Below are 223,791 nucleotides of genomic sequence, written 5' to 3' on the forward strand. Positions count from 1 at the left end.
CGAGGAGGTCGGCCTCAAGCTGGACGCCGTCGGCCTCGACATGCTGGGCCGCGCCCGCAAGGTCGTGGTGACCAAGGACGAGACCACCATCGTCGACGGTGCCGGCGACGCCGACCAGATCCAGGGTCGGGTCAACCAGATCCGGGCCGAGATCGACAAGAGCGACTCCGACTACGACCGCGAGAAGCTGCAGGAGCGGCTGGCCAAGCTGGCCGGTGGCGTTGCGGTGATCAAGGTCGGCGCGGCCACCGAGGTCGAGCTCAAGGAGCGCAAGCACCGCATCGAGGACGCCGTTCGCAACGCGAAGGCCGCCGTCGAGGAGGGCATCGTCCCGGGTGGTGGCGTCGCGCTGGTGCAGGCCGGCAAGACCGCCTTCGACAAGCTGGACCTGGTCGGCGACGAGGCGACCGGTGCCAACATCGTCAAGGTCGCGCTGGACGCCCCGCTGCGGCAGATCGCCGTCAACGCCGGCCTCGAGGGCGGCGTCGTGGTGGAGAAGGTCCGTAACCTCGAAGCGGGTCACGGCCTCAACGCCGCCAACGGCGAGTACGTCGACCTGCTGGCCGCGGGCATCATCGACCCGGCCAAGGTGACGCGCTCGGCGCTGCAGAACGCCGCTTCCATCGCGGCGCTCTTCCTCACCACCGAGGCCGTCGTCGCGGACAAGCCGGAGAAGAACCCGGCTGCCCCGGCGGGCCCGGGTGGCGGGGACATGGACTTCTGAGTCCAGTTCCGACACACCGAACGGGGCGGGCCGCTGACGCGGTCCGCCCCGTTCGTCGTCAGGTGGGCAGTGGGCGCTGGTTGCGGCGCTTCTGCGCCCGGTCGTACGGCGGGAGCAGCTGGATCGGCGCGTCCACCATCTCCTGCGGTTCCTCGGTCAGCCGCTCGCCGTCGGTGGTCATCTCGGCAAGTTGCTCGGCGTCGCCGTAGTCGAGCCGGTCGAACGGGAGTTGGCCGGGCAGTTCGCCGACCGGTTTCCAGGTGATCGGCGGGCCGTCCTCGGTCTGGTCGTCATCCGTGGTCATGGCTGCCTCCTCTACCGAAACGGTAGGGGGCGTCGATGGGTAATGCGGGCGAATGGACTCATGTCCCATTTGCCCTCTCACGTCACCGGTAGGGTCCGCCGGTACAGGAAGAAGACCCGCTCGATCCGGGCGCCCGCGCTGCCCGAGTAGAACGGCACCGGCCCCACCCAGCCAATCTGCGCCCGGTCCACCCCCGCCGCACGCTGGTCGCGCAGGCAGCGTCGCAGCAGCACCCCGCCGATGCCCGAACCCTCGGCGGCGGGCGCGGTGCCCATCGGCCCGAACCAGCTCGGCCGGGACGACCCGTAGGCGGCGAAACCCAGCACCTCGCCGGTCCGCTCCGCCAGGTGGCAGCCCGCCCCCGCGCGGCCCACCGACCCGGCCAGCTCGCCGTCCCAGGCGCCACCGAAGGTGGACCGGGCGAACGCGGCCAGCGCCGGCAGGTCCGCGGGCTCCGCCCGGCGTACCGTGATGCCCTGCCCAGCCAGCCGTTGCTCCGCGGCCTCCGTGGACCGCAGGGCCGGTGACTCGTCGTACGACAGGTCCGCCGTCATGTTCCAGGCGGTCCGGTCCTGGTGGTAGCCGAGCGCCAGGGCGGCGCACACCGCTGGCGTGTACCGCACGTCGATGCCCGGCCAGGCGTAGTACGGCGGGTTTCCGGCGAGCAGCACCTCGGTGACGCCGCGCTCGGCGAGTGCCTGTTCGGCCCGCGACAGCAGCGCGCGGCCCACCCCCCGGCGGCGCTGCCCGGGGAGCACAGCGACCAGGTCCACGTGCCCGATGCCCACCTCGGCCGGCGACACCGAGCAGAGCAGCACCCCGACCAGGTCGTTCCCCCGGTACGCGCCCAGCCCGACCACCGCGCGGTCGGCAGCGGCCCGGGTCCACAGCACGTCCACGATGGCGGCCGCCTCGGCGGCGTCCTCGGGCAGGTCGAGCGCCTGCGCGCAGAACCGCGTCACGGTGGGCGCGAGGTCGGGGCTCAGTTCGGCGACGGTGATCTCGGCGTCCATGGTCGCCGACCCTAGATCACCTGCTGGCGGTGACCGGCCCCGCCCTCGTTCACCCCCGGGCGGCGCGAACGGCTGCGTACGCGTCGACCTGGCCGGCGCCGGTGACGTTCGCCGGGCCGCCGCAGGCGTCGGTGGGGTTGTCGGAACGGTACGTCGGCTCGGCCGGCGTCGCGGTGTCCCGCAGGATCTGCCGGGTCCTGGTCAGGTCCCCGACCAGCGCCGGGTTCGCCGACCACATGAGCGCGACCACTCCCGCCACCTGCGGGGTCGCCATCGACGTGCCGTCCAGCGCCGCGTACCCGCCGCCGGGCATGGCCGACACCACGCCCACCCCGGGCGCCAGCACGTCCGGTTTGCCCGTGCCGCCCGGCACCGGCCCGCGTGAGGAGAACTCGGCCACCCGCCGGTGCGCGTCCACCGCGCCCACGGTCAGCACGTTCGCGTACGGAGCGGGCGGGTCGTCGATCGACGCGCACCACGGGCCGGTGTTGCCGGCCGCGGCGACCACGAAGATCCCGGCGGCGTCCAGCGCCGTGGTGGCCGGGAGCAGGGCCTCCCGGTCGCAGCCCTCGATCGCCGGGCAGCCCCACGAGTTGGTCAGCACCTGCGGGGCGCGCTCTGGCCGGCCGTCGGTGAACGGATCACCGCCGGCCGGGAAGGGCGCCAGCATGAACTGGAGGCAGTCCAGGTAGTGCCCCGGGCTGCCCAGATTGCGGTCCAGGTTGACGCAGCCCACCCACTGCGCGTCCGGCGCCACCCCGATGCCGTCCCGCCCGACCGCGCTGCCCACCGTGTGGGTGCCGTGCCCGCCCTGGTCGTTCGGCGTCCGGGTGCCGTCCCACGGGTCGTACCAGGAGTCGTCCCCGCCACGGAACCCGGCCCGCAGCGCCGGATGGTCGCCGTCCACACCGGAGTCGGAGCTGCCGACCACGATTCCCCTGCCGGTCACCCCCAGCTGGGACCAGACGCGGTCCGCGCCGAGCTGACGGATGTTCCACTCCGGGCCGGTCGGCGCGGGCGCGGTGCCCCGGCTCTGCCCCGCCGGGGCCGGCAGCGGCCGCAGGCGCTGGCTGACCAGCACCCGAGCCACCTCGGGTCGCCGCGCGAGCCAGGCCCGTACGGCCGGGCCGCCATCCACCTCGACCGCGTTGACCAGGTAATACGGCACCGGGTCGAGTCGTAGCCGCCCCGCTGTGCGGCGCAGGTCGGCCTGGCTGCGGTCGGCGGTGGTCACCAGCCGCCGGTAGACCTCCGCCGCCCGGGCGTCCCGTCCGGCCTGCCCGGGGGCGCCGGCCGGGATGCCGCTCAGGTCGGCCTGCTCGCGCAGCACCACCAGCAGCCGCTCCCCGTACAGGCCGGGTTGGCCGGGCCCGACGTCGACGACACCCACCGTCACCAGCAGGACCGCCACCGCCAGCGCGGCGACCCGGCGACTCGGGGTGCGTGCCGTCGGGCGGGCCAGCAGCACCGCGTACCCGATGGCGACCAGGACCGCGACGGCGAGGCCGGCGCCGGCGGCGGCCGCCACCCAGAACGGGACGTCCCGGGTGCCGATCAGCAGCAGGGTGATCTCTTCCGGGTCGGTGAAGGCCAGCGGGCCGAGCGCGGCCAGGCCCACCAGCCAGCCGGTCGCGGCCCGGGTGGCGCGTGCGGCGTCGGCCGGGTCGGCGGTGGGCCGCCGGGTCGCGGCCGGGTCGGCGGTCGGTCTCCAGGCCGCGGCATACAGCGCCGCCAGCGCGAAGCCCGTCGGCGGCAGCGTCAGCAGGGCGGGCAACTGCGCGCCGGACTGGCCCGTCCCGGCCGCGAGCAGCAGCAGCGCCACCCCGGCGACCAGGCCACCGACCAGCACCAGCCGTCCCGGCCGAGGCGGCCGGCCGACCGCGAACCGGGACCAGAAGGTGGCGTCCAACAGCGTCGCGGCCAGCACCCCGAGCGCGGCCGCCGCCAACAGCGCGAGCGTTGTCTCCAGGAGCCCGCCGAGCGCGCCCAGCCAGGCCCACGGCAGCAGCAGCGCCAACCCGGCGGCGACCGCGAGCAGCGGCACCGGCCCGGGCCGGCGCGATCCACGCTGCCCCCCGACCGGATCCGGGCCCCCGACGGCCGTCGACGCGGCGTCGACGCTCGACTCCGTGCTTCCGGCGGCCTGAGCGGGGGCGGCGTCGCCGTTCGGCGCCGCACCGCCGGTGCGGTCGCTGGCCCCCGACGCGGTGGCGTCGCCGTTCGGCGTCGCACCGCCGGTGCGGTCCCTGAGCCACGACGCGGTGGCGTCGCTGTTCGGCGCCGCACCGCCGGTGCGGTCGCCGGCCCACGACGCGGTGGCGTCGGGAGCGGCGGCGACGTCCGAGCCGGACGATCGTCGCGCCGACCAGGCCACGGTGAGCGCGCTGAGCGATGCGACGGCGGCCAGCGCGGCGAGGTACGCCTCGTGGTGTACGGGCGGCACGATGCGCAGCAGCGTGAGCACGCCGAGGGTGAGCGCGGCGGCCAACCACACCCGCCCGGTGGCCCGGACCGTGGTCGAGCGGGGCAGCACGGCCAGCAGCAGGGCGGGCGTGCCCACCAGCACGACGGTGACCAGGCCGAGCACCGGCCAGAGCCAACCCAGCCGGTCCCGTCCGAAGCCGAGCAGCACCTGATCGGTGAGCCAGCCACCGGTCTGGGTGGCCACCGTGACCGCGACGATCCAGCAGCCGACGAACACGGCCGCGACCACCGGCCACGGGGAGCTGCGGTCGCCGAGCCCGGGATGCGCAGGTTGACCATGCATCCGGAAACCCTACGACCAGCCCGAGCAGTCTCGAATCGAAGAACCGCGCAGATCTTGGACAGTTTCCGTCAGCCGCTGACGGAAACTGTCCAAGGTCTGCGGGCGGTCGACGTGAATCGGAGGCGAGGCGGGGCGGGCCGCGAATGTCGACACGCTTCCGTGGCGGTTACGGTGGATGGGTGCGTGACCCCAACATCTCCCGATCCGTCGCCGGTCAGCTCTCGCCGGTCCGCCGTACGGCCGACCTGCGCCGACTCCGCGCCGAGCGCTTCGACGTGCTGGTCATCGGGGGTGGGGTGACCGGTGCGGGCGCCGCCCTGGACGCGGCGTCCCGAGGCCTGAAGGTGGCCCTGGTCGAGGCGCGCGATTTCGCCTCGGGCACGTCGAGCCGATCCAGCAAGCTCATCCACGGTGGGCTGCGCTACCTGGAGCAGTTGGAGTTCCACCTGGTCCACGAGGCGCTGACCGAGCGGGGCCTGCTGGCGACCCGGCTCGCGCCGCACCTGGTCCGCCCGGTGCCGTTCCTGGTGCCGCTGCCGGCCGGCCGGGGCCTGCGGGACCTGCCCGCCCGGATCTTCCGCCGCTCGTACTACGGCGCGGGCGTGGCCACGTACGACGCCTTCGCCGGTCTCTTCGGCGGTGGTCGGGGCATGCCGCTGCACCGGCACCTGACCCGGGAGGGGGCCCGGCGGATCTTCCCGAGCCTGCGGGCCGACGCGCTGGCCGGGGCGATCCGCTACTACGACGGGCAGGTCGACGACGCCCGGCTGGTCGTCACCCTGGCCCGCACCGCGGCGAGCCTCGGCGCCACCGTGGTCAGCAGCACCCGTGCCGTCGGGCTGATCCGGCAGGCGCGGGAGGTCACCGGCGTACGGGTCCGTGACCTGGAGGCGCCGGCCGGGTCCCCGGACGCCGAGTTCGAGGTGCAGGCCCGCACGGTCATCGCCGCCACCGGTGTGTGGAGCGACGACATGTCCCGGATGCTCAACGACGTGGGCCTGCGGCCCGGCGTCCGGGTGCGCGCCTCGAAGGGGGTGCACCTGGTGGTGCCCCGCTCGGCGATCACCGGCGAGACGGGGCTCATCCTGCGGACGGCACGGTCGGTGCTCTTCGTCATCCCGTGGGGCGGGCACTGGATCATCGGCACCACGGACACCGACTGGCGCCTGGACAGATCGCACCCGGCGGCCTCGGCCAGCGACATCGACTATCTGTTGGAGCAGGTCAACACCGTGCTGGACCGGCCGTTGACCACCGCCGACATCGAGGGCGTCTACGCCGGGCTGCGGCCGTTGCTGGCCGGTGAGGCCGACTCCACGTCGAAGCTCTCCCGCGAGCACGCCGTGTTCGAGCCGATGCTCGGGCTGCTGCTGGTCGCCGGCGGCAAGTACACGACGTACCGGGTGATGGCGTCCGACGTGGTCGACCGGGCCGTACGCCGGTTGGGTGGCGCCCGCGCGTCGCGTACCGCCGACCTGCCGCTGCTCGGCGCGGACGGCTACCCGGCGATGTGGCGCGACCGGGCCGACCTGGCCCGCCGGCACGGCGTGCCGGTGGGCGTGGTGGAGCACCTGCTGGAGCGGTACGGCACCCTCACGCTCGACCTGCTGGCGCTGATCGACGTCGATCCGCTGCTGGCGTCCCCGCTGGCCGGTGCTCCCGAATACCTGGCGGCGGAGGTCGCCTACGCGGCGCGGGCCGAGGGCGCGCTGCACCTGGAGGACGTGCTGACCCGACGGACCCGGATCTCCTTCGAGACCAGCCACCGTGGCCTGGAGTCGGCCGAGCACACCGCCGAGCTGATGGGTGCGGTGCTCGGGTGGGACGCGGCGAGGAGCGCCCGCGAGGTCGAGCACTACCGCGCGCGGGTGGAGGCGGAGCGGCAGTCCCAACTGATGCCGGACGACGCCGGGGCGGACGCGGCCAGACTCGGCGTACCGGACGTACGGGGTTACGCGGCGGATCGGGGTGACGACGACCAGGCGGAGCTGCGCCCCACGTCACGATGACCGAAAAGTGACGTTACCGAGTGGTAACTATCGATACCGGCCCGGATGGTGGTTTCGAACGCTACCTACGGTGGGGTAGGTTTCCGCGCGTGCTGTACCGCGCGCGCCCCCGTCTCCTCACCCCGCTGCTTGCCCTGGTGCTCGCCGTCGCCCTGGCCGGGTGTTCGCTCTTCGGCCGCGATGACGCCGAGACGCCGGTCGCCCAACCGCCGGCCGGCTCGGCGGCCGGTGTGCCGGCACCCGAGATCCCGACGACGGTCGCCGCGGGCCAGGTCAGCCTGATCCAACGGCTCGGCGCCGACGCCCCGCTGCGCACGTTGAGCGTCGAGCGGGACGGCTCGTGGCAGTGCCTCGACTGTGCCGGCGACGGAGTCACCTCCCGGGGCAGGCTGGCCGCGGAGCAGACCGAACGCCTTCAGGTGCTGCTCGCCGACCCCCGGCTCGCCGAGGAGACCGACCAGGTCCGGCGGTACCGGACCACCTGTATCGACGCGCTGACGTCCAGCCTGCTCACCTCGTCCGGGCTGATCACCTCGCAGGACTGCCCGGGTGAGGAACGCCCGGCGGTGGCGGGGGAGATCCTGTTGCTGCTCACCCAGGCGACGCCGGCCGAGGTCAAGGGCTGAAGCAGCCCCTCAGAGCACCTTGCCCGGGTTGAGCAGGCCGGCCGGGTCCAGCGCCGCCTTGATGGCCTGGTGCACCCGGACGCCGACCGGGCCGATCTCGGCTGCCAGCCAGTCCCGCTTGAGCAGCCCCACCCCGTGCTCGCCGGTGCAGGTGCCGCCCAGGTCGAGACCGAGCCGCATGATCTCGTCGAACGCCCGCCGGCCCCGCTCAACGCTCGCCGGGTCGGCGCGGTCGACGACGATGTTCGGGTGCATGTTGCCGTCCCCGGCGTGCCCCACCACACCGATCGGCACGTCGCAGTCCGCCGCGATCCGGGCCACCCCGTCCAGCAGCGCGGCGAGCGCGCCCCGCGGCACCGCCACGTCGTCGATCACCAGGCCACCGCTGCCACCGGGGTGGGTGTCGGCGGCGAACTTCTCCATCGCCGGGTGGGCGAGGCGGCGAGCCTGCAACAACGCCGCCGCCTCCACCGCGTCGGTGGCCGCGTAGACCTCCTCGGCGCCGGCCGCTTCGCACACCTGCGCCAGGGCCGCCAGGTCGTCGCCCGCCCGGCTGCCGGTGTCGGCGGCGGCCAGCAACAGGGCCTGCGCGTCGGTCCGCAGCCCCATCGGCTGGTACGCCTCGATCGCCCGCAGGTGGGTCTGATCCAGCAGTTCCAGCATGCTGGGCGTGAGGCCCCGCGCGGCGATCTGGGCCACCGCCGTGCCGGCCGCCGCCGTGGAGCCGAAGACCGCCACCAGGGTCAGCGAGTCGGCCGGGGCCGGCCGCAGCGCCACGGTCACCTCGGTGATCACCCCGAGGGTGCCCTCCGAGCCGACGAAGAGCCGCGTCAGGTCGTAGCCGGCCACCCCCTTGGCGGTACGCCGCCCGGTGCGCAGCACCTCGCCGGAGGCGAGCACCACCTCCAGGCCGAGCACGTACTCGGTCGTCACGCCGTACTTCACGCAGCACATGCCGCCGGCGTTGGTGGCCACGTTGCCGCCGATCGTGGACGACTCCCAGGAGCCGGGGTCCGGCGGGTACCAGAGACCCTGCTTGGCGACCGCCGCGGCGAGCGCGGCGTTGACCACGCCGGGCTGGACCACCGCGATACGGCCCACCGGGTCGATCTCCCGGATCTCGTCCATCGCGACGGTGCTGATCACCACCGCACCGTCCACCGCGTTCGCCGCGCCGGCCAGCCCGGTCCGCGCGCCCTGCGGCACCACCGGTACGCCGTGCCGGGCCGCCGCCCGAATCACCGCCACCACCTGCTCCGTGCTGCGCGGGCGGGTCACCACGAGGGGGACGCCGGCGGCGCAGAGGTCGGCCTCGTCGCGCTGGTGCAGGCGTAGCAGGTCCGGGTCGGTGAGCACGGCGTTCTCGCCCAGAGCGGCGCGCAGGTCGTCGAGGAGTCCGGTGGGGGCCATGCCGCCGAGGCTAGGTCGCCGACCACCGATCATCAACGCGGGCTAGCTTGGGCACCATGCTCTACCTGGACCGGCCGGCCTGGCCGTGGCGCGGTCGACTCTGGTCGCACCTGATCAGCGACGTCTCCTACGCCGAGTTGCACGCCTTCGCCGAGGCGCTGGGCGCACCCCGGCGCGGCTTCGACCGGGACCACTACGACATCCCGGCCGACCGGTTCGCGGCGGCGGTGTGGCTCGGGGCCCGGGTGGTGCCGAGCCGGGAACTCGTCCGGTTGCTGCGCGACGCCGGACTGCGTCGCCCGAAGCACCTGGTCACGCCGGGATCGTCGGCGGCCCGGTGAGTGCGGCCAGTTCACGGCGCAGGTTATCGCGGGCCCGCTGCTCCCACCGGTCGGCGAGCGGCGGCAGCCGGAACAGCGCGGGCAGCGCCAGCAGCCCGGTGAGCACGGTGGCCCGTCCAGCTCGGAAGGCCGACTCGGGCACGTGCGCGTACTCCCGCCTGATCGCCGCCGCGTAGCGGTCGTAGGCGGCCGGCGGCCCGGCCAGCACGGCGAGGTCCGCGTCGCAGAGCAGGGCGCCGTTCCGGTCGCGGGGCGCCACGGCGTGCCCGGCGGTGAGCAGGACCAGCCGGCGCACCTCGGCCACCGCGGGCGCCGGCACTCCGAGCCCGGTGAGCAGGTTCCCGGCCAGCGCGGCGCTGTCCCGTTCGTTGGTGTCGCCCGGGGCCCGCGGGTCGTAGACCGCGTCGTGGCACCAGGCGGCCAACCGGACCAGGTCGGGCCGGTCAGCCAGCGCGGCGTGCCGGTCCACCACATCGAGGACGACGCTCAGGTGCGCCACCGTGTGGTAGTGCCGGTGCGGCTCCCGCCACCGGGCGAGCAGCTCCTCCCCGGCCCGGGTGGAGCGCTCGTCGGGTCCCGCCCCGGCGTCGCGGGCCGCCGCCCGCCACCGGTCCAGCAGATCGGCCACCGCCCGAGTCTGCCGCATCCGTGCGCCGCACGCGGGCGGGAGGATTCAGGGGGCCCGCCACGGGTAGTCGCGCCCATGGCGGTGGCCCGGGACAGAAGACCTCCGATGGTGCGGCGTACCCCGCTGCGTGAGGGCCTGGTGGACGTCGACGGGGCGCGCGTCGCCGAGGCCACCGAGCAACTGCGGCACCGCGGCCGGGCCACCCTGCACGACCGGCTGCACCGGGTGCGGATGGCGGGTGGGCTGGCCGTCCAGGCCGGGTTGGCGGCCGGTCTGGCGTACCTCATCTCGCACAAGGTGCTCGGCAATCCGCAGCCGGTCTTCGCGCCGATCTCCGCGGTCGGCACGCTTGCCGCGTCGGTCGGGCAACGGTTCCGCCGGACCGTCGAGCTGATCGTCGGGGTGGGCGTCGGGGTGTTCGTCGGCGACCTCCTGATCTACTTCCTCGGCACCGGCGCGTGGCAGCTCGGCCTGGTGGTCACGGTGGCGATCCTGCTCACCATCTTCGCCGGGGCGAGCGTGGCCATCGTCATCCAGGCGGCGGCCACGGCGGTGCTGATCGTGACGTTGAGCCCGTCCACCCAGAACCTGGAGATCCCGCGCTTCGTCGACGCGTTTCTCGGCGGCGGCATCGCGTTGCTGGTGACGGCGGTCCTGTTGCCGCTGAACCCGCTCCGGGTGATCAACCGGGCGGCCCGCCCGGCGCTGGACCTGCTCGCCGCCCAGCTCGACGCCACCGCCGACGGGCTGCGCGACCGGGACCGGGCCGGCATCCAGCGGGCGCTGGAGCGGCTGCGCAACAACAAGGACGAGCTGGCCACCCTGGGCGAGGCGATCGAGGGCGCGAAGGAGACGGCCACCCTGTCGCCGGCCCGCTGGCACCGCCGCGGCGAGCTGATCCACTACGCGGAGGCGGCCGACCCGATCGACCGCGCGATGCGCAACAGCGGCACGCTGATCCGCCGGTCCGTCACCCTGATCGAGGACGACGAGCCGGTGCCGGACCCGATGCCGGACGCGATCCGCCACCTCGCCGAGTCGGTCCGGCTGCTCAAGCACGAGTTCGCGGCGGGCGAGGAGCCGCAGAAGGCACGGGAGCGCTCGCTGCGGGCCGTCAGCGAGGCCGGCCGGGCGTACGGGGCGGGAGTCGGCTTCTCCGGCAGTGTCGTGATCGCCCAGATCCGGACCACGGCGAGTGACCTGCTGGTGGCCTCCGGTGTCGAGCAGGAGGAGGCGAACCGGTGGATCCGGACGGCCTTCGGGGAGCAGGAACGGCCGGTCGGCGAACCGGCCGAGCCGGGCGAGGCGCCGAAGCCACCCACCGCCCCGCCCGTCGGCTGAGCGCGAGCGGCGGGTGCACGGTCCGGGCCTCAGCTCAGCTCGGCGCAGCCCAGCTCGGCGCAGCCCCGCTCGACTCAGCTCAGCTCGGCGAGCGCGGCGAGCAGCCGGTCGACCTGGGCCGTGGTGCTGCCCAGACCGATGCTGGCGCGCAACGCGGTCGGCGGAAGATCCCGCCGGCCGGTACGCCCGGCGGCCTCGCCGAGCAGCCGCCGGGCCAGCGGGTGGGCGCAGAACAGCCCATCGCGTACGCCGATCCGGTGCTCGGTGGCCAGCCGGGCGGCCACCTCTGCGGAGTCCCAGCCGGCGACCACGAACGAGACGATGCCGACCCGGGGCGCGTCGGGGCCGAACGTGCGCAACTCCACCACGTGCGGCAGGGCGGCGAGGCCGGTGCGCAGCCGGGCCAGCAGAGCCTGCTCACGGGCGGCCAGCGCGACCCGGTCGGCGTCGGCCAGCGCCGCGCACACCGCCGCCAGCGCCACCGCGCCCAGCAGATTCGGGGTGCCGCCCTCGTGTCGGGCCGGGCCGTTCGCCCAGGTCACATCGTGGGTCGCTGGCCCGACGTGGCTGGTGGCACCGCCACCGGCCAGGTACGGCGCGGCGGCGTCCAGCCAGTCCGCCCGGCCGATGAGCACACCCGCGCCAAACGGGGCGTACAGCTTGTGGCCGGAGACGGCCAGGTAGTCCACGTCGAGCGTGTGCAGGTCGACCGGGGCGTGCGGCGCGAGCTGCGCGGCGTCGAGGACGATCCGGGCGTTGTGCCGGTGGGCCACCCGGGCCAGCTCGGCGACCGGCCACAGCTCCCCGGTCACGTTGCTCGCCCCGGTCACGGCGACCAGCACCGGCAGCGCGGGGTTGCTGTCGCGGCGCAGCTCGGTGAGGGCGGCGGCGAGAGCGCGTACCGCCCCGGCCGGGTCGGCGGGTACCGACAGGCGCACCGAGCCGCGGGGCCAGGGCAGCAGGTTGGCGTGGTGCTCGCCCGCGAAGGTGACGACTGTCGTGCCGACGGGCAGCGCCCGGGCCAGCAGGTTGAGAGCGTCTGTGGTGTTCCGAGTGAAGATCACGTGGTCGTCGGCGCGGGCGCCGAAAAAGTCGCCGACCGTCTGCCGGGCCCGCTCGTAGGCCAGGGTGCAGCGCCGCGACAGCGCTCCCGCGCCGCGGTGCACGCTGGCGTACCAGGGAAGCAGTTCGGTCACCGCGTCGGCCGCGGCCCGCGCGCACGGCGCGGTGGCCGCGTAGTCGAGGTTGATCTCGCCGGGTACGCCGAGCACGTCGAGCGGCGCCAACGGGCTGGGCGCGACGGTGGGCAGGGCGGGCAGCGAGGGTACGAGGGTGACGGACACGCCGGAACCTCCGGGGTCAGGGACCCCGGGTGCGGTGTCGGGACGGGGTCAGCGCTTGCCCAGCACGCCGATCGGGCTGGGCCCGGTCATCACCCGGGGCACCCCACCGCGAACTCGACGAGGGTTGCCGGCCAGCAAGCCGGGGCTTGACGCTGGCGCTCGTGACCTGCCGGCAGCATAGCGGCTGTGGATGCGACCGGACCAGCCGGCGGGGGATGGCTACGCTGACCGCATGGCCGACACCCCGCCCGGTGCACCCCTGCCGTCGCCGCCCACGCCCGCCGATCCGGCTGTCGTCGCGGCGCCCCGGATGCCGCCGCGCCGACTGGTTTGGCTGCGGTTCCTGGTGCTGGCCGGGGTGGTGCTGTTCATCGCGGCGTGCGCGGTCTTCATGGTCATCACCCTCGGCCAGTCGCTGGGCCTCGACGCGCTGCTCATCGGGGTGGTCGCCGCGATCCTGCCGGTGCCGGTGCTGGTCGCCTGCTTCCTCTGGCTCGACCGGTACGAGCCGGAACCGCTGAAATACCTGATCTTCTGCTTCGCCTGGGGCGCGTTCGTCTCCACCGCCGCCTCGCTGAAGGTGAACGAGTTCGCCGCCGGGCGGTTCGCCGACTGGGGGCTGCCGGAGGCGCTGACCGGCGTGCTGGTGGCGCCGTTCATCGAGGAGCTGACCAAGGCCCTCGGTCCGATCCTGCTGCTGGTGTTCCGGCGTCGGGAGTGGTCCGGGATAACCGACGGCCTGGTCTACTGCGGGCTCTCCGCGGTCGGCTTCGCGATGGTGGAGAACATCCTCTACCTGGGCGGGTACGGCTATGCGGCTGGCGCCGACCGGTACGGCCCGGCGACCGGCACCCAGCAGGTGATCGCCATCTTCATCGTGCGGATCCTCCTGTTCGGGTTCGCCCATCCGCTCTTCACCTCGATGACAGGTGTCGGGCTCGGTGTCGCCTCGCGCACGGCCGACCGGCGGGTCCGCGTGCTCGCCCCCATCGCCGGCCTGCTGCTGGCGATGATGCTGCACGGCACGTGGAACCTGCTGCCGACGTTGACCCAGGCCACCGGCGAAGCGGTGATCATGCTGTACGGCTTCCTGGGCCTGATGGTGCCGGTGTTCTTCGGCACGGTCGGGCTGGCCGTGTGGCTGCGCGCCTGGGAGGGGCGGCTCACCGAGCGGACCCTGCCCGACTACGTGCGCGCCGGCTGGCTGAGCCCGCCCGAGGTGGCCGCCCTGAGCAGCCTGGGCCGCCGGCACGCGGCCCGCAGCTGGGCACGCCGGGTCGCCGGCGACGCCGGGGTGCGGGCGATGCGCGGGTACCAGCTCGCCGCGACGCGGCTGGCCCTGCTGCGCGACGGGACGCTTCGTGGTCTGGACCGTAAGCCCGCCGACCGGGAGCGGGCGGTTGCCGAGGAACGGCAACTGCTGGAGGCCATCACCGCGCACCGGTCGTTCTTCGTGGGGCGTGACCCGCAGGCGCCGGTGGGTGTCTGGGACGGCAGCCGCTACCACCTGCGCTTCCCGGACGGTACGCAGCGGCCGGTGGAAGCGCCCGACGAGCCGGTCGTGCCGATCCCGGTGGTGCTCGCCCCGCCGCCGCCCCCCATGGGCTACGCGCCGCCCGGTTGGCACGGCCTGCGCCCCCCGGCGCCGTGGCCGCCCGGTCACTCCTGACGGGCGCTGGCGGGGGTCAGGTCATCAGGGTGGTGAGGAAGTCACCGAGCCCCTGCGCCATCGCCATCAGCGCGGCTCCGATCCCCTTGAACATCTGCGCGGCCCCGTCCGGCCGGAACGCCATGAAGTAGATCAGGAACGCGACGCTGCCCCAGGCCAGCAGTTTCTTCACGAATACCGGCATCGTCCCTCCCCAGGGCCCACGGTCGCCGGCTGGCTTCCCACGCCACGGGCTGGCAAACGGCGCGGTGGTGCCCGCTGGCCAGGGGAGGTGCGTCAGAGATAGAGGCCGGTGGAGTCGTTCTCGACCCGCTCGGCGGCCACGGCGTGCACGTCGCGTTCCCGCAACAGCACGTACCCGCGGCCGTGCAGCTCGACCTCGGAACGCTCGTCCGGGTCGAAGAGCACCCGGTCGCCGGAGACGATGGCGCGGACGTTCGGCCCCACGCCGACGGCGGTGGCCCACGCGAGGCGCTTGCCGACAGCGGCGGTAGCCGGGATGACGATGCCAGCGGTCGAACGGCGCTCGCCCTCGCTGCCGTCCATCCGTACCAGCACGCGGTCGTGCAGCAGGCGGATCGGCAGGCCGGAGTCGAAATCCTGGTCGGCGGTCACGGGGCAGACGCTACCGTGTCGCGAGGGACCGGCCGCCGGTGGTTACGTCCCTGGCCGTCCGGGCATTGTGTGGCGGAACTGCCCTACGGTGTGGGGAACGGACGTATGCTGTCCGACCTGTCGCCGTGGGCGGACGACTCTTCTGCCAGGAGGTGCGCTTGAGCCGCTTCGAGCGGGTACGCGGGCGGCTGCGCCGCGCCTACCGGTCAGGACAGGAGTCGGTTCGCGCGGCTCAGGAGACGCCGAGCGACGCGCCGGAGACGGCCGGGGTGGCCTCGCCGGCCGTTCCCGGGCCCGCCGCTCCGGCGAAGGCCACGGTCGTCGGCGCGGAGCCTCCGGTGGACCTGCACAGCTCGACGTCCAGCCGGGACGACGCCGACGTGCCGCACGGGCTGCGAATCGCCGCCGCCTGGTGCTGGCGGCTGATCGTGATCGGCGTGGTGGCGTGGGCGCTGCTCCGGATCGTCGGCACGGTCCGGATCGTGATCATCCCGCTGGCCATCGCGTTGCTGCTCTCGGCGTTGCTCGCGCCGGCCGTGGGTTGGCTGCTGCGGGCCCGGTTGCCCCGTTCGCTGGCGACGGCCGTGGTGCTGGTCGGCGGTCTGGCGGGCGTCATCGGCACGCTGACCCTGGTGGTCAACGAGTTCATCCAGGGCGTACCGGAGCTGAGCGAGAAGTCCTCGCAGGGCGTCCGGCAGATCCAGAACTGGCTGAAGACCGGCCCGTTGCACCTGTCCGACACCCAGCTCGACCGCTACATCAACGAGGCGCAGGGCTGGATCAACGACAACACCTCGAAGTTCACCAGCGGCGCGCTGAGCACCGCGGCGACGCTGGCGGAGGTGCTGACCGGCACGCTGCTGGTGCTGTTCGCGACGTTCTTCTTCCTGCGTGACGGCAACAAGATCTGGCGTTTCCTCGTCCGGCTGCTGCCGGTGGCCGCCCGGTGGAAGGTCGACGACGCCGGCCGCGCCGCCTGGCAGACCCTCGTCGCGTACGTCCGCGCGACCGTGCTGGTCGCCTTCATCGACGCGGTCGGCATCGGCATCTTCCTGGTCATCTTCGATGTGCCGTTCGCCTTCCCGCTGGCGGCCCTGGTGTTCCTCGGCGCGTTCATCCCGATCGTCGGCGCGGCGCTCTCCGGTGGGGTGGCGGTGCTGGTGGCGCTTGTCGACAGCGGGCCGGTAACCGCGCTGATCATCCTGGGTGCGGTTATCGGTGTGCAGCAGGTGGAGGGCCACATCCTCCAGCCCCTCATCATGGGCCGGGCGGTGGCCATCCACCCGCTCGCGGTGATCATCGGGATCGCGGCCGGCGTGGTGCTCGCGGGCATCACCGGCGCGCTGGTCTCCGTGCCGCTGATTGCGGTGCTGAACACCGCCGTACGCCGACTGGCCGCCCGGACGGTCCCGGACACCCCACCCGACGCCGTCGTCGTCGCCGCGCAGGCCCCCTGACCGCACGAGCGGCGCGCCTCCCGCGCCGTGATCACGCACGATCGTTGATGTAGTGGCATCCCCGGCCGGGGATGCCACTACATCCTTGTTATTGCACGACCTTGGGCGCGGGGCGCGGGGTCAGGTGGTGGCGAGGCGTTGCAGGGCGCCGCGGGCTACCTCGGGGCGGGTCGTGTACCAGAACGGGGGCAGCGAGCGGCGCAGGAACGGCCCGTAGCCCCGCGCCGTCTCCAGGCGCGAGTCGAGCACCGCGACGACTCCCTTGTCGCCGGTGGCCCGGATCAGTCGGCCCACTCCCTGCGCCAGCCGGACGGCCGCGATCGGCACGCTGACCGCGGCGAAGCCGGAGCCGCCGCCCGCGTCCACGGCAGCGGCGCGGGCCGCCGCGAGGGGTTCGTCGGGCCGTGGGAAGGGCAGCCGGTCGATGACCACGAGCTGGCAGGCGTCGCCCGGCACGTCCACCCCCTGCCAGAGCGACATCACCCCGAACAGGCAGCTGGACCGCTCCTCGCGGAAACGGCGGACCAGCAGCGGCAGCGCCTCCTCGCCCTGCAACAACACCGGCAGGTCGGTCCGCGCGCGCAGCAGCTCCGCCGCCTGCGTCGCGGCCCGCCGCGAGGAGAAGAGCCCGAGAGTACGACCACCGAGCGCCTCGACGAGCCCGAGCAGCTCCTCCCCGGCCGCGTCGGGCAGCCCGGAGACGCTGGGCCGGGGCAGGTGCGCGGCGACGTACAGGATGCCCTGCCGGGCGTAGTCGAACGGCGAGCCCACGTCCAGGGAGCGCCAACCCGGCCCCTCGGTCGCCGGCACGACGGACCCCGGGTTGGTGTCGCCCGTGAGCCGACGGCCGGGCGCCTCGGCGACCGGGCGGCCCGGGGCGGTGCGGGCGGCCTGCGCGGCAGCGGCCGGGGACGGTGGTGCGGGTGGCGGCGCGTCCAGCCCGAGGGCGCGGGCCACCGTGTCGAACCGGCCGCCGAGCGCCAGGGTGGCCGAGGTGGCCACGACGGTGCGTTCGTCGTACAGGTGGGTGGCGAGGGTGCCGGCCACCGACAGGGGTGCGACCACCAGGGCCCGCCGGCTGCCGCTGTCGTTCTTCTCCACCCAGGCCACGTCGTGGTCGGCCTCTTCGAGGAGCCGCTGGGCGGTGGTGGAGAGGTCGTCCAGCGCGGCCTTGGCCTGCTGCTTGCGGACCGGGTCGGGATCATCTGACTTGATCTCGCCGATCGCGTCCAGGGCGGCGCGGGTGGCCGCGTCGAGCAGCGTGCACGCCTCGCGCAGTGGCGTCGGCAGGCCGGCGGTGAGTCGACCGGCCGGGGCCTCGGCCAGCCCGACGGCGAGGGCGTCACCGGCGGCGGTGAGCGCGTCGGCGGTCTCCGGCCGCAGCAGCGTACGGGCCCGCCGGGTGGTCCGGTCGATCAGCTCCGGCACCAGCTCGGCCTGGGCGGCCGAGGAGACCCGGTCGGCCAGCTCGTGTGCCTCGTCGACGATGAGCAGCTTGTGCGGCGGGACGATGTGCCGGTCGGCCAGCATGTCGACCGCCAGGAGGCTGTGGTTGGTCACCACGATGTCGGCCTCGCGAGCGCGGGCCCGGGACGCCTCGGCGAAGCACTCCGCGCCGAACGGGCAGCGGGCCGCGCCGACGCACTCCCGCGACGGCATCGAGACCAGCCGCCAGGCCTGGTCGTCGACGCCCGGGTCCAGCTCGTCGCGGTCGCCGGTGTCGGTCTTCTCGGCCCAGTCGCGCAGCCGCTCGATCTGCTTGCCCAGCCGGCCCGCCTCGCCGAGCCACTTCGTGCCGCCCCCGGGGCGGGCGGCCGGGGCGTCGAAGAGGGTGTCCTCCGGCTCGTCCTCGGTGGAGTTGTCCAGCCGGGCCAGGCAGAGGTAGTGGTGCCGGCCCTTGAGCACCGCGAACGTGGGCCGGCGGCCGAGCAGCGGCTCGACGGCGTCGGCCAGCCGGGGCAGGTCGTGGTCGACGAGCTGGGACTGCAACGCCAGGGTGGCCGTGGAGACCACCACCGGGCCGTCCACGGTGAGAGCCGGCGCGAGGTACGCCAGCGACTTGCCGGTGCCGGTGCCCGCCTGCACGAGCAGGTGCTCGCCGCTGGTCACGCACTCCTCGATGGCGGTCGTCATCTGCTGCTGGCCGGGCCGCGCCGTGCCGCCGGGGACCGCGCCGACCGCGGCCGCGAGCAGCTCCGTGCCGCTGGGCCGGGCACCCCGCCGCCGGCTTCCACCGCGGGCCGACGGGGTGGCGGAACCGGTGGCGGTGCGGGGCGGAGTCACCGTGCGACGGTACCCGCCGCCGCCGACAGCGTCCGTGCCCATCCGCCCGCGTGGCGCGGACCACCCATCGACCTCGCTGGTCCACCCCGTCCGGTTACGGCCGTGCTACGACGCGTGGGCAGTATCGGTTAGGGTGCGAATCATGCCGAGCGACGTGGTCCGAGTGATCTACCGCAAGTACGACGGCAGCGCGCACCGTGACTACCCGGCCCGCCGCCTCGCGGAGGACGATCTCGGCGTCTGGCTCGGCGTCCCCTTCGGCACCGAGTCGGTCTACCACGGCCGGCCGTCGGTTGAGAAGATCCCCTTCGTCCTGCTGGTGCCGCATCACGCCTGGTGGACGGGCATGTTCAACCCGCCGCCACGGACCAGCGAGGTCTACTGCGACATCGCCACCCCGGCCCGCTGGGAGTCCGACGACACCGTTCACCTGATCGACCTCGACCTGGACGTGGTCCGGCGGCGGGCCACCGGCCTGGTGGAACTGCTCGACGAGGACGAGTTCGCCGAGCACCGGGCCCGTTTCGGCTACCCGCAGGACGTGGTGGTCGAGGCCGAGGCGGCGGCCCAGTGGCTGTACGGCGCCCTCGGCGACGGCACCGAGCCGTTCGCCACGTCGTACCGCAAATGGTTGGCGCTGGTGGTCTGAGCCGGCGCGGGCTCACCAGCGCGGCGGCCACCGGTCGTCGTCGCCCAGCGGCGGCAGGTCGGCCAGCTTCTCCGGGTTGAGCTGGTTGAAGATGCCGGTGATCCGGCCGCCGTCGACCGAGAACGCGGTGACCACCCGGATCGGCCGCCCGTCGCTGTGCGCCGTCTCCACCTGGAGGCCGAGGACGCCGTCGACAAGCACCGGGCGGGCCCGCATCCGTCGCGCGTACCGCCCGGTCCGGCCGAACAGGCCGAGCGTGAAGCGGCCCACCGTGTCCGCGCCGACCACCGGCCGGCGGGCCGTCGGGAAGTGCCCGCCCGAGTCGCCGATCAGGACCACGTCCGGCGCGAGCACCCGCAGCAGCGGATCCAGCTCGCCGGACTCGGTGGCGGCCACGAACGCCGCGAGGACGCGCCGCTGCTCGGCCGGGTCAGCGGCGTGCCGGGGCGCGTCCGGTGCGGCGACGGCCCTGCGGGCCCGGGAGGCGAGCTGCCGGGCGGCCACCTCGCTGGTGCCGAGGACGTCCGCCACCCGGGCGAACGGCACCGCGAACACGTCGTGCAGCACGAACGCGAGCCGCTGCTCGGGCGCGAGCCGTTCCAGCAGCACCCGCAGCGCCGTGCCGACCTGGTCGGTGCGGACCGCGCGTTCGGCGGGGTCGGGGGCGTACCCACCGCTGGCTTCGCCGCCGTGCAGCGGGCTCACGACCGGTTCCGGGAGCCACTGCCCGGGGTACGCCTCGCGGCGGACCCGCGCCGAGCGCAGCACGTCCAGGCAGATCCGGGCGCAGGTGGTGGTCAACCACGCGGAGAGATCGCGGATCTCGGCGCGGGCGGCCGGGTCGGCGAGCGCCCCGGCGTAACGCAGCCAGGTCTCCTGCACCGCGTCCTCGGCCTCGCTGCGGCTGCCCAGCATCCGGTGGGCCACCGCGAGCAGCCGACCCCGCTCGGCCTCGAACTCCGTCGCCAGGTCTCGCACGACCCACCACCCTCCCCCGAGCGCCACGTCCCCCTGGCGCACATCCTCCAACCAACCGGACGCGCCGGCGGCCCCGGACGTGACGGCGGGCCTCGGTGGGCCTGGTGGGCCCTGGCTGGGCCTCGGTGGGCCGGTGGGCCTCGGCGCGCGGATGGCCGGCGGTTGGGCGATGATCCGAGGATGAGCGAACCCCGGCAAGGGCAGAGCGAGCGGGTCGTGGCGCCGGACGGCGGGTCGGTGCGGGACCTGTTGCGGGTCACCGCGCCGGTGGATCTCGCCGCGATCGAGCCCCGGTCCACGCCCGGCCTGCCGCCGGCCGAGGTGGTCGGCGAACACCGCAAGACCTGGGCCCGTGCGCAGGTGGCGCTGGTCGGCGAGGAGCTGGGCCGGCAGCAGGAGATGCTCTTCGCGATGGCCAAGGCCGGCTCGGAGCACCCGGCGCGCCGGGTGCTGCTGGTGCTCCAGGCGATGGACTGCGGTGGCAAGGACGGCACGATCAAGCGGGTGGCCGGCGCGATGAACCCCCTCGGCCTGCACATCCGGTCGTTCGGTCCGCCGACCCCGCAGGAGCTGCGGCACGACTTTCTGTGGCGGATCCGCCGGGAGCTGCCTCCGCCCGGGTACGTGGGGATGTTCAACCGCTCACACTACGAGGACGTGTTGATCGCCCGGGTCGGGTCGTTGGTGCCGGAGGCGATCTGGCGGGCCCGCTACGACCAGATCAACTCCTTCGAGCGGGAGCTGGTCGACGACGGGGTGACCGTCGTGAAGGTGATGCTGCACATCTCGTACGCCGAGCAGGGCGAGCGACTGCTGGAACGGCTCACAGATCCGCACAAGCACTGGAAGTACAACCCGTCGGACGTCGACTCCCGGGCGCAGTGGGACGACTACCAGGCCGCGTACGCCGAGGCGCTGAGCCGGTGCGGCACGGACGCCGCGCCGTGGTTCGTGGTGCCGGCGGACCGCAAGTGGTACCGGGACTGGGCCGTGGCACACCTGCTGCGGGAGACGTTCGACACGCTCGATCTGGGGTATCCGCCTGCCGATTTCGACGTGGCGCGCGAGCGTGAGCGGTTGGCCGCTGGGGGAGCGGGGACGGTTGGGACGCCCGAGATGAACAGCAGGTGAACGAGCGGTGAATGTGGCCTGGCCAGGGGTGGGCCGACGAATTTGCAGTTCTGGCGTTTCCTAGCATTCACCGAGCGGACGCCGACGGACGCCGCCACCCTTCCACCGACGCGACGAGGTCTGTGCTGTGAAGTTTTCCTTCCGCCCCACCGAGGGCGCCTTCTACGAGCTCTTCACCAGGGCCGCGCAGAACCTGGTCCGGGGCACCGCGCTGTTGAACGAGCTGGCTCTGCCCGGTGTCGACGTGCAGTCGGTCAGCGAGCGGCTGACCGAGGTCGAGCACGACAGCGACCAGATCACGCACGATCTCTACAAGAAGATCAACTCGACCTTCATCACGCCGTTCGACCGGGAGGACATCTACCGGCTCGGCTCGCTGCTCGACGACGTGATGGACCACCTGGAAGCGGTCGGCGACCTGCTGTACCTGTACGGGCTGACCGAGCTGCCGGCGCTGCCCCGGGAGCTGCACGAAATGGTCAACGTGCTCGACCAGCAGGCCAAGCTGACCGCCGAGGCGATGCCCCGGCTGCAGTCGATGAAGGATCTCGAGGACTACTGGATCGAGTGCAACCGGCTGGAGAACGAGGGCGACCGGATCAACCGGCAACTGCTCGTCCGGCTCTTCTCGGGTGAGTACGACGCGTTGACGGTGCTGAAGATGAAGGAGGTCGCCGACGAGTTGGAAGCCGCCTGCGACGCCTTCGAGCACGTGGCCAACACGGTCGAGACCATCGCGGTCAAGGAGTCCTGAACCGGTGACTCCCGAACTCATCGCCGTCCTGGCGGTGATCGCGGTGGCCCTGGCGTTCGACTACACCAACGGCTTCCACGACGCCGCCAACGCGATCGCGACAAGCGTCTCCACCCGCGCGCTGACACCCCGGATCGCCCTCGGCCTCGCCGCGGTCGGCAACTTCATCGGCGCCCACTTCGGCGCCGGGGTCGCCAAGACCGTCGGCGACGGCCTGGTCACCCTCCCCACGGGGGTGAGCAGCCTCGGGGTGGTCTTCGCCGGAGTGCTCGGTGCCATCGCCTGGAACCTGATCACCTGGTACTTCGGCCTGCCGTCGTCGTCCTCGCACGCGCTCTTCGGCGGCCTGGTCGGCGCGACCCTGCTGTCCAGCGGCGGCATCGTGCAGTGGGGCAACATCGGCGAGAAGGTCATCCTGCCGATGGTGCTCTCGCCGATCGTCGGCCTCACCCTCGGTTACCTGCTGATGCTGGCGATCCTCTGGCTGTTCCGCAAGGGTCAGCCGGGCAGGCTCAACCGGGGTTTCCGCCACGCGCAGACCGTGTCCGCCGCCGCCATGTCGGTCGGCCACGGCATGCAGGACGCCGCCAAGACCATGGGCATCGTGGTGCTGGCGCTCTACACCGGCGGTTTCCAGGAGAGCAAGACGCACATCCCCGGCTGGGTCTTCTGGACCTCGGCCACCATGCTGGCCCTCGGCACGTACGCCGGTGGTTGGCGGATCATCCGCACCCTCGGCCGCAAGATCATTGACCTCGGGCCGCCGGAGGGCTTCGCCGCCGAGACGGTGGCCAGCGCGGTGCTCTACTTCAACGCCCTGGTGCTGAAGGCGCCGATCTCCACGACCCACACGATCACCTCGGCGATCATGGGTGTGGGCGCGACCAAGCGGCTCTCCGCGGTCCGCTGGAACGTCGCCGGCAACATCGTGATCGCCTGGATCATCACGTTCCCGGCGGCCGCGCTGATCGCCTGCGTCGCCTACCTGCTGGTCCGGCCGCTCTTCGGCTGACCGCACCCGGCACGCGAGAAGGCACCCCGACCGGGGTGCCTTCTCGCGTTCACTCGTACCGGACGCCGATCTGCTCGCGGATCGTGTCCAGCAGGGTCATCACCTCAAGCGTCGTGGTGTGCGGCACCAGCGGGCTCTCGGTCAGCCCGGCGGCCAGGCAGCGCTGCACCTCGATCGCCTCGTACTGGTAGCCGTTGCCGGCCTCCTCGGCGGAGATCGTCTCGGGCGCGAAGCCGTCCCGGTGCAGGGTCAGCGAAGCCGGCCGGAAGAACGGCTCCGGCAGGTCGATGCGGCCCGTGCTGCCGGTGATCGAGGCGGCCAACGAGCTCGCCCCGACCATGCCGCAGCTCAGCGTGGCCACCGCCCCGCTGTCGTACCCGAACAGGATGCCGGTGTTCTCGTCGGTCCCCTCCGGGCCCAGGTGCGCCCAGGAGCGGATGTGCTGCGGCACGCCGAGCAGCAGGTGCGCCAGGCTGATCGGGTAGATCCCCAGGTCGAGCAGCGCGCCCCCGCCCAGCGCCGGGTTGCGCATCCGGTGCTCCGGCGGGAACGGTCCGGCCACCCCGAAGTCGGCCCGGACATTGCTGACCGTGCCGATGGCACCCTCGGCGATCAGCTGGACCGCGCGAAGGATGAGCGGGTTCGTCCTCATCCACATGGCCTCCATCAGGAAGACCCCGGCGGCGCGGGCCGTGTCCACCAGCTCGGTGCTGGTGGCCAGGTCGAGGGTGAACGGCTTCTCCAGCAGCACCGCCCGGCCAGCGGTCAGGCAGGTCAGCGCCGCCTCGTGGTGCGCCGCGTGCGGGGTCGCCACGTAGATCACGTCGACCTCCGGATCGGCGGCCAGCTCCACCCAGGAGCCGTACGCGCGCTTCGCGTCGTACGTGTCGGCGAACCGCTGCGCGCTGTCGGCGGAGCGGGAGCCGACCGCGACCAGTTCGGCGTCCGGCACCAGCCGGAGGTCTTCGGCGAAACGGCTGGCGATGTGGCCGGTGGCCAGGATGCCCCAACGAGTCATGCCGGAACGCTAGCCGAACCGGGTGAACCGCCCCCTGCCCGGCCGCCGCCCAGCTCATCCCTCGAGACCTCGGTGCTCCTCACCGCGACGACATACCTCGCAGGCCGCCCACCTCGTTCGCTCCCTTTGCTCTGCTTCAACCCACGCAACAGTGAACGGCCATTTCTGTTGCGTGGGTTGAAGCAGAGCAAAGGAGGCGCGTGGGTAGTCGGCGGTCGAGCGGAGCCCACCGGCGCACGCCAGCCGGTGGCGGCGGGTCGGGGAACTAGGCTCGCGCCATGACGATCGACAGTGACGGCTTCGCCGCGCCCGCCGCCCTGGTCGAGCACGCCCGCCGGTTCCAGGCCGAGGGCGGCACCCCGGCGACGCCGCGCGTCGCGGCCACCGTGCTGCTGCTGCGCCCGACCGACACCGACTTCGAGGTGTACGTCATCCGCCGCGTCGCCGCGATGACCTTCGGCGGGATGTACGCCTTCCCCGGCGGCGGGGTGGACCGCTCCGACTCGGCGGCGCACCTCGACTGGGCCGGCCCGGCGCCGGCCGAGTGGGCAGGGCGGCTCGGGGTGGCCCCGGACGCCGCCCAGGCGGTGGTCTGCGCCGCCGCCCGGGAGGTCTTCGAGGAGGCCGGCGTGCTGCTCGCCGGGCCCGATCCGGCGACGGTGGTGGGTGACGTCAGCGGCGACGACTGGGAGGCGGCCCGGCAGGACCTGGAGGGGCGCCGGCTGGGCTTCGCGGCGCTGCTCGCCGACCGTCACCTCACGCTGCGGTCGGATCTGCTGCTGCCGTGGAGCCGCTGGATCACCCCGGAGTTCGAACCGCGCCGCTTCGACACGTACTTCTTCGTCGCCCTGTTGCCGGCGGGGCAGCGGACCCGCGACGTCTCCGGCGAGGCCGACCACACCCTCTGGATCCGCCCGGCGGACGCGCTGGCCCGCGCCGAGGCGGGCGAGCTGACCATGCTGCCGCCGACCCTGGTCACGCTGGCCCAGGTGGCGGCGGCCGGCGACCTGGCCGGGGTGGCGCGGGCGGCGGCCGACCGGGACGCCGCCACGCCGATCACTCCGCGCCTGGACCTCCCGGCCGACGGCGAGCCCCGCTTCGTGCTCGGCTGACCCCAGCCGGCGGCCCGCCGTATCCCTGCGGGTACGGCGGACCGGCGGCCCGTCAGTAGTGCCCGACGTAGCGGTAGTTGGCGTTGAGGCTGCCCGGGGCGGCGTGCGCCGGTGCCAGCGCGTCGAACGGCGCCACCGTGAGGAAGCGGACGAACTGCTGGTCCGGCTCCGCATTGGGCGCGTAGGTGAGGACGTCGATGTCGCCCGGCGCGACGTCGCGCTCGACCCAGTCCATCAGCGGCTGGAGGAACTCCGGGATGCCGACCTCCGACGGGTGCTCGGTCGGCTCCGGCCCGAACAGGCAGTGGTAGCCGGCGGGAACCATGTACAGCCGCGTGAACGCCTCGCTGCCGCCGCGACGCTGCACGGCCGCGTAGTAGTCGACCGTCGAGAACGGGGGGACGGACGGGTCCGCCCAGCCGTGGTAGAGGATCAGCTTGCCGCCCTGGTCGCGGAACTCGGACAGGTCCGCGTCGGTGGCGTTGTAGATGGCGTCGCCCAGCACGTTCAGCCGGTCGAACGTCGCCCGGGTGAACCGCACGTCGTTCAGCTGGAAGTCGGCCGGCGGGCTCTGCGGGTACGCGAGGTACTTCAGGTAGTTGAGCGCGATCCTCCCGGTGTTGCCATCCGCCGGGGAGCCGGAGCGCACCACGAACTCGTCGATCCAGCCCAGTTCCGATCCGTACGGCATGCCTCCGGGGTAGAGGCCGTTCGGGCCCCGGTAGAACGCCACAACGGCCGCCACCTGGGCGGGCGTGAGGCAGTCGGGTCGGTCCGTGCCACGCGGGCAGCGCAGCGACGACGGCTGGAACCCGCACCGCCGCGGGTCCTCGATGACCGAGCCGCACTTCTGCACTACCGCCTCGTGCAGCGCGGGAATCTTCTCTGGGCCGAGGATCTGCCGGCCCGACGCGTCGGTGTTGCGCAGCACCACCCAGGCGTTGAGCAGCGCCAGCGGCGCCAGGTTGTGCACCGGTGCGCCGGCCAGGATGCCGTCGAAGTCGGACGGGAACCGCTGCGCCAGCATCAGCCCCTGCCGGCCGCCGGTCGAGCAGCCGTCGAAGTACCGGTACGTCGGCCCGTGCCCGTAGTACGCGACCATCACCGCGTCCGCCACCCGCCGCAGCCGGTGCTCGGACAGCAGCCCGAACTCCAGTCGCGTCCGAGGGTCGGCGCCCCAGGTCGCGGGCTCGCTGGTCTGCGGGTCGCCGGTGTGCCCCGTGTCGTCGGAGGCCAGCACCAGCCTGCCGTCCCGCGCGGCCGCGCACTGGAACCCGAAGAGCGGCAGGGTCAGGTCGGGCACCGTGCCGCACAGCCCGCTACAGCCCTGCTGGACGTACTGCCCCGTCCATCCGGAGACGGGGAGCTTGACGGTGAACCGTGTCTGCGGCCGGATCACCCCCTGCACCATGCAGAATTCCTGGCCCTCGGCGTTGGTGTCGCGTTCCGCCGACGTCACCGACACCTGCGGGATCCGCGCCCCGGCCAACCCCGCGCATCGGTCGGTGGGCGGGTCGGTGGCGGATCCCGGCGTGACGATCAGGGGTACGGCGGTCAGCAGTGCCAGAACAGTTCGGATCATGCTTCCCTCCTCTTTGGAGGGAGATTAGGCAGTTCGGCGGGCCTTTCGGATCGGTCCCGGGACGGGACTCACGGTCATCCCCGGGGCGGAGCGGTGCCCGGCCGGACCAGGCCGCACTCGTAGGCGAGCACAGCCGCCTGCACCCGGTCGCGCAGACCGAGCTTGAGCAGAATCGCCGACAGATGGGTCTTCACGGTGGCCCGGCTGAGGACCAGGCGCTCCGCGATCTCGTCGTTGGAGAGCGCCCGCGCGACCAGCGTGAGCACCTCGATCTCACGCGCGCTGAGCGCGTCGAGCGCCGGCGGGGGAGTGCCGCCGGGTAGTTCGCTGGCGAACCGGTCGAGCAGCCGCCGGGTGACGGTCGGCGCGAGCAGCGCCTCACCGCGCGCCACCACCCGTACCGCCGTGGCCAGCTCGTCGGGGCGGATGTCCTTGAGCAGGAAGCCGCTGGCACCGGCCCGCAGCGCCGCGAACACCGGCTCGTCCAGGTCGAACGTGGTCAGCATGATGATCCTCGCCGCCTGGCCGGCGGCGACCAGCCGGCGGGTCGCCTCGATGCCGTCCAGCCGGGGCATCCGTACGTCCATCAGGATCACGTCCGGTCGCAGGCGCCCGGCCAGCGCCACGGCCTCCAGGCCGTCGCCCGCCTCGCCGACCACCTCGAGGTCCTCGCGGCTCTCGATGATCATCGCGAACCCGGCTCGCACGAGGGCCTGGTCGTCGGCGATCAACACCCGGATGGCCGCCGTCATGCCGAGGGGAGCGGCAGGTCCGCCCGTACCCGAAAGCCGCCACCCGGCACCGGCCCGGCGTCCAGCGTCCCGCCCAGCAGCCGGGCCCGTTCCTGCATCCCCACGATCCCCCGGTGCGCGGAACGGTCGACCCGGCCGCTCGGACGGGCCGGGCCGTCGTCGCGGATCTCCAGCCGTACCGACCGGGGCGAGCACCGCACCGTCACCCGGGCCAGGGTGGCCTGGCTGTGCCGCAGCGTGTTGGTCAGCGACTCCTGCACGATCCGGTACGAGGAGAGGTCCACCGCCGCCGGCAACGGTGGCAGGGCCGGTTCCCGGTCCAGCTCGACGGTCAGCCCGGTGGCCCCCAGCGACGCGGCCAACGTGTCCAGTTGCGCCAGACCGGGCTGCGGGGTGGCCGAGCCGGGCTCGGTGTCGGCGCTCATCGTCTGCAACAGCACCCGCAACTCGGACAGGGTGGAACGGGCCGCCAGATCGATCGAGGCGAGCGCCGCGCGGGCCAGGTCGGGTCGACGGTCGAAGACGTCCTGCGCGGCGCCGGCCTGCACGACGATCACCGACACCGTGTGGACCAGCACGTCGTGCAGCTCGCGGGCGATCCGTTCGCGTTCCTGGGTGACGATGCGGCGCTCGGAGTCCTGCCGGCGCAGCGCGCGGGTCCGACCAAGCTCACCGAGGGTCCAGCCGAGCGCCGGGCCGGCGATCGCGAGCAGCACGTTGCGCCAGTCGCCGTACGCCAGCTTCCAGGGCGTCCCGGCCACCAGCAGGCCGAGCACCCACAGCGACCGCGACGGCGGCCTCCGCCGCGCGTACCCGGCGAGCACCGCGGCGACCTGACCGAGCCAGCCGATGGCCGGACTGAGCGACTCGATGCCGATCCCGGCGAGGACGGCCACCGCCATCGCGGCCTCCGGGTGGCGGCGCAGCACCGCGATGGTGCCGGCCTGCACCGCCGCCAGTGCGATGGCGGCGGCGTATCCGAGCACGTGGTGTGGCCCGTTCGGCGTGACCAGGATCAGCGCCGCGAGCACGACGAACAGGCCGACGGCGACCCGCTGGTCGGGCCGGCATCCGCGCAGGAGCCTGCCGGGTGAACGCACCCGGTGATCGTAGGCAGCTCACGGATCGACGGTCATCGGCCGCGGGAACGACGAAGCGGTCCGTCCGGAGACGGACCGCCTGCGTCGCGGAGGGAAGGGGGAAGCTCAGCCGAAGCGGCCGGTGATGTAGTCCTCGGTCTTCTTGACGCTCGGGTTGCTGAAGATCTTCTGGGTGTTGTCGTACTCGATGAGACGGCCCGGGTCGCCGGTCTTCTCGATGGAGAAGAAGGCGGTCCGGTCCGACACACGGGCGGCCTGCTGCATGTTGTGCGTCACGATGATGATCGTGAACTTGTCCTTGAGCTGGAACATCAGGTCCTCGATGGCCAGCGTGGAGATCGGGTCCAGGGCCGAGCAGGGCTCGTCCATCAACACGACCTGCGGCTCGACCGCGATGGTCCGGGCGATGCAGAGCCGCTGCTGCTGACCGCCGGAGAGGCCCGCGCCGGGCTTGCCCAGCCGGTCCTTGACCTCGTCCCACAGGTTCGCCGAGCGCAGCGCCTTCTCGGCCGCCTCGTCCAGGATCGACTTGCGCCGGACGCCGTTGAGCTTCAGCCCGGCCACCACGTTCTCGAAGATGCTCATGGTGGGGAACGGGTTCGGCCGCTGGAAGACCATGCCGATGGTGCGCCGGACCGCGGTGACGTCCACGTCCCGGTCGTAGATGTCCTGGTCGTCGATGGTCAGGCTGCCCTCGACCCGGGCCCCCGGCAGCACCTCGTGCATCCGGTTGATCGACCGCAGGAAGGTCGACTTGCCGCAGCCGGACGGCCCGATGAGAGCGGTGACCGTCTTCGGCTCGACCGTCAGGTTGATGTTCTCGATCGCCTTGAACCCGCCGTAGTAGGCGGTGACGTTCGAGGCGGAGACGCGCTTGGCCATGGTGGTACCTCCGGGGTTCATCGGCTGAGCCTGTTGCGACGGGCCAGCAGTTTCGCCGCGATCGTCAGGATGAGCACGAGGGCGACCAGGGTGAGTGCCGCGGTCCACGCCCGTGCCGGCGCGTACTTCGACGCGTCACCGGCCTGCTGGTAGACGAAGAGGGACAGCGACGACTGGTTGTTCTCGAAGGGGTTGGTGTTGATCGCGGCGCCGCCGCCGGCGACCAGGAGCACCGGAGCGGTCTCGCCGGCCGCGCGGGCGATGGCGAGCATGACGCCGGTGACGATGCCGGGCAGCGCCGTCGGCACCACCACCCGCAGGATGGTCTTCCACTTGGGAATGCCGAGCGCGTACGCGCCCTCGCGCAGTGGCGGCGGGACGAGGCGGAGCATCTCCTCGGTGGACCGGACGATGGTGGGCAGCATGAGCACGCTCAGCGCGAGCGCGGCGGCGAAGCCGGAGAAGCTCGGCCGGCCGTCGTTGAACCACGGCGACACGACCAGCACCCAGAACGCCAGCACGAAGAGGCCGGAGACGATCGACGGGATGCCGGTCATCACGTCCACGAAGAATCGGATCGCGAAGGCGAACCTGCCCCGCCCGTACTCGACGATGTAGATCGCGCAGAGAACGCCGAGCGGGACGGTGATCAGGGTGGCGATCCCGACCTGCTCCAGCGTGCCGACGATCGCGTGGTACGCGCCGCCGTTCGGGTCCCGGGCCCCGATGTTGTTCATCGAGGTCTGGAAGAAGGTGCCGTCCAGCCGCTCGGTGCCCTTGCTCAGCAGCGTCCAGACGACCGAGACGAGCGGCAGCACCGCCAGCACGAACGCGGAGTGGATCAGCGCGCTCCAGGTGCGGTTACGGGCCGACCGGCGGCCCTCGACCGCGTTGGCCGCGACGAAGAGCCCGACCAGGTAGAGGATCGCGCCGAGGACGACGACGAGGACCGGGCCGCCGATGCCGGTGCCGTAGACCAGCGCGGCGGAGAGCGCCAGGGCCGCCACGGCGAGGGCCGGTGCGGCGTACCGGGGCAGCCGCCGGGCCCGCAGCGAGGCCGGTTGGGCCGGCGGGCGGGTGCGGTGGGAGGTGACGGTTGTGGTCATGCGGCCGACTCCGTGAACTCCCGGCGGCGGTAGATGATCGCCCGCGCCGTGATGTTGACGATCAGCGTGATGGTGAACAGCACCAGGCCGGACGCGATGAGCGCGCCACGGCCGGTCTCGTTCGCCTCGCCGAACGCGTTGGCGATGTTGGCGGCGATGGTGTTGCCGCCGTTCTGGATCAGGTTGAACGAGATGCCGAAGGTGATGCCGAGGGTCAGCGCCAGGGCGATGGTCTCGCCGAGCGCCCGACCCAGACCGAGCATCACCGCGGCGATGATGCCGGGGCGACCGTAGGGGAGCACCGCGGTGCGGAGCATCTCCCAGCGGGTGGCGCCCAGCGCGAGGGCGGCCTCCTCGTTCGCGGTCGGCGTCTGGAGGAACACCTCGCGGGAGAGCGAGGTGATGATCGGCAGCACCATGATCGCGAGGACCAGGGCACCCAGCATGATCGAGGCGCCGAACGGGCCGTCACCGCCGAAGAGCGGGATCCAGCCGAAGTGCTCGTTCAGCCAGACCGAGAAGTCCCGGACCGGGTTGCTGAAGACGTCCCGCCCCCACAGGCCGAAGACCACGCTCGGCACGGCGGCCAGCAGGTCGACCAGGAAGCCGAGTGCGGTGCCCAGCCGGCGCGGCGCGTAGTGCGAGAGGTAGAGCGCGATGCCCAACGCCACCGGCACCGCGATCAGCAGCGCCAGCGCCGAGCTGAGCACCGTACCGAAGGCGAGCGTGCCGATGCCGAACTTGGGCTGCGGCTCGTTGGGGGACCAGCCCTCGTAGGTCCAGAAGTTCTCGGTGTTGGCGCGCAGGGCCGGCACCGCCTTGGCGATCAGGAAGATCGCGATGGCGGCGATGATGACCAGAACGGCGGTGCCGGCGGCCAGTGTGAGACCGCGGAAGGCCCGCTCGGCGCCGAACTTGCGGCTGCGCGGCAACGCGCCGCCACCGCCGCCCAGCCCGGTGCCGCCCGGGGAACGGGTGCTGACTGGTGCCTCGGCCACACGCGCCGAGGCACCGGCGGGCCACTCGTGACTCTGGGTCACGCGCGTCCCGCCGGTGCCGGCGTCGGCCGAGCGGTGAGGGGTTTCACCCATCTGCTCGCTCGATTCGGTTGCGGAGGTGGTGGGGTCGGGTCAGGAGAGGTTCTTGACCGCGGTCTCGACCTTGGCGCGGACCGTCTCCGGCAGCGGGGCGTAGCCGAGGTCGGTCAGCGAGTTCTGGCCCTCGGCGCTGGCGGCGTAGCCCAGCAGACCCTTGACCAGCTTGAGCTTGTCGGCCGCGAGGCCCTTGCTGCAGACGATCTCGTACGTCGCCAGGACGATCGGGTAGGCCCCGGCCTCCTTGGTGTTGTAGTCGATCGACAGCTTGAGGTCGTCGCCCTGGCCATCGATCTTGGCGCCGGCGATGGTCTTGCCAGCGGCCTCGGCGGTCAGCGCGGCGAACTCGCCGTTGCCGTTGCCGATCTTGGCCATCTTCAGGCCGGCGTTCTCGGCGAACGACCACTCCATGTAGCCGATGGAGCCGTCGGCGCCCTTGACCCGGCTGGCCACGCCGTCCGAGCCCTTGGCGCCGGTGCCGCCCGGGGCCTTCCAGGCCTTGGCGTTGCCCAGCGTCCAGTCCGCCTCGGAGGTCTTCGAGAGGAACTTGGTGAAGTTGTCGGTGGTGCCCGACTCGTCCGAGCGGTGGACGGTCTGAATGGCGGTCGCCGGGAGCTTGGCGTCCGGGTTGTCGGCCTTGATCGCCGCGTCGTCCCACTTGGTGACCTTGCCGGCGAAGATCTTCGCCAGGGTGGCCGGCTTGAGCTGGAGGTTGTCCACGCCGCTGACGTTGTAGGCGACGGCCACCGGGCCGATCACCATCGGCAGGTGGATGGCCTTGCCGCCGGCGCACTTGGCGTCGGCCTGCGGCTGCTCCTCCGGCTTGAGCGCGGAGTCGGAGCCGGCGAAGTCGGCGGTGCCGGCGATGAACGCCTGGATGCCGGCGCCCGAGCCGGAAGCCTCGTAGTTGATCGTGGTGCCAGCGCACTTCTGCTGGTACGCCTTGATCCACTCGGCCATGGCGTTCTTCTGTGCCGACGAGCCCTGGGCGTTGACCGTGCCGGTACCGCAGTCGACCGCGGCGGCGGAGCCCGAGGCGCTGGCGCCGGAAGTGGGCTCGTTGTTGTCCGAGCCGCATGCACTGAGGCCGAGCGTCGCGGCAAGAGCGAGGCAGGCAATAGTGCCGTACCGCTGGAGCTTCACCTGAGGGGTTTCCCTTCGCGTCTGACTTGGTGCCCCGATGCCGGGGCCCGAGGACCGGCACTGACCGGCTGACACGAAAGTTAGAAGTGCCAGGTAGCCGGTTCGCCGGTCACAAGTGAACGCAAGGTGAACACGTACGGCCCCCGAGGTGACCGCTTGCTGAGGGTGAGTTGTCCGTTAAGTGAACTCGGGTACACCTGTCGGAATTATGGGTATATTTCCGGTTCGGCGTTATCCCGCCGATGCTCGGCCGTTACCCGCCGGTGACTCGGTCGGGGCGGCGTCCGACGGTCAGCCCAGGTGGTAGTTGATGTGTGCGGACCAGCGGGCGAAGCCCAACCGCTCGTAGAGCGCGACCGCCCCGGTGTTCGAGTCGTCCACGAAGAGCATCACCCGGTCGAGCCCGCGCTTGTCCCGCAGGTACGCGAGCCCCGCGGTGGTCAGCGCCCGACCGAGCCCACCACCGTGCGCGGTCGGCTCCACGCCGAGCACGTACACCTCGCCGATGCGGGCCGACCCGGGCCGCTCGTGCACCTTCGTCCAGTGGAAGCCGAGCAGCCGGCCGGTCGAGGTCTCCTCGGCGAGCAGGAAGCCGGCCGGGTCGAACCACGGCTCGGCGAGGCGGACCCGCAGGTCGTCCGAGGTCCACCGCCCCTGCTCGGGATGCTCGGCGAAGGCCCGCGCGTTCAGGGCCAGCCAGGCCGCGTCGTCGGCCCCCGGCCGGAACGCACGCAGCGCCACCCCGTCGGGCAGGCGCGGCTCGCCCAGCGGGGCGGCCAACGGCCGGCGTAGTTGCCAGAGCACGCGCGCCCGGGTGAACCCGAGGTCCACGGCGAGCGCCGCCGCCGACGGGTGGTCGCCGTGCGCCCACGCCCGCAGCGGCCCGGTGGCCGAGGCGAGCACGCCCCGGGCCAGCGCCCGGCCGGTGCCCCGCCGCCGGTACGCGGGGTGCACCACCAGCTCCACCCCGATCCCGCCCACCGGGTCGGTGGTGTCCAGGTGGGCGTACCCGGTGAGGGTGCCGTCGTCGGCGCGGGCCAGCAGGTGCACGGCCGGCGCCTCCGGATCGCGCAGGCGGAGCAGGACGTGCTCGTCGAGCGGGTCCGCGCCGTCGGTGTCGCCCGCCGTACGCGCCAGGGCCAGCACGCCGGCGATCTCCGTCGGGGCCAGTCGGTCGGTCCGGGTCACCTGGTCGCTGGTCGGCTCCGCGCTGCTCATTGGGTCACCGTAGCCGCTGCGTCTCGGGCGTCCCGGACTGTCGCCCGAGGAGGGGGTCGTAGCTCACGTCGGGTCGGTGGGCAGTGCCTCCAGCTCGTATCGCGCGCTGAGTTGGGGCAGGATCCGGCGCAGCGCGTCGACCGTGCCCTGCCGGTCGCCGCCGGCATCGTGCATGAGGACCACCGCACCGGGTTCCGCCTGCGCGAGCACGGTCGCGGCGATCTTGCTGGCACCGGGCGCCTGCCAGTCCGACGGGTCCACCGACCAGTGCAGCGGAGTCATGCCGAGCTGCTGCGACACCGACACCACGGGGTACGTCCAGGCGCCGCCGGGTTGGCGGTACCAGACGATCGGGGCGTCCGGGACCGCCGACCGGATCGCCTCGTTGGTGCGTACCAGGTCGGCGCGGATCTGGTCGGCGGATTTGTTGCCGAGGGAGACGTCGTGGTGCCAGGAGTGGTTGCACAGGGTGTGGCCGCCGGCGACGATCGCCTGGATGAGGTCGGGATGATCCTGGGCGTTCTCGCCCACCACGCAGAACGTGGCCTTGACGTCGTACTCGCGCAGGATCGCGAGGACCTGCGGGGTGTAGCGCGGGTCCGGCCCGTCGTCGAAGGTCAGCGCGAGTCGGGCGTTGCCGGTCTCGGTGTGGGCGCCGAACAGCTTGTCGCCGCTGGCGCTCTGCCCCGAGCCGTCCTGGCCGGCCTCGGACGGGCCGGCGCTCTGGCCCGCGGTCGGGATACCGGCCGGGGTGCCGGTCGAGGGCTCTTCGGGAGTCTGGTCGGCGTAGTGCGGCCCGTCGCCCTCGGTGGTGACGCCGGTGGCGTGCCGCTGGGTCTGGTCGGGGACGAGACTGCGGCCCAGCACGTACGCCGAGCCGAGCAGGGCAGCCACCACCGCCGTCACGATCACTGCCGCGCGCGCGGTCGAGCTGACCCGCGTCACGGCTTCCGCCCGGCTGGCCGGACGCGCCGGCCCCTCGCCCCCGTGCTACCTGCCCGCACCGTCGCCCCCTTTTCCGACAAACCCGGCAGTCAGAATAGGACTGGCGAGCCGCGCAAAAGGGGCATATGGGAAATCGCCCCGGGGTGGGGGTCAGACGGGCAGCGGCGCGTGCTCCGCCTCGGGCAGCGAGCGCGACGGCGGTACGACGAACTTGTAACCCACCTGGCGGACCGTGCCGATCATCGACTCGTACTCCGAGCCGAGCTTGGCGCGCAGCCGCCGGACGTGCACGTCCACCGTCCGGGTGCCGCCGAAGTAGTCGTAGCCCCAGACCTCGCGCAACAGTTGATCGCGGGTGAACACCCGGCCCGGGTGCTGGGCCAGGAACTTCAGCAGCTCGAACTCCTTGTAGGTGAGGTCGAGCGGGCGACCCTTCAGCTTGGCGGCGTACGTGTCGGGGTCGATGGTCAGCTCGCCGGCCCGGATCGAGCCGCCGGCGCCGGCGGTCGCGTTGCTCAGGCGGCCGACCGCGAGCCGCAGTCGAGCCTCGACCTCGGCGGGACCGGCCGACGCGAGGATGACGTCGTCGACGCCCCAGTCCGCGTTCAGCGCGATCAGACCGGCCTCGGTCACCACCGCGACCAGCGGCACCCCGAGCCCGGTGGCGTGCAGCATCCGGCAGGTCGCTCGGGCCTCGCTCAGCTCCGACCGGGCGTCCACCAGCACCGCGTCGGGGCTGGGCCCGGCAACCAGGGTGCGGACGTCGCGCGGCGCGGTGCGAACCGAGTGTGGCAGCAGGTCGAGCGCCGGCAGCACAGCCGACGGTTCCCCTGCGCGCGCGGTCACCAGCAGCAGGATCTCCACGATCACCTCCGTCCCGGCGGCGCAACGCCGCACGCGACCAGACACACTCGTGGCAGAGTGCGCTGAGAAATAGCGTGGTCCCGGCGTCGCTGACGGGCGGGTAACGCGTTGAGCGTAACCGATCGCCTCGGCCGCGCCTCCGAGTCATTTCCCGTTTGTCTAGCTTGCCCCTGATCGCGGCGCAGGTTTTAACGTTGCGGAAACCCGTGACCGTCGCGCCGGGCAGCCGATCTGGCACGATCGGGGCGTGTTTCCCTCCACCTCGCCCGACGCCGGCCGCGAATCGTGGTCCGACGGTCCCCGCCCGGGTCCGGCCGCTCCGACCCGTGGCCATCCGCCCGCGCCGCGCACCGGACCGGCCGTCGCCGACGGCGAACGCCGTGAACGGGGTGGGCCGCGCCGGGCCCGCCGTGCCGGGGAGCCGGCCCGTCGTGCCGAGGACGAGGTCGACGAGCCGGAGGAGGAGCCCGTCGCTCCGGTGGAGGTGCACCGGCCGCTGGCCCTGACCATCGCCGGCTTCGCCGCGCTGCTCGGGGTGGGTCTGGTGCTCGGCGCGCAGACGTCCGGGCCGGGTCACCGCCTGCCGTTCGCCTTCATCGTCTTCGGCGTCCAACTGCTGTTCGTGCTCGCCTGGACGATGGCCATGCGCCCACCCGCGCTGCTGCTGGTCGGCGGGATCAGCGCGGCGGTCGCCGCTGCCGCTGACGTCGCCGCCGTCCAGAGCGACGTCGCCGGTCTGGCGCCGCTGGGCTACCTGGCCGTCGGCGGCTTCCTCGCCGCCGTGCTCGGCCAGCTGGTCCGCCGCGTCGACCGGGTCCGGGTCACCGACTCACTCGGCGCCACACTGCTCATCGTGGTCGGGGTCGTGGCCTTCGGGACCCTGATCGTGCTCAGCCGCATCCCGGCCGGCACCCAGGCGATCACGGTCTGCCTGACCGCGAGCGGGGTCGCGCTGACCGTCGCCCGCCTCACCGACGCGGTGCTGCCGTGGCCCCGGCTGGCCCCGCAGGTGCCCCGGGGCGCGGCCGGCGTCGTCGCCGGCGCGATGGTGGGCACGCTGGGCAGCGCTCTCCTCGGCAGCTACCTGGTGGCACCCTTCACGCCGACCCGGGCCGCGGTGATCGGCCTGGTCGCGGCCGTCACCGCCGTCCTCTCCGATCTCGCCGTGGGGTACGCGGAGGCGGGTCGCCTGATGGCGGGCGAACCGCCCACCATGTGGGTCGCCCGGCACATGCAGGGTCCGCTCGGCGGATTCGCCCTGGCCGCACCGGCGGCGTACGCCATGTGCATGCTGTTCCTCTGAGCCTACGGTTGAGGCCGGTGTCGGTCGGGTACCTACGGGTGCGCCGCGCTGCGGCACCGGTTCGGACGTCCCGCCGCATCGCGGCGGGCGGAGACAGGAGGCGGCGTGGCCCAGGAGTATCCGGCTGACGAGGCCCGGCCCCGACGGCGCGGTCGCAAGCTGCTCATCGGCCTGGTCGTCCTGCTCCTGGTGGTGGCGGGTCTGCTGGTGGTCGCCGACCGGGTGGCGGTCGGCGTGGCCGAGCGGCTCATCGCCGAGCGGGTCAGCCAGGAGGTCAGCAAGCAGGGGGCGCAGTCGGCCAAGCCCGACGTCGAGGTCGCCGGGACGCCGTTCCTCACCCAGGTGCTGGACGGGCGGTACGAGCGGATCTCCATCACTCTGCGGGACGTGCAGGCGTCGGTCGAGGGTGACGCCGTACGGCTGCCGGTGCTGGACGTGGACGCCCGCAACGTGCGTGCCTCGCTCGACACGCTGCGGACCGGGCAGGGCGACGTCGTCGCCGACACGGTCAACGGCACCGGCACGATCAGCTACGAGAGCCTCGCCGCGCTGCTGAACCGACCCGGGCTCACCCTCGGCGAGCAGGGCGGCAAGCTCGCCGTCACCGCCCCGGTCGACATCCTCGGCCAGAAGTTCACCGTCGCCGGCACCGCCGACGTCACCGTCGCCGAGAACGGCGCCGTCGCCCTGCGCTTCAGCAAACTGGACGCTGCCGGCCTGCCGAACCTGCCGCTGGCCCGCACGATCCTGAACAAGTACGCCGAGGGCATCTCCGTCGACGTGCCGCTGCCCGACCTGCCGTTCCAGCTCGCGGTCCGGGAGGTCCGGCCGTTGCCCGAAGGGCTGGCGGTCACCGCCGACGCGAAGAACGTACCGATCAACTCCGCCGGCTGAGCGGCGCGTCAGTCGTCCGGGCCGCTGGGACACCCCATCGGCCCCGCAGCCCTGACGATCCCGGATGGTGGTCGGTCCAGTGGCAGCCCGGTCACTGCCTGGTAGGCTCCGTGCTCATGGGGACCCACCTCACCAAACGGCGCGCGGTCGACCTGTGCCGCGTGGCCACCTGCCTGTGTCGCCCTGTCATCTGACGGCGGGGCTGTTTTTGGCCGCCTGACGGCGGCCACCGGCACGCAGGGTCCTCGACCCTTTCCGGTGATCCCACCGAACGCCCGGCAGCGGCGCCGTCGCACAAACCCGTGATCCCGTCCTTCCGCTGGGTCCCGCGCGCGGTGCGACAGTTCAACCCATCGATATTCGCGCGTTGGCTCACCATCCATCCTCACCAGGGAGTGATTCGATGAGTCGCGACACCGCACTCGTCTCGGTCGAATGGGCCGAGAAGAACCTTGACGCCCCGGGCGTCGTCTTCGTCGAGGTCGACGAGGACACCTCGGCCTACGAGACCAGCCACATCGCCGGCGCCATCAAGATCGACTGGCGGACCGACCTCCAGGACCCGGTCCGCCGGGACTTCGTCAACAAGACCCAGTTCGAGGCGCTGCTGTCCGAGCGGGGCATCAGCAACGACGACACCGTGATCCTGTACGGCGGCAACAACAACTGGTTCGCGGCGTACGCCTACTGGTACTTCAAGCTTTACGGCCACCGCGACGTGAAGCTGCTCGACGGCGGTCGCAAGAAGTGGGAGCTGGACGCCCGTCCGCTGGTCACCGAGACGGCGGCCCGCCCGGCGACCCAGTACGTCGCGCAGGAGCCGGACACCTCCATCCGGGCCTTCCGCGACGAGGTCGTCGCCGCGATCGGCACCAAGAACCTGGTCGACGTGCGTAGCCCCGACGAGTTCGCCGGCCGGCTGCTCGCCCCCGCGCACCTGCCCCAGGAGCAGGCGCAGCGGGCCGGTCACATCCCGACCGCGATCAGCGTCCCGTGGTCCAAGGCGGCCAACGAGGACGGCACCTTCCGGTCCGACGACGAGCTGCGCAGGATCTATGGCGACGCGGGGCTCGACGACGGCAAGGAGACCATCGCGTACTGCCGGATCGGTGAGCGTTCCTCGCACACCTGGTTCGTGCTTCAGGAGCTGCTCGGCCACCGCAACGTGAAGAACTACGACGGTTCCTGGACCGAGTACGGCTCGCTCGTCGGCGTGCCGGTCGCGCTCGGCGATGAGCCCGGGGAGGCCTGATCCGCCATGACTGCTCCCACCGCTGCGGGTTGCGCCGCACCCGACCAGGCCGCGCCGCTGCCGACCAGCCTGGACCTGGAGAAGGAAACCGTCATCACGGGCATCGTCCGCTCGGCGGCGGACGAGGCCGTGCCGGGCGCGTACGTCCGGCTGCTCGACTCGACCGGTGAGTTCACCGCCGAGGTGGTCACCTCGGCGGCCGGCCAGTTCCGGTTCTTCGCCGCGCCCGGTTCCTGGACGCTGCGGGCGCTGTCCCGGCACGGCAACGGCGACGCCGCCGTCACCGCCGGCCGGGGCGTCAACGAGGTCACCGTCACCGTCGCCTGACCCACTGCTCTGATCGACCGGGGCCGGTCACCCTCCGGGGTGGCCGGCCCCGATCGTCGTCAGCGCGGGTGGCCGGCGGCCATCAGGTCGTTGATGGTCGGAGCACTTTTCCTCCCCACGTTGGGTCCCGATGGGTTCGGGACGAGCGCGCACCGCCGGGACGGCCGCGCAGCGGGGCGGGTGGAGTGGGTGGGTGGCACCCCCACGTCCGCTGACAGTCATGCTCTGGCTGGTTCGGACGGTGCTCAGTGAATAACGCCGGTCAGTGCCTGGTCAGTGACGTGGCGTCATCCCGACCGTGGACGGGGTCCCGAAATACATCGGCATACGTCACTATCATCGGGTGGTGGTCGCGGGTGGTGCGGGCGGAGTCGGCGGGCCCGGCGCAGAGGCCCCGATCGTCGTCTGCGTCAGTGCGGACGCCTCGGTGCGCGAGCGGGTGCTGCGGCAGCTCGACGGGATCGGGCCGGTCGTGACCTGCGCCGACCTTGCCCAGCTGCGGGCGATGCTGTTCCCACCGCCGGGCGGCTCGACACCGGCCACCCCGCCGGCCCCGCCGCAGGGGCGGGTCAGCTGGGGTGAGCTGGTCGTCGACCGGGCCGGGCACCTGGTCACCTGGCGCGGCGATCCACTCCCGCTCACCCGTACCGAACGGGAGCTGCTCGCCCGGCTCGTCGGTCCGCCGCTGGTGGTGTGGAGCCACGAGCAGCTCTTCGCCGCGGTCTGGGCCGGCGCGTACCTCGGCGACACGGCGATCCTGCACTCCGCGATCAAGCGGCTCCGGCGCAAGCTGCACGGGCTGCCGGGCGGGCCGCGGGTGCACACCGTGCGCGGGGTCGGCTACCGGCTCGATCCGCCGCCCCGGCCGGCCTGACCCTCGGCCGTCACCCCGGCTGCCGACCGCTGCCTCCGGTACGGCGGACCGCCCGTGACACCATGGCCGGGTGAACGGTGCTGTCCAGACGGGTTGGGCCCCGTCGAGCGATCCCGCCGCGCCGGCACCTGCCCGGCGTGGGCGGCGCTGGCTGCTGGTCGCGACCGTGCTGTGGGCCGTCCTGCTGGCCGGGCTCGCCTGGATGTCGGTCCGCGACGACCCGCCGACGGTGCGGGAACAGCGCTCCCTCGACGAGGCCGCCCCGGTGGCCGACCGGGCGGTCGGTGAGCTGGCCCGCGCCGCCGGGACGGCCGGGCTGCTGGAACTGGGCCCGGTGCGGGTCAACGCCGGCTGCCGCGTCACCCCGTTCTCCGACGGCGCGGCGCTGCGCCGCGAGGTCGGCGTGCTCGCGCCCGCCGGCACCGAGCGCGCCGTGCTGACCGGCATCGCCGACCGGCTGCCGTCCACCTGGCGGGCCGGAGTCGGCCCCGGCCTGGACGGCCCCGAACTGCACGCCGACGCCGGGGACTTCGTCGCCGTCGAGGGACGACCGACCGGGGACGGCCGGCTCCGGTTGACCGTCGACACCGGCTGCCGGCCGCTGGGCGCCGGCTACGACCCGAAGCCGGCCACCGGCGCCGGGCCGGAGGCCACGGCCCTGACGGCTGCCCTGACCGCGCTCGACCGTCCGGCCGACGCCGCGCCGGACCTGGTCACCGCGCCGTGCCCCGGCGGCGCCGTGGCCCGTACCGCACGGTCCGCCACCAGGCCCGGCTCGGCCACGGCCGGCGCGCTCGCCCCGCTGGCCGCCGGCACCCCACTGCTGGACAACCCCCCGCTGTACGCGTACCGCACCGGCGACGTCACCGTGCTGGCCGAACTCGGCCCGGACACCGCACGGGTGGCCGCCACCGTCGGCTGCCCCGCCTGAGCCGGACGTCGGGCCCGGGTCAGCCGCCCGTCTGGTGATCCTGCGGGCCTCGGCTGCGACCCAACGCGTCCACGCGGCCCCAGCGGCCGGGAATGTCCAGCAGCTCCACCCGGCCCATGCCCGGTGGCACAGCCGGATCGATGATCAGGTGTTCGCCCTGCGGTTCCAGCCCCAGCATGACCCGCAGCAACAGCAGCGGGGTGCCGCTCGACCAGGCCTGCGGGCTGCACGCGGTCGGGTACTCCACCGGGTAGCCGGTGCGGCTGCGGGCGTAGCCGGCGAACGCCTCCGGCAGCCGCCCGTCGAAGTGGCGGGACGCCGCGAGCATCGAGTCGCAGATCAGCCCGGCCTCCTCCCGGTAGCCGTACCGGCCCAGGCCCCAGGCGATGATCGAGTTGTCGAACGGCCACACGGTGCCCACGTGGTAGCCGATCGGGTTGTACCGACCCTCGCCCTCGGCCAGGGTCCGCACCCCCCAGCCCGAGAAGAGCCGCGGACCGAGCAGGTGGTCGACCACCTTGCGGGCCCGGGACTCGTCCACGATCCCGCTCCACAGCAGGTGCCCGATGTTCGACGTGAGCGCGTCCACCTGCCGGCCGTCGGCGTCCAGGGCGAGCGCGTAGTACTCCCGGTCGGCGATCCAGAAGTCGTGGTTGAACCGCTGCTTGAGCGCCGCCGCCTCCCGCTCCAGCCGGTCGGCGTACGCCGGGTCGTTCCAGACCTTCCGGGCCAGCCGGGCGGTCCGGATCTTCGCGTCGTACGCGTAGCCCTGCAACTCGCAGGTGGCCCGGGGGAAGCCGGGCAGCCGGCCGTCGGCGTACGAGATGGCGTCCCAGGAATCCTTCCAGCACTGGTTCTGCAGCCCGGACTCCGGGTTGCGGGTCCGATACCAGAGGTAGCCGGTGCCGAGCAGGTCGCCGTACGTGTCGATCCACTCCAGGGCCGCCCGGATGTTCGGCTCCAGCCGCTTGACCAGCGCGGTGTCGCCGGTCCAGCGCTCGTACTCGTCGATCAGGATGACGAACAGCGGGGTCGAGTCGGCCGACCCGTAGTACGGCGAGTGGGGCTGCTCCTCGAAGCCGGCGGTCTCGCCGTACCGCAGCTCGTGCAGGATCTTGCCGGGCTCCTCGTCCCGGAAGTCGTCCACCCGGTGCCCCTGGAGACCGGCCAGCATGAAGATGGTCGGGGGGATCAGCTCCGGCAGGAACGGCAGCACCTGCAACGAGGTGATGATGCTGTCCCGACCGAACAGGGTCATGAACCACGGCAGCCCGGCGGCGATCAGCCGTACGCCCAGGGCGATCGACTCGTAGCGCAGCGCGGCCAGGTCGTTGAGGCTGCGCCGGTACGCCCCGGCCAGCGGCTCGCAGTCACAGCCGAGCTTCGGCGCCCGGTCGATCAGCTCCTGCTGCTCGGCGCGGATGGCGTCCCCGCTGCGGCTGCCCGCGTACGGCAGGGTGGCCCGGATGTCCTCGCCCCGGGCCCCGTAGACGACGGTGGAGACGTGCAGCCGGGTGGTCCACTCGCTGTTGCTGTCGATCCGGACCCGGAAGGTCATCCCGGAGTTGTCGACCTGCGCCGGAACCGTGGAGCGGACCACGGTCTCCCGGCGGAACGCCTCCCGCCGGTACGTCAACCGCAGCTCGTTGTCGGTCGCCGCGACCGTCGTCCGGCCCACCTTCTCCCGGGCGTGCTTGATCTCGAACAGGTCGGCGAAGTCGCTGCTCATCTCGATCCGGACGGTGAACTCGCCCTCCTCGCCGGAGTGGTTGAGCACGGTCAGCTCCTCGTCGAAGCTGCCCCCGATCTCTCTGCTGCGGATCACCGACCACTTGGCGTCCAGGTAGTGGGTGGGTTCGCCGGGAGCGAGGAAGAACGTCGTCCGGTACGACTGGCTGTCGTCGATCGAGAGTGCGTGCAGCCGCTCGCCGTTGAGGGTGAGCACCCAACTGGACAGGAAACGCGTGTCGAAGGAGAACAACCCGGTCGGGAAGGTGAAGGACGGCTCGATGTCGCCGCGTCGGTCGCTGACCAGGAAGGTGTTGCCGTCCAGGATGCTGACGAGATCGTTCACGTCCGCCGCCCGACTGCCTCCCGGGCCGCCTCGCGCGGGTCGCGGGTGCCCGGCGGGTTCGGGAAGAAGCGGCGGAAGGCCAGGAAGAGCACCACGTCACCGCTGAAGGTGCTCTCGTTGCGCAGTACCGCCGCGAGCGCCTGGGCCTCGCCGGTGATCAGCCTGTAGAACAGGGCCGAGCTGCTGAACCAGATGGCGTCGGCCGGACCCCGCTCGCGGCTGGCCTGTACCGCTCCCGGCCGCATCCGGACCAGCCAGTGTTCGGTCCGGTGGCCGGTGCCGAGATCGATCTGCAGGGTCCCCCTGGCCAGGCCGCCCAGGACCGCGGGGGCACGCGTCGGCAGCGATTCGAAGAACCTCTCCGTCGCCTCGGTCACAGTCGAATCGTAGGCAGCTGTCCGAGATGTCGGGTCGGTATCGGGAGTCCGCCCATACCGTCGCCCCGAGGTGTGCCGGTGGTCAGTAGACCAGCGCCTGCGTGCCCTCGGCCAACGCCTCCTCGACGAAGACCGCGGCGCCCGCGATCCGCACACCGGGCAGTACGTCGTCCGGGCCGATCTCCCGCCGGGCCGCGCACTGGGTGCAGGCGGTCACCCGACCACTGGTCAGGATGACGTGCAGCAGCTCGGCCAGCGGCGCGGAGTGCGGTAGCTCGAACTCCTGGGCGCGGCCGGGCAGCGCGAACCAGGTCGACTCCCCGGTCAGCCAGAGCGACACGTCCACGCCGGCCGCGACCGCCGTGGCGGCGACCGTGAACGCCTGCGCGCACCGCTCCGGGGCGTCCGCCCCAGCGGTGACCTTGACGACGAGAGAGCGGGCCATGAGGCCCAGCATAGGATGGTCACGATGGTTACCGAGATCGGGTTCGTCAGCCTGCTGGTCGCCGGCCTGGGCGGGCTCGCCGGCGGCCTGGTCTACCTGGCAGTAAAGATTTCGAGGGGACGTTGGTGAGCGCGAGGAGTGAGCCGGGCCTGCGAGCCCCGCAGTCGCGAACGAAGGTGGCACGGTGAGCGACGAGAACCCGCTGCAGCCACCGTGGCTGAACGCGCCGCCGGTCGAGGAGTACCCGTTCGAGGAGAGTCACGACCTGCGGGTCGGCCCGAAGCTGCACCCGGCGCTGGACGGCCTGCTGCCGTACATCGGTCTGTGGCGCGGCCGGGGCAAGGGTGGCTTCCCCACCATCGAGGACTTCGACTACGCGCAGGAGATCCGGATCAGCCACGACGGCCGGCCGTTCCTGCACTACGAGTCGCGCGCCTGGATCCTCGACGAGCAGAGCATGCCCGTCCGCCCGGCCGGGCGTGAGGTCGGCTGGTGGCGACCGGTGCTGGTGGACGGTCGGGCAACCGACGAGCTGGAGGCCCTGCTCACGACCCCCACCGGGGTGATGGAGCTGCACCTCGGCAAGCGCACCGGCACCCAGGTCGAGTTCGCCACCGACGCGGTGGTCCGGACGGCGACCGCCAAGGAGGTCACCGGCGGGCACCGGCTTTTCGGCATCGTCGAGGGGGCGCTGCTCTACGCCCAGGAGATGGCGGCGATGGGTCACCCACTCAGCGCGCACCTCTCTGCCCGGCTCGTCCGGGTCGGCGGCTGACGCTTCAGTCGACGGGGAAACCCAGCAGCGACTGCAGGGCGGGGGTGCGCGGGCAACGGTCCCGGCGCACCCCGTCCAGCGTGTGGACCTCGGTGAGCCCGCGCACCGACGAGGCGAACCACACCCCGTCGGCGTCGTGCAGCTCGGCCGGGGTGACCATCCGTTCGGAGGCGCTCAGGCCCAGCTCGCCGGCGTGGGCGAGCAGCCAGGCGACGGTCGTGCCGGGCAGGATGCCGGTGGTGGCGGCCGGCACCGTGCGGAGCGTGTCGCCGGTGAGCCACACCACGTTGGCCGTGGGCCCCTCCAGGGCGTACCCGTCGGAGGAGATCCAGAGCACGTCGTCCACCCCGTTGGCGCGGGCCCAGCGGCGGGCGGCGCTGTTGACCGCGTACGAGATGGACTTGATCCCGGTGGGCAGCCAGGTCAACTCGGCGCGGGCGGTGGCGGGCACCCCGAGCGGCAGGTTCGCGACGCTGATCCCGTCCCGTCGCGCCATCCGCGCCGCCGCCGGCACCTCGCTCAGCGTGGCGTAGACCGTCGGTGCGCCGGCCTGCGGGCCCCGGGTGCAGACCAGCCGCAACGCCCCCTCGACCCGCGCCGGCCAGCCGGCGCACACCGTGTCGAGCAGGTCGGTCAACGCGGCGGCGTCGGGCACGGCCAGCTCGATGGCGGCGGCCGACGCGGCCAGCCGGGCCAGGTGCTCGTCGCGCAGCCACGGCCGGCCCTGGCGCAGGTGCATGCTCTCGAAGAGCCCGTCGCCGTGCAGGACGCCACGGTCGTCGCCGCGTACCACCGGCTCCGTGGCCGGGACCGGGCCCTGCCCGAGCACGGCGATCCGCGCGGTCGGGCCGACCGGAACCTGCCCGGTGAAGGACGTCGCCATGAGGGTCGAGGGTAGCGACGGGCGTCGCACGGCGGAGGTAGCCACGGCCGCCGAACTATGATCGGACGGTGTCCGAACCCTCCCTCGCGGAAATGCTCCGGGCCCGTGGGCTGCGGCTGACGGCCCAGCGGCAGCTCGTCCTCCAGGCGGTGCTCGATCTGGGCCACGCCACACCGGAGCAGGTGCACACCGCCGTCCGGGAGGTCGCCGCCGGCGTCAACATCACCACCATCTACCGCACGCTGGAGCTGCTGGAACGGCTCGGCCTGGTGACCCACACCCACCTCTCGCACGGTTCGCCGACCTACCACGCGGCGGGTGAGCACCAACACGTCCACCTGGTCTGCCGGGAGTGCGGCGCGATCGACGAGATCGATCCGGAGCTGCTCCGCCCGCTCGCCGAGCAGTTGGCCGCGCAGCGGGGTTTCCGGGTGGACATCGGGCACGTGTCACTCTTCGGCGTCTGCGACCGCTGCGAGAACGGGGATCAAAAATGATCGACATCGCGGGCGCGGTGGCCGTCGAGAGCATCGACGAGGCCAGCCGTGACCAGCCGGACCCGGCGCACGTCGCGGTCGGGGTGCGGGGGGTGGCCGCGCACTACGGCGATCCGCTGCGCGAGCAGCGCGTCCTGGACACCGAGGTCGGCCTGGTCGACCGGTCACACCGGGGGATCATCGCGGTGCCCGGCGAGGAGCGGGCCGGCTGGCTGCACACGATCACCTCGCAGCACCTGAGCACGCTGGCCGCCGGCGAGGGCACCGAGTTGCTGGTGCTCTCGCCGCACGGGCACGTCGAGCAGCACGCCCTGGTCGCCGAGGACGGCGAGACGACCTGGCTGGACACCGAGCCGGGGGCGACCGACGGTCTGCTCGCGTACCTGGAGAAGATGCGGTTCTTCAGCAGGGTCGACCCCCGCGACGCCACCGCCGAGCGGGCGCTGCTGTCGCTGGTCGGGCCGGCGGCGCCGGAGGCCCTGGGCACGCTCGGCGTGACCGGGCTGGCCGCGCCGGACCTGGTGCCGGTGCCGGGCCCGAAGTTCGCCGCCGGGGCCGTGCCGCCCCGAGCGGGCATCCGGTACGACGTCCGACCGCTGCCGATCGGCGGGTGGGCGCGTCGCGGCCTGCTCGGGGTGGACCTGCTGGTGCCCCGCTCGGCGATGGAGCAGGTGGTCGCCGAGCTACGCGGCGCGGGCGTGCCGGTCGCCGGCCTCTGGGCGTACGAGGCGATCCGGGTCGCCGCCCGGCAGCCCCGGGTCGGGGTGGACACCGATCACCGGACCATCCCGGCCGAGGTGGACCTCATCGGCCCGGCGGTGCACCTGGACAAGGGCTGCTACCGGGGTCAGGAGACGGTGGCCCGCGTACACAACATGGGTCGGCCGCCGCGCCGCCTGGTGCTGCTGCACCTGGACGGGGTGACCACCGACCAGCCGCCGACCGCCGGTACGCCGGTCACCCTCGACGGCCGGGCGGTGGGCTTCGTGGGCACCGCCGTGCTGCACCACGAGCTGGGTCAGGTCGCTCTCGCCGTCCTGAAGCGGAACGTCCCGGACGACGCCGCGCTGATGATCGGCGAGACCGCGGCGGCGATCGACCCGTCCTGACCGGGGCGTCTAGGATCGCCGGCATGACGACAGGGACGTTGATCACGGTGGCCCCGACGGGCGCGGAGTCGGCCAAGGCGGAGGTGCCGGCGCTGCCGGTGACCCTGGACGAGCTGCTGCTCACCGCCAAGGAGTGCGAGGCGCTCGGCGCCGCCGTGATCCACGTTCACATCCGCGACGACGAGGCGCGGCCGACCCTCGACCCGGCCCGGCTGGCCGAGACGGTGGCGGCACTGCGGGAGAGCACCGACCTGATCGTGCAGCTCTCCTCCGGCGGCGCGGTGACCGACCCGGAGGCGTCCCGGCTCGCCGTGCTCGACGCGGGTCCGGACATGGCCTCCTGCACCATGGGCACTGTCAACTTCGGCGACGACGTCTTCCTCAACCGCTGGGAGTTCATCGTCGATCTGCACACCCGGATGCAGGAGCGCGGCATCGTGCCGGAGTACGAGATCTTCGACCTCGGCCACCTGTCCGCGTTGCAGCGGCTGCTCGGCAAGTACGGCCTGCCGGCGGGCGGTCACGTGCACGTCGACTTCGTGATGGGGGTGCCGGGCGGCATGCCGGGCACCACCGAGACGCTTGTCGCCGCCCACCGGATGCTGGCGGACCTGCCCGCGGGCACCACCTTCTCGGCCACTGGCATCGGCCGCAGCACGATCCCGGTCATGCTCGCCTCGCTGTCCACCGGCGGGCACCTGCGGGTCGGCATGGAGGACACGGTGACGTACGCCAAGGGTCGGGCGGTCGAGTCCAACATGCAGTTGGTCGCCCGCGCGGTCGGCTTCGCCCAACTCGCCCAGCGACCGCCGCTGACCACCACCGAGGCCCGCGCGCTGCTCGGGCTGTAAGGCCGGACACCTTCCGCGCCCCTGTCACCCGGGCGGTGGACCACCTGGTCACCCCGCCGACGGACAGCCTCGGCCCCTCGGTACCGTCCAGCACGTGGGAAAGACGTACGAGGGCGGCGTGCCGCTCGCCGAGGTGGTCCGGTCCGGGTTCGTGGAGGGCGCGCACCGCGGCTCGGTGGTGGTGCTGGACGCCGCCGGGGTGCCGCTGGCGACCGCCGGGGACGTGACCGCGCCGATCTTCCCGCGCTCGGCCAGCAAGCCGATGCAGGCGATCGGGATGCTCCGCGCCGGCCTGACGCTTACCGATCCGGCCGACCTGGCGTTGGTCTCGGCGAGCCACGCGGGGGAGGACTTCCACCTGGCCCGGGTCGGCGCGCTCCTCGACCGGGCCGGGCTGGACGCCTCGGCGCTGCACTGCCCGCCCGACCTGCCGGTGGGTGCGGCGGCCCGGGAGGCGGTGCTGCGGGCCGGGGGCGGGCCGAGCCGGGTGCAGATGAACTGCTCCGGCAAGCACAGCGGAATGCTGCTGACCTGCGAGGCCGCCGGGTGGCCGCGGGACGGCTACTGGCGGCCGGAGCACCCGTTGCAGCAGGGGTTGCGAGCCGCCATCGAGGAGTTCACCGGCGAGCAGGCGGCGGCGGTGGGGGTGGACGGCTGCGGTGCCCCGGTGCTGGCGGTGTCGCTGACCGGCCTGGCCGGGGCGTACCTCCGGCTGGTCGGCGCCGAGCCGGGCTCGGCGCCGCGCACGGTGGCCGCCGCGATGCGGGCGCACCCGGAGATCGTCGGTGGCACCCAGGCCGACGACACCCGGCTGATGCGCGGTGTCCCGGGCCTGCTGGCCAAGGTCGGCGCCGAGGGCGTGTTCGCGGTGGGGCTGCCGGGCGTCGGCGCGGTGGCTCTGAAGATCGACGATGGAGCCGACCGGGCCCGGATGCCGGTGCTGGTCTCCGCGCTGCGCCGGCTCGGTGTGGACGCGCCGGTGCTGGCCGAGTACGCCGAGGTGCCGCTCTTCGGCGGTGGCGTTCCGGTCGGGGCGGTCCGCCCGCTCTGGTGACACCACCGGTCCACCGGTCGGCGATCCGGCTGCCCGGCACGGCGGCCAACGCCTGATCGAGCGCTATACCTCACAGGCATGAATATGACTCTGAGGTATAGCGCTCGTCGTGGCGTCAGCCCCGTCGTTGGCGGCGGGTCTGCTGGCGGCCGGGGGTGCGGGGCCGTCGGCGGCCCCTTGGCGTCGCTGGCCGAGGGGCGGTCAGGGCTGTGCGCGCCGCGCGGTCAGGGCTGCGCGCGCCGCCGGTCAGCTCAGGAAGTCGAGCAGGGCGGCGTTGACGGGCTCCGGACGCTCCAGCGGCAACAGGTGTGCGGCATCCGGCACATCCGGCAGCCGTACCGCGCCGGGGACCTCGGCGGCGATCCGGTCGGCGAGGCGGCTGATGTCCGGTACGTCGGCGGCGCCGGCGGTGACCAGGACGGGCACCCGCAGCTCGCTGAGGCGGCCGATCGCCGGAGGCGTCAGCTCGCCCACCTCCACCGCGCCGAGCGCGAGCTCGGCGGCCAGGGCGCGCTGGTCCATCTCCTGCGCGAACGCCAGCAGTTCAGGGTCGACGTCGGCCGGCTGGCGGCCGGGCCCGACCACCCAGAACCGCACCTCGCCGGCCGCCCCGGCGACGAAGTCGTCCGGGTCGACCTCGCCGACCAGGTCGTCCCAGAGGTCGTTGGCCTCGTCGGACCACTCGTTGCCGGAGAGCGCCGTGTCGAAGAGGGCGAGCGCGCTCACCCGGTCCGGGTGCGCGAGCGCGGTGTCGACGGCGACCGATCCACCGAAGGAGCAGCCGACCAGCGCGGCCCGGGGCAGGTCGAGGGCGTCCAGCAGGCCGGCCACGTCGTCGTGGTGCGCGAACGGCGTCGGGGGCAGCTCGGAGTCGCCGTACCCGCGTAGGTCCGGGACGATCACCCGGTGCCGGGCGGCGAGCGCGGGCACGACGCCCCGCCACATCCGCCGGTCCGCGATGCCGGCGTGCAGCAGCACGACGGGCGAACCGCTGCCGACCTCGTCGTACGCGAGAGATGCTCCGTTGACTGTGATCTTGTGCACCAACGGACCGTACGGATCCGGCGAGCGGCGCGCAAACGTGATGCTGAGACCTTGCTAACTTTGGCAAGCATTTCGCTTGCAAGAGCTAGCAGGCGGCATTAGCGTCGTGTCCATGGCCACACCCAAGGACCTTCCCGACGTCGGCGGGTTCATCCGCGATCTGCGGCGCAACGCCAAGATCTCGCTGCGTCAGCTCGCCGAGCAGGCGGGGGTCAGCAACCCGTACCTCAGCCAGATCGAGCGCGGGCTGCGCAAGCCCAGCGCCGAGGTGCTCCAGCAACTGGCCAGCGCGCTGCGGGTCTCGACCCCGGCGATGTACCTGCGGGCCGGGCTGCTCGACGACAAGGAGGGCCACGGGGTGCTCGCCGCCATCGCGGTGGACCCCGACCTCACGATGGCCCAGAAGCAGTCGCTCAGCCAGATCTACGAGACGTTCCGCCGGGAGAACGCCCGGCTCGCCGAGGCCCAGGCCGCCGCCGAAGGCCCGGCCGCCGAGAGCCCGGCCGCCGAAGGTTCGGCCGCCGCGGGCCCGGCCAGCGGGAACCCGGATGTCGCCGGCAGCGGCGGAGTGACCGGGGCGACCATCCCGACCGACGTCGCCGACGAGCCGGCCGACGTGGCCAACCTGGCCGCCACCGGCCCCACCACCGCGGGCGGCACCCCGACCGAGGCCGTGCTCGAGTCGGTCGCCGTCACCGAGGCGGGCACCGCCCCCGCCCCGGGCAGCAGCACCAGCACCCCCGAGAAGAGCAGCACCAGCACCCCCGAGAAGAAGGCCGCCGGACCGGCGGTCCGCAAGGCCGCCGAGGCGGCCGAGGAGGAGACGTCATGACCGAGCCGAAGACCAACCGCATCCCCGCCCCGATCTACGCCGCCGCCGGTGCCGCCGAGTTGGCCCTCGAGCAGTTGCGCAAGCTGCCCGCGGCCGTCGGTCTCCACGGCACCCGGGTCGTCGCCGACCTCGGCGGCCGGGCCGTGCTGACCGGTTTCGAGCTGCGCCAGAAGGCCACCGAGACGCTGCGTACCGCCAACGAGACCGCCGAGACCCTGCGCGGTCGCGCGCAGGCCGAGCTGGACCTGGCCAAGCTGCGCGAGGCGGCTGACCTGACCAAGCTCCGCGAGGCGGCCGACCTGACCAAGCTCCGCGAGGTCGCCGACATCGACAAGTTGCGGACCGCCGCGACCCGCAACGCCGCCGTGGTGATCGCCGGTGCCCAGGCCGCGCAGGAGCGGGCGTACGCCGCGTACGGCGCGCTGGTGGCCCGTGGTGAGCGGGTCGTCGGCGCTGGTGTGCTGGAGGCCGCCGAGACGGTCAACGCCGACATCGAGGCCACCCAGGCCGCGCCCGCCCCGGCCGCGCCGGCTGCCACCGCCCCGGCTGTGACCCCGGCCCCGGCCGAGGTGCCGAGCCCGGCCGAGGTGGCCGAGATCGCCGAGGCCAAGCCGGCCGCCGTCAAGAAGGCTGCCCGGGCGAAGGCCGCGAAGCCGGCCGAGACCCCGTCGGCCAAGCTGCCCCGGGCCACCAAGCGGACCCGCCCGGCGGCCGAGTAGTTCGTCCTGTCGGCGATCCCGACGGCGTCCTTGACGGACGTAGTCGGGGTCGCCGACATAAACTTGCCGGCATGGCCACCGCCGCGCCGATCTTCGCGTTCGAAGTCCGTTACGTGATCGAGCTGATCCTGCTCGTCTTCGCGTTGATCATCCAGGGTGTCGCGTTGGTGCATGCCATCACGCAGCGCTCCGACGCCTTCTCCGCCATCGGGACGCTGCCCAAGGGTGGCTGGATCGCCATCCTGGCGGTCTGCCTCGTGCTGATCCTGCTCAGCCGCGGTCCGATCAGCCTCTTCGGACTGATCGGCATCGCCGCCGCGCTGATCTATCTGCTCGACGTCCGGGTCGGTCTCCGCGACCTCAGTGACGGCAAAGGGTTCTGGTGAGAGGTTTTCGCTGGCCGCCTCCGCCCGACAGCGGCCCCCGCACCTGGGGGCCGGGTCCGGGCGGGCCGCGTACCGGCCGGCCGGCTCTGCCGGAGCCGGAGACGGAGCTGGTCGCCACCCCGCACGGCGTGCAGCTGGAGCGCCTGGTCACCGGCGTCGGTGACCCGGTCACCGTGTTCGCGCACGGGCTGGGCAACGGGATCGCCACCACACGCCCGTTCGGCAGCGGGGTGGCCGGTCGTCGGCTGTTCTTCCAGTTCCGGGGTCACGGTCGCTCCGAGGCGCCGGCCGGCCCGTGGACCTACCTCGACCTGGCCCGCGATCTGCGGGCCATCGCGGATCTGGGCGGCGCCAGCCGGGCGTTCGGGGCGAGCCTCGGCGCGGGCGCACTGTGCCGCCTGCTGGCCGAGAGCCCGGAGCGCTTCGAGAAACTGGTGTTCTTCCTGCCGGCGGTCCTCGACCAGCCCCGCGGTCCGGTCGCCCGGGACCGCATCACCGCCCTGCTGGAGGCCGTCGAGAGCGGCGAGGCGTCGGCGGTCGCCGACGTCGTCGCGCTGGAGCTGCCGGCGGCGGTCCGCAACACGCCGGCCGGCTGGGCGTACCTGCGGCAGCGGCTCGACCAGCTGCTCCGCGACGGTCTGGCCGACGGCCTGGCCACGCTTCCGGAGCAGGCGCCGCTGCAGGACGCGACCGCCCTGGCGGCGGTCACCGCGCCGGCCCTGGTGATCGGCTGCGCGGGCGACGACCTGCACCCGGTCGAGGTCGCCGAGCAGCTCGCCGCCGCGCTGCCCCAGGCCACCCTGCACGTGTACGACCGACCGGGGGTGCTCTGGACGGAACGCGCCGACCTGCGGGAGCGGATCTCCGGCTTCCTCAACGGGTAACGTGGCCTGTCATGGGCGTCACACAGCATGGCCGGACGCACCGGCTGGATCTCGCCGACCCGACCCTGCGTGAGTGGACCTGCACGGTCCTGCACGCCGACCCGGAGCAGGGCATCGTCCTGGACCGCTCGGCGTTCTACCCGGGCGGCGGCGGCCAACCGCCGGATCACGGCGTGCTGCTCTGGCAGGGCGTGCAGACCCGGATCGTCGGCACCCGCAAGGGCGACGACCCGCACCTGATCCCCGCCGAGGGTGACCCGCTGCCGCCGGTCGGCACCGAGGTTGTCGGCGCGGTGGAGGACGAGCGCCGCACCCGTCTGATGCGTACCCACTCCGGGCTGCACGTGCTCTGCGGTGTGGTGTTCCGCGACTTCGGCGCGCTCGTCACCGGCAACTCGATGGAGCCGGGCGAGGCCCGGATGGACTTCAACCTCCCCGAGGTTCCGCCGGACTTCAAGAGTCGCATCGAGGAGCTGGTCAACGCCGAGGTGGCCGCCGACCGCGCGGTCGCCACCCGGGTGCTGCCGCGCACCGAGGCGCTGGCCCTTCCGGACATCATCCGTACCCAGTCCAACCTCATCCCGCCGGACGAGCAGGAGGTCCGGATCGTCGACATCGTCGGACTGGACGTGCAGGCCGACGGCGGCACCCATGTCGCGTCCACCGCCCAGATCGGCAAGGTGCAGGTGGTCAAGGTGGAGAGCAAGGGTCGGGCCAACCGCCGGGTCCGCGTCCGGTTGGTGGACTGACAAATTCGGACGGCGGCTGTCAGGTATCGCTGGCAGCCTCGCAGGCATGACACAACCGCTCGCAGGAAAGATCGCGCTCGTCGCCGGTGCCACGCGGGGCGCCGGTCGACAGATCGCGGTCCAGTTGGGTGCCGCCGGCGCCACCGTGTACGCCACCGGTCGCAGCAGCCGCGCCGGCCGTTCGGAGATGGACCGGCCGGAGACCATCGAGGAGACCGCCGAGCTGGTCACCGCGGCCGGCGGCACCGGCGTCGCCGTGCAGGTCGACCACCTGGTGCCCGAACAGGTCCGCGACCTGGTCGCCCGGATCGACGCCGAGCAGGGCCGACTCGACGTGCTGGTCAACGACATCTGGGGCGGCGACCCCCTGGTGACCTGGGACAAGCCGGTCTGGGAGCAGCCGCTGGAGGCGGGCTTCCGCACCCTGCGGTTGGCCGTCGACACGCACATCATCACCAGCCACTTCGCCCTGCCGCTGCTGATCCGTCAGCCCGGTGGCCTGGTCGTGGAGATCGGCGACGGCACCAAGGCGTACAACGACGAGAACTACCGCCTCTCGGTCTTCTACGACCTGGCCAAGGTCTCGGTCAACCGGCTCGCCTTCACCCAGGCGCACGAGCTGAAGCCGCACGGCGGCACGGCGGTCGCGCTCACCCCCGGCTGGCTCCGCTCCGAGGCCATGCTGGAGCACTTCGGCGTCACCGAGGAGAACTGGCGCGACGGGGCCGCCACCGACCCGCACTTCCTCATCTCGGAGACGCCAGCCTTCGTCGGCCGCGCGGTGGCCGCGCTCGCCACCGACGAGGAGAAGGCCCGCTGGAACGGCCAGTCCGTCGACGCGGGCACGCTGTCGAAGGTGTACGGCTTCACCGACGTCGACGGCAGCCAGCCGGAGGCCATCCGGTACATCACCGAGGTGGTCGGCGCCGGCAAGCCGGCCGACGTCACCGGCTACCGCTGACTCGCTGAAGGGTCACCTGCGGGCCCGCTGATCTGTGGGCCGGTGTCACGGCACGGCCGGGCCGTCGTAGCGCGCGGCGGCCCGGCGTGCCGCGTCCGCCATCCGTGCGCGCAGCTCCGGCGGGTCGAGCGCCTCCACCTCCGGGCCCAGCGCCAGCAACTGGGCGTACGCGACGCCGACCGACTCGACGGGCAGCCGGGCCACCACCCAGCCCTGCTCGTCGGGCTCGCCCACGGAGGCGACCACCTCGTCGTACACGTAAGGGGCATCGACCAGGCGTCGGAGCTGACGCAGGCCGGCGGGGCTGAGCCGGACGGTCACCTCGGCCCGCAGCATGGTCCGCAGGAATTCCCCGGCCTGCTCCCGCCAGTGCCCGGCCAGGTCGAAGCCCTCGTTGCGCTCGAAGTGCTCCTCGCCCACCTCGACCCCGGTCACGCGGTCCACCCGGTAGGTGCGGACATCCTCGCCGACCCGGCCGACCAGATACCAGACGCCGCTCTTGAGCACCAGGCCGTACGGCTGGACTCGGCGGGTCACCTTCTTCTCGCCGCGTCGGTAGCGCAGATCCACCACCCGGTCGCTCCAGACCGCCCGCGCCAGCTCGGCCAGCCACGGTGGTGGCGGCGTCTCCCGGAACCAGCCCGGCACGTCCAGGTGGAACCGCTGCCCGGTACGGGCCGGCGCGTCGCGCAGGGCGGGTGGCAGCGCGGCGAGCACCTTCAGCTCGGCGGACGCGACCGCGTCGGCGAGCCCCATGTCACCGGCGGGCCCCGGTAGCCCAGCGAGGAAGAGCGCCTCCGCCTCGTCCCGGGTCAGACCGGTCAGCCGGGTGCGATAGCCGCCGAGCAGGCGGTAACCGCCGGCCCGACCCCGGTCGGCGTAGACCGGCACGCCCGCTGCGGAGAGCGCCAGGACGTCCCGGTAGACGGTCCGCTCGGAAATCTCCAGCTCCCGTGCCAGCTCGCCCGCCGTCATCGATCCGCGCGACTGCAACAGCAGCAGCAGCGAGATCAGTCGGGACGCGCGCACCCGCCCATCCTGCCTCGTGCCGCTCGCCGTCCGGCGAATTCGATCACCTGTCGTTAGGCTGCTCGATCGTGGACGTCAGCAGAATCGCCAGCCCGGTGACCGGGGTCGTCGGACGCTTCCTCCTCGGGGTCAGGCTGCTCCTGCGCGGACTGGGCATGTACGTCCGCAGCCCGAAGCTCATGCTGCTCGGTCTGGTGCCGGCGCTGATCTCCGGCGCGCTCTTCGTGGTCGCGATCGCCACCCTCGTGTACTTCGTGGACGACCTCGCCGCCCTGGTCACCCCGTTCGCCGACGACTGGTCGAGCACCGGCCGCAGCCTGGTCCGGGTGATCGCCGGGCTGGCCTTCATCGGGCTCGGTGGCCTGCTCGCGGTAGTCAGCTTCACCGCGGTCACCCTGGTCATCGGTGACCCGTTCTACGAGAAGATCTCCGAGATGGTGGAGGAGCGGCTCGGCGGCACCCCGGACGCCGTGGACGTGCCGTTCTGGTCGTCACTGCGCCGCAGCCTCGCCGACTCGGTACGCCTGGTGGCCCTCACGGCGCTGGTCGGCATCCCGCTCTTCTTCGCCGGTTTCATTCCGGTGGTCGGCCAGACGGTCGTCCCGGTGATCGGGGCGGCGGTGGGTGGCTGGTTCCTCGCCGTCGAGCTGGTCGGAGCGCCGTTCTACCGACGTGGCATGCGGTTGCCGCAACGCCGGACGATCCTCAAGGCGGACCGGCCCATGGCGCTCGGCTTCGGGGTGGCGGTCTTCCTCTGCTTCCTCATTCCGCTCGGCGCGGTGCTGGTCATGCCGGCCGCGGTCGCCGGTGCCACCCTGCTGGCCCGCCGCTCGTTGGGCCAGTCGATCGAGGAGAGCTGACATGGAGATCACCCTGGTCGAGGGGGACATCACCACCCAGCGGGTGGATGCCATCGTCAACGCCGCGAACTCGTCCCTGCTCGGCGGCGGCGGGGTCGACGGCGCCATCCACCGGCGCGGCGGACCAGCCATCCTGGCCGAGTGCCGGGCGCTGCGGGCGTCCCGGTACGGCAGGGGCCTGCCCACCGGCCAGGCGGTGGCAACCACCGCCGGGGAACTGCCCGCCCGTTGGGTGATCCACACCGTCGGCCCGGTCTGGTCGTCCACCGAGGACCGCTCGGCGCTGCTGCGCGACTGTTACGCCAACAGCCTGCGCGTGGCAGACGAGTTGGGCGCGACGACGGTCGCGTTTCCGCTGATCTCCGCCGGCATCTACGGCTGGCCGGTCGACGACGCGGTCCGCCAGGCGCTGTCGGTGCTTCGCTCAGCCAGGCCGGCGACGGTCACCGAGGCACGCCTGGTGCTCTTCGGCGCGGATACGTACGCGACGGCACGCGAAGTCTTCGACGTCGCGTAGGGCGCGCGGTTCCTCCTTGATCACGTGATGCTGACCAGTTGTCAGAAGCGGGTTCGAACTGGTCACCATCAAGTGATCAAGGATTCGAAGTGCGACGCGCTCGCGCGGCGCTGCCGCGCCCGCCGGTCCCGGCCGGCCCGTCGGCCCTCGCCGGCCCGTCGGTCCCGGCCGGCCCCGGGGACCCGCAGGCCCCGCGGGTCCGGCCGCAGATCTTGGACAGTTCCCGTTAGCAGCTAACGGAAACTGTCCAAGATCTCGTCGTATCGGTGCGCCATCGCCGGCAGTGGGCATACCGAAAGACCCCCGGTCTACCCGAGGGTCTTGTTGATGTGGCTGCTCAGAGGGCGGCGGTCTTCACCATGTCGACGAAGCCCCGCCAGGTGTGACGGTCGAACCGGAGCGTGCCGCCATCGCGATCCTTCGAGTCGCGGACCGCGACGACGCCCGGCAGGTTGTCCGCGACCTCGACGCAGTCGCCGCCGTTAGAGCTGCTTCGGGTGCTGGTACGCCATTCGGCGCCGGTCAGGTCAGCCATGTTCGTGCCTTCAAGAAGTCGATGGTGTGGCGCCGTGGAAGAGCCACTGATCGCAGCGTATCCCAGATGGCCCAGAGCGGGGCTGTCTCGTTGGTCAGTCGGCCGGCTGCCTGGTCGTCCAGGTATCCCACGTCGCCATCCTCGGTGGTAGCAATGACGAACGGCCCGGCCTGCCCGGCGTGCATGCCCGCGTCAAGCGGTAACACATGAAGGAAGGTGTTAGGCCGCTGCGCCATTTCGATCAGGTGGTCTAGCTGGGGATGCATGATGTCGGGCTCCCCACGGCGCAACGCGCATTCGTCGATGACTGCGATGAAGAGCGGGGGCTTACGCCGGTTAAGGACCGCCGCCTGTCGGCGGAGTCGCGTTTCGACGTAACCCGCAACCTCGTCCGCGTCCAGCAACCCGCTACTGAGGACTAGCGACGCGTACTCCGGTGTCTGTAGCAGACCGGGAATCACAGAAACCTGAAACGCGCGGAGGGCGGTCGCCTGAAGCTCTGTCTCGACCCACGGCCGCAGCCACGCCGGCTCACGGCGCTTTAAAACGTCCGGCCAAATGTCCCCCACATCAAGCCCTAGGACGCTCGCCGCTGCCGCTCGGTGGCGGGGGTGGGGAACTCTGCCCGGCGTGACCCAGCGTGCAACCGTCTTGGGGTCTACTCCCACCCGCTCGGCAAGACTCTCCACAGTCTCGCCCGAGTCCGCCAGTGCAGCCCGTAGCGCCTGATTCACGGTCGCCTCCTACTGGACGTCCCCAACGTCTATCGAACGTATATCTACGGGGTGTAGCCGTCCAGCTCCTCTGGGCAGGGTGTCAGATGAGCGGCACTGCTGGTGGAGGCGAAGCCCGGCGGCGGTGTCGGCCCGGGGCCGCCTCGTGGGCAAGCACTCAGGGGCGGCCCCTCCTAGCCCACGGAGGGGGAAACATGCCCGCAGCACCAGGACCGACATTCCGGGCCGGCGACCTGCTACGCCTGTCGGCCACCGCGAGCGTGCAGTTCCTGCGCCCGATCACCGTGCGGGTCATCCGTGAGTTGCAGTGGGACACGTACGACGGGTGGGTGTGGCTGGACGCGTACGAGCTGGGCGCGCGCGGCGACGCGATCGCCCGGCGTGAGCTCTACGTGCGACGCGAAGGCGTACAACCGCTGAACGTCCGGCCGACCATTCGCCGGCCGACCGCCCGCAAGCCCATCTGCGCCGGATGAGCCCGCGTCCGCGTCCGCATCACCCCGGGCTGCCGCACTGGCGCTGTACCCGCTGCGGTGTCCACTGGCCGTGTTCAGCCGCGCGGTTGTCGCTGCTGTCCCGCTGGCATGGCGACCGGGTCGGGATGCTGCTCATGTTGACCACGCTCGCGTGGGAGGCGTTCGCTGACGCGCTGAAGCTCGGCTTGCGCCCGGACCCCGCGGTGTACGTCGCGCGGTTCCTGAAGTGGACGCGCCCGCGCAGCGACAACCGAGCTGACTGATCAGGTCAGGTCGGCCAGGCAGGCCCACAGGGTCGCCACCGGTCGGTAGCCCAGCCGGGCGTTGATCGCCAGCATCGGCGCGTTGGCTTCGTCGTTCGAGGTGTACGCGACCCGTACGCCGGCTTCGGCGGCCCGGTGCAGCGCCGCCGTCTTGGCCAGTCGGGCGAGCCCTCGACCCCGGTACGTCGGGACGGAACAGGTGTAGTCCGACCACATCCGCTCCCCGTCCCGCTTGACCAGGCTGAACGCGGCCACCTCGCCGTCGACCTCGACGGCAGTGCTGGCGGTCTTGTCCAGTCCGAGGTTGTCCCACACGTCGTACTGCCAGCTCTCGAAGGTGACCGCGTCGACGGGTACGTCACCGGGTTCGTCGACGGCTGCGGCGACGTTCGCCTCGTAGAGCAGGTGCGGGTCCAGCTCGGCGATCGGCCGCAGTCGTACACCCGGAGGCGGCTCGGGCAGCGCGGGCGGCGGGGTCAGGTCCAGCGCCGAGTAGCGCACCTCGCGGCTGGGCGTGAAACCGTGCCGGCGGGCGAAGGGCAGCGAGTCCGCTGCGGCCATGGTGCGTACGCGGCGGACCCCGAGAGGGCGGAGGTGGTCGGTCGCGGCGGTCAACAGCGCCGTCCCGATTCCCCTGCGGCGGTGCTCGGGGTGCACGTGCAGCATGCTGACGTCGCCGAAACCCTGCACCGATGTCGAGGTGTTGGGCTCGGCGGACGTCCAGCCGACCACCTGGCCGTCGACCTCGGCCACGAACGCGGTCCAGCCGTCGATCGGCGGTGGTTCGGCGATCATCTTGCGGGTCGACTCGACCCCACGCACCAGGTACGGGTGGACGTTCGCCCGCAGGGCCACCACGCCCGGGGCGTCGTCGGGCTGCGCCACACGGATGCGCATCTCAGGCCCCCGTCCGTACGGCGGCGACGGCCTCGACCTCGACGAGCTGGTCGGTGTAGCCGAGCACGGCCACACCCAGCAGGGTGCTGGGCGGATCGTGGTCGCCGAAGAAGTCCCGGACCACCTCCCAGACGGTCACCAGGTCGGCCTGCCGCGACGATGCCACGTACACGGTGGTCTTGACGACGTCGGTGAGCCGCGCGTCGGCCGCGCCGAGGGCGGTCTCCATGTTCGCCAGCACCTGCCGGGCCTGCGCGGCATGGTCACCCGGCGCGACGGTGCGGCCCTCGGCGTCCAGCGGGCACGCCCCGGCGGTGAACACCAGGCGGGCGGGCGGCTCGACGGTGGCCGCGTACGCGTACTCGGCGACGTCGGAGAGAGCGGGCACGTGCAGCAACGCGACAGGATCCGGCATGCCGGCGAGGCTAACGACGATCGCGCACGGTGGCGACGCATTAACGCGCCGGGCAGCAACTTCAGGGTTGTTGCTGCCTCCCGACGCCGGGAAGCAGCAACAACACCGAAGTTGTGCGGATCTTGAAAGCGGATCTTGAGAGCGAGACGGGTCAGGCCGACGCGCGGATGATCAGCTCGGTATCGAGCATGACGGCCGGTTCGATCGCTTCGCCGGCCGCCAGCCGGAGCAGTTGCCGGGTCATCCGTCGGCCGAGTTCCACGATCGGTTGCCGGACGGTCGTCAGCGGCGGCTCGGTGTAGGCGGCGGTTTCGATGTCGTCGAAGCCGATCACCGCGACGTCCTCCGGCACCCGCCGGCCGGCCGCGCGCAGCGTGCGCAGGGCGGCGTGTGCCATCAGGTCGGAGGCGGCGAACACCCCGTCCAGGTCGGGATGGTCGGCGAGCAGGCGGTCCATCGCCGCCGCACCGGACTCCCGGGTGAAGTCGCCGACGGCGATCAGCTCGGGCAGCCCGGCGGCGGCGACCGTCTCCCGGTAGCCGATCAGCCGTTCGATCCCGGCGACCATGTCCTGCGGGCCGGCGATGGTGGCGATCCGCCGGCGACCACCGTCGATCATGTGTCGGACGGCGGCGGTGACCCCGCCGACGTGGTCCACGTCGACGTACGGCACGGGTACGTCGCCGAGCGGCCGGCCGCTGACCACCACGGGGATGCCGAGCCGGGCCAGCGTGCCGGGCAGCGGATCGGCGCCGTGCAGCGAGGCGAAGAGGACTCCGTCGACGTGGCGACCGGTGGTGTACCGCTCGACCCGCTGGTGCCCGGCCGGTGAGCCGGCCAGCATCAGGACCAGTTGCTTGTCGGCGGCCTCCAACTCCTGACTGACGCCCCGGATGATGCCGGGGAAGACCTGGTCGTCGGAGAAGACCCGGGTGGCCGCCTCCGGCATGACCAGGGCGATCGAGTCGGTCCGCTGGGTGACCAGACTGCGGGCGGCCAGGTTGGGCACGTACCCCAGCTCGGCGACCGCCCGGTTGACGGCCTCCCGGATGGGTTCGGCGACGGTGGTGGAGCCGTTGACGACCCGGGAGACGGTGGCCCGGGACACCCCGGCCCGTGCCGCCACCGCCTCGAGCGTCGGCCGCTGTGCCGTGGTCATCGCGACTCTCCCCCCGCTCGTCACAGCCCGTTCCGGGAGATCACCTCCTGGTACCACCGGGCGCTGGCCTTCGGTGTGCGCCGCTGGGTCAGGTAGTCGACGTGCACGATCCCGAACCGCTTGCGGTAACCCTCCGACCACTCGAAGTTGTCCAGGAATGACCATACGAGATACCCGCGCAGATCCACGCCCCGGGAGATCGCCTCGTGCGCCGCCCGCAGGTGCCCGTCGAGGTAGGCGATCCGGTCGTTGTCGATCACCTGTCCTGGCCCGGCCGGCGAGTCGGTGCCCGCCTTGTCGGGGAACGCCGCGCCGTTCTCGGTGATCAGCAGCGGCACACCGGGATAGTCGGTGGCGATCCGCTCCAACAACCGGGTCAGCCCGGACGGCTCGATCATCCAGCCCATGTCGGTGAGCGGCCCGGCCGGCGGCAGGAAGTGCACCGCGCCCTCGGTGCCCGGGTAGGCGCCGTCGCCGTCGCCGTCGGGGCGGCCGGCGACGTAGGTGGGCGCGTAGTAGTTGATGCCGAGCAGGTCGATCGGGGCGGCGATCAGCTTCTCGTCGCCGTCGCGGATGAACGTCGGCTCGACGATGCGGGCCACGTGCTCGCGTACGTCGTCGGGATAGCCCCCGGCCAGCAGCGGGTCGAGGAAGATCCGGTTGTGCAGGCCGTCGACCAGGCGGACGGCGGCGGCGTCGGCCGCGCTCTGCGGGTCCGCCGGCCGTACATCGGCCGGGTTGACGGTGATGCCGACGCTGCGCGCGCCGGCCGCCCGCAGCGCCCGCGCCGCCAGGCCGTGCCCGAGCAGCAGATGGTGTACGGCGGTGAAGGCCGCCGCGCCGTCCTGCTTGCCCGGCGCGTGCACCCCGTTGCCGTAACCGAGGTAGGCCGAGCACCACGGCTCGTTGAGCGTGGTCCAGGTGTCGATCCGGTCGCCGAGGCGGGCGTACACGGCGGTGGCGTACGTGGCGAAATGCTCGGCGGTCTCCCGGTTGGTCCAGCCGCCCCGGTCTTCCAGGCTCTGCGGCAGGTCCCAGTGGTAGAGGGTGACGATCGGGTCGATGCCCCGGGCGAGCAGTGTGTCGGTGAGCCGGTCGTAGAAGTCCAGCCCGCGCGGGTTGACCGGGCCGCTGCCGTCGGGCTGGATCCGGGGCCAGGCGACCGAGAACCGGTACGCCCGCAGGCCCAGCTCGGCCATCAGCGCCACGTCGTCGGCGTACCGGTGGTAGTGGTCGCAGGCGACGTCGCCGGTGTGGCCCTGGTACACCTTGCCTGGCGTACGGCAGAAGGTGTCCCAGATGGACGGGCCGCGACCGTCGTCGCGGGCCGCGCCCTCGATCTGGTACGCGGCGGTGGCCGCACCCCAGAGGAAGTGCTCGGGAAACCGGAGTTCATTCACGCTTTGACCGCACCTTCCATGATCCCGCCGATGATCTGGCGGCCGAACAGCACGAAGACCAGCAGCAGGGGGAGCGTCGCGATGGCCGTCCCGGTGAACACCTGCGACATGTCCTGGTAATACCCGTCGGACAGCGCTCGCAGGGAGAGCTGAACGGTCGGGTTCGCCGGGTCGTTCAGCACAGCGTACGGCCACAGGAAGTCGTTCCAGGTGGTCATGAACGTGAGCAGGCCGAGCACGGCCGCGGCCGGGCGCAGCGCCGGCAGCACCACGTGCCACCAGATCCGCGGGGTGCCGCAGCCGTCCATCCGGGCGGCCTCGATGAGCTCGTCGCTGATGGCCTGGCCGGCGTACTGCCGCATCATGAACACCCCGAAGCCGGTGACCAGCACCGGGACGATCACCGCGGGCAGCCGGTCGTTCCACTGCAACTTGGTCATGAGCAGATAGAGCGGGATCACGCCGAGCTGCGTCGGCACCATCATCGTCGCGATGATCACCAACAGCAGCGCGTTGCGCCCCCGGAAGCGCAGCTTCGCGAAGGCGAACCCGGCCAGGCTGGAGAAGAACACCACCGAGACGGTCACCGTGGTGGCCACGATCACCGAGTTGATCAGACCGGTGAGGAAGTACGCGTCGGTGTTGTCGAACAGGCGGGCGATGTTCGCGCCCAGGTTGCCGCCCGGTGTGACCGGGGGTGGCAGTTGGCCCATCGCGTCGTTGCTGCGACTGGCGACGACGAACATCCACCAGATCGGGAAGATCGACAGAACGGCGGCGAACATCAGGGCCAGGTAGGTGAGCGGGCTCGCCCGCCAGAGGCGGCTCATCGGGTTGCTCCTTTGCGAGGGCCGGCCCCGCCGCCGAGTCGGCGCAGGATCAGCACGTTGAGCGCCGCGACGATCGCGATGAGCGCGAAGAGGAGCCACGCCACCGCCGAGCCGTAACCGAAGTTGTAGTGCGGCGCGAAGGCGTTCTCGAACATGTACATGGTCAGGGTCTGCGACTCGCGCAGCGGCCCGCCGCGGATCGGGTTGGTGCCGGAGTTGAACATCCGGGGCTCGGTGAAGAGTTGCAGGCCGCCGATGGTGGCGATGATCGTGCAGAAGATGATCGTCGGTTTGAGCAGCGGCACGGTGACCGACCAGAACTGCCGGGCGCGGTGGGCGCCGTCGATCGCCGCCGCCTCGTACAGGTCGCGGGGGATGGCCTGCATCGCGGCCAGGAGGATCAGCGCGTTGTAGCCGGTCCACCGCCAGTCGACCATGGCGGAGATGGCCACCCAGGAGGCGACCCGGTTGGACTTCCACTCGATCGCGTCCATCCCGACCAGGTCGAGCAGCCAGTTGATCATGCCGAACTCGCGGCCGAAGAGCACCCCGAAGACGATCGCCACGGCGGCGGTGGAGGTGACGTTGGGGACGAGCACCGCCATCCGCCAGCCCGTACGCGCCCGCAGCCCTCGATTCAGCAGGTTGGCCAGCCAGAGCGCGGCGAGCAGCTGCGGCACCGTGGAGATGACGAAGATGCCCATCGTGTTGACCAGCGCGTGCCAGAAGTCGGCGTCGGCGAGCAGCCGGGTGTAGTTCTCCGCGCCGACGAACGGGTGGTCGGTGCCGAGCAGGTCCCAGTCGTGCAGCGAGACCCAGAAGGTGTACGCCAGCGGATACGCCCCGAAGACTCCGAAGATCAGGAAGAACGGGGCGATGAAGAGGTACGGCGAGAAGCGGGTGTCGAGCCGGCTGAGCCGACCCGACGATCGGCGTTGGTGCCCGGCTGCCGGTGCGACCGGCGGTCGGGCGTCGAGCTGGACGGTCATGCCCGGGGACTCCTTTCCGTCGTGCGGGCGGGACTCCGGGTCCCGGAGCCCGCCCGCACGCTGGCTCGGGCTACTTGGCGGCGGCCTTCTTCGCGTTGGTCACCGCGTCCGTCCAGCCCTGCGTGGGGCTGCGCTGGCCCAGTTCCACGGTCCGTACGGCGTTCTCCACCTCGGTGCGGACGGCCTGGTTCTTGGGGCCCATGTAGACCGGCTTCAGGCTCTTCGCGCCGGTGCCGAAGATCGCTCCGACGGGCGCCCCGGAGAAGTACGCGTTGGTCGAGCCGGCGATCGCCGGGTCGTCGAGCGCCTGCGGCGAGGAGGGCAGCGGACCCTTGGCCTTGAAGGCGCCGATCTGGCCCTTGGCGCTGGTCAGGAACTTCGCCAGCTCGATGGCCTCGGCCTGGTGCTTGCTCTGCTTCGGCACGGCGAGGTGCGACCCGCCCCAGTTTCCGCCGTTGCCGGGCACCCGGGCGATGTCCCACTTGCCCTTGGCAGCCGGGCCGGAGTTCTGCTCGATGACACCGGTCATCCAGGCGGGGCAGGCGATGGTGGCGAACTTCGACTGCTTGAAGGCCGACACCCACTCCTCGGACCAGGAGCCGTACTTGCCGGACAGGCCCGAGTCGATGATGTCCATGGTGGTGTCCCAGGCCTGCCGTACCGCCGGGTTGCTGTCGGCCACGACGTTGCCGTTGGTGTCGTAGTAGCTGTAGCCGGTGGTGTTGCCGGCGGTCTGCAGCAGGATCGTGTTGAACGTGTTGGTGGCCGCGTCGAGGAAGGACGCCCCGGTCTTGGCCGCGACGAACTTCTCACCGGTGGCGATGTAGTCCTGCCAGGTCGGCCAGAGCTTCGACACGGCGTCCCGTTCGGTGGGCAGGCCCGCCTTTTCGAAGAGGTCCTTGCGGTAGCACATGGCGATGCCGCCGACGTCGGTGCCGAGGCCGATGAGCTGCTTGCCGTCGGGGGTCAGGCCGGCGTTCCACTTCCACTCCAGGAAGTTGCCCTTGAGGTCGGCGGCGCCGTGGTCCAGCAGGTTGACGAAGTTGTTCGGATTCGCCTTGTACTCGACCAGCAGACCCTCCTCGATGGCCACGATGTCGCCGGCGCCCCGGCCGGCGGCGAGCCACTGGGTCAGCTTCGGCGAGTACTCGTCGAGGTTGCTGCCGGTGCCCCGCTCGACGATCTTCACGCCGGGGTGCGCGGCCATGTACTCCTGGTAGAGCTGGTCGTAGCCGAACTGGCCGAAGACGTCGACGGTCAGCGTGATCGGCCCGTCCGCCTCGGCGTCGTCACCGCCGCCGCAGCCGGCGGTGACGAGCAGGGCGGTCGTGGCGGCGAGGGCCACCGCGGCGAGGCGGCGGCGCGGAAAGACAGCCATCGGATATGGACCTCTCTCAAGGTGGTCAGGTGGTGGCAGAAGGCCAAGAGAGCGCTCTCACGTCAGGGTGGTGGCTTCCCCGGGCAGTGTCAAGAGAGCGCTCTCTCGAATCTGCGCGGGCAGCACCGGACGCACGACGAGGGCGTCACCCCCGTCGGGGTGACGCCCTCGTCACGTCGGCCGGGCCGCGCCCGGTGTCAGATCAGCCGGTACGCAGGCCGTCGAGCAGCGCGCGGTCGCCCGTGACGTCGAGGGTCTCGAAGCTCACCCGCCCCCAGAGCGCCAGCAGCAGATCGCTCGCGGTGCCGCTGACCTGCGCGCGGGCGTGGTGATCGTCGTGGTCGAAGATGGTCGCCGTGTCGAGCAGCGCCACCCCCTCGCCGCGCAGCCGCAGATACCACTCCTGATCCGCGTCCGTCGCCGCGAGCTGCACCACCCCGTGCCAGTCGCCCTTGACCTGCCGCCGGCCGGCCGGCAACCAGGTGTCCAGCACCTCGCTCACCCCGTCGGCGGCGAGCTTGGCCTCGACCGGTTCACCGGCGGCGATGGCGAGCTGGGCGTCCCAGCGGTGCACCGCCGTCTCGTGTGCCATCCGGCGCGGCCAGAAGCCGGCCTTCTTCGGCTGCGGCGCCCAGTTCCACGCCGGCGCCTCCGGGTCGAGCCCGTCGAAGAGGGTCATCAGCTGGTCGTACCCCTGCTGCCAGAGCTGGAGCGCGCTCAGGCCCGAGGGTGCCACGGACGCGTCCCGGCGGGCCGGTACCTCCGTCTGCCCCGACCCGGCGAACGAATAAACCCAGTGGTAGATGCCCGCGAGGTGCAGGGTGAGATCATTGACTGTCCAGCCCGGACAGGACAGCACGGGTGTCTCCGGCGGCGCCTCGGCGACCGCCGCGGCGAACGCCGGGCCCTCGGCCCGCAGCGCCCCAATCCAGAAGTCCTTGCTGCCCTGCAGTCTGCTCATCGCCATCCTCCCGGGGGTGCCGGGCCACCAGTAGGTGCCACGGCTGCCCATCAGCCTAAGGTGAAAGACGTGTCAGACGCCTACGCCCAGCCGACAACCGAAGCCGATCGTGCCATCCCGGGTCCACTGGCCGGTTACACCACGCTACGGATGGGCGGGCCGGCCAGGCGGATCGTGGCCGCGACCAGCGCCGACGAGATCATCCGGGCGGTCCAGGTCACGGACGAGCCGATCCTGGTCCTGGCCGGCGGCAGCAACGTGGTGATCGGCGACGCCGGCTTCCCCGGCACGGTCGTGCTGGTGCGCTCCCGTGGCCTGCGGGTCCTCACCGAGGACGCCGAGTCGGTCACCGTACGCGTCGAGGCCGGCGAGCCGTGGGACGACCTGGTCGCCGCGACGATCGGCAACGGCTGGGCCGGCCTGGAGTGCCTCTCCGGCATCCCCGGCTCGACCGGCGCCACCCCGATCCAGAACGTCGGCGCGTACGGCCAGGAGGTCGCCGAGACGATCACCGGCGTCGAGGTGTACGACCGGCTCGACGGCACCCGTCGGATCGTCCCCGCGGCAGAGTGCGGGTTCGCGTACCGGGGCAGCATCTTCAAGTACCAGGACCGCTGGGTGGTCCTCTCGGTCGACTTCCGGCTCACCCGCTCGCCGCTGTCCGGCCCGGTGCGCTACGCCGAGCTGGCCCGGGCGCTCGGGGTCGAGGTGGGCGAGCGGGTGCCGCTGGCCGACGCGCGGGCGACGGTGCTGCGGCTGCGCGCCGGCAAGGGCATGGTGCTCGACGCCGCCGATCCCGACACCCGCTCGGTCGGCTCCTTCTTCACCAACCCGGTGCTCGACCGGGCGACGTACGAGCTGCTCCGGGAGCGTGCCGCCGACCTGGGCGAGCCCCCGTCCTGGCCCGGGGCGGACGGCCTGGTCAAGGTGAGCGCGGCCTGGCTGATCGACAAGGCCGGCTTCACCAAGGGCCACCCCGGCCCGGACGGCGTGGCCATCTCCAGCAAGCACACCCTCGCCCTCACCAATCGCAGCGGCACGGCCAGCACCGGCGACCTGCTCATTCTCGCCGGCACCATCCGTGACACCGTGCACGCCCGCCTCGGCGTGACCCTGCACCCCGAGCCGGTCCTGATCAACTGCGCCCTCTGACCCCACCCCGCTCAGGGGAGGGGCCAGGAGAGGGTCAGCTCGCCGTGCCGCCAGCGGTGCGGGCCGTCACGCACGGGCCAGCCGTCGTCCCGCAGCCTGCCCACGGCCCTCAGCCAGCGCTGCCGTGGACCGAAGGTGGCGTAGGGAGCCGCGGCCTGCCAGGCGTCGTCCAGGGCCCGGATCAGGTCGTGCACCGCCTCACCCGGGACGTTGCGGTGGATCAGCGCCTTGGGCAGCCGCTCGGCCAACTCGGCGGGACTGCCCAGCGTGGTGAGCTTCGCGGCCAGGGTCAGCGTGCGCGGGCCGTCCGCGTCGACCAGCAGCCAGCTCGCCAGCCGGCCCAGCTCGTCGCAGGTGCCCTCGACGAGCGCCCCACCCGGAGCGAGCGCGGCGGTCATCGTGCGCCAGGCGTCGGGCACCTCGCGCTCGTCGTACTGGCGCAGGACGTTGAACGCGCGGACCAGCACCGGCCGGAGCCCGGCCAACTCGAAGCCACCCCGGGCGAAGGTCAGGCCGGGCGGGTCGGCGGCCGGCGTCGCGGCGGCCACCCGCGCCGGGTCGATCTCCAGCCCGACCAGGCGTACGTCCCGACGGACCCCGGCGGCAAGCCGGGCCCGCAACTCCACGGCGGTCACCGGGGTGGCGCCGTACCCGAGGTCCACCACCAGCGGATCGACCGCCGCCCGCAGCCGGTCGGCGCAGGTCGCGACGATCCAGTTGTCCACCCGGCGCAGCCGGTTCGGGTTGGTGGTGCCCCGGGTGACCACGCCGAGCGGTCGGCGTCGTGGAGCCCCGCTCATCGGTCCTGTCCCCGACTCAGGAGACCCGGTGCACCTTGTGCTGCGCCGCCTGCGCCCGTGGCCGGACCACCAGCCGGTCGATGTTGACGTGCTCCGGGCGGGTGGCGCACCAGGCGATGCAGTCGGCGACGTCCTCGGCGACCAGCGGCCCCGGCACCCCGGCGTAGACGGCGGCCGCCCGCTCGGCGTCGCCCTCGAAGCGGACCAGCCCGAACTCGTCGGTCTTCACCATTCCCGGGTCGATCTCGATGACCCGCAGCGGCCGGCCACACAGCTCCAGGCGGAGCGTGCCGGCGATGGCGGTCTGCGCGTGCTTCGCCGCGGTGTAGCCGCCGCCACCCTCGTACACGGTCAGGCCGGCGGTGGAGGAGACCACCACGATGGTGCCGGAACTGGACGCCTCCAGCGCCGGCAGCAGCGCCTGGGTGACCCGCAGGGTGCCGAGCACGTTCACGTCGTACATCCACTGCCAGTCGGCGACCGAGCCGGACTCCACCGGGTCCAGCCCGCGTGCTCCGCCGGCGTTGTTCACCAGGAGGGTGACCGGCCCGGGCGCCTGGGCGGCGGCCTCGGCCAACCGGGCCACCGACTCGTCCGAGGTGACGTCGCAGGTCACCGCGGTGGCCTGCCCGCCGGCGGCGGTGATCTCGGCGACCAGGTCGGCGAGCCGTTCGGCGCGGCGGGCGGCGGCGAGCACGTGGAAACCCTCGGCGGCGAGCCGGCGGGCGGTGGCCGCTCCGATCCCGCTGGACGCTCCGGTGACGATGGCGACAGAGGTCATCCGGTCATTGTCGCCCCGGTCGTCCGAGGCCTTGCGATCGGGCGCGGGGCTTCGCCGTGCGGGCCGACGGTTGATGAGGTCCGTCACCCCGGCCGGCCGCGCCGACGCATTTCCGTAGCCCGATGGGGAAGATGACATCCGGCGTACAGGTTGACCGAGAAGCGCCGGTCGTGCGAGACGGCATTAACCGTGACTGAAGGAGCGGACGTGGCGGAACTGCACACCGGTGTCGGTCGTCAGCGAGGTGCCCGACCGTGGCCCCGGCCCCGCCGCATCGCCACCCTGTCGGTGCACACCTCCCCGCTGCACCAGCCGGGGACCGGCGACGCCGGCGGGATGAACGTCTACATCCTGGAGGTCGCCCGGCGGCTCGCCGAGGCCGACGTCGAGGTGGAGATCTTCACCCGGGCCACCTCGGGTGACCTCCCCCCGGTGGTCGAGATGGCCCCCGGCGTGCAGGTCCGGCACATCACCTCCGGTCCGCTCGAAGGGCTGACCAAGGAGGAGTTGCCCGGCCAGCTCTGCGCCTTCACCGCCGGGGTGCTGCGCGCCGAGGCGTCCCGCCCACCCGGGCACTACGACCTGATCCACTCCCACTACTGGCTGTCGGGGCAGGTCGGCTGGCTGGCCAAGGAGCGCTGGGGAGTGCCGCTGGTGCACACCGCGCACACCCTGGCGAAGGTCAAGAACGCCCAACTCGCCGCCGACGACCGGCCGGAACCGAAGGCTCGGGTGATCGGCGAGGAGCAGGTCGTCGCCGAGGCCGACCAGCTGGTCGCCAACACCCGGGTTGAGGCCCGCGACCTCGTCGAGCGGTACGACGCCGCCCCCGACCAGGTCTCCGTCGTGCAGCCGGGCGTCGACCTGGCCCGGTTCCGGCCCGCGCCGGGCGACCGGTTCATGGCCGCCCGCGCCGCCCGCCGCCGGCTGGGGCTGCCGGTCGACGGGTACGTGGTGGCCTTCGTCGGTCGGATCCAACCACTCAAGGCGCCGGACGTGCTCATCCGCGCGATCGCCGCCCTGCGCGAGCGTGATCCGGCCCTGGCCGACGAGGTGACCGTGGTGATCTGCGGCGGGCCCAGCGGCAGCGGACTGGACCGGCCGACCGCCCTGATCGAGCTGGCCGCGACGCTCGGCGTCGCCGACCGGGTCCGTTTCCTGCCGCCGCGTACCGGCGACGACCTGCCGGCCCTGTACCGGGCCGCCGATCTGGTCGCGGTGCCGTCGCACAACGAATCCTTCGGGCTCGTCGCCCTGGAGGCGCAGGCCTGCGGTACGCCGGTGCTGGCCGCCGCCGTCGGTGGTCTGGTCACCGCCGTTCGGGACCAGGCCAGTGGGGTGCTCATCGACGGGCACGACCCGGTGGACTGGGCCCGCGCCCTGGGCCGCCTGCTGCCGGACCGGGCCCTGCGGGCCAGGCTGTCCCGCGGCGCCGCGCAGCACGCCCGACACTTCTCCTGGGACCGCACCGTCACGGGCCTGCTCGACGTCTATGGCGAGGCGATCGCCGCGCGCCGGGCCCGCCTCGCCGCCGACCTGGCCGGAGGCCCCGCCCTCTCCTGCTCCTGGTGACCGGGGACAGGTCGGTCCCGGTGGTGATCCCGCGCCGATCGTGCCGGTGCTGACCGCCCGCCGATCGTGCTGGTGGGTGCCCGCGGGCCGATCGTCATCCGGTGCGTGGGCCGGGGCGGTCGTAGAGTGGGTCCGGTGAGCCCGAAGAGCGATCTTGCGACCCTGATCGAGTCGGTGTGTGCCGAACGTGACCTGGCCTGGGAGTCGACCGGGCCCGGCTCGTACGCGATCACCCTGCCGGGCACCCACAAGCTCAAGACGATCTGCAACCTGATCGTCGGTGAGCACGCGCTGCGGATCGAGGCGTTCGTCATGCGCCAGCCCGACGAGCGGCGCGAGGAGCTGTGGGCCTGGCTGCTGCAGCGCAACGCCCGGATGTACGGGGTCTCCTTCTCCACCGACGCGGTCGGTGACGTGTACCTGACCGGGCGGGTCAACCCGGCCGGTGTGGACGCCGACGAGCTGGACCGGCTGCTCGGTTCGGTGCTTACCTACTCCGACGAGTCCTTCGACATCATGCTGGAGATCGGCTTCGGCAGCTCGATCCGGCGCGAGTACGAGTGGCGCGTCAAGCGCGGCGAGTCGACCGCGAACCTGGCCGCTTTCGCCCACCTCTTCGAGCCGTCCGGCCCCGGCCCCGCCTGACAACTGGCGTTCTCGGCGGCTCCACGCGCGGGGGCCTGCGCCCCGACTGCGGGGTTTATCAGGCGGGCTTCCGGGCCGAGGTGGTGGGACGCCTCCTTTGCTCTGCTTCAACCGACGCAACACTTACGGGCTCCGAGCGTTGCCTGGGTGTAAGCAGAGCAAAGGATGTGTGGGGTACGGGTGCGCCCGGCTCAATCCCTACCGTCACAGCGGGCGGCGACGAACGGAGGGTTCGGACTGCCCTTGCTGGGTATGCCGCACCGCGCGGTGCGGCAGAGGGACCCCCGCGCGCCGAGGACGGAGTGTCGAGGAGCGGAGCATCCCATGGCTCAGCGGAACAGCTCAGGTCGCGGCGGGACTGCGACCAGGACCAGACGGCAGGCCGGCAACCAGAGCCCGGCGACACCCGGGATCTCCGAGTCGGAGATCTCCCGGATGCGGGTGGACGACATCCGCGGGCAGTTGCGCAAACGCGGGGTCTCTGGGATCTCCGCGATGCGCAAGCCTGACCTGGTGAAACAGTTGGTGCGTTCGATGCGTTCGGACGCCGGTGGGGCGGGCCGGCGCAGTACCGGACCGGCTGGTCGGGCCGCCGGCACCAGGGCGTCGGCCGGTCGGGCCGCCGCGACGAAGAAGTCGGCGTCGAGGGCGGCACCGAGTCGCGCAAAGGCTGCGCCCGCGAACAAGAGCGCTCCCGCGAAGCGGGCCGCCGCGAAGAAGACGACAGCGGCGAAGAAGACGACAGCGGCGAAGCGGACCACCCCTGCCAAGCGCACCACCGCCGCGAGCAGGTCGACCGCTGCGAAGCGGACGACCACCGCACGGACATCGACGGCGGCCCGTAAGACGGCCGCGGCGAAGAAGACGACAGCGGCCAGGTCGACCGCCGCTCGCAGGACGTCGACGACCGCGCGTGCCGCGCCAGCGCGAAAGGCGCCCGCGAAGAAGGCGCCGTCGCGACCGGCTGCCACGCGGGCCACGGCGAAGGCGGCGCCGGCGAAGCGGGCGGCTCCCGCCAAGCGGGCCACGGCGAAGCGGGCGGCTCCCACCAAGCGGGCCACGGCGAGCCGGCCGGCGGCTGGTGGCACGACGGCCGGTGGGATCCGGACCGGACGGGGCAGCGGACGGTCGGTCCGCAGCTCGCAGGTGATCTCGTCGACGGCGGACCGGCCGGAGCGGCCGGGACGGAGCCTGATCACCGCGAATCACGAGGTGATCCAACGTTGGGCGCGGGAGCGTGGCGCGAAGCCGGCGACCATCGCGGGCACTGAGCGGGACGGTCGGGCCGGAGTGTTGACCTTCAACATCCCCGGCTACCGGGAAAGCAGCCGGATTCGTGAGATCCCCTGGGATGAGTGGTTTCACACGTTTGATCTGCGCCGGCTCAACCTGATCTATCAGGAGCAGATGCGTGACGGCCGGCAGAGCAACTTCTTCCGGACCGAGTCACCCGATCGTGAGGACGGCTGAGGTGTTTGAGGGAATGCCCGACGGGTACCCGGCTGTTGCCACAGACCGAGGCCCGAGCTGGGGATACTCGTCAGTTGTGACCGGCGAGACACCCATCTGGGTTGAATCCAGAATCCGGCCGAACTAGCTTTATTGCACCGCGCCACGCTTGGAAACGTTCGGGGGAGCGGCGGATCGATCAGATCCGCGCACCAGGCGAGGTGCGAGGGGACGGGTGGATCAACCGTTGGGGGACGGTGCCCACCTGTTTGGACCGGCGGCGCGAGCGGGCGATGCTTACGGGGGTGAGTGTTGCCCGCCGCCGCCGGCCCCACCGGCGAGCGCCCACCATGACCTTCGGGACATGGTGGGCGCTTTGCCGTCGTACGGTCAGCCCGTCTGGACGCGGTCCCCGCGCGGCGCCGGCTCCCGGTCGACCATCCGGCGCATCGCGTCGACGTGCCGGTCACGGGGCGGCCCGGCCAGCAGGTGCCCGAGCGCGGCCAGCAGGCCCAGCCCGCCCACGATCAGCCAGTGCCGGTCACCGAGGTGTTGCAGGCTCACCCCGCCCAGGGTGGGTGCGACGAACGCCGCGGCCGGGAACGTCAGGTAGAAGACCGACTGGTACCGCGCGCGCAGTTGCGGCGGCGCCAGATCCGCGTTGATCTGCGCGTTGGGCGGCGCGGCGAGCATCGAGCCGACCGTCCAGACCACCGCCGCACCGAGGTAGACGCCCAGGTGGTCGGCGACGGCGAGCACGCCGAAGCCGACCGCCAGCAGGGCCGTGGAGATGGCCAGCACGACGTCCTTGCGGTGCCGGTCGATCAGCCGGGGCACGAACAGTTGCCCCAGCACGATCAGCGCGCCCCCGAGTGCCACCACCGCCCCGTACGCCGACGGTCCCAGACCGTCGGCGCGCATCGCCAGCGGCATGATCGTCGAGGTCTGCAGGGTGAGGACGGCCAGCACGAAGGTGAGCCCGACGAAGATCAGGAAGGTCCGGTCGGTGAGCGCGGTGTGCAGCCCCTGTCGACGGGAGCGGCCGGCCCCCTGCTGGCCGGCGGGCGGGAGGGGCGCGGCCGGGCCGGCCCGTCGCAGCGTCTCCGGCACCTTCCAGGCGATGACGGCGGCGGCGGTCAGCGTGGCGCCGGCGTCGACCAGGAACAGTGCGGTGAAGCTCGCCTCGGCCAGCACGCCGGCGAGCAGCGACGCGACGGCCATGCCCAGGTTGAACGCCCAGAACTGGAGGTTGAACGCGCGTGAGCGGCGCTGCGCCGGCACCACGTCGACGATTGCCGCCACGAAGGCGGGGCTGGGCATCGAGTGCACCACGCCGACCAGTGCGGAGAGCGCCGCGATCAGCAGCAGGGGCCGGCTGAAGGCCAGTGCCACCATCAGGGCGGCGGTGGCCAGGTGGGCGGCGAGCAGGGTGGCCCGGCGACCCCACCGGTCGGCCATCACCCCGCCGAGCAGCGCGCCGGCCGCCCCGCCGGCCCCGTACGCCCCGACCACGGTGCCGGCCACCGATTCGCTGGCGCCCCGGGCGTCGGTCAGGTAGAGCGACAGGAAGAGCATGGCGAACGCGCCCGCGCGGTTGATCAGCAAACCCGCCCAGAGGTACCAGAAGGTGGCGGGTAGCCCGCCCGCGGTGTCCTGCCACCAGCGCCGCAGGGCGTGCATCCGACCTCCCGACAGTTCGGTTTCTTAACCGTTTCTCCTGGACGGTAGGAAGTCGGGCCGGGTTGCGCCAGTCGGGTTCCTGATCGTGAGCCGTTCGTCTCGGCGGTCACATCGGGCTCAGGCTGCCGCCTCGGCGGGCTGCGACGCCGCTGCGCGGGTGCTGACCGGTGCGGACGCGTCGGCGGCGTGGCGCAGCGCGACGGCACGCCGCTCCCGGGCCGGACCGGAGGCGAGGTGGGCCACCGCCGTCAGTACGCCGATCACGGCGCAGCCGAACCAGAGCGCCGCGTTGCCGACGTGCTCCCGCACCAGGCCGCCGAGAATCGGCGCGCTCGCCCCGGCGATCTGCCAGGAGAGCCCGAACACGCCCTGGTAGCGACCGCGCAGCTCGGCAGGTGAGAGCTCGGCGATCAGCGTGGAGTTGGACGGCGAGTTCAGCATCTCGCCGACCGTCCAGATCAGCACCGTCAGCCCGTAGAACCAGGCGCTGCCGGCGAACGCGGTCAGCCCGAACCCGACACCCATCACCACGGCGGCGAGGGCGAGCACCTGCGAGCGGTTCCGACCCCGGATCAGTCGGGGCACGAAGAGTTGGCCGACGACGATGAGCAAGCCGTTGAGCGCGATCACCGAGCCGTAGGTGGCCGGGCTCAGGCCGGAGTCGCCCATGGCGATCGGCAGCATCGAGATGTGCTGGAGGAAGACCATCGCGGCGAACAGGTTCAGAGCCACGAAGCCGAGGTAGACCCGGTCGCTGAGGATGGTGCGCAGGGCGCCGCGCGGGGCCGTGGTCGCCGCGACGGTGAATCCGCCGTGCCGGGTCTCCGGCACCCGGGCGAAGATGATCAACGCGGTGATCAGCATCGTGCCCGCGTCGACCACGAACAGCAGCAGGTAGTCGGCCTGCGCGGCGAGACCGGCGAGGATGGCGGCGCAGGCGAAGCCCAGGTTGATCGCCCAGTAGTTGAGCGAGAACGCGCGCAGCCGGTCCTTGGCCGGCACCACGTCGATCATCATGGCCCCGAACGCCGGCCGGGCCGCCTCGGCGAACATGCCGAGCAGCAGCGCACCCAGCGCCACTGCCCAGAGGTCACGGGCCAGGCCGAGGGCGAGCATCATGGCCGCCGCGCCGACATGCGCGGTGAGCAGCGTCGGTCGGCGGCCCCACCGGTCGGCCAGGGTGCCGCCGGCGGTGGTGCCGACGGCGCCGCCGACACCCCACAGGCCGAGCACCAGGCCGGCCTGGGAGGGGGAGAAGCCGCGTTCCTGGGTCAGGTAGATGGCGAGGAAGACGAGGACGAACGAGCCGAGCCGGTTGATCAGAGTCCCCGACCACAGGTACCAGAAGGTGGCCGGCAGGCCGCCGGTGGTGTCCCGGAACCAGCTCCGCATCGTCCGCACGTGGTGCCCCCGCTTGCAAGTAATGACCGATCTGACTACAGCGCCTTACAACCCTAGTGGCGGTCGGATTCACAGGTCATCCGCTTTATCACGTGGTGGTCGTCACGACGGGTGCCCGCGTGTCCGGTACGGGGTTGAGGCAGGATGATCCGCATGACTGCGAGCGAGGGGCCCACCGTCGGGACGCTGGTCCTGCTGCGGCACGGCGAGAGTGACTGGAACGCCAAGAACCTCTTCACCGGCTGGGTGGACGTCGACCTGACCGAGAAGGGCGAGGGCGAGGCGCGGCGCGGCGGTGAGCTGCTGCGCGAGCACAGCCTGCTGCCGGACGTCGTCCACACCAGCGTGATGCGCCGGGCGATCCGCACCGCCGAGTTGGCACTGAACGCCGCCGACCGGCACTGGATCGCGGTGCGCCGGTCGTGGCGGCTCAACGAGCGGCACTACGGCGCCCTACAGGGCAAGAACAAGAAGCAGACCCTCGACGAGTACGGCGAGGAGCAGTTCATGCTCTGGCGCCGGTCGTACGACACGCCGCCGCCGCCGATCGCTGACGACGACGAGTGGTCGCAGGTGGGCGATCCGCGCTACGCGCTGCTGCCGACCGAGCTGATGCCGCGTACCGAGTGCCTCAAGGACGTCGTCGAGCGGATGCTGCCCTACTGGTACGACTCGATCGTGCCGGACATCCTGGCCGGCCGGACGGTGCTGGTGGCCGCGCACGGCAATTCGCTGCGCGCCCTGGTGAAGCACCTCGACCAGATCTCCGACGAGGCGATCGCCAAGCTGAACATCCCGACCGGGATCCCGCTGCGCTACGACCTCGATCCGCAGCTGCGCCCGCTCACCCTGGGCGGCACCTACCTCGACCCGACAGCGGCGAAGGCAGCCGCCGCCGCGGTCGCCAACCAGGGCCGCTGAGAGCAGCGAAAGGGGCCCCCGCGACGCGGGGGCCCCTTTCTGACGGGTGTCAGTTGCCGGTGGGCGTGCTCTCACCGGTGATCAGGTAGATCACGTGCTCGCCGGCGTTGACCGCGTGGTCGGCGAAGCGCTCGTAGAAGCGGCCCAGCAGGGTGGCGTCGATGGCGGTCTCCACCCCGTACGGCCAGTCGTCGCCGAGCAGCACCGAGAACAGGCTCTTGTGCAGCTCGTCCATGGCGTCGTCGTCCCGGTCCAACTCGCCGGCCAGGTCGACGTCGGGCTTCGCCAGCACCGAACCGATCTTCGCCGCCATCCGGTCGGCGATGTCGGCCATCTCGGTGAAGATCGTCCGCAGCTCGGCCGGTACGGCGGGCGAGGGGTGCCGCCGCAGCGCCGTCTTCGCCACGTGGTCGGCCAGGTCGCCCATCCGCTCCAGGTCGGCCGCGACGTGCAGCGCGGTGATCATGGCACGCAGGTCGGAGGCGACCGGCGCCTGCCGGGCGAGCAGGTCACACACCCGCTCCTCGACGTGCCGGTAGAGGTCGTCGATCTCGGCGTCCCGCTCGATGACCGTCTCGGCGGCCTGCCGGTCGGCGGTGAGCAGGGCCCGGGTGGCCTGGCGCATGGCAGCGCGGACGCCCTCCGCCATGTCCACCAGCAGTTGGCTGACGATCTGGAGGTCGGCCCGGAACTCGTCGCGCATCATCACGTCCTGTGGTCGGTCGCCGCCGACGGGTGCCGGCGCAGGGGTTGAGCAGGTGCGACGCCAACGGTAGGGCGCGTGAACGGATCCCGGATGAACCACGGTGAACGACGCCAGACGTGGGGGTGAACACTTCCGGAAGTGCGGGTGGTTCGTCCCGTTCTGTGTGGTAGCCAGGTTAACAATGACCCTACGATCGCCGGGTGGAGTGGGCGGTGACGGTCGTGGTGGCCGTGGCGTTGGCGGCCGGACTGGTCGTCGGCCTTCTGCTGCCCCGGTTCCTGCCGGCGCGCGGCCGCTCCACGTCGACGGGCAGCGCGAGCTCCCGCTGGAGCAGGGGGAGGCCCGCGATAGCCGACGAGCAGCAGGCCGGGCTCGGCCGCCGGACGATCGATTCGCTCCGGGCCGGTGTCGTGGTACTGGACAACGACGACGTGCCCGTGCTGATCAACCCGGCCGCCCGTGCGATGGGTCTGCTGCGTACCGGCAGCACCCCGGGCTCGATCGCCGCGCACCCGTTGATCCGTACTCTCGCGGGCCAGGTGCGGCGCACCGGCGTGCGGCGCGAGATCGAGCTGGACCTGCCGCGGGGTCGCGACAGCGCAGGTGAGAACCCGCTGGGCGTGCACCTGCGGGCCATGGGCCTCGGGAACGGCTTCATCGCCGTGGAGGCGGTCGACGTGACCGAGTCGCACCGCCTGACCCGGGTCCGACGTGACTTCGTGGCGAACGTGAGCCACGAGCTCAAGACACCGATCGGCGCGCTCCAACTGCTCGCCGAGGCGCTGCTGGACGCCACCGAGCCGGCCGACGCCGCGGTACCCGACCTCTCCGAGGACCTGGTCGCCGCCCGCCGGTTCGCCGAACGGATCCAGCACGAGTCGACCCGGCTGGGCCGGCTGGTGCAGGAGTTGCTGGAGCTGACCCGGCTCCAGGGCGCCGAGCCGCAGCCGCCACCGGAGCCCGTCGCGCTCGACTGGGTGATCGCCGAGGTGGTCGACCGCACCCGCACCACGGCCGCCGCCCGGGGGGTCGAGGTGACGGTCGACGGCGAGCGGGGTCTCACCGCGTACGGCAGCGACAGTCAGCTCGCCACGGCGGTGGCGAACCTGGTGGAGAACGCCATCAACTACTCGGGCGAGGACACCACGGTGCGGGTCACCCTCCGCGGTGACGGCGAACATGTCGAGGTCGCGGTCGCTGACCAGGGCATCGGCATCGCCCCGACGGACGTGGATCGGATCTTCGAGCGGTTCTACCGGGCCGACCAGGCCCGCTCGCGTTCCACCGGTGGCACCGGGCTCGGTCTGGCCATCGTGAAACACATCGCGAGCAACCATGGCGGTCGGGTGGAGGTGTCGAGCACTCTTGGGGGTGGATCGACGTTCACCCTACGGTTGCCCGCCAGCCCACCGGACGACCTGCTGGCGACACTGCCGCCGGTTGGGATCGAGGCCGGTCCGGCCGAGCTTCGGCAGGTCTGACAGCAATGGAAAGGAAATCCCCGTTGAGCCGCGTTCTGGTGGTCGAGGACGAGGAGTCGTTCTCCGACGCCCTGTCGTACATGCTCCGTAAGGAGGGCTTCGAGGTCTCGGTCGCCGCGACCGGCACCGACGCCCTCACCGAGTTCGACCGAACCGGCGCCGACATCGTGCTGCTCGACCTGATGTTGCCCGAGATGTCGGGAACCGAGGTGTGCCGGCAGCTCCGGCAGCGCTCGGCCGTGCCGATCATCATGGTCACCGCGCGGGACAGCGAGATCGACAAGGTGGTCGGCCTGGAGATCGGCGCCGACGACTACGTCACCAAGCCGTACTCTCCCCGGGAGCTGGTCGCGCGGATCCGCGCGGTGCTACGCCGGCAGAGCCCGGAGGTGGCCGAGGCGGGTGCCCCGACGCTGGCCGCCGGCCCGGTCCGGATGGACATCGAGCGGCACGTGGTGACCGTCGAGGGTGGGGCCGTGCAGCTGCCGCTCAAGGAGTTCGAGCTGCTGGAGCTGCTGCTGCGCAACGCGGGCCGGGTGCTGACCCGCGGTCAGCTCATCGACCGGGTCTGGGGCGCCGACTACGTCGGCGACACCAAGACGCTTGACGTGCACGTCAAGCGGCTGCGCTCCAAAATCGAGCCGGAGCCGTCGGCACCCCGCTTCATCGTCACGGTGCGGGGCCTGGGATACAAGTTCGAGCCGTGATCGGCCGACCCGAAGGGGGTCCACGCTCGGCGTGGGCCCCCTTCGGGCTGTCCGGGTCCGGTCAGCGGACGACCTTGAGGTTGAAGTTGGCGGTGTCGAGCCGGCCGTAGAGCCGCAACCAGAGCGGCATCAGCATCTCGGTGCCCCGGGCGGTGGAGAGGTCACCGAGGTCGATCACGTCGGTGTGGCCGAAGCTGACGAGCAGCCCGGTGACAATCCGCTTGGCCTCCGCGTCGTCGCCGGAGACGAACACGCTGTGCGCGCCGTCGGCGAGCTGGCGCGGACGCACCATCAGCTCGGCGGTCAGCGTGTTGAGTGACTTGACCACCCTGGCCTGCGGGAACTCCCGCTGGATCTGCTCGGCGAGAGAGTCGGTGTCCTGCACCGTCAGGGTGGGTGGGAAGCCTGCGCTGAAGTCGAGCGGGTTGGCGATGTCGAGCAGGACCTTGCCGGCCAGGTTCGCCGCGCCGGCCGCGGTGAGCGCCGGCAGGGAGCCGCTGCCACTGGTGGCGTTGACCACCAGCTCGGCGTCCGCGGCAGCGTCCGCCTGGGTTGCCAGGCCCACCTCGGGGTGCTCCGCGGTCCAGGCGGCGTAATCGCCGGCCAGGGTGGTCGCGACGTCCCGGGTGCCGATGGTGACCTGGTGGCCCAACTCCGCCGCGCGGGCGCTGATGGTCCTGCCGACCGAGCCGGTGCCGAGAACTGCGATGCGCATGTCGATCGATCCTCCACTCGGGCGCGGTGGCCTCGCGCCGACTGCCCGCAGGCTAACAGACAGGTCTGTCTACTGCTGTCCCTCGGGGAGTGCGGGCCGTGGGCAGCGGTTTGCCTACCGCGTCCTGTCGAGCTGCCCCGGAGATGGGGCATCGTCCGCCCGAGCTGCGCAGACGACGGCTCGCGGCCGCAGACGGAGCTGTCTGTAGAATCGGCCCGCCACCAGCACGTCGAGGGAGTGTCGATGCCTGCCCACCGCACGCCGGCCGGCTCGGCCCGGGACCGGATCCTGGAGACCGCGTTCCGGCTCTTCTACGCCCACGGACCGCGCGGCGTGGGGGTGGACACGGTCATCGCCGAGTCGGGCGTGGCCAAGGCGACGCTCTACAAGCACTTCCCGCGTAAGGACGACCTGGTGCTGGCGTACCTCGACCGGGTCGACCAGGCGTGGTTCGGTGCGTTGCGCGCCGCCGCCCGGGATGCCGGCGACGAGCCGCGCGACCAGTTGGTCGGGATGTTCGACGCGCTCGCCGGCGCCTGCCGGCGGGACGGCTACCACGGTTGCGCGTTCATCAACACGGCCGCCGAGTCACCGGCCGGCGGCCCGGTGCACGCCCGGACGGTCGAGCACAAGACCGTGGTCCGGGCCTGGGTGACGGAGCTGGCCCGGCAGGCCGGCGCGGCCGACCCGGAGCTGCTCGCCCGGCAGCTCACCCTGCTGCTCGACGGCGGGCTCGCCAGCGGCGTGCTGGACGGCGACCCGGTGATCGCCGACGCGGCCCGGCGCAGCGCCCGCACGCTCGTCGATGCGGCGTTGCGCTGACGGGGCGCGCAGCTCAGAACAGCTTGCGCAGCGCCACCGCGATGTCGGCCACCTCGGTCAGACGGCTCTCCGCCACGCTGATGACCAGGTCGTACGCGATGTCCTGGTCGGTCTCGTCAAGTTGGGCGACGGTGAAGGCGCGGTTCTGGAGCAGGAAGGCGATCGTCACGATCCAGCCGATCCGCTTGTTGCCGTCCACGAACGGGTGGTTGTTGACCAGCGAGTGCAGCAGTGCCGCCGCCTTGGTCCAGAGGTCCGGGTAGGCATCCTCTCCGAACACACTCGTCTTCGGTCGAGCCACCGCCGACTCCACCAGGCCGGCGTCCCTGATCCCGACACCGAGCTTGCGGGCGATGGCGGCCACGTCGGCGAGCGTGGGATAGCGGATGTCCGTCATCACTCCGCCAGGCGGGCGAGCAGGGTGGCGTGGCGTTCAATGATCTCGTCGGCCAGGTCGCCGAACTCCTTGGCGTTTCGCCGTGCCAGGTAGTCATCGATCGCGGTGACGACGACGGCGTGCATCGACCGCGCCTCCTCGTCCGCGACGAGGCGGAGTTGCCGTTCACGTTCGTCATCGAGGCGGAGCGTCATTGCCATGGGGAAATGGTAGCAAGTTTGCTACCAAGATCAGCTAGAGATCGTCGGCGGGGTGCGGGGCGACCAGGCCCTGCTTCACCCGGGCCGCGCACAGCTCGGCAAGTCGCTCGTACGCGGCGGCGCCGATCAGCGCGGTCAGCTCCGGCCCGTACGACAGGTACATCGGCTCGGCACCCACGTGGGCGTCCGTCGAGGAGGTGCACCACCAGTCCAGATCGTGCCCGCCGGCGCCCCAGCCGCGCCGGTCGAACTCGGACAGCGTGGAGACCAGCACCTTGGTGTTGTCGGGTCGCTTGACCCAGTCCTGGTCCCGCCGGATCGGCAGCTGCCAGCAGACGTCCGGCTTGTATTCCAGCGGGTGCACCCCGTCGCGCAGCGCCTGGGCGTGCAGCGCGCAGCCTCCCCCGCCAGCGAAGTCGGCGTCATTGAGGAAGACGCACGGCCCGTCGGGGTCCTGGGTGGCGGTGCGGCGTGCGGGGTTCTTGCCGTCGATCGTGTCCTCGTCGGTCCAGTTCTTGAAACCGCGCCGGAAGTGCTGCCAGGTCGACGGAGTGAGCAGCTTGACGGCCTTGCGGACACGCTTCTCGTCGTCCGAGTCGGTGAAGAACGCCCCGTGCGAGCAGCAGCCGTCGGCGGACCGGCCGGCGATGATGCCGTGGCAACCCCGGCCGAAGATGCAGGTCCAGCGGGACAGCAGCCAGGTCAGGTCGGCCCGGATCAGGTGGGTCTCGTCCGCCGGGTCGGCGAACTCGATCCACTCCCGGGGAAAGTCCAGCGGCACCTCGCGGCTGCGCGGGTCGCCCGGATCGTCCACCAGCACGCGGAGCTCCATCGTCACTCGGACCAGCGTACGCGCGGTGACGTCCCCGGGCCGACGAGCCGCACGAACGTGTTGCACCTAGTGTCTTCACCATGCGACTGGGTGTCCTCGACGTCGGATCCAACACGGTGCACCTGCTGGTGGTCGACGCGCACCATGGCGCGCACCCCTGGCCGGCGCACTCGGAGAAGGTCGTCCTGCGTCTCGCCGAGCAGATCGGCCCGGACGGCGCGTTGACCGAGGCCGGCTCGGACAGCCTGGTCAAGGCGGTCGGCATGGCCAAGGCGGCGGCCACCGGGCTGGAGGCCGACGACCTGATCGCGTTCGCCACGTCCGCCGTCCGCGACGCCACCAACGCGGCCGACGTGCTCGCCCGGGTCCGCGACGAGACCGGCGTACGCCTGGAGGTGCTCTCCGGCGCGGACGAGGCACGGATGACCTTCCTGGCGGTGCGGCGCTGGTTCGGCTGGTCGGCGGGGCGTCTGCTGGTGCTCGACATCGGTGGTGGCTCCCTGGAGATCGCCGCCGGGATCGACGAGGACCCGGACGTCGCGATCTCGCTGCCGCTCGGCGCCGGCCGCCTGAGCCGGGAGCGGCTGCGGGTCGACCCGGACAGCGCGACGCCGCCGTCCGCCGAGGCCGTCGACAAACTGCGGGAGTACGTGGACGGCCGGCTGGACAAGGTGGTCGACCAGTTGACCGAGGTGGGCTGGGGTCGGGCGGTGGCCACCTCGAAGACGTTCCGCACCCTGGCGCGACTGGCCGGCGCGGCGCCGTCCGGGGCCGGTCTCTGGGCGCGGCGCAGCCTGACCCGTGAAGGTCTGCGGCAGGTCATCGGCTTCATCCGGCACATTCCGCCCAGCCAGTTGGTGGAGCTGGAGGGGGTCAGCGCGGGCCGGGCCCACCAGTTGCTGGCGGGCGCGGTGGTCGCCGAGGCGGTGATGCGCAGGCTCGACCTGGACACGCTGGACATCTGCCCGTGGGCCCTGCGGGAGGGGGTCATCCTCCGCCGACTCGATCAACTCGAGCCGATCTGACCAGGGTGCCGGGTTACGAGTGGTTTGCGAGTGCTCGTCCTGATGGCCCCACGACAGCCAAGCTACGCTGGCTGATGTGACTTCCCGCGTTCCGGTGCTCCTGTCCAGCTCGTCGGTCTTTCCCGAGCCGACCGCGGCGGCGTTCCAACTGGCCGCGGCGCTCGGCTACGACGGCGTCGAGGTGATGGTCTGGACCGACGTGGTCAGCCAGGACGCGGGCGCGCTGCGCGGCCTGTCGGCGCACTACGGCGTGCCGGTGCTGTCGGTGCACGCGCCCTGCCTGCTGGTCACGCAGCGGGTGTGGAGCCCCGACCCGTGGGAGCGGCTGCGCAGGGCCGCCGAGCTGGCCGAGACGCTGGGAGCGCCGACGGTCGTGGTGCACCCGCCGTTCTCCTGGCAGCGGGACTACGCGCGCAACTTCGCCGAGGGCTTGGCCACGGTCGCGGACCGGTTCAACGGCCTGCGCTTCGCGGTGGAGAACATGTACCCGGTGCGGATGGCGGGCCGGCAGTTCGTCCCGTACGTCCCCGGGTGGGATCCCACCGACAGCGGCTACCCGTCGTACACCCTGGATCTGTCGCACTGCGCGGCCTCGCACAGCGACCCCCTCGAAATGGCCGACCGGATGGGCGCGGGCCTGGCCCACGTGCACCTCGGCGACGGCACCGGCGAGGGTCGCGACGAGCATCTGGTGCCCGGGCGCGGCACCCAGCCCTGCGGGGAGCTGCTCTCCTCGCTGGCGGCGCGGGGCTTCACCGGCGCGGTGGCCGTCGAGGTGGCGACCCGGGGCGCGAAGAGCCGCGCGGTGCGCGAGGCGGACCTGCGCGCCGCGCTGGAGTTCGCCCGCCAGCACCTGCCCGCCCAGTCACCGGTCGACGTCTGACCCCGGCGGGGCCCGGCGTCAGCTGACCGGGGTCAGTGATTCGGTGGTCGAGGTCGGCTGCGGGGCGACCGGCAGCTGCTCCCCGATGGCGGCCCGCTTGCGGGCCCGGTGTGCCGCCACGTGCGAGCGGGTGGCGCAACGCTCGGAGCAGAACCGCCGGCAGCAGTTGGACGACGTGTCCAGGTAGACGTTGCCGCACCGCTCGTCGGCGCAGACCCCGAAGCGGGCGCTGCCGTACTCGCAGAGCCAGACCGACAGCCCCCAGACCGCGCCGGCCAGGTATTCGGCGCTGACCGACGCGCCCCGGCTGGTCACGTGCATGTGCCAGTCGCTGGAGTCGTGCCCGGAGATGCGCGGCTGGACCGGGAACGCCTCGAGCAGCGCGTTCAGCTCGGTCACCGCCTGGGCGTCGCGCCCCGAGGTGCCGTACTCGAAGACGTCGCGGAGCCGCTTCTGCGCCCGCCGGAAAATCGCGACGTCGCGATCGGCGACCTCGTCGCGCATCCAGGCGTTGTCGTCGGGGAAGAGGGCCCGCAGGTCGTCGAGGTCGTCCAGGCGGGCGTTGACCAGGTCAACACCGGTCCGGGCGTACGCGTCGAAGTTCACGCCCCCAACGGTAGACGACTCACGGGGTGCGCGGCGCGTCGATGTAGTGCGGCAGGAACCGCGCGTAACCGTCGGTGATCAGACTCGCGCTCTCCCGAACCCCCACCCCGGCCGACTCGCCGCCGACGATCCAGCTGCCCAGCACCACCCGGTTGCCGTCGAACTGCGGCAGCGCCCGGAACTCCTGGTAGCACCAGCCCTCGTCGCCGTAGATCCCCGGGTTGGTGATCTCCTGCTCGGCGGTCACGATGCGTACCGAGCCGCCCTCCCGGCCGAGCAGCGGCTTGGCCACGTACTCGGGCATGCCGCGCGGCGAGTCGAGGTACGCCGGGAGCAGGTACTCGTGGTCGGGGTACAGCTCCCAGAGGATCGCGAGCAGCGCCTTGTTGGACAGCAGCAACTTCCACGCCGGTTCGATCCAGGTGGTCGGGGTGCCCGGGGCCAGCGCGGGCGGCCCGTACGGCTCGGCCAGCATCCACTCCCACGGGTAGAGCTTGAAGCAGGTGGTCACCGGGCGGTCGGCGGCGTCGACGAAGCGCCGGCCGTCCCAGCCGATCTCCTGGATGGGTTGCAGCTCGACGTCGAGGCCGGCCTGTCGGGCGGTCTCGGCGAGGTAGCCGGCGGTCATGTGGTCCTCGCCCGACTCCTCCTCGTTCGACCAGAGCACGTGCACCCGGGGGTCGTGCAGCCCCGCGCCGATCTTGGCCCAGGCGCCGACCAGCCGCTCGTGCAGGCTGTTCCACTGGTCCAGCTCGGGGCGGGTCTGCTCCAGCCAGTACCACTGGATGATGCTCGCCTCGACCAGCGCCGTCGGCGTGTCCGCGTTGTACTCCAGCATCTTCGGCGGCCAGGTGCCGTCGTACGCCAGGTCGAAGCGCCCGTAGAGGGTGGGTGGCGCCTCGCGCAGCGACCGGGCCACCGCGTCGGCCGCCCAGGCGGGGATGCCGAACTCGGCGTACCGGCGCTGCGCCACCACGTGCTCGGCGGCGGCCACCGACATCCGGTGCAGCTCCTCCGTGGCCTCCTCCAGCCGCAGCACCTCGTCGAGGTCGAAGGCGTACGCGGCGGTCTCGTCCCAGTACGACATGATCCCGCCGTCGGGCAGTTCGGTGTCGACGTAGACCAGCCCCTGCGCGCGGATGGTGGCGTCCCAGTCGGGCCGGGGCGGCACGGACTCACGGCGCACGTCAGCCGCCGCAGGAGGCGAGGTGGGTGCCGAACCCGCCGCGCTCGGGCAGGGCGGCGGTGGTCGGCTCCCCGGCGGTCCGCCCCGCGACAGGCGCGGGGACCCGCATCGCCAGCGCGACCGTGTCACCGCCGCCGACCGGCCCGAGGGCGCAGTCGTCATCGTCGTCGTCCGAGGTCATGTTGCAGCCGGAGAGGGCGAGCGCGAGAGCGGTGAGCGCGCCGAGCTGCACGGAGGCCGACCGGAGCCGGCGGCGGGGGCGTTGGTCCACGGCATCGTTGTAGTCGATCGACGCCAGCACCGCAGCCCCGGCCGCCCCTCGGCGGGGGTCCTGGCAGGGGCGATACGCTCGGCTCATGCTCCGTTCCGTCATCCTCGCCGCCTCCCGGTCATCCCAGGTCGAGCGGCTCGTCGCGACCGCCCCGTACACCCGGGACGTCGTTCGCCGGTTCGTCGCCGGCGCCACCACCGACGACGCGTTGCGCGCGACCCGCGGGCTCGTCGACGACGGTCTGGCCGTCACCCTCGACCACCTGGGCGAGGACACCGTCACCCCCGAGCAGGCCACGGCCACCCGGGACGAGTACCTGAAGCTGCTGTCGATGCTCTCCGGGGCCGGGCTCACCCCGGCCGCCGAGGTGAGCGTGAAGCTCTCCGCGCTCGGCCAGATGTTCGACGAGCAGTTGGCGTACGACAACGTGCGGGCGATCTGCGCGGCCGCCGACGCCGCGGGCACCACGGTCACCCTGGACATGGAGGACCACACCACCACCGACTCGACGCTGGAGGTGCTGGCCAAGCTGCGCAAGGACTTTCCGTCGACCGGCGCGGTGCTCCAGGCGTACCTGCGGCGCACCGAGTCGGACTGCCGGGAGCTGTCCTCCGCCGGGTCGCGGGTGCGTCTGTGCAAGGGCGCGTACCGGGAGCCGGAGTCGGTGGCGTACCAGTCGGCCCGCGAGGTGGACAAGTCCTACGTCCGCTGCATGAACATCCTGATGTCCGGTGACGGTTACCCGATGCTGGCGACCCACGATCCGCGGATGATCGCGATCGGCGAGGACCGGGCCCGCTGGTTCGACCGGGGGCCGGAGCGCTTCGAGTTCCAGATGCTCTACGGCATCCGCCCCGAGGAGCAGGCCCGGCTGGCCGGCGAGGGCTACACGGTGCGCACCTACGTCCCGTACGGCGACGAGTGGTACGGCTACCTGATGCGTCGGCTCGCCGAGCGCCCGGCGAACCTGGTCTTCTTCGGCCGCGCCCTGATCTCCAAGAAGTAGTCGCCGCTTGACGCGCTTGGCTAATTGGGTTAGCTTAAAGCTATGACAGTTAGCCAGGTGCGGCGGGACGGCGGACACATCGCGTACGAGGTGCACGGCGACGGCCCACTGGTCGTCCTCGCGCACGGCATGGGCGAGAACAGGGCGAGCTTCCGACACCTGGTGCCGCTGCTCGTGGCCGCCGGTTACCGGGTCGCCTCGGTCGACGTACGCGGGCACGGGGAGTCCAGCGTCGGCTGGCCCACGTACGCCCCGGCGGAGGTCGGCGCCGACCTGCTGGCCGTCGTCCGTGACCTCGACTCGGGGCCGGCCGTGCTGGTCGGCAGCTCGTCCGCCGCCGCGGCGGTGGTCTTCGCCGCGACCGACGCGCCCGAGCTGGTCTCCGGCATCGTGCAGATCGGCGCGTTCGTCGGTCAGCCGAAACTCAACCCGCTGCTGCGGGCGGCGATGGCGGCCGTGCTGCGCAGTCCCCGACTGTTCGGGATGTTCCACAACACGCTCTTTCCCGTGCACCGGCCGGCCGACGACGCGGCGTACCGCCGGTCGATGGTGGCCAACCTGCGCGAGCCCGGCCGGATGGCCGCGACCCGCGGTGTGATCGCGCCGGTCGAGCCGCACTGGACCGCCCGCGCGCCGCAGGTGCGCCAACCGGTGCTGGTGCTGATGGGCGCCAAGGACCCGGACTTCCCCGACCCGGGCGCCGAGGCGCGGGCGGCCCGCCGGCTCTTCCGCGTCGCCGAGGCCCGGATGATCGAGGAGGCCGGGCACTACCCGCACGCCGACCGGCCGCGGGCCACCGCCGACGAGCTGGTGGGTTTCCTGGCGGTGTGTGCCGGTGCCTAGGGCCGGGCTCAACCAGCAGACCGTGGTGCGGGAGGCCGCCCGGCTGGCCGACGAGGTCGGCTACCAGCAGCTCACCCTCGCCGCGCTCGCCAGCCGGCTCGGAGTCGCGCTGCCCAGCCTCTACAAGCACATCCGAGGGGCGGACGCGCTGAGTCAGAAGCTCGCCGCGCTGGCCACCGTCGAGCTGGCCACAGAGCTGACCACGTCGGCCGCCGGCCGCTCGGGTGGGGACGCGCTGCGGGCGATGGCGGACGCCTACCGCGCCTACGCCCACCGGCACCCCGGGCGCTACCCCGCCACCCAGCGGGTGCCCGACCCGTCCGACCCGGAACACGTCGAGGCGGGCGAACGCGCGGTCGGCGCCATCTTCGCGGTGCTGCGCGGCTACGGACTCACGGGCGACGACGCGGTGGACGCGACCCGGGCGTTGCGCAGCGCCCTGCACGGGTTCGTCGCCCTGGAGGCCGCCGGTGGCTTCGGCCTGCCGCGCGAGGTCGACCGCTCGTACCACCAGTTGGTCGCCGGCCTGGACGTGGCATTCCGCTCCTGGCCGGCTCGCGGAGCCTGACCCGGTCCGATCGGCCGGGTCGGCCTCGCCCGATCCGGTCTTTGGTCGTACCCTTCGGCGGGTGACTGACGGGGTGCAGCAGCCAGCACCGCGGCGGCTCTGGCCGCTGTGGACCGTGCTCGTCGTGGTGGTCCTGCTGCTGGGCTGCGGCCTTCCGGCGGCGTTGGTCGTCGGTGCGGTACGCGAGGCCGGCGGCCGGGCCACGGTCAGCCGGGCCGGCGCCACCGCGACCGACGACCCGGCCACCGCCGTCGCCCGCGCGCTGTCCGACCGGATGACCGCGCAGCTCCAGCGGCAGTCCACGGCACTGCTCGGTGGCGACCGGCCCGCCTTCCTCGCCGTCGCCGACCCCGCCGCGCATCCCGACCTGCGCCGTCGTTTCGCTGCGCTGCGCGCCCTGAAGGTGACGGTGTGGCGGGCCGAGCCGAGCGGCCTGCCCGTACCGGTCGTCGGCAGGCCGGGCGAGTGGCGGCTGCTGGTGCGCTTCCAGTACTGCTTCGTGGCGCCCGGCTGTCGACCGAGCCCGGTGCTGATCGGCACCCGCTGGCGGGAGAACGGCGACCAGCCGCGACTGGTCGCCCTGGAGGAGTCCAAGTCCGCCGAGACCGGCACCCGACCGTGGGAGATCAGTGAGCTGGCCGTGGCGGTCGGCGCGCGGACCATCGTCGCCACCACGCCGGCGCTGCGCGGCAAGCTGCCCGGCCTGCTGACGCAGGCGGAGGCGGCCGCCGCCGTCGCCGACACGTACGCCGTGACCGGCTCGCCGCCGGACCGCTACCGGATCTTCTACGCCGGTCGGACGGAGTGGCAGCGCTGGTACGGCGGCGGACGCCCACAGTGGACCGGCGGCTACGCGGTGACCGTGGGCGGCGGCCACCACGAGGTGGTGCTCAACGCCGACGGGCTGTCCAGCAGCAGCACCGACGACCTGCTCCGGCACGAGCTGACCCACGCCGCCTCGCTGCCGGAGCGCGGTTACCCGGGCAAGACGACCTGGTGGCTCGTCGAAGGGCTTGCCGAGTTCGCCGGCTCGGGCGGTCAGCCGGTCGACCGGTACGAGGGGCTCGCGGAGGTGCGCAAGCTGGTCCGGGGCAGTTGGGACGGCCGGCTGGAGGGCGTCACGCCCGCCGACGACGCCCCCGCCGAGCGGGTCGGCGGCAGCTACGGCGTCGGCTACCTCGCCGTCCGCCACCTCGTCGACCGGTTCGGGCCGGAGCGGCTGCTGACCTTCTTCAAGGCCGTGGTGCACGAGCGCAAGACCCCCGACGCCGCCGCCGAGCAGGCGTTCGGCGAGCAGTGGTCGACGTTGCACGACGAGTGCGTGGCGTACGTCCGCGCGACCTCCGCCTGACGGTCGGCGCGACGGTGCGCCGTACGATCGATGGGTGCGCCGCCCCCAGTTGCCGCGGCCCGCAAGCGCCACGCGGCCCCGCCTGCTCATCGCCCTGACCGCCGTCGCCGTCCTCACCGCCACCACCGCCGCCTCGTGCGGCGACGACCAGCCGCCGGTCGCGCTCGCCTCGGCCGCCCGCAACCCGGTCAGCGAGGTGATCGACGCCCCGGCGACGGTGACGGCCCGCGCCGCCGCCACCCTGACCGCGCCCGCCGACGGCACCCTGGCCAGCCTGCGCGTCCAACCTGGACAGCGGGTGAAGCGTGGCCAGGTGCTCGCGGTGGTCGCGTCCCCGTCGGCCCAGGCGCGGCTGCGCCAGGCGAAGGAGGCGCTGGACGCCGCCAAGCGCGCCGGCCGGGGTGTCTCCACCGGCAACCTGAGCAGCAGCCGGCGGGGCACCGACAAGGCGGCCGAGGAGGCGTTCGACGCCGCCCGCGAGGCCGCCGAGAAGATCGCCGACCCGCAACTGCGCGACGCGCTGCTGACCCAGGTGACGTCCGCCCAGCGGCAGTACGCCGCCGCCGCGCGCAGCGCCGACGCGGCGGTCCGCGCGGTGCAGCGGGGGATCAGCGGGCTGAACTCCGCCGTCGGCTCGCTCTCCGCGGCGCAGCGGCTCCAGGCCCAGCAGGCGTACGACCTGGCGAAGGCGACAGTCGACGCGCTGACCCTGCGTGCCCCGGTCGCCGGGGTGGTGCAGCCCGGCGGCACCCGGGCCGGCAGCGGTGCCAACGGCGGACTGGCCGGGCTGTTGGAGCAGGCCGGTGGGGCCGGGCTCGACCCGTCCGCGCTGGCCCCCGCCCAGGGCGGGCCGCCCGCCGGGGTCGACGATGCCGTCGCGGTCGGCGGTCAGGTCACCGCCGGCACGCCGCTGCTGACCGTGGTGGACACCGGGCAGTTGGGGCTGCTCGCCGAGGTGGACGAGACCGACGTGCTGCTGGTCAAGGCCGGGGTCGGCGCCACAGTCGAGTTGGACGCCGTCACCGGCGCCAGCTACGACGCCACGGTCCGCTCGGTCGACGTGCTCCCCACCAGCTCCGCGCAGGGCGGCGTCACCTATCGGGTACGCCTCACGCTGGGTCCCGGGAAGCTGGCCGAGGACGCGCCGGCCCCGACGCCCCGCCCCGGCATGAACGCGATCGTGCACCTGCGCGTACGCGAGGCCGCCGACGCGGTGACCGTCCCCGCCTCGGCGGTGTTCTCCGCCGACGGCCGGGACGCGGTCTGGGTGGTCCGCGACGGCAAGGCCGACCGGGCACCGGTGACCGTGGGCGTCCAGGGGTCCGACCTGGTGCAGATCCTCAACGGGGTCCAGGCCGGCGACCGGGTCGTGGTGCGCGGCACCGACCAGGTGCGCGACGGCCAGGAGGTCCGGTGACCGACACCCCGCCGGCCATCGAGGCGGTGGACGTGTCGCGGACGTACCACCTCGACGGGGTGTCTGTGGAGGCGCTGCGCGGGGTGTCGCTGACCGTGCAGCCCGGTGACTACGTGGCGCTGGTGGGGCCGTCCGGCTCGGGCAAGTCCACGCTCATGCACCTGTTGGGCGGGCTCGACCGACCGACCGGTGGCCGGTTGGTGATCGGCGGGCGGGACGTCAACGCCCTCTCCCCGCCGGAGATGGCCGCCCTGCGCAACGAGACGATCGGGTTCGTCTTCCAGGCGTTCCACCTGCTGCCGCGTACGTCGGCGGTGGAGAACGTGGCGTTGCCCCTGGTCTACCGGGGTGTGTCGGCCCGGCAGCGCCGGGAGCGGGCGGCGGCGATGCTGGGCCGGGTGGGTCTCGGGCACCGGCTGGACCACCGGCCCAACCAGATGTCCGGTGGCGAGCAGCAGCGCGTCGCCATCGCCCGCGCCCTGGTCACCGAGCCGACGGTCCTGCTGGCCGACGAGCCGACGGGCAACCTCGACAGCGTCACCGGCGCGGCGGTCCTGGAGCTGCTGGAGCGGTTGAACGCGGAATCCGGGGTGGCGCTGGTGATGGTCACCCACGACCAGGAGGTGGCGGCTCGGGCCGCCCGCCGGATCACCATGCGCGACGGTGTGGTGGTGGCGGACAGCGCCACCGCGCCTCATGATCGACCGCTGTCCGTTGATCACGGTCGACCTGAGACACTGGTCCCCGCTCCCAGCGCGGAGCCCCGGTCCGTGTCCGGAAGCGGCCCGGGGCACCCGTCCGGTGGCTCTGGTGGCGCCGCCGGAGCCACCGGGCGCCTTCCGCGCGAGCCCGAGGACGGTGCGGCGTGAGGGTCGCCGAGGCGTGGCGGGTCGCGCTGGACGCGCTCCGGGCCAACCGGCTGCGCAGCTCGCTCACCATGCTCGGCGTGATCATCGGGGTGGCCTCGGTGGTGCTGCTGGTCGCCATCGGCACCGGCACCAAGCAGAAGGTGGAGCAGCAGGTCGAAGGGCTCGGCTCCAACCTGCTGCTGGTCGTCCCCGGCAAGATCGAGGTGGGCACCGCGCCGGTCGTGTCGCCGTTGACGCTCAAGGACGTGGACGCGGTCTCCCGGGTCGTCGGCGATCCCGATCGGGTCGCGGTCACCGTCGCCTCCGGGGCGACCGCACGGGCCGGCGCCCGCTCCGACTTCACCACTGTCCAGGGCGTGCTGGAGACCACCCCGACGGTGTTCACCCGGTCGCTGGCCCGGGGCCGCTACCTCACCGGCACGGACGTCGACACCAGCCGGCGGGTAGCGGTCCTCGGTGACTCGGTGGCCCGCGCGTTGTTCCCCGACCGAGATCCCCTGGGTCAGCAGGTGACCCTCGCCGGGGTGCGGTTCCGGGTCATCGGCGTCTTCGCGCCCCTCGGGCAGAGCCTCGGCGTCGACCGGGACGACGAGGTGCACGTGCCGGTCACCGCGGCGCAGCGCCTGTGGGGCACCCAGCGGGTGGACGGCATCGCGGTGAAGGCGCCCGACCGGGAGCGCATCGACGAGCTGGGCGAGCGCATCGTCGCCGAGCTGAACCGCCGCCACCCGGACACCGAGTTCAGCGCGGTCACGCAGCAGCAGATCCTCGGTGTGCTCGGCGACATTCTCGGTGTCCTCACCGGCGTGCTCGCCGCCATCGCCGGCATCTCGCTGCTCGTCGGCGGCGTCGGCGTCTCCAACATCATGCTGGTCAGCGTTCGGGAACGGACCCGGGAGATCGGGCTGCGCAAGGCCGTCGGCGCTCGGCCCCGCGACATCGGCGTGCAGTTCCTGCTGGAGGCGGTGTTGCTCACCACGATCGGCGGGTTGACCGGGATGGCGCTGGGCGTGGGCACCGCCCTGCTGGTGGACGCGTTGTCACCGATCCCGGCGGCGATCACCTGGTGGTCGTTGGCGCTGGCCTTCGGTGTGTCGGCGGCGGTGGGGATCGTCTTCGGGGTGGTTCCCGCGCAGCGCGCCGGCCGGCTCGACCCGGTGGTGGCGCTGCGCGCCGAGTGAGCAACCGGACGGCGGACGCAGCCCGGGAGATAACGGCAGGCCGGATCGGGTGAACCGACGATCTGGGCATGATCAGTTGTACGAAGGGATCGCGCCGGTCACAGCCGCCCCGCTACCGTACTGGTAACACGCGCGTCGCCGCCCGGCCCGGAGCATCCGTCGGGTTGGCACGCGCCGGGCATGGGATGGGTCGGTGAGCCATGGCCGGGTCGCAGTCCGATGGACGGCTGTCGGAGGTCAAGTTCCTGACCGTCGCGGAGGTGGCGACGGTCATGCGGGTGTCAAAGATGACTGTCTATCGCCTCGTGCACAGCGGTGAGCTCACCGCCGTCCGGGTGGGGCGGTCGTTCCGGGTGCCCGAGCACGCGGTGCACGAATACCTGCGGGGCGCGTTTCAGGAAACCGCCTGAGCCACCGGTCCGCCGATCGAGTGCCACGTAGGCGGCATGGACGGGGGCGCGTTGGTCCTGCTGACGCTCTCCGGCTACCCTGGAGCCCGACCGAGACCCCACCGGTGCGCCCTGCCGCCCAGACCGGTCCGGTCCGTTGTCCGCATGCGGTCGCCGTCGCCACCTGCGTGGTGTCATCCGGTCCGCCCCGCACGTTGTATCGAAAGGCTGTCGTATGGGCTCGGTGGTCAAGAAGCGCCGTAAGCGCATGGCTAAGAAGAAGCACCGCAAGCTGCTGCGCAAGACCCGCGTCCAGCGTCGCCGTCTCGGCAAGTGATCGTCGCCGGGCACAGCGCCCGGCATAAGGCCTCACTTGCCAAACTGTCGACCCCCGGAGGCTCAGGTGATCAGGCCGTGGTCGTCCCGGCTCGATCCCTCCTGTCGGCGTAGGTGCGTCAGATGACCCCCGGAAGCACCTCAGGTGCTCCGGGGGTCGTCGTCGTCACCGGGGTCGGTCGGTACCTGGGCGCGCACGTGGCTGCCCGGCTGGCCGCCGACCCCCGCATCGAGCGGGTCATCGGCGTGGACGCGCCGGAGCCGGGCGCCGAGTTCACCGATCTGCTGGACCGGGTCGAGCGGATTCGCGTCGACCCGGGGTCGCTCGTCGGGCTCCTCGCCGACCTGGAGGTCGACGCGGTGGTGCACCTCGCGTTGGTCAGCGCCCCCGACCAGCAGCACGGCGGCCGGTCGGCCATGAAGGACCAGAACGTCATCGGCACCATGCAACTGCTCGCCGCCTGCCAACGGGCGCCCCGTCTGCGCAAGCTCGTGGTCCGCTCGTCGACCGCCGCGTACGGGGTGTCGTTCCGCGATCCGGCGGTGTTCACCGAGGAGACCGAGCCGCGCGAGGTGCCGCGCGGCGGTTTCGGCCGCGACATCCTCGACGTCGAGGGGTACGTTCGCGGCTTCCGCCGCCGCCGGGCCGACGTGACCGCCACGGTGCTGCGTTTCGCTCCGTTCATCGGTTCGACCGCCGACACGACGTTGACGCGCTACTTCGCGCAGCCGTTCGTGCCGACCGTCTTCGGCCGCGATCCCCGGTTGCAGTTCCTGCACTTCGACGACGCGTTGGAGGTGCTGCACCGGTCGATCGTGGAGGATCACCCCGGCACCTACAACGTCGCCGGTCCGGGGGTGCTGTCGCTGTCCCAGGCGATCCGGCGGGCCGGTCGGGTGGCCGTGCCGGTGCTGGAGCCGGGTCTCTCGGGCGCCGCTGCGCTGGCCCGCACCATGGGGTTCGGCCGCTACGGCCTGGACCAGGTCGATCTTTTCGTGCACGGGCGGGTCGTCGACACCACGCGCCTTGAACAGGAGTACGGCTTCACACCCCGCTCCACCGCCGCCGCGTTCGACGACTTCATCCGCGCCCACAACGGTGGGGTGGTGCTCAGCCGGGGTCAGTTGGCCGCCGCCGAGCAGTTGGTCCTGGACGGCATCCGGCAGGTCCGTGCCGCGGTGCGGGAGCGGTCGTCATGAGCGCGCGGCGTGCGCCGGTTGGGCGAGCCCCGCGGTCGCGAACCGAGGTGGCGTCATGACCGGGCCGACGCAGGGGCGCGAGCCGGCGGGCATGGGGCCGTTCGACGTACCGCCGGGGCCACCCGTGCCGGACGCGGAGCCGGCGCGGCGCAACGGCCACCGGCCGGCGAGCCGGCTCACGCCGGCCGGGACGCCGCGCGACGAGGTCGACACCGCGACCGACGAGCCGGCGGTGGCGGGCGGCGACCCGGCCGCCGACGAGGTCGACACGACGACCGACGAGCCGGCGGGCGGGGGCGTCCCGCCCACCGCGGGCGGGGCGGGCGGCACCGGTCCGGCGGTGCCGGATCGGCCCGGCGACCAGTGGGACCGCCGGGTCGCGAACGGGCTGGCGTTCCTGCGTCGGCGGCTGGCCGGTGACTACGAGGTCGACGAGTTCGGGTTCGACCCGGACCTGACCGACGCGGTCTTCCACCCGCTGCTGCGGCTGCTCTATCGGGACTGGTTCCGTACCGAGGTCAGCGGGGTCGAGCACGTCCCCGTCGACGGGCCCGCGCTGGTGGTCGGCAACCACTCCGGCACCGTCGCCCTGGACGCGCTGATCCTCTCGGCGGCGTTGCACGACAAGCACCCCGCTCACCGCTACCTGCGCCTGCTCGGCGCCGACCTGGTCTTCCGGATGCCGGTGGTGTCGGAGATCGCCCGCAAGACCGGCGGCACGGTGGCCTGCAACCCGGACGCCGAGCGGCTGCTCGGCGGTGGTGACCTGGTCGGTGTGTTCCCGGAGGGGTTCAAGGGCGTCGGCAAGCTCTACGCCGACCGGTACAAGCTGCAACGGTTCGGTCGGGGCGGCTTCGTCTCGGCGGCGCTGCGCACCGGCACGCCGATCGTTCCGGTCGCCATCGTCGGCGGCGAGGAGATCTACCCGATGCTCGCCGACATCAAGCCCGTGGCTCGGCTGCTCAAGCTTCCGTATTTCCCGGTCACGCCGACCTTCCCCTGGCTCGGGCCGCTGGGCATGGTGCCGTTGCCCAGCAAATGGCTGATCGAGTTCTGCCCGCCGATCCCCACCGCGCACCTGACCGACTCGGCGGACGACCCGCTGGTGGTCTTCAACCTCGCCGACCAGGTGCGGGAGACCATCCAGCAGACCCTGCACTCGCTGCTGGAACGGCGACCCGACCCCTTCGGGCCGTAGGCCCGGCGGTCAGCCGGCGCGGCGGCGGCGCTGCAACGCCAGGCCGGCGGTGACCGCGCCGGCGACCAGACCGGCCGCCGCCGTCGACGGTACGGCAATCTTGACCGCCCGACGGCCGGTGCGGAAGTCCCGCACCTCCCAGCCGTGCTGCCGGGCCTGCCGCAGCAGGGTGCCGTCCGGGTTGACCGCCACCGCCCGGCCCACCGAGCGGAGCAGCGGCAGGTCGTTGGCCGAGTCGCTGTAGGCCGCGCAGCGGCTCAGGTCCAGCCCTTCCACGGCGGCGAGCTGGGTGACCGCCTCGGCCTTCGCCGGCCCGTGCATGAGGTCGCCCACCAACCGCCCGGTGTACGCCCCGGCCCGCACCTCGGCCACCGTGCCGATCGCGCCGGTCAGGCCAAGTCGGGTGGCGATCACCCGGCCGATCTCCACCGGGGCGGCGCTGACCAGCCACACGCGCTGACCGGCGTCCAGGTGGCGCTGGGCGAGCTGCCGGGTGCCGGCCCAGATCCGAGGGGCCATCAGCTCGTCGAAGATCTCCTCCGAGAGGCGTTCGACGTCGTCCACCCGCCACCCCTCGACGAAGGCGAGCGCGGCGTCCTTCGCCTGGGACATGTCCCCGGCGTGCTCGCGGGCGAGCAGCCGGAACCGGAGCTGCTGCCAGGCGAAGCGGGCCAGGTCGGCGGTCGTGAAGTAGTTTCGGGCGGCGAGCCCGCGGGCGAACCAGTAGATCGACGCGCCCTGCATCATCGTGTTGTCGACGTCGAAGAACGCCGCGGCGGCCGGGTCCGGTGCGGGTGGGGTCACCGGCGCCAGCGCGGTCTCCGCCCACCCGGCGGTGTGACCGTGAGCGTCGGTGCTGACCGTCACCTTGCGGCTGCGCGCCACGCGACTCCTCTCCTGACCAGGTACGACGGATGCCTCCAGCGAGGGTAGCCGGAGCGCACGGTCGACCGGCCGGACCACAGGGAACTGTGGCCCGGCCGGTCAGACGTGCGGTATGGCGGTCCCGGGGCTGGCGGGTCAGCGCTCGCCGGGGCAGGTGGTCGGAGTGGGTCCGAGCGCGTCGCTGCCGGTCGGTGCCGGCAGGCCGCAGGCGATCGCCGCGCGTACCGAGTCCGAGCGCTCACGGATGCTGTCCAGCAGGGCCAGCGACCTCCGGGTCCGTTCGCGGTCGGCCCGGCTGGCGCCGTCGAGCAGGTTGGTCACCGCCCGGCGCTGGCTGGCGACGAACGTGTTGACGGTGTCCAGGCTGGCCGGCTCGGCCCGCTGCACGGCGGCGGCGGTGAGCAGGCGGATACCCTGCCGGGTGTCGGCGTCCATGTCGTCGAGGACGGCGCTGTAGCCGATGCGGTCGCCGCGCAGTTCGGCTGCTTCGCCGAGCCTGGTCCGGGCGAAGTCCAGGAACAGCTGGCCGCGGCTGACGTCCGAGCTGGCCAGGGCGAGCTGGGCCCGCTCGGTGGAGCGCTTCATGCCGTACAGCGCGTCGCCGGGAACGGCGTTCTCGCTGGCGGCGGAGATCCCGGAGACGGCGATGGCGCCGGCGGCGATGCCGACCAGGATCGCGCCCCGGGCGCGGGCCCGCCGGGCGGTGACCGCGGGTAGCAGAGAGCCGCGGCTCGTGGCCGCGGCCCGCGGGGCAGCCGGCTCGGCCGTCGCCGGTGGGGTGCCCATTCCCTCGCGCTCGGCGGTGGCGAGCAGCATCGCTCGCAGGCCGGTGCGGAACTCGGGGTCCACCTCGGCCGTGGGGGGATCGACGCTGAGCCGCTGACCCACTGCGACGAGCGGGGCCAGTTGGCTGTCCACCCGGGACCGCACGTGGTGCCGCCGGCCGCCGTTGGCCTCGTCGAGAAGCTGCGCGAAGCGCTCGGCGCGCCGGCGGGAGAAGAGGATGTCGTCCACCGCAGGCACCTCCTCTCGCTGGTCACGGCCGGTCGGCCGCCATAGTTGCCAGCGACCGGGCGGCGGTGTGACACCACGGAGGTGAGGTGCCGTCCGGCGTGCCGGTCGGACCTCGGTGCCCCGGGCCTGCCGGGACAACCACCGGTCGCACCCGGAGAAACGCGGCGGACCGGGCACGGGTTACGGGCCTGGCGGGGCGGAAATCACAGAAAGTGATCGCCGTCACCGGGTGCGACCGGGCCTGAGCTGCCGAGACATTGATCGACGCTCGTCGGCCCCGCCGCCGAGAATCACGGCTGGAAGCCGTCGGGCAGAAGCCGTGCCAGGGCGCGAACGGCCCGGTACTGCAGGGCCTTGATGGCACCCTCGTTCTTGCCCATCGCGCGGGCTGTCTCGGCGACCGAGAAGCCCTGGAGGAACCGGAGCACGATGCACTCCTGCTGCTCCGGGTTGAGCTGCTTGACGGCGGTGAGCAGGGCGACGTTGGTGATGTGTTCGACCACCGCGGCTTCCGGGCTGCCCTCCGGGCCCCGGTCCTCGCGGTCGGCGTCGAGCACGTCGCCGGTGGTGACCTCCAGCCGGTACCGGCCGGACTTGAAGTGGTCCGCGACCAGGTTGCGGGCGATCGTCACCAGCCAGGCGCCGAGGTCGCGGCCCTGCCAGGTGAAGCTGCCGATCCGCTTGAGAGCGCGCAGGAACGTGTCCGAGGTGAGGTCCTCGGCGAGCTGGCGGTTGCCGACCCGGAAGTAGACGAACCGGAAGACGGTGTCGACGTACCGGTCGTAGATGAGGCCGAACGCCTCGGACTCGCCAGCCTGCGCCCGCTCGACAAGCGTCCAGACCTCGGTGGCCGGGTCGGACGGGTCCGGGCGGCTGGGGAAGCCGGTCGGGGTGGTCGGGGTGGTCGGAGTGGCGGCCGGGACCGCCGGGATCACCGCCGTCTCGCCCGCCGTCGGATCGGTGGCCGCCGTCGGCGCGTCGCCGACCCGACGGCCCTGGGAGGGCATGGTCGGTCGGGCCGGTGCGGCGACACGGCCACCGGTCGGCATCGCGTTGCCACCCGGGACCGCCGGTCTCGGTGGTGGCTCGTTGGTGTGTGGGCGGTTGCGGGTCCGCTGGGCGGCGTTGTCGCCACGCATCGCGGCGTGCGGGTCGCCCAGCGGCGCGCGGGCCGCCGGTCGTTCGTTGACCGGGGAGCGGGTCGTCTGGCCAGTCAGGCCGACCGGGCGTTCCGCGTATCCGAAGGTGGTCACCGCGCGGCCCCCGTCCCGTTGGTGGCCGGCCGGGCTGGTTTACGGGTCGTCGGTGCGGACCGACCGGGCAACCGGTCGGGCAGGACGGTTCCGGGGTGTGCCGACGGGCGGCAGTTCCCCTTGAGGTGCTGGTCCAATGCGCTCACAGGCACGGGGGCCTCCTCGGGCTGAGGGGTGTCGACTCACGGCAAATGGGGTGAGCCGACCCGAGTGATAATAGGGCCAACGTCACCCGCGCGTGGCAAGTCCGTTACACAGGGCGGAAGTATTTCCCGCTGTGTCGCACCGGTGGCGGACCGGTTGTCCGTCGTGTGCGTTTGACTTTGACCCGGGCCGGTGGTCCTGGATGGATCCCCAGGTCGGGGGCAGTTTGGCCGATCGGCCGCGCCGTCCCGGCCGGCCGCCGCGTGGGCCGGGCCGAAGCGTCGGCCGGCCCACCACCCGTCCCATCGGCCGGACTCGATCGGAGTGTCGACGACACCGCGACTGTCCCATTGACGGGACGCCGGGCAGCCCTGGCGGCCCGACCGTCGGGCGTGGCCTGTCGACCGCCGCTGTGCCAGACTCGACCACCGTGCAGGACTTCTCGGCAGACCCCGCGCCGAACCTCGCCGACCGGGTCCATCGGGCGGCTCTCGACCACGGTGACCGGCCCGCGCTGTACTGGCGGGAGGGGCGCGTCACCTGGTCCGAACTGGACGCCGCCGTGACCGCCGCCGCGCACGGCCTCGCCGCCGCCGTGCCACCCACCGACCCGGGTGGCCCGCCGCCGCGGGTCGCGATCGGGCTGCACAACACCCCCGACTTCGTGATCGGCTGGCTCGGCGCACTGCGAGCCGGCCTGGTCGCGGTCCCGGTCAACCCCGGCTTCACCGCCCCGGAGCTGCGGCACGTACTGGCCGACTCCGGCGCGTCCGTGCTCATCGGCACCGAGCGGGTCCGCCGCCTGGTCGCCGAGGTGGCCGCCGACCTGCCCGCGCTCACCGCCGTGCACGACACACCGCCGACCGCCGACGCGCCCGATCCGCGCCCCCGTCCGCGCCGAGGCGGCGACGACCTGGCCGTACTGCTCTACACGTCCGGCACCGAGGGCCGTCCGAAGGGCGCGATGCTCTCGCACCGTGCGCTGCTGGCCAACCACGAACAGGTCGCGGAGATCGAGCCGCCGGTCGTCGGGCCGACGGACACCGTTCTCCTGGCGTTGCCGCTGTTCCACGCGTACGGGCTCAACTCGGTGCTCGGCGCCGTCGTCCACCACGGGGCCACCGGCGTGCTGCTCGACGAGCCGGGGCCCACTGCAGGGCTCGCCGAGATCGCCAGGCACCGGGTCAGCGTGCTGGTCGGCGTACCGTCGATGTTCCTGGCCTGGGCCGACGCCGACGCGGTCCGCGCGGCGACCGTGTCGGTGCGCGTGGCGGTGTGCGGCGCGGCGCCGCTGGATCCCCCGGTCGCGGCGCGCTTCACCGAGGCCACCGGTCATCAGGTGCACGTCGGGTACGGCCTCACCGAGACCGCGCCGGTGCTCACCTCCACCCTGGTCGGTCCGGTGGTCAAGCCCGGCTCGATCGGCCGGCCGCTGCCCGGCGTGGAGCTGCGCCTGGTCGGCCCGACCGGGGAGGACCTGTGGCGCGACGGCCAGGCGGTCCCCGACGACGACCCGGACGAGCTGGACATCTCCGATGTCGCCCCGGGCACCGACCCGGGGCAGATCGTCGTTCGCGGGCGCAACCTCTTCGGCGGCTACTGGCCCGACGGGCGCGACGGCCCGGACGACGACGGCTGGTGGGGCACCGGTGACATCGCGTACGCCGACGAGGACGGTGACCTCTTCCTGGTCGACCGGCTCGGGGAGTTGATCCTGGTCAACGGGTTCAACGTGTATCCCCACGAGGTCGAGCTGGTGCTCGCCGGGCACCCCGGGGTGGTCGAGTCGGCGGTACTGGGTGTGCCGCACCCGCGGACCGGCGAGACTGTGCGGGCGTACGTGGTGCCGGTGCAGGGCCGACCGGTGACCAGCGAGGAGCTGCTCGCCCACTGCGCACGCAACCTGGCCCGGTTCAAGTGCCCTACCGCTGTCGAGTTCGTCGACGCCCTGCCGCACTCGGCGATCGGCAAGGTACGCAAGACCCAGCTCCGGTCGGCGACGCCGACCGACCGCACGGAGGTAATCGATGGCCACTGACGCCCGACTCGCCCTGATCACCCGACCCGGCTGCCACCTGTGCGACGACGCCAAGGTGGCGCTCGACCGGGTGGTCGCGGTGACCGGCGACAAGTGGGTCGAGTGGGACGTCACCGGCGACGAGGAGCTGGAACGGGAGTACGGCGACCGCCTGCCGGTGGTGCTGCTCGACGGCAAGGAGCACGGCTACTGGCGGGTGGAGGAGGAGCGGCTGCTGCGGGACCTGACCACCCCGCAGCTCTGAGCGGTGCCTATGGTGCTCTGATGACCCCTGCGCAACCCCACCTGGTCTGGGACTGGAACGGCACCCTGCTCAACGACCTCAGCCTGGTGGTGGCCGCCACCAACGCCGCGTTCGCCAGCGTGGGCGGGCCGACGGTCACCCTCGACGAGCACCGGACGCGGTTCCGCCGGCCGATCGCCGACTACTACGCCGAGGTGCTCGGTCAGGCCGTCGACGACGACGCGTTCGGCCGCCTCGACCGGATCTTCCACGACGCGTACCGCAGCGGCCTGACGACCTGCGAGCTGGCTGCCGACGCCCAGTCCGCGATGGCCGCCTGGGAGGGCAGCCAGAGCCTGCTGTCCATGTGGTTCCACGAGGAGCTGGTGCCCACCGTGCACACCTACGGGCTGACCGGCCACTTCACCCGCGTCGACGGCCTGCGGGCCACGGTCGGCGGCGACCGCAAGGCCGAGTCGCTCCGGCGGCACCTGGCCGAGCTGGGCGTGGACGGCAGCGCGGTGGTGCTGATCGGCGACTCCATCGACGACGCGGACGCGGCCCTCGCGGTGGGCGGCCGGGCGGTGCTCTACACCGGCGGCTTCACCGACCCGGCCCGGCTGCGCGCCTCCGGCCACCCGGTCGCCGACACCCTCACCGACGCGGTGGCCCTGGCCGCCCGGGAGGTCAGTTCCGCAGGTAGGTGAGGACGGCCAGCACCCGCCGGTGCTGCTCGGTGTCCGGCGGGAGCGTGAGCTTGGTGAAGATGTTGCGCACGTGCTTCTCCACCGCGCCGTCGCTGACCACCAGGGCGCGGGCGATGGCCGTGTTCGACCGGCCCTCGGCCATCAGGGCGAGCACCTCCCGCTCGCGCGGGGTCAACTCGCGCAACGGGTCGTCGCGGCGGCGTCGGGCGAAGAGCTGGCCGACCACGTCCGGGTCGAGCACCGTGCCGCCGCCGGCCACCCGACGCAGCGCGTCCAGGAACTCGTCGATCGCGGCCACCCGGTCCTTGAGCAGGTAGCCGATGCCACCGCCGGCGCCGCCGGTGGTGGCCAGCAGATCATCGGCGTACGAGACCTCGACGTACTGGGAGAGCACCAGGATCGGCGTACGCGGCACCAGCCGCCGCGCCTCCACCGCGGCCCGCAGCCCCTCGTCGGTGTGCGACGGCGGCATCCGGACGTCGACGATCGACACGTCCGGCCGGTGCTCCACCACCGCCTCGACCAGCGCGTCACCGTCCCCGACGGCGGCCACCACCTGGTGCCCGCTCTCGGTCAGCAGCCGCACCAGCCCCTCCCGGAGCAGGACGGCGTCGTCCGCGATCACGATGCGCATGGCTGTGGTGTCTACCACGTCCGGCCCGGCTCTCGTTGGTTCACAGCGGAAGTTCCGCACGGATCTCGGTGGGCCCGCCGCTCGGGCTCACCACGGCCAGCTCCCCGCCGGCCGCCCGGACCCGGTCGGCGATGCCGGCCAGCCCGTGGCCCTTGGCGAGGTGGGCGCCACCCTGCCCGTCGTCGCCCACCCGCACCTGGAGCTGGGCTTCGTGGCGGGCCACGGCGACCACGGCCTCGGTGGCCCGACTGTGCTTGGCGATGTTGGTCAACGCCTCGGCCACCACGAAGTACGCGGTGTTCTCCACCGCCGGATCGAGCCGGCCGCCCGGCGTGCCGAGCTGCCGGTCCACCTGGAGCTCGATGGGGATGAGCCCGCGGCCGGCGAGCGCGGCCAGGGCGCTGGGCAGCCCCCGGTCGACCAGGATCGGCGGGGCGATGCCCCGGGACAGCGCCCGCAGCTCGGCCAGCGTCTCCCGGGTCTGGGTCACCGCCTCGTCGATCGTCCGGCCGGCGGCCTCCGGGTCGGAGGCGAGCTGCATCCGGGCCCGGCTGAGGTCCATCGCGAGCCGGACCAGGCGCTGCTGGGGGCCGTCGTGGATGTCGCGTTCGAGCCGGCGCAGCGCGGACGCCTCGGCGGACACGGCGGCCCGCTTCTGCTCCTCCAGCACGGTGATCCGGTCCCGCATCTCGGCCACCCCGGTCAGCAGGGCCTTGGCGAAGCTGGCCTGGAGCAGCGCGCAGCCCCGGACCACGATCGGCAGCGTGATCAGGAAGAACACCCCGATCGCGGTGGTCACCCCGATCCGGGCCGTGGTCGACTCGCCCAGGCCGAGCAGCTGGGCCAGGTCGCCGTCGCCCTCGCCGCGCGGCAGCGCCCAGTCGTACACCCAGTAGAGGGAGCCGGCAGCCGCGGCGATCCACCAGGCAAGCGTCAGCACGAAGGTGACCAGCGCCACGATCACCCGCAGGATGCCGTGCGCCAGATCGAGCCAGGACTGGGCGTCGCGCATCGGCAGGAAGATCCGCCGCCAGGCGTTCGCGCCCGCCTCGGGCAGTCGGTAGTGCGGGCGGATCCGGGGTTGCCGCAGCACGGCGGGCAGCCGCAGCCGCTCGATGTCGGCCAGCCCTCGGGCCGCGTACAGGGTGCCGCTGAGGATCGGCAGGCCGATCACGGTGACCACCAGGCCGACGCCGGCCACGAGGCCCGCGAGGAGGACGACGAAGCTGGCCACCGCCAGCGGGAGGCCGAGCAGCACGTACCCGGAGTCGACGAAGAGCTGGCGGGGGATGCTCGGTGCCAGCGTCGGATGGTCGCTGGCGGCAACGGCGGTCATAGCCCAAAGGCTAGGCACCTGGGCTCGGTGTCCCCATCCCGAAGCCCCGCCTCTCCCTCGTAGTGCTGTCCCTACCGTCGCCCGTGACCAGGGGCCCTACCGCCGTCGGGACCGGCCGACGCGGGATTGGTCAGAGAAGTCGGGATTGAGCAATAATCGCCCAGGTGGCGGGCGCGCAGGGCCGGTCAATCGATCTTGTGGAATGGAGGTGCTGGTGGGGTCGCGTCCCGGAGCGACAAGATCGCGATTTGTGCACGTCTTCACAAGCGCCTACTCTCTAGTTCCGACGCGCCCTGCTAGCACAGCCGGCAACCTCGGTCGCCAGCGGGAGTCCATAAGCGGCCGACCAGCGGAGTTGGCCGAGGATCGCACCGCACGGAGTCTCATGAGTCAGCACCGTCACCCAGGTGCGCCCGGCCGCGCCGGTGCCGTACCGGCGCTCCCGGACCTTCCCGAGGCGACCGTCGCTCGGCTCCCGGAATACCTGCGCGCGCTGCACAACCTCGCCGACGCCGGGCACGAGACGATCTCCAGCGAGGGCCTCTCGGCCGCCGCCGGGGTGAACTCCGCCAAGCTCCGCAAGGACCTCTCCCACCTCGGCTCGTACGGCACCCGGGGCGTCGGCTACGACGTCGCGTTGCTGATCGAGCAGATCGAGTACGTGCTCGGGCTCACTCAGCGTCGCGCGGTCGCCCTGGTCGGCGTGGGTAATCTCGGTCACGCTCTGGCCGGCTACGACGGCTTCGCCAGCCGGGGCTTCCGGATCGCCGCACTGCTCGACGCCGATCCCTCCCGGGTCGGCGAGGAGATCAACGGCCTGGTTGTCCGGCATGTCGACGAGCTGCCGGCGGTCGCCACGGAGGAATCCATCGCGATCGGCGTGATCGCCACCCCGGCCGCCGCGGCCCAGCGGGTCGCCGATCAGCTGGTCGCGGTCGGCGTGACGAGCATCCTCAACTTCGCGCCGTGCGTACTCTCTGTTCCGGAGGGGGTCGACGTGCGCAAGGTCGACCTCGCCATCGAGCTGCAGATTCTGTCCTTCCACGAGCACCGCAAGGCGTCGCTGACCGCGCTGCCCGCCACCGGCGGGTCCGCTCTCACGGCCCTGCCCGGCGGGCTCGCGGCCACCGACACCCAGGAGGCGATCGGCACGTGAAACTGCTCGTCGTCGGCGCGTCCTACCGGACCGCCCCGGTCGCCACGCTGGAGCAGCTGGCCGTGCCCCCCGCCGACCTCACCCGCACCCTGGACCGCCTGGTCGCCCAGCCGTACGTGAGCGAGGCGGTGCTCGTCTCCACCTGCAACCGGGTGGAGGTCTACGCCGCCGTGTCCGGATTCCACGGCGGGCTCGGCGACATCTGCGCCGTCCTGGCCGAGCAGGCCGGCAGCTCGCCGGCGGCGCTCGCCAGCCACCTCTACGTGCACTACGACACCGCCGCCGTGGACCACGTCTTCCGGGTCGCCACCGGGCTGGACTCGATGGTCGTGGGCGAGGCGCAGATTCTCGGCCAGCTGCGTGACGCGTACCACTGGGCCACCGGCGCCGACTCGGCCGGCCGCCTGCTGCACGAGCTGATGCAGCAGGCGCTGCGCGTCGGCAAGCGGGCGCACGCCGAGACCGGCATCGACCGGGCCGGCCAGAGCGTGGTCACCGCTGCTCTGGAGCTGGCCGCCGGGCACCTCGACGGCAGCCTCGCCGGCCACCCGGCCCTGGTGATCGGGGCCGGCGCGATGGGGTCGCTCGGGGTGGCCACGCTGTCCCGGCAGGGCGCCGGGCCGCTCACGGTCACCAACCGGGGCGCCGACCGGGCCGTCCGGCTCGCCGAGTCGTACGGGGCGGACGCCGCGCCGATGACCGAGCTGGCCGCCACGCTCTCCACAGTGGACATCGTAGTGGCCGCCACCGCGTCGACTGAACCGGTCCTCACCCGGGCGGTGGTCAGCGCCGCGCTCGCCGAGCGGGGCCCCGCGCGGGGTCCGCTGGTCCTGCTCGACCTGGCCGTCCCCCGCGACGTCGAGGAGGGCGTCGCCGACCTGCCCGGCGTCGAGGTGATCGACATCGACCGGATGGCGGCGCTGCTCGCCGACGGCCCGGCCGCGGCGGACGCCGCCGCCGTCGAGCGGATCGTGCTCGGCGAGGTGGAGAGCTTCCTCACCTGGCTGCGCGGCGCCGACGTGGCGCCCACCGTGGCGGCGCTGCGCGGTCGCGCCGACGACGTCGTCACCGCCGAGCTGCGTCGTCTGGCCCAGCGCCGCCCCGACCTCGGCGACGACCTGCGGGCCGAGGTGGCCCGTACGGTGCACCGCGTGGTGCAGCGACTGCTGCACCAGCCCACCGTCAAGGTCCGCCAACTGGCGGCCGAGCCCGGTGGCGACCAGTACGCGGCGCTGCTGCGCGAGCTGTTCGACCTCCAGGTGCCGCAGACCTCGCCGGTGGACACCGTCCCCGACGTGCTGACTCCCGCCAACTACCCGGTGACCGGCGCCGACGCCACCGAGCAGATCCCGCCCACCGGAGGTGCGCGATGACCGCCCCCCTGCGCCTCGGCACCCGGGGCAGCGCTCTGGCGCTGGCCCAGTCCGGCCAGGTCGCCGAGGCGTTGACCGTCGCCACCGGCCGCCCGGTCGAGCTGGTCGAGGTGGTCACCGCCGGCGATCGCTCCAGCGCGCCGGTGCACCGGCTCGGCGTCGGGGTGTTCGTCTCCGCGCTGCGTGACGCGCTGACCGCCCGGACGATCGACTTCGCCGTGCACTCCTACAAGGATCTGCCCACGGCCGGTGCCGCCGGGCTGCACATCGCGGCCGTGCCGGCCCGACAGGACCCGCGCGACGCGCTGATCGCCCAGGGCGGGCGGACGCTCGCCGAGCTGCCGCCCGGCGCCACCGTGGGCACCGGCGCGCTGCGCCGCATCGCCCAGCTGCACGCTCTCGGGCTGCAACTGGAGGTCACCCCGATCCGCGGCAACATCGACACCCGCCTGGCGCGGGTGCTCGGCCCCGAGGCCGACCTCGACGCGGTCGTGCTGGCCCGGGCCGGACTGGCCCGGATCGGCCGGACCGACGCGATCACCGAGACGCTCGACCCGATGCTCATGCTGCCCGCGCCCGCCCAGGGCGCGCTGGCCGTGGAGTGCCGGGTCGACGACCAGGAGCTGGTCGAGCTGCTCGGGACGCTCGACCACGCACCGTCGCGCGCCGCGGTCACCGCGGAGCGCGCGTTGCTGGCAACCCTGGAGGCCGGGTGCAGCGCACCCGTCGCCGCCTATGCCGAACTCGCCGAAGGCGAGACCGGCGATGAGATCTACCTGCGCGGGGCGGTGATCAGCCCGGACGGCACTCGTGACCTCCGGCTGTCCCGCACCGGAACGCCCGCCGACGCGGCGGAGATCGGTAAGGCACTCGCCGCCGAACTCCTCGAACTCGGCGCCGACTCGATCCTCGGCCACGAAGGACACACCGGCCCGGGGACCCAGCAATTTGGGAGCACAGAATGACCCGCACCCGTAAGCCCGTCGGCCGTATCGCGTTCGTCGGGGCTGGCCCCGGTGACCCGGGCCTGCTGACCCGTCGGGCGCACGACGCCCTGGTCGACGCCGACCAGGTGATCTACGACCGGGGAGTCCCCGAGTCGCTGCTCGCCGTCGTCCGCGCCGAGGCCAGAGACGACGCCGAGTTCACCCCGGCCGAAGGCGCGCCGGGGGACGTGGCGAAGGTGCTGATCTCCGCGGCCCGGTCCGGGCTGAACGCGGTGCACCTGGTTGCCGGTGACCCGTTCGGCCACGACTCGGTGGTCAAGGAGGTGCAGGCGGTGGCCCGCACCGCCGCCCACTTCGAGGTGGTGCCGGGCGTCGGCCAGGCCGAGGGCGTCGCCACCTACGCGGGGGTCCCGCTGCCGGGTGTGCGTACCGCCGCCGACGTCGAGGACGTCAGTACGCTGGACTTCGAGGCGCTGGCCGCGGCCGTCGGCCGGGGTTCGCTCGCGCTCGCGGTGGACGCCGGCGACCTCGCCGCCGTCCGGGACGGCCTGCTGGCCGCCGGGGTCGACGGCACCACCGGTGTCGGGGTGACCGGCGACGGCACCGGCGAGACCCAGTACACGACCACGTCGACCGTGGACAGCTTCGTGGCCGCCGCGCTCGGCTTCACCGGCCGGGTGGTGCTCACCGTCGGCGCGGGTGTGGGCCAGCGCGACAAGATGAGCTGGTGGGAGAACCGCCCGCTGTACGGCTGGAAGGTGCTGGTGCCCCGCACCAAGGAGCAGGCCGGCGCGATGAGCGCCCGGCTGCGGGCGTACGGGGCGATCCCGTGCGAGGTGCCGACCATCGCGGTCGAGCCGCCGCGCACCCCGGCGCAGATGGAGCGGGCCGTCAAGGGCCTGGTCGACGGCCGGTACGCCTGGGTGATCTTCACTTCGGTGAATGCGGTCCGCGCGGTCTGGGAGAAGTTCGCCGAGCACGGTCTGGACGCCCGGCACTTCGGCGGCGTCAAGATCGCCTGCATCGGCGAGGCGACCGCGGACGCGGTCCGCGCGTTCGGCATCCAGCCGGAGCTGATCCCCGCCGGGGAGCAGTCCTCCGAGGGGCTGCTGGCCGAGTTCTCGCCGCACGACGAGATCCTCGACCCGGTCGGCCGGGTGCTGCTGCCGCGCGCCGACATCGCCACCGAGACGCTCGCCGCCGGGCTCACCGAGCGCGGCTGGGAGGTCGACGACGTGACCGCGTACCGGACGGTGCGGGCCGCGCCGCCGCCCGCCGAGATCCGGGACGCGATCAAGTCGGGCGGGTTCGACGCGGTCCTCTTCACGTCTTCTTCCACTGTGCGGAACCTGGTCGGCATCGCCGGGAAGCCGCACGCGCGGACCGTTGTTGCCGTGATTGGGCCCAAGACGGCGGAGACCGCGACGGAGTTCGGCCTTCGGGTCGACGTCCAGCCACCGCACGCCTCGGTGCCCGACCTGGTGGAGGCGCTCGCCGCCTACGCCGTCGAGCTGCGCGAGAAGCTGGCCGCCATGCCGGCCAAGCAGCGCCGTGGCTCGAAGGTGCAGGGGCCGACCGCCCTCCGCTTCCGGTAGTCGTCTTCAGGAGGGCCCTCCCATGTCGTACCCCGAGATCCGGCCCCGCCGCCTGCGCCGCTCCCCGGCGATCCGTCGGCTGGTGTCCGAGACCCGGGTCGACCCGGCCGAGCTGGTCGTGCCGATGTTCGTCAAGGAAGGGCTGACCGAGCCCCGGGCCATCGGGTCGCTCCCGGGGGTGCTCCAGCACTCCCGGGACTCCCTGCGCAAGGCGGCCACCGAGGCGGTCCAGGCCGGCGTCGGCGGGATCATGCTCTTCGGGGTGCCCGAGCGGCGTGACCCGACCGGGTCCGGCGGCATCGACCCGAACGGCATCCTGAACGTCGCCATCCGCGACGTGGTGTCCGAGGTGGGTGACAGCACGGTCGTGATGAGCGACCTGTGCCTGGACGAGTTCACCTCACACGGGCACTGCGGCGTGCTCACCGCGGACGGTGCGGTGGACAATGACGCCACCCTGGCCGCGTACGCCGAGATGGCGGTCGCCCAGGCCGAAGCCGGGGTCCACATGGTCGGGCCGTCCGGGATGATGGACGGCCAGGTCGGCGTGGTCCGCCGGGCGCTCGACGCCGCCGGCCACCAGGATGTGGCGGTGCTGGCGTACGCGGTGAAGTACGCTTCGGCGTTCTTCGGCCCGTTCCGGGAGGCGGTGGAGTCGGCGCTGGAGGGCGACCGACGCGCCTACCAGCAGGATCCGGCCAATCTGCGCGAGTCGCTGCGCGAGGTGGCGCTCGACGTCGCCGAGGGCGCCGACCTGGTGATGGTCAAGCCGGCGCTGCCCTACCTCGACGTGGTGTCGGCGGTGCGGGCCGCGGTGGACGTCCCGGTCGCCGCCTACCAGGTCTCCGGGGAGTACGCGATGGTCGAGGCGGCTGCCGCGAACGGTTGGATCGACCGGGAGCGGGTCATGCTGGAGACGCTCACCTCGATCAAGCGGGCCGGCGCGCAGATCATCCTCACCTACTGGGCGGTCGAAGCCGCCGGTCTGCTCCGCCAGCGCTACTGACCGACTCCGCGGGTCCCGCCGGGGTGGCCACCTCGTCGGCGCCCGCGACGGCGGCCGGAAGTCGCCGGCTGGTCAGCCAGGCGAGCGCCAACCGAGCCCCTGGAGCAGCCGGAACGCGATCAGCGACCCGACGCTCCAGGCGGCCCCGGCCAACACCGAGCCGACCGTGAACAGCAGCAGCGCGGTCAGGTAGGTGCGGCGGGCGCCGAAGCGGCCGATCGCCCAGGCGGCGGTGGGCATCACCGCGACCAGGGCGAGCGCATAGCCGCTGGTGACCCAGCCGATCGTGGTGAGGTTGGTGTCGAGGTCGTCGACCAGCCTCGGCAGGGCCACCACGGTGACGGTGGTGTCGATCACCGCGAGCAGAGCACCCAGGGTCAGGTACCAGCCGAGCCGTCGCGCGGAGGCGTCCATGTCGTCGGCTCAGGGCCGGACCCGGCGGGCGGTGCGCAGCGCCTCGGCCCACCAGGCCAGCTCGCTCAGCGTGGCGTCGGCGGCCTGCCGCAGCGGCTCGTCGTCGACCAGCCGACCGGCGACGTCGAGTCGCTCCCAGGGAGCCCGGAGCACCACCCCGGAGCGGGTCGTGGCGGCCTGCACCTCGGCGAAGACCAGCCGGAGCTGCTCGACCGCGCGGATGCCGCCGGAACCGGCGCCGTACGACACGAAGGCCACCGGCTTGCGGGCCCACTCCCGGTAGTGCCAGTCGATGGCGTTCTTCAGGGCGGCCGGGAAGCTGTGGTTGTACTCGGGTGTCACCACCACGAACGCGTCGGCGGCGGCCAACCGGGCACTGATCGGGCTGGCCGAATTGCCTCCGGGAGGGGTGTCGGCGAATGGCAGCGCCACCTCGGCGAGGTCGACGAGGTCCAGGTCGAGGTCCCGGCGGCGGCTCCCGTGGGCGACGAACCAGTCGGCGATCGAGCGGCCCACCCGAGGTTGCCGGACGCTCCCGACGAGCACGGCGACGGTCGGCGGTGCGGTGTCCTCTTGCGTAGTCATGCCTCGGACGCTAGGACTTGAACTAATGGTGAAGTCAATGGCGGCGGGGGAGTGGCGATGGGCACGTTGACGGTCGGCGAGGTGGCCCGGGAGAGCGGGGTCAGCGGCTCCGCGGTGCGGTTCTACGAGCGGCAGGGCCTGATCACGGCTGCCCGTACCGGCGGCAACCAGCGGCGCTTCGACGCCGACGCGGCCTGCCGGATCAGGGTGGCGCGGGTGGCCCAGCGCGTCGGCCTGACCGTCAACGAGATCCGTGACCTGCTCGCGGCCCTGCCACCCGACCCCCAGCTGGCCGACTGGCAGAGTCTGCACGATCGGCTGACCGCCGAGGCCGAGCGGCGCATCCGCGACCTGCACGCGGCACTGGACGACATCGGCTCCGGTCGCCGCCTCTGCGAGCTGTGACCTCGACCGGTCCGCGGTCCGCTGATCGTCGCCCGCGCGCCCTGACGATCAGGGCAGGTGCCCCGGCTGGTCAACCACGGCCATCCGGACGACGGCGGCGAGCAGCTCACCGGCATGGGCCCAAGGCCCAAGGCCCAAGGGCCACCTTGACGCCCTTTGCTCTGCTTCAGCGGAGGCAACACTAAGAGCCTCACACTGTCGCCTCCGTTGAAGCAGAGCAAAGGATGCGTGGGGGGTGCGGCGAGTCCCTGAGCCGGCCAGCTTTCCACAGGGTTATCCACAGGGGTTGAGAGGCGGGTCTCGGCCGAGAATGGTTGTCGGATGGCTTCCGCACTCGTTCCTCCTCCGCCACCCGGCCCGACCGTCGGGCGGTTTCCCATCACCGGCCTGGTCCGGCGGGCCCGTCGGATGAAGGGTTTGGGTCAACGCCAGATGGCCCGCTTCGCCAAGGTCTCACCGTCGACCGTGGGCAAGGTCGAGGCCGGCAGTCTGACACCGAGTCTGGCGGTGCTGGAGCGCCTACTCGGCGCGGCCGGGCTCTATCTGGTGGTGGTGGACCAGGAGGGCCGGGTGATTCGACCGATGGCCGACCGCGACGACGTTCACGACGGCGCCGGACGCCGCTACCCCGCCCACCTCGATACGATCCTCGATCCTGAGCCGGGGGAGTGGTGGGGGGACATCTACGGCCTGGCACGGCCGCCGGAGACCTACCACCGCAGCTCGGCGGACCGCGAGGCGCGGCGCCGACGCAGCCAGTGGGAGGTGCGGGTCGCGCAGTATCGGCACCTGCCACCGCCCCCGATCATCGACGAATACTACTGACACCGCGAACGGCCCACCCTCCGGGGAAACCGGACGGTGGGCCGTCAGCGCCGTCGTTCAGTCGTCGTTGGTGATCGTTCCGGTCGCCAGGGGGTCGGCCAGCCGCAGGCCGGGCACCCCGGCCACCAGCAGGGTCAACTTCTCGTCCGACTCGCGCCGCCGGTCACCCCGCACGGTGACCGGGAAAGCCACCGAGGTGTCACCGGCGGCCAGCACCTTGCAGCCGGCGTATGGCTCGAAGTCCGAACCGGCCTGCGCCGTGAGGCCGACGGTCGCGGCGCAGAGCAGCACCGGCTGGGACAACGGACGGGACACGGTCGCCGTGAAGGTGAGCTGACGGGTGCCCTGGTCGCCCTCGACCACAGACGTGTCGGTGACGGTCAACGACGCCCGGGACCGGAAACGGGCCACCTGCGGGTCGTGGTCGCTGGAGCCCCGCGACCCGTCCCCGGTGAACTCCGCCGGCCAGTCGGCGTTGACGTGCGCCGCCCGCACCTGCACCAGGTCACCGTAGAGCGCGTCGTTGACGAACAGGTGGTCCAGCGTCTGCGCCTGCCCCTCGAAGCTGTACGAGTAGGCCGATGCCGGCACCTGCGCGACGAGGGTGTCCCACAGGTTGTGCAGGCCGGCCTCGTAGAGCGGGGCGAGTTGGTCCGACGGCGTCGGCTGAGCGCCGGTGGCGATGGGGTCGTCCGGGCGGGGGAAGACGTTCAGGTCCCCGCCGTAGACCACCCGGGCGCTCTGATCAGCCGCCTCGATCGCGGTGACGATCGCCGCGCCGTACGCCGCCTGCTCCCGCCGCTGCCCGATCCGGCTGTCCGGGCCGGAGGAGTAGTGGTTGCTCAGCGCGTACAGGGTGAACCGCTCGGCCGCGCCGGGCGCCGCGGCCACCGTGAACTTGCCCAGCTGGGGTGCCCGGGTGAAGACGTTGTTGCCGTCCTTCCCGGTCGACGTGTCCACATCGGCCGGCAGCACCGCGTTGAGGGCCTTCGGGTTCTGCACGTCGGCGTTGCCGGGCAGTCCGGGGGCCCGGTACTGGACGGTCGGCGCCGAGCCGAGCAGCGGGTCGTTCGCCGTCGCGGCCGCCAACGACAGCCGGTCGGTGCGGTACAGGAACGCGGCGGTGATACCGCGGGCGTCCGCGCCGGTCCGGTCATAGGTGGCGGCGTACGCCGGCCCGCCGGCCGCCGCCACCGCGAGCGCCAACTCCTGGATGCTGTCCGGAGCGCCGTCGGCGTTGTTGGTGTCGCCGCAGGCCAGCGCCGCCCCGGAGACCGTGCAGATGTCCTGGTCCTCGGCCTCCTGCACCAGGATCAGATCGGGCGCGTGCAGGTCCTTGACGATCTGGTCGGCGAGCGACGTCAGATGCTCCCGGTAGTCCGCCTCGCTGCTCGGCACGTAGTCGAACGGCGGGGCGACGCCCGGGCAGCCGGCGTTACCGGCGAAGTCGCAGCCGTCGAACGGGTCGTCGCGGTAGTCGTACAGGTTCTCCACGTTGTACGTGGCGACCGCGACCTCCTGGGAACGGTCGGCCGGCTTCGGCGGGTTGTTCTTCGACGGGTCGGCCCCGGCGTCGAACTCGGCCCGCTCGACCTGCACGCCGTACTTCTCGAACGAGTAGTAGACGCCGCCCACCGCGTCCGCGCGCAGCGTGTCGAAGGTGTGCGCCGGCGGGAGCAGCGCCGTGCTGTCCCCGGCGGTGCCCTTCACACCCATGCTGCCGAGCAGCACGCGCTGACCGTTGCCGTCGTCGAAGCGCCGGCTCGGGTCATTGTCCAGCGGGTGGGAGTCCCGGAAGACCCGCCGGGCGTACGGGTCGGCGCGGTCGAGCAGCGGGTCGTCCCGGTCGACGACCCACAGCTCCGCGTCCGCCGTGGAGGAGAAGACGTCGCGACCGCTCACCGCGCCGCTGCCCGCGCGTACGCGCAGCCGGGCGCCCTCGTGCCGCTCCCACCAGCGCTGCGCGTCGGTCAGCTCGACCGGCGGCACCGCGTCGGTCACCGTGACCGCCGTGTCCACGTCCAGGCCGGTGGCGATCCGGCGGACCAGCGACGCGCCGGAGAGCTGGGTGAGGTTGTAGTACTCCGACACCCGGGCCCGGAGCACCACCTCGTCGCCGACCGTCGGCACGTAGCCGCCGATCAGCGAGGTGAACGTGCCCATGAACACGAAGATGCCGTCGGAGCTGGTCGGGTCACCGTCGGTGTCACCGCTGCGGCTCTGCAGGAAGAACCCGTTCTGCTCCGCACCGGCCGCCGTACGGGCAAGCGTCAACTGGGTGATCACGCCACGGACGTCGTACATCGTGCTGCTCGTGCCGTTGCCGCTCGCCGGTGCGAGCGGTGACCGGTCGGCGGGGCCGGACTCGGTGTCGGTGGTCGGACCCTGCACCTCGCCGACGGTCAGCTCCCGGGTGACCTGCACGGCCAGCGCGCAGGTGGCGGTGCCACCGCCCGCATCGGTCGTGGTCACGGTGACGGTGTACGCCCCGGCGGTGAGGTCGGCGCTCGCGCTGATCGTGGCGCGGGCGGTGCCGCCCACCCCGTCGGCCGGGGTGAATGCGGTACGGGTGATCGAGCCGGAGGTCGGGCTCGGGCTGATCGCGGTCACCGCCAGGTCGACGATCGTGTCGTCGGGGTCGGCGGCGGTCACCTCGCGGCTCGCGGCCGTTCCGGCGGCGGTGACCAGCGGCCCACCACAGGTCAGCGTGGCCGGCGCGTCGACCGGACCACCGCCGTCCACGGTGTGCGAGCCGAGCCCGTCGAAGGTGTCGACCGGCAGACCGGTCCACTGTGCGGCGGGGTCGAACGCGTCCGACGGGTCGGTGTCGCCCGCCGTCACCGTGGGCAGCCGGCGCAGTGTGTTGTCCGCCGTGCTGGTCGCGCCGGCGCCCCACTCGGTGCCCGGGTCGACGCCCACCTGGCCGATCGAGTCGAGCACCGTGGTGCCCCGGCGCAGCACTATCGCGTCGTCGCCGTTGAACAGGCTCGCCCCGGTGGTCTGGTCGGCCTGGGCGAGGATGGCCGCCCCGGCCGAGGCGCTGGCGAACACGAACACGTCCCCGGCAGCGACGTTCCCGGCCAGCGCGATGGTGGTCGGGGTGGTGGAGCCGTTGAAGTAGAGCTGGAGCTGGTAGCCGCCCGCGGTGAGGTCCACGGCGGTGCCGGTGCCGTTGAACAGCTCGATCGCCTTGTTGTTCGACGAGCCTTCGACATACTCCGAGATGAACAGGTCGGTAGGCGCGGCGCTGGCCGCGGTGGGTGTGACGCCGAGGGCCGTGACGGTCACTGCGGCGGTGGCGATCGCGAGCGCGGCTGTCGTGCGGCGCGGGCGCATAGGGCCTCCACGATGGGTGGATGGGGGTCAACGCACGTTAAGGTGCGTAACCGTCCATCGTCCATCCCCCACCGGACAGTTTCGTGAATTCCTCAGCGCGGCTGGTCGAGGCGGTGCACCAGCTCGGCGACGTCGACGCTGTATTCGCACCAGTCCCGGTCGGGCCGGTAGCCCAGCTCCGCGTTGACCTTGAGCATCGCCTCGTTGGCCTGGGCGTTCCAGGTCTGCACCTCGGCCAGCTCCGGCTCGGCGGAGCGCAGCTCCAGCAGCATCCGCGCCTTGATCGCCCGGTCGATGCCGTAACCCCGGTGGTCCTGCGCGACGATCGTGTCGTACTGATCGGCGCGGGTCGGGTGCTGCGCCGGCACCACGACCTCGGTCAGGCCGGCCACCTCGCCACTCTGCTCGTGCTGGGCCAGGACGATGTACGGCTTCATGCCCCGCCGGTGCAGGGTGTCCAGGCTGTCCCGCAGCCGCTCCGGGTCATACGAGCTGGGACGCAACTCGCCGTCGTCGACGTCGCGCACCTCGGCCTTGGCCCGCGCGTACGACTCGATCAGGTCGTCCGGTGGCCCACCGGGGTAGAACTCCAGGTGGTAGCCCGCGCCGATCCCGATGGCCATCTCGGCCAGCTCGGCCCAGTCCACCGAGGTCAGGTCGAGCACGCTGCGCGTCTCCACGTACTCCCGGGTGAAGCCGAGCGACTCGTAGAAGCCCACCGCCGGCGTGTCGCCGACCACCTCGACCCCGATCGACTGGAAACCCTCCTGGTAGACGCGGCGGGCGGCGCGTAGCACCAGCTCACGGCCGAGGCCGTTGCGTCGTACGGAGGGATGCACCAGCACCTCGAGCACCCCGATGTCGCCGAGGAGCAGCACGTGGACCTGCCCGAGGACGGCGCCGGTCTCGCCGGGAGCGCTCGGTTCGGCCTGGGCGAGCCAGGAGATCCGTCGCTCACCGGGCATCACCTCGCCGAGATACTCCCGCAGGGAGGTCTCCCGCCACGGCGGGTCCTGCGGCAGATCGGCCGCCAGCACCGCGTTCAGCGTTGTCAGCAGCGACGCGATCTCGGCGGACGACGCGGTCCTGGGGTCCCACTCGCGCACCATCACCCGTCTAGCTTGCCGCTAACGGCTGCTCGGGGGAAGTGTCCAGTTCTCCAATGTACGCGGACGATCACATCACGTACGGCTGGCCCGTCCGTACCGGTCAGCGGTGTTGTAGACGGCCTGGGCGTACCGCCGCACGTCGTTGTACGACAGGATCGCGTTCCACCAGTCGCCCGGAATGCTCAGGTTGCGGCCGCCCTTGCACAGGTAGTTGCCGGCCGCCAGGGCGGCGTCGTCCAGGTCGTGAGGGTCCTTCACGCCGTCGGCGTCGGCGTCGGCGCCGATCTCCTGCCACGTGGTCGGGATGAACTGCATCGGCCCGATCGCCCGGTCGTAGGTGCTGTCCTTGTCGAGCAACCCACGGTCGGTGTCGATGATCCGCATCCGGCCGCCGTTCCCGTCCAGCGGCAGCCCGATGATCTGGGGCAGCGCCTTGCCGTCCGTCCCCAACCGCGCGCCGTTGGCCGAGCCGTGGCCGGACTCGACCTGGCCGATCGCGGCCAACGTCGTCCAGCTCAACGCGCAGCTGCGGTTGGTCTGGGCGAGCATCAGCTCGGCGTACCCGTACGCCTGCATCGCGGTCGCGGGAATGTTGACCTTGGCCCCGACCTGCTGCGCCCAGGCGGCCAGGGAGTCCGACGGACGGCCGCCGGTCGTCGGACCGACGGCCGGCCCGGTCGGCATGCCGCCGCTCGGGAACGCTCCGGTGGGCAGCGGCGCGGTCGGCATCGGCCCGGTGGGCAGAGGGCCGGTGGGCCGCGGGTCGAGCGGCACCGCCGGCGGCACGGCCACGGTCGGCGCGGCAGTGACGTCGACCGCCACCGGTCGGGACCCACGGATCGTGGCCGGGACGAGCAACGCCCCCGCCGCGGCGGTCGCGGCCACCAGGACCAGCAGGAAGACCCCCGGGACCGTGAGTCGACCGCTGGGCCGGCGGGCCCAGGCGCGGGTCGCCCGGGCGGCGGTCACCGCGGCCTGACGTGGCGGTGGCACCCGTACGGCGTGCGCGAACGGCACCCGCCGCCGGCGGCCGCGCTCGGGCGTCGGCACCACTGCGACACCGTCCACCTTGGTCGCCGTCAGGTCGGTGGCGGTGGCGCCCGCCGCGACCGTGACTGCCCCGTCGTCGGCCTTCGCGTCGGCGCTGTCGGCGTTGGCGGCGTCGGTGTCGGTGTCGGCGGTTGGGGCGTCGTCGGCGGCGGCTGGGACGTCGGCGGCTGGGGCTGGGACGTCGGCGGCTGGGGTGGCGGTGGCGGCTGGGGTGGTCGGCGGGGCGGTGGTGTCCGAAGTGGGCTTCGCCGCGGTGAGGTCGCCGGTGGCGGTGTCCCCCAGCTGGTCACCGGTCGCGGCATCGACGCTCGGGGGTAGGGGTGCGGTCACGGGCGTCGCGGGGGTCTTGGCCTTCGCGTCGGTCGTGCGGCCGCTGAGCCAGGGCCGGCGGGGGCGGGGCACGGCCGCGGGCACCGGATCCGGCGCGGCGCCCGACTCGGCCAGCGGCCCGTCCAGCGGCGCGGCCGGCCGAAGCGGTTGCACACGCGTCTTGTCCTCGCCGTCCACCACCCGTCGAGTATCACTCATGTCGCCGGCGACCGTCAGGCCCACGTACCCTGATCGCCATGCCCCGGTACGAGTTCCGCTGCCGCGCCTGCGGCGACACTTTCGAGGTCAACCGTCCGATGGCGGAGGCCGGCGCGCCGGCCACCTGCCCGCAGGGCCATGTCGACACGGTCAAGCTGCTCTCGGCGGTGTCGGTCACCGGTCGGGGCGCTGGTGGCGCGCAAGCTCCCGCTGGTGGCGGTGGCTGCTGCGGGGGTGCCTGCGGCTGCTGAGCCGGGCGTTCCGGTGACCGGCCGGTGGGCTGGCCTTGCCGGGAGCGGGTTCGAGTGGCACCTTGAGGCGGCACGTGCCCGGCCGTTCTCACGATGCGTGACCGCTCGGAGTCAGTCAGCATGAACCCGACGTCACGGGCGGAGGTTCCACGCATGTCGCCACGGATCCAGCTCCCGAGCGGTTGGGTGACCTTCGTGTTCACCGACATCGAGGGCTCGACCCGGCTGGCCCAACTGCTCGGCGCGGACTACCGCCCGGTGCTCGCCGAGCACCGCCGGTTGCTGCGTCGCACCCTGGCCGCCACCGGTGGCGCGGAGCTGCTGACCGAGGGCGACTCGTTCTTCCTGGCCTTCGACGACGCGGCGGCGGCGCTGACCGCCTGCCTGACCGCCCAGCGGGCGTTGGCGAGCCACGACTGGCCCACCGAGGAGGCCGCGCCCCGGGTGCGGATGGGCCTGCACACCGGGTACGCCGAGCCCCGCGACGGGGAGTACGCGAGCCCCGAGGTGCATCGGGCCGCCCGGGTGGCCGCGGCCGCGCACGGCGGACAGGTGCTCTGTTCGGCGTCCACGGCCCGCCGGGCCGAGCCGCTGCCCCCGGGCGCCACCCTGCTGGACCTGGGCCTGCACCGGCTGCGTGGCTTCGACGACCGGGAGCGGTTGTTCCAACTGGTCGCGCCCGGCCTGGAACGGCAGTTCCCCCGCCCCCGCACCGCCGACGCGGTGGCGCACAACCTGCCGACCCAGGTGACCTCGTTCGTCGGGCGGGAGGTCGAGCGGGCCGAGCTGGGCCGGTTGGTGGAGCGGCACCGACTGGTCACCGTGCTGGGCGCGGGCGGCGCGGGGAAGACCCGGCTCGCCGTGGAGTTGGCCGGTGGCGTCGTCGAGGCGTACCCGGACGGGGTCTGGTTCGTCGACATCGCCGCGGTGACCGACCCGGGGTTGGTGGCGTTCGCCATCGCCGCGGTGCTCGGGCTGCGGCCCGAGCCGGGCCGTCCGATGCTGGACACCCTCGTCGAGTACGCGGCCGCCCGCCGGATGCTGGTCGTGCTGGACACCTGCGACACGCAACCGGCGGCCTGCGGCGAGGTCATTTCGCGGCTGCTCTCCGGCGGGGGTGGCGTGCGGGTGCTGGCGACCAGCCGCGAGTCGTTCAGCCTGCCCGGCGAGGTGGTCTGGCGGATCCCGCCGCTCTCGGTCGATCCCCGCCCGGACGGCGCGGAGAGCGACGCGGTCGCGCTGCTGCTGGACCGTACGGCGGCGGCCCGCGGCGGTCGGCGGCCCGACCCGTCCGAGTCGGCCGACCTGCGCCGGGTGGTGCAGCGGCTGGACGGGCTGCCCCTCGCCATCGAGTTGGCGGCCGCCCGGCTGCGGGTGCTCTCCGTGGGTCAGCTGGCCGAGCGGTTGGACGACGTCCTCGGCACGCTGGACGCCGGCCGGGAGGATCCGGATCCACCGCCGGTCGAGCGGGGCTGGTCCGGCAACCAGCAGGACACCGTGGACCTGGTGGCCGCGGCGATCGGGACACCGCCGCCGACCCCGGCGAGCAGGGCCGTGCAGCGCTCGGCCACCGAACGGCACCTGACCATGCAGGCGACCGTCACGTGGTCGTACCGCACGTTGGGGCCGCGGGCCGCGCGGCTGCTGCGCTGGCTGGCGGTCTTCGCGGGGCCGGTGGATCTGCCGACTGTGGAGTGGCTGCTGGGCGACGATCCGCTGGATCCACTGTCGGTGCTGGTGGACAAGTCGATGGTGTTGGCCGAGCCGCGCGCCGCCGGCAGTTCATACCGGATGCTCGACCCGATTCGGGCGTACGCGGCACGGCGGTTGGCCGAGGCGGGTGAGGAGCAGGCTGCCCGGGACCGGCACGTGGCCTGGTCGGCGCACGCGCTGGAGCGGGCCCACCTGGGGCCGGACGGCCGGCCGGTGACGTTGTCGCTCTACACCCTCGACCCGCTGGCCGACGAGCTGCGCGCCGCGCTGCGCTGGTGCGCCACCGGCGGCAGCGCCCGTGCCGGTCTCCGCTTGGCCGGTGGGCTGGACCAGTGGTGGCGCGAGCGCGGGCTGGCCCGGGAGGGTCGACTCTGGCTGTTCCGGCTGTACGGACGGATCGCCGAGACCGGCGAGCGGATCCCGGACGCGGAGCTGGCGGCGGCGTACCACATGCACTCGCTGCATGCCGGCGCCGACGGCGAGTTCGCCGAGGAGCTGCGCTACTCGCAGCGGGCGGAGGCAGCCGCCCGACAGGCCGGCGACGCCGGGCTGCTGGCCCGGGTGCTCGCCGGCAGGGCCGCGCCGTTGGTGGACATGGGCCAGTTCTTCGAGGCCGAGCGGGTCTGTCGGGAGGTCATCGACTGGGCCCACGGGCAGGACGTGGTCGGCGAGGCGCTGTTCGCGGTGTTCAGCCTGGCCGAGCTGCTGTGGCGGCGCGGCGCGCTGGAGGAGGCGGCGGAGCTGCTGGGAGCGGCGCGTCCGGTGGAGGCCGCCCGGCCGGTCGAGCGGGGCCGGCGTTCGGTGGACATGCTGCTCGGGATGGTCGCGCTGGCCCGGGGCGACGTGATCGCCGCGCACGAGCACCTGCTGGTGGCGCTGCGCTCACGGATGGGTCACGGCTACCACGGCCGGGCCTGCGACACGCTGAACGCGATCGCGGTGCGCTGCGCTCTCGGTGGAGACCGGTTGACGGCCGCGCGGCTGTTCGGGGCGGCCCAGGCCACCCGGGCGAGCATGCGAGCGACGCCGGGTATCTACGGCGGCTACTGGGCCGACCAGCAGGCGGAACTGCGGTCGATGGCGGGTGACGCGGCGTTCGACGACGCGTACGGGGAGGGTGCCGAGATGGGCCTGGACGAGGCCGTGGCACTGGCGCTCGACGTGGAACACCCGGACCTGGCAGCGGATTCGACCCGCTTCAGCACCGACCTGTCCCAACACGCGCCGCCCCCGCGCCCCGCCGACCCCAACCGCCACCCCGCAACGCGAACGGAACGCGCCTGACCCCTGCTTGTTGATCATGAAGTTATTGCCACGACACGCCGGGCGGACGGGCAATAACTTCATGATCACCGCGACGGGGGTGGGGTGGGGTGGGTGGGCCGGGTGGAGGTGGGTGGGGTTAGTGGGTTGCGGCCTTGGCTTCGGCTTGGGCCTTCATGCGGGCGGCTCGGTCGATGTCGGCCTGCTGGACGGCGGCCACCGAGCCGAAGATGTGGACCGCCTGGTAGTACGTCCAGGCCAGGCTGTAGCAGGCCGGGCGGACGACCGAGTTGTACGTGGCGCAGACCCGCTTCAGGTCCTCGTAGAAGGCGCTGTCCAGGCGGGACTTGTTGGCGGAGAACTGGCCGACCGCCTTGTAGTTGCGGTAGCCGAAGTCGTGTCGGTAGCAGCTCAGGTTGAAGGTGAACCCGAGCGGGTTGTCCGGGCTGGACGAGCAGTAGTCGGTGGACCAGTCGAAGTTGTACTCGGCCCAGGGGGCCCGGTTGACGCGGGCGCTGTTCCAGGAGTTGTAGCTGGACGCGCTGGTCTGGGTCCAGCTCGACAGCACGGACAGTCGCTCCGCGGGGGTGACGGCGGCGGCGGGGGAGGCGACGGCGAGGGTGGCGAGCAGCGCTAGCGCGCCCGAGGCGAACAGGGTGGCGAGACGTCGGGGCACGGTTTACCTCCGCGGGGTGAGCGGTGGGACGGAAGTTACCGGCGGGTTACCGGATGTCGATGAGTGTCGATCAGCTGATCAACTGGGCGGTATGTGCGCCGCCAACTATTGGTGACATACGTTCAAACAGACGAATGCCCCGGGTGCGCGAGGCACCCGGGGCATTCCGCGGAACGGGTCAGTGCAGCAGGAACGCCGGCGGGCTGGCCGGGCTCTCGTTGGCGGTACGGTCCAGCGCGGTCACCCGGTAGGTGTAGCGCCGGCCGGGCTCGGCCGACGTGTCCACCCAGGACTGGGTGCCGCCGGCGGTGGCCCGGACGGTGTCGACCAGGTGCGTGGCGTCCGCCGTGGCGCACCGCCCGGGCAGCGTGGTGCCGTCGAACCGGTAGATCGCGTACGAGGTGGCCGTGCCCAGCGGGCCCACGCCGTCGGCGGGCTGGCGCCAGGTCAGCCGCACCCCGTCGGCCTCCCGGGCGACCCTGGTGACCACCGGGAGGAGCAACGGCTTCGACGGCAGGTGCGGCATGGCCGGCACGAGGGCCGGGCGGGAGTAGTGCTCGGTCGCGTAGATGTCGGTGGCGCCGAGCCGGTTGGCCCGCACCTGGACGGCCGAGAAGTGCACGTTGCCCTGCACCTCGGGGTACGACCGGTTGAGCGTCAGGTGGTCGGACAGCTCACGCGGGTTCTGCCAGTACGGCCCGTACGCCGGATCGCCGCTCTTGTAGTCGGCCTGGCCGATGTAGAGCTGGACACGGGTGCCGCGCACGGTCTCGGCCCACCACGGGACCAGCCGCGCGTAGTCGGCCGCCGGGTACTGGCCGATGTACCAGTAGAGCTGCGGCACCACGTAGTCGATCCACTCCTGCTTGACCCACTTGCGGGTGTCGGCGGAGATGATGTCGTACGACTGGCTGCCGGTGGTGTCCGAGCCGAGCGGGTCGGCGCTCTTGTTGCGCCAGATGCCGAACGGGCTGACGCCGAACTTCACCCACGGCTTCGCCGCCTTGATCTTGCCGTTCATCTCCTGGATCAGCAGGTTGATGTTGTCCCGCCGCCAGTCGGCCCGGTCCGTGAAGCCCCGGTTGAACGCCGCGAAGGCGGCATCGTCGGGCACCTGGTAGGTGCCGCTGGGGTAGGGGTAGAAGTAGTCGTCGAAGTGCACGCCGTCGATGTCGTACCGCTTGACCGCGTCCATCATCGCGGTCTGGACGAACTCGCGGACCTCGGGAATGCCGGGGTTGTAGTAGAGCCGGCTGCCGGCAACGCCGGCCGGTGGGTAGGCGAAGGTCCAGTCGGGGTGCGCCCGGGCCGGGTGGCCGGGGGCGAGCAGGTTGAGGTCGGCGCCGGCGCCGCCGGGGGCCGGCATGGAGACGCGGTACGGGTTGAACCAGGCGTGGAACTCCAGGTTGCGCTTGTGCGACTCGTCGACCAGGAAGGCCAGCGGGTCCCAGCCCGGGTCCTGGCCGCGTACGCCGGTCAGGTACTCCGACCACGGCTCGTACGGCGAGGGCCAGAGCGCGTCGGCGGTCGGTCGGACCTGCACCACGACGGCGTTGTGGTGCAGCCGTTCGGCGAGGTCGAGCAGTTCCCGGTACTCGGCCTGCTGGGCCGCGATCCGGTCCGGGCTGGTCTGGGACGCCTTGCTGGGCCAGTCGATGTTGACCACCGACGAGATCCACATCGCCCGGAACTGTCGTTTCGGCGTGGCCGGGTCGGTGACGCAGGTGGTGGTGGCGGCATCGGTCGCGGCGCTCGCGGGGTGGGCGGGGGTGGCGGCGACCAGCGTGCCGAGCAGGGCTGCGACCAGCCCGGCCGCTCCGAGTCGAGGTGCCTTCATGCGGTGTGTCCCTTCGTTGGGGCTCCCGTGTCAGGGGTACTCGCGGCGTCCCGGCAAGATTCGCCGTAGGCAATGTGCCGCTGGTAGGAAATTTTCACACTCGGCACGGTCCCGCAAGGGGCCGCGCCTGATCGATTCCCCGGTCACCGGATCGGACGATTCGCGCCGAGCGCCCGATTGCGGGTAGTGATCGGGACCGCACGCCGCGTCGTGACCTGATCGGCATGATCCGTGGCGGTTGGCCGGGATCCGGGGTGGGTAGCAACGCCGGTCACCGGCCGCCATGGTGGTGGTCGCACGGTGGGAGGGGTGAGCGCATGTCGGTGCTGCGAACCAAACCAATCAAGGACGTCATAGCCCAGGGCGATGCCGACGGCACCGACGGCCGACTGGGGCTCAAGCGGCGGCTCGGCGCGATCGACCTCACCGGCTTCGGCATCGGCATCGTGATCGGCACGGGCATCTTCACGCTCACCGGGATCGAGGCCCGCGACAGCGCCGGTCCGGGCGTGGTGATCTCCTTCGCCATCGCCGGCGTGGTCGCCCTGCTCGCCGCCCTCTGCTACGCCGAGCTGGCCTCCAGCGTGCCGACGGCCGGCAGCGCCTACACCTACGCGTACGCCACGATGGGCGAGATCGTCGCCTGGATCATCGGGTGGGACCTGCTGCTGGAGTTCGCGCTCGGCGCGGCGGTGGTGGCCCGCGGCTGGTCGGGCTACCTCGCCGAGCTGCTCGACCTGCCGACCCGGTGGTTCGGCGAGGAGGGCAGCACGGTCAACATCGGCGCGATCGCCATCGTGCTGATCCTCGGCATCGTGGCGATCGTCGGCATCCGGGAGTCCGCCCGGATCACCAACCTGCTGGTGCTGGTCAAGGTGTCGATCTGCGTCTTCGTGGTGGTCGCTGGCCTGTTCTTCGTCAAGGCCGCCAACCTCACCCCGTTCATCCCGCCGGCCGAGCCCGCCGGCAGTGGCGACGATGGCATCAAGCAGCCGGTGACGCAGGCGCTGTTCGGGTTGGAGCCGTCGGTCTTCGGTTTCGTGGGGGTGCTCAGCGCCGCCGCGGTGGTCTTCTTCGCGTACACCGGCTTCGAGGCCGTCGCCAACCTGGGCGAGGAGACGCGCAAGCCCAAGCGGGACCTCACCCTGGGCCTGCTCGGCACGCTGCTGATCTCCACCGTGCTCTACATCGGCGTTTCGCTGGTGCTCGTCGGCATGGTGCCGTACACCGAGATCGACCGGGGCGCCCCGATCGCCTCGGCGTTCGAGTCGGTGGGCGCCGGCTGGGCGGCGACGCTCGTCTCCATCGCCGCGGTTGCCGGCCTGACCAGCGTCATCCTGGTCGACCTGGTGGCGATGGGCCGGATCGGCTTCGCCATCGCCCGGGACGGCCTGATCCCGCCCTCGATCGCGGCCGTGCACCCGCGCTGGGGCACCCCGTACCGGATCTCGGCGATCATGACGGTGGCGGTCGCGCTGCTGGCCGGCTTCCTGCCGCTCTCCGCCCTGGCCGACCTGGTCAGCATCGGCGCGCTCTGCGCGTTCGTGCTGGTCTCGATCGCGGTGCCGATCCTGCGCCGCAAGCGCCCCGACCTGGAGCGGCCGTTCCGGGTGCCGTTCTCCCCGGTGCTGCCGGTCGTCTCGGCGCTGGCCTGCTTCTACCTGATGCTCAACCTGTCGGTGGAGACCTGGCTGCGGTTCCTGGCCTGGATGCTGCTCGGCGCGGTCATCTACTTCGGCTACGGCTACCGCCGCAACCGGCTGGCCCGGCACGAACCCGCCGTCGCCCCGGCGCCGCGCGAACCGAGCGCCTGACCCACGAACGCCGGAAGGGCCCCCGATCCGGGGGCCCTTCCGTCTGACCAGGTCAGGGGCGGGTCTGCGGCGTGGCCGTCGGACCCTTGACGACCGGCTTGCCGTCGACCCAGGTCACCTCGTCGAGCCACACCTGACGACCGGGGTCGGTGCTGCCCTCCTGGCCCGGAGGCCAGGCGTGGTACAGCAGCCAGGTGCGGCCGTCCTTGACCACCATCGAGGCGTGGCCCGGGCCGGAGGCGGCCTCGTTGCTCTTCAGGATCGGGTTCTCGGCGGCCTTCACGCACGGCCCGCTCGGGCTCTCGCAGACCGCGTAGCCCTCCGCGTACTCGGCCCGGTCATAGGCGTTGGCGGCGAAGAACAGCAGCAGCCGACCGTCCTGGCGGTGGAAGAACGGCCCCTCGATCAGGGTGCCCTCCCACGGCTCGGTCTGCTTGAGCAGCTTCGTCGGCTCACCGACGAGGGTCAGGCCGTCGTCGGCGAGGCGCTGCGACCAGAGCCAGGTGTCCACCCCGATGGCGTTGCCGTCGTTCTTCCACAGCAGCCAGAGGCTGCCGTCGGTGTCCCGGTACGGGCTGGCGTCGATCGCCCCGCCCAACTCGGCCTGGCAGATCAGCGGGCCGGTCGCGTCGTCGGAGTACGGCCCCTGCGGCGCGCTGGCCACCGCCCGCCCGACGCACTGCCGGCCCGACTCCCGGCCCGCGACGGTGTAGTAGAGCAGGAACTTCTCCGGTGCCAGCTCGATCGCCTCCGGCGCCCAGGTCTTGCCGGGGTCCGCCCAGTCCGGCAGCGTCGGCAGGGCGTCCTCCGCCTCGGTCCAGTCGACCAGATTCGTCGAGGTGCGCACCGGGACGTTGCGGCCCTGCGAGTTGGTGTGGAACAGGTACCAGGTGTCGCCCACCTGGATCGCCTGCGGGTCCGGGGCGTCGGTGCTGACGACGGGGTTGGTGAACATCCTGGTGCCGCTCCCGTTGCTCGTGTAGGTGGGTTCGTCGCCGTCGGAACAGCCCGTGACGAGCAGCGCGGCGGCGAGGGTGACCGCCGCCGCGCCGACTCGCCGAGTTGTCGCCCGCGTCATCCCTTCAGACCGCTGCGGGAGACGCCCTGGATGATGTGCCGCTGCGCGAGCACGAAGAGGATCAGCACCGGCAGGCTGGCCAGCACCGCACCCGCCATGATCACCGGGTAGTCGGTGACGTACGAGCCCTGGAGCAGGCCCAGGCCCGGAGGCAGCGTCAGCTTCTCCGGGCTGAAGAGCACGAAGATCGGCCACAGGAAGTCGTTCCAGTTGGTCAGGAACGACAACACGGCCAGGGTGGCCAGCGCCGGCTTGGACAGCGGCAGCACCACCTTGAAGAAGATCTGCCACTGGTTGGCGCCGTCGAGGGTGGCGGCCTCCTCCAGCTCGCTCGGCAGCGACAGGAAGAACTGCCGCAGGAAGAACACCCCGAACGCGCTGGCCGCGCCGGGCACCACCACCACGGCGAGGGTGTCGATCCAGTTGAGCTGGTCGACGATCAGGAAGTTCGGGATGATCAGCGAGGTCGGCGGGATGAACAGCGTCCCGACGATCAACGCGAAGGTCACCCCGCGTCCGCGGAACCGCAGCCGGGCCAGGGAGTACGCGGCCATCGAGGCCGTCACCAGCACCAGCAGCGAGTGCAGCGTGGCGGCCACCATGCTGTTGAGGAACCAGCGCAGCACCGGGTTCGCCGAGTTGCTGATGATCTGCTCGTAGCCGTACCCCGCCAGCGGGTTCGGCAGCCAGCTCGGCGGGATCTGCTGGGCGGCGGTGTAGGTCTTCAGCGAGGTGATGACCATCCACACCAGCGGGGTCAGGAAGATCAGGGTGAGCGCGACCAGAGTGGCGTAGAAGACGACCCGGCGCAGCCCGGGGGCGGAGCCGTTGGTGGTCGGCGTGGGCGTCGTCATGGCGGTCCCCTCAGTCTTCCCGGTAGCGGAAGAGGCGGAAGTTGGCGATGCTCACGACCGCCAGCAGCAGGGCGAACACGATGCTCATCGCGGCGGCTCGACCGGCGTTGTTGTTGCGCAGGCCCTCCTCGACGATGAACCACACCACAGTGCGGGTCTCCGTGCCCGGCGCTCCCTGGGTGATCAGGAACGACTGACCGAACATGTTCGCCGAGGCGAGCACCGTCGTGGTGATCACGAAGAGCAGCACCGGCCGCAGCCCGGGCAGGGTGACGTTGCGGAACCGCTGCCACGCGTTGGCGCCGTCCATCCGCGCCGCCTCGTACAGCTCCGGCGAAATGTCCTGCAGACCGGCCAGGTAGATCACCGCGTTGAAGCCGGAGGTCCACCAGACGGTCACCCCGACCAGGGAGATCCACGCCCACGGCATGTTGGTCACCCACGGGGTGTCCGACGGCAGCCCGACGACGCCGAGGAGCCGGTTGACCAGGCCCAGGTTGGCGTCGAGCAGGAACCGCCAGAGCAGGCCGATCACCGCCACGCCCAGCACGTACGGGGCGAAGTAGATCGCCCGGAAGAAGGTGCGGCCCGGGAAGGAGCGGTTCAACAGCAGCGCCAGCCCGAGCGGTACGACCACCAGCAGCGGCACCGACAGCACCGTGAAGATCGCGGTGGCCCGGACGCTCTGCCACCAGTCGCCGTAGACGGCGGAGTCGCTGGAGAACAGCTGCTTGTAGTTGTCGAATCCGACGAAGGGTCGGTTGGGGAGCTGGAAGTCCCACTGGTGCACGCTCAGCCAGAGGCCGAGGATGATCGGCAGCAGGCCGAAGACCCCGAACAGGACCAGGTACGGGGCGAGGAACAGGTATGGCGTCGCCCGTCCGGTCCGGCGCGCCGAGGCGCCCCGGCGGGCTGCGTTGGCCGCCGGGGGCGGCGCGTCACCGCGCGCCGCCCCGACCTCGATCACGTCCGCCACGGGTTATCAGCTCCCGTACTTCTTGCGGTTGTCCTCAAGCTGCTTGTTGGCCTTGGACACGCCGTCGTCGAGCGCCTGCTTGGGCGACTTCTTGCCCAGCGCGGCCTCGTTGAACGAGTTGTAGAAGGTCGTCATGACCTCGCCCAGACCCGGGGCCGCCGGCGGGAAGGCCGCGTACTCCAGCTCGGGAGCGAGCGACGAGATCTCCGGCAGCGCCTTGAACTCGGCGCCCTCACGGACCTCCTTGCGGGCCGGGATCTGCCCGCCCTTGGCCCAGTCCAGCGAGTGCTGGCTCAGCCAGTTGATGAAGACCTTCGCCCCGGAGACCTTGTTGGCGTCGTTGGCCCGCTGCTTCACGATCGTGAAGTTGTGCGAGTTGGCCCAGGCGGACGGCTTGCTGCCGATCTGGGGGAGCGGGGCGACGCCCCACTGGACCTCGGGGCTCTTCTTGAGGTCGTTGATCTGCCAGATGCCGTTCCAGGTGAAGGCGTTCTTGCCGCTCTTGAACGCCAGGTAGTCGGCGTCCTGTCCGACGTTGGCCGGCGAGTAGCCCTGCTTGATCACGTCGACCAGCCAGGTGCACGCCTCGACCGCCGGGTCGGAGTTGAACGTCGCCTTGGCCACCTCGGCGTCGAAGAGGGTGGCACCCCACTGGTTGAGCAGCGAGTAGAACGTCATGCCGCCGGTGAACTGGAACGGGCTGACCCAGAAGCCCTGCACACCGGCCTTCTTCAGCTCGACCAGGGCCGCCGTGTAGTCGTCCTTCGTCGTCGGCGGCTTGTTCGGGTCGAGGCCGGCCTTCTGCATGACGGCCTTGTTGTAGTAGAAGCCCAGCGGGTGCATGTCCAGCGGGATGCCGTACCGCTTGTTGTTGTAGATCCCGCCCTTCCAGACGGTCGGGGCGAAGTCGCCCTCGGAGAGCTCCAGGTTCTTGGCCACGTCGTCCAGCTCGGTGATCACGCCACGAGCGGCGAAGGTGGCGAGCTGGTCCATGTGCATGACCGCGATGTCCGGGCCGTTGCCGCTGGAGGCAGCACCGGGGAGCTTGTTGTAGTAGTCCTCCCACTGGTACGTGGCCACCGACACCGCGATGTTCTTGTGCTCGGTGTTGAACTGGTTGACCAGCGCCTTGAAGATGTCGCCGTCGCCGCCGGTGAACCCGTTCCACAGCTTCAGGTCGACCTTCGGGCCGGTGTACTCCTTGCCGCCGTTACCGACGGCCGGCCCGGAGGTGCTGTCGTCGCCGCCGCAGCCGGCGAGGGTCAGCGAGGCCGCGGCACCGATTCCGAGACCGAGGCCGAGCAGGCGTCGCCGGCTCATGTCGTTCTGGATCATGCTGTATCTCTCCTTGGAGGGGGACGGGATGAATTGTGCCTGCGCAGAACCGTTACGACTTCAGACGCCGGTCGGGCCGAAGCGCAGCACGCTCCACGACACGGCGGGCAGGCGCACGGTGCACCGGCCGCCGTCGGGGGTGGGGGTGGGCAGTTCCCGCGGCGTCACCCGGTCGGGCTCGGCCTCGGTGTTCGTCGCCGACGGGTCGGACCCGGCAGCGATGCTCTGGAAAGATTGACCGGATAGTCCCGGCAGGCCGCGCAGGTCGATGTCCAATGCGAGGTCCGTCGTGTCACGGTTCGTCGCGAAGATGGTCAGCTCGCCGGTCTCCTCGTCGTGCACGGCGACCGTGTCGAGCACCGGCACGTCCCCGTACTTCTTCGTGTCGTAGCGCGGCGACACCGGCTCGGTGCGCAGCACGGTGCCCCGGGCGTACCGGGCGGTCAGCGCGAACGGGTGGAAGATGCTCTGCCGCCAGGCCGGGCCGCCGTTGCGGGTGCGGATCGGCGCGATCACGTTGGCCAACTGGGCCTGGGCGGCGACCCCGACCCGGTCGGCGTGCCGGAGCAGGGTGATCAGCAGGTCGCCGACCACCACCGCGTCCACCGCCGTGAAGTCGTCCTCGATCAGCGCGGGCGCCTCGACCCAGCCGCGCCGGTCCAGGTCGGCCTGGAGGCGGGACTCGTACCAGACGTTCCACTCGTCGAACGAGATCTTCAGCTTGCGCTTCTGCCGCTGCTTGGCAGCCACGTGGTCGGCCGTCGCGACGACCTCGGTGATGAAGTTGTCCATGTCGACGGCCGACGCCAGGATGCTTGCCTGGTCGCCGTCGGACGGGTCGTAGTAGGTGTGCGCCGAGATGTAGTCGACGTGCTCGTAGGTGTGCTCCAGCACGGTCGCCTCCCACGCGGCGAACGTGGGCATCCGCCGGTTGGAGCTGCCGCAGGCGACCAGGCTGATCGACGGGTCGATCATCTTCATCGCGCGGGCCGCCTCGGCGGCCAGCCGCCCGTACTCGTCGGCGGTCTTGTGGCCGACCTGCCACGGGCCGTCCATCTCGTTGCCCAGGCACCACAGCTGCACGCCGTACGGGTCCTCCGCGCCGTGCTTGCGGCGCAGGTCGGACAGCTCGGTGCCGCCCGGGTGGTTGGCGTACTCCAGCAGGTCGAGCGCCTCCTGGACGCCCCGGGTGCCCAGGTTGACCGCCATCATCGGCTCGACACCGGCCTCGGCGGCCCAGGTCATGAACTCGTCCAGCCCGAACGCGTTGGTCTCGATCGTCTTCCACGCCAGGTCGAGCCGGCGCGGCCGGTTCCCGACCGGGCCGACGCCGTCCTCCCAGCGGTAGCCGGAGACGAAGTTGCCGCCCGGGTAGCGGACCACCGAGACGCCCAGCTCGCGGGTCAGGTCCAGCACGTCGCGGCGCAGGCCGCGGGAGTCGGCGTTGGGGTGGCCGGGCTCGTAGATGCCGCCGTAGACGCACCGCCCCATGTGCTCGACGAACGAGCCGAAGAGACGTCGGTCGGCCGGCCCGATCGAGAAGGCCGGGTCGATCGTGAGCTGCGCGGTCCGCAAGGGATGCCACCTTTCCTCAGTGCCGGAACCGGGTGACCGCAGTCACCGCCCACCCGGCGTCCCTCGTTTCTACAACGTTGTAGTCAACGTTGTAAAGAGCTGATGACGAGGTATGGTGCGCTGGGTTGCATCGGGGAGGTTGCGGCGTGCGAAACAGGCTCAAGGACGTGGCCGAACGGGCGGGCGTCTCGGTGAAGACCGTCTCCAACGTGGTGAACGGCTACGTGCACGTACGTCCGGACACCCGCGCCCGGGTCGAGGAGGCCATCGCCGAACTGAACTACCGGCCCAACCTCTCCGCCCGCCACCTGCGCAAGGGACGTACCGGGGTGATCGCCCTGGCGGTGCCGGAACTGGACATCCCGTACTTCGCGGAACTCGCCCGCTACGTGGTCACCGCCGCCGCCGACTACGGCTGGACGGTGCTCATCGACCAGACCGGCGGCCGGCGCGAGCAGGAACGGGTGGTCGCCTCCGGCATCACCGACCACCTGATCGACGGGCTGATCTTCAGCCCGCTGGCGCTCACCGCCGAGGACCTGGCCGGTCTGGACGGCACCCCGATGGTGCTGCTCGGCGAGCGTGTCGACCACGGCCCCGCCGATCGCGTGGTGATCGACAACGTGACCGCCGCCCGCGAGATCACCGACCACCTGATCCAGCTCGGCCACCGCCGGATCGCGGCGATCGGCTCGCAGCGCACCGACGAGGGCGCCAGCGCCCGCCTGCGCCTGGCCGGCTACGCCGAGGCGCTGCGCGCCGCCGGCCTGGCCTACGACGAAGCCCTCGTGGCGCCCGCGCCGGCCTGGCACCGCGCCGACGGCGCGGCCGCGATGCGCGGCCTGCTCACCGCGGGGGTACGCCCCGACGCCGTCTTCTGCTTCAACGACACGCTCGCCCTGGGCGCCCTGCGCGCCCTGCATGAGGCCGGCCTGCGGGTGCCCGAGGACGTGGCGGTGGTCGGCTTCGACGACATCGAGGACGGCAGGTTCTCGATCCCGACACTGAGCACGGTCGCCCCGGACAAGGAGCGGATCGCCCAACTGGCCGTCGAACTCCTGGCCCACCGCCTGGACGGTGACCGCGCCGCCCCGGCAAAGGAGCTCTCCGCCCCGTACCGCCTAGAGATCCGCGAGTCCACCAGGCCCTAGTCGAAGAAGCGGGCCAGGTGGGGTCGGGGTGCCGGGTCGGCCTCTGGGGGGAGGGGGGTCAGATCGGCGAAGATCGAGGCGCCGTCGCAGCCCGCGTGCAGCGGGTACCACCGCGGGGTGCCCGGCGGGCGGAGCTGGCAGATCCCCTTGAACGTCTGCACATCCATCAGCCGGACGTGAGTCGGGTCGGCAACCGCGTTCACGTGCCCCCACCAGGGGCTCATCACGTGCAGCACGCCACCCGGACGGAGGACCCGATGGCACTCGTCCACCAGCGGCAGGAAGTCGATCAGGTGCTCCAGGATGTGCACCGCGAAGAGGACGTCCACCGAATCGTCGGCGAGCGGCAGCGAGCCGGACAGATCCGCGACCGCGTCCACCCCCGGCGCCGGGTAGATGTCCAGCCCCAGGTTGCCCGACCACTGCTTGGTCGGACCGCAACCGAGGTCCACCACCACCGGTGCCCGCCCGCCGACGCCGACCCGGCACCAGACGCCGTAGACGCCGGCCAGCCGTCCCACCAGGTCCCGTACCAGCCGCAGCTCGGCCGGCTCGGCCACCTCCCCGGTGAGATGGGCGACCCCCCGGTCGAACCGCACCTCGACCGCCAGAGCACGCAGCCGGTCGTCGTGCCGGGCCTGGTCCGCCCACGCCTGCGCGAGGGATTCGTCGATCAACCGCAGCCGGTCGGCCGAGGGCGGAGTCTGTGCCAAAGCGACCATTCGGGCCACCTCCCGCCGCGCGTTACCCGCATTCGCGCCCGGTATGCCCCGCTCGTCCACCACGCCGTAGGGCCGCCGCCTCGTCGCAGGCGTGTCGCAGCCCACGGCGGCCACCAGGGCCATCGGCCCCGGCGGACGGCCGGGTCAGCCGGACAGGGTGCGCCGGCTGCCGCGCATCCGCTGGCGGGGTTGCGGGGCAGCGGGCCGCGGCCGCTTCAGGTGATAGCGGTGCAACTCGTTGTGGCCGGGCAGGGACGGGTCCTCGCTCATCGCGACCAGTTCCCAGCCCTGGTCGCCGGCCCGGTTCAGGTGAGCCAGCGCCGTGTCGCCGTACGGCGTCACGTCGACCATCGAGCCGTCCGGGCCGTACCAGACGAAGACGACCTCCCAGCCGAGGTCGTTGGTCGCCGCCTGGCGGCGGCGGACCAGCAGCGCGTACTCCCACTTGAGCATGGCGTCATTCTCACCCCGGCCCGGCCCTCCGGCACGGATCAATCCTCGGCGATCCGCCCGGCGTCGACCCGCAGCCGACGGTTCGTCTCGATGGCGGCCAGCATCCGCCGGTCGTGGGTGACCAGCAGCAGCGTGCCGGGGTAGCTGGCCAGCGCCGATTCGAGCTGCTCGATGGCGGGCAGGTCGAGGTGGTTGGTGGGCTCGTCGAGCACCAGCAGGTTGACCCCGCGCCCCTGGAGCAGGGCCAGCGCCGCGCGGGTCCGCTCGCCGGGGGAGAGGGTCGCCGCCGGCCGCGGCACGTGCGCCGCCCGCAGCCCGAACTTGGCCAGCAGGGTCCGCGCATCCGCCGGTGACAGGTGCGGTACGGCCGCGTGGAACGCGTCGATCAGCGGCGCGTCGCCGAGGAACAGTCCCCGAGCCTGGTCCACCTCGCCGACCACCACGCCCGGCCCGAGCGAGGCGGTGCCCTCGTCAAGCGGCAGCCGCCCGAGCAGTGCGGCCAGCAGGGTGGACTTGCCCGAACCGTTCGCCCCGGTCACCGCGACCCGGTCCGCCCAGTCGATCTGGAGGTCGACCGGCCCGAGGGTGAAGCCTCCCCGGCGTACCACCGCATGTCGCAGGGTGGCCACGACGGCGCCGGCGCGGGGCGCGGCGGCGATCTCCATCCGCAGCTCCCACTCCTTGCGGGGCTCCTCGACCACGTCGAGCCGTTCGATCAGCCGCTCGGTCTGCTTGGCCTTGGCGGCCTGCTTCTCGCTCGCCTCGCTGCGGAACTTGCGGCCGATCTTGTCGTTGTCGGTGGCCTTGCGGCGGGCGTTCTTCACGCCCTTGTCCATCCAGCCGCGCTGGGTGCGGGCCCGCGCCTCCAGGCCGGCCTTGGTGTCGGCGTACTCCTCGAAGTCGGCGCGGGCGTGCCGCCGCGCCACCTCGCGCTCCTCCAGATAGGCCGCGTAACCGCCGCCGTAGTGGTGCACCTGCTGCTGCGGCAGGTCCAGCTCCACCACCCGGGTCACGGTGCGGGTGAGGAACTCCCGGTCGTGGCTGACCAGCACCGTGCCGGCCCGCAACCCGGTGACGAACTCCTCCAGCCGCTCCAGGCCGGCCAGGTCCAGGTCGTTGGTCGGCTCGTCGAGCAGGAACACGTCGTACCGGCTGAGCAGCAGCGACGCCAGCCCGGCGCGGGCGGCCTGACCGCCGGAGAGCCCGGTCGTCGGGTGGTCCAGGTCGACCGCGAGCCCGAGGTCGGCGCTCACCTGCTCGGCGCGTTCGTCCAGGTCCGCGCCGCCGAGGGCGAGCCAGCGCTCCAGCGCGTCGGCGTACGCGTCGTCGGCGCCCGCCGTCCCGGCGGTCAGCGCCTCGGTGGCCGCGTCCAGCGCCGCCTGGGCGGCGGTCACCCCGGTCCGGCGGGCCAGGAAGTCGCGTACGGTCTCGCCCGGTCGCCGTTCCGGCTCCTGCGGCAGGTGCCCGACGCTCGCGGTGGGCGGGCTGAGTCGCACGCTGCCGGCCTCGACCGGCAACAATCCGGCGAGGGTACGCAGCAGCGTCGACTTGCCGGCCCCGTTCGGCCCGACCAGGCCGACCACGTCGCCCGGGGCGACGACCAGGTCCAACCCGGAGAAGAGTGGGCGGTCCCCGTGCCCGGCGGCCAGGTCCTTGACGATCATCGTGGCGCTCATCAGGACGGCAGCCTATCCGGCTGCTCGCATAAGAGCCGACGGCAGCGGGCAGACTCAACGGCGTGGTGACCACTCTGGCGATCGACTGCGGTGGCGGGGGCATCAAGGCGTCGGTCCTCGACGAGGCCGGCACGATGCGCGCCCGGCCGCTGCGGGTGCCGACCCCGTACCCGCTGCCTCCCGCCCTGTTCGTCCGGACCCTGCTGGAGCTGGGCGGGCGGCTGCCCACGGCGGACCGGCTGACGGTCGGCGTACCCGGGATGATCCGGCACGGCGTGGTGGTGGCCACCCCGCACTACGTCACCCGCAGCGGCCCCCGCTCCCGCATCGACCCGGACCTGCTGGCCGAGTGGTCCGGCTGGGACGCGCGAGGCGCGCTCGCCGACGCGTTCGGGGTGCCCGCGCTGGTGCTCAACGACGCCGAGGTGCACGGAGCGGGTGTGGTCGCCGGCACCGGCTGTGAACTGGTGTTGACCCTGGGAACCGGGCTGGGCAGCGCCCTCTTCGACGGCGGTGTGCTCGCACCGCACCTGGAGCTGTCGCACGCGCCGGTGCGCTGGGGCACCACCTACGACACGTACGTGGGTGAGCCGGAGCGTCGGCGGCTCGGCGACGCCTTCTGGTCCCGGCGGATCCGGCAGGTGGTGGACGGGCTGCGCCCGGTGTTCCGGTGGGACCGGCTCTACCTGGGCGGGGGCAACTCCCGGCTGATCCGGCCGGAGCAGCTGGCCCGGATGGGCGACGATGTGGTGGTGGTGCCGAACACGGCCGGGATCGTCGGCGGCGTCCGCGCCTGGGAGCTGGCCGCCGGCCGCCGGGACGCTCGCGCCTGACCCTATTTCCACCCGGGGAACAGTCGCCAAACGTCGAGTGTTGTGCCAGCGTCGGAACAGGTGACGGCGCGACCCGAGGAGGTGGACAGATGGATCTTCTGGCGGACTACCGGCGGGCGACCATGTTCTTCGAAACCGGTGACCCGAGCCGAGCGGCCCGACTGCTGGAGCCGATCGTCGACGCCGAACCCGGCAACGCCGCTGTCCGGCAGCTGCTGGCCCGGGCGTACTTCCAGTCGGCCCAGCTCAACCGGGCCGAGGAGCAGCTGCGGGAGCTCGTCGACCGGGACCCGAGTGACCACTACGCGCACCACGTGCTGGGCCGGACGTTGGAGCGGCTGAACCGGCACACCGACGCGCTGCGGCACCTGCGGATCGCCGCAGCGATGTACGCGGCCAACGACGACTACCGGATCGCGCTGCAGCGGGTGGAGACCCGAGTGGGCGGCACGCGCTGAGCGGAGACCTGGTGATGAGCAAGGGGCGGTCCTGCGGACCGCCCCTTCGTCGTCCGGCGGCCGGGCCGACGGGCGTGCCTAGGATGGCGGACATGGGACCTGACCGGCCGGGGGCTGCGGCATGAAGCTCAAGCTGGACCTGCACGACATCTTCAACAAGGGCCAGGACATCGACCGCGCGCTGCGCGGGATCATGGACGAGGCGGTGGCGAAGAAGGCCACCCTCGTGGAGATCATCCCGGGCAAGGGGTCGGGACAGCTCAAGAAGCGTGTGCTGCGGTTCCTCGACCAAAAGGACGTCAAACAGCTCTACCACCGGGTCGAGAAGGACTCGAAGAACTTCGGCCGCCTCTTCGTCCACTTCCGCTGGAAGTAGCGCCGACACCGGTCCTGACCTGCGCGTTCGGGTTATTCGAGGACCACAGAGCAATGATCATGCCGTCTCCAGGCCGTCGCCAGCTTCCGGGCCGTCGTCGGCCGGCTTCGTTCCGGGTGGAGACCTCCGCAGTGCGAACGCTCGGCGGGATGGCGCGAGGACCACTCTTGCGTGTCCGTTTGACGGATTCCGACACCGTCTTCCTTGAACCACTATAGAGGCATGCCGAGATGGGAATACGCGCGCTTTTCGGTCGAATGCAGAGACAGTAATCTCAGCGGCGATGACCGAAACGGTTGGACAATCTCCTGGCTAGATGGAAAGGAAACGAAGAGGCAGGCCATCGAAGGAGAGGTGGCCGCGATGGCTAAGCTGAATGAAATCGGAGACATGGGCTGGGAGGTTATATCTGTTTCGAGGGTCGGGGCTTCGACCGTCGAATATCAGCCGCACGCCGGATATGGTCGACCCGCGAGTGGCGGTATCACTGTCTGGACGTCATCTGTTAATTATGAACTCAAGCGCAAAAAGGCCAGTTAGATCCCGCCTTCTCTATGGCCCTCGCCGGCCCGCGGGCTGTCGTCAGATTCCCGGCCCCCGGTCGACCACCTGGTCCTCACCGAATGCCTTGTCAATGGCTAGCCGGGTGCGGTCCTCGCTGCTAGGCAGCAGGTGTGTGTAGGTCCGGAGGGTGAAACCGGGGTCCGCGTGGCCCAGGGCCTTGATGCTTTCCCCGGCGTCCAGGAGCACCGAGGCGTAGGTGTGCCGGAGCACTTGCATCCCGTTGTGCCTGTCGTTCGGTGCGCCCGTTGCACGGATCGTCGAATCCAGATGCCGGAGTTGAGCATGCGAGCGGGTGAGGGCGTGCCGGCGGGAGTGGACAGGTACAGCTCGACGCTCTGCGGCTCGCCGGTCAGGCTGGCCAAAGGCAGGGTGATCGGTTCGGATGGGGCCCCTCGCTACCGGGGCAACTAGTCCGCGCCTTCCTGTCGCCGAGGTGCGCGCGGATTAAGGGTCCAGCCGAAATCTCCGCCCTCTAAATCCCGCCTGGAGATCACCTTGGGGTACAGGGGGTCGCTATGTTCAGCAGTTCGCTGCTTTGGGATGTGCGTAGCAGGAACGAGTCGCGCTCGGAAAGCAATGCCACCCTCGAATGGCGTAACACTGGATACCATGCCCAGATCATTCAACGGGTCGAGATCACTGACCGAAAATCCGACCAATGAAATATTTAGCGGATGGTCAAGTGGTGCCAGCGATGCTAGTAGGAAAGATCCCCGCTGAAGCTTCTGCCAGTTAGCGTCCGGTTCGTCAACCGTAATCTCTAAATGTTCAAGCGATTTAAGAGCACCGAAGATCCGTAGGCTGCCGAGAGCCGCGCAGTTCGTGATAGTCGCTTTCCTCAGCGTAAATGTCCACCTGGGAAGCACTGACAAGTCAATTAGATTCCGGCAGTTAGACAGTGTTAATTCTTCCACTCCCGCGATGTGCTCCAACCCGCTCAGGCTGCCTAGTAACTGACAGGACGATACCTGGAGGCGCTGGATCACGGTAGCGGGGCCAGATGAACCTAATGAACGTCCCGGCAGCTCCCGGAACTCTAGGCTGCTGGGTCCAGACGTGTAGCTAACCCCGCGTGCCTCAAGGCTGCAGGCCTCCACAATGAGGGATCGAAGCTTCGGCAGTCGGTCAAAGCTAGAGACGAAGGCTGCGTCGGATCCATCCCTTTTAACTCCTCGTATATGCAACTGGCTTAGGGAAGGCGCTCTGAGCTGATTTAGTTCAAGCACACCCTCGAAGTCGAGTTCCATCGTCTGAACCGACGCCGGAACAAAATCGAGCTTTGAATTCGGCGGCAGGGTACACGCCAGATCGTGTACACCGCGCAAGAACCGCAAGGAGTCCACCAGCCCTGGATCACGCACGGTGAGGGTGGACAGCTCCATGTTCGATATCACCGCTTTGGCATACTCATTGTGGTCGAACCGCGCCCAAGCGGCGATCAACTCCCGGCGAACAAGTGGCTCTGTCCGTGCTGCAAATTGTGCAACAACCGGGAGGGCCTCCTCGCCGCCAATCTCTGTCGCAACGCGAATCGTTGCTGCGGCTTCGACCTCAGTCTTCGGAAGAGAAGCAGCCAAAAGATCAAGGACGAAAGGCCCAACTGCAAGGGCTTTTGCCTGCTCTAGGGAGCTTGGTGGAAGCATACGCTGGACGCGTGCCTGAATCTCCATGCGTAGCTCGGAGGTCAGTTCAGTGCTCGTCTCCAGGCAGGCCGCCGCGAGCAAGTACAGCGTTGCTCGCCACCGAGGACTCTTCTTAGCCTTTTTCAAGAGGCCCTTTAGTAACTTCTCCCTGCGTTCGCGACCAAAGTGGCCGCAGGCCATAACGACCACTTCATGCCAGTTATCCAGATGCGCGTTCGCGAGTAGCAAGCCGTCGTCGTCATCATCTACTGCCGCCTTGGCTGCAAGATAATCCTGAAACGTGCGATGAACAAAGTCCGTGCGTCCATAAGCTGGCTCGCGAAGCAGACCTGTCCGCTCAAGAAGGTGACGGTACACGACATCGGCCGACGCTCGTATAGTCATAGCGTCCGTCTTCCGTGCGATCCTGCCTACTACCTGAGGTGTGGGAGCATCGGACGCGCCATTCTTGATGAGCCAGTAGGCTAGGTCGCTCAATAGTATCGCCTTTGCGGTACGCGTTATTGCCACGTCCGTAGATATCTTCCGTTCTGCGTCGCGCCGTTCAAGCAACATCTGTAATGCGATGTCGTAAAGCTCCATACGGCTCTCAGGAAGAGTCGCATGCCGGTCTCTATACAGGGCGCATATCAGGGAGCAAAGAAGTGGATATCCGGCGAGGCGCCGCAGATGCTGCCTGCCAGCCATCAGCTGGAGAAGGCCGGACTCCAGTTGAGCAAGTTCATGGGAGCCCGTGTAGGTTGCAGACTCCTTGCGCAGTGCTTCGAACCAGCGCCCAACGAAGGTAGCAATATTTGACGGGGACATAGGGCCGAGCTCGGCCTCAGTAAACTCCAAAGGGGTTAGCCACGTTGCTTCCGCTGCAGCCGGTCGCGAGGTGACAATGTAATGAGACCTGGGAAAAGCGTTGATGAGTTCGGTTAGCCACCGTCTTACTTCGTCGCGGCGATTCATTGGTAGCTCGTCAACGCCATCGATAAGGATGGCACCTTTGCCCGAGCGTAGCTTGTTTTGTACCCAGCCTACTGGCATCTCATCGGCAATGTGGCTTCCGATTACAGTTGCGAAATCACCAGCTGACGGAAGGCGCTCATTGACGTACCTCCGCAGAGGTATGAAAAATGGCACAAGCTCGCTCCAGTGGGCTAGGCCCGGTGGGAAGTCGGACCGTGCGCAGCGAACCGCTATCCATTGAAGCAGGGTTGTCTTTCCCAGTCCCGCCTGTCCTCGTAGGAAGATCCGGGTGCTCTCCTCAAGCAGGTTCTCAACTCGCTCACCCGCCACTAATGAGATGCGGCCCTGGTGCTCGACCGGATTTGTCTTGGTAACCGTTGTTAGGCTGATATATGCCACTGAGAGTGAATACCTGCGCGACGCCTCGCTGAACGTAGCCCCGAACATCTCGACGACGTCCAAGACTCGTGCAATCAGCTGTCTATATTCGTATTCGAAATCACGAGCCGACTGACGAGGTGGTGTGCTTTCGATAATGCGCCTAAGCTCGTCGATGATCTCAGTTTCTCGCCTAAGTATTTCTACCAGCGCCGCAGGCGCGAATGGGGGAAGTGTTTTGGCTAACTCGATTGCGTATCCAGAACATTCGCGTAGCAGTAGGTCATACAAGCGAGTCGCATCGTCTGGAAGATCATCGCTCGCGCCTGCGCCCTGACTGCGCAGGTATCGATCTAAGTACACCGCATCAAGATCAGCTCGGAATAGGTCGTCGTTCGTGAGCCGCGCCTGTTCGAAGGTCGCCTGGACGGCGAGAATCGCTGCGTCACGATCGTTCTCCCGCAGGTTTCGGAACTCTGTCTCGACCAGCGGCTGTGTTCGCGAGGTGACAATCTCTATCATTTGGTCGGCGACGCGTTCCAGTTTTCGCCTTTGAATAAGCGAAGTGAGCGAGGTGCTTGCCTGGTCAATTGCCTTCGTCGTTAGGTCCGCTGCAAGTGTCTTGTCGCCCATCCATAATTTGATGGCACTGTTCACGGCTGCCGAGGCAAGGCCGAGGAGGGCTGCTTCAAGTCCGGGCACCGTACCTCCATGCTGGGCGCAGGGCTACTTATCTACCATCCAGTCCGAAGTTCCGCAGCCCGCTGGTAGTGAAGGTGTAACACATCCGACATAGCCGTTCCTCCAGCCGGCGGAGGGCTCATGCAGGAGCCAGGCCATCGATGCCATAAGTGACCGCAGGTCAGAGACGTGCTTGCCGGTTTGACCGACTGCGCCACGAATCCAGACCAATGCTGCTGGATGTATCTACCGGACCACATTCAACGCGTCGCGGAACTCGGCGGTGGCCTGCTCGTGGGGGTAGCGACGGTGGAGTTCGACGTCGACTTCACCGGCGACGAGCAGCAGCGAGGGCAGGGACCGGCGAGTTGCGGCGAACGCTGCCACCCCCTGCTCGACGGCCCGGTCAAGCTCACCAGCGCGCAGGGCAGTGGCGGCGAGAGTGAGTCTGGCTTCCGCCATCCGCATAGGTGATCGCTCGATGCCATCGGACCCGGTGCCGAGACGCAGAACCTCGTTGGCGTAGTGCTCGGCGAGAGTGTCGTGCTCGGCGAGCCGGTAGGCGTCCATCGCGTAGAACAGCCATTTGCCAGGATCGACCTCGAAGTGGTTGTCGGGCCGGTCTGGCGCACCGAGGTCGTCGAGTAGCCGCCGACCTCGATCGAGCGCCGCCCGCGCGCCCTCGAGGTCGCCGAGTCGTGCCAGCGCTTTGGCTTCCTGTGCGATCAGTTGCACCCCCACCCGCTGCCGGCCGGCCGCTTCCTGCCCAGCTCGGGCGGCAGTCAACACTGCCTCGTGCCGAGACTGGGTGAGTGCGAACCACGCCGTCATCTCCCACGCCCAGCCGGTGATGCCGGCGTGACCGGCTTCCTCGCCGAGCTGACGGGCGGCAGTGCGGGTGGCCTCGGCGCTGGCGCGTTTGCCGAGGTCGTATTCGACACAGCCGATCAGCAGCGCCAGCCAGCCTGCGCACACCAGCAGTTCGCGGTGCTGCCGTAGCCCGGTGGGTCGCTGTAGCAGTCGGGCGACCTCGCGCAGCCAACTCTGACCTTCGGCGCGGAGTTCCCCGGCGTCGCGCCACCCGTACTGGCAGCACAGCTCGGTCACGGTCGCCTGCAACGTCTCGATGGTGGCGGGGGCGGTGTCGCTGGCGTGCATTCGATGTAGCAGCTCGACGGTCTCCGACGGCCGGGTGTCGGAGGCGGCGGCGATATCCAGGGCGGCGCAGGCGATCAGCTCCCCACGGGCGGCCAGGACGTCGTCGATCCGGCGGGCCAGATCCTCACCCGGTCGGCGACGGCCGTTCTCAAGGCGGGAGAGGTGCCCCTTGTCGGCGGGCAGCAGTTCGGCGAGAGCTGCCAGGCTGAGTCCGCGCGCTTCCCGCGCTGTGCGCATTCGGGCGCCGAATGTTGGCATGTCTCGCGCCTCCCGCCGGAGTTGCCGGGTTGCCGATGCGGGTTGGCAACGCGCAACCCGTCGACCGATGTGAGCGTACCGCCGCACGGTGTATCGGACGAGCACGCGCAGTGATCGGCGGGAGGCGTGGTGGCAGTTTGGGAGCGGGTCAAGCGCTGGTGGAGGAGACGGCATCAGGTCCAGTTGGACAAAACCGGCGCAGCGACCTGCTACCCACAGCGGTCCGGCGCGTATGGAATCACGGCGCGGGACGGCAACCGCGACGGTGGGCGGGCGGCGCTGTGATGGCCGGAGGATGGGAGACGGCACGGGCCAATCGGGCTGAACGGTCGGTGTCAGCGCTCGATCGCCGGATGGACGGGGAGCACCTGCCGCGCCGGCCGCAGTGGCACTGTCAGACGTGTGCGGCAGACACCCCCTGGCCGTGCCATCCCGCGCGGGTGCGCCTGGCCGAGGCGTACGGGTGTGACCGTATCGGCCTTTCCATCTACGTCAGTGGGCTGCTCGTCGTCGTCGTCGTGGAGCTGCCCGAGGTGGCGCCGGCCGAGTTGTACGAGCGGTTCGTGGCCTGGACGCGCTGATGGGCAGCGTCCACCCAGGCGACGGGGGCATGTCCTACTCCGACCGGGCGCACGGTCACAGGCTGGCGGTGAGAAGGCCGCACACGGCCAGCGGGAGCACCGCGCTCAGGGTCCCACCAGGGCCGACGAGCGATTCCGCGTACGGGAGACCAGCATTGCGAGCGTTACCAGGCTGACCAGCAGCTCGAGGAACAGCGCCGGCGCGGCGACGTACAGCCCGAAGAGCAGCATCCGGGAACGTTCGGAGTCGCACACCTCGCCGCAGTCCGCCGGAACCGAGCCGGAGCGGTCGCCGAGGAACAGGCCGAACGCCACAACGACGGCCACGTACCAGCCGATCAGCACGAGGAAAGAGGAGCGCGGGTCGCCTTGCCCGTGCTGGCTATGTCGGAGCATGGCGGCGACGGGGGAATGACGGGAGTATCCGCTGTCGTACGAGCGGGGTCAGTCCCTGCGCGTCTAAGCGGGTGCCGTGGCCGGCCGGGCCGCACCAGCCCTAATCGAACTCCTCGTCCCCATTCGGACTACTCGCATCAGCCGCCGGGCTGACCGCTCGGCAGCGGTGGGCCCGCGGTGACGAGCCGGACCGTCGGTTTCAGATCGACGCAGAGCTTGCGGGGGAAGGCGGGCGCGGCCTTGCGGACCACGTCGCACCCACCCGACGTGGTCCGGGCGACGGTCGACCATCCGGCCGGCTCGTTCCGCAGGAAGTAGCGCCGTACGGCGGTGTTCACCTCGCACCCAGGGCGTGGCTCGGCGCCGCACGAGGTCGGGTCGTCGGCCACCGTCATGACCAGCCACGTCCCGTCGCAGGCTTCGACGTGACCCTGCGAGTGGCGGGACACGTCCATCCCGCGTACGGCCGCACGCGTCCAGGTCGGGTCGCAGCGATCCTTGGGTGGGTTGCAGCCCAGGTTTTCATCGCAGCGGCTGTAGGCGCCGTTCTTCAGCGCCCACGTCTTCTGGTTGAGGGACAGCGGGCGGTCGCCGATGGGCTCCTCCGACGTGAGGGTCACCTCGGCGGGCTCGAAGGTCGGGCAGGCGCCAACGATGGCGGACCCGGCCGAATCCTGCACGATGTCGGCAAAGATGACGCCGTTCTCCTCGGTCTGGTTGTCGACCCGCACGTTGCGGGAGCAACCATCGCCACCAGCGAGCGCCTTGACCTGCACCGTCACCGCCCGGACACCCGGACCGGGCGTCACGCCGCTCACCTCGGCCTGGTAGGTGCCCCACGCGGCGGACGCGCTCGGTGCGGCGTCTCCGGGCCGTGTCTGCGGCGCCGCGCAGGCAGCCACTCCCGGCACCACGGCAGTCAGCAGGCAAAGGACGATGGCGAGCCGGCGCATGGGTGGCATTCTGCCCGGCCGTGCCACATTTGGTGGCCCCGTGAGTCAGGCGTCGGTGCGGGAGGTGTGCACGACCGGACGTCGGGACCAGCACTGCGGGCGCTGCCGGACGGCCAGCTCCAGCGTGAGGTGGTCGGACTCGATCATTTCCCGGGCTATTCGACGCGCCATCTCCAGGCGGTCGACGTACGCGTCAAGATCGGTCGAGCCGGCGCCAGCCATAATCGAACTCCTCGTCCGCATTCGAACTACTCGCATCATCCACCCGGCCGGGAGTCGTCACCATTCCCCGATCGGTGGAATCGACCCGCCGTACGGCTCGGTGTGACGTACTCCTGGTGGGGCCGATGGTAACGGGGCATCCGCCACCCCGCCGTGGAACTGCGGAAGTGTTCACGACATGTGCTGCGGTCAATGGTGCGGTGCGGATTTGCCGCCGGTGGCTACATTGCACCGTGCGCGGGTCGGGGGGCGCGATTTGTCCGGTGAGGGATCTTCGATACGGGAGGACCGCCGTGCGGCAACCGAGCAGAACCGATCCGTTGTTCGTGGCCGTCGAGTCCGCGGCGATCACCCGGTCAGACGTCGCCGGGCTCGTGGCGGGGCGGATCGCCGCCGTCCGGGTGCCGGGGCTGCTGCCCGCCGCCCGCTGCCACGCGATCACCGCCGCACTCGCCGACGCGGAGATGGACCGTTACGACGAGAGCCGGGTGTTTCCCGTCGTCGCCAAGTTCGGCCCGGCCATCAACGATCACCGGGACGGCGGTGACCTGCGCGACGACTACTGGGAGGCGGCTCGTGCCGCCGAGAAGGGCTGGTCCGTGCTGGGTCTGCCGGACGCGCCGCGCGAGCTGTGCCTGGCCGCGTTCCGGTCGGCCTGGCCGGATGTGGCACCCGGGCGGCGGCAGCGGCGGGAGATGCACGTCGGCATCGTCCGCGAGATCAACGCCGGCCTGCAGGTGCACTTCGACGACGCGGTCCGGGAGTACGCCGGCCGACTGCTCGACGCGGAGGTGGTGGCCCAGTTGGCGTTCAACATCTACGTCCGGGTGCCGCCCGTCGGCGGTGAAACGGTGCTGTGGCGTCGCCGGTGGCAGCCGAGCGACGAGGACCTGCGGATTCCCGGCGGGTACGGCTATCACGAGTCGGTGGCCGACGGCGCGCAGTCGTTGACGTTGCGGCCCGAACTGGGAGAGGGATTTCTGTTTGACCCGCGTCACTATCACACGGTGCGTCCGGCGACGGATGGCCGGCGAATCTCCATAGGATGCTTCGTCGGGCTCACCGACGACGGTCGACTGGCTCTCTGGTCGTAGCGAAGGGCGTTTCCCCATGGTGGACAAGAGCGACGTCGAGGCGGCTGCGGCGCTGGTGCAGGGTCGGGTCCGGCAGACGCCGGTCATCTCCGTCGACGGCGCCGACCTGGGCGTGCCCGGTCTGCTGAGCCTCAAGCTGGAGCTGCACCAGCACACCGGCTCGTTCAAGCCGCGCGGCGCGTTCAACCGGATGCTCCAGGGTTCGCTGCCGTCGGCCGGGGTGATCGCCGCCTCGGGGGGCAATCACGGCCTCGCGGTCGCGTACGCGGCCCGGTCGCTGGGCGTGCCGGCGGAGGTCTTCGTGCCGGTCACCGCCTCGCCGGTCAAGGTGCAGCGGCTGGCCGGCCTGGGCGCGCAGGTGCGGCAGGTGGGCCAGCACTACGCCGAGGCGTTGGCGGCCAGCACCGAGCGGGCCGGCGAGACCGGGGCGCTGGTGGTGCACGCGTACGACCAGCCGGAGGTGGTGGCCGGTCAGGGCACCGTGGGTCGGGAGTTGGAACGCCAGCTCGACGGGATCGACACCGTGCTGGTGGCGGTCGGCGGCGGCGGGCTGGTGTCGGGCATCGCGACCTGGTTCGACGGGTCGGTACGCGTCGTCGCCGTCGAGCCGGAGCAGATCCCCACCCTGCACGCCGCCCTCAAGGCGGGCCGACCGGTCGACATCGAGGTGGGCGGCATCGCCACGGACTCACTGGGCGCTCGCCGGATCGGCGACATCGCGTTCGACACCGCCCGTCGTACCGGCGTGGTGTCCGTGCTGGTGCGCGACGAGGACCTGGTGCGGGCGCGTCGGCTGCTCTGGTCGGAGCTGCGGGTCGCCGCCGAGCTGGGCGGCGCCGCCGCGTTGGCCGCGCTGGTCGGCGGGGCGTACGTGCCGCAGGCGGGGGAGCGCGTGGCGCTGATCGTTTGCGGTGGCAACACCGACCCGAGCGACCTGGGCCCGGCGGCGCCGCACTGACGGGTCAGCCGCCGTTGCGCAGGCGGCGCAGGGCGTGCTCCACCTGGAGGGTGTCCAGGTGGGTGTCCCCGAGCAGCCGCCGCCGGTCGGCCAGCAGGTGCTCGTACACCCCGATCGCCGCGTCGACCTGCCCGTCGAGCAGCAGCACCACGGCGAGCGTGGCCCGGATGGCGAGCACCTCGCTGCGGTCGGCGTGCCGGGGCTCCACGGTGGCCAGGGTGGCCCGCAGCTCCGCCTCCGCCTCGGCGAGGCGGCCCTGCTCCTGCATGCACCGGGCCAGCGTGTGCCGGGCCTGCCACGTCTCGGGCTGGTTGAGCGGCCACAGCCGGTAGCGGACCTCCAGGATGGCGTGCAGCATCTCCTCCGCCTCGGGGGCCCGGTGCTGGGCGAGGACGGCCAGCGCGAGGCTGTGCCGCACGATCATCGTGTCCCAGTGCTCGGGCCCGCGGACCTGGTCCTCGGCGGCGACGATCTGCCGCAGCTCCGACTCGGCCTCCGGCCACTGGCGCTGCGCCATGATCGCCTTGGTGAGCTTGTGCCGGCTGGCGAGGGTGTCGGGGTCGTCGCTGCCCAGCACGCGGGTGCGGTCGGCGATCACGTCGCGCAGCACCCGGTCGGCCATCTCCGGTTGGTTGCGCTCCAGCCAGGTGCGGCCCAGCTCGTGGCGCAGCGCCAGCACCTGGGGCCGGTCCAGGTCGTGGTCGTACGCGGCGCAGCCCCGCACGATCGGGTCGAGGATGTCGAAGGCCGAGCCCGGCAGGCCGATCGCGATGAGGTAGCGGGCGGTGAGCCGGGTCAGCTCCAGCGCCCGGCGTACGGTCTCGGGGTCGTGCTTCTGCCGCTGCGGCACGAGGTATTCGCGTACCGCCTCGACGAGGTGCGGCACCAGCACGTCCCAGTTGGCCCAGACCGCCGAGTCGTCCGGGCTCTGCCCCTCGGTGGCGGCGAGCAGCAGCTTCATGACCACGCCGTGGTATTCGGCGATCTGCTCGCGGACCTCGTCGCGGTCGCGGAACATCGCGTGCACCAGCGGGTGCAGCGACAGCACGTGCGCGAAGGCCGGGTCGGTGACGTCCTCCTGGACGTCGAAGTCGACCAGGGCGAGGTCGCCGATGCCCTCCAGCACCTTCACCCGCTGCCGGGCGGTCAGCCCTTCGAACAGGGGCGACCCGGCCAGGATGGCCGGCTTGAGCACCACCTCGTAGGGCACCGGGGAGATGCTGAGGCAGGCCAGCACGTTGAGCAGCGGTCGGCTCTGCTGGAGCTGGCGGCGGGCCAGCAGGTCCAGTGAGATGTCGTCGACCTCGCGGACGATCTCCAGACCGAGCGACTCGTCGAGGTCGACGTCGGCGGCGTCGCGCGGCGAGCGGAACCGGCGTTGCACCGCCCTGCGGTAGTCGGCGAACGTGGTGATGGTGGACGAGCCGCGCCAGACCGGGCTGGCGTTGACCGAGCGGAGGTAGTTGCCGGCCGCCCGCAGCGCCAGCGGCAACCCGCCCAGCTCGCGGGCCAGTTCGCGGGCGTCGTCGAGGCCGCCGGCCTGCGCGCCGGCCCGGTCGATGAGCACCTGCGCCCCGGCGTCGGCGTCGAGCGGGCGCACCTGGTGCAGAATCGACCAGGTGCCCCAGGTCGCCCGGTTGCCGTCCCGGGTGGTCACCAGGACCATCCCGTCCTCGGCCTCCGGCCTGCGCAGCCAGCCGGTGCCGTCGGCGAGCACCCCGTCGGTGGGGCCGAGTGTGCCGGGCTCGTCCACGCTGTCGAAGATCAGCAGCCAGGGCTGCTGGGCCTGGTTGAGGTAGCGCCAGACCAGGTCGGTCGCGCTGATCATGCCGGCCCACGCCTGGTCGACCTGGCTCTCCGAGGCGCCGAGTTGACTGACCACCTCGCGCATTCCGGAGTTGAGCCGGCCGGCCTGCACCCACCAGACGGTCCGGCCGTCCGCTCGGGCCCGGCGGGCGATCTCCAGGGCCACGTGGCTCTTGCCGGAGCCTCCCATGCCGCACAGGATGTGCACCGACGGCTGCTCGCCGTCGGCGTCTGCCGGATGCATGATCTCGTCGATCAGGTCGTCCCGGCCGTGCAGCGGGCTGTCCAGGCGCCCGAGTGGCGGGTCGACGGAGACGCGACTCGGTCGGTCGTAGGCCGGCCGGCGCACGCCCGCATCCTCGGGTGGAACGTCCGCAGTCAATGCGGTCCCCCTTCGGTGGCGAAATTGCGGCGCGGCGGGTGGCAGAAAAGATCATGTCCACTGAGTGGACATTCGGAGGGATAGTCACCCGCCCTACGTCAACCGCAAGGGTATCCACCACTGTGCTGGCTTGCACACTCTCCGTTTAGGTCGCCCGGCTGACCGGAATCGGCACCGGGAATTCCAATTCGCCGTCCATTCGGGCCGATCCGCCGTGCTCGTTCCTCGCGCGGCGGTTCCACGATGGACGCATGAACTGGTTGCCGTACGACGATGTGGCCGACTGGGGTTCGGTGCCGGACTGGTTCGGCGCGCTCGGCTCCATCGCGAGTGTGCTCTTCGTCTATCTCGGGCTGCGCCGGGAGATCCGCGCCCGGCGCACCGACGAGCTGCGGTTCCGCGCCACCCAGGCCCGGCTGGTCTCGGCGGTGGCCGAGATCCGGGGCAAGTCGGTGCTGCGGGTGACCGTGGCCAACGAGAGTGACGCGCCGGTCCTGGACGTGACGGCGCTGCCGCGACTGGTCCCGTCCGACGATCCGGAGGGCACCCCCGTGGACCTGGCCGGTGCGAAACAGGTCCGCCGGATCCACGGCCGGGAAAGTTCGGATCTGTTCGTCACCGTCACGGCGGAGCATCGGCTACAAGCGGCGACCGACACCGTTCTGGTGGAGCTCACCTTCACCGATCATGACGGAAACCGCTGGCGGCGTATCGGCTCCGGTCAACCCGAGCCGGTGAGCTGACCGAAACGCAATTCCAACGACTGTGGTCCGGCGGCTGATTCGTGCCGCCGGACCACCGGTTTTTCTTCTCAGAGGGGATACGTGCGGGCGACCGCCAGCATCTCGGAGCTGTGTGATCCGACGACGCCGACGGCCGGCGGCCGGGGCCGGAAGCCGGGCAGCGCGTCCAGCCCGTCACTGGCGTCCATCGCCCGCAGCGCCACCTGCGCGGCGATCGGCCGCAGCGTCAACGTGACCTCGACGCCCTCCGGCGGTGGGGCGTGGAAGACCAGTCCGAAGCCCCACCTGCCCGCGCGGGGCTCCACGGGCACCGGACGGCCGGCCACCTCGGCGCGCACCACGGTGGCGGTCGCCGTGTCGACGTGCAGGGTGGCGAGCCGGACCGCCCGCTGCGGGGTGAGCCGCAGCCGGAGCGTGCGCTCACCGCCGGCGCTGGTGTCGGCCAGCACGTCGAGCTTCGGCGCCGGCAGGTTCGCCGCCTGCGCCGGGCCGGCGCGCAGCTCCGCGTCGCCCAGGCCGGGGAAGTCGTCCGCCACGCTGGCCACCCCGTCCACGTAGCCGTCCGTCCACGGCTGCGGGTCGGTCTCGTGGCTCAGCCAGCGGGCCTGCCCGGTGCCGGCGTCCAGGGCGTACATCAGGTGGGTGGGCGCGGGGTGGGCGGCGTCGAACCGGTCCACGGCCAGCCCGACCCCGGCGAGCACCACCGCCGCCAGGGCGGCGGCCCCGGCCGGCAGCACCGCGAGTCGTCGGGCCCGCAGCGCCACCAGGCCGCGCTGCCCGCCGGCCTGCGGGTGCAGCAGGTCGACCACCGGCAGCGCGGTCAGGCCGAGCAGCACCGCGACCAGCGCGGCCACCCCACCCATCGCCATGCCCAACGCGGGAAAGAGCAGCACCACTGTCGGCAGCAGGATCACCACGCCGGCCGCGGCGGCGGCCGTCACCGCCACCACCGGCCACGGCCCGGTCTGCCGGGTCCGCAGCGCGACCAGCCCGCCGAGGGCGCCGGCCAGGGCCGGCAGGGTGGTGAGGTACGCCCCGCCGGGCACCGCCACGGCGAGCAGCACCCCGAGCAGGGCCAGCCAGGCCAGCCCGCCGACGGCGAGCGCGGCCGGGCCGATCCGGCGGCGGACCAGCGCGTACCAGGTGAACAGGATGGCGGCGGCGAGCGCCAGCACGGCCATCCGGTACCAGATCGGCCGGTACGGGTCGAGCAGTTCGGCGTACCCCGGACGGATCGCGGTGATCGCCAGCCAGAGCAGTTGGGCGGCGACCGGCGCGGCCACGATCGGCCCGAGAGCGAGGCCGAAACCGGCGGCGAGCTGTCCCGTGCTGGCCCGACCGCTGCGGCGGGTCAGCCAACCCAGGGCCGCGACGGCGAGTACCGCGAGCAGGGCCAGCGGCAGGACGAGCCAGCCCGGGTAGCGGACCAGCCCACCCGGGACCGGGAAGTAGGTGGCGTCGTACCCGGAGCGCAGGTCGGTGAGATCGGTGCGGCCGAACTCCCGGGCCAGGCCCAGCGCGTTGTCCCCGTGCTGCTGGAGGCTGCTCCGATCCATCGCGGCCGGGGTGTCCAGCGGCGTGTGGTAGATCGCGCCGCCGTCGATGTACGCCGAGTTCAGCCCGACGAACTTCTGGTCCAGGAAGGCGGTGAAGTCGGTGTCGTTGGGCAGCGCCCGGTAGATCTCCACCGCGAACGAGGTGCCGACCGGGTGCGGGGCGGCCCGGCCGAAGACGTCCACCAGCTTCGCGTTGTTCTTCGACGTCTCGAACATGATCACCGGGCCGGTGGAGCCGCGCGCCTCCAGGTTGAGCACCACACCGCCGTCGGCGGCGAGCGGGTGGCTCGCGGCGAACGCGGCCGCCCCGCAGAGACACGCCTCCTCGGCGTCGGTCAGCACGAAGACGATGTCGTTGCGGGGCCGGGGGCCGGTGGTCAGCGCGCGGGCCACCTCCAGGATGGCCGAGGTGCCGGCCGCGTCGTCGTTGCCGCCCGGCCCGGTCTGCACCGAGTCGTAGTGGGCGACCAGGAACACCCGACCCGTCGGGTCGGTGCCGGGCAGTCGGGCCACCACGTTGCGCACCCGGGCCAGGGTCGCCCCGCCGGCCGCGCCACTGAGCTGGCCGGCCTCCGGCGCGACGGTGTCCTGCACCTCCGTCTCCAGGCCCAGGCCGCGCAACTGCTGCTCGACGTGCGCGCGAACCTGGTCGTTGGCCGGGCTCCCGGCGACGTGCGACCGGGCCGCGATCACCTGGACGTCCTCGTACGCCCGGGTGGCGCTGAACTCGCCCGCCGGCGCGTCCGCCGGCCTCGGCGCCGGGGTGCGCAGGTCGAGCAGGCTGCCGGCGCCGACGGCCGCCAGCGCGACCAGCGCCGCCGCGGCGGCCAGGAGCCGTCGGCGCGGTCGGGTCAGCGCACGGTCGGCCGGGGGTACGCCCGGACCCGGCCGGAGCGGTACGCCCGCCGTGACGGGGGTGGGGGGTGCGCCCATCCGAACTCCTCGAAGGTGGTGGGGCCTGGGGTGGCACCATCCTGCCCTCCGCTGGCCGGGGACGGGATGGCCGGGCGTCCACCGATCTCCCGCCCGTCGGCGGGGGCGCTCGGCCACCCGCGCACCGCCCGGCCGCCCGGTTTGCCCCGTGACGAGCAGTGATCCGGCCCATCCCCGCCCGTGCCGCGCCCATCGTGTTGTGTGCGACCGTTGTCTAATACAGGATCAGCAGGGCACTCGGAAGGAGCCCGACATCACCAGCGAACTCCCGCGTCTCGCGGCGGTGACCCGGCCGCACCGGGGAGGCGGCCTGGCCGCGTCCCCAGTTGTGCCGTACCCGCACGGTGGCCTGGCGCGGCACGCCAACCTGCCGCCCGGCGAGCGGTTGCGGGTGCTGCTGGTGGAGGACGACGAGGGTGACGCCTTCCTGGTCGGTGAGCTGCTCGCCGAGACGAACTCGATGATCGACCTGGTGGTCGCCACCAGCCTCAGCGAGGCGCGGCAGCGGATCACCGGCGTCGACTGCGTCCTGCTCGACCTGGGCCTGCCCGACGCGCAGGGGCTGGACGGGCTGCGCCAGGTGCTGGAGATGCCCAGTGGGGCCGCCGTCTGTGTGCTGACCGGCCGCTCGGACGAGCACATGGGCATCGTGGCCGTCGCCGAGGGCGCACAGGACTACCTGGTCAAGGGCCAGGTCGACGGGGTGCTGCTGACGCGGGCGCTGCGCTACGCGGTTGAGCGCAAGCGCGCCGACGTGAACGCCCGCCGGCTGCGTGAGGTCGAGTTGCGCCAGGCCGAGTCGGCGCGACTCGAACGTGGCCTGCTGCCCCAACCGTTGATGACGACCGACCAGGTGGCGGTGCACACGTTCTACCGGCCGGGTCGGCACGCCGCGCTGATCGGCGGAGACTTCTTCGACGTGGTGCAGACCCGTCCGGACCGTCTCGACCTGATCGTCGGGGACGTCTGCGGGCACGGGGTGGACGAGGCCGCGCTCGGTGTGGAACTGCGGGTGGCCTGGCGGGCCCTGGTGCTCGCCGGGGTGCCGGACGACGAGGTGCTGCCCGCACTGGAGCAGGTGCTGATGAGTGAGCGCCGACTTCGGGAGATCTTCGCGACGGTGGCCACCACCCGACTCGACCTGGACGCCAACCGGGCCACCGTCCGACTCGCCGGGCATCCGCCGCCGCTGCTGCTCTCCGGTGGCCGGGTCGTCCCGGTGCCCGCGCCCGGCGGCCTGCTGCTGGGCGTACGACCTCGCCGGCCGATCGCCTACGACCTGGAGTTCGACACCGATGACTGGTCCCTGCTGATGTACACCGACGGCCTGATCGAGGGGCGGGTGGGCGCCGGCAACGAACGGCTCGACGTGCCGGGCCTGAGCGGGCTGCTCGACGAGCCGGCCAACCGGGAGGTGTCGCTGCCCGAACTGCCGGCCTGGCTGGTCGGTCGGGCCGAGCAGATCAACGGCGGCCCGCTCGCCGACGACGTGGCCATGCTGCTGGTCAGCCGGGGCGGTGGCCGGTGAAGCCGGTGAGCGGCGGCTGGAGTCTGCGCCGCCGGGTCATCACGCTGCTCACCGTCGTGGGCGTGCTGCTGATCGGCCTGGCCACCGCGGAGGCGGCGATGGCCGCCCGCAACCGCACCCAGATCGACGCCATCCTGAACCAGACCGGCCCGCTGCGGGTGCAGTCGCAGGTGCTGCTCAACGCGGTGCTCGACCAGGAGACGGCGGTTCGCGGGTACGCGGTCAGCGGTGACCCGGCTGATCTGAGTCCGTACGAGGCGGGGCTCGAGCAGGAGAAGGCCACCATCAGCGCGATGCGGGCGCTGCTCGACGACTACCCGCAGATCGGCCAGGAGCTGCGGGTAGTCGAGGAGAGGGCCGAGCAGTGGCGGGGGGCCGTGGCCGAGCCGGTCATCGCCACGACCGAACAGGATGGCACCCGCGCCGGCCAGGCGTTGGTCACCGAGCAGGCCCGGCAGCGGTTCGACGAGGTGCGCTCGGCCGTCGACGACCTCCAGCAGGAGATTCTGGCCGCCCGGGAGCAGTCCGCGGCGGACGTCCGCAACAGCAGCAACGTGCTGGTCATCCTGTTGATCATCGCGGCCGTGGTGGTGGTCGTGGCCGGCGCGGTGCTGCTGCTCTCGCTGGACCGGATGGTGATCCGGCCGCTGACCGGGCTGGCCACCCAGGTCCGCGAGGTCGCCGAGGGCGACTACCAGCACCGCATCGCCACCGTCGGCCCACCGGAGTTCATCCGGCTCGGCGACGACGTGGACGCGATGCGCCAGAAGATCGCCTCCGACCTGGCCGAGGTGCGGGAGGCCCGCGAGCGCATCGAGTGGGTCAACAGCCAGCTCCAGAAGCAGGCCGAGGAGCTCACCCGGTCCAACCGCGACCTGGAGCAGTTCGCGTACGTGGCCTCCCACGATCTGCAGGAGCCGCTGCGCAAGGTGGCCAGCTTCTGCCAGCTGCTCCAGCGCCGCTACGCCGGGCAGCTCGACGAGCGGGCCGACCAGTACATCGCCTTCGCGGTGGACGGCGCGCAGCGGATGCAGCGCCTGATCAACGACCTGCTCGCGTTCTCCCGGATCGGCCGGCTCACCACCGGCTTCGTCGACGTCGACCTCAACAAGGTGATGGGCGACGTGGCCGGTCAGACCGAGGCTGCCCGGCAGTACGCCGACGCCGAGCTGACCTGGACCGAGCTGCCGGTGATCCGTGGCGAGGAGCCGCTGCTCACCAACCTGCTGGCCAACCTGGTCAGCAACTCGATCAAGTTCCGCCGTCCCGACGTGCCGCCGAAGGTGCACATCTCGGCCCGGCTGGTCGGGGCCGAGTGGGAGATCAGCTGCCAGGACAACGGCATCGGCATCGAGCCGGAGTTCGCCGACAAGATCTTCGTGATCTTCCAGCGGCTGCACTCGAAGGACGCGTACCCGGGCACCGGCATCGGGTTGGCGATCGTCAAGAAGATCGCGGAATATCACGGCGGCCGGGTCTGGGTGGACACCGACGTACCGGAGGGCACGGCCATCCGGTTCACCCTCCCGGCACGTCCCGAGGACGTGGAGGCGGCTGCCGCCACCGACCCCGCCGAGCAGCCGCAGCCGGCCACGCCGGGGGACACGACGCCCGCGGACGAGGCGTCGTCCGCGCTGCCGGAGCACTCCGCCGGAGCGGACCAGCCGGACCGGGCCGACGGGTCGCCGGAAAGCGGTAGAACGGGTGACATGAGGGAGACGGTGGGATGACCGCGCCGGCGGACGGCAAGAGCCCGATCGAGGTCCTGCTCGTGGAGGACGATCCGGGTGACGTGTTGATGACCCAGGAGGCGTTCGAGGAGCACAAGCTGCGCAACCGGCTGACCGTCGTCTCCGACGGCGCCGAGGCGCTCGCCTACCTGCGGCGGGAGGGCCAGTACGCCGACGCGCTGGCGCCCGACCTGATCCTGCTCGACCTCAACCTGCCCCGCCGCGACGGCCGCGAGGTGCTCGAAGAGATCAAGAAGGATGACGAGCTGCGCCGGATTCCGGTGGTCGTGCTCACCACCTCCCAGGCCGACGAGGACATCCTGCGCAGCTACCAGCTGCACGCCAACGCCTACGTGACCAAGCCGGTGGACTTCGAGCGCTTCATCGCCGTGGTCCGGCAGATCGACGAGTTCTTCGTCAGCGTGGTCAAGCTGCCGCCTCGTGGCTGACACCCTGCTCGACGACGTCGGTGACCTGCTCCTGGAGGCCGCCGACCAGGTCGTGCTGCCGCTGTTCCGCAAGCTCGACGACGCCGACGTGTCGGAGAAGGCGCCCGGCGAGGTGGTCACCGTCGCCGACCGCCGCGCCGAAGAGTTGATTTCCGCTGGGCTGCGCAGGCTGCGGCCGGGCTCGACGGTGGTGGGTGAGGAGGGTGTCGCCGACGATCCGGGGCTGCTGCGGCACCTGCGCGACAGCGGAGACGTGTGGCTGGTCGACCCGGTCGACGGCACCGCCAACTTCGCCGCCGGCCGCCGGCCGTTTGCCCTGATGGTGGCCCTGCTGACCGACGGCCGCCCGACCGCCGGCTGGATTCTCGACCCGTTGGCCGGGACGCTGGCCGCCGGTCGGGCCGACGAGGGCACCCTGGTCAACGGCCAGCCGGTCGACGCCGCCGACGCCGTGCCGCCACTGGGCGACCTGCGCGGCGCGGCGATGACGCGGTTCCTGCCGGCGGAGGCCCGCGACCGGGTCCGCGCCGGCGGTCGGCGGCTCGGCGAGCTGCTGCCCGGCCAGCACTGTGCCGGCCGGGAATACCTCGACATCCTCACCGGCGAGCAGCAGTTCACCCTCTTCTGGCGCACCCTGCCGTGGGACCATGCGCCGGGCACCCTGCTGGTCCGCGCCGCGGGGGGTGTCGCCCGCCGGTTCGACGGCGTCGACTACCACCCGGCCGACGATGGCCGCGGGCTGCTGGTCGCGGCCAACGAACAGGTCTGGGCCGAGGTGCACGAGGCCCTGCTCGGCTCCTGATCCGCACACCGCGCGGCGTCTCCAGGCCGTGTGACGGACGTCCGCGCCGCGACTCCAGGCCGTCGACGACGACGGCCGTGGCGCGTCTCCGCCCACTGTGCGACGACGGCCAGCGCGGCATCGGCGCGCAGTGCGCGACGACGGCGGCACGCTGTGTCGACACTGGGGCCGGCGGGCGGTCGCGGGGCTGGTCACCGGCGCGCGTTCCGGTATTGTGACCGGCGGTCTCCGCCAGCAGGCCGCCGACCGGCGCCGGCGGGGACGCCGCCGCGCAGAGGTCACCGGGGGCCGGCGGTCGACGGAAGGACGCTGTCGTGCCCAGGACCAGGCTCAGCCAGCGGCGCGTTCGCCGCGTACTGCTCCCTCTGCTCACCGCCGTCGCGCTGGTGCTCGCCGGCGGGGTGCCCGCGTACGCCGAGCCCGGTGAGGGCGGCACCAAGAAGTTGCAGGACGCGCTGGAGCTGACCGCCAAGGGTCACATCGAGGCCAAGGCCAAGCTGGACAACTCCAAGCGCCGGCAGACGGCGTTGACCGGCGAGCTGAAGGCCGTCGAGGTTCGGCTGGTCGGGCTCACCGCCCAGGTCGGCGAGGTGGCCGCGCAGTCGTACCGGGCCGGTCGGCTCACCCCGACGGCGATGCTGCTCAACACCGCCACCCCGCAGGCGTTCCTGCAACGGGCCGCCGACCTCGACCTGATGGCCCAGCGGGACAGCAAGCGGCTGCGCGATCTCACCGAGGCCCGGCAGCAGGCCCAGCAGGCCAAGATCGCCATCGACACCGAGGTCCGTGAGCAGCAGAAGCAGCTCGCCGTGATGGCGAAGAAGAAGAAGGAGGCCGAGGCGGCTCTCGCCGAGGTCAGCTCGGGCAGCAGCAACGGTTTCAGCGGCGGCAGCTCCACGTCGGCGAAGCCCGCGCCGCGCAACTCCGACGGGTCCTGGCCGTCGGAGTCCTGCTCGGTGAAGGACCCGACGACCTCGGGCTGCATCACCCCGCGCACCCTCAACGCGCTCAAGCAGACCCAGGCCGCCGGCTACAAGCGGCACGTCTCCTGCAAGCGTGAGGGCGGCGGCGGCGAGCACCCGAAGGGGCGGGCCTGCGACTTCTCGGCCGCCACGAACGGCTTCGAGGACAAGAACGCGACCGGCGGCGACAAGGCGTACGGGGACAGCCTGGCCGCCTGGCACGTGCGCAACGCCGACCGGCTGGGTGTGCTCTACGTGATCTGGTACCGGCAGATCTGGCATCCGGGCACGGGCTGGCGGTCGTACAGCGGCAGCGGCAGCCCGGCCGCCAGCCACACAAACCATGTTCATCTTTCGATGTACTGACCCGAAGCGCCCGCTTCGCTGCGTACCATCGCGACGATGAGCTCCCCACCGTCCGACGTCGCGACCACGCCGGTCTCCTCGGGCCCGTCCGTGCCGGTCACCGGCCGGGCGCTGCCCGGCGGCCTGGCCGCCTTCCTGGTCTTCTTCGCAAGCGGCGCCGTGCTGGTGCTGGAGACGGTCGCGCTGCGCCTGGTCGGCCCGTACGTCGGGGTGACCCTCCAGGTGACCAGCTCGGTCATCGGCATCGCGCTGGCCGCGATCGCGTACGGGGCCTGGGCCGGCGGCTGGCTCGCCGACCGGCGTGACCCACGCGGTCTGCTGGCGCCCGCCCTGGTGCTGGCCGGGATCGCCACCGCCGTGACCCTGCCCGTGGTGCGCTACGCCGGGGAGGTCCTGCGGGGCGGGGCGGCCAGCGCCATCCTGCTGCTGGTGGCGCTCGCCGTGTTCGTGCCGGCGGCGCTGCTGGCCGCGGTCACCCCGCTGGTGGTGAAGCTCCAACTCGCCGACCTGCGTCGTACCGGCCAGGTGGTCGGCCGGCTGTCCGGCATCGGCACCCTGGGCGGCATCACCGCCACCCTGCTCACCGGGTTCGTGCTGGTCGCCGCCCTGCCCAGCACGGTCATTTTGCTGTCGCTGGCGGTGGCGCTCGGGCTGGCCGGCATCGGCCTGGGGTGGTATCTGCGGCGGCAGGCGCGCACCGACCTGCCCGGTCCGGCCCGTACCCGGGCCGCGCTGGCCGTCCTCGGCCTGCTCGGGGCGGGGCTGACCACCATCGCGCCGAACCCGTGCGACATCGAGACCGCGTACCACTGCGCCCGGGTCACCACGGACCCGCTCCGGCCCAGCGGCCGGACGCTGCTGCTCAACTCGGCCCAGCACTCGTACGTCGACCTGGCCGACCCGAAACACCTGGAGTACGCGTACACCAAGTGGATCGGCGCGGTCGCCGACGTGGTCGCGCCGGCCGGGCAGCGGTTGGACGCGCTGCACCTGGGCGGCGGCGGGTTCACCGTGCCGACGTACCTGAGCGCCACCCGACCGGGCACCGACAACGTGGTGTTCGAGATCGACGGCGGGCTCGTCGAGCTGGGCGAGCGGGAACTGGGCGTACGCCCGGGGCCGGGCCTGCGAACGGTGGTGGGCGACGCCCGCATGCTGGTCGCCGGTGAGCCGGCGGACAGCCGCGACCTGGTCGTCGGCGACGCGTTCGGTCACCTGGTGGTGCCCTGGCACCTGGCGACCCGGGAGATGGCCGCCGAGATCCGGCGGGTGACCCGCCCCGGCGGCGTGTACGTGCAGAACGTCATCGACTACCCGCCGCTGCGGTTCATCCGCGCCGAGCTGGCCACGGTGGCCGCCGAGTTCACCCACGTCGCGTTGATCGCCCCGCCGGAGGCGCTCGCCGAGGAGCGGGGCAGCAACTTCCTCATCGTCGGCTCCGACGCGCCGTTGCCGCTGGCCGCCGTCCGCGCCCGCCTCGACGAGGTCGACCGGAGCGTCAGCCTGCTCTCCGGCGCGGGCCTCACGGACTTCATCGGGGAGGCGACGGTGCTGACCGACGACTACGCCCCGGTGGACCAACTGCTGGCGACCGCCTGAACGGGTGATATTCCTGACCGATTCCGATCCTTCAGGTGTAGCCCGGTCTCCTGCGGGCAACAACGGCCACCATGGGCGGTGGGGACCGGAACGGCGCACAACTCCTCGATGAGCGGTACCGGCTCATCGAGCAGCTCGGCGCGGGCGGCATGTCGGTGGTCTGGCGCGGTTACGACGAGGTGCTGGGCCGCCAGGTCGCGGTGAAGGTGCTGGCCTCGCGGCTGGCCAGCGACCGGGCCTTCCGGCACCGGATCCGCATCGAGGCGCAGGCCGCCGCGCGGCTCTGCCACCCCAACATCACCAACGTGTACGACTACGGCGAGTCCCACCAGGTCGGCATCACCGTGCCGTACGTGGTGATGGAGCTTGTCGACGGCGGTTCGCTGGCCGGCCGACTGGGCCGCGAGGTGCGGCTGCCGTGGCGTGCGGCGGTGACCATCGGCGCGGAGGTCAGCTCGGCGCTGGCCACCGCGCACGCTCGCGGGGTCGTGCACCGCGACGTCACCCCGGGCAACGTCATGCTCACCTCGACCGGGGTGAAGGTGGTCGACTTCGGCATCTCCGCGCTGGTCGGGGAGAGCGAGAAGGGGCCGGACGGCGCGCTGCTCGGCACGCCCGCGTACCTCGCGCCGGAGCGGCTGGACAACGGCCAGGTCTCCCCGGCCACCGACGTGTACGCCGTGGGGCTGCTGCTCTACCGGATGCTCACCGGCCGGCTGCCGTGGGAGGCGAACACGACCACGCAGATGCTGCGTGCGCACATGTACAGCGACCCGGACCCGATGCCGGCGGTGCCCGGACTGCCCGACGCGGTGACCGACCTGGTGCGGCGCTGCCTGGCCAAGCGCCCCGCCGACCGGCCGACCACCGCCGAGCTGGCCCGCACCCTCGCCGAGGCGGCCGGCATGCTGGCGGCGGTGCCGGTGTCGCCGGCGGCCGGTCCGCTGGATCCCGCCGAGCTGGCCAACGCCGGCACCACGATCCTGCCCTGGTCGGCGGAGACGGACGCGCTTCCGCTCTCGCGTACCCGGCGCAGCCGCGACCGACGGGTGAACCGGCGGCGGCGGCGGGTGGAGGCCGGGGTGGCAGCCGTCGGGCTGATCGCGGTCACCGGGGCGATGTGGGGGTTCACCTCCCGCAGCCCCGCCAGCGGCGAGGACCGGCCCACGACCGAGGCGCGGATGGGCCTGCCCGAGACGGCCCCCTGCGAGGTGGCGTACGCGCTGCGCACCGACTCCGGCAAGGACTTCACCGCCGAGCTGACCCTGACCAACACCGGTGACCGCGAGCTGCGCGACTGGACGATGAACTTCACGTTCCCCGGGCAGCAGACGGTGACGAAGGCGGAGCCCGCCCCGGTGCAGCAGCAGGGCGGATCGGTGCAGATCCGGCCCGCTGCGCAGCGGACGATTCTGGCGCCGGGCGCGGCCGAGAAGCTCACCCTCGCCGGGACGTACAAGGGGGCTAACCCGTTGCCGGTGGAGTTCCGGCTCGGCGACGCGACCTGCAGGGTACGCGTCTCCGGGGTGGCCGGGACGACCCCGTCCACGGCCCCGCCGAGCAAGGCTGCCCCGACGAAGGCCCCGACGAAGGCACCGACCAAGAAGACGACGGTACGCAGCGGCTCCGGCGGTGCCGCGCCGAAGCCCAAGCCCCCGAAGCCCGCCAAGGCCCCCGCGAAGGAGCACGCGAAGCCGACCGACGCCAAGGGGCCGGGTGGTCCGGGAAAAGGGTGAAGGCGCCCCATAAGCGCGCCGCGCACCACAAATGAGGCGTCAGCGTCGCCCCGCGAACCGCTGCACCTGGTCGATCCCACCCTCCACGACCAGCACCCCGCCCTGCTGCAGCTCGGTGTCGTCCGAGGCGTACCGGAAGCGTTCACCCGGCACCTTCGCGCCGATCACCCGGACCCCGTAACGCTCCTCCGGGCGCAGGTCGAGCAGGGTGCGACCGGCCAGCGACTGTGGCACACGGACGGTGGCGATCGCGAAGTCGTCGTCGAACTCGATGAAGTCGAGCAGCCGGCTGACGATCAGGTGGGCCACCCGGTCCCCGGTCTCCGCCTCCGGAAAGATCACGTGGTGCGCGCCCACCGACGACAGGATCTTGGCGTGCTTCTGCGAGGTGGCGCGGGCCCAGATCTGCGGCAGACCCAGCTCGACCAGCGCCAGCACGGTGAGCACGCTCGCCTCCACCGAGGCCCCGATGGCCACCACGGCCCGGCCGAAGCTGGTGACGCCGAGCTGCCGCAGGGCGCCCTCCTCGGTCGTGTCCGCCTGGACCACCCGGTCGAGTTGGGTCGAGAAGCGCTGCACCTGATCCGGGTCGCGGTCGATGGCCAGCACCTCACGGTCCATCCGGGTGAGAGCGCCGGCCAGGTGGCACCCGAACCGACCCAGCCCGATCACCACGATGCCGCTGCCGTCCGATCGTCTCGCCGACACCTCGACCCTCCTTCTCGTCAGCCGACAATGGGTTGTTCCTGGGGATAGCGGTAGAGCCTGCGCCGGGTGTTCAGGGCGATCGCCGACCCGAGGGTGAGCGGACCGACCCGGCCGATGAACATCAGCACGGTCAACACCACCTGGCCGCTGGGCGGCAACTCGCTGGCCAGACCGATGGTCAGCCCGGTGGTGCTGAACGCGGAGGTGACCTCGAACAGGGCGGCGATGAACCGCACGCCCTCGGTGAGCAGCAGCAGGAGCATCGTTCCGGCCGTGACCAGCGCGACGCTGAGCAGGGCCACGGTGACGGCCTGCCGCTGGCTGGCGGTGGCCACCCGGCGGTGCCCGACCGTCACGTCGGGCTCGCCGCGCAGCTCCGCCCAGATGGTGAACGCCAGGAGGAAGAACGTGGACACCTTGATGCCACCGGCCGTGCTGGCGCTGCCGCCGCCGATGAACATCAGCACGATCAGCAGCGGGTAGCTCTCCTCCTGCAGGTCCGTGATGTTCAGCACGTTGAAGCCACCGGTACGGCTCAACGCGATCTGGGTGAAGGACGCGAGCACCTTGCCCTCGGCGTCGTACAAGCCGATGGTGCTGACGTTGGTCCACTCGGCGGCGAGCAGGCCGACGACGCCGAGGATCAGCAGCGCCACGCTGCCCCAGATGGTCAGCTTGGTCGCCACCGCCCAGCCCGCCGGCCTGCGCCACTCGCGCACGGCCTCGAACAGGGCCGGAAACCCGAGCCCGCCGACGATGGCGCCGAACGCCAGCGGCAGCGACACCCACGGATCACGATCGAAGGCCAGCAGCCCGTCCGAGTAGAGCGCGAAGCCGCCATTGTTGAACGCCTGGACGGCATGGAACACGCCGGACCAGAGGGCCCGACCAGGCGTGTAGTCGTACGCCCACCAGAGGCGGCTGGCGACCAGCGCAATCATCACCGCCTCGCACGCGAAGACGGTGACCGCGATCCGCCGCAGCAGCCGGGCCACGTCACCGACCCCGAACTCCGCCGTTTCGGCCTGCACCAGCAGCCGGTTGCGCAGCCCGAGCCGGCGCGAGACGACGAGGATGACCAGCGCCGCGGCGGTGAGGATGCCGAGACCACCGAGCTGAGTGAGCAGGGTGATCACCACCAGGCCCCAACCGGACCAGTAGTTGGGGGTGTCAGTGACGGCCATGCCGGTGACGGACACCGCCGAGGTGGCGGTGAACAAGGCGGTGACCAGGGACGGACGCTGGTGCTGGATGGTCGACCAGCGCGCCAGCAGCAGCGCGGTGCCGAGCAGGATCGGCACCAGGAACCCCAGCGGCACCAGCCGCACGGGGTTGCGGAGTAACCGGCGCACCAGACAATCTTCCTTTTCCGGGTGGCAGCCCGAGTGGGAACGCCCATTCCGGAGATTCACCTGCCGGCCAGTCATCGACCAACTTCCGGTCAATCTCGGGCGGTCTGCTGTCTGCGACATCCCTCGATGACAGGAGACGGCGTTGCGACGTACCCTCTCGATTTTCGGTGTGGCCGGCGCGCTGCTCGCCGCCACCGCCGTGGCCGTGCCCACCCTGGCCGCCGCCGACCCCTCGACCGGGGTCGACCGCGCCCGAGGCAACGACCGGCCGATCGTCATCGGTCACCGGGGCGCCAGCGGCTACCGGCCGGAGCACACCCTGGAGGCGTACCGGCTGGCGATCCGGATGGGTGCCGACTACGTCGAGCCGGACCTGGTGTCCACCTTCGACGGTGTCCTGGTCGCCCGACACGAGAACGAGATCTCCGGCACCACCGACGTGTCGACGCACCCGGAGTTCGCCGGCCGGAAGACGACGAAGACCATCGACGGGGTCGCCGTGACCGGCTGGTTCACCGAGGACTTCACCCTGGCCGAGCTGAAGACGCTGCGGGCCAAGGAGCGGCTGCCGCAGGTCCGCGTGGCGAACACCGCCTTCGACGGACGCTTCGAGGTGCCCACCCTCCAGGAGGTCATCGACCTCGCTCGCACCGAGGGGCGGGCACGGGGCCGCACCATCGGCATCTACCCGGAGACCAAGCACCCGACCTACTTCACGTCGATCGGACTGCCGCTGGAGGAGCCGCTGCTGAAGGTGTTGCGGCAGAACAAGCTGGACCGGAAGAACTCGCCGGTCTTCATCCAGTCGTTCGAGACGGCCAACCTGCGTCGACTGAGCCGGCTGACCGACGTGAAGCTCGTCCAGCTGCTCGACGCCACCGGCCGCCCGTACGACTTCACCGCCGCCGGCGACACCCGCAGCTACCAGGACCTCGCCACGGCGGCCGGCCTGAAGTGGATCGCCGGGTACGCCGACGGCATCGGGGCGAACAAGAACCTGATCGTGCCCCGCGACGCCGCAGGCAAGCTGCTCGCCCCGACGAACGTGGTGCGTGACGCACACCGCGAGCGGCTGCTCGTGCACGCCTGGACGTTCCGCGCGGAGAACCAGTTCCTCCCCGTGGACTTCCGGATCGGCACCGACCCGAACGCGCGCGGCGACATCACGTCCGAGTACGAACTCTTCCTCGGCCTGGGTCTGGACGGCGTCTTCAGCGACCACCCGGACACGGCAGTCGCCGCCCGCGCCGGCCTCGCCGACAACTGACCTCGGCCCGGAGCTGACCCGCTCCGAGCCGACCACCGGGCCGATCACGCCCGGCCCACACGCTGGCCCGTCGTCCGTCACCTCGGACGCCGGGCCAGCGGCGTCTCCGGCACAGCCCGCAGGCCCAAGACCCGCCGACCTCTTGTACGGGACGCCCCACTCGACCGGAGCCACTTGCTGTGTTGAGCGGTATACCTGTGAGTCATAAAAATGACTCACAGGTATACCGCTCAACAGGAGATGGCTCGCCCGACGGCGACACTCCCCAAGGTCGCGCTCGATCCAGGATGTAGTGGCCTCGCCGTGCTCCCGAGGCCACTACATCAACGATCGAGCACGATCTTGCGAGGGCCGTACGGCTGACGGCTGAGCGGCGGATGGCTCGGCGGGACACACCTGTCGATCCATCCGTGGCGCTTCGGGCTATCGGGAGGCCTGGGCCGAGGGTGGTAGTGCGGCCCGCTGTAACCCCGGGCCACCCCCTTCCTGTTACTTGTGTGTTTCCGCCACATAGCTCGTGGGTGACGTCACTTCTAGCGTGAGCCGACAACACAGCATCCTGTCCTCACCTGGAGTCGCGATGACGGTCCGGCACACGCGGCGGGCGTTCCTCTCCGCCGCCACGATGATGGCTGCGGCGCTCGCCGCAACGGCCTGTGGTAGCCCGCAGGACACCGCCACCGGCGGCGGCGACAGCGCCGCCCCGGTCAAGGTTGGCCTGGTGTACTCCCAGTCGGGAGCCCTGGCCAGCTACGGAAAGCAGTACGTCGAGGGGTTCAAGGCGGGGTTGGACTTCGCCACCAAGGGCACCGGCAAGGTGGGTGACCGGAAGATCGAGCTGACCGAGGTCGACGACGCCGGCGACCCGGCCAAGGCGGTCTCCGCCGCGAAGGACCTGATCGGCAAGGGTACGAAGATCATTGCCGGCTCGACCGCGTCCGGTGTGGCGCTCCAGGTCGCGCCGATCGCGGCGCAGAACAAGGTTCTCTTCATCTCCGGCCCGGCCGCTACCGACGCGGTGACCGGGGCGAACAAGTACACGTTCCGCTCCGGCCGGCAGTCCTACCAGGACGTGGTGACCGCCAAGTCGTTCATCGGCGACCCGGCCGGCAAGAAGGTCGTGGTCTTCGCCCAGGACGGCGCGTTCGGCGACGCCAACGAGGCGGCCGTCAAGGCGGTCATCGGTAGCGCCGGCGCCACCGTGAGCAGCGTCCGGGCGCCGGCCAGTGCCACCGAGTTCACGCCGTTCGCCAGCCAGATCAAGGCCGCCAAGCCGGACCTGCTCTTCGTGGCCTGGGCCGGCACGACCGCCCCGGCCATGTGGCAGACGCTCGACCAGCAGGGTGTGCTCTCCTCCACCACGGTCGTCACCGGCCTGGACATCCGGGCCTCCTGGCCGACGTTCGGGGCGGCCGGCGCGAAGATCTCCTTCCTCTCGCACTACTTCGACGGTGCGTCCGACACCGAGGCCAGCAAGGCGCTCAAGGCCAAGGTGAACACCATCGACCTGTTCCACCCGGACGGCTTCGCCGCCGCCCAGATGGTGGTCCGCGCGGTGCAGGAGGGCGGCGACGACGTCGACAAGATGGTCACCGCGCTGGAGGGCTGGAGCTTCGACGGGGTCAAGGGCAAGATGACCATCCGGGCCGCCGACCACGCGCTGCTCCAGCCGATGTTCCAGGCCAAGCTGACCGGCAGCGGCACCGCCTTCACGGCGACCGCGCAGAAGAGCCTCACCGGTGACGAGACCGCGCCGCCGGCCGTGGCGATGAAGGGCTGATTCATGCTCGCCACCCGCGGTCTGACCTGGCGGATCGGTGAGGTCGCCATCGTCGACAGCGTCTACCTCGACCTGGCGCCCGGGGAGTTCCTGGGCGTGATCGGGCCGAACGGCGCCGGCAAGACCTCACTGTTCAACCTGATCACCGGCCTGCGCCGGGCCACGGAGGGTCGGATCACCCTGGACGGGCAGGACATCGGTGGGCTTGCGCCGCACCGGCGGGCCCGCCTCGGTCTGGGCCGTACCTTCCAGGCGTCGTCGGTCTTCGGCTCGCTCAGCGTGCGGGAGAACGTCCGGCTCGCCGTGCAGGCGCACCGCGGGGGCTCGATGGCGCTGTGGCGGCGGGCGGCGGCCGACCGGGAGGTCGCCGCCGCCGCCGACGCGGCGCTCGACCGGGTCGGCCTCGCCCACCGGGGTACGGCGATGGCCGGCACCCTGGCACACGGCGAGAAGCGCAAGTTGGAGATCGCTCTGCTGCTGGCCGGTGAGCCGCGGGTGATGCTGCTCGACGAGCCGATGGCCGGCGTCAGCGCCGAGGACGTGCCCGAGCTGGTCGCCGTCATCAAGTCGTTGACCGGGGACAGCGGTCGGGCGGTGCTGATGGTCGAACACCACATGGACGTGATCCTCGAACTGGCCGACCGGATCGCCGTCATGCACCACGGCGCGCTGCTCGCCTGCGACACCCCGGAGACGGTGATGGCGAACCCCACCGTGCAAGAGGCCTACCTGGGGGAGTCGCTCTGATGGAACCGATCCTCAGCGTGGAGGACCTGTCGGTCCGGATCTCCGGGCTGCACATCCTCCAGGGGGTGTCCTTCACTGTCGCCCCGACCGGGGTGACCGTCCTGCTCGGCCGCAACGGGGTCGGCAAGACCACCACGCTGCGCGCGATCGTCGGCCTCACCCCGCCCGCCGGCGAGGTCCGCGGCACCATCCGGATGGGCGCGCAGAGTCTGCTGGCCCGCCCCACGCACCGGCTGGTCCGCGGCGGTCTCGGTTACGTGCCCGAGGACCGCTGCGTCTTCGCCGGCCTCACCGTCGCGGAGAACCTGCGGCTCGCCGAGCGGCGCGGCACCACCCCGGCGTACGACAAGGTCTTCGCGCTCTTTCCGGAGCTGGACCGGCGCGGACGCCAACGGGCCGGTTCGCTCTCCGGCGGGCAGCAGCAGATGCTCGCGATCGGGCGGGTGCTGCTCAATGACAACCGGCTGCTGCTGGTCGACGAGCCGACCAAGGGGTTGGCGCCGAAGGTGGTGACCGAGGTGGCCGAGGTGTTGGAACGGGTCGCGGAGTCGGTGCCGGTGCTGCTCGTCGAGCAGAACCTGGCGGTCGTACGCCGGCTGGCCCGCGACGCGGTGGTGCTGGCCGCCGGCAAGGTGGCCTGGACCGGCGACGCCCGGGAGCTGCTGTTGGAGACGGCGCTGACCAAGTCGCTGCTGGGTGTGGGCTCGGCGGAGGTGAACCACTGATGGGCACCGTGATCCTCTTGACGCTGACCGGGCTCGGCCTGGCGGCGCTGTACTTCCTCGTCGCGTCCGGCCTGTCCCTCGTCTTCGGCCTGGCCGACGTGCTCAACTTCGCGCACGGACTGTTCCTCGGCGTCGGCGCGTACGGCACCTGGTGGGCGGCGGGCAATCTGCCCGGTGCCGGCGGCGACGGGTTCGGCTTCGTGTTCGCGGTCGCCTTCGGGGTGGCCGCCGGCACGCTGGTGGCGATCCTGGTCGAGCTGGTGCTGATCCGCCCGCTGTACTCCCGCACCATCGAGCAGGTGCTGGTCACCGTCGGGCTGTCGCTGGCCGGGGTGGCGTTGCTCCAGGCCACCTGGGGTGCGGACGCCCGGCCGTTTCCACGGCCGGACTGGACCCGGCAGGTGACCGGGATCCTCGGCGCGCAGGTGCCCAACGGTGGCCTGCTGCTGATCGTCGCGGCGGTGCTGGTGCTCGGCGCGATCCTGGCGTTCCTGCGCTGGACCCGCTACGGCCTGGTGATCCGGGCCGGGGTGGAGAACCGGGAGATGGTGACCGCGCTCGGCATCGACGTCCGCAAGGCGTTCACCCTGGTCTTCGCGATCGGTGGGGCGGCCGCCGCGCTCGCCGGTGCGCTCGGCGGGGTCTACTTCGGCACCGTCTCGCCCGGGCAGGGCGGCTCGCTGCTGATCTTCGCGTTCATCGTGGTGGTGATCGGCGGGATGGGCTCGGTGGTCGGCTCCGCGTACGCGGCGGTCGTGGTCGGGCTGGTGCAGCAGTTCGTCAACTACTACGGCACGTCCGGGCTGGGCGACATCTGCGTGGTCGGCCTGCTGGCCGTGGTGCTGCTGCTGCGCCCGCAGGGCATCGCCGGAAAGGTGGCAACGGCATGACGGTGATCGACGCGCCTCCCGCGCAGGTACCCGACGAGTTGACCCCGCAGCGGGGGCGGTGGCACCGGGTCCGCCCGTTCCTGCCGCTGGTCGCGCTGGCCGTGCTGGCGATCCTGCCGTACTCGACGATCTCCCTGCCGGGGATCTTCGAGGGGCCGGTCAACTCACCCGGCACCCTGCAACTGCTCGCCATCTGCCTGATCTTCGGCGGGCTGGCGGCCGGGTACGACCTGCTCTTCGGCCGGACCGGGATGCTCTCCTTCGGGCACGCGCTGTACTTCGCTGCCGGTGTCTACGGCACCGACATCCTGGTCACCCGGGCCGGCCTGCCGCTGTGGCAGGCGGCGCTGCTGACCATCACCGGGGGAACCATCCTCGCGGCGCTGCTCGGCGCGGTGGCGCTGCGGACCGTGGGCATCGCCTTCGCCATGGTCACCCTCGCCTTCGCCCAGGTCGGCGCGATCCTGGTGGCCCGGGACTTCGGCGGGCTCACCGGCGGCGAGGAGGGTCTGCCGCTGGACGTGTCCGGGCTGCCCGCCGGGCTGGTCGGGGTGACCAACACGGTCAACCTGTACTGGTTGGCGCTCGCGTACCTGACGCTTGTGGTGTTCGTGGTGCACCGGGTGAGCGGGTCGCCGACCGGTCGGGTGCTCGCCGGGCTGCGTGACGACGAGCGGCGGATCGGCGTGCTCGGGCTGGACCCGTACCGCTACAAGCTGGTGGCGTTCACCCTGGCCGGCGGGCTGGCGTCGACGGGCGGGGTGGTCTACGTCCTGATCGTCGGCGGCGCGTCGCCGCACATCACCTCGTCCGAGCTGACCCTGTCGCTGCTGGTCATGGTGGTGCTCGGCGGGCCGGGCACCCGGTGGGGGCCGGTGCTCGGTGGGGTCCTCTACATGTACCTGGACCACCGGCTCACCGCGTTCGGCACGAGCGACGCGGTCGACAACCTGCCGGCCGTCCTCAGTCACCCGCTGAGCCAGCCCCTGTTCGTCCTGGGCACGGTCTTCATCCTGGCCGTCTACTTCTTCCCCGGAGGCATCACAAGCCTCGCCCCCCGCCTGGCCCACCTGACCAGATCCCTCCGCCCCCCACGCTGACCCCTCTGTCGATCATGAAGTTATTGCCACGACACGCCGTCGCGGATGGCGATAACTTCATGATCGATGGGGTTCTGTGGATGGCCGAGGGGCACGGCGGCTCGGTCCTCGGCCGCTGAGCACGCCACGCCGACCCGCAGCGCACTGAGCACGCCACTGTCCGCGGACGACGACAGGGCGGCGGCCCCCCGTGTGGCCGCCGCCCTCTGCGTCGTGGATCAGCCGTTCAACAACTCGTACGCCATCGCCGGCGCCTTCGTGGCGGCGGCGCCGGTCGGCATGCTGATCTTCGGCGCGCTGCCGTAGTCGGCGTACTTCACGACGTAGTCGTACGCCTTCGCCTTGCCGGCGGCCGGCATCTTCAACGTCAGCGAGGCCAGGTGCTTGTCCGCGCCGACCACCGCGGTGAACGGCACCTTCTTGGCGGCCTCCCCGAGGGCCGCCGCCTCGCCCTCCTCCAGCGCCTTCGACGCCTCCGGCTCGCTCACGTCGATGAACCCGACGTACTGACCGGGGCTCTTCTCCTCGACCGAGGTGGCCGCCTGGATCAGCGGACCGGCGTTGCCCTGGTCCACACCGTCGTAGGACGGGACGCTCTCGGCGTCGGTCAGCTTCGCGCGGTCCAGCTTCATCCACTTGTCGGGGAACTTCGGCAGGCCGGGACGGCCGCTGAGCTTCACCTTCACCCAGTACTGCTCCTCGATCACCAGGAACGACATCTTCAACGCGATGCCGTCGGAGTCCGGCGGCATGACCATGTTGAGTTCGAGTCCCTTCGCCGCCGGGTCGACCCGGCCGTCGACGGTGCTCGACGCGTCCTTGCCGCTCAACCGGAACGCCCCCTCGGTGCCGTCCGGGACGGCGTCGAGGAGCCCCTCCTTCGGACTGACGCTCGGGCTGGCGGACGGGCTGCTCTGTGGCGCCGCGGCCGGTTCGCTCTTCGACCCGCAACCCGCGAGCAGGGTGGTCGCGGCCAGCACGGCGGCGGCCGTACCGACCGTCCGTCGGATGGTGCCGGCGGTGCCCGTTGCCTGTGTCATCGCACTTCTCTTTCTCGCTGCCTGGCTTCTGCCGACGACGATGCTGCCGGCCGGCACGGCGGTTCGGCTGCCGATATGCTGCCGTCCGGCTGCCGGGCACTGCCGTCCGGCGCTCGCGGGGGTGTCAGGAGCGGAAACTCGCATGTCAGGACAGCTGCGTTTCGAGATCCTCGGGCCTCAGCGGGCCTGGTACGCCGACCGGGAGATCGACCTCGGTCCCGGCAAGCAGCGCGCGGTGCTCGCCGTACTGCTGCTCTCCGCCGGCCGCTCGGTCTCCACCGGGCAGATCGTCGAGGCGGTCTGGCCGGAGGACCCGCCCGCCAACGGCCCGAACGTGGTGCAGAAGTACGTGGCCGGGCTGCGCCGGGTGCTGGAACCGGACCGGTCGCCGCGTACGCCGGGACAGGTGCTCAGCCTCACCGACGCCGGCTACCTGCTCCGGGTCAGCCCCGAGGCGGTGGACGCGGTCCGCTTCGAGCGGGGGGTGCACCGCGCCCGACAACGCCGCGCGGAGGGCCGTGCCACCGACGCGGTGACCGAGCTGGCCGCAGCCCTGGCCCTGTGGCAGGGGGAACCGTTCGCCGGCTTCACCGGGCCGGTCTTCGAGGCGGCCCGGCAGCGGTTGGTGGAGCTGCGGGCCGTGGCGCTGGAGACCCGGGCCGAGCTGATGGTGGACCTCGGGCGGCACCGCGAGATGGCCGGGGAGCTGGTGGAGCTGGTGGCCGAGTTCCCGGTTCGGGAACGGCTACGGCACCAGCTCATGCTGGCGCTCTACCGCAGTGGGCGGCAGGCGGAGGCACTCGCCGCGTACCGGGAATTCGCGGACCTGCTCCGCGAGGAGTACGGCATCGAGCCGGGTGAGGCGCTCCGCGTGTTGCACGGGCGGATACTGCGCGCCGACCCGACACTGGTGGTGGAAAAGCCGGCGAACGAGCCGGAGTCACCCCTGCCCGCGACCGCGGGATCCGTCGCGGTGGTGCCGGCCCAGGAGCGGGCAGCCGAGTCAGGCCACCCAGCCGACCCGGTCTCCGCCGTTCCGCCGCCCGTTCCGCCGCCGGCCGCGTTCCCGCCGCCGGCCGCCGTTCCGCCGCCCACCGCGTTCCCGCCGATGCCGCGGGACGAGTACCCGGTGCGTGGCACCCCACCCCGGCGGGCGCGGCGGTGGGTCAGCATCAGCACCGCGATCGTCGCCGCGCTGATCGGGGTGCTCTCCTTCGGCCTGCTCACGTGGCTGGTGGTGCTGGTCTACGCGGTGTGGCGACGGAGCTGGCGACACGGGCTCGCCTCCCTCGGCTACCTGTCGGTGATGGTCGCGTTCATCGGCATGGTCGGCTCCGGTGACTCGGACGACGTGACCGCCGTCGACGTCGTCGCGATCATCACCTGGCTGCTCACCTGGCTGCTCGGCGTCCTGCACACGCTCCTGCTCAACGGTGCGATCTGGTCAGCGATCACCGGCCGAGGCGCGGCGCCGGCCGGGGCGGTCGCCGACGAGCGCCGGGTCCGCCGTGAGCAGGCCCGCTACCTGCTGTACCACTACCCGGCGGCGCGGCATGAGTTGCGCATCGGCCGGCCCGACCTGCCCCGTACCTTCGACGACGGGGGCCTGGTGGACGTCAACGCGGTCCCCGAGACGACGATCGCCGAGCTGCCCGGGATCACCGCCGAGCAGGCCCGGCAGGTGGTGGTGGACCGCTGGCTGCGTGGCCCGTTCGGTTCGATGGAGGACCTGGCCGCTCGCTGTCTGCTCCCGCTGCTGCTCACCGACTCCCTCCGCGACCACCTCGTCTTCCTTGCCCCGACGCCGGGCCCGACGACCGTGCTCCCGCAGCAGACCGCCGCCCACCCGCAGCAGACCAGCCCTCCGCCCCAGCAGACCAGCTCTCCGCCCCAGCAGACCAGCTCTCCGCCGCAACAGGCCGGAGGGGATGTCCGCCCCAGCTGGTAGAAATGCCGGATGGGCGACGAACGGGCGGCGGTACGGGAGCGGGCCGAGGCGGTGCTGCGCCGGCTGGCCGGTGAGCACGCCCGACTGCGCGAGGATCAGTGGCGGGCCATCGAGGCGTTGGTCGTCGACCGGCGACGGGTGCTCTGCGTGCAGCGCACCGGTTGGGGCAAATCAGCCGTCTACTTCGTGGCCACCGCCCTGCTGCGCGACAGCGGGCAGGCCGACCAGGCCGGCCCCACCGTCATCGTGTCGCCGCTGCTGGCGCTCATGCGCAACCAGGTGGAGGCCGCCGCGCGGGCCGGCATCCGGGCTCGCACGATCAACTCGGCGAACCTCGACGAGTGGGACGAGATCACCGCCGAGATCCAGGCCGGCGCGGTGGACGTGCTGCTGATCAGCCCGGAGCGGCTCAACAACCCGGACTTCCGCGACGGCGTGCTGCCGAAGCTGGCCGCGACCACCGGGCTGCTGGTGGTCGACGAGGCGCACTGCGTCTCCGACTGGGGGCACGACTTCCGACCGGACTACCGGCGGCTGCGCACGTTCCTCGCCAACCTGCCCGAGCGCACGCCCGTGCTGGCCACCACCGCCACCGCCAACGCCCGGGTCACCCAGGACGTGGCCGAGCAGTTGGGCGACGCGCTCGTCCTGCGCGGCACGCTGGACCGCGAGTCGCTGCGCCTCGGCGTCCTCGACCTGCCCAGCCCGGCGCACCGGCTGGCCTGGCTCGCCGACCACCTGGACGAGCTGCCCGGGTCCGGCATCGTCTACACGCTGACCGTCGCGGCAGCGGGGGAGACGGCCGAGTTCCTGCGGTCGCGGGGCTATCCGGTCGCCTCGTACTCGGGGCAGACCGACGACGCCGACCGGCGGGCCGCCGAGCAGGACCTGCTCGACAACAAGATCAAGGCGCTGGTCGCGACCAGCGCGCTCGGCATGGGCTTCGACAAGCCCGACCTGGGCTTCGTCGTCCACCTCGGCGCACCACCCTCGCCGATCGCGTACTACCAGCAGGTCGGCCGGGCCGGCCGCGCCGTCGAGCACGCCGAGGTGCTGCTGCTGCCCGGTGTCGAGGACGCCGCGATCTGGCGCTACTTCGCCTCGCTGGCGTTCCCGCCGGAGCAGCAGGTCCGCGCCGTGCTGGCCGCCCTGCACACCGACCGTCCGCTCTCCACCCAGGCCCTCGAACCCCTCGTCGACCTGCGCCGGGCCCGCCTGGAGCTGATGCTCAAGGTGCTCGACGTGGACGGCGCGGTCCGCCGGGTGCGCGGTGGCTGGCTCGCCACCGGCGAGCCCTGGGTCTACGACGAGGCCCGGTTGCGCCGCGTCGCCGAGGCGCGCACCGTCGAGCAACAGGCCATGCGGGAGTACGCGTCGACGTCCGACTGCCGGATGCGGTATCTACGCGAACGCCTCGACGACACCGCCGCGACCGACTGCGGCCGGTGCGACAGGTGCGCCGACCCGCTCTTCGCCGCCGACGTGTCGACGGCAGCGCTCGCCGCCGCGCAGACCTTCCTCGGTCGCCCCGGCGTGGAGATCGCCCCGAAGAAGCTCTGGCCGACCGGGCTGGACGCGGTGGGCGTACCCCTGAAGGGCCGGATCGCCCCCGCGGAGCAGGCGCTGCCCGGCCGTGCGGTCGGGCGCCTCTCCGACCTGGGCTGGGGTGGCCGGCTGCGGGAGCTGGTGGGCCCGGAGGCGCCCGACGTGCCGGTGCCCGACGACGTCGCCGGCGCGGTGGTCGAGGTGCTGAAGGCGTGGGCGCACGGCGACGATCCGTGGCCCCGCCGCCCGGTCGGCGTGGTCGCGGTGGGCTCCCGCCGGCGGCCCCGGCTGGTCGGCTCGCTGGCCGAGCGGATCGCCGCCGTGGGCCGGCTGCCGCTGCTCGGCGCGGTCACCCCGACCGGCCCGGACGGCCCCGGCGGGCCGCGCGGCAACAGCGCCCAGCGGGTACGCGCGCTGCACGACGCCTTCACCGTGCCGGCCGACCTGGCCGACGCGCTGGCCGCGCTGGAGGGGCCGGTGCTGCTCGTCGACGACCTGGTCGACTCGGGTTGGACGATGACGATGGTGACCCGCGCGCTGCGGCGGGCCGGTGCTCCCGATGTGCTCCCGCTCGCTCTGGCCGTGGCCGGCTGAGCCGCCGTTCGCGATCGCGGAGGTCGGTGGGCGGCTGCGGGGCGGAAAGTTCCCGGGCCGCGCGGATTGCGACGGTCGCCACGCCGCCCCGGCGTCGGTCAGGGCTGGCCGGGCGCGGCGGTACGGTGGCCGCATGACCGATCAGCAGCCCGTCACCCGCGCGTACGCCGTGACCGGCATGACCTGCGCGCACTGCGTGCGTGCGGTCACCGACGAGCTGTCGGCGCTGCCCGGTGTGCGGCAGGTCCAGGTCGACCTGGCCTCCGGCACCGCGACGGTGACCAGCGACAGCCCGCTGCCCGACGAGTCGGTGCGGGCGGCCGTCGACGAGGCCGGCTACGTGCTGGACGCTGGCGGTGCCTGAGCAGGCCGCCACCGTGCCGGACCGGAGCACGGTCCGGCTGGCGCTGGTGGTCGGCGGGCTGGTGCTCGCCGTGCTGCTCGGGTTCGGCCTCGGTCGCATGAACGGCACCACCACCACCGGCGGCAGCAGCGCTGCGGCACTGACCGCCGACCACACCCACCCGCCGGGCACCGGGGCCCACGACCACGGGTCCGTGACGGGCGCCGACCAGGGCGCGGCCGCCGAGCCCGGCGGTCTGTCGGTCAGCTCGGCCGGATACACGCTCGTCCCCCTGGCCACCGAGTTTCCGGCCGGCCGCCCCGGGCAGCTCCGCTTTCAGGTACGCGACGTGCAACGCCGCCCGGTCACCCGGTTCGCCGTCGTGCACGACAAGCCGATGCACCTCATCGTGGTCCGTCGGGACCTGACGGGCTACCAGCATCTGCACCCGACCATGGCGGCGGACGGCACCTGGACGGTGCCGGTGACCCTCGCGCAGCCCGGCGTCTGGCGGGCGTACGCCGACTTCACGGTGGTCGCCGACAACGGCGGCCAGAGCGCGCTGACCCTCGGGGTGGACCTGGTCGTGCCGGGCACGTACGAGCCGCGTTTGCTGCCCGGCCCGGCGACCTCGACGACGGTGGACGGGTTCAGCGTCGCCTACCAGGGCAGCCCGCAGGCCGGTGTCACGGTGCCGCTCACCTTCCGGATCGACGGCGCGGACGGTGACGCGGTGCTGGAGCGCTACCTCGGGGCGTACGGCCACCTGGTGGCGCTGCGCGAGGGCGACCTGGGCTACCTGCACGTGCACCCCGAACCGGAGCTGGCCGACGGCCAGGTGAAGTTCTGGCTGACCACCCCGGGCCCGGGCCGCTATCGCCTCTACCTCGACTTCCAGGTAGCCAACAAGGTCCACACCGCCGAGTTCACCCTGACGGTCCCCTGACCCCCGGCCTCCCGCCCGCCCCCCGGGGCCCCCCGTTGATCATGAAGTTATTGCCACTCGCGTCGGCGTGTCGCGGCAATAACTTCATGATCGACGCGCGGAGGGATGGGGGGTGAGGGTGGGGGGTTAGCCGGCTCGGCGGGTGGGGCGGCGGGCCAGGTAGCGGAGGAGGTCGCGGATGTGGTGCTTTTCCTCGGCTGGGACGGTGGGATCGGCCAGGCGGTCGAGGATGGCCCGGACGTCGGCCTCGACCGGGCCGTCATCGCTGCGGCGCCGGGGCATCGAGCCCGCGTCGGGCAGCCCGAGCGCCCGGAACGCGGCAGCCACCGGCAGATCCAGCGCGGCGCAGAAGCCGCGTACCTTGGCCAACTCGGGGTAATCCTGCCAGTCACCGGCGAGCCAACGGAACACTGTGGAACGGCCCACGCCCGTGTGCGAGGCAAGATCAGTCACGGTCCATCCGCGCTCGTTGCGAGCGTCGTCGATGGCGCGCCGGACGAAGCGGGCGAACGCCATCTGCGGTGACACGTCTGCGGAACCCATTCCGGTATGTCTTTCCCTCCCGGCCGAGCACTGGGAAGATGTGCCTCCCGAGCGTAGTACGCCGGGAACCGGAAACCACTGACTGACCGCACAAACTGTCCCACCGATGAGACTCCAACTCGGGCAGTATTCGTACCGGCACCCAGCGATCATCGTCGTTCTTCCACTAAGCTCGGTGCCCGTCCCGGCACGGCGCACGCGCGCGTGCCGCCGATCGCCCGGACCACCGCCGAGGAGCACCATGGCCGAATCGAGCCGTCCGCTGCCGTACCAGCCCGGTGCGGTGAGCCTCTTCTTCGTCGCCAAGGCTGGCGTCTTCGCCGCCGGGTTCTGGATCTGGTTGCTGGTCCTGGTGCTGCGCACCAGCACGGCGACCGGCGCCCACGTGCTGGCCGCCACCGGCGCGATCACCACCACACTGGTCGCGGTGGTGCTGGGCGCCCGGATGGCGCTGCAACGCAACGCCGCCATCCGACACGCCGAGACGAAGAAGCTGCTCGTCGACATCTCCTGGAACGCGTTCACGGCCGCCGGCAACGCCGAGAGCTCGGGAAAGGTGGTGCCCTTCCCGAGCAGCGCGGGTGAGGACGACCGCCCAGCCCTGCGCCACAGCGGGGACCGGGTGTCGGTCTTCGACCGCTCCGGCGTCCGGGACCGGGGCAACAACGGCGACCGCCGACGCTGAAACCGAGTCCACGGGCGACGGTTTCCGCGTACCTGGCGGTTCAATGTGTCGTTGACAAGCAGAGGTACGGCTCGCACCGGTGATCGCGCCACGCTCCTGCTCTGACCACCGACGGGCGTCCCCGAAGAGTCGCGGGCGGTGGCACGCCGGGCGGGGCGAGATGTTCGGCGGAGCGGAGTTCTGGATATAGGCTGGTTCCGTTCGCGGCGGAATTCGCTAATTACCCGAACAGGCGAGGGGGTGAGGCGTGCCGGCCTCAGGCAAACCCGCCCTTGATGGGCCGCCGGAGCGGGAGGCCGATGTTCTCCGCCGTGTCGTGGCGCTCGTGGTGGATCGGCTGCCGCCTGGATGGTCGATGCGCCTTGCTGAGCAAGTGCCGGGCCGGATCGACGGTGTAGCTGAGCTGACCGGTCCTGATGGGGCGACGGCGGTCTTCGTCATCGAGGCAAAGCGCTCGGTGGTCACCAGCGATCTTGCCTCCGCCCTCGACCAACTTCGCTCCCACAGGCTGCCTAACGTCGATCGTCCGTTGCCTATGATCGCCGCCCGATACCTCGGGCCTTCGGCTCGCGCATGGCTGGAAGAGCGCAAGGTCTCCTACGGTGACGCTACGGGCAATATGCAGATATCGCTTGAACGTCCGGCGATGTACCTGCGCGACAGGGGCGCCGATCGAGATCCCTGGCGCGGGCCAGGCAGGCCCCGCGGCACTTTGCAAGGGCCGCCAGCGGCGCGTGTCGTACGCGCCTTGGTGGACACCGCTGCAGAGATGAGCGTTCCAGACTTGGTACGCCTGTCGGGCGCGTCAACAGGAGCGACATATCGAGTTGTTGACTTCCTTCAGCGCGAAGCGCTTGTCACGCGCGCGAAAGGCGGCCTGATAAGGGGCGTTGAGTGGCGCCGAATCCTGGAGCGATGGAGTGAGGATTACGGTTTCCAGCGCAGCAACAGTGTCAACGCCTACCTGAGTCCGCGAGGCATTCCGGCGTTGCAGGAAGACCTGCGGGGGGTGCACGGATTGCGCTACGCGCTGACCGGGTCTTTGGCGGCGCACCGTCTAGCGCCTTATGCGCCGGCCAGGCTGGCGATGCTTTACGTGGACGACGTGACCCAAGCCGCCGAGAAACTCAAGCTGCGCCCCGTTGATGCGGGTGCGAACGTGCTGCTCGCGCAGGGAAAGTACGACGTCGTGTTCGATCGACGGGTGCAGGATGACGGCTTGCTTTATGTGGCTCCGAGCCAAGCCGCTGTCGATCTGCTGACAGGCCCTGGGCGGGCGCCTGCTGAGGGGCAGGAACTCCTTGACTGGATGGAGGAGCATGAGCAGGCATGGCGACGATGACCTTCTGCTGTCCGCACGGGGTGCGTTACTGGACGCCCTGGATGCTCTTCGCGACCACGCCAACGCTGTGATCGTGATCGGAGCACAGGCGATATACCTGCATACGGGTGCCGCACCCGTCGCACTGGCGGAAGCGACCAAGGATTGCGACCTTGCACTCGACACGCGCGCGCTCCCGCAGGAGCCATTACTGGAGGAGGCCATGCGGGCAGCCGGGTTTCATCTCGATGTTCGAGCGCACCAGCCTGGGGCATGGTTGAACCCCAAAGGAATTCCCGTCGATCTGATGGTCCCAGAGGCGCTTGCTGGTGGATCAAGTCGTCGGGCAGCAAGAATCCCGCCGCACTCCACGAGAGCGGCGAGGCGAGCGGTTGGATTGGAGGCTGCGGTCGTCGACCACGCCGCACTTGCCATACGTGCGCTCGCTCCGGGCGACAGCCGTGTCTGTACGGCCAATGTCGCGGGCCCTGCCGCTTTGCTGGTGGCCAAGTTGCACAAGGTTGGCGAGCGGCAACAGGCGCCCAAGCGCCTCGTGGATAAGGACGCACACGACATCTACCGGCTTCTCGTGGCGGTGAGAACCGAGCAGCTTGCTGACAGTCTGCGCGAGCTTCGGGCTGATGAACTTGCAGGGCAGGTGACCGAGCAAGCCCTTGGATTCTTGGCGTACCTGTTCGCGGCAAGCCCCGAAGCGCCAGGATCGGTGATGGCGGGCAGAGCCGAGGAGGGTATCGGTGACCCTCTCGTTGTGTCGACCGCTGCTTATGCTCTGGCCGACGATCTGCTGGCCTCGGTGGGCTGACTGCCGGGCCCGCGCCGAAGCGCTAGACGGCGGGCGGCTCGTCGGCGGCGAGCAGGGTCTCCAGCCGGGGTGTGACCCGCCACTGGTCGACGAGTTCGCGGTACTCCGCCTGTCGGGGGTCGGCGGTGCCGCTACGGCGGGCTCGGATCAGCAGGTTGCGGGGCGTGTGCTGGGAGTCGACGAACTCCACCACCTCGGCCCGGTACCCGTGCACCCGCAGCAGCCCCGCGCGCAGCGCATCGGTGAGCACGTCGGCGAAGCGTTCGCGCAGGATGCCCTGCCGGGTCAACAGCTCGTACGGCGCCGGGGTGGGCTGGGCGCGTAGCTGCTTTGCCAGGTCGTGGTGACAGCACGGCGCGGCGAGCACCCAGCGGGCCTCCCAGCGCACCGCGCGGGCCAGCGCCTCGTCGGTGGCGGTGTCGCAGGCGTGCAGCGCCAGCACCAGATCCGGGGCGGGGTCGACAACGGCCTCGGCGATCGTGCCCGCGACGAAGCTGACCTTGTCGGCCCAGCCCAGTCGCTGCGCCAGCTCGGTGTTGCGCCGCCGCTGGTCCTCCCGGACGTCCACGCCGATCAGCTCGACGTCGAGCCCGCGACTGGCGAGATAGCGGTACGCGGCGAAGGTCAGGTAGGCGTTGCCGCAGCCCAGGTCGACCACCCGCAGCGGGCCGGTCAGATCGGCGGGCAGGGTCGCGGCCAGAGCGCGCAGGAACGCGTCGACCTGGCGGCGCTTGGCCGCCGAGCCGCCGATCTCCGCGAAGATCGGGTCGCCCGGATCGAGCAGGTATTCCTTGGCTCGGTCGTTACCACTCGGCGTCGCCGCCGGTCGGGTCGTCGCGGCCCGGTGCACCTGCGCCTCACCGGACTTGGTCACCCGCAGTTGGAGGGTCGCGTCGGCCGTCTCCACGTGCCAGTTGCCGAAGGGCTCGGCCAGGAGTTCGTCGACCGCCACGGCGGCCTCGGGACCGGGGGCGACGTTGCGGGTGTGCGGGCGCGCGCCGTCGGAGGTGGCGATCTGCAACCGCGGGCCGGCCTTGAGCGTCACCGGACGCAGCTCGGCCCGCACGACCGTGGGTCGGTGTCCGCGGCGACGCCCGGCGGCGACCGCCCGGGTCAGCGCGGGGTCGAGCAGCAGTGCACGAACCTCGGTCAGGGCGGCATCCAGTGGTTCCGGCATCGTTCCATTTTCGGCAGGTGGGGTGGGAAGGCGACATCCCCCGTACCGCGCTGAGGCGGTGCGGGGGATGTCGGGTGAATCTCGCTGCGTCAGTCCGCGGTCGCCTCGGCCGGCGTACCCGCGCCGGAACCGCCACCACGGCGGCGCCGGCGGCGCGGCTTCGAGGCCTCGCCCTCGGCGGCGGCGGAGGCCGGCTCGGCCGGTGCCGCGTCGGCCGAGATCACCGCGGTCGGCTCGCCCGCGACCGTCTCGCCAGCGCGGCGGCGACGCCGACGGCGCGGGGTGCGGCTGGCTTCGTCGCCGGCGGCGTCCGTGGGTGCCTCGGCGGCCGGCGTGCCGGCGTCGGTGCGGTCCCGGCGGCCGTCACCGCGGCCACGGCGCTCACCCCGGCCGTCGCCGCGGCTCTCACCGCGTCGAGGGCCCCGACCGCCGCTGTCGCCCCGGCGGGAGCGGGTCGTCCCGCCCAGATCCTCTTCGATCTCGGCGGACAGCCCGGCCCGGGTGCGCTCGGCAGTGGGCAGGGTGCCGCTGACCTCGGTGGAGATGTGCAGGTCGGTGTAGAGGTGCGGCGACGTGTGGTACGTCTCCGGCGGCTCCGGCATCTCCAGACCGAGGGTCTTGTCGATGATCCGCCAGCGCGGCATGTCGTCCCAGTCGACGAAGGTCACCGCGACGCCGGTCGCCCCGGCCCGGCCGGTACGACCGATCCGGTGGGTGTAGGTGTCCTGGTCTTCCGGGCAGTCGTAGTTGATCACGTGGGTGACGCCGGTGACGTCGAGCCCACGGGCCGCCACGTCGGTGGCGACCAGGATGTCGATCTTGCCGGCGCGGAACGCCCGCAGCGCCCGCTCACGGGCGCCCTGACCGAGGTCACCGTGCACCGCGGCGACCGCGAACCCGCGGAAGTCGAGATCCTCGGCGACCCGGTCGGCGGCCCGCTTGGTGCGGGTGAAGATCATGGTCAGCCCGCGCCCCTCGGCCTGGAGGATGCGCGCCACCACCTCGACCTTGTTCATCGAGTGGGTGCGGTAGACCAACTGCTGGGTCTGCGGCGACGGCCCGGTCTCGGCGGTGTGCCCAGCGTGGATCGTCATCGGCTGGCGCAGGAAACGCCGGGACAGGGTGACGATCGGGTCCGGCATGGTCGCCGAGAACAGCATCGTCTGCCGGTCCTCCGGAAGCATCGCCAGGATCTTCTCGACGTCGTCGAGGAAGCCCAGGTCGAGCATCCGGTCGGCCTCGTCGAGGACGAGCGCGTGCACCCGGTCCAGTCGGAGGTGCTTCTGCTTCTGCAGGTCCATCAGTCGGCCCGGGGTGCCGACCAGAATCTCGACGCCCTTGCGCAGCGCGTCGATCTGGGGCTCGTACGCCACGCCACCGTAGATCGGCAGCACCCGGACGCCGCGCGTCCGGCCGGCGGCGGCCAGATCCTTGGCGACCTGGATGCCCAGCTCACGGGTGGGGACGACGACCAGCGCCTGGGGGACGCCGTCGCTGCCCTCGTTCGGCGCGAAGACCCGCTCCAGCAGCGGTACGCCGAAGCCGAGGGTCTTGCCGGTGCCGGTGGGCGCCTGGCCGATCAGGTCGACGCCGCGCAGCGCGATCGGGATCGCGTACTCCTGGATGGCGAACGCGCGGGTGATGCCGGCCGCGGCCAGCGCCTCGACGGTCTCCTCGCGGGCGCCGAGGGCGGCGAAGGTGGGAGCCTCGGGTCGAACCGGGGCGGTGGGGGCCAGTTCCTGGCCGTCCATCAGATCTTGAGTCAGCTCGCTCATGTGGATGTGGGGGTGCCCTCTCGTGGGTGCGCCCCGTCTCGTCCTCAGGGCGCGTTCGGTATGACGCGGGCCACACGGTCGGCGGCAGAGTGCCGAGCCGGACCGGGCCGCACGCGCGCCGCGGGCTGAGCTTTCGATCAGATCGGCGCCCACGGCAACTGCTCTATGCTACCTGAACAGGCAAGCTCACGTCCCGATTCCCGGTCGGCCAGCCGGCACGCGGGGCCATCGAATGTGACCTGCGCCACACTTCCTCGGGCGCTCGTCCGTGCCCCGCACGGGCCACCCGGCGCCCGTCCCGCACGGTAGCCTGCGCTCGTGTCCGCGCCGACCACCCCCGGTCCCGCCGTCGCCGACCTGCTGGGCCTGGTCGCCTTCGGTGAGCTGCTCGCCTTCGAACGCATGGCCGGTGACGCGCGACTCGCCCCCGACCTGCACCGACGTGCCGCGTTGAACCAGATGGCCGCGGCCGAGATCGGCAACTACCGCCGGCTCGCCGACCGGCTCACCGCGCTGGGTGTGCCGCCGGAGGAGGCGATGACGCCGTACGTGCAGCCGTTGCAGGCGTACCACGACTCCACCGAGCCGCGGGACTGGGCGGAGGTGGTCACCAAGGCGTACGTGGGCGACGCGATCACCGACGACTTCATCCGGGAGATCGCCGACGCGCTGGACGAGCCCGACCGGGCGCTGGTGCTGGACGTGTTGCACGACTCCCGGTACGCGGAGTTCGCCGTCGCCGAGATCCGGCTGGCCGTCGCCGCCGATCCCCGGGTGGCCGGTCGGCTCTCCATGTGGGCCCGGCGGCTGGTCGGCGAGGCGTTGTCCCAGGCCGGCCGCGTCGCCGCCGAACGGGCCGCACTCACCGCGCTGATCGCGCGGGGCGACCGGGTCGACGTGCCGGGGCTGTTCGGGAGGCTCACCGCCGCACACACCGCGCGGATGGCGGTCGCCGGACTGAACAACTGACCGCCACCCGTCGGGCGCGGAACCGGCCCGCGGCAGGTGGCCTGGAAACGCCTACCTGCCGCGACGGCCGGACCGGTCAGCGAACGGTGAAACCGACCGCTCGGGGGGACGCCTCGGCGATCTCGACGTAGGCGACCTTCTCGACCGGAACGATGACCCGCCGGCCCTTCTCGTCGGTCAGGGAGAGCGTGCCGCCGTTGCCGGCGAAGGCGTCGGTCACGATCTGCTCGATCTCGGCCGGCGACTGCGCGCTGTCCAGAACCAGCTCGCGCGGCGCGTACTGCACGCCGATCTTGACCTCCACTGTGCCTCCTCAACTGGGGCGATAACCGCCCTGCGAAGGCTATCCGATCACGGGGTCGGCGGTCAGGCTGACTCACCTTGCAGCGGGAAGCTCGCGATGCCCCGCCAGGACAACGCCGCCACCAGAGCCTCGGCCTCCGCCTTCGGCACCTGCCGGCCACCGGCCAGCCAGAACTGCGCGGCGGTCTCCGCCGCGCCGACCAGCCCGGAGGCGAGCAACTCGGCGTGCGACCGGCTTACGCCGGTGTCCGAGATGATCGTGTCGGTGATCGCCGCGATGCAGCCCTGCTCGACCCGCTCCACCCGCTGCCGCACCGCCGGGTCGTTGCGCAGGTCCGACTCGAAGACGAGGCGGAACGCCTCGCTCTCGTGATCGACGAAGTCGAAGTACGCGCGCACCGACGCGCTGACCCGCTCCTTGTTGTCGCTGGTGCCGCGCATCGCCTCGTGCACCTGAGCGACGATGGCGTCACAGTGCGTGTCCAACAGGGCCAGGTAGAGGTCCATCTTTCCCGGGAAGTGTTGGTAGAGCACCGGCTTGGAAACCCCGGCCCGCTCGGCGATGTCGTCCATCGCCGCGGCGTGGTAGCCCTGCGCGACGAATACCTCCTGCGCCGCCGCGAGCAGCTGCTTACGGCGCGCGGAGCGGGGCAGGCGGGTGGGCCTGCCAGCAGTCTGTGCGCCGTTCCCCACAGCGGTCATGGGATCCTCCGAGTTCTCCGTACGGGCCGGCATTTTCCCCCCAGACCGGGGCGGCCCTCGACCGCGTCGTGGAAATGGCCCGCCGCTGTAACTTATCGCCACTCTCCCCACACGGTAGCCTCAGCGAGGGCGACCAAGGAGCGCGCGGTGAGTGAAACAGGGCAACCCGGAGCCGCCACCCCGGGAGAGCACGGTGACGGAACGGGTCAGCACGACGACCCGGGCCGCTCCGGCAGCGGGTGGGCGCCCTCGACGGGCGGGTGGTCCCCGTCTGTCGAGCGCGAGGCGGCCGGGGAGCAGGCACCACCGTGGCAGCGACCCCCCGCGTCCGGTTGGCGCGCCTCCTCCACCAGGCACGGCGATCTGCCCGCGCCTCTGCCCGGGCTGACCGGTGACTCCGAGCGGCCGGCCCGGGTCAACGGCCACCACGCCAACGGTGTCCACCACGACGAGGCCGAGATCAACAGCGACAGCGACAGCAGCGGCGACAGCGAGATCAACGGCGTCCGCCACGGCGATACGGAGATCAACGGCGTCGCGCACCTCAACGGTGGGGCCTCGTCGGGCCGCCAGACGCCGGTGAGCGCGCCGCCCGGGCGGACCGCCGAGGACCGGCCCGACGTGGGCGGGGGCCGGCTGGTGGTGCCCGCCCAGCGTCCCGCGCCGGCCGCGGAGCCGGGGGCGGGGGAGGCCGACACCGGCCCGCCCCGGCACTCCACCACCGACCCTGCCGCGCCGCGCAGCGTCCGCTGGGCCGACCCCGGTCTGCCCAGCACGGCGCCAGCCGCCATCCAGGTGCCGCCCGTCGGCACGGCGGCCTCGGGTTTCGAGGTTCCGCCCGGTCTCCGCGCGCCCACCGGCGAACGGCCGGCCGTCGACGATCAACCGGCCGTTTCCCGCGGTTGGCAGGTCCCGCCCGCAGCCGAGGCATCGGCCGAGTCGGGGCGTGCCGCCGGGCGCGGCGACGACCCCGAGCCGGAGCGCCCCACCGGAGACACGCACCGAGCGGGTGAGTCTCCCTCCATCGAGCCGGACTGGTCCGGGCCCAGCTGGAACCGCCCGAGCTGGGGCAGTGGGTGGGCGCCGCCCTGGTCCCGCCAGGACGGCGAGCCGGCCGGCCGACCGGCGCGGGACGAGTCCACCCCGGGCTGGGTCGCCGAGCCCCACCTGCCGTACGAGCCGGTGCGCGCCGAGCCGCCCCGTCCGTACGAGCCGGTGCCCGCCGAGCCGCCCCGCGCGTACGACGTCACCCGGGACGCCCCCCAGGCCGAGGCGGACGCCGACCGCGGCACGCCCACGCGCCCGTCCTGGGCCGGTGAACGTCCGGCCGCGATTCCGACCAGCGTGCCTCCGGACGTTTCCCGGCCCGAGCCGGCCGAGCGGCTCTCCTGGGCCGGTGGGCCGACGCCCGAGCCGACCGGCGGGCTCCCCGCGGCCCGCCCGTCCTGGGCCGCGCCGGCCCCGGTCAGCGCGGCGGCCGACCCGTCGCCTCGCGCGGGCGGCACGGACCCCACCCCGACCAGCGGCCCGCCCGTTCCCCCACGCACTGCGCCGCCCGCCGCCGAGCGCCCCTCCTGGGCCGGCGCCCCCACCCCGACCAGCGGTCCGCCGGCTATTGAGCGCCCCTCCCGGGCCGGCGGCCCCGCCCCCACCAGCGGTCCGCCGGCTGATGAGCGCCCCTCCTGGGCTGGGGGGTCTCCCCCCACGAGTGGTCCGCCGGCCGTTGAGCGTCCGTCGTGGGCCGGAGGGTCCGCGTCGGGCGGTGCCGCTCGCGCCGAGCCGACCAGTGGCCCGCCGGCCGCTGACCACCCCTCCTGGGCTGGCGGCTCGGACCCGACGCCGGCCAGCGCCCCGCCGTCGCGCCCGTCCTGGGCCGGCCCGGCATCGGCCCTCCCGCCGCCGCCCCGCCCCTCCTGGGCTGGTGGCCCGGACCCGACGCCGACCAGCGTCCCGCCGTCGCGCCCGTCCTGGGCTGGCGATCCGACGCCCGGCGGCACTTCGGCGAGTACGCGCCCGTCCTGGGCGGGCCCGGCACCTGTCGATCCGCCCGCGCCGGTCGATCCGCCGCCGGCGCCCGCCGGCCCACCGCCGGCGTTGACCGATGCGCCGCCACCGGCGACACCCGTCCGTCCGGTGGCCGAGCGGCCCTCGTGGGCCGGTGGATCGCCGACACCCGTGGCGGCCGAGCGACCCGACTGGTCCGAGGGCCGCATCCCGGCAGCTCCGGCCGAGCGTCCCTCCTGGCCGGCTACCCGGCCGGCGACCTCTCCCCGGGCGAGCGACGCGGGTGAGTCGACCGGCCCGGTCCGGCCGACCGCACCGTTCCGGCTCCGACCGGCGACCCCCGAGCCGCCCGAGCCGTCGCCCGCCGAGCCGACTGCTGCCGCCCCGACGGCGGCCGGTCCCTCCCTCGCCGGTGCCCCGCTTCCCTCGGCCAGTGCCGGTCCGGCCTCCGCCGCCAGCGGCCCCGGGCGTCACGACCGGCCGTCACCCGCGTCCTCCCCTCCCTACGCGGCTCGCCGATCCGCCCCCGACCCGGCGTCGCCGGTCGAGCCCGCCGACGGCGGGCGACGGCCCGACACGTCGGCGGTGCTGCCGCAGCGCGTCCCCGCGGAACCGGACGTGCCCGTTGTGCCGGAGCCGCCAGCCGTGGAGCCACCCGCCGAAACCCCAGAACTCGCGCGCATCGCCACCCACCTGCGCCGCGACGACGAGCCCGCTCCGTTGCGGGAGCGTCCCGAGGGGTTCGACGTCAACGCCATCCTGGACGCCGTACGGGAGGTGGCCGGCGTTCGGGACGCCGCCCTGCGCCGTACGCCGGCCGGCGCGCACAGCCTCCGGCTGGACCTGGCCGACGGTGCCGATCCGGCCGAGGTGAGTCGACAGGTGGCCCGGCTGCTCCAGGAACGGATGGGGCTGGCCGCTGCCCCGCAGAACGTGCCCGGCCTGCCCACCACGCCAGCCCCGCCGGTCCGCCGTCGCGCTGCCGAGCCGCGATCCGCCGACCCGCGCCCCGCCGAGCGACGAGCTGCCGAGACGCGTCCCGTCGAACCGCGATCTGTCGAGGCGCGGCCTGTCGAGCCGCGCGACACCGGCGCGGAACCGCGTACCGCCGAGGCGCCCTCGATCGCTCGGTCGTCGGGCGGTCGGGTCGAGGCCACGCCGGCGGGCCCGGAGCAGTGGGCCGGGCCGGACGCCGCGCGTCGACGGCGGGCGGGCGCCCCGCACCGGGGCCGCGCCACCGTCGAGGAGCCCGGCTCGGTCTCGGCCGCGCCCACTGGCGGAGCCACCGGCAGCCCGGCGACGGTCGGTACGTCGTACTCCGGCGGTCAGGTGACCACGACGGAGTCGGCGCCCTCTCGGCCTCTGGACACCGGCGGCGTGCCGGGGCCGCGTGTGGTCATCGACCACGTGCAGGTCAGCACCTTCGGCCTGGACGCCAACGTGGAGGTGCGGCTGCTGGCCGGCGACGACAACGCGGCCGGGTACGCGACCGGGCCGGCGGTCGACGGTTACGTGCTGCGCCTCTGCGCGGTGGCCGCAGCCGCCGCCGTGGACGAGTTGCTGCGCGGCGCCGAGAACGCCGAGCGTGGCCGCTGCTTCGTCGAGCACGCGGCGGTGGTGCCGTTCGGCAACTGCGAGGTGGCCACGGTGGTGGTGCTGCTGGTCTGCGAGGGCTGGGTCGAGCAGCTCGCCGGCTCGGCCCTGGTGGCCGGCGATCCGCGACAGGCGGTGGTCCGGGCGACGCTGGCGGCGGTCAATCGTCGGCTGGAGGCGCTGCTGTCCTGAGTGGTCCGAGGCAGACTGGGAGGATGAAGCGCGCCTCCCTCTGGCCGGACCACCTCCTCCCCGAGGTCGGTGTGCCGCCGCCGTGGCCGGGCCGGGAGGTCCGCCTCGACGGCGTCGTCACCTATGTGCGGGACACTCCGGCGACGACCGTCGACGCGGAGCCGGCGCTGTACGTGCACGGGCTGGGCGGCTCGTCGCAGAACTGGACCGACCTGGCCGGCCTGCTCGCCGACCGGCTGGACGGCCAGGCCATCGACCTGCCCGGGTTCGGCCGCAGCGAGCCGGGCCCGCGCTACACGATCCCGGCCTTCGCCGACCTGGTGATCCGGTGGATCGAGCACTCCGGTCGGGGGCCGGTGCACCTGTTCGGCAACTCGCTGGGTGGCGCGGTCTCGGTCCAGGTGGCGGGGCTGCGGCCCGACCTGGTCCGCACCCTCACCCTGATCTCTCCGGCGCTGCCGTTTCTGGACTTCCGGCGGTCGTTGCAGGGCAGGATGCTGCCGGTGCTGGCCATTCCGCGCGGTGAACGGCTGGTCGCCCGGCGGCTCACCCAACTCGCGCCCGAGGTGATGGCCCAGCAGGTGTTGGAGGCGTGCGTCGCCGACCTCAGCCGCATCTGTGCGCAGCGCCGGGCCGAGGCGTTGGAGGAGATCCGGGTCCGGTACGAGGCGGAGCACTACGCGGCCGCGTACGTCCGGACGTTCCGGGGGCTGGTCTCCAGCTTCCTGCGGGCGTATCTGCCGGGGCCGGGCTCGCTGTGGCGGCTCGCCGGGGCGGTGCGCGCGCCGACGCTTGTGGTGGGTGGCCGGCAGGACCGGCTGGTCGACGTTCGCGTCGCGCCCCAGACCGCCCGGGTCATCCCGGACAGCCGCCTGCTGATGCTCGGCGGTGTCGGTCACGTGGCTCAGCTGGAGGTTCCCCGGCTGGTCGCCCGGGCGGTGGTCGGCCTGCTCGCCGAAACGGAGGAGGCCGCTCGGCCGTCCGATCTGGCAGGCTGACCGGGATGTTCAGGTCCGCTCGCCGCCGCCGTCGCCTCGCACTGATCGCCCAGCTGGTGGCGGTGGTGCTGGCTGTCGGCGCGGCGGTGACCGTGATCGCCGAGGGTCCGGGGGTGCCACCGGATCGGCTGACTGCCGACGAGATCGGGCCGCCGCTGGTGGCCGGGCCGCTGCCGCCGTCGGCGGCCGGGCCGCTGCCGCCGTCGGCGGATCCGTCACCGACCGCCACCGCCGCGTCGCCGAGCCCGTCGCCGGTGCTGCGGTTGCCCGGTGCGGTGCCGACCGCGGGTACCGGCCGGTTCAGCCACGACGACCACGCCGGCCCGGTGCTGGGCCGGGCGGGTGAGCTGCGCCGCTACCGGGTGGCGGTCGAGTCGGGCAGCAACGAGGACATCGCCGCGTTCGCGCAGGCCGTCCAGGTGGCGCTCGCCGGGCCGGGCAGTTGGGTCGACAGCGGCCGGCTGCGGTTGCAGCAGGTCCCGGGGGACGCTCCCCGGGACTTCACCGTCTACCTGGCGACCGCCCGTACGGCGGGCCGGATGTGCGCCGAGGGTGGCGTGGACATCCGGATCGGCGGGCGGCCGTACACCTCCTGCCGCGCGCCCGGCCAGGTGATCATCAATCTGGATCGGTGGCGGTTGTCGGTGCCGCACTACGTGTCGGCGGGCGTGCCGCTGGCGGTCTACCGGACGTACGTGGTCAACCACGAGGTGGGTCACCAGCTCGGGCACCGGCACGAGCGCTGCCCGGGCGCGGGGCGTCCGGCGCCGGTGATGATGCAGCAGACCCTCTTTCTCAACGGGTGTCGGGTCAACCCGTGGCCGTACGTCGACGGTCGGCGTTACGCCGGGCCGGCTCTCTGAGACAACCGGCCCCATGAGGGGTATTGCGGTAATAGAAGCTAAAAGCGGAGAATTGCCCGAATAATCTGGCAGGCTGGACGTCATGACGCCGTCGTCCCCTTACGGCCCGCCCGAGCCGCCCGACCGGTCCGCGTACGAGGATGCGCGTCCCACGGTCCTGCGGATGCGCCGCCGCCGACGCCGCAGCCTGTTGCTCGGCCTGCTCGTGGCCGCCACCGCCACCGCAGTCGGCGTGACCGCGACGCGGGGCGACGAACCGACGGCCGACGTACCGCCCACCCCGACCCAGGGCGGAATGGGCCTGGGCGGCGGGGAGGCCCACCCGGTGCCCAGCGGCTACCCGTCGGTCGGCGCGGGACGCTTCACCGTCGCCGACGGGGGAACATCCGTGCACGGTACGGACGGACCGCTGCGCCGCTACCGGGTCGTGGTCGAACGGGGCAGCGGTCAGGACGCCGACGCGTTCGCCGCGCGGGTGGACGAGGTGCTGGCCGACCCGCGCAGCTGGATCGCCTCCGGTGAGCTGCGGGTGCAGCGGGTGGCCGACGTCGACGCCGCCGACTTCACCGTCTACCTCGCCACCCCGGTCACGTCCGAGCGGATGTGCGCCGAGGGCGGGTTGACCACCGAGCGCTACACCTCCTGCCGGCTGCCCGGCCAGGTCATCATCAACCTGGCGCGCTGGCAGGAGGCGGTGCCCGACTACGGGGCCCCGCTGGAGACGTACCGCACCTACGTCATCAACCACGAGGTCGGCCACGAGTTCGGCGAGCAGCACGAGGCATGCCCCGGCCCGGGGGAGCCCGCACCGGTGATGCAGCAGCAGACGTACGGGTTGCAGGGCTGCCTGGCCAACGCCTGGCCGTACCTCGACGGCCGTCGCTACGGCGGCGACATCGTCCCCTGAGCGACCGGCCGCCGGTTATTCCCCTCCCGCATCGCGGGCCACGTGTCCTCCCTCATGGCCGAGAGTGGCCCGGGCGAGCAACAATGGCGCGGTTCACACCGCCGATCCCGGGGAGTCCACCGTGTCGTTGCCCCCGCTCGTCGAGCCCGCCGCCGAGCTGACCGTTGACGAAATCCGCCGCTACTCGCGCCACCTGATCATCCCGGACGTCGGGGTGGCCGGGCAGAAGCGGCTGAAGAACGCCCGGGTGCTCTGTGTCGGCGCCGGTGGCCTCGGGTCGCCCGCCCTGCTCTACCTCGCCGCGGCGGGGGTCGGCACCCTCGGCATCATCGACTTCGACACCGTCGACGAGTCGAACCTCCAGCGCCAGGTCATCCACGGCGTGTCCGACGTCGGCCGTTCCAAGGCCGAGTCCGCCGCCGCGTCGATCCGCGAGATCAACCCGCTGGTCAACGTGGAGATCCACAACACCGCGTTGGACCGCGAGAACGTCCGCGAGATCTTCGCCCAGTACGACCTGATCGTCGACGGCACCGACAACTTCGCCACCCGGTACATGGTCAACGACGCGGCGGTGCTGCTCGGCAAGCCGTACGTCTGGGGCTCGATCTACCGCTTCGACGGCCAGGCGTCGGTGTTCTGGGCTGAGCACGGCCCCTGCTACCGGTGCCTCTACCCGGAGCCGCCGCCGCCCGGCATGGTCCCGTCCTGCGCCGAGGGAGGCGTGCTCGGCGTGCTCTGCGCGTCGATCGGCTCGATCCAGGTGAACGAGGCCATCAAGCTGCTCACCGGCATCGGTGAGCCGCTGGTCGGCCGCCTGATGGTCTACGACGCCCTGGAGATGGAGTATCGCAAGATCAAGGTTCGGAAGGACCCGAACTGCGTGCTCTGCGGCGAGAACCCGACCGTCACCGACCTGCTGGAAGACTACGAGGACTTCTGCGGCGCGGTCTCCGAGGAGGCCCAGGAGGCGACGCTCGACTCGACCATCACCGCCCTGGAGCTGAAGGAGTGGCAGGACGCCGGCAAGGACATCTTCCTCGTCGACGTGCGGGAGCCGGCCGAGTACGAGATCGTGCGGATCCCCGGCTCCACCCTCATCCCCAAGGGCGACATCATCTCCGGCGAGGCGCTGGCGAAGCTCCCGCAGGACAAGCAGATCGTGCTGCACTGCAAGTCCGGCGTCCGCTCGGCGGAGGCGCTCGCCGCGCTCAAGGCGGCCGGGTTCCGCGACGCCGTGCACGTGCAGGGCGGCGTGCTCTCCTGGATCAAGCAGATCGACCCGGCACTGCCCGCGTACTGACCGGCCCGCCGGGGCGACGCCACGCGGCGCCGCCCCGGCGTGGTTCTACACGCCGCCGCCGATCGGTAAATCGACGCAAGTGCCTCCGTACGGCGCTCCGGCCGGAGCGACGCAGCCATTTCCAGCTGGCCGATTCCCCGAGGCGGGATCGTGTCTGCGCAGGTAGCGTCACCGCCGTGGTCGACTTGGAAGCCGCGATCGGGTTCGTCGTGGCGCATGGGGACGCGGTGGAACGCGCCCGCCTCTCCTGGCTGCGCAACGGCACGCCGGTGCCGCCGGAGCTGTTGGAGACGGCCGAGATCGGCCAGTCGTCGGACGGCGGCTGGCCGGCGAGCTGGGGTGGCGAGGTCGCCTCGGTCGACGCCACCTGCTTCCGCCTCGCCGAGCTGGACGACCTGGGCGCGCTGGGCCGTCCCGCCGCCCGCCGGGCGCTGGACTGGTTGGCGTCCCGGCAGCAGGCCGACGGCGGCTGGGACGAGGACCTCTCGCTGACCGGCTCGGCCCCGGAGTGGGCCCGCCCCGGCGATCCGGAGGCCAAACTCTTCCTCACCGCCAACGCCGGCTTCTGGCTGACCGTCGCCGGCCTGGACGCCCGCGCATCCGGCCCGCTCGATCACCGGGTCGGCGGGGCGTACGCCGGTGTGGTGCAGGCGGCGGCCCAGTCGATCGTCGCGCGGTTGCGCCCGGACGGCAGTTGGCCGTCGTTCCTCGCGGCGGGCTGGCTGAGCGCCGCCGTGCTGCACCGTCAGGAGATGTTCCAGGAGTCGGCGCGGATCCAGGTGGTGCTCGCCGAACGGATGCCCACGATGTCGCCGGGCGACGTGGCCTGGCTGGGGGCCACGCTGCGCCGGGTCGGCATCGACCTGCACGACTGGATCATGGTGCGGGCCCTGCGGCGGCTCGCCGAGACCCAGCGCAGCGACGGGGGTTGGGAGAGCGACGACGGTCACCAGTTCGACGTGCACGCCACGCTGTCCGCGATCCGGGCCGCCCGACCGGCGGCGGCCGGAGCCGCCGCGCAGCCGGGCTGACATCGGCCCTAGCGCAGGTGCCCGTCCCCGGTGACGACGTACTTGGTGCTGGTCAGCTCGGGCAGGCCCATCGGGCCCCGGGCGTGCAGCTTCTGCGTCGAGATGCCGATCTCCGCCCCGAAGCCGAACTCGCCCCCGTCGGTGAACCGGGTCGAGGCGTTCACCATCACCGCCGCCGCGTCGACACGGGCGACGAAGTCGCGGGCCGCGCTCGCCGAGTCGGTGAGGATCGCCTCGGTGTGCCCGGTGCCGAAGCGGCGGATGTGCGCGACCGCCGCGTCCAGCGAGTCGACCACCGCGACCGAGATGTCGGCCGACAGGTATTCGGTGGCGAAGTCCTCCTCGGTCGCCGGGACCACGGCGGCGGAGTACGCGGTCACCTCGGGGGAGCCGTGCACGGTCACGCCGGCCTCGGCGAACGCGGCCAGCATCGGCGGCAGGAACGCGTCGGCGACGTCCGTGTGCACCAGCAGCGATTCGGCGGTGTTGCAGGTGGACAGGCGCTGCGTCTTGGCGTTCAGCGTGACCGCGACGGCCTTCGCCACGTCCGCGGCGGCGTCGACGTAGACGTGGCAGTTGCCCACCCCGGTCTCGATCACCGGCACCGTCGACTCCTCGACCACGGTGCGGATCAGCGACGCGCCGCCACGCGGGATGAGCACGTCGACCAGCCCTCGGGCGCGCATCAGCTCCTTGACCGAGTCGCGGGAGCTGGCGTCGAGCAGCTGCACCGCGTCGGCCGGCAGGCCGGCGTCGGCGATCGCGTCGCGCAGCACCGCGACCAGCGCGGCGTTGGAGTGCGCGGCCGAGGACGACCCGCGCAGCAGCGCGGCGTTGCCGGACTTGAGGCAGATCCCGGCGGCGTCCACGGTCACGTTCGGGCGTGCCTCGTAGATGATGCCGACCACCCCGAACGGCACCCGGATCTGGCGCAGCTCCAGGCCGTTGGGCAGCGTCGAGCCGCGGACCACCTCGCCGACCGGGTCGGGCAGCGCGGCCATCTGGCGCAGCGCGTCGGCGATGCCGGTCACCCGGCCCGCGTCGAGGGCGAGCCGGTCCAGCACGGCCGCGCTCAGCCCGGCCTCCCGGCCGGCCGCCAGGTCCGTCTCGTTCGCGGTCAGGATCTCCGGGGTACGCGCCACCAGCGCGTCGGCCATCGCCACCAGCGCGGCGTCCTTGACCGTACGGGTGGCCACGGCCAGGTCGGCGGCGGCGTCCCGCGCCCGTCGCGCCTGCTCGACGACGCTCATGCCGGCACTCCGCTTCGCTCCGTGCCGTCCTGAGGCACCGACGCCCTGAGCTGATGATTCATTCGCTGGCGCTCACTCATCGACTACTCCTCAGCTGGGCGGTTGGCTTACAGCAGTACGAGGTCGTCGCGGTGGACGACCTCCCGTTCGTACGCCGGGCCGAGCGCCGCGGCGAGTTCGGAGGTGGAGCGACCGAGCAGCCCGGGCAGTTCCACCGCGTCGTAGTTGACCAGGCCACGGGCGACCGGGGCCCCGGCGGTGTCGACCAGGTCCACCGGGTCGCCGGCGGTGAACGTGCCGTCCACGGCGGTGATGCCGGCGGGCAGCAGCGACTTGCGCCGCCCGACGACGGCGGCCACCGCGCCCGGGTCCAGGTGCAGCCGCCCTCGGGGCGAGGTGGCGTGGGCCAGCCAGAACAGCCGGGCCGTCGGGCGCTGCCGCTGCGGGTGGAACAACGTGCCGACGGGCTCGCCGGCCAGCGCCGACGTGGCCAGGTCGGCGGAGGTGAGCACCACGGGGATGCCGAAGCCGGTGGCGATCCGGGCCGCCTCGACCTTGGTCACCATGCCGCCGGTGCCGACCCCGGACCGGCCGGCGCCGCCGATGGTGATCCCGGCGAGGTCCTCGTCGCTGCGGACCTCCGGGATCCGGGTCGACTGCGGGCGGGCCGGGTCGCCCGTCCAGAGTGCGTCCACGTCGGAGAGGAGCACCAGCAGGTCGGCGTGCACCAGCGCGGCCACCAGGGCGGCCAGGCGGTCGTTGTCGCCGAACCGGATCTCCTCGGTGGCCACCGTGTCGTTCTCATTGACGATCGGGACCGCGTGCAGGTCGAGCAGTTTGCGCAGCGTGCGGTACGCGTTGCGGTAGTGCGCCCGCCGGGTCACGTCGTCGACGGTGAGCAGCACCTGCCCGACGGTGCGGCCGTGCCGGGCGAAGCTGGCCGCGTACCGGCCGATCAGCAGGCCCTGGCCGACGCTGGCGGCGGCCTGCTGGGTGGCCAGGTCGCGCGGACGTCGGATCAGCCCGAGCGGGGCGAGGCCGGCGGCGATCGCGCCCGACGAGACCAGCACGACCTCGCGTCCCTCGGCGGCGAGTCGGCCCAGGGTGTCGACCAGCGCGTCGACCCGCTCGTCGGCCAGGCCGCCGGTGGCGGTGGTCAACGAGGAGGATCCGATCTTGACGACGACCCGTCGGGCGGCCGTGACTGCGTCGCGCACCCGCCCATTCTGCGTGGTCACGCCCGCGTCGCCCGGCGGCGTTCCCATATGGTGGCCGATTGTGACTCCTGACGAGTACGTCGAGGCGGTGCTGGACCTGGTGGAGCGGATCCCGCAGGGTCGGGTGATGTCGTACGGCGGGGTCGCCGACGCCCTGGCCGAGCGCTCGGGCCGTTCCTCCGCGCGCCTGGTGGGTTCCATCATGGCCCGGCACGGCGGCTCGGTGCCCTGGCACCGGGTGGTGACCGCTGGTGGCCGGCTTCCACCGGGTCACGAGCGGGAGGCGCGGGCCCGGCTGCGGGCCGAGGGGGTCCCGTTGCGCGGCGAGGGCGTGGACATTTCGATGGCCGGTTGGTCGCCGGATGAGGGGATGTGACCTGCCGCATAACGTGAGTAACATTCGGCCCCATGAACCAGCCGCCGGGCGCCGCCGGCCTGCCCGCCGTCGGCCCGGATGCGGCCAGCCTGCCCGCCGCCGGCCCGGATGCGGCCAGCCTGCCCGCCGCCGGTCGGCTGCCCCGCCCGGTACACGCCGGGTACGCGCTCGGCTCGCTGGCCACCGGCGCGTTCGGCACGGTGCCCGGTCTGCTGCTGCTGCCGTACCTGACCGACACGCTCGGCGTGGCCGCCGGGCTCGCCGCCCTGCTGGTCCTGCTGCCCAAGGCATGGGACGTGCTGGTCAACCCGGTCGCCGGGCGGATTTCCGACCGCACCCGGTCGCGCTGGGGCGCACGCCGGCCGTACCTGCTCGTCGCCGGTCTCGCGCTCGCCGTGCTCTTCGCGGCCATCTTCGCCGCGCCGTTCGGCAACGGGCCGGCCGCCGCGGCGTACGTGGCGCTCGCCTTCCTCGCCACGGCCACCGCGTTCGCCTTCTTCCAGGTGCCGTACGTGGCGATGCCCGCCGAGATGACCGACGACTACGCCGAGCGCACGCGGCTGATGACCTGGCGGATCGCCGTGCTGGCGCTGACCATCCTGGTCTCCGGCGCGGTGGCCCCGCTGGTCGTGAGGGTCGGCGGCGACGGCGTGCCCGGGCACCGCTGGATGGGCCTGTTCGTGGCGGCGCTCATAGTCATCGGCGCCCTCGGCGCGTTCCTCGGCACCCGGTCCGCGCCCGGTGGCGTGGTAGGCGCCAGCGAGCCGACACTGCGCGCCCAGCTCGCCGTGGCGGCCGCCAACCGGCCGTTCCGGGCGCTGCTGGTCTGCTTCGTGGTGCAGTCCGCCGGCGTGGCGACCATCCTCGCCGGGGTCAACTACTTCGCCGGGCAGATCCTGCGCGACGAGCAGAGTGGGCCGACCCTCCTCTTCGCCTGCTTCGTCGGGCCGGCGCTGCTGGTGATGCCGCTCTGGTCCCGCGTCGGCGCCCGGTTGGGCAAGCGGTCGGCCCTGGTCGCCGCCGGGCTGATCCTCGCCGCCGGGGCGCTCGCCCTGGTCGCCGCCCCGCTGCTGCCCCTGGTCGTCGTCTACCTGGTGGTCGCGGTCATCGGCGTCGGGTACGCCGGGCAGCAGGTGTTCGCGCTGGCCATGCTCCCGGACTGCATCGCGTACGACACGGCGCGGACCGGCCGCCGGCAGGCGGGCGTCTTCACCGGCCTGTGGACCGCCGGGGAGACCCTCGGCCTGGCCCTCGGCCCAGGCGTGTACGGGCTGGTGCTCCAGCTCTCCGGCTACGTCTCCTCCGACACCGGAACCGCCGCCGCCCAGTCCGACACGGCGCGCTTGGGCGTCCTGCTCGGTTTCACAGTCCTACCAGCCCTCCTGATAGCCCCGCCGCTGCTCCTCCTGCGCGGATACCACCTGACTCCCGCGGTCCTGACCGCCGCCGCCCGCGACGGTCGCGTCGATCATGGAGTTGTGGTGGGGAACGAAAGCCGCTGAACACCACAAGAAAGGCACCAGGACTCCATGATCGACGAGAGCAGGGTTGGGGCGTTTCTGCCTCCTGGGGTGGGGGCGGATGTCGCGCTGGCAGAGGTTCGACGGCTGCGCGCGGGCGACCGGCCCACCCACGGGGGACGGCTGTTCGCGTACGTGTACGACCCGGCGGTGCCAGGGCTCGACGACCTCGCCGCCGCCGCGTACCGGGAGAGCGCGCACGTCAACGGGCTCGACCCGACCGCGTTCCCGTCCCTGCTGGCCATGGAGAACGCGCTCGTCGGCGCTGCCGGCCGGGTGCTCGGCGGCGGGCCGGGCACGACCGCACCCGACGTGGTCGGCAGCGTCACCAGCGGCGGCACCGAATCGCTGATCCTCGCCGTCAAGGCGGCCCGGGACGCCCACCCGGAGATCACCGCACCCCGGATCGTGGTGCCGGCGAGCGCCCACGCCGCGTTCGCCAAGGCGGCGCACTACCTGCGGGTGGCGCTGGACGTGGTGCCGGTCTCGGTGGACACTCTGCGCCCCGACCCGGCCGCGATGGCCGCCGCGATCCGCCCGGAGACGGTGCTTGTCGCCTGCTCCGCGCCCTCGTACGCGCACGGGGTGGTGGACCCGGTGGCCGAGATCGCCGCCGTGGCCGCCGCCGCCGGGGTGCGCTGTCACGTCGACGCCTGCTTCGGCGGCTGGACCCTGCCGTACCTGCGTCGTCTCGGCGAGCCGGTGCCGGCGTTCGACTTCACGGTGCCCGGGGTCACCTCCATCTCGGTCGACCTGCACAAGTACGCGTACGCCCCGAAGGGCGTGTCGGTGCTGCTGCACCGCGACGCCGCGGGACGCGCCCCGCAGTACTTCGCGTACGCGGACTGGCCGGGCTACACCATGATCAATCCGGTGATCGCGTCCACCCGCTCGGGTGGGCCGATCGCCGCCGCGTACGCCACCCTGCGGCACCTCGGCGACGCCGGCTACCTGCGGTTGGCCGCCGTGACCCGGGACGCGGTCGCCGGCCTGGCCGACGCCGTCCGCGCCGTCGACGGTCTGCGGCTGATGGCCGAGCCGGAGTCGACAGTGGTCTGCTTCACCGCCACCGAGGATGGACCCGACCTGTTCGTCCTGGTCGACGAGCTGACCGCGCGTGGTTGGCACACCCAGCCCCAGCTGTCGTACGCCGGTCTGCCGGCCAGCGTGCACCTCACGGTGACCGCCTCGGTCGCGCCCCGGGTGGCGGAGTTCGGCCCGGATCTCGCCGCCGCGGTGGCGGCGGCCCACGCGGCCGGCCCGGTGCGGCTGCCCGCCGAGTTGGCGTCCCTGGTTGGCGCCCTCACCCCCGAGGCGCTGACCCCGGAGGTGGTGGTCGGCCTGGCCGCCGGGCTCGGCCTGGGTGGCGGGGCCGACACAGGTGCGGCGGGGCCTCTGCCGGATCGGATGGCGCTGGTGAACACGCTGCTCGACGCCGCCCCGCCGGCGCTGCGCGAACGCCTGCTGGTCGAGTTCGTCGGTCTGCTGCAACGCCCCACCTGGGGTTCGGACGACTGAACGCCGGTGCCCCACCCCGATCGGGGTGGGGCAGCGGACGTCCCGCTCAGAGCACGCCGGGCAGTTCCACACGGTTGTCCTTGTCGTTGAGATCGCGCCACCGTCGGTCCTGAGCGTCGAAGTGCGTGACATGGAAGGCCCGTGTCATCGCGTCGGCGCCCGAACGGTCGGGCATCAGGTGCACGAAGGTGTAGCGCCGCGACTCACCGGCCGGCACCCCCGGCAGCAGGCACGAGTCGTTGTCGTCTGCTGCCGCCACCTTCGGGTCGCACCGGGACCAGTCGCCACCCGTCGGCTCACCCAGGTTGAAGCCGCGCAGCTCGACCTGTGCCGCATCGACCGGTCCCGCGTTCTTCACGGTGAAGACGGTGGTCAGCTTGCGGCCACCCGGGGCGTCGACAAGCGTGTGGGTCATGCTCAGCCGCAGGTCGGTGAGCCGCGGATCCTTGCCGAACTTCGTGGGACCGTCGGTCTGGGTGAACCGGCCCCCCGTGAACCGGTAGGTGCGCAGCTGTTCCTGCGGCCAGTAGGACGGGGTGTCGCAGCAGGGTTGCAGGTCGGCCACCCGCACCTGGACCGCACCGGCCGCGGTGACCTCCAGGCCGCGAATGTCCTCGACACCGTCGGTGGTCCGCACGACTCTGCCGAGCGTCACGATCCGCCCACTGTCGTCCCGGTCGAAGGCGACTACCTGCTTCGCCGACGCCTCGCCGTACCGGCAGGAGATGGCGGCGACAGTCTCCTCGGCGCCGTCCCCGTCCAGGTCGGCGTGGCTCACCTTCAGGTCGGTGAGCAGCGGAATGTAGTTGTTGATGGAGCTTGTCACCAGCCGCACCTTCGACGTGGTGCAGGTCGACGGCACGATCGGCGGCCAGGCCGGCAGGTCCAGGCGGGCAGCGAGCAGCTGCGTCCGGCTGATCCGGCCGTCCGGGGCGTCGGGGTCGGCCGTGGGTGTGGAATTCGGCGACTGGCTGACCGACGGTGTGGGCGGCGGCGGTGCCGTCGTCGGCGGGGACGTCGGGTCGACGGACTCGGCCGGGACCGGCGGCGTGCGGTCGCCTTTCAGCGCGGCGTTGGCGACGACCGGTGCCAGCACTAGGACGACCGCCGCCGCGGCGACGGCCACCACCCTCGTCTGCCGGCGCCGACGCAGGGTGCGTCGGGCCTGGTCGGGACCGGGACCGACGACCCGGGTGGTGACATCGGTGCGGTACGCGGTGAACCGCTCGCGCAGTCGCGGTTCGAGATCAGACATCGGACACCCCCTCGGTGTTCTCGTCCAGCAGTCCGGCAAGGGCGGCCCGGCCGCGGTGCAGCCAGGACTTGACGGTGCCCTCGGCCACCCCTTCCTGAAGAGCGATCTGATTGACCGACAGGTCGGCCAGGTAGTGCAGGATGACGGCCCGCCGGTGGTTGGCGGGCAGTTGCGCGAGCGCCGCGTCGATGGCCACCCGGTCCGGTGTCGGGCCGTCCACCTCGACCTCGGTGCGCCGCTGGCGCAGAAGGTGGTTGCGGGCCGTGCGCAGCCGACGCCAGCGGCTGCGGGCCAGGTTCCAGGCGACCCGGCGAACCCAGGCCACCGGATCGTCGTACCGGACCAGGCGGTCCCAGCGCGCCAGCGCCCGGCAGAACGCCTCCTGGGCCAGATCCTGAGCGTGGCCCAGATCCCCCGTGTACGCGCACAGTTGGGCGGTCACGCTCCGGAAGTGCGCGTGGTAGAAGTCGTCGAAGGTGATCGCCGCCGCGTTCAGCCCTGCGGCCGTCAACGCCGCCGGTGGTTCGTTGGCGCGGGCTCCCATCGTTGCTGTCACTGCCCCTCCCCGTTGGCGCCGGGGCCGGTGCCCTGGCGCCGGTAACACTTCAGTGCGGCGTACGAGGTTGCGGCCCGAACGGCCGCGAATCTGACAGTCGGCACGAGGGACGCGACGGTTGGCACGCCGACACGGCCGCGCTCGGTGAGCGCGGCCGTGTCCCGTCCCGGTCGGGTCGGCTCAACGGTAGGTGATCACCACCGTGTTGTCCGGGTCGTAGACCTCCTGCACGAAGTCGAAGCTCGCGTCCATCGGGCGGCCGTCCACGTCGGCCTTCCCCGTGCCGACCGTGGTGCCGGCGGCGACCCGGAAGCCCAGCGTGAGCCGGACCTCCTTGCCGGCCCCGAGCTGGTTCAGGTCGCAGGTCAGCGGATCCCGGGTCTTCTCCGGGTCGTTGCGGCAGGCCGCCCAGCCGTCCCCGTCAGGGCGGACCGCCGCCGGTAGGCCGAGCCGCAGGGCCACGTAGGCGGCGGGTCCGCCGCCCCCGTTGCGGATGCGTACGGTGATCGTGCCGGTCCGGGAGCCGTCCGGCGCGTCGGCCAGCACGAGGTTCGTGGCGCTGACCACGAGGTTGACGTCGTGCGGGTTCGGCCCGAAGCTCGTCGGCCCGGAGACCTGCGCGAAGGACCCGCCCTTGAAGCGGTAGCCCCGCCACTGTCGCTGTGACCACTCACCGGGCCAGCCACCACCGGGCGCGATGTCGCCGACCTGCACCCGCACGGTGCCGTCGTCCACCACGTCGAGGGCGAACAACCACTGCGGCTTGTCGATGCTCGTCGTGACCACCCGGCCCAGTGTGACGATCTTGCCCTGCTGGTCGCGGTCGAAGGCGACCACCTGCATGGGTCCGCCGGAGCCGAGCACGCACTGCACCAGCGCCACCGCCTCCACCGTGCCGTCCCCGTCGACGTCCCCCTGGTCGAGCGCCAGCAGCCAGTTGACGCCCTCACGGTCGTCACCGCTGAGCCGGACGCCCGACGTGGGGCATCCCCGCCCGGCTCGCCACGCGGGCAGGGTCACCGCCGCGCCGAGCAGTTGGGCCCGGCTGATCTTCCCGCTCGGGGCGGTGGAGGTCGGGCTGCCGCTCGTGACGGACGGGCCGGGGGTCGGGCTCGCCGTGCCGCTCGGCGTGGGCGACGCGGAGATGGTCGGCGTGGGGTCGACCGGGCCCGGCTCGCGATCCGGGCCGCTCATCGCCGCGTACCCGACGGCGGCCCCGCCGAACAGCGCGAGCACCGTCGCGGTGGTGGTGGCCAGCCGGCGACGGCCGCGCCCGGTTGCCGTCCGCCGCACGGCGGCGGGCCCGGGCACCTCGACCTCCGCCAGCACGGTACGGCGGTAGTGGGTGAACTCGTCGGCGAGGCCGAGGATCTCCTGCTCAGACATCTCGCACCTCCTCGTTGGTGTCGCGCAGGTGCGTCGCGAGGGCCGCCCGTCCCCGGTGCAGCCAGGACTTGACGGTCCCCTCGGCGACCCGTTCCTGGGCGGCGATCTCGGCGACCGTCAGGTCGGCGAGGTAGTGCAGCACGACAGCCCGTCGCTGCTTCGGCGGCAGCTTGGCCAGCGCGGTGTCGAGGGCGACCCGGTCCGGGCTCGGCTCGGCGACGTGTGTCTCGCGTTGCCGCAGCAGCCAGGCCTGCGCGGTCCGCAACCGTCGCCAGCGGTTGTGGCCGAGGTTCCAGGCGACCCGGCGCACCCAGGCCAGCGGATCGTCGTACCGGGCGAGCCGGCCCCAGTGGGTGTACGCCCGGCAGAAGGCCTCCTGAACCAGGTCCTGCGCCTGCCCACGATCACCGGTGTACGCCGTGAGCTGCACCACCAGCGATCGGAAGTGGGCGTGGTAGAAGTCGTCGAAGGCCAGTTCGGCAGTCGCGGGGATGGGGCTTCCCGGCGGGTCGGGGGGCGGTCCGCCCACCCGTACTTCTCTCGTCACAAGCACTCGTCCTCCCCGTGGTGGGCGCAGGCGGCGTGTTCGCCAGCACCGGTCACACACTCGGCCGCGCCCGCCGGTTGCGGTCGAACCGGTGGGGTTGCCTGTCCGGTCCGTGACAAGCGGCTGTGATTCACTGTGGGATGAGGAGAGGGGACGTCCGTGCAGCTACCGGCAGTGCTCGGTGAGCCGATCCGGTTCGTGCTGAACTGGGGGCGCCGCTACTCGCTCTGGGTGTTCAACTTCGGCCTGGCCTGCTGCGCGATCGAGTTCATCGCCACCAGCATGGGTCGGCACGACTTCATCCGGCTGGGTGTGATTCCGTTCGCCCACGGCCCCCGGCAGGCCGATCTCATGGTGGTCTCCGGCACCGTGACCGACAAGATGGCCCCGGCCATCAAGCGGCTCTACGACCAGATGCCCGAGCCGAAGTACGTCATCTCGTTCGGCGCGTGCTCCAACTGCGGCGGCCCCTACTGGGACTCGTACTCGGTGACCAAGGGCGTCGACCAGCTCATCCCCGTCGACGTCTACGTGCCCGGCTGCCCGCCGCGCCCGGAGGCGCTGCTGCACGGCATCCTGCGCCTGCAGGAGAAGATCGCCGCCGAGCAGTCCGGCATCGGCGGAGTGCCGCAGCGGGATCTGCTCGCCGCGCCGCTGGACGCCCCGCCCCGCGAGGCCGCCGCCCCGCGCTCCGTCGACTCCCTCACCGCCCCGCCGGTCCGCCCACCCGCCGCACACTGACGAACGGCCCGCCGTGCGGAGGGGACCGCTCGATTGCTCGACGTGGGGGCTGGTCGGGCCCGGTTAACCTGCGCTCATGAGCAATTCCGTGGACCAGCGGTCCGCCCACATCATCGACGTGCTCACCGAGGAGTTCGGCGCGTCGATGGCAATCGACCCGGCGGCCTTCCGCCGCAAGTTCCGCAAGATGGCCGCGTCGCCGTTTGCCTTCTACCGGGGCAGCGCCGCGCTGTTCTACGCCGACCAGCGTGGCGACTTCGCCGACGACCGTTTCCTCGACGAGCGGACCGGCCGGGTGTGGATCCACGGCGACCTGCACGCGGAGAACTTCGGCACCTACATGAACGCCTCCGGGCAGTTGGTGTTCAACGTCAACGACTTCGACGAGGCGTACGTCGGGCCGTTCACCTGGGACCTGCGCCGGCTCGCGGCCAGCGTGGCGCTGCTCGGCTACAGCAAGGCCCTCTCCGACACGGTGATCGGTGAACTGGTGGCCGGCTTCGCCCGCTCCTACCTGACCGAGCTGCGGGCGATCGCCGCCGGCGGAGACGACGCCATCGGCTCGATCACCCTGGAGAACGCCGACGGGGTGCTGCGTCGGGTGCTCCAGCAGGCCCGCCTCAACACGCGGGTCGACCTGCTCGCCGAGCAGACCACCGTCGACAACTACGAGCGGCGGTTCTCCATCGGAGACGGGGTCTTCGAGGTCGACGGGAAGACCCGGGACCGGGTTCTCGCCGCCTTCGAGGAGTACCTGGGGACTCTGCCGACCGCCTCGGCCCGGCTGCGCCCGGTGGCGACGCGGATCAAGGACGTGGTGCTGCGCAAGGGAGTCGGCATCGGTTCGGCCGGCCTGCCGTCGTACAACCTGCTGCTGGAGGGGCACACGCAGGCGCTGGAGAACGACGTCGTGATCTACATGAAGCAGGCGCAGGTCCCGGCGGTGGCCCGCTACTCGACCGACGACTCGGTACGCGGCTACTTCCAGCACCAGGGTCACCGGACCGCCGAGTCGCAGCGGGCGTTGCAGGCGCACGCCGACCCGTGGCTGGGCTTCACCGAACTGGACGGCGCCGGTCAACTCGTCGCCGAGGTCTCCCCGTACGCGGCCGACCTGGACTGGTCCGACGTCAACGAGCCGGACGAGCTGACCGGGGTGCTTGCCGACCTTGGCCGGGCGGTGGCCCGGATGCACTCGGTCGCCGACGACGAGTCCAGTCACGACCTGGTGGACTACTCCACCGAGGAGGCGATCGTCGCCGCCGTGGACACCGACGAGTCGGGCTTCGTCACCCACCTGGTGGACTTCGCGCACGCGTACGGGGTGCGTGCCCGCCAGGATCACCAGCTCTTCGTGGACCTGTTCCGCAACGGCCGGCTACCCGGCATCTGACGTCACCGGGCCGCCGGTCAGGAGGCGAACTCCAGCACCACCTTGATGTCGTCCGGCCCGGAGGTGTACGCGTCGGCGTACCTGTTCACCGGGACCCGTCTGGTGATCAGCGAGGAGAGCCAGACCTGGTCGGCGCGGGTGAGTGCCTGCGCGGCCATGGTCCAGTGTCGCCGGTTGGCGTTCACCGAGCCGAACACCACGTTGTTCTCCAGCACCAGCGCCCGGTTGAGCGCCCCGGCGTCGAAGTCGATGCTCCGGCCGCCGCTGGACACCCCGGCCAGGCAGACGATGCCGGTCGGCGCCGCCTTGCACATGACGTCGAGGACGACCGTGGGTGCGCCGGTGCACTCGATCACCACGTCCGGCTCGAAGGGCAGGTCGTTGACCGGCACCGCGTGGTAGGTGGCGCCGAGCCCGGCGACCAGTTCCGGCTTGGGGCCGTCGGTGGCCCGGTCCAACACGTGGACGGTGAGCCCGCGCTGGGTGCCGAGCAGCGCGGCCAGCAGCCCGATCGGCCCGGCGCCGGTCACCAGGACCGTGTGCGGCTGCCACTCGGCCCGGTGGCCGATCCGCTCGATGTGGTCCCACGCCTTGGCCACCACGCTGGTCGGCTCCAACAGCACGCCGACCTGGGCCAGCGCCGGATCCAGCTTGACCGCGAACTGGGGCTCGATCCGCCAGCGGTCCCGGGCGAACCCGGGTAGCGCCTTGATGCCGTGCTCGGTGAACTGACCGTTGCGGCACATGTCCCACTCGCCGACCGCGCAGTTGGGACAGGGCACCGGGTCGGGATGCCGGACGATGCCGGCCACCAGGTCGCCGGGTTGCAGGGCGCCGCTCGGGTCCTCCAGCACCCGGCCCAGCGACTCGTGCCCGATGACCAGGCGGTCCGCGCCCGGCGGCGCCTCGCCGTACTCCCCGGCGATGATCTCGTGGTCGGTGCCGCAGATTCCCACGGCCAGTGCCTCGACCAGGACCGCGCCTTCCTCGGGCGCCGGCTCCGGCTGATCCTCGGCGAGGCTCAGCGAGTTGGCGACCCCGGGTTTCACAGTGACAGCGCGCACGCCCTCATCTTTCCCCGCCGACTGGCCCGCTGCCCGGTAAAGCGGGCAGATCACCGGGGATCGGTCGTGGACCGCGGGCCGGGTCGGCACCCGGCCGACGCCCTAGGATCAGCGGCATGACTGAGGAAGAGGTCGGCGCTCGGCTGGTCGCGCTGCTCGCGCCGGTCGAGGCGACCCCGTCGGTCTCCGGCGGGCAGCGGTTCGCCCGGGCCACCGTCGACGTACCCCCGACGAGTTGGTCGGCCGCCGTCCGCGCGGCCCGCGACGACAGCGAGCTGGCCTGCGACTTCTTCGACTGGCTCTCCGCCGTCGACGAGTTGGCCGAGGGCTTCGACGTGGTGGCGCACCTCTGGTCGACGCGGTTGCGACACGGCGTGCTGCTGCGTACCCGGGTGCCCCGCGACGCGCCCTCGGTGGCCTCGGTGGTCGACGTCTACCCGGGTGCCGCCTGGCACGAGCGGGAGACCCACGAGATGTTCGGCATCGACTTCGACGGCCACGGGGAGCTGCGACCGCTGCTGCTGCCCCCGGAGTTCGAGGGCCACCCGCTGCGCAAGGAGTTCGTGCTCGCCTCCCGCGTGGCGAAGCCCTGGCCGGGCGCGAAGGAGCCGGGCGAGTCGGAGGCCGGCGGTGGCCGTCGACCGATCCGCCCGCCGGGCGTGCCCGCTCCGGGCGAGTGGGGAACGACGCCGACTCCGGCCGGCGCGGGTGGCGTGGGGGAGGGTCCACGCGGCGGCACCCCGGCCCGACCAGCTGGCGAGCGACCCGCACGGCCCGCGCCGGCGACCCGTCCGGCGCGTACTCCCCGGGCCGCCGGCCCCGCCGACGACCCGGCACCGGCCGCCCAGCCCGCGCCCGGCGCAGGCCCGGCCGACCAGCCGGTGTCCGGCGCAGGCCCGGCCGCGTCGGGCGGCGAGGCGGTCGCGGACCCGCCGGGCCGCGACGACCGGACCGACCACGACGGGGGTACGGCCTGATGCCGCTCTGGATGGAGCTGGTGCTCCGGGTGGGCGGCGTGCTCGTCGCGTTCCTCACCCTGCCGCTGCTCGTCGGCCAGGCCGAGCACAAGGTGATGGCGCACATGCAGGGCCGCCTCGGCCCGATGTACGCGGGTGGCTTCCACGGTTGGGCGCAACTCGTGGCGGACGGCGTCAAGTTCGTGCAGAAGGAGGACATCACCCCGCGCGAGGCGGACCGGGCGGTGTTCCGGCTGGCGCCCGCGGTGGCCCTGGTGCCGTACCTGCTGGTGCTGCTGGTCATTCCGCTCGGCCCGAACGACCTGGTCGGGCAACCGTTGGACATCGGCCTGTTCTTCGTGCTGGCCGTGGTCGGCGTCGGGGTGGTGGCGGTGCTCATGTCGGCGTGGGCGTCGGCCAACAAGTACAGCCTGCTCGGCGGGCTGCGCGGGGCCGCCCAGTTGCTCGGCTACGAGCTGCCGTTGGTGCTGGCCGCCGCCTCGGTGGCGATGGCGGCCGGCACGCTCAGCCTGTCCGGCATCGTCGAGGCGTGGCAGCCGTGGTGGCTGCTCTGGCAGGCGCCCGCGATGATCATCTTCTTTGTCGCCGGGCTGGCCGAGATCCGCCGGCCGCCATTCGACATGCCGGTGGCCGACTCGGAGCTGGTCTTCGGTTACATGACTGAGTACACGGGGCTGCGGTTCGCGTTCTTCCTGCTCGCCGAGTACGTCGGCATCGTGGTGATCGCCGCGCTGACCACGGTGCTGTTCCTCGGTGGCTGGCAGGGCCCGTTCGCCGACGAGCACCTGGGCTGGCTGTGGACACTGCTCAAGGTCTTCGCCGTGGCCTTCGTGATCATCTGGCTGCGGGTGTCCTACCCCCGGCTGCGCGAGGACCAGCTCCAACGCCTCTGCTGGCTGGTCCTGGTGCCCGCCTCCCTGGCGCAGTTGGTCCTCACCGCAGCAGTCCGCGTCGCCCTCTAACCCCGCCCCCTCCCGCCCCGCCGGAAGGGTGTGGGTCAGCGCAGCGGGGTGTGGGCCGGGTCTACGGGCTCGGCCGGGGGCGGGGGTGGGGTGCCGTCGCCGAAGGGGCGGCCACCCAGAGCTTCCCGGCCGTGCGGGGTGACCCAGTTGGACAGGTCGGGGCCGAGCGGCACGATTCCGGTCGGGTTGATGTCGCGGTGCACCTGGTAGTAGTGCCGCTTGATGTGGTCGAAGTCGATGGTGTCGCCGAACCCGGGGGTCTGGAACAGGTCCCGGGCGTACGCCCACAGCACCGGCATCTCGCTCAGCTTCTGCCGGTTGCACTTGAAGTGGCCGTGGTAGACCGGGTCGAAGCGGACCAGCGTGGTGAACAGCCGTACGTCGGCCTCGGTGATGGTGTCGCCCACCAGGTACCGCTGGTCGGTCAGCCGCTCGGTCAACCAGTCCAGCCGGTCGAACAGGCGGTGGTACGCCTTGTCGTACGCCTCCTGGCTGCCCGCGAAGCCGCACCGGTAGACGCCGTTGTTGACGTCGCGGAACACCACACTGTTGACCTCGTCGATCTGCTCCCGCAGGTGCTCGGGGTAGAGCTGGGGTGCGCCCTCTCGGTGGTACGCCCTCCACTCGGTGGACAGGTCCAGGCTCATCTGCGCGTAGTCGTTGGTCACCACCTGCCCGGTCGGCACGTCGACCATCGCTGGCACGGTGATGCCGCGCTCGTAGTCGGGGAAGCGCGCAAAGAACGCCTCCTGGAGGCGCTCGATGCCGAGCACCGGGTCCCGCCCACCCGGGTCGAGGTCGAAGGTCCAGCTCCGGGCGTCGTGGGTCGGGCCGGCCACCGCCATCGAGATGGCGTCCTCCAGGCCGAGCAGCCGTCGCACGATGATCAGGCGGTTGGCCCACGGGCAGGCTCGGCTGACCACCAGCCGGTACCGGCCCGGCTCGACCGGGTAGCCGTCCCGCCCGTCCGCGGTGATCCGGGTGGCGATGTACCGCTGGTCCCGGGTGAACTCGCCACCCGGCTCGACGTACTTCCCGCCTGTCTCCGCCACGTCGCTCCTACCTCCCGGTCCGGTTGCCGTCTCCACCCCATCTTCGCCGATTCGCGGCGGGCCGGGGCGGCGCGGCGAACCTGGCCTGCGGGCCAGACGCCGAGCTTCGCCCGCGGACGGCCCCACCACCCCCACGCCCTTTGCTCTGCTTCACTCACGGCAACATTCGATGGCCGAGAGTGTTGCGTCCGTTGAAGCAGAGCAAAGGGCGAGCCAAACACCTGTGGCCCCCGCTCACCGGTAGCTGGCCGGCTACCCTGCCGGCATGACGGATGTGGAGGTGGCGGCCCGGCGCTTCATCGCCGACGTGTGGAACGCCCGCCGGGAGGAGTCGGCCCACGAGTTGATCGCCGAGGAGTGCCCCGGGCTGGGCGGCACCGGGCCGGAGGCGACGCTGGCCTGGCACCGCGAGCGCCGAGCGGCCTTCCCGGACCTGCGCTACAAGATCGTTGACGTGGTCGCCGCCGGTGAGCGGGTGGCTGTGCACTGGCGGGCGGCCGGCACCCACGCCGGGCAGTTCGGGCCGGTGCCGCCGACCGGCCAGGTGGTCAGCTACTCCGGGGCGACGTTCCTGCGCTTCGACACGGCCGGCCGGATCGTCGAGGTGTGGAGCTGCAACGAGCTGTTCCAGCTCCTCCAACAGCTCGGCGTCGAGATGCTCCCCCCGACCGTCGTCAGCGGACCCGGGGCGTGATCCGGCTGATCGGCAGGTTGATCGGGAACGGCTCGCCGGTGTCGACGAACTTCGTCCACCGCCCGGTCTCGGTGTAGACCTCGTTCACGGCGTCGATCCGGTAGGTGACGACCTCCAACGCGCCACCCTCCGTCTCGATACGCCAGTAGAACGGGATGCCGGCTTGGGCGTACAGCGCCGGCTTCAACACCCGGTCGATTGAGCGGGTGCTCGGTGAGACGATCTCGATGGCCAGGACCACCTCGTGCGGCTCGTACTTCGACGGTTCGCGCGCCGCCGCGGTAGCGGTGGTGATCAGCACGTCGGGGATGAAGGAGCGGGTGCGGTTGATCCGCACCTCGACGCCCTGGGTCACGTCGTAGCCGTCGGGGCAGTCCTCGTCGAGCGCGGCCATCAGTCTGCCGGCGATGGTCTGGTGGGTGCGGGTGGGGGAGGGGGACATCAGCAGCACTCCATCGAGCAGTTCCCGGCGGCGGCCATCCTCGGGCAGCGCATCCAGATCGTCAGTCGTCCACTCGCTCTCGGGCGGGTAGTCGCTCTGCAGCGCGGCGGTCATGGGCGGGTCCTTCCAGGTGCGTCGTTCTCCCCACGACCACGATACCGCCGTCGACCTGTGGGTGGTGGTCGCGCGCGCCGGGGCCACAGGGCAGGATGGTCCACATGACCGACCCCAGCGAGCACGGCGACCCGGCGGGCGGCGCCACCGAGCGCGGCCTGCCCGGCGCGGGCCTGGTCAAGGGGCTGGCGGTCACCCTCAAGACGATGACCAGCCGCTCGACCACGCAGCAGTACCCGGACGTCGCCCCCGAGCTGCCGCCGCGCTCGCGCGGCGTGATCGCGCTGTCCGAGGAGAACTGCACGGTCTGCATGCTCTGCGCCCGCGAGTGCCCGGACTGGTGCATCTACATCGACTCCCACAAGGAGGAGGTGGCGGTGCCTGGCGCCGCCCGCCCCCGCCAGCGCAACGTGCTGGACAAGTTCGACATCGACTTCTCGCTCTGCATGTACTGCGGCATCTGCATCGAGGTCTGCCCGTTCGACGCGCTCTACTGGTCTCCGGAATTCGAGTACGCCGAGTACGACATCAAGGACCTGCTGCACGACAAGGACCACCTCGGTCAGTGGATGGCCACGGTTCCACCGCCGCCGGCGCACGACCCGAACGGCGAGCCGGCCAAGGAGGAGACCGCGGCGGCCCGCAAGGCCGCGCGTTCGGTCCCACCGGCGGTACGTCCCGACGCCGACCCGGGTCCCGCGTCGTGACCGCCCGCGTCGTGACGGCACAGGTCCTGACGGGACACGTCGTGACGGGCCGCGTTGTGACGCGGCCAGGCGCGGCCCGACCCGGCGGAAGGGCGGCCCGGTGACCGGCGCGGATCTGCTGCTGCTCGCCCTGGGCGCGGTCGCGGTGGGCGCCGGCGTGCTGGTGGTGACCACGAAGCACCTGGTCCGGGCCGGGCTCTACCTGGTGGTCTGCCTGGGCGCGTTGGCCGGCGACTATCTGGTGCTCGGCGCCGAGCTGGTCGCCTGGGTGCAGGTGTTGATCTATGTGGGCGCGGTGGTGGTGCTGCTGTTGTTCGCGGTGATGCTGACGCGGGCCCCGATCGGGGCCTCCGACGATCTGGACCGGCCCGGCTGGCCCGCCGCGCTGATCGGTGGCGGCGCCGGCCTGGGGCTGAGCGTCCTGCTGGTCGACGCGTACCGCTGGAGCACCGTCGCGATGCCCGGCGCGGGCACGGCCGAGCGGCTGGGCGAGCAGATCTTCCGGTCCTGGGTGCTGCCGTTCGAGGTGCTCTCCGTCCTGCTGCTGTCCGCCCTGGTGGGCGCGGTGGTGCTGTCCCGGCCCGACATCGGCCGGCGCGACGACGCCGAGGCGCCGGCGAGGAGCATGGCCTCCGGGGGGCGCCGGTGAGGCCCGTCATCCCGTACGTCACCGCCGCGTTGCTGTTCGGCCTCGGCGTGTACGGCGTGCTGCGCCGACGCAACGCCGTGCTGGTGCTGATGGCGGTCGAGTTGATGCTCAACGCGGTGAACCTCGTCCTCGTCACAGCGGACACCACCGTTCGCGCGGCGCTGCCGCACTCCGGTCAGGTCTTCGCGCTGTTCGTCATCGTGCTCGCCGCCGCGGAGATCGGGGTGGGGCTGGCGATCGTCCTTCAGCTCTATCGCCTGCGGGCCACCGTGGCGGTTGATGACGTGGCGTTGACCGAGCCGCCGGTGCCCGCGCGGGCCGTCGGCCAGAACGCGGAGGCGGGTCGGTGACCGGGCTGCTCGGGGCGGTGCTGCCCGCCGTACCGCTGGTCGCCGGCCTGCTCGGTCTGCTGCTGCCGCCGGCCCCGCGTCACCCGGGCGGAGCGGCCGGGGGTGACCGGGCCCGGACGGCCGCCGTGACGATCGGCGTGGCCGGCGCGGTCGGCGCGCTGGCGTTGGCCGTCGCCCTGCTGGTGGCGGTCGACGGTCCGACCCAGACGTCGACGACCTGGGTCGACATCGGCGGGCTGAGGGTGACCCTCGGCGTACGCCTGGACGGCGCCGCCGCGCTGGTCGCCGTCGCGGTCACCGCGGTGGCCCTGGCCGTGCAGGTCTATTCGATCGGCTATCTGCGGCGCGGCCCCCACGACGACGTCGACGTCGACCACCGCTACCCGCCGTACGCCGCCCAGATCAGCCTCTTCACCGGTGCGATGCTGCTGGTGGTGGTCTCCGGCGACCTGATCATGCTGCTGGTCGGCTGGGAGGTGATGGGCCTCTGCTCGTACCTGCTCATCGCCCACGACCGCCGGCTCGCGGGCGCACCGGCCGCCGCGATGAAGGCGTTCCTGGTGACCCGGGTCGGTGACGTCGGCTTCCTGCTCGGCATCGTGCTGCTCGGCGTGTCGACGGGCAGCTTCCGGATCGCCGACGTGCTCGCGCACGACCACTCCGGCGTGACGCTGACCGCCGCCGGCCTGTTGCTGCTGGCCGGGGTGGCCGGCAAGAGCGCGCAGTTCCCGCTGCACACCTGGCTGCCGGACGCCATGGCCGGCCCGACGCCGATCTCCGCGCTGATCCACGCCGCGACGATGGTGGCCGCCGGGGTGTACGCGGTGACCCGCCTCTACCCGCTGTTCACGGCCGCTCCGGTCACGTTGACCGTGCTCGGGGTGCTCGGCGCGATCACCCTGCTGCTCGGGGCGCTCGCCGCCACCGCCCAGGACGACATCAAGCGGGTGCTGGCCTGGTCGACCGTGTCCCAGCTCGGCTACATGACCGGCGCGCTGGCCGTCGGCTCACCGTCGGCGGCGCTGTTCCACCTGCTCACCCACGCCGCGTTCAAGGCGCTGCTGTTCCTCGCCGCCGGCGCGGTGATCCACGCCGTGGGCACCACGCTGATGTCGGAGATGGGTGGTCTGCGCCGCAGCATGCCGGTGACGTTCTGGTGCACCGTGATCGGCCTCGGGGCCCTCGCCGGTGTGCCGCCGCTGGCCGGCTTCTGGAGCAAGGACGGCGTGTTGACGGTCGCCGAGTCGGCCGCGCTGGAGGGCACCGGGCCGGCGCCGTCGTGGGTGGGTTGGCTGGTCTGGCTGGCCGGGTTGCTCGGTGTGGCGATCACCGCCTGGTACGCGGGCCGGCTGCTGCTGCGGGCCTTCTTCGGCGAGCCCCGGCTGCCGCTGGTCGCGCCGCACGATCCTCCGGCGGTGCTGCGGTGGCCGGTACTGCTGTTGGCCGTGCCGGCCGCGCTGCTCGGCCTGGCCGGGTTCGTGGGCGCGTTCGCCGACCGGCTGCGGTTCGCCACCGTGCCGGTCGCCGGTGCGGAGGACGGCCTGGTCCACGTCGGGCCGGCGCTGCTGCTGCCGCTGGCTCTGCTGGCGGTCGGCGCGGGGTTGGTGTGGGTGCGCTGGCAGCGGGACCGGGCCGCCGACCCGGCGACCGCGCTGGGTCCGCTGCGGCCGGTCTTCGCCCGCGCGTTCCGGCTCGACGACGTCCAGCACGCCCTTGTCGTACGCCCCGTCCGGGCGCTGGCCCGCCTCGCGCGCAGCGGCGACGAGGTGGTGGTCGACGGGGCCGTCGAGGGCAGCGGCCGGGCTGCCTCCGGCCTGGGCGCCGGGCTCGCCGCGCTGCACCGGGCGGCGCTGCCCCGGGCCGCCGCTGGTGTGCTGGCCGGCGCCCTGCTGATCGGCCTGGCCGCCGCCATGCTGGGAGCGATCCGATGACGCTTGGGCAGGTTCTGCTTGTCGCCGTGCTGGTGGTGCCGGCAGTGGGCGCGGTCGCGGTGGCGGCGACTCCACGGGACCGGGCCGCACGGATCGTCGGGACGGTCGCGGCGGCGCTGACCCTGCTGGCCGCCGTACCGCTGGTGTTCGGTGGGCGGGGGTGGTTCGCCTGGTCGGCCGGTACGCCTGCGGTGCGCCCCTGGCACCAGGTGGACCTGCCCTGGGTGCCCGGCCTGGATCTGCGCTTCCACCTCGGCGTCGACGGCATCTCCTGGCCGCTGGTGGTGCTGACCGCGCTGCTCACCCTGCTCTGCTGCGCGTACACGGTGTGGCGGGTGCCGGACGGCGGCAGCGGCCGGGCGTTGGTGGCCCTGCTGCTGGTGGTCGAGGTGGGCATCCTCGGCACGTTCCTCGCCCTGGACCTGGTGCTGTTCTTCCTCTTCTTCGAGGTCGTCCTGCTGCCGATGTACGCGATCATCGCCGGCTGGGGTGGCGCGGACCGGCGGCGGGCGGCCCGCAAGTTCGCGCTCTACACCCTCTTCGGGTCGGTGCTGCTGCTGGTCGGCGTGTACGTCGTGGTCGCCGCGGCGGGCACCGCCGACGTGGTCGCGCTGACCGGTGGGGGCGGGCTGTCCCGGGGCACCCAGTTGGCCGCGTTCACGTTGCTCGCGCTCGCGTTCGCGGTGAAGAGTCCACTCTGGCCGCTGCACTCCTGGCTGCCCGACGCGCACACGCAGGCCCCGACGGTGGGCAGCGTCGTGCTGGCGGGCGTACTGCTCAAGATGGGCACGTACGGGCTGATCCGGGTGGCGGTGGGGGTGGCGCCGGAGGGCGCCCGCTGGGCCGCGCCGGTGCTCGGCGTGCTGGCGGTCGCCGCGATTCTGGTCGGTTCGCTTGTCTGCCTGGCCCAGGCTGAGGTGAAGCGGCTCATCGCGTATTCCAGCGTGGGGCACATGGGCTTCGTCCTGCTGGGCGTCGCCACGCTGACCGCCACCGGCATCCAGGCGGCCCTGATCGGCAACGTCGCGCACGGCGTGATCACCGGCCTGCTGTTCTTCCTCGCGGGCGCCGTGAAGGACCGTACCGGCACGGGTGCGCTCGCCGAGCTGTCCGGGCTGCGGGAGACCGCGCCCCGGCTGGCGGGTCTGCTGGCGTTCGCGGCGTTCGCGTCGCTCGGCCTGCCCGGGTTGGCCGGCTTCTGGGGGGAGGCGTTCGCGGTGGTCGCGGCGATCCAGGTGGGCGGCCCGCTGTGGATCACCCTCGGGGTGCTGGCGGCGGTCGGTGGCGCGCTCACGGCCGCGTACTTCCTGCGGTTGTTGCGCCAGGTCACCCACGGCCGGCCGAGCCCCGCGGTGGGCCGGGTCGGCTTCGGTCTGGCCGGCGCGGAGCTGACCGCGTGGGCGCCGCTGGTGCTGCTCGCGCTGGCCATCGGCCTGGTCCCGGCGCTGGTCCTCGGCGTCGCCGAGGCGCCCGTCGACGCCCTGATCGGGGTGGTCTCCCGATGAGCGCGGCACAGCGGGTGGATGCGAACGAGGGCAGGCCCGAATGAGCGCCGTGCAGAGTGTGGACAGCGTGGCGTTGCTGCCGGCGTACCTGGCGGCCGGCACCGCCGTACTCGTGCTGATCATCGATCTTGTCCTGGCGCGGCCTCGGGTCACGGTCGCGGTGGCCGCGCTCGGCGCGCTCGGTACCGCCGTCGGCGCCGCCGTGGTCGGTGCGGGCGGCGAGCGGCGGACGTTCTGCGTCGGCGCCGACTGCTCCTGGGTCTTCGGCGGGCGGGCGGCCCTGGTCGCCGCGGTGGTGGCGCTGCTCACCCTGGGTGTGCTCGGGCTGTCGGTGCCGGCGCTGCGGGCCGGGCGGTCACCGGTGGGGGAGTACGCCTTCCTGCTCGCCTGCTCGATGACCGGCGGTGTGGTGCTCGGCGCGGCCGGCGACCTGATCACCCTGATCGTGGCCCTGGAGACGCTGACCCTGCCGCTGTACGTGCTGGTCGGCCTGCGCCGGGGCAGCCTGGCCAGCGCCGAGGCGGCGGTGACGTTCTTCGTCGTGAGCGTGGTGGCCACCACGATCACCCTGCTCGGCGCCGCGCTGCTGTACGCGGTGACCGGGTCGCTGCACCTGGACCGGCTCGGTGCCCTGCTGGCCGAGCGGTCGGAGCTGCGCGACCTGCCGCTGACCACCGCCGCCGTGGCGCTGCTGCTGCTCGGGCTGGCCTTCAAGGTGGCGGCGGTGCCGTTCCACGCCTGGGCGCCGGCCACCTACGACGGCGCTCCGCTGCCGGTGGCCGCCTACCTGTCGACGGCGTCGAAGCTGGGTGGCCTCGTCGCGTTGCTGGCCGTGGTGCAGCGGGCGCTGCCGGCGGACCAGACCGGCCCGGTGCTCGCCCTGCTGGCGGTGCTCACGATGACCGTCGGCAACCTGGTGGCGCTGCGCCAGCGGCGTACCGTCCGGCTGCTCGCCTGGTCCTCGGTGGCGCAGGCCGGCTACATCCTGGCCCCGCTGGGTGCGTTGGCGCTGGCCGCCGGCCGCACGGGCGAGGCGCGGTCCGCCGCGTACGCCGCCGCGGTGGCGTACGCCGTCTTCTTCGTGGTGTTGGAGCTAGCTGCGTTCGCCGGGGTGACCGCGCTGCGCCCGGTGGGTGCGGACGGCGGCACGCTTGACGACCTGCGCGGGGCGGCCCGCCGGCACCCGTGGCGGGGCGCGGCGCTCGGTCTCGCGCTTGTGGGTCTGGCCGGGCTGCCGCCGGGCCTGGCCGGGCTGTTCGCGAAGGTGACGGTGGTCCGGTCGCTGCTGGACGGCGGCGCGGCCTGGCTGGCGTTGGTGGTGGCGCTGAACGCGGTGATCGGATTGGCGTACTACCTGCGGGTCACGGCCGCGCTGTGGGCGCCGACGGCGACATCGGGTGCCGCGGCGCCGGCCGTACCGCTGGGGGGTGTGGTGGCGGCGGTGCTGGCGGTGGCCACGGTGGCCGCCGTGGTGCTGGGCTTCGCCCCGCAGCTGGTGCTGGATCTGGCCGCCCGCTGACCTGCGACTCCAATCTCAGTGAGTTCTCAGCGTTGAGACGGATGGTTGACGGGTACCGGGTTGTTGAACCGGTCAGCGGATCCCGGCGATCCGTGCACCGAAGGAGAGATCGTGCACCACAACCGTCTGAAGACCGCCGCGCTGCTCGGTCTGCTCACCGCCCTGATCCTCGCGGTGGGCTACTGGTTCGGCGGCAGTGGCGGCCTGGTCATCGCCGTCCTCATCTCACTGGTCATGAACGGCATTTCCTACTTCTACTCCGACAAGCTCGCGCTGCGCTCGATGCGGGCGCAACCGGTCAGCGAGGCGCAGTTCCCCGAGCTGTACCGGATGGTGCGCGAACTCGCGACCGAAGCCCGGCAGCCCATGCCGCGCCTGTACGTCAGCCCGACCGCTCAGCCCAACGCGTTCGCCACCGGGCGTAACCCGCAGCACGCGGCGGTCTGCGTGACCCAGGGCATCACCGAGATCCTGGATTACCGGGAGCTGCGGGGTGTGATCGGGCACGAGCTGTCCCACGTCTACAACCGGGACATCCTGATCTCCAGCGTGGCGGCCGGTCTGGCCGGCATCATCACCTTCCTGGCCAACATCGCCTGGTTCATCCCGCTGGGCGGTGGGGACGACGAGGATTCGCCCAACCCGGCAGTCCTGCTGCTGACCCTGATCCTCGGCCCGATCGCGGCCACGGTGATCCAGTTGGCGATCAGCCGCAGCCGTGAGTTCCAGGCCGACCAGTCGGGCGCCGAGCTGAGCCGGGACCCGCTGGCCCTGGCCAGCGCCCTGCGCAAGATCGACGCCGTGGCCCGGCAACGCCCGCTGCCCGCCCAGGGCACGCTCACCAGCACCGCCCACCTGATGATCGCCAACCCGTTCTCCGGTGGCGCGGTGGCCGCGCTCTTCTCCACCCACCCCAAGATGGAGGACCGGGTCGCCCGGCTGGAGCGGATGGCCGCCAACTCCGGGCCCGTGCAGTTCCAGCGCTGATCTTTTCTGCACTCCGCCCGCACCCGCTCGCCTCGGGTGCGGGCGGAGTGCTGTGTCGGGGCCGATATCCGGTACTGCCCGCCCGACCGGCGGCGTTAGGGTCATAACCGCTCACGCTCATTACATGCTCGGAGGTTCACGGTGGCCGCGCTGCGTCAGTACCTGGGTGTCTGGCGGATCCCCGGTGCGCCGATCCTGCTGGTCACCGGCATCATCGGGCGACTCGGAATCGGCATGACGCCGCTGGCGCTACTGCTGGTGGTCGAGCAGGTGACCGGCCGGTACGCGCTGGCCGCCGTTGCCGGCGGCATCTACGCCGTCGCCGGCGCCGCGCTCAGCCCGGTGGCCGGGCGGATCGCCGACCGGGTCGGCCCGAGCCCGGTGCTGCTCGTCACCGCCGTGGCCCACCCGCTGGCGCTCATCGGACTGCTGCTGGCCAGCCGTTCGGGCGACGACGCCCTCGCCGCCATCTACCTGACGGCCGGCGTCGCCGGTGCGACGTACCCGCCGCTCACCGCCGCCATCCGCGGCGCCTGGAACGAGCTGACCAGCCCCGCCTCCGGCCGGTACGCCCTGCGCAACACCGCCCTGGCCGCGGAGACCTCGCTGTTCGAGATCGTGTTCGTGCTCGGCCCGCTGCTCGTGGCCGGCTTCGTGCTGGTCGCCGACGCGGCCGCCGCGCTGATCGGGGCAGCGGTCGTCACCCTGGTGGGCACCACCGCCGTCGCCCTCGGTCGCGTGATGCGCGGATGGCGTCCGCACCCGCGCGAACACCACGCCCGTGGGCTCGGCCCGCTGCGGGTCGGCGGCTTCCCGGCCCTGCTGGTCTGCGTGGCCGGGCTGGGCATCGCCTTCGGCGCCGCCGGTGTGATCGTTCCGGCGTACGCCGGCAACGCCACCACCGACGATCCGGAGAGCCTGGCCGGGCTGTTGCTGGCGGTCTGGGGAGTCGGCAGCGCGATCGGCGGCTTCTGGTTCGGCGTCCGTCGGCCCGCGCCGAACATGACCCGCCAGTTCGCCCTGCTGCTCGCCGCGCTGGCCGGCACCTTCGTGGTGTTCGCGGTGATGCCCACGCCACTGGCGCTGGGCGTGGCGCTGATCGTCGGTGGGGCCACCATCGCGCCGGCGCTGACCCTGGAGAACACCCTGGTCGGCCGGATCGCCCCGGCCGGCATGCTGAACGAGGCGTACACCTGGGTGGTCACGGTGGCCGTGGCGGCGAGCGCCGCCGGCGGCTCGGTGGCCGGCCTGATCGTGGATCACGCCGGGGGCGTGCCGTGGGCCTTCGTCTTCGCCGGGGTGGCGGTGGCCGTCGGGGCCGCGGTAGCCGCGCTGCCCGCCGGGCCCATCGCCCGCGCAGAAGCCTCGGCGGTACGCGCCGAGGAGCCCGTCCCCGTCTGACCCCTCACCGGCCGGCTCGGTCCGCTCAGGCCCCGCGCCTTGATCGACTCGGGTTCCTGCAAGTCGCGGTGTCCCGTTGACGAGGATGCCCCGACATCCAGAAACCCGAGCGATCTCAGTGGACGTGGCCCCGATGACTTCTGCCGCCGCGTGGCGTCCATCAGAATGGGCATCGACGAGGGGGGAACCATGGCCAAGCTGCTCTACTCCGCGACCGCGTCGCTCGACGGCTACATCGCAGGCCCCGGCGGGGACATGTCCTGGCTGACCGAACACCTCACGATCGACAACCCGACCGCGGACCGCGTCCTGGCCAACGTCGGCGCGATCCTGACCGGCAACCGCACCTTCGGCGGCGACGACCCCAACCGAGGGACCGAGAAAGAGGGCGCGTTCGGCGGCCGGTACCACGGACCGGTGTTCGTGCTGACCCACCGGCCGCCGGCCGAGCCACCGGACGGCATCACGTTCGTCGGCGACCTGCACAGCGCCGTCGAGCAGGCCAAGGAGGCCGCCGGCGACACGTACGTGAACGTCCTCGGCGCCGACATCGCCCGGCAGTGCGTCCGGGCCGGCCTGCTCGACGAGATCCTGATCTTCTTCGCTCCGGTGCTGCTCGGAGACGGGGTGCGCATATTCGACGACCCGGGCGGCGCACGGGTGCGGCTGACGCCCATCCCGGGCGAGACCACGCACTGGTACAGCGTGGGATGAACCGCTCGGCAACCGTGGCGCCGGCACTCCACGCCTGCGGGTGCCGGCCCGGCTGCTCGTGCCGCTAGCGGTAGTTGGTGAACTGGAGGGCGACGCCGAAGTCCTCGCCCTTGAGCAGCGAGATGACCGCCTGGAGGTCGTCCCGCTTCTTGCCGGTGACGCGCAGCTGGTCGCCCTGGATCTGCGCCTGAACGCCCTTGGGGCCCTCCTCGCGGATCTTCTTGCTGATCGCCTTGGCCTTGTCCGTCTCGATGCCCTGGATCACCTTGCAGTCGATCTTGAACACCTTGCCGGACGGGCGAGCCTCGCCGGCGTCCAGCGACTTCAGCGAGATGTTCCGCTTGACCAGCTTCTCCTTGAACACGTCCAGCGCGGCCCGGACGCGCTCCTCGGTCTCCGCCTGGAGGCCGATCGCCTCCTCGCCCGACCAGGAGATCTCCGCGCCCGTGCCGCGGAAGTCGAACCGCGTCGCGAGCTCCTTCTCCGCCTGGCGAAGGGCGTTGTCGACCTCCTGGCGGTCAACCTTGCTCACGATGTCGAATGACGGGTTCGCTGGCATGCTTCTGCTCCTGCTGTCCGGCGGTCTGGGCGTGCCGTCGGCCGCCGACCAGCGGCACGACCCTCTGACCG

General features: G+C 72.2%; 215 protein-coding genes, 2 pseudogenes and 1 riboswitch (1 of these 218 only partly in view). Of the genes and pseudogenes, 121 read left to right on the forward strand and 96 right to left on the reverse strand.

Translation table 11 applies throughout. The annotated features are described in order from the left end of the window. Window positions 1–724 carry the end of a chaperonin GroEL gene (groL, locus tag ACFYPR_RS01345; protein WP_354861457.1) on the forward strand. The gene continues 899 nt to the left of window position 1, outside the view, so the window shows 724 of its 1,623 coding nt (coding positions 900–1,623); its start codon lies beyond the left edge, outside the window; it ends in the stop codon at window positions 722–724. A gap of 58 nt (window positions 725–782) precedes the next feature. Here the strand turns inward: groL and ACFYPR_RS01350 are convergent, their stop codons facing one another. The 3 genes from ACFYPR_RS01350 to ACFYPR_RS01360 all read right to left on the reverse strand — a co-directional run bounded on the left by ACFYPR_RS01350 (window position 783) and on the right by ACFYPR_RS01360 (window position 4,808). After that, window positions 783–1,028, reverse strand: a complete 246-nt coding sequence (locus ACFYPR_RS01350; protein ID WP_354861458.1) for a hypothetical protein — start codon at window positions 1,026–1,028, stop codon at window positions 783–785. Window positions 1,029–1,105: 77 nt separating this feature from the next. Beyond that, window positions 1,106–2,041 carry a GNAT family N-acetyltransferase gene (locus tag ACFYPR_RS01355; protein WP_355064442.1) on the reverse strand — a complete coding sequence of 312 codons (936 nt, stop codon included), beginning with the start codon at window positions 2,039–2,041 and terminating at the stop codon, window positions 1,106–1,108. Window positions 2,042–2,090: 49 nt separating this feature from the next. After that, the gene (locus tag ACFYPR_RS01360) at window positions 2,091–4,808 is read right to left on the reverse strand and encodes a S8 family serine peptidase (protein WP_387258258.1); all 2,718 of its coding nucleotides are present in this window, start codon (window positions 4,806–4,808) and stop codon (window positions 2,091–2,093) included. Between the two features lie 194 nt (window positions 4,809–5,002). On the opposite strand from ACFYPR_RS01360, the gene ACFYPR_RS01365 reads away from it, so the two are divergent. Beyond that, window positions 5,003–6,817, forward strand: a complete 1,815-nt coding sequence (locus ACFYPR_RS01365; RefSeq protein WP_354861477.1) for a glycerol-3-phosphate dehydrogenase/oxidase — start codon at window positions 5,003–5,005, stop codon at window positions 6,815–6,817. 89 nt (window positions 6,818–6,906) lie between these two features. Continuing rightward, window positions 6,907–7,443 carry a hypothetical protein gene (locus ACFYPR_RS01370; RefSeq protein ID WP_354861463.1) on the forward strand — a complete coding sequence of 179 codons (537 nt, stop codon included), beginning with the start codon at window positions 6,907–6,909 and terminating at the stop codon, window positions 7,441–7,443. A gap of 9 nt (window positions 7,444–7,452) precedes the next feature. Here the strand turns inward: ACFYPR_RS01370 and ACFYPR_RS01375 are convergent, their stop codons facing one another. After that, window positions 7,453–8,853 (reverse strand): FAD-linked oxidase C-terminal domain-containing protein, encoded by a 1,401-nt coding sequence (locus ACFYPR_RS01375; RefSeq protein WP_354861465.1) that lies wholly within the window; start codon window positions 8,851–8,853, stop codon window positions 7,453–7,455. A gap of 56 nt (window positions 8,854–8,909) precedes the next feature. Here ACFYPR_RS01375 and ACFYPR_RS01380 point away from each other — a divergent pair, with 56 nt between their 5' ends. Further along, a complete protein-coding gene (locus ACFYPR_RS01380; protein ID WP_355064446.1) occupies window positions 8,910–9,194 on the forward strand; it encodes a DUF4031 domain-containing protein in 285 nt (94 codons plus the stop codon). Here ACFYPR_RS01380 and ACFYPR_RS01385 read toward each other — a convergent pair. Then, a complete protein-coding gene (locus tag ACFYPR_RS01385; RefSeq protein WP_387258259.1) occupies window positions 9,166–9,840 on the reverse strand; it encodes a metal-dependent phosphohydrolase in 675 nt (224 codons plus the stop codon). The two genes, ACFYPR_RS01380 and ACFYPR_RS01385, sit on opposite strands and share 29 nt — an antisense overlap. Window positions 9,841–9,927: 87 nt before the next feature. Between ACFYPR_RS01385 and ACFYPR_RS01390 the strand changes: the two genes are divergently transcribed. Beyond that, the gene (locus ACFYPR_RS01390; protein ID WP_387258261.1) at window positions 9,928–11,163 is read left to right on the forward strand and encodes an aromatic acid exporter family protein; all 1,236 of its coding nucleotides are present in this window, start codon (window positions 9,928–9,930) and stop codon (window positions 11,161–11,163) included. Between the two features lie 74 nt (window positions 11,164–11,237). On the opposite strand, the gene ACFYPR_RS01395 is transcribed toward ACFYPR_RS01390, so the two are convergent. Continuing rightward, complete coding sequence (locus tag ACFYPR_RS01395) at window positions 11,238–12,506, reverse strand: aminotransferase class V-fold PLP-dependent enzyme (RefSeq protein ID WP_387258262.1); 1,269 nt, start codon at window positions 12,504–12,506, stop codon at window positions 11,238–11,240. Window positions 12,507–12,552: 46 nt separating this feature from the next. Further along, a riboswitch (SAM riboswitch) is annotated at window positions 12,553–12,673 on the reverse strand. Between the two features lie 23 nt (window positions 12,674–12,696). Between ACFYPR_RS01395 and ACFYPR_RS01400 the strand changes: the two genes are divergently transcribed. Further along, window positions 12,697–14,175, forward strand: coding sequence for a PrsW family intramembrane metalloprotease (locus ACFYPR_RS01400; RefSeq protein WP_354861471.1), 1,479 nt, complete (start codon window positions 12,697–12,699; stop codon window positions 14,173–14,175). A gap of 16 nt (window positions 14,176–14,191) precedes the next feature. Here the strand turns inward: ACFYPR_RS01400 and ACFYPR_RS01405 are convergent, their stop codons facing one another. Both ACFYPR_RS01405 and ACFYPR_RS01410 read right to left on the reverse strand, forming a co-directional pair. After that, window positions 14,192–14,359 (reverse strand): hypothetical protein, encoded by a 168-nt coding sequence (locus ACFYPR_RS01405; protein WP_354861473.1) that lies wholly within the window; start codon window positions 14,357–14,359, stop codon window positions 14,192–14,194. Window positions 14,360–14,451: 92 nt separating this feature from the next. Next, window positions 14,452–14,790, reverse strand: a complete 339-nt coding sequence (locus ACFYPR_RS01410; RefSeq protein ID WP_354861475.1) for a co-chaperone GroES — start codon at window positions 14,788–14,790, stop codon at window positions 14,452–14,454. Window positions 14,791–14,948: 158 nt separating this feature from the next. On the opposite strand from ACFYPR_RS01410, the gene ACFYPR_RS01415 reads away from it, so the two are divergent. Further along, on the forward strand, window positions 14,949–16,247 hold the full coding sequence (locus tag ACFYPR_RS01415) for an AI-2E family transporter (RefSeq protein ID WP_354861476.1): 1,299 nt from the start codon (window positions 14,949–14,951) through the stop codon (window positions 16,245–16,247). A gap of 120 nt (window positions 16,248–16,367) precedes the next feature. On the opposite strand, the gene ACFYPR_RS01420 is transcribed toward ACFYPR_RS01415, so the two are convergent. Beyond that, window positions 16,368–18,572: an ATP-dependent DNA helicase gene (locus ACFYPR_RS01420; protein WP_387178096.1), complete on the reverse strand. Its 2,205-nt coding sequence runs from the start codon at window positions 18,570–18,572 to the stop codon at window positions 16,368–16,370. A 100-nt stretch (window positions 18,573–18,672) separates the two neighbouring features. Between ACFYPR_RS01420 and ACFYPR_RS01425 the strand changes: the two genes are divergently transcribed. After that, complete coding sequence (locus tag ACFYPR_RS01425; RefSeq protein ID WP_354861637.1) at window positions 18,673–19,179, forward strand: DUF402 domain-containing protein; 507 nt, start codon at window positions 18,673–18,675, stop codon at window positions 19,177–19,179. Window positions 19,180–19,191: 12 nt separating this feature from the next. Here ACFYPR_RS01425 and sigJ read toward each other — a convergent pair whose 3' ends face one another. Next, window positions 19,192–20,157: an RNA polymerase sigma factor SigJ gene (gene sigJ, locus ACFYPR_RS01430; RefSeq protein ID WP_354861639.1), complete on the reverse strand. Its 966-nt coding sequence runs from the start codon at window positions 20,155–20,157 to the stop codon at window positions 19,192–19,194. A 180-nt stretch (window positions 20,158–20,337) separates the two neighbouring features. Here sigJ and ACFYPR_RS01435 point away from each other — a divergent pair, with 180 nt between their 5' ends. From ACFYPR_RS01435 to ACFYPR_RS01445, 3 genes are all read left to right on the forward strand, one after another. After that, window positions 20,338–21,288 carry a PPK2 family polyphosphate kinase gene (locus tag ACFYPR_RS01435; RefSeq protein WP_387258264.1) on the forward strand — a complete coding sequence of 317 codons (951 nt, stop codon included), beginning with the start codon at window positions 20,338–20,340 and terminating at the stop codon, window positions 21,286–21,288. A 127-nt stretch (window positions 21,289–21,415) separates the two neighbouring features. Then, window positions 21,416–22,042, forward strand: a complete 627-nt coding sequence (locus ACFYPR_RS01440) for a DUF47 domain-containing protein (protein ID WP_007465788.1) — start codon at window positions 21,416–21,418, stop codon at window positions 22,040–22,042. 4 nt (window positions 22,043–22,046) lie between these two features. Next, on the forward strand, window positions 22,047–23,054 hold the full coding sequence (locus ACFYPR_RS01445) for an inorganic phosphate transporter (RefSeq protein WP_354861642.1): 1,008 nt from the start codon (window positions 22,047–22,049) through the stop codon (window positions 23,052–23,054). Between the two features lie 49 nt (window positions 23,055–23,103). Here ACFYPR_RS01445 and ACFYPR_RS01450 read toward each other — a convergent pair whose 3' ends face one another. After that, a complete protein-coding gene (locus tag ACFYPR_RS01450) occupies window positions 23,104–24,072 on the reverse strand; it encodes a Gfo/Idh/MocA family oxidoreductase (RefSeq protein WP_354861643.1) in 969 nt (322 codons plus the stop codon). Between the two features lie 278 nt (window positions 24,073–24,350). Between ACFYPR_RS01450 and ACFYPR_RS01455 the strand changes: the two genes are divergently transcribed. After that, on the forward strand, window positions 24,351–25,184 hold the full coding sequence (locus ACFYPR_RS01455; protein WP_355064460.1) for an NUDIX hydrolase: 834 nt from the start codon (window positions 24,351–24,353) through the stop codon (window positions 25,182–25,184). Window positions 25,185–25,236: 52 nt separating this feature from the next. Here ACFYPR_RS01455 and ACFYPR_RS01460 read toward each other — a convergent pair whose 3' ends face one another. From ACFYPR_RS01460 to ACFYPR_RS01505, 10 genes are all read right to left on the reverse strand, one after another. Beyond that, window positions 25,237–26,766 (reverse strand): tannase/feruloyl esterase family alpha/beta hydrolase, encoded by a 1,530-nt coding sequence (locus ACFYPR_RS01460; RefSeq protein WP_387258266.1) that lies wholly within the window; start codon window positions 26,764–26,766, stop codon window positions 25,237–25,239. Between the two features lie 74 nt (window positions 26,767–26,840). Next, entirely contained in the window at window positions 26,841–27,518 is a 678-nt protein-coding gene (locus ACFYPR_RS01465; protein ID WP_354861648.1) for a response regulator transcription factor, read from the reverse strand. Continuing rightward, window positions 27,515–28,618, reverse strand: a complete 1,104-nt coding sequence (locus ACFYPR_RS01470) for a sensor histidine kinase (RefSeq protein WP_387258268.1) — start codon at window positions 28,616–28,618, stop codon at window positions 27,515–27,517. The genes ACFYPR_RS01465 and ACFYPR_RS01470 overlap by 4 nt, the downstream gene beginning before the upstream one ends. Before the next feature lie 105 nt (window positions 28,619–28,723). Further along, window positions 28,724–29,500, reverse strand: coding sequence for a phosphate ABC transporter ATP-binding protein PstB (gene pstB / locus ACFYPR_RS01475; RefSeq protein WP_354861658.1), 777 nt, complete (start codon window positions 29,498–29,500; stop codon window positions 28,724–28,726). Between the two features lie 17 nt (window positions 29,501–29,517). Next, window positions 29,518–30,606, reverse strand: a complete 1,089-nt coding sequence (gene pstA / locus ACFYPR_RS01480) for a phosphate ABC transporter permease PstA (protein ID WP_387258270.1) — start codon at window positions 30,604–30,606, stop codon at window positions 29,518–29,520. Beyond that, window positions 30,603–31,697 (reverse strand): phosphate ABC transporter permease subunit PstC, encoded by a 1,095-nt coding sequence (gene pstC / locus ACFYPR_RS01485; protein ID WP_354861653.1) that lies wholly within the window; start codon window positions 31,695–31,697, stop codon window positions 30,603–30,605. Before pstC ends, pstA begins: the two co-directional genes overlap by 4 nt. Window positions 31,698–31,736: 39 nt before the next feature. Then, on the reverse strand, window positions 31,737–32,843 hold the full coding sequence (gene pstS / locus ACFYPR_RS01490; RefSeq protein WP_387258272.1) for a phosphate ABC transporter substrate-binding protein PstS: 1,107 nt from the start codon (window positions 32,841–32,843) through the stop codon (window positions 31,737–31,739). 291 nt (window positions 32,844–33,134) lie between these two features. Continuing rightward, window positions 33,135–34,061 (reverse strand): mycothiol synthase, encoded by a 927-nt coding sequence (gene mshD, locus ACFYPR_RS01495; protein ID WP_355064467.1) that lies wholly within the window; start codon window positions 34,059–34,061, stop codon window positions 33,135–33,137. Between the two features lie 63 nt (window positions 34,062–34,124). Beyond that, window positions 34,125–35,006 carry a polysaccharide deacetylase family protein gene (locus ACFYPR_RS01500; protein ID WP_387258273.1) on the reverse strand — a complete coding sequence of 294 codons (882 nt, stop codon included), beginning with the start codon at window positions 35,004–35,006 and terminating at the stop codon, window positions 34,125–34,127. A 150-nt stretch (window positions 35,007–35,156) separates the two neighbouring features. Then, on the reverse strand, window positions 35,157–35,876 hold the full coding sequence (locus ACFYPR_RS01505) for a response regulator transcription factor (protein ID WP_179781168.1): 720 nt from the start codon (window positions 35,874–35,876) through the stop codon (window positions 35,157–35,159). A gap of 241 nt (window positions 35,877–36,117) precedes the next feature. On the opposite strand from ACFYPR_RS01505, the gene ACFYPR_RS01510 reads away from it, so the two are divergent. From ACFYPR_RS01510 to ACFYPR_RS01540, 7 genes are all read left to right on the forward strand, one after another. Continuing rightward, window positions 36,118–37,173 carry a hypothetical protein gene (locus ACFYPR_RS01510; protein ID WP_354859849.1) on the forward strand — a complete coding sequence of 352 codons (1,056 nt, stop codon included), beginning with the start codon at window positions 36,118–36,120 and terminating at the stop codon, window positions 37,171–37,173. A gap of 105 nt (window positions 37,174–37,278) precedes the next feature. Further along, a complete protein-coding gene (locus ACFYPR_RS01515) occupies window positions 37,279–38,067 on the forward strand; it encodes a DUF2993 domain-containing protein (protein ID WP_354859846.1) in 789 nt (262 codons plus the stop codon). 116 nt (window positions 38,068–38,183) lie between these two features. Further along, window positions 38,184–38,261: an Ms5788A family Cys-rich leader peptide gene (locus ACFYPR_RS01520; protein ID WP_310503780.1), complete on the forward strand. Its 78-nt coding sequence runs from the start codon at window positions 38,184–38,186 to the stop codon at window positions 38,259–38,261. A 209-nt stretch (window positions 38,262–38,470) separates the two neighbouring features. Further along, window positions 38,471–39,319 (forward strand): sulfurtransferase, encoded by an 849-nt coding sequence (locus tag ACFYPR_RS01525; protein ID WP_354859843.1) that lies wholly within the window; start codon window positions 38,471–38,473, stop codon window positions 39,317–39,319. A gap of 6 nt (window positions 39,320–39,325) precedes the next feature. Continuing rightward, window positions 39,326–39,646, forward strand: coding sequence for a DUF1416 domain-containing protein (locus ACFYPR_RS01530; protein WP_354859840.1), 321 nt, complete (start codon window positions 39,326–39,328; stop codon window positions 39,644–39,646). Window positions 39,647–40,043: 397 nt separating this feature from the next. Then, window positions 40,044–40,520, forward strand: coding sequence for a winged helix-turn-helix domain-containing protein (locus tag ACFYPR_RS01535; RefSeq protein WP_354859862.1), 477 nt, complete (start codon window positions 40,044–40,046; stop codon window positions 40,518–40,520). Between the two features lie 70 nt (window positions 40,521–40,590). Next, window positions 40,591–41,451 (forward strand): hypothetical protein, encoded by an 861-nt coding sequence (locus tag ACFYPR_RS01540; RefSeq protein ID WP_387258276.1) that lies wholly within the window; start codon window positions 40,591–40,593, stop codon window positions 41,449–41,451. 19 nt (window positions 41,452–41,470) lie between these two features. Here ACFYPR_RS01540 and ACFYPR_RS01545 read toward each other — a convergent pair whose 3' ends face one another. The 3 genes from ACFYPR_RS01545 to ACFYPR_RS01555 form a co-directional block, all read right to left on the reverse strand. Beyond that, the gene (locus tag ACFYPR_RS01545; protein WP_387258278.1) at window positions 41,471–43,525 is read right to left on the reverse strand and encodes a glycogen debranching N-terminal domain-containing protein; all 2,055 of its coding nucleotides are present in this window, start codon (window positions 43,523–43,525) and stop codon (window positions 41,471–41,473) included. After that, the gene (locus ACFYPR_RS01550) at window positions 43,522–43,902 is read right to left on the reverse strand and encodes an SCP2 sterol-binding domain-containing protein (RefSeq protein WP_387258280.1); all 381 of its coding nucleotides are present in this window, start codon (window positions 43,900–43,902) and stop codon (window positions 43,522–43,524) included. The genes ACFYPR_RS01545 and ACFYPR_RS01550 overlap by 4 nt, the downstream gene beginning before the upstream one ends. 82 nt (window positions 43,903–43,984) lie before the next feature. Next, window positions 43,985–44,359 (reverse strand): DsrE family protein, encoded by a 375-nt coding sequence (locus tag ACFYPR_RS01555; RefSeq protein ID WP_354859829.1) that lies wholly within the window; start codon window positions 44,357–44,359, stop codon window positions 43,985–43,987. A 12-nt stretch (window positions 44,360–44,371) separates the two neighbouring features. On the opposite strand from ACFYPR_RS01555, the gene mtfM reads away from it, so the two are divergent. Together mtfM and ACFYPR_RS01565 are read left to right on the forward strand one after the other, a co-directional pair. Further along, window positions 44,372–44,476, forward strand: coding sequence for a small membrane protein MtfM (mtfM, locus tag ACFYPR_RS01560; protein ID WP_305076120.1), 105 nt, complete (start codon window positions 44,372–44,374; stop codon window positions 44,474–44,476). Between the two features lie 55 nt (window positions 44,477–44,531). Continuing rightward, window positions 44,532–45,122: an FABP family protein gene (locus tag ACFYPR_RS01565; RefSeq protein WP_387258282.1), complete on the forward strand. Its 591-nt coding sequence runs from the start codon at window positions 44,532–44,534 to the stop codon at window positions 45,120–45,122. 4 nt (window positions 45,123–45,126) lie between these two features. Here the strand turns inward: ACFYPR_RS01565 and ACFYPR_RS01570 are convergent, their stop codons facing one another. Beyond that, window positions 45,127–46,005 (reverse strand): aminotransferase class IV, encoded by an 879-nt coding sequence (locus ACFYPR_RS01570; protein WP_387258283.1) that lies wholly within the window; start codon window positions 46,003–46,005, stop codon window positions 45,127–45,129. Window positions 46,006–46,073: 68 nt separating this feature from the next. On the opposite strand from ACFYPR_RS01570, the gene ACFYPR_RS01575 reads away from it, so the two are divergent. From ACFYPR_RS01575 to ACFYPR_RS01590, 4 genes are all read left to right on the forward strand, one after another. After that, complete coding sequence (locus ACFYPR_RS01575; protein WP_387258285.1) at window positions 46,074–46,502, forward strand: Fur family transcriptional regulator; 429 nt, start codon at window positions 46,074–46,076, stop codon at window positions 46,500–46,502. Continuing rightward, complete coding sequence (locus tag ACFYPR_RS01580; RefSeq protein ID WP_355064477.1) at window positions 46,499–47,611, forward strand: folate-binding protein; 1,113 nt, start codon at window positions 46,499–46,501, stop codon at window positions 47,609–47,611. The genes ACFYPR_RS01575 and ACFYPR_RS01580 overlap by 4 nt, the downstream gene beginning before the upstream one ends. A gap of 23 nt (window positions 47,612–47,634) precedes the next feature. Continuing rightward, the gene (locus tag ACFYPR_RS01585) at window positions 47,635–48,462 is read left to right on the forward strand and encodes a 3-keto-5-aminohexanoate cleavage protein (protein WP_354859816.1); all 828 of its coding nucleotides are present in this window, start codon (window positions 47,635–47,637) and stop codon (window positions 48,460–48,462) included. A gap of 94 nt (window positions 48,463–48,556) precedes the next feature. Then, a complete protein-coding gene (locus ACFYPR_RS01590) occupies window positions 48,557–49,516 on the forward strand; it encodes an asparaginase (RefSeq protein ID WP_387258287.1) in 960 nt (319 codons plus the stop codon). Window positions 49,517–49,762: 246 nt separating this feature from the next. Here ACFYPR_RS01590 and ACFYPR_RS01595 read toward each other — a convergent pair whose 3' ends face one another. Further along, the gene (locus ACFYPR_RS01595; RefSeq protein ID WP_354859810.1) at window positions 49,763–50,560 is read right to left on the reverse strand and encodes an alpha/beta hydrolase; all 798 of its coding nucleotides are present in this window, start codon (window positions 50,558–50,560) and stop codon (window positions 49,763–49,765) included. A gap of 112 nt (window positions 50,561–50,672) precedes the next feature. On the opposite strand from ACFYPR_RS01595, the gene ACFYPR_RS01600 reads away from it, so the two are divergent. From ACFYPR_RS01600 to ACFYPR_RS01625, 6 genes are all read left to right on the forward strand, one after another. Then, entirely contained in the window at window positions 50,673–51,392 is a 720-nt protein-coding gene (locus tag ACFYPR_RS01600) for a helix-turn-helix domain-containing protein (protein WP_355064481.1), read from the forward strand. Next, window positions 51,389–52,111: a hypothetical protein gene (locus tag ACFYPR_RS01605; protein WP_354859806.1), complete on the forward strand. Its 723-nt coding sequence runs from the start codon at window positions 51,389–51,391 to the stop codon at window positions 52,109–52,111. Before ACFYPR_RS01600 ends, ACFYPR_RS01605 begins: the two co-directional genes overlap by 4 nt. 71 nt (window positions 52,112–52,182) lie before the next feature. Then, entirely contained in the window at window positions 52,183–52,497 is a 315-nt protein-coding gene (locus ACFYPR_RS01610) for a DUF2516 family protein (RefSeq protein ID WP_234582317.1), read from the forward strand. Then, the gene (locus ACFYPR_RS01615) at window positions 52,494–53,381 is read left to right on the forward strand and encodes an alpha/beta hydrolase (protein WP_355064485.1); all 888 of its coding nucleotides are present in this window, start codon (window positions 52,494–52,496) and stop codon (window positions 53,379–53,381) included. The genes ACFYPR_RS01610 and ACFYPR_RS01615 overlap by 4 nt, the downstream gene beginning before the upstream one ends. A gap of 11 nt (window positions 53,382–53,392) precedes the next feature. After that, window positions 53,393–54,130: an alanyl-tRNA editing protein gene (locus ACFYPR_RS01620; protein ID WP_387258289.1), complete on the forward strand. Its 738-nt coding sequence runs from the start codon at window positions 53,393–53,395 to the stop codon at window positions 54,128–54,130. A 46-nt stretch (window positions 54,131–54,176) separates the two neighbouring features. Continuing rightward, window positions 54,177–55,091: an SDR family oxidoreductase gene (locus ACFYPR_RS01625; protein WP_387258291.1), complete on the forward strand. Its 915-nt coding sequence runs from the start codon at window positions 54,177–54,179 to the stop codon at window positions 55,089–55,091. A 45-nt stretch (window positions 55,092–55,136) separates the two neighbouring features. On the opposite strand, the gene ACFYPR_RS01630 is transcribed toward ACFYPR_RS01625, so the two are convergent. Beyond that, entirely contained in the window at window positions 55,137–56,120 is a 984-nt protein-coding gene (locus ACFYPR_RS01630; protein ID WP_387258293.1) for a helix-turn-helix transcriptional regulator, read from the reverse strand. Window positions 56,121–56,188: 68 nt separating this feature from the next. Here ACFYPR_RS01630 and ACFYPR_RS01635 point away from each other — a divergent pair, with 68 nt between their 5' ends. Both ACFYPR_RS01635 and ACFYPR_RS01640 read left to right on the forward strand, forming a co-directional pair. Further along, window positions 56,189–56,980: an EI24 domain-containing protein gene (locus ACFYPR_RS01635; RefSeq protein WP_354859795.1), complete on the forward strand. Its 792-nt coding sequence runs from the start codon at window positions 56,189–56,191 to the stop codon at window positions 56,978–56,980. Window position 56,981: 1 nt separating this feature from the next. After that, on the forward strand, window positions 56,982–57,497 hold the full coding sequence (locus tag ACFYPR_RS01640) for an O-acetyl-ADP-ribose deacetylase (protein WP_387258294.1): 516 nt from the start codon (window positions 56,982–56,984) through the stop codon (window positions 57,495–57,497). 337 nt (window positions 57,498–57,834) lie between these two features. On the opposite strand, the gene ACFYPR_RS01645 is transcribed toward ACFYPR_RS01640, so the two are convergent. Beyond that, on the reverse strand, window positions 57,835–58,023 hold the full coding sequence (locus tag ACFYPR_RS01645) for a DUF397 domain-containing protein (protein WP_354859857.1): 189 nt from the start codon (window positions 58,021–58,023) through the stop codon (window positions 57,835–57,837). Then, window positions 58,020–58,766 (reverse strand): helix-turn-helix transcriptional regulator, encoded by a 747-nt coding sequence (locus ACFYPR_RS01650; protein ID WP_354859792.1) that lies wholly within the window; start codon window positions 58,764–58,766, stop codon window positions 58,020–58,022. Before ACFYPR_RS01650 ends, ACFYPR_RS01645 begins: the two co-directional genes overlap by 4 nt. Before the next feature lie 194 nt (window positions 58,767–58,960). Between ACFYPR_RS01650 and ACFYPR_RS01655 the strand changes: the two genes are divergently transcribed. Together ACFYPR_RS01655 and ACFYPR_RS01660 are read left to right on the forward strand one after the other, a co-directional pair. Continuing rightward, window positions 58,961–59,242 (forward strand): hypothetical protein, encoded by a 282-nt coding sequence (locus tag ACFYPR_RS01655; protein ID WP_387258296.1) that lies wholly within the window; start codon window positions 58,961–58,963, stop codon window positions 59,240–59,242. Between the two features lie 86 nt (window positions 59,243–59,328). After that, the gene (locus ACFYPR_RS01660) at window positions 59,329–59,505 is read left to right on the forward strand and encodes a hypothetical protein (protein WP_354859787.1); all 177 of its coding nucleotides are present in this window, start codon (window positions 59,329–59,331) and stop codon (window positions 59,503–59,505) included. Here the strand turns inward: ACFYPR_RS01660 and ACFYPR_RS01665 are convergent, their stop codons facing one another. The 8 genes from ACFYPR_RS01665 to ACFYPR_RS01700 all read right to left on the reverse strand — a co-directional run bounded on the left by ACFYPR_RS01665 (window position 59,506) and on the right by ACFYPR_RS01700 (window position 67,534). Continuing rightward, window positions 59,506–60,402, reverse strand: a complete 897-nt coding sequence (locus ACFYPR_RS01665) for a GNAT family N-acetyltransferase (protein WP_387258298.1) — start codon at window positions 60,400–60,402, stop codon at window positions 59,506–59,508. A gap of 1 nt (window position 60,403) precedes the next feature. After that, on the reverse strand, window positions 60,404–60,817 hold the full coding sequence (locus ACFYPR_RS01670; RefSeq protein ID WP_355135587.1) for a RidA family protein: 414 nt from the start codon (window positions 60,815–60,817) through the stop codon (window positions 60,404–60,406). A 151-nt stretch (window positions 60,818–60,968) separates the two neighbouring features. Beyond that, window positions 60,969–61,976: a LacI family DNA-binding transcriptional regulator gene (locus ACFYPR_RS01675; RefSeq protein WP_354859779.1), complete on the reverse strand. Its 1,008-nt coding sequence runs from the start codon at window positions 61,974–61,976 to the stop codon at window positions 60,969–60,971. Between the two features lie 20 nt (window positions 61,977–61,996). Continuing rightward, entirely contained in the window at window positions 61,997–63,376 is a 1,380-nt protein-coding gene (locus ACFYPR_RS01680; protein ID WP_387258300.1) for a GH1 family beta-glucosidase, read from the reverse strand. Beyond that, window positions 63,373–64,206 carry a carbohydrate ABC transporter permease gene (locus ACFYPR_RS01685; RefSeq protein ID WP_354859777.1) on the reverse strand — a complete coding sequence of 278 codons (834 nt, stop codon included), beginning with the start codon at window positions 64,204–64,206 and terminating at the stop codon, window positions 63,373–63,375. Before ACFYPR_RS01685 ends, ACFYPR_RS01680 begins: the two co-directional genes overlap by 4 nt. Then, entirely contained in the window at window positions 64,203–65,195 is a 993-nt protein-coding gene (locus tag ACFYPR_RS01690; RefSeq protein ID WP_387258302.1) for a carbohydrate ABC transporter permease, read from the reverse strand. The genes ACFYPR_RS01685 and ACFYPR_RS01690 overlap by 4 nt, the downstream gene beginning before the upstream one ends. A gap of 70 nt (window positions 65,196–65,265) precedes the next feature. After that, window positions 65,266–66,573, reverse strand: coding sequence for an ABC transporter substrate-binding protein (locus tag ACFYPR_RS01695; protein ID WP_387258303.1), 1,308 nt, complete (start codon window positions 66,571–66,573; stop codon window positions 65,266–65,268). Window positions 66,574–66,775: 202 nt separating this feature from the next. Next, window positions 66,776–67,534 carry a maleylpyruvate isomerase family mycothiol-dependent enzyme gene (locus ACFYPR_RS01700; RefSeq protein WP_354854558.1) on the reverse strand — a complete coding sequence of 253 codons (759 nt, stop codon included), beginning with the start codon at window positions 67,532–67,534 and terminating at the stop codon, window positions 66,776–66,778. 69 nt (window positions 67,535–67,603) lie between these two features. On the opposite strand from ACFYPR_RS01700, the gene ACFYPR_RS01705 reads away from it, so the two are divergent. Beyond that, complete coding sequence (locus ACFYPR_RS01705) at window positions 67,604–68,686, forward strand: UDP-N-acetylmuramate dehydrogenase (RefSeq protein WP_387258305.1); 1,083 nt, start codon at window positions 67,604–67,606, stop codon at window positions 68,684–68,686. A gap of 11 nt (window positions 68,687–68,697) precedes the next feature. Here the strand turns inward: ACFYPR_RS01705 and ACFYPR_RS01710 are convergent, their stop codons facing one another. Together ACFYPR_RS01710 and ACFYPR_RS01715 are read right to left on the reverse strand one after the other, a co-directional pair. After that, window positions 68,698–69,486 (reverse strand): class I SAM-dependent methyltransferase, encoded by a 789-nt coding sequence (locus ACFYPR_RS01710; protein ID WP_355064507.1) that lies wholly within the window; start codon window positions 69,484–69,486, stop codon window positions 68,698–68,700. A gap of 16 nt (window positions 69,487–69,502) precedes the next feature. After that, a complete protein-coding gene (locus ACFYPR_RS01715) occupies window positions 69,503–70,267 on the reverse strand; it encodes an SDR family oxidoreductase (RefSeq protein WP_355064509.1) in 765 nt (254 codons plus the stop codon). 207 nt (window positions 70,268–70,474) lie between these two features. Here ACFYPR_RS01715 and mshA point away from each other — a divergent pair, with 207 nt between their 5' ends. Next, window positions 70,475–71,839: a D-inositol-3-phosphate glycosyltransferase gene (gene mshA / locus ACFYPR_RS01720; protein WP_355135581.1), complete on the forward strand. Its 1,365-nt coding sequence runs from the start codon at window positions 70,475–70,477 to the stop codon at window positions 71,837–71,839. Between the two features lie 135 nt (window positions 71,840–71,974). Next, entirely contained in the window at window positions 71,975–72,484 is a 510-nt protein-coding gene (locus ACFYPR_RS01725; protein ID WP_387258307.1) for a YbjN domain-containing protein, read from the forward strand. A gap of 329 nt (window positions 72,485–72,813) precedes the next feature. Here ACFYPR_RS01725 and ACFYPR_RS01730 read toward each other — a convergent pair whose 3' ends face one another. After that, the gene (locus ACFYPR_RS01730) at window positions 72,814–72,936 is read right to left on the reverse strand and encodes a hypothetical protein (RefSeq protein ID WP_387258309.1); all 123 of its coding nucleotides are present in this window, start codon (window positions 72,934–72,936) and stop codon (window positions 72,814–72,816) included. 592 nt (window positions 72,937–73,528) lie between these two features. On the opposite strand from ACFYPR_RS01730, the pseudogene ACFYPR_RS01735 reads away from it, so the two are divergent. Further along, window positions 73,529–73,954 (forward strand): annotated as a pseudogene (locus tag ACFYPR_RS01735) (hypothetical protein); the annotation flags it as partial. Between the two features lie 369 nt (window positions 73,955–74,323). Here ACFYPR_RS01735 and ACFYPR_RS01740 read toward each other — a convergent pair. Next, on the reverse strand, window positions 74,324–75,613 hold the full coding sequence (locus tag ACFYPR_RS01740; RefSeq protein WP_387258311.1) for an MFS transporter: 1,290 nt from the start codon (window positions 75,611–75,613) through the stop codon (window positions 74,324–74,326). Window positions 75,614–75,730: 117 nt separating this feature from the next. Next, the gene (locus ACFYPR_RS01745) at window positions 75,731–77,014 is read right to left on the reverse strand and encodes an MDR family MFS transporter (RefSeq protein WP_387258312.1); all 1,284 of its coding nucleotides are present in this window, start codon (window positions 77,012–77,014) and stop codon (window positions 75,731–75,733) included. A 153-nt stretch (window positions 77,015–77,167) separates the two neighbouring features. Between ACFYPR_RS01745 and ACFYPR_RS01750 the strand changes: the two genes are divergently transcribed. Continuing rightward, the gene (locus ACFYPR_RS01750; protein ID WP_354854542.1) at window positions 77,168–77,935 is read left to right on the forward strand and encodes a phosphoglyceromutase; all 768 of its coding nucleotides are present in this window, start codon (window positions 77,168–77,170) and stop codon (window positions 77,933–77,935) included. Window positions 77,936–77,984: 49 nt separating this feature from the next. Here ACFYPR_RS01750 and phoU read toward each other — a convergent pair whose 3' ends face one another. Next, complete coding sequence (gene phoU, locus ACFYPR_RS01755; protein WP_354854540.1) at window positions 77,985–78,638, reverse strand: phosphate signaling complex protein PhoU; 654 nt, start codon at window positions 78,636–78,638, stop codon at window positions 77,985–77,987. Between the two features lie 224 nt (window positions 78,639–78,862). On the opposite strand from phoU, the gene ACFYPR_RS01760 reads away from it, so the two are divergent. Then, a complete protein-coding gene (locus tag ACFYPR_RS01760) occupies window positions 78,863–80,122 on the forward strand; it encodes a sensor histidine kinase (RefSeq protein ID WP_387179307.1) in 1,260 nt (419 codons plus the stop codon). A gap of 23 nt (window positions 80,123–80,145) precedes the next feature. Continuing rightward, window positions 80,146–80,829, forward strand: coding sequence for a response regulator transcription factor (locus ACFYPR_RS01765; RefSeq protein ID WP_039906992.1), 684 nt, complete (start codon window positions 80,146–80,148; stop codon window positions 80,827–80,829). Window positions 80,830–80,890: 61 nt separating this feature from the next. Here the strand turns inward: ACFYPR_RS01765 and ACFYPR_RS01770 are convergent, their stop codons facing one another. Further along, on the reverse strand, window positions 80,891–81,544 hold the full coding sequence (locus ACFYPR_RS01770) for an NAD(P)-binding domain-containing protein (RefSeq protein WP_354854536.1): 654 nt from the start codon (window positions 81,542–81,544) through the stop codon (window positions 80,891–80,893). 243 nt (window positions 81,545–81,787) lie between these two features. Between ACFYPR_RS01770 and ACFYPR_RS01775 the strand changes: the two genes are divergently transcribed. Then, window positions 81,788–82,366 carry a TetR/AcrR family transcriptional regulator gene (locus ACFYPR_RS01775; protein WP_354854535.1) on the forward strand — a complete coding sequence of 193 codons (579 nt, stop codon included), beginning with the start codon at window positions 81,788–81,790 and terminating at the stop codon, window positions 82,364–82,366. A gap of 13 nt (window positions 82,367–82,379) precedes the next feature. Here the strand turns inward: ACFYPR_RS01775 and ACFYPR_RS01780 are convergent, their stop codons facing one another. The 3 genes from ACFYPR_RS01780 to ACFYPR_RS01790 are packed head-to-tail and all read right to left on the reverse strand — an operon-like array spanning window position 82,380 to window position 83,795. Then, a complete protein-coding gene (locus ACFYPR_RS01780; protein WP_354854533.1) occupies window positions 82,380–82,763 on the reverse strand; it encodes a type II toxin-antitoxin system death-on-curing family toxin in 384 nt (127 codons plus the stop codon). Beyond that, window positions 82,763–82,963 carry a hypothetical protein gene (locus tag ACFYPR_RS01785; RefSeq protein WP_354854531.1) on the reverse strand — a complete coding sequence of 67 codons (201 nt, stop codon included), beginning with the start codon at window positions 82,961–82,963 and terminating at the stop codon, window positions 82,763–82,765. The genes ACFYPR_RS01780 and ACFYPR_RS01785 overlap by 1 nt, the downstream gene beginning before the upstream one ends. A gap of 34 nt (window positions 82,964–82,997) precedes the next feature. Further along, window positions 82,998–83,795: a hypothetical protein gene (locus ACFYPR_RS01790; RefSeq protein WP_354854569.1), complete on the reverse strand. Its 798-nt coding sequence runs from the start codon at window positions 83,793–83,795 to the stop codon at window positions 82,998–83,000. Between the two features lie 80 nt (window positions 83,796–83,875). Between ACFYPR_RS01790 and ACFYPR_RS01795 the strand changes: the two genes are divergently transcribed. Beyond that, window positions 83,876–84,820, forward strand: a complete 945-nt coding sequence (locus ACFYPR_RS01795; protein WP_355064517.1) for a Ppx/GppA phosphatase family protein — start codon at window positions 83,876–83,878, stop codon at window positions 84,818–84,820. Between the two features lie 76 nt (window positions 84,821–84,896). Continuing rightward, on the forward strand, window positions 84,897–85,703 hold the full coding sequence (locus ACFYPR_RS01800) for a sugar phosphate isomerase/epimerase (protein ID WP_354854527.1): 807 nt from the start codon (window positions 84,897–84,899) through the stop codon (window positions 85,701–85,703). A gap of 18 nt (window positions 85,704–85,721) precedes the next feature. Here ACFYPR_RS01800 and ACFYPR_RS01805 read toward each other — a convergent pair whose 3' ends face one another. The 3 genes from ACFYPR_RS01805 to ACFYPR_RS01815 are packed head-to-tail and all read right to left on the reverse strand — an operon-like array spanning window position 85,722 to window position 87,853. Then, complete coding sequence (locus ACFYPR_RS01805) at window positions 85,722–86,309, reverse strand: CGNR zinc finger domain-containing protein (RefSeq protein WP_234582354.1); 588 nt, start codon at window positions 86,307–86,309, stop codon at window positions 85,722–85,724. 19 nt (window positions 86,310–86,328) lie between these two features. Then, window positions 86,329–87,495 (reverse strand): glutathionylspermidine synthase family protein, encoded by a 1,167-nt coding sequence (locus tag ACFYPR_RS01810; RefSeq protein WP_387258314.1) that lies wholly within the window; start codon window positions 87,493–87,495, stop codon window positions 86,329–86,331. A 1-nt stretch (window position 87,496) separates the two neighbouring features. Continuing rightward, complete coding sequence (locus tag ACFYPR_RS01815; RefSeq protein ID WP_354854523.1) at window positions 87,497–87,853, reverse strand: hypothetical protein; 357 nt, start codon at window positions 87,851–87,853, stop codon at window positions 87,497–87,499. On the opposite strand from ACFYPR_RS01815, the gene ACFYPR_RS01820 reads away from it, so the two are divergent. The 11 genes from ACFYPR_RS01820 to ACFYPR_RS01870 all read left to right on the forward strand — a co-directional run bounded on the left by ACFYPR_RS01820 (window position 87,852) and on the right by ACFYPR_RS01870 (window position 98,124). Continuing rightward, complete coding sequence (locus ACFYPR_RS01820) at window positions 87,852–88,772, forward strand: proline dehydrogenase family protein (protein ID WP_354854522.1); 921 nt, start codon at window positions 87,852–87,854, stop codon at window positions 88,770–88,772. The two genes, ACFYPR_RS01815 and ACFYPR_RS01820, sit on opposite strands and share 2 nt — an antisense overlap. Before the next feature lie 42 nt (window positions 88,773–88,814). Next, complete coding sequence (locus ACFYPR_RS01825; RefSeq protein WP_354854520.1) at window positions 88,815–89,615, forward strand: alpha/beta hydrolase; 801 nt, start codon at window positions 88,815–88,817, stop codon at window positions 89,613–89,615. Then, window positions 89,608–90,183 carry a WHG domain-containing protein gene (locus ACFYPR_RS01830; RefSeq protein WP_354854518.1) on the forward strand — a complete coding sequence of 192 codons (576 nt, stop codon included), beginning with the start codon at window positions 89,608–89,610 and terminating at the stop codon, window positions 90,181–90,183. The genes ACFYPR_RS01825 and ACFYPR_RS01830 overlap by 8 nt, the downstream gene beginning before the upstream one ends. 61 nt (window positions 90,184–90,244) lie before the next feature. Next, on the forward strand, window positions 90,245–91,534 hold the full coding sequence (locus ACFYPR_RS01835; protein ID WP_387258316.1) for a hypothetical protein: 1,290 nt from the start codon (window positions 90,245–90,247) through the stop codon (window positions 91,532–91,534). Between the two features lie 34 nt (window positions 91,535–91,568). Next, entirely contained in the window at window positions 91,569–92,951 is a 1,383-nt protein-coding gene (locus ACFYPR_RS01840; RefSeq protein WP_387258318.1) for an efflux RND transporter periplasmic adaptor subunit, read from the forward strand. After that, window positions 92,948–93,820: an ABC transporter ATP-binding protein gene (locus ACFYPR_RS01845; protein ID WP_354854514.1), complete on the forward strand. Its 873-nt coding sequence runs from the start codon at window positions 92,948–92,950 to the stop codon at window positions 93,818–93,820. Before ACFYPR_RS01840 ends, ACFYPR_RS01845 begins: the two co-directional genes overlap by 4 nt. Beyond that, on the forward strand, window positions 93,817–95,001 hold the full coding sequence (locus ACFYPR_RS01850) for an ABC transporter permease (protein WP_354854513.1): 1,185 nt from the start codon (window positions 93,817–93,819) through the stop codon (window positions 94,999–95,001). Before ACFYPR_RS01845 ends, ACFYPR_RS01850 begins: the two co-directional genes overlap by 4 nt. Before the next feature lie 200 nt (window positions 95,002–95,201). Next, window positions 95,202–95,411: a helix-turn-helix domain-containing protein gene (locus tag ACFYPR_RS01855; protein ID WP_007465625.1), complete on the forward strand. Its 210-nt coding sequence runs from the start codon at window positions 95,202–95,204 to the stop codon at window positions 95,409–95,411. 214 nt (window positions 95,412–95,625) lie between these two features. After that, complete coding sequence (locus ACFYPR_RS01860; protein WP_007465623.1) at window positions 95,626–95,727, forward strand: 30S ribosomal protein bS22; 102 nt, start codon at window positions 95,626–95,628, stop codon at window positions 95,725–95,727. Window positions 95,728–95,849: 122 nt separating this feature from the next. After that, window positions 95,850–96,926 (forward strand): NAD-dependent epimerase/dehydratase family protein, encoded by a 1,077-nt coding sequence (locus ACFYPR_RS01865; RefSeq protein ID WP_354854512.1) that lies wholly within the window; start codon window positions 95,850–95,852, stop codon window positions 96,924–96,926. 340 nt (window positions 96,927–97,266) lie between these two features. Next, window positions 97,267–98,124 (forward strand): lysophospholipid acyltransferase family protein, encoded by an 858-nt coding sequence (locus ACFYPR_RS01870; RefSeq protein ID WP_354854568.1) that lies wholly within the window; start codon window positions 97,267–97,269, stop codon window positions 98,122–98,124. A gap of 9 nt (window positions 98,125–98,133) precedes the next feature. On the opposite strand, the gene ACFYPR_RS01875 is transcribed toward ACFYPR_RS01870, so the two are convergent. The 3 genes from ACFYPR_RS01875 to ACFYPR_RS01885 form a co-directional block, all read right to left on the reverse strand. Beyond that, window positions 98,134–99,009, reverse strand: a complete 876-nt coding sequence (locus ACFYPR_RS01875) for an HAD family hydrolase (protein WP_387258319.1) — start codon at window positions 99,007–99,009, stop codon at window positions 98,134–98,136. Window positions 99,010–99,144: 135 nt separating this feature from the next. Then, a complete protein-coding gene (locus tag ACFYPR_RS01880; protein ID WP_354854508.1) occupies window positions 99,145–100,032 on the reverse strand; it encodes a DUF5667 domain-containing protein in 888 nt (295 codons plus the stop codon). 281 nt (window positions 100,033–100,313) lie between these two features. Continuing rightward, window positions 100,314–101,276: an ECF subfamily RNA polymerase sigma factor, BldN family gene (locus tag ACFYPR_RS01885; RefSeq protein ID WP_354854506.1), complete on the reverse strand. Its 963-nt coding sequence runs from the start codon at window positions 101,274–101,276 to the stop codon at window positions 100,314–100,316. Between the two features lie 556 nt (window positions 101,277–101,832). On the opposite strand from ACFYPR_RS01885, the gene ACFYPR_RS01890 reads away from it, so the two are divergent. Genes ACFYPR_RS01890 through ACFYPR_RS01900 form a run of 3 tightly spaced genes read left to right on the forward strand, consistent with a single transcriptional unit; the run spans window position 101,833 to window position 104,388 of the window. Then, window positions 101,833–103,458 (forward strand): AMP-binding protein, encoded by a 1,626-nt coding sequence (locus ACFYPR_RS01890; protein ID WP_363935434.1) that lies wholly within the window; start codon window positions 101,833–101,835, stop codon window positions 103,456–103,458. Further along, the gene (locus ACFYPR_RS01895; RefSeq protein WP_354854503.1) at window positions 103,448–103,702 is read left to right on the forward strand and encodes a glutaredoxin family protein; all 255 of its coding nucleotides are present in this window, start codon (window positions 103,448–103,450) and stop codon (window positions 103,700–103,702) included. Before ACFYPR_RS01890 ends, ACFYPR_RS01895 begins: the two co-directional genes overlap by 11 nt. A gap of 20 nt (window positions 103,703–103,722) precedes the next feature. Then, on the forward strand, window positions 103,723–104,388 hold the full coding sequence (locus ACFYPR_RS01900) for an HAD hydrolase-like protein (RefSeq protein WP_354854501.1): 666 nt from the start codon (window positions 103,723–103,725) through the stop codon (window positions 104,386–104,388). Here the strand turns inward: ACFYPR_RS01900 and ACFYPR_RS01905 are convergent. Beyond that, entirely contained in the window at window positions 104,369–105,022 is a 654-nt protein-coding gene (locus ACFYPR_RS01905; RefSeq protein ID WP_354854500.1) for a response regulator transcription factor, read from the reverse strand. The genes ACFYPR_RS01900 and ACFYPR_RS01905 overlap by 20 nt on opposite strands. A gap of 40 nt (window positions 105,023–105,062) precedes the next feature. Next, window positions 105,063–106,358 carry a sensor histidine kinase gene (locus tag ACFYPR_RS01910; protein ID WP_363935432.1) on the reverse strand — a complete coding sequence of 432 codons (1,296 nt, stop codon included), beginning with the start codon at window positions 106,356–106,358 and terminating at the stop codon, window positions 105,063–105,065. Window positions 106,359–106,743: 385 nt separating this feature from the next. On the opposite strand from ACFYPR_RS01910, the gene ACFYPR_RS01915 reads away from it, so the two are divergent. From ACFYPR_RS01915 to hemB, 5 genes are read left to right on the forward strand one after another with little or no spacing between them, the layout of a single operon-like run. Further along, entirely contained in the window at window positions 106,744–107,514 is a 771-nt protein-coding gene (locus ACFYPR_RS01915; RefSeq protein ID WP_234582375.1) for a redox-sensing transcriptional repressor Rex, read from the forward strand. Next, window positions 107,511–108,887: a glutamyl-tRNA reductase gene (locus tag ACFYPR_RS01920; protein WP_354854496.1), complete on the forward strand. Its 1,377-nt coding sequence runs from the start codon at window positions 107,511–107,513 to the stop codon at window positions 108,885–108,887. The genes ACFYPR_RS01915 and ACFYPR_RS01920 overlap by 4 nt, the downstream gene beginning before the upstream one ends. Continuing rightward, the gene (gene hemC, locus ACFYPR_RS01925; protein WP_354854494.1) at window positions 108,884–109,852 is read left to right on the forward strand and encodes a hydroxymethylbilane synthase; all 969 of its coding nucleotides are present in this window, start codon (window positions 108,884–108,886) and stop codon (window positions 109,850–109,852) included. Before ACFYPR_RS01920 ends, hemC begins: the two co-directional genes overlap by 4 nt. Further along, entirely contained in the window at window positions 109,849–111,429 is a 1,581-nt protein-coding gene (locus ACFYPR_RS01930) for a uroporphyrinogen-III synthase (protein ID WP_354854492.1), read from the forward strand. Before hemC ends, ACFYPR_RS01930 begins: the two co-directional genes overlap by 4 nt. Before the next feature lie 22 nt (window positions 111,430–111,451). After that, window positions 111,452–112,435 (forward strand): porphobilinogen synthase, encoded by a 984-nt coding sequence (gene hemB, locus ACFYPR_RS01935; protein WP_354854490.1) that lies wholly within the window; start codon window positions 111,452–111,454, stop codon window positions 112,433–112,435. 72 nt (window positions 112,436–112,507) lie between these two features. Here hemB and ACFYPR_RS01940 read toward each other — a convergent pair whose 3' ends face one another. Together ACFYPR_RS01940 and ACFYPR_RS01945 are read right to left on the reverse strand one after the other, a co-directional pair. After that, entirely contained in the window at window positions 112,508–112,849 is a 342-nt protein-coding gene (locus ACFYPR_RS01940; protein WP_363935429.1) for an MFS transporter, read from the reverse strand. A 9-nt stretch (window positions 112,850–112,858) separates the two neighbouring features. Beyond that, window positions 112,859–113,434 carry an NAD(P)H-dependent oxidoreductase gene (locus tag ACFYPR_RS01945; protein WP_354854487.1) on the reverse strand — a complete coding sequence of 192 codons (576 nt, stop codon included), beginning with the start codon at window positions 113,432–113,434 and terminating at the stop codon, window positions 112,859–112,861. A gap of 57 nt (window positions 113,435–113,491) precedes the next feature. On the opposite strand from ACFYPR_RS01945, the gene ACFYPR_RS01950 reads away from it, so the two are divergent. Together ACFYPR_RS01950 and ACFYPR_RS01955 are read left to right on the forward strand one after the other, a co-directional pair. After that, window positions 113,492–113,839 (forward strand): MerR family transcriptional regulator, encoded by a 348-nt coding sequence (locus ACFYPR_RS01950; protein WP_354854485.1) that lies wholly within the window; start codon window positions 113,492–113,494, stop codon window positions 113,837–113,839. A gap of 321 nt (window positions 113,840–114,160) precedes the next feature. Further along, window positions 114,161–114,664, forward strand: coding sequence for a helix-turn-helix transcriptional regulator (locus tag ACFYPR_RS01955; RefSeq protein ID WP_354854483.1), 504 nt, complete (start codon window positions 114,161–114,163; stop codon window positions 114,662–114,664). A gap of 57 nt (window positions 114,665–114,721) precedes the next feature. Here the strand turns inward: ACFYPR_RS01955 and ACFYPR_RS01960 are convergent, their stop codons facing one another. From ACFYPR_RS01960 to ACFYPR_RS01970, 3 genes are all read right to left on the reverse strand, one after another. Beyond that, complete coding sequence (locus ACFYPR_RS01960; RefSeq protein ID WP_355064532.1) at window positions 114,722–118,000, reverse strand: lamin tail domain-containing protein; 3,279 nt, start codon at window positions 117,998–118,000, stop codon at window positions 114,722–114,724. 92 nt (window positions 118,001–118,092) lie between these two features. Continuing rightward, window positions 118,093–119,109: a GNAT family N-acetyltransferase gene (locus ACFYPR_RS01965; protein WP_354854567.1), complete on the reverse strand. Its 1,017-nt coding sequence runs from the start codon at window positions 119,107–119,109 to the stop codon at window positions 118,093–118,095. 72 nt (window positions 119,110–119,181) lie between these two features. Next, window positions 119,182–120,687 carry a lytic murein transglycosylase gene (locus ACFYPR_RS01970; protein WP_387258322.1) on the reverse strand — a complete coding sequence of 502 codons (1,506 nt, stop codon included), beginning with the start codon at window positions 120,685–120,687 and terminating at the stop codon, window positions 119,182–119,184. Between the two features lie 38 nt (window positions 120,688–120,725). On the opposite strand from ACFYPR_RS01970, the gene ACFYPR_RS01975 reads away from it, so the two are divergent. Both ACFYPR_RS01975 and ACFYPR_RS01980 read left to right on the forward strand, forming a co-directional pair. Next, on the forward strand, window positions 120,726–120,938 hold the full coding sequence (locus tag ACFYPR_RS01975; RefSeq protein WP_354854477.1) for a zinc ribbon domain-containing protein: 213 nt from the start codon (window positions 120,726–120,728) through the stop codon (window positions 120,936–120,938). A gap of 153 nt (window positions 120,939–121,091) precedes the next feature. Next, on the forward strand, window positions 121,092–123,935 hold the full coding sequence (locus ACFYPR_RS01980) for an ATP-binding protein (RefSeq protein WP_387258323.1): 2,844 nt from the start codon (window positions 121,092–121,094) through the stop codon (window positions 123,933–123,935). 118 nt (window positions 123,936–124,053) lie between these two features. Here the strand turns inward: ACFYPR_RS01980 and ACFYPR_RS01985 are convergent, their stop codons facing one another. After that, complete coding sequence (locus ACFYPR_RS01985) at window positions 124,054–124,590, reverse strand: phospholipase (protein WP_354854474.1); 537 nt, start codon at window positions 124,588–124,590, stop codon at window positions 124,054–124,056. A 178-nt stretch (window positions 124,591–124,768) separates the two neighbouring features. Next, window positions 124,769–126,427, reverse strand: coding sequence for a family 10 glycosylhydrolase (locus tag ACFYPR_RS01990; RefSeq protein ID WP_387258325.1), 1,659 nt, complete (start codon window positions 126,425–126,427; stop codon window positions 124,769–124,771). 317 nt (window positions 126,428–126,744) lie between these two features. On the opposite strand from ACFYPR_RS01990, the gene ACFYPR_RS01995 reads away from it, so the two are divergent. Beyond that, on the forward strand, window positions 126,745–128,241 hold the full coding sequence (locus tag ACFYPR_RS01995; RefSeq protein ID WP_354854471.1) for an amino acid permease: 1,497 nt from the start codon (window positions 126,745–126,747) through the stop codon (window positions 128,239–128,241). Window positions 128,242–128,293: 52 nt separating this feature from the next. On the opposite strand, the gene ACFYPR_RS02000 is transcribed toward ACFYPR_RS01995, so the two are convergent. From ACFYPR_RS02000 to ACFYPR_RS02020, 5 genes are read right to left on the reverse strand one after another with little or no spacing between them, the layout of a single operon-like run. After that, entirely contained in the window at window positions 128,294–129,319 is a 1,026-nt protein-coding gene (locus ACFYPR_RS02000; protein WP_354854469.1) for a glycoside hydrolase family 43 protein, read from the reverse strand. Beyond that, window positions 129,316–130,173 carry a carbohydrate ABC transporter permease gene (locus ACFYPR_RS02005; protein WP_354854467.1) on the reverse strand — a complete coding sequence of 286 codons (858 nt, stop codon included), beginning with the start codon at window positions 130,171–130,173 and terminating at the stop codon, window positions 129,316–129,318. Before ACFYPR_RS02005 ends, ACFYPR_RS02000 begins: the two co-directional genes overlap by 4 nt. A gap of 10 nt (window positions 130,174–130,183) precedes the next feature. After that, on the reverse strand, window positions 130,184–131,149 hold the full coding sequence (locus ACFYPR_RS02010; RefSeq protein ID WP_354854466.1) for a sugar ABC transporter permease: 966 nt from the start codon (window positions 131,147–131,149) through the stop codon (window positions 130,184–130,186). Window positions 131,150–131,155: 6 nt separating this feature from the next. Further along, complete coding sequence (locus ACFYPR_RS02015) at window positions 131,156–132,484, reverse strand: ABC transporter substrate-binding protein (RefSeq protein WP_354854464.1); 1,329 nt, start codon at window positions 132,482–132,484, stop codon at window positions 131,156–131,158. A 60-nt stretch (window positions 132,485–132,544) separates the two neighbouring features. Next, complete coding sequence (locus ACFYPR_RS02020; protein ID WP_387258327.1) at window positions 132,545–134,059, reverse strand: alpha-N-arabinofuranosidase; 1,515 nt, start codon at window positions 134,057–134,059, stop codon at window positions 132,545–132,547. 146 nt (window positions 134,060–134,205) lie between these two features. Between ACFYPR_RS02020 and ACFYPR_RS02025 the strand changes: the two genes are divergently transcribed. Then, window positions 134,206–135,210, forward strand: coding sequence for a LacI family DNA-binding transcriptional regulator (locus tag ACFYPR_RS02025; RefSeq protein WP_355064545.1), 1,005 nt, complete (start codon window positions 134,206–134,208; stop codon window positions 135,208–135,210). Here the strand turns inward: ACFYPR_RS02025 and ACFYPR_RS02030 are convergent. The 3 genes from ACFYPR_RS02030 to ACFYPR_RS02040 form a co-directional block, all read right to left on the reverse strand. Then, a complete protein-coding gene (locus ACFYPR_RS02030) occupies window positions 135,207–135,932 on the reverse strand; it encodes a methyltransferase domain-containing protein (RefSeq protein WP_355064547.1) in 726 nt (241 codons plus the stop codon). The genes ACFYPR_RS02025 and ACFYPR_RS02030 overlap by 4 nt on opposite strands. A gap of 144 nt (window positions 135,933–136,076) precedes the next feature. Further along, window positions 136,077–136,385: a hypothetical protein gene (locus ACFYPR_RS02035; RefSeq protein ID WP_387258329.1), complete on the reverse strand. Its 309-nt coding sequence runs from the start codon at window positions 136,383–136,385 to the stop codon at window positions 136,077–136,079. Between the two features lie 38 nt (window positions 136,386–136,423). Further along, window positions 136,424–138,061, reverse strand: coding sequence for an ABC-F family ATP-binding cassette domain-containing protein (locus tag ACFYPR_RS02040; protein WP_354854456.1), 1,638 nt, complete (start codon window positions 138,059–138,061; stop codon window positions 136,424–136,426). Between the two features lie 62 nt (window positions 138,062–138,123). Here ACFYPR_RS02040 and ACFYPR_RS02045 point away from each other — a divergent pair, with 62 nt between their 5' ends. The 3 genes from ACFYPR_RS02045 to ACFYPR_RS02055 all read left to right on the forward strand — a co-directional run bounded on the left by ACFYPR_RS02045 (window position 138,124) and on the right by ACFYPR_RS02055 (window position 139,728). After that, a complete protein-coding gene (locus ACFYPR_RS02045; RefSeq protein WP_354854454.1) occupies window positions 138,124–138,894 on the forward strand; it encodes an ROK family protein in 771 nt (256 codons plus the stop codon). An 89-nt stretch (window positions 138,895–138,983) separates the two neighbouring features. Then, on the forward strand, window positions 138,984–139,352 hold the full coding sequence (locus ACFYPR_RS02050) for a tetratricopeptide repeat protein (protein WP_354854452.1): 369 nt from the start codon (window positions 138,984–138,986) through the stop codon (window positions 139,350–139,352). A gap of 121 nt (window positions 139,353–139,473) precedes the next feature. Beyond that, entirely contained in the window at window positions 139,474–139,728 is a 255-nt protein-coding gene (locus tag ACFYPR_RS02055; protein WP_088987488.1) for a Smr/MutS family protein, read from the forward strand. Between the two features lie 582 nt (window positions 139,729–140,310). On the opposite strand, the gene ACFYPR_RS02060 is transcribed toward ACFYPR_RS02055, so the two are convergent. The 3 genes from ACFYPR_RS02060 to ACFYPR_RS02070 form a co-directional block, all read right to left on the reverse strand. Next, window positions 140,311–140,502: a hypothetical protein gene (locus ACFYPR_RS02060; RefSeq protein ID WP_387258331.1), complete on the reverse strand. Its 192-nt coding sequence runs from the start codon at window positions 140,500–140,502 to the stop codon at window positions 140,311–140,313. A gap of 197 nt (window positions 140,503–140,699) precedes the next feature. After that, window positions 140,700–143,969, reverse strand: coding sequence for an NACHT domain-containing protein (locus ACFYPR_RS02065; protein ID WP_355135530.1), 3,270 nt, complete (start codon window positions 143,967–143,969; stop codon window positions 140,700–140,702). Window positions 143,970–144,194: 225 nt separating this feature from the next. Continuing rightward, window positions 144,195–145,343, reverse strand: coding sequence for a helix-turn-helix domain-containing protein (locus ACFYPR_RS02070; protein ID WP_387258333.1), 1,149 nt, complete (start codon window positions 145,341–145,343; stop codon window positions 144,195–144,197). A 461-nt stretch (window positions 145,344–145,804) separates the two neighbouring features. Between ACFYPR_RS02070 and ACFYPR_RS02075 the strand changes: the two genes are divergently transcribed. Beyond that, the gene (locus tag ACFYPR_RS02075; RefSeq protein ID WP_387258335.1) at window positions 145,805–145,945 is read left to right on the forward strand and encodes a hypothetical protein; all 141 of its coding nucleotides are present in this window, start codon (window positions 145,805–145,807) and stop codon (window positions 145,943–145,945) included. Window positions 145,946–146,050: 105 nt separating this feature from the next. Here ACFYPR_RS02075 and ACFYPR_RS02080 read toward each other — a convergent pair whose 3' ends face one another. From ACFYPR_RS02080 to ACFYPR_RS02090, 3 genes are all read right to left on the reverse strand, one after another. Continuing rightward, window positions 146,051–146,341 carry a hypothetical protein gene (locus ACFYPR_RS02080; RefSeq protein WP_387258336.1) on the reverse strand — a complete coding sequence of 97 codons (291 nt, stop codon included), beginning with the start codon at window positions 146,339–146,341 and terminating at the stop codon, window positions 146,051–146,053. Window positions 146,342–146,478: 137 nt separating this feature from the next. Beyond that, window positions 146,479–147,294 (reverse strand): hypothetical protein, encoded by an 816-nt coding sequence (locus tag ACFYPR_RS02085; RefSeq protein ID WP_355135522.1) that lies wholly within the window; start codon window positions 147,292–147,294, stop codon window positions 146,479–146,481. Between the two features lie 45 nt (window positions 147,295–147,339). Next, window positions 147,340–147,516: a hypothetical protein gene (locus ACFYPR_RS02090; protein WP_355135520.1), complete on the reverse strand. Its 177-nt coding sequence runs from the start codon at window positions 147,514–147,516 to the stop codon at window positions 147,340–147,342. 326 nt (window positions 147,517–147,842) lie between these two features. On the opposite strand from ACFYPR_RS02090, the gene ACFYPR_RS02095 reads away from it, so the two are divergent. Beyond that, window positions 147,843–148,610 carry a hypothetical protein gene (locus tag ACFYPR_RS02095; RefSeq protein ID WP_355135518.1) on the forward strand — a complete coding sequence of 256 codons (768 nt, stop codon included), beginning with the start codon at window positions 147,843–147,845 and terminating at the stop codon, window positions 148,608–148,610. A 16-nt stretch (window positions 148,611–148,626) separates the two neighbouring features. After that, on the forward strand, window positions 148,627–149,568 hold the full coding sequence (locus tag ACFYPR_RS02100) for a threonine/serine dehydratase (RefSeq protein WP_354854444.1): 942 nt from the start codon (window positions 148,627–148,629) through the stop codon (window positions 149,566–149,568). Between the two features lie 4 nt (window positions 149,569–149,572). Here ACFYPR_RS02100 and ACFYPR_RS02105 read toward each other — a convergent pair whose 3' ends face one another. Beyond that, on the reverse strand, window positions 149,573–151,723 hold the full coding sequence (locus ACFYPR_RS02105; RefSeq protein WP_355135516.1) for a tetratricopeptide repeat protein: 2,151 nt from the start codon (window positions 151,721–151,723) through the stop codon (window positions 149,573–149,575). Between the two features lie 284 nt (window positions 151,724–152,007). Between ACFYPR_RS02105 and ACFYPR_RS02110 the strand changes: the two genes are divergently transcribed. Beyond that, a complete protein-coding gene (locus ACFYPR_RS02110; protein ID WP_354854442.1) occupies window positions 152,008–152,499 on the forward strand; it encodes a hypothetical protein in 492 nt (163 codons plus the stop codon). A 68-nt stretch (window positions 152,500–152,567) separates the two neighbouring features. Here the strand turns inward: ACFYPR_RS02110 and ACFYPR_RS02115 are convergent, their stop codons facing one another. Then, window positions 152,568–154,988, reverse strand: coding sequence for a M28 family peptidase (locus ACFYPR_RS02115; protein WP_387258338.1), 2,421 nt, complete (start codon window positions 154,986–154,988; stop codon window positions 152,568–152,570). A 328-nt stretch (window positions 154,989–155,316) separates the two neighbouring features. Here ACFYPR_RS02115 and ACFYPR_RS02120 point away from each other — a divergent pair, with 328 nt between their 5' ends. The 7 genes from ACFYPR_RS02120 to ACFYPR_RS02150 all read left to right on the forward strand — a co-directional run bounded on the left by ACFYPR_RS02120 (window position 155,317) and on the right by ACFYPR_RS02150 (window position 164,160). Then, the gene (locus ACFYPR_RS02120; protein ID WP_355135510.1) at window positions 155,317–156,516 is read left to right on the forward strand and encodes a fused response regulator/phosphatase; all 1,200 of its coding nucleotides are present in this window, start codon (window positions 155,317–155,319) and stop codon (window positions 156,514–156,516) included. Further along, a complete protein-coding gene (locus tag ACFYPR_RS02125) occupies window positions 156,513–158,246 on the forward strand; it encodes an ATP-binding protein (protein WP_355135508.1) in 1,734 nt (577 codons plus the stop codon). The genes ACFYPR_RS02120 and ACFYPR_RS02125 overlap by 4 nt, the downstream gene beginning before the upstream one ends. Then, window positions 158,243–158,695 (forward strand): response regulator, encoded by a 453-nt coding sequence (locus tag ACFYPR_RS02130; protein WP_354854435.1) that lies wholly within the window; start codon window positions 158,243–158,245, stop codon window positions 158,693–158,695. Before ACFYPR_RS02125 ends, ACFYPR_RS02130 begins: the two co-directional genes overlap by 4 nt. After that, on the forward strand, window positions 158,688–159,497 hold the full coding sequence (locus ACFYPR_RS02135; protein WP_355064560.1) for an inositol monophosphatase: 810 nt from the start codon (window positions 158,688–158,690) through the stop codon (window positions 159,495–159,497). Before ACFYPR_RS02130 ends, ACFYPR_RS02135 begins: the two co-directional genes overlap by 8 nt. 314 nt (window positions 159,498–159,811) lie before the next feature. Next, window positions 159,812–160,825, forward strand: coding sequence for a hypothetical protein (locus tag ACFYPR_RS02140; RefSeq protein ID WP_354854432.1), 1,014 nt, complete (start codon window positions 159,812–159,814; stop codon window positions 160,823–160,825). 36 nt (window positions 160,826–160,861) lie between these two features. Beyond that, a complete protein-coding gene (locus ACFYPR_RS02145; RefSeq protein WP_387258341.1) occupies window positions 160,862–162,424 on the forward strand; it encodes a fused MFS/spermidine synthase in 1,563 nt (520 codons plus the stop codon). 71 nt (window positions 162,425–162,495) lie between these two features. After that, entirely contained in the window at window positions 162,496–164,160 is a 1,665-nt protein-coding gene (locus ACFYPR_RS02150) for a serine/threonine-protein kinase (protein WP_355064563.1), read from the forward strand. Window positions 164,161–164,199: 39 nt separating this feature from the next. Here the strand turns inward: ACFYPR_RS02150 and ACFYPR_RS02155 are convergent, their stop codons facing one another. Together ACFYPR_RS02155 and ACFYPR_RS02160 are read right to left on the reverse strand one after the other, a co-directional pair. Beyond that, window positions 164,200–164,868 (reverse strand): TrkA family potassium uptake protein, encoded by a 669-nt coding sequence (locus ACFYPR_RS02155; protein ID WP_355064565.1) that lies wholly within the window; start codon window positions 164,866–164,868, stop codon window positions 164,200–164,202. Window positions 164,869–164,885: 17 nt separating this feature from the next. Then, window positions 164,886–166,220, reverse strand: coding sequence for a TrkH family potassium uptake protein (locus ACFYPR_RS02160; protein ID WP_387258344.1), 1,335 nt, complete (start codon window positions 166,218–166,220; stop codon window positions 164,886–164,888). 142 nt (window positions 166,221–166,362) lie between these two features. On the opposite strand from ACFYPR_RS02160, the gene ACFYPR_RS02165 reads away from it, so the two are divergent. The 6 genes from ACFYPR_RS02165 to ACFYPR_RS02190 all read left to right on the forward strand — a co-directional run bounded on the left by ACFYPR_RS02165 (window position 166,363) and on the right by ACFYPR_RS02190 (window position 172,729). Continuing rightward, window positions 166,363–167,487 (forward strand): glycerophosphodiester phosphodiesterase, encoded by a 1,125-nt coding sequence (locus ACFYPR_RS02165; protein WP_387258346.1) that lies wholly within the window; start codon window positions 166,363–166,365, stop codon window positions 167,485–167,487. Between the two features lie 580 nt (window positions 167,488–168,067). Then, window positions 168,068–169,267, forward strand: a complete 1,200-nt coding sequence (locus ACFYPR_RS02170; RefSeq protein WP_266246453.1) for a substrate-binding domain-containing protein — start codon at window positions 168,068–168,070, stop codon at window positions 169,265–169,267. Window positions 169,268–169,270: 3 nt separating this feature from the next. Then, on the forward strand, window positions 169,271–170,014 hold the full coding sequence (locus tag ACFYPR_RS02175; protein WP_354854420.1) for an ABC transporter ATP-binding protein: 744 nt from the start codon (window positions 169,271–169,273) through the stop codon (window positions 170,012–170,014). Further along, window positions 170,014–170,739, forward strand: a complete 726-nt coding sequence (locus tag ACFYPR_RS02180) for an ABC transporter ATP-binding protein (RefSeq protein WP_354854418.1) — start codon at window positions 170,014–170,016, stop codon at window positions 170,737–170,739. Before ACFYPR_RS02175 ends, ACFYPR_RS02180 begins: the two co-directional genes overlap by 1 nt. Continuing rightward, window positions 170,739–171,629 carry a branched-chain amino acid ABC transporter permease gene (locus tag ACFYPR_RS02185; protein ID WP_354854416.1) on the forward strand — a complete coding sequence of 297 codons (891 nt, stop codon included), beginning with the start codon at window positions 170,739–170,741 and terminating at the stop codon, window positions 171,627–171,629. The genes ACFYPR_RS02180 and ACFYPR_RS02185 overlap by 1 nt, the downstream gene beginning before the upstream one ends. Next, window positions 171,626–172,729 carry a branched-chain amino acid ABC transporter permease gene (locus ACFYPR_RS02190; protein WP_355067738.1) on the forward strand — a complete coding sequence of 368 codons (1,104 nt, stop codon included), beginning with the start codon at window positions 171,626–171,628 and terminating at the stop codon, window positions 172,727–172,729. Before ACFYPR_RS02185 ends, ACFYPR_RS02190 begins: the two co-directional genes overlap by 4 nt. A gap of 218 nt (window positions 172,730–172,947) precedes the next feature. Here the strand turns inward: ACFYPR_RS02190 and ACFYPR_RS02195 are convergent, their stop codons facing one another. After that, on the reverse strand, window positions 172,948–173,769 hold the full coding sequence (locus ACFYPR_RS02195; RefSeq protein WP_387258348.1) for a hypothetical protein: 822 nt from the start codon (window positions 173,767–173,769) through the stop codon (window positions 172,948–172,950). A gap of 142 nt (window positions 173,770–173,911) precedes the next feature. Here ACFYPR_RS02195 and ACFYPR_RS02200 point away from each other — a divergent pair, with 142 nt between their 5' ends. The 4 genes from ACFYPR_RS02200 (at window position 173,912) to ACFYPR_RS02215 (ending at window position 179,145) form a co-directional block, all read left to right on the forward strand. Beyond that, complete coding sequence (locus tag ACFYPR_RS02200; protein ID WP_355135494.1) at window positions 173,912–175,717, forward strand: BTAD domain-containing putative transcriptional regulator; 1,806 nt, start codon at window positions 173,912–173,914, stop codon at window positions 175,715–175,717. Between the two features lie 9 nt (window positions 175,718–175,726). Further along, the gene (locus ACFYPR_RS02205; RefSeq protein WP_354854409.1) at window positions 175,727–177,856 is read left to right on the forward strand and encodes a DEAD/DEAH box helicase; all 2,130 of its coding nucleotides are present in this window, start codon (window positions 175,727–175,729) and stop codon (window positions 177,854–177,856) included. A 133-nt stretch (window positions 177,857–177,989) separates the two neighbouring features. Beyond that, window positions 177,990–178,220 carry a heavy metal-associated domain-containing protein gene (locus ACFYPR_RS02210; protein WP_354854407.1) on the forward strand — a complete coding sequence of 77 codons (231 nt, stop codon included), beginning with the start codon at window positions 177,990–177,992 and terminating at the stop codon, window positions 178,218–178,220. Next, window positions 178,213–179,145 (forward strand): hypothetical protein, encoded by a 933-nt coding sequence (locus ACFYPR_RS02215; protein ID WP_355135492.1) that lies wholly within the window; start codon window positions 178,213–178,215, stop codon window positions 179,143–179,145. The genes ACFYPR_RS02210 and ACFYPR_RS02215 overlap by 8 nt, the downstream gene beginning before the upstream one ends. Before the next feature lie 126 nt (window positions 179,146–179,271). Here the strand turns inward: ACFYPR_RS02215 and ACFYPR_RS02220 are convergent, their stop codons facing one another. Beyond that, window positions 179,272–179,688: a helix-turn-helix domain-containing protein gene (locus ACFYPR_RS02220; protein WP_387258350.1), complete on the reverse strand. Its 417-nt coding sequence runs from the start codon at window positions 179,686–179,688 to the stop codon at window positions 179,272–179,274. A gap of 241 nt (window positions 179,689–179,929) precedes the next feature. Between ACFYPR_RS02220 and ACFYPR_RS02225 the strand changes: the two genes are divergently transcribed. From ACFYPR_RS02225 to ACFYPR_RS02235, 3 genes are all read left to right on the forward strand, one after another. Further along, a complete protein-coding gene (locus ACFYPR_RS02225; RefSeq protein WP_355135488.1) occupies window positions 179,930–180,373 on the forward strand; it encodes a hypothetical protein in 444 nt (147 codons plus the stop codon). A gap of 316 nt (window positions 180,374–180,689) precedes the next feature. Next, complete coding sequence (locus tag ACFYPR_RS02230; protein WP_354854400.1) at window positions 180,690–181,715, forward strand: hypothetical protein; 1,026 nt, start codon at window positions 180,690–180,692, stop codon at window positions 181,713–181,715. Next, the gene (locus tag ACFYPR_RS02235) at window positions 181,693–182,517 is read left to right on the forward strand and encodes a GSU2403 family nucleotidyltransferase fold protein (RefSeq protein ID WP_354854398.1); all 825 of its coding nucleotides are present in this window, start codon (window positions 181,693–181,695) and stop codon (window positions 182,515–182,517) included. Before ACFYPR_RS02230 ends, ACFYPR_RS02235 begins: the two co-directional genes overlap by 23 nt. Before the next feature lie 22 nt (window positions 182,518–182,539). Here ACFYPR_RS02235 and ACFYPR_RS02240 read toward each other — a convergent pair whose 3' ends face one another. Continuing rightward, window positions 182,540–183,694 (reverse strand): SAM-dependent methyltransferase, encoded by a 1,155-nt coding sequence (locus ACFYPR_RS02240; protein ID WP_354854396.1) that lies wholly within the window; start codon window positions 183,692–183,694, stop codon window positions 182,540–182,542. 89 nt (window positions 183,695–183,783) lie between these two features. After that, the gene (locus tag ACFYPR_RS02245) at window positions 183,784–185,469 is read right to left on the reverse strand and encodes a DEAD/DEAH box helicase (protein WP_354854394.1); all 1,686 of its coding nucleotides are present in this window, start codon (window positions 185,467–185,469) and stop codon (window positions 183,784–183,786) included. 318 nt (window positions 185,470–185,787) lie between these two features. Here ACFYPR_RS02245 and ACFYPR_RS02250 point away from each other — a divergent pair, with 318 nt between their 5' ends. Further along, the gene (locus tag ACFYPR_RS02250) at window positions 185,788–186,438 is read left to right on the forward strand and encodes a ferritin-like fold-containing protein (RefSeq protein WP_354854393.1); all 651 of its coding nucleotides are present in this window, start codon (window positions 185,788–185,790) and stop codon (window positions 186,436–186,438) included. Between the two features lie 76 nt (window positions 186,439–186,514). Here ACFYPR_RS02250 and ACFYPR_RS02255 read toward each other — a convergent pair whose 3' ends face one another. Both ACFYPR_RS02255 and ACFYPR_RS02260 read right to left on the reverse strand, forming a co-directional pair. Beyond that, complete coding sequence (locus tag ACFYPR_RS02255) at window positions 186,515–186,742, reverse strand: DUF3107 domain-containing protein (RefSeq protein ID WP_030329796.1); 228 nt, start codon at window positions 186,740–186,742, stop codon at window positions 186,515–186,517. A 62-nt stretch (window positions 186,743–186,804) separates the two neighbouring features. Continuing rightward, window positions 186,805–187,443: a TetR/AcrR family transcriptional regulator gene (locus ACFYPR_RS02260; RefSeq protein ID WP_039909051.1), complete on the reverse strand. Its 639-nt coding sequence runs from the start codon at window positions 187,441–187,443 to the stop codon at window positions 186,805–186,807. 147 nt (window positions 187,444–187,590) lie between these two features. Here ACFYPR_RS02260 and ACFYPR_RS02265 point away from each other — a divergent pair, with 147 nt between their 5' ends. The 6 genes from ACFYPR_RS02265 (at window position 187,591) to ACFYPR_RS02290 (ending at window position 196,334) form a co-directional block, all read left to right on the forward strand. Beyond that, window positions 187,591–191,232, forward strand: coding sequence for a hypothetical protein (locus tag ACFYPR_RS02265; protein WP_387258352.1), 3,642 nt, complete (start codon window positions 187,591–187,593; stop codon window positions 191,230–191,232). A 23-nt stretch (window positions 191,233–191,255) separates the two neighbouring features. Next, on the forward strand, window positions 191,256–192,230 hold the full coding sequence (locus ACFYPR_RS02270) for an alpha/beta hydrolase (protein ID WP_355067723.1): 975 nt from the start codon (window positions 191,256–191,258) through the stop codon (window positions 192,228–192,230). A gap of 5 nt (window positions 192,231–192,235) precedes the next feature. Further along, a complete protein-coding gene (locus ACFYPR_RS02275) occupies window positions 192,236–193,093 on the forward strand; it encodes a DUF3152 domain-containing protein (protein ID WP_387258354.1) in 858 nt (285 codons plus the stop codon). An 82-nt stretch (window positions 193,094–193,175) separates the two neighbouring features. Then, a complete protein-coding gene (locus tag ACFYPR_RS02280) occupies window positions 193,176–194,000 on the forward strand; it encodes a DUF3152 domain-containing protein (protein WP_355067719.1) in 825 nt (274 codons plus the stop codon). A 121-nt stretch (window positions 194,001–194,121) separates the two neighbouring features. Continuing rightward, on the forward strand, window positions 194,122–195,303 hold the full coding sequence (moeZ, locus tag ACFYPR_RS02285; protein ID WP_387185987.1) for an adenylyltransferase/sulfurtransferase MoeZ: 1,182 nt from the start codon (window positions 194,122–194,124) through the stop codon (window positions 195,301–195,303). A 125-nt stretch (window positions 195,304–195,428) separates the two neighbouring features. After that, a complete protein-coding gene (locus ACFYPR_RS02290; protein ID WP_355067743.1) occupies window positions 195,429–196,334 on the forward strand; it encodes a prenyltransferase/squalene oxidase repeat-containing protein in 906 nt (301 codons plus the stop codon). A gap of 8 nt (window positions 196,335–196,342) precedes the next feature. Here the strand turns inward: ACFYPR_RS02290 and ACFYPR_RS02295 are convergent, their stop codons facing one another. After that, window positions 196,343–197,584, reverse strand: a complete 1,242-nt coding sequence (locus ACFYPR_RS02295) for a glutamate-5-semialdehyde dehydrogenase (RefSeq protein ID WP_354854385.1) — start codon at window positions 197,582–197,584, stop codon at window positions 196,343–196,345. A gap of 107 nt (window positions 197,585–197,691) precedes the next feature. Next, entirely contained in the window at window positions 197,692–198,849 is a 1,158-nt protein-coding gene (gene proB / locus ACFYPR_RS02300) for a glutamate 5-kinase (RefSeq protein ID WP_354854383.1), read from the reverse strand. Window positions 198,850–198,862: 13 nt separating this feature from the next. On the opposite strand from proB, the gene ACFYPR_RS02305 reads away from it, so the two are divergent. From ACFYPR_RS02305 to ACFYPR_RS02315, 3 genes are read left to right on the forward strand one after another with little or no spacing between them, the layout of a single operon-like run. Continuing rightward, on the forward strand, window positions 198,863–199,177 hold the full coding sequence (locus ACFYPR_RS02305) for an MGMT family protein (RefSeq protein ID WP_387258356.1): 315 nt from the start codon (window positions 198,863–198,865) through the stop codon (window positions 199,175–199,177). A gap of 32 nt (window positions 199,178–199,209) precedes the next feature. Next, the gene (locus ACFYPR_RS02310) at window positions 199,210–200,679 is read left to right on the forward strand and encodes an MFS transporter (RefSeq protein ID WP_387258358.1); all 1,470 of its coding nucleotides are present in this window, start codon (window positions 199,210–199,212) and stop codon (window positions 200,677–200,679) included. A 27-nt stretch (window positions 200,680–200,706) separates the two neighbouring features. Then, window positions 200,707–202,215, forward strand: coding sequence for a pyridoxal phosphate-dependent decarboxylase family protein (locus ACFYPR_RS02315; RefSeq protein WP_387258360.1), 1,509 nt, complete (start codon window positions 200,707–200,709; stop codon window positions 202,213–202,215). A 46-nt stretch (window positions 202,216–202,261) separates the two neighbouring features. On the opposite strand, the gene ACFYPR_RS02320 is transcribed toward ACFYPR_RS02315, so the two are convergent. The 4 genes from ACFYPR_RS02320 to ACFYPR_RS02335 form a co-directional block, all read right to left on the reverse strand. Further along, entirely contained in the window at window positions 202,262–203,470 is a 1,209-nt protein-coding gene (locus ACFYPR_RS02320) for a hypothetical protein (RefSeq protein ID WP_355067712.1), read from the reverse strand. After that, window positions 203,463–204,026, reverse strand: coding sequence for a SigE family RNA polymerase sigma factor (locus ACFYPR_RS02325; protein ID WP_363942508.1), 564 nt, complete (start codon window positions 204,024–204,026; stop codon window positions 203,463–203,465). Before ACFYPR_RS02325 ends, ACFYPR_RS02320 begins: the two co-directional genes overlap by 8 nt. Before the next feature lie 180 nt (window positions 204,027–204,206). Continuing rightward, window positions 204,207–205,412, reverse strand: coding sequence for a hypothetical protein (locus ACFYPR_RS02330; protein WP_355067710.1), 1,206 nt, complete (start codon window positions 205,410–205,412; stop codon window positions 204,207–204,209). Next, entirely contained in the window at window positions 205,405–205,941 is a 537-nt protein-coding gene (locus tag ACFYPR_RS02335) for a SigE family RNA polymerase sigma factor (protein WP_354854369.1), read from the reverse strand. The genes ACFYPR_RS02330 and ACFYPR_RS02335 overlap by 8 nt, the downstream gene beginning before the upstream one ends. A gap of 177 nt (window positions 205,942–206,118) precedes the next feature. Between ACFYPR_RS02335 and ACFYPR_RS02340 the strand changes: the two genes are divergently transcribed. Together ACFYPR_RS02340 and ACFYPR_RS02345 are read left to right on the forward strand one after the other, a co-directional pair. Beyond that, window positions 206,119–206,700 carry an NADH-quinone oxidoreductase subunit B family protein gene (locus ACFYPR_RS02340; RefSeq protein WP_354854368.1) on the forward strand — a complete coding sequence of 194 codons (582 nt, stop codon included), beginning with the start codon at window positions 206,119–206,121 and terminating at the stop codon, window positions 206,698–206,700. 76 nt (window positions 206,701–206,776) lie between these two features. Further along, on the forward strand, window positions 206,777–208,093 hold the full coding sequence (locus tag ACFYPR_RS02345; protein ID WP_354854367.1) for a DUF2252 domain-containing protein: 1,317 nt from the start codon (window positions 206,777–206,779) through the stop codon (window positions 208,091–208,093). 17 nt (window positions 208,094–208,110) lie between these two features. On the opposite strand, the gene ACFYPR_RS02350 is transcribed toward ACFYPR_RS02345, so the two are convergent. Next, complete coding sequence (locus ACFYPR_RS02350; protein ID WP_355067709.1) at window positions 208,111–209,157, reverse strand: glucose 1-dehydrogenase; 1,047 nt, start codon at window positions 209,155–209,157, stop codon at window positions 208,111–208,113. A 116-nt stretch (window positions 209,158–209,273) separates the two neighbouring features. Between ACFYPR_RS02350 and ACFYPR_RS02355 the strand changes: the two are divergent. Further along, a pseudogene (locus tag ACFYPR_RS02355) lies at window positions 209,274–209,900 on the forward strand (NADH-quinone oxidoreductase subunit C); the annotation flags it as partial. Window positions 209,901–210,133: 233 nt separating this feature from the next. Further along, the gene (locus ACFYPR_RS02360) at window positions 210,134–211,096 is read left to right on the forward strand and encodes an NADH-quinone oxidoreductase subunit H (protein WP_387258363.1); all 963 of its coding nucleotides are present in this window, start codon (window positions 210,134–210,136) and stop codon (window positions 211,094–211,096) included. A 35-nt stretch (window positions 211,097–211,131) separates the two neighbouring features. Here ACFYPR_RS02360 and ACFYPR_RS02365 read toward each other — a convergent pair whose 3' ends face one another. Then, complete coding sequence (locus tag ACFYPR_RS02365; RefSeq protein ID WP_387185996.1) at window positions 211,132–212,148, reverse strand: glutathione S-transferase family protein; 1,017 nt, start codon at window positions 212,146–212,148, stop codon at window positions 211,132–211,134. 265 nt (window positions 212,149–212,413) lie between these two features. Between ACFYPR_RS02365 and ACFYPR_RS02370 the strand changes: the two genes are divergently transcribed. Continuing rightward, the gene (locus tag ACFYPR_RS02370; protein ID WP_355135467.1) at window positions 212,414–212,842 is read left to right on the forward strand and encodes an ester cyclase; all 429 of its coding nucleotides are present in this window, start codon (window positions 212,414–212,416) and stop codon (window positions 212,840–212,842) included. On the opposite strand, the gene ACFYPR_RS02375 is transcribed toward ACFYPR_RS02370, so the two are convergent. Beyond that, window positions 212,823–213,398 (reverse strand): Uma2 family endonuclease, encoded by a 576-nt coding sequence (locus tag ACFYPR_RS02375; protein ID WP_354854358.1) that lies wholly within the window; start codon window positions 213,396–213,398, stop codon window positions 212,823–212,825. The genes ACFYPR_RS02370 and ACFYPR_RS02375 overlap by 20 nt on opposite strands. A gap of 95 nt (window positions 213,399–213,493) precedes the next feature. Between ACFYPR_RS02375 and ACFYPR_RS02380 the strand changes: the two genes are divergently transcribed. From ACFYPR_RS02380 to ACFYPR_RS02420, 9 genes are all read left to right on the forward strand, one after another. Beyond that, window positions 213,494–214,105 carry an NADH-quinone oxidoreductase subunit I gene (locus ACFYPR_RS02380; protein ID WP_354854356.1) on the forward strand — a complete coding sequence of 204 codons (612 nt, stop codon included), beginning with the start codon at window positions 213,494–213,496 and terminating at the stop codon, window positions 214,103–214,105. 100 nt (window positions 214,106–214,205) lie between these two features. Then, window positions 214,206–214,754, forward strand: a complete 549-nt coding sequence (locus ACFYPR_RS02385) for an NADH-quinone oxidoreductase subunit J (RefSeq protein ID WP_387258365.1) — start codon at window positions 214,206–214,208, stop codon at window positions 214,752–214,754. Then, a complete protein-coding gene (nuoK, locus tag ACFYPR_RS02390; RefSeq protein ID WP_355067702.1) occupies window positions 214,751–215,104 on the forward strand; it encodes an NADH-quinone oxidoreductase subunit NuoK in 354 nt (117 codons plus the stop codon). The genes ACFYPR_RS02385 and nuoK overlap by 4 nt, the downstream gene beginning before the upstream one ends. After that, the gene (locus ACFYPR_RS02395; RefSeq protein ID WP_355067700.1) at window positions 215,101–217,035 is read left to right on the forward strand and encodes an NADH-quinone oxidoreductase subunit L; all 1,935 of its coding nucleotides are present in this window, start codon (window positions 215,101–215,103) and stop codon (window positions 217,033–217,035) included. Before nuoK ends, ACFYPR_RS02395 begins: the two co-directional genes overlap by 4 nt. Next, window positions 217,032–218,540 carry a NuoM family protein gene (locus ACFYPR_RS02400; protein ID WP_387258368.1) on the forward strand — a complete coding sequence of 503 codons (1,509 nt, stop codon included), beginning with the start codon at window positions 217,032–217,034 and terminating at the stop codon, window positions 218,538–218,540. The genes ACFYPR_RS02395 and ACFYPR_RS02400 overlap by 4 nt, the downstream gene beginning before the upstream one ends. Window positions 218,541–218,580: 40 nt before the next feature. Continuing rightward, entirely contained in the window at window positions 218,581–220,059 is a 1,479-nt protein-coding gene (locus ACFYPR_RS02405) for an NADH-quinone oxidoreductase subunit N (RefSeq protein WP_387258370.1), read from the forward strand. Window positions 220,060–220,170: 111 nt separating this feature from the next. Beyond that, the gene (gene htpX / locus ACFYPR_RS02410; RefSeq protein WP_354854345.1) at window positions 220,171–221,046 is read left to right on the forward strand and encodes a zinc metalloprotease HtpX; all 876 of its coding nucleotides are present in this window, start codon (window positions 220,171–220,173) and stop codon (window positions 221,044–221,046) included. A 141-nt stretch (window positions 221,047–221,187) separates the two neighbouring features. Then, the gene (locus ACFYPR_RS02415) at window positions 221,188–222,447 is read left to right on the forward strand and encodes an MFS transporter (protein ID WP_354854343.1); all 1,260 of its coding nucleotides are present in this window, start codon (window positions 221,188–221,190) and stop codon (window positions 222,445–222,447) included. 189 nt (window positions 222,448–222,636) lie between these two features. Then, window positions 222,637–223,161 (forward strand): dihydrofolate reductase family protein, encoded by a 525-nt coding sequence (locus ACFYPR_RS02420; RefSeq protein WP_387258372.1) that lies wholly within the window; start codon window positions 222,637–222,639, stop codon window positions 223,159–223,161. A 64-nt stretch (window positions 223,162–223,225) separates the two neighbouring features. Here ACFYPR_RS02420 and ACFYPR_RS02425 read toward each other — a convergent pair whose 3' ends face one another. Then, window positions 223,226–223,720, reverse strand: coding sequence for a YajQ family cyclic di-GMP-binding protein (locus ACFYPR_RS02425; protein WP_354854339.1), 495 nt, complete (start codon window positions 223,718–223,720; stop codon window positions 223,226–223,228). Window positions 223,721–223,791: the final 71 nt, after the last annotated feature.

The sequence above is a fragment of the Micromonospora sp. NPDC005254 genome (assembly GCF_042872525.1).
Taxonomy (GTDB): Bacteria; Actinomycetota; Actinomycetes; order Mycobacteriales; family Micromonosporaceae; genus Micromonospora.

What these genes read in the sequence shown, in the direction of transcription:
- ACFYPR_RS01350 (WP_354861458.1), bottom strand. Translation starts at nt 1,028, where the DNA reads ATGACCACGGATGACGACCAGACCGAGGACGGCCCGCCGATCACCTGG.
- ACFYPR_RS01355 (WP_355064442.1), bottom strand. Translation starts at nt 2,041, where the DNA reads ATGGACGCCGAGATCACCGTCGCCGAACTGAGCCCCGACCTCGCGCCC.
- ACFYPR_RS01360 (WP_387258258.1), bottom strand. Translation starts at nt 4,808, where the DNA reads ATGCATGGTCAACCTGCGCATCCCGGGCTCGGCGACCGCAGCTCCCCG.
- ACFYPR_RS01375 (WP_354861465.1), bottom strand. Translation starts at nt 8,853, where the DNA reads ATGGCCCCCACCGGACTCCTCGACGACCTGCGCGCCGCTCTGGGCGAG.
- ACFYPR_RS01380 (WP_355064446.1), top strand. Translation starts at nt 8,910, where the DNA reads ATGCTCTACCTGGACCGGCCGGCCTGGCCGTGGCGCGGTCGACTCTGG.
- ACFYPR_RS01385 (WP_387258259.1), bottom strand. Translation starts at nt 9,840, where the DNA reads ATGCGGCAGACTCGGGCGGTGGCCGATCTGCTGGACCGGTGGCGGGCG.
- ACFYPR_RS01390 (WP_387258261.1), top strand. Translation starts at nt 9,928, where the DNA reads ATGGTGCGGCGTACCCCGCTGCGTGAGGGCCTGGTGGACGTCGACGGG.
- ACFYPR_RS01400 (WP_354861471.1), top strand. Translation starts at nt 12,697, where the DNA reads ATGCGACCGGACCAGCCGGCGGGGGATGGCTACGCTGACCGCATGGCC.
- ACFYPR_RS01405 (WP_354861473.1), bottom strand. Translation starts at nt 14,359, where the DNA reads ATGCCGGTATTCGTGAAGAAACTGCTGGCCTGGGGCAGCGTCGCGTTC.
- ACFYPR_RS01420 (WP_387178096.1), bottom strand. Translation starts at nt 18,572, where the DNA reads ATGGGCACGGACGCTGTCGGCGGCGGCGGGTACCGTCGCACGGTGACT.
- ACFYPR_RS01425 (WP_354861637.1), top strand. Translation starts at nt 18,673, where the DNA reads ATGCCGAGCGACGTGGTCCGAGTGATCTACCGCAAGTACGACGGCAGC.
- ACFYPR_RS01435 (WP_387258264.1), top strand. Translation starts at nt 20,338, where the DNA reads ATGAGCGAACCCCGGCAAGGGCAGAGCGAGCGGGTCGTGGCGCCGGAC.
- ACFYPR_RS01450 (WP_354861643.1), bottom strand. Translation starts at nt 24,072, where the DNA reads ATGACTCGTTGGGGCATCCTGGCCACCGGCCACATCGCCAGCCGTTTC.
- ACFYPR_RS01455 (WP_355064460.1), top strand. Translation starts at nt 24,351, where the DNA reads ATGACGATCGACAGTGACGGCTTCGCCGCGCCCGCCGCCCTGGTCGAG.
- ACFYPR_RS01460 (WP_387258266.1), bottom strand. Translation starts at nt 26,766, where the DNA reads ATGATCCGAACTGTTCTGGCACTGCTGACCGCCGTACCCCTGATCGTC.
- ACFYPR_RS01465 (WP_354861648.1), bottom strand. Translation starts at nt 27,518, where the DNA reads ATGACGGCGGCCATCCGGGTGTTGATCGCCGACGACCAGGCCCTCGTG.
- pstB (WP_354861658.1), bottom strand. Translation starts at nt 29,500, where the DNA reads ATGGCCAAGCGCGTCTCCGCCTCGAACGTCACCGCCTACTACGGCGGG.
- pstA (WP_387258270.1), bottom strand. Translation starts at nt 30,606, where the DNA reads ATGACCACAACCGTCACCTCCCACCGCACCCGCCCGCCGGCCCAACCG.
- pstC (WP_354861653.1), bottom strand. Translation starts at nt 31,697, where the DNA reads ATGGGTGAAACCCCTCACCGCTCGGCCGACGCCGGCACCGGCGGGACG.
- mshD (WP_355064467.1), bottom strand. Translation starts at nt 34,061, where the DNA reads ATGAGCAGCGCGGAGCCGACCAGCGACCAGGTGACCCGGACCGACCGA.
- ACFYPR_RS01520 (WP_310503780.1), top strand. Translation starts at nt 38,184, where the DNA reads ATGGGGACCCACCTCACCAAACGGCGCGCGGTCGACCTGTGCCGCGTG.
- ACFYPR_RS01525 (WP_354859843.1), top strand. Translation starts at nt 38,471, where the DNA reads ATGAGTCGCGACACCGCACTCGTCTCGGTCGAATGGGCCGAGAAGAAC.
- ACFYPR_RS01530 (WP_354859840.1), top strand. Translation starts at nt 39,326, where the DNA reads ATGACTGCTCCCACCGCTGCGGGTTGCGCCGCACCCGACCAGGCCGCG.
- ACFYPR_RS01555 (WP_354859829.1), bottom strand. Translation starts at nt 44,359, where the DNA reads ATGCTGGGCCTCATGGCCCGCTCTCTCGTCGTCAAGGTCACCGCTGGG.
- mtfM (WP_305076120.1), top strand. Translation starts at nt 44,372, where the DNA reads ATGGTTACCGAGATCGGGTTCGTCAGCCTGCTGGTCGCCGGCCTGGGC.
- ACFYPR_RS01570 (WP_387258283.1), bottom strand. Translation starts at nt 46,005, where the DNA reads ATGGCGACGTCCTTCACCGGGCAGGTTCCGGTCGGCCCGACCGCGCGG.
- ACFYPR_RS01580 (WP_355064477.1), top strand. Translation starts at nt 46,499, where the DNA reads ATGATCGACATCGCGGGCGCGGTGGCCGTCGAGAGCATCGACGAGGCC.
- ACFYPR_RS01585 (WP_354859816.1), top strand. Translation starts at nt 47,635, where the DNA reads ATGACGACAGGGACGTTGATCACGGTGGCCCCGACGGGCGCGGAGTCG.
- ACFYPR_RS01600 (WP_355064481.1), top strand. Translation starts at nt 50,673, where the DNA reads ATGGCCACACCCAAGGACCTTCCCGACGTCGGCGGGTTCATCCGCGAT.
- ACFYPR_RS01605 (WP_354859806.1), top strand. Translation starts at nt 51,389, where the DNA reads ATGACCGAGCCGAAGACCAACCGCATCCCCGCCCCGATCTACGCCGCC.
- ACFYPR_RS01610 (WP_234582317.1), top strand. Translation starts at nt 52,183, where the DNA reads ATGGCCACCGCCGCGCCGATCTTCGCGTTCGAAGTCCGTTACGTGATC.
- ACFYPR_RS01620 (WP_387258289.1), top strand. Translation starts at nt 53,393, where the DNA reads ATGGGCGTCACACAGCATGGCCGGACGCACCGGCTGGATCTCGCCGAC.
- ACFYPR_RS01625 (WP_387258291.1), top strand. Translation starts at nt 54,177, where the DNA reads ATGACACAACCGCTCGCAGGAAAGATCGCGCTCGTCGCCGGTGCCACG.
- ACFYPR_RS01640 (WP_387258294.1), top strand. Translation starts at nt 56,982, where the DNA reads ATGGAGATCACCCTGGTCGAGGGGGACATCACCACCCAGCGGGTGGAT.
- ACFYPR_RS01655 (WP_387258296.1), top strand. Translation starts at nt 58,961, where the DNA reads ATGCCCGCAGCACCAGGACCGACATTCCGGGCCGGCGACCTGCTACGC.
- ACFYPR_RS01665 (WP_387258298.1), bottom strand. Translation starts at nt 60,402, where the DNA reads ATGCGCATCCGTGTGGCGCAGCCCGACGACGCCCCGGGCGTGGTGGCC.
- ACFYPR_RS01670 (WP_355135587.1), bottom strand. Translation starts at nt 60,817, where the DNA reads ATGCCGGATCCTGTCGCGTTGCTGCACGTGCCCGCTCTCTCCGACGTC.
- ACFYPR_RS01675 (WP_354859779.1), bottom strand. Translation starts at nt 61,976, where the DNA reads ATGACCACGGCACAGCGGCCGACGCTCGAGGCGGTGGCGGCACGGGCC.
- ACFYPR_RS01685 (WP_354859777.1), bottom strand. Translation starts at nt 64,206, where the DNA reads ATGAGCCGCCTCTGGCGGGCGAGCCCGCTCACCTACCTGGCCCTGATG.
- ACFYPR_RS01690 (WP_387258302.1), bottom strand. Translation starts at nt 65,195, where the DNA reads ATGACCGTCCAGCTCGACGCCCGACCGCCGGTCGCACCGGCAGCCGGG.
- ACFYPR_RS01695 (WP_387258303.1), bottom strand. Translation starts at nt 66,573, where the DNA reads ATGGCTGTCTTTCCGCGCCGCCGCCTCGCCGCGGTGGCCCTCGCCGCC.
- ACFYPR_RS01700 (WP_354854558.1), bottom strand. Translation starts at nt 67,534, where the DNA reads ATGAGCAGACTGCAGGGCAGCAAGGACTTCTGGATTGGGGCGCTGCGG.
- ACFYPR_RS01710 (WP_355064507.1), bottom strand. Translation starts at nt 69,486, where the DNA reads ATGAGCGGGGCTCCACGACGCCGACCGCTCGGCGTGGTCACCCGGGGC.
- ACFYPR_RS01715 (WP_355064509.1), bottom strand. Translation starts at nt 70,267, where the DNA reads ATGACCTCTGTCGCCATCGTCACCGGAGCGTCCAGCGGGATCGGAGCG.
- ACFYPR_RS01730 (WP_387258309.1), bottom strand. Translation starts at nt 72,936, where the DNA reads ATGTCGTCCACCCGCATCCGGGAGATCTCCGACTCGGAGATCCCGGGT.
- ACFYPR_RS01740 (WP_387258311.1), bottom strand. Translation starts at nt 75,613, where the DNA reads ATGCACGCCCTGCGGCGCTGGTGGCAGGACACCGCGGGCGGGCTACCC.
- ACFYPR_RS01750 (WP_354854542.1), top strand. Translation starts at nt 77,168, where the DNA reads ATGACTGCGAGCGAGGGGCCCACCGTCGGGACGCTGGTCCTGCTGCGG.
- phoU (WP_354854540.1), bottom strand. Translation starts at nt 78,638, where the DNA reads ATGCGCGACGAGTTCCGGGCCGACCTCCAGATCGTCAGCCAACTGCTG.
- ACFYPR_RS01770 (WP_354854536.1), bottom strand. Translation starts at nt 81,544, where the DNA reads ATGCGCATCGCAGTTCTCGGCACCGGCTCGGTCGGCAGGACCATCAGC.
- ACFYPR_RS01775 (WP_354854535.1), top strand. Translation starts at nt 81,788, where the DNA reads ATGCCTGCCCACCGCACGCCGGCCGGCTCGGCCCGGGACCGGATCCTG.
- ACFYPR_RS01780 (WP_354854533.1), bottom strand. Translation starts at nt 82,763, where the DNA reads ATGACGGACATCCGCTATCCCACGCTCGCCGACGTGGCCGCCATCGCC.
- ACFYPR_RS01785 (WP_354854531.1), bottom strand. Translation starts at nt 82,963, where the DNA reads ATGGCAATGACGCTCCGCCTCGATGACGAACGTGAACGGCAACTCCGC.
- ACFYPR_RS01790 (WP_354854569.1), bottom strand. Translation starts at nt 83,795, where the DNA reads ATGGAGCTCCGCGTGCTGGTGGACGATCCGGGCGACCCGCGCAGCCGC.
- ACFYPR_RS01795 (WP_355064517.1), top strand. Translation starts at nt 83,876, where the DNA reads ATGCGACTGGGTGTCCTCGACGTCGGATCCAACACGGTGCACCTGCTG.
- ACFYPR_RS01820 (WP_354854522.1), top strand. Translation starts at nt 87,852, where the DNA reads ATGCTCCGTTCCGTCATCCTCGCCGCCTCCCGGTCATCCCAGGTCGAG.
- ACFYPR_RS01815 (WP_354854523.1), bottom strand. Translation starts at nt 87,853, where the DNA reads ATGAGCCGAGCGTATCGCCCCTGCCAGGACCCCCGCCGAGGGGCGGCC.
- ACFYPR_RS01825 (WP_354854520.1), top strand. Translation starts at nt 88,815, where the DNA reads ATGACAGTTAGCCAGGTGCGGCGGGACGGCGGACACATCGCGTACGAG.
- ACFYPR_RS01855 (WP_007465625.1), top strand. Translation starts at nt 95,202, where the DNA reads ATGGCCGGGTCGCAGTCCGATGGACGGCTGTCGGAGGTCAAGTTCCTG.
- ACFYPR_RS01860 (WP_007465623.1), top strand. Translation starts at nt 95,626, where the DNA reads ATGGGCTCGGTGGTCAAGAAGCGCCGTAAGCGCATGGCTAAGAAGAAG.
- ACFYPR_RS01865 (WP_354854512.1), top strand. Translation starts at nt 95,850, where the DNA reads ATGACCCCCGGAAGCACCTCAGGTGCTCCGGGGGTCGTCGTCGTCACC.
- ACFYPR_RS01895 (WP_354854503.1), top strand. Translation starts at nt 103,448, where the DNA reads ATGGCCACTGACGCCCGACTCGCCCTGATCACCCGACCCGGCTGCCAC.
- ACFYPR_RS01900 (WP_354854501.1), top strand. Translation starts at nt 103,723, where the DNA reads ATGACCCCTGCGCAACCCCACCTGGTCTGGGACTGGAACGGCACCCTG.
- ACFYPR_RS01905 (WP_354854500.1), bottom strand. Translation starts at nt 105,022, where the DNA reads ATGCGCATCGTGATCGCGGACGACGCCGTCCTGCTCCGGGAGGGGCTG.
- ACFYPR_RS01910 (WP_363935432.1), bottom strand. Translation starts at nt 106,358, where the DNA reads ATGACCGCCGTTGCCGCCAGCGACCATCCGACGCTGGCACCGAGCATC.
- ACFYPR_RS01915 (WP_234582375.1), top strand. Translation starts at nt 106,744, where the DNA reads ATGAGTCAGCACCGTCACCCAGGTGCGCCCGGCCGCGCCGGTGCCGTA.
- hemC (WP_354854494.1), top strand. Translation starts at nt 108,884, where the DNA reads ATGACCGCCCCCCTGCGCCTCGGCACCCGGGGCAGCGCTCTGGCGCTG.
- ACFYPR_RS01930 (WP_354854492.1), top strand. Translation starts at nt 109,849, where the DNA reads ATGACCCGCACCCGTAAGCCCGTCGGCCGTATCGCGTTCGTCGGGGCT.
- hemB (WP_354854490.1), top strand. Translation starts at nt 111,452, where the DNA reads ATGTCGTACCCCGAGATCCGGCCCCGCCGCCTGCGCCGCTCCCCGGCG.
- ACFYPR_RS01940 (WP_363935429.1), bottom strand. Translation starts at nt 112,849, where the DNA reads ATGGACGCCTCCGCGCGACGGCTCGGCTGGTACCTGACCCTGGGTGCT.
- ACFYPR_RS01945 (WP_354854487.1), bottom strand. Translation starts at nt 113,434, where the DNA reads ATGACTACGCAAGAGGACACCGCACCGCCGACCGTCGCCGTGCTCGTC.
- ACFYPR_RS01950 (WP_354854485.1), top strand. Translation starts at nt 113,492, where the DNA reads ATGGGCACGTTGACGGTCGGCGAGGTGGCCCGGGAGAGCGGGGTCAGC.
- ACFYPR_RS01955 (WP_354854483.1), top strand. Translation starts at nt 114,161, where the DNA reads ATGGCTTCCGCACTCGTTCCTCCTCCGCCACCCGGCCCGACCGTCGGG.
- ACFYPR_RS01960 (WP_355064532.1), bottom strand. Translation starts at nt 118,000, where the DNA reads ATGCGCCCGCGCCGCACGACAGCCGCGCTCGCGATCGCCACCGCCGCA.
- ACFYPR_RS01965 (WP_354854567.1), bottom strand. Translation starts at nt 119,109, where the DNA reads ATGGTGCGCGAGTGGGACCCCAGGACCGCGTCGTCCGCCGAGATCGCG.
- ACFYPR_RS01970 (WP_387258322.1), bottom strand. Translation starts at nt 120,687, where the DNA reads ATGAGTGATACTCGACGGGTGGTGGACGGCGAGGACAAGACGCGTGTG.
- ACFYPR_RS01975 (WP_354854477.1), top strand. Translation starts at nt 120,726, where the DNA reads ATGCCCCGGTACGAGTTCCGCTGCCGCGCCTGCGGCGACACTTTCGAG.
- ACFYPR_RS01980 (WP_387258323.1), top strand. Translation starts at nt 121,092, where the DNA reads ATGTCGCCACGGATCCAGCTCCCGAGCGGTTGGGTGACCTTCGTGTTC.
- ACFYPR_RS01990 (WP_387258325.1), bottom strand. Translation starts at nt 126,427, where the DNA reads ATGAAGGCACCTCGACTCGGAGCGGCCGGGCTGGTCGCAGCCCTGCTC.
- ACFYPR_RS01995 (WP_354854471.1), top strand. Translation starts at nt 126,745, where the DNA reads ATGTCGGTGCTGCGAACCAAACCAATCAAGGACGTCATAGCCCAGGGC.
- ACFYPR_RS02000 (WP_354854469.1), bottom strand. Translation starts at nt 129,319, where the DNA reads ATGACGCGGGCGACAACTCGGCGAGTCGGCGCGGCGGCGGTCACCCTC.
- ACFYPR_RS02005 (WP_354854467.1), bottom strand. Translation starts at nt 130,173, where the DNA reads ATGACGACGCCCACGCCGACCACCAACGGCTCCGCCCCCGGGCTGCGC.
- ACFYPR_RS02015 (WP_354854464.1), bottom strand. Translation starts at nt 132,484, where the DNA reads ATGATCCAGAACGACATGAGCCGGCGACGCCTGCTCGGCCTCGGTCTC.
- ACFYPR_RS02030 (WP_355064547.1), bottom strand. Translation starts at nt 135,932, where the DNA reads ATGGTCGCTTTGGCACAGACTCCGCCCTCGGCCGACCGGCTGCGGTTG.
- ACFYPR_RS02035 (WP_387258329.1), bottom strand. Translation starts at nt 136,385, where the DNA reads ATGCTCAAGTGGGAGTACGCGCTGCTGGTCCGCCGCCGCCAGGCGGCG.
- ACFYPR_RS02040 (WP_354854456.1), bottom strand. Translation starts at nt 138,061, where the DNA reads ATGAGCGCCACGATGATCGTCAAGGACCTGGCCGCCGGGCACGGGGAC.
- ACFYPR_RS02050 (WP_354854452.1), top strand. Translation starts at nt 138,984, where the DNA reads ATGGATCTTCTGGCGGACTACCGGCGGGCGACCATGTTCTTCGAAACC.
- ACFYPR_RS02055 (WP_088987488.1), top strand. Translation starts at nt 139,474, where the DNA reads ATGAAGCTCAAGCTGGACCTGCACGACATCTTCAACAAGGGCCAGGAC.
- ACFYPR_RS02070 (WP_387258333.1), bottom strand. Translation starts at nt 145,343, where the DNA reads ATGCGCACAGCGCGGGAAGCGCGCGGACTCAGCCTGGCAGCTCTCGCC.
- ACFYPR_RS02080 (WP_387258336.1), bottom strand. Translation starts at nt 146,341, where the DNA reads ATGCTCCGACATAGCCAGCACGGGCAAGGCGACCCGCGCTCCTCTTTC.
- ACFYPR_RS02085 (WP_355135522.1), bottom strand. Translation starts at nt 147,294, where the DNA reads ATGCGCCGGCTCGCCATCGTCCTTTGCCTGCTGACTGCCGTGGTGCCG.
- ACFYPR_RS02090 (WP_355135520.1), bottom strand. Translation starts at nt 147,516, where the DNA reads ATGGCTGGCGCCGGCTCGACCGATCTTGACGCGTACGTCGACCGCCTG.
- ACFYPR_RS02100 (WP_354854444.1), top strand. Translation starts at nt 148,627, where the DNA reads ATGGTGGACAAGAGCGACGTCGAGGCGGCTGCGGCGCTGGTGCAGGGT.
- ACFYPR_RS02110 (WP_354854442.1), top strand. Translation starts at nt 152,008, where the DNA reads ATGAACTGGTTGCCGTACGACGATGTGGCCGACTGGGGTTCGGTGCCG.
- ACFYPR_RS02115 (WP_387258338.1), bottom strand. Translation starts at nt 154,988, where the DNA reads ATGGGCGCACCCCCCACCCCCGTCACGGCGGGCGTACCGCTCCGGCCG.
- ACFYPR_RS02130 (WP_354854435.1), top strand. Translation starts at nt 158,243, where the DNA reads ATGACCGCGCCGGCGGACGGCAAGAGCCCGATCGAGGTCCTGCTCGTG.
- ACFYPR_RS02145 (WP_387258341.1), top strand. Translation starts at nt 160,862, where the DNA reads ATGAGCTCCCCACCGTCCGACGTCGCGACCACGCCGGTCTCCTCGGGC.
- ACFYPR_RS02150 (WP_355064563.1), top strand. Translation starts at nt 162,496, where the DNA reads ATGGGCGGTGGGGACCGGAACGGCGCACAACTCCTCGATGAGCGGTAC.
- ACFYPR_RS02170 (WP_266246453.1), top strand. Translation starts at nt 168,068, where the DNA reads ATGACGGTCCGGCACACGCGGCGGGCGTTCCTCTCCGCCGCCACGATG.
- ACFYPR_RS02175 (WP_354854420.1), top strand. Translation starts at nt 169,271, where the DNA reads ATGCTCGCCACCCGCGGTCTGACCTGGCGGATCGGTGAGGTCGCCATC.
- ACFYPR_RS02180 (WP_354854418.1), top strand. Translation starts at nt 170,014, where the DNA reads ATGGAACCGATCCTCAGCGTGGAGGACCTGTCGGTCCGGATCTCCGGG.
- ACFYPR_RS02185 (WP_354854416.1), top strand. Translation starts at nt 170,739, where the DNA reads ATGGGCACCGTGATCCTCTTGACGCTGACCGGGCTCGGCCTGGCGGCG.
- ACFYPR_RS02190 (WP_355067738.1), top strand. Translation starts at nt 171,626, where the DNA reads ATGACGGTGATCGACGCGCCTCCCGCGCAGGTACCCGACGAGTTGACC.
- ACFYPR_RS02195 (WP_387258348.1), bottom strand. Translation starts at nt 173,769, where the DNA reads ATGACACAGGCAACGGGCACCGCCGGCACCATCCGACGGACGGTCGGT.
- ACFYPR_RS02200 (WP_355135494.1), top strand. Translation starts at nt 173,912, where the DNA reads ATGTCAGGACAGCTGCGTTTCGAGATCCTCGGGCCTCAGCGGGCCTGG.
- ACFYPR_RS02205 (WP_354854409.1), top strand. Translation starts at nt 175,727, where the DNA reads ATGGGCGACGAACGGGCGGCGGTACGGGAGCGGGCCGAGGCGGTGCTG.
- ACFYPR_RS02210 (WP_354854407.1), top strand. Translation starts at nt 177,990, where the DNA reads ATGACCGATCAGCAGCCCGTCACCCGCGCGTACGCCGTGACCGGCATG.
- ACFYPR_RS02220 (WP_387258350.1), bottom strand. Translation starts at nt 179,688, where the DNA reads ATGGGTTCCGCAGACGTGTCACCGCAGATGGCGTTCGCCCGCTTCGTC.
- ACFYPR_RS02225 (WP_355135488.1), top strand. Translation starts at nt 179,930, where the DNA reads ATGGCCGAATCGAGCCGTCCGCTGCCGTACCAGCCCGGTGCGGTGAGC.
- ACFYPR_RS02235 (WP_354854398.1), top strand. Translation starts at nt 181,693, where the DNA reads ATGAGCAGGCATGGCGACGATGACCTTCTGCTGTCCGCACGGGGTGCG.
- ACFYPR_RS02240 (WP_354854396.1), bottom strand. Translation starts at nt 183,694, where the DNA reads ATGCCGGAACCACTGGATGCCGCCCTGACCGAGGTTCGTGCACTGCTG.
- ACFYPR_RS02245 (WP_354854394.1), bottom strand. Translation starts at nt 185,469, where the DNA reads ATGAGCGAGCTGACTCAAGATCTGATGGACGGCCAGGAACTGGCCCCC.
- ACFYPR_RS02260 (WP_039909051.1), bottom strand. Translation starts at nt 187,443, where the DNA reads ATGACCGCTGTGGGGAACGGCGCACAGACTGCTGGCAGGCCCACCCGC.
- ACFYPR_RS02270 (WP_355067723.1), top strand. Translation starts at nt 191,256, where the DNA reads ATGAAGCGCGCCTCCCTCTGGCCGGACCACCTCCTCCCCGAGGTCGGT.
- ACFYPR_RS02275 (WP_387258354.1), top strand. Translation starts at nt 192,236, where the DNA reads ATGTTCAGGTCCGCTCGCCGCCGCCGTCGCCTCGCACTGATCGCCCAG.
- ACFYPR_RS02280 (WP_355067719.1), top strand. Translation starts at nt 193,176, where the DNA reads ATGACGCCGTCGTCCCCTTACGGCCCGCCCGAGCCGCCCGACCGGTCC.
- ACFYPR_RS02295 (WP_354854385.1), bottom strand. Translation starts at nt 197,584, where the DNA reads ATGAGCGTCGTCGAGCAGGCGCGACGGGCGCGGGACGCCGCCGCCGAC.
- proB (WP_354854383.1), bottom strand. Translation starts at nt 198,849, where the DNA reads ATGGGAACGCCGCCGGGCGACGCGGGCGTGACCACGCAGAATGGGCGG.
- ACFYPR_RS02310 (WP_387258358.1), top strand. Translation starts at nt 199,210, where the DNA reads ATGAACCAGCCGCCGGGCGCCGCCGGCCTGCCCGCCGTCGGCCCGGAT.
- ACFYPR_RS02315 (WP_387258360.1), top strand. Translation starts at nt 200,707, where the DNA reads ATGATCGACGAGAGCAGGGTTGGGGCGTTTCTGCCTCCTGGGGTGGGG.
- ACFYPR_RS02320 (WP_355067712.1), bottom strand. Translation starts at nt 203,470, where the DNA reads ATGTCTGATCTCGAACCGCGACTGCGCGAGCGGTTCACCGCGTACCGC.
- ACFYPR_RS02330 (WP_355067710.1), bottom strand. Translation starts at nt 205,412, where the DNA reads ATGTCTGAGCAGGAGATCCTCGGCCTCGCCGACGAGTTCACCCACTAC.
- ACFYPR_RS02345 (WP_354854367.1), top strand. Translation starts at nt 206,777, where the DNA reads ATGAGCAATTCCGTGGACCAGCGGTCCGCCCACATCATCGACGTGCTC.
- ACFYPR_RS02360 (WP_387258363.1), top strand. Translation starts at nt 210,134, where the DNA reads ATGCCGCTCTGGATGGAGCTGGTGCTCCGGGTGGGCGGCGTGCTCGTC.
- ACFYPR_RS02370 (WP_355135467.1), top strand. Translation starts at nt 212,414, where the DNA reads ATGACGGATGTGGAGGTGGCGGCCCGGCGCTTCATCGCCGACGTGTGG.
- ACFYPR_RS02375 (WP_354854358.1), bottom strand. Translation starts at nt 213,398, where the DNA reads ATGACCGCCGCGCTGCAGAGCGACTACCCGCCCGAGAGCGAGTGGACG.
- ACFYPR_RS02380 (WP_354854356.1), top strand. Translation starts at nt 213,494, where the DNA reads ATGGTCCACATGACCGACCCCAGCGAGCACGGCGACCCGGCGGGCGGC.
- ACFYPR_RS02400 (WP_387258368.1), top strand. Translation starts at nt 217,032, where the DNA reads ATGACGCTTGGGCAGGTTCTGCTTGTCGCCGTGCTGGTGGTGCCGGCA.
- ACFYPR_RS02405 (WP_387258370.1), top strand. Translation starts at nt 218,581, where the DNA reads ATGAGCGCCGTGCAGAGTGTGGACAGCGTGGCGTTGCTGCCGGCGTAC.
- ACFYPR_RS02420 (WP_387258372.1), top strand. Translation starts at nt 222,637, where the DNA reads ATGGCCAAGCTGCTCTACTCCGCGACCGCGTCGCTCGACGGCTACATC.
- ACFYPR_RS02425 (WP_354854339.1), bottom strand. Translation starts at nt 223,720, where the DNA reads ATGCCAGCGAACCCGTCATTCGACATCGTGAGCAAGGTTGACCGCCAG.